At 44.8% G+C, this 230,686-nt stretch carries 201 protein-coding genes, 2 tRNA genes, 1 pseudogene and 1 CRISPR repeat array (2 of these 205 cut by a window edge); of the genes and pseudogenes, 81 read left to right on the top strand and 123 right to left on the bottom strand.

The features are described 5' to 3' along the window. The 5 genes in view from folP to B9T10_RS01585 are tightly spaced (at most 12 nt apart) and all read left to right on the top strand, a layout consistent with a single transcriptional unit that may run on beyond the window. Positions 1-65, top strand: partial view of a dihydropteroate synthase gene (gene folP / locus B9T10_RS01605; protein ID WP_094537634.1) — the final stretch only. The gene continues 763 nt to the left of window position 1, outside the view; 65 of the gene's 828 nt are visible here — the last part of the coding sequence; the start codon falls outside the window, past its left edge; it ends in the stop codon at positions 63-65. A gap of 10 nt (positions 66-75) precedes the next feature. Continuing rightward, positions 76-1,980: an ABC-F family ATP-binding cassette domain-containing protein gene (locus B9T10_RS01600; protein WP_094493399.1), complete on the top strand. Its 1,905-nt coding sequence runs from the start codon at positions 76-78 to the stop codon at positions 1,978-1,980. Positions 1,981-1,988: 8 nt separating this feature from the next. Beyond that, a complete protein-coding gene (locus tag B9T10_RS01595; protein ID WP_008314542.1) occupies positions 1,989-2,390 on the top strand; it encodes a hypothetical protein in 402 nt (133 codons plus the stop codon). 9 nt (positions 2,391-2,399) lie between these two features. After that, a complete protein-coding gene (locus tag B9T10_RS01590; RefSeq protein WP_094537633.1) occupies positions 2,400-3,500 on the top strand; it encodes a toxic anion resistance protein in 1,101 nt (366 codons plus the stop codon). A 12-nt stretch (positions 3,501-3,512) separates the two neighbouring features. After that, positions 3,513-4,631: a 5-bromo-4-chloroindolyl phosphate hydrolysis family protein gene (locus tag B9T10_RS01585; RefSeq protein WP_246782135.1), complete on the top strand. Its 1,119-nt coding sequence runs from the start codon at positions 3,513-3,515 to the stop codon at positions 4,629-4,631. Here B9T10_RS01585 and B9T10_RS01580 read toward each other — a convergent pair whose 3' ends face one another. Both B9T10_RS01580 and B9T10_RS01575 read right to left on the bottom strand, forming a co-directional pair. Then, complete coding sequence (locus B9T10_RS01580) at positions 4,632-6,095, bottom strand: hypothetical protein (RefSeq protein ID WP_094537631.1); 1,464 nt, start codon at positions 6,093-6,095, stop codon at positions 4,632-4,634. It abuts the gene before it with no gap. Further along, complete coding sequence (locus tag B9T10_RS01575; protein WP_063454897.1) at positions 6,088-7,974, bottom strand: Na/Pi cotransporter family protein; 1,887 nt, start codon at positions 7,972-7,974, stop codon at positions 6,088-6,090. Before B9T10_RS01575 ends, B9T10_RS01580 begins: the two co-directional genes overlap by 8 nt. A 52-nt stretch (positions 7,975-8,026) precedes the next feature. Here B9T10_RS01575 and B9T10_RS01570 point away from each other — a divergent pair, with 52 nt between their 5' ends. Beyond that, positions 8,027-9,043: an FUSC family protein gene (locus tag B9T10_RS01570; RefSeq protein ID WP_008314534.1), complete on the top strand. Its 1,017-nt coding sequence runs from the start codon at positions 8,027-8,029 to the stop codon at positions 9,041-9,043. 2 nt (positions 9,044-9,045) lie between these two features. Here the strand turns inward: B9T10_RS01570 and B9T10_RS01565 are convergent, their stop codons facing one another. Continuing rightward, positions 9,046-10,206: a hypothetical protein gene (locus B9T10_RS01565; protein ID WP_094537630.1), complete on the bottom strand. Its 1,161-nt coding sequence runs from the start codon at positions 10,204-10,206 to the stop codon at positions 9,046-9,048. Positions 10,207-10,300: 94 nt separating this feature from the next. On the opposite strand from B9T10_RS01565, the gene yccS reads away from it, so the two are divergent. Continuing rightward, positions 10,301-12,424: a YccS family putative transporter gene (gene yccS / locus B9T10_RS01560; RefSeq protein WP_094491117.1), complete on the top strand. Its 2,124-nt coding sequence runs from the start codon at positions 10,301-10,303 to the stop codon at positions 12,422-12,424. On the opposite strand, the gene B9T10_RS01555 is transcribed toward yccS, so the two are convergent. From B9T10_RS01555 to fumC, 5 genes are all read right to left on the bottom strand, one after another. Further along, entirely contained in the window at positions 12,425-13,654 is a 1,230-nt protein-coding gene (locus B9T10_RS01555; RefSeq protein ID WP_094537629.1) for a sugar transporter, read from the bottom strand. It abuts the gene before it with no gap. A gap of 102 nt (positions 13,655-13,756) precedes the next feature. After that, positions 13,757-14,806 carry a 2,3-butanediol dehydrogenase gene (locus B9T10_RS01550; RefSeq protein ID WP_008314529.1) on the bottom strand — a complete coding sequence of 350 codons (1,050 nt, stop codon included), beginning with the start codon at positions 14,804-14,806 and terminating at the stop codon, positions 13,757-13,759. Positions 14,807-14,899: 93 nt separating this feature from the next. Continuing rightward, positions 14,900-15,559: an RloB family protein gene (locus tag B9T10_RS01545; protein ID WP_094537628.1), complete on the bottom strand. Its 660-nt coding sequence runs from the start codon at positions 15,557-15,559 to the stop codon at positions 14,900-14,902. 24 nt (positions 15,560-15,583) lie between these two features. Further along, positions 15,584-16,825 (bottom strand): AAA family ATPase, encoded by a 1,242-nt coding sequence (locus B9T10_RS01540; protein ID WP_063454892.1) that lies wholly within the window; start codon positions 16,823-16,825, stop codon positions 15,584-15,586. 166 nt (positions 16,826-16,991) lie between these two features. Beyond that, entirely contained in the window at positions 16,992-18,386 is a 1,395-nt protein-coding gene (gene fumC, locus B9T10_RS01535) for a class II fumarate hydratase (protein ID WP_094537627.1), read from the bottom strand. A 181-nt stretch (positions 18,387-18,567) separates the two neighbouring features. Here fumC and B9T10_RS01530 point away from each other — a divergent pair, with 181 nt between their 5' ends. Further along, complete coding sequence (locus tag B9T10_RS01530; protein WP_094537626.1) at positions 18,568-21,966, top strand: FAD-dependent oxidoreductase; 3,399 nt, start codon at positions 18,568-18,570, stop codon at positions 21,964-21,966. Positions 21,967-22,029: 63 nt separating this feature from the next. Here B9T10_RS01530 and B9T10_RS01525 read toward each other — a convergent pair whose 3' ends face one another. From B9T10_RS01525 to B9T10_RS01500, 6 genes are all read right to left on the bottom strand, one after another. Next, entirely contained in the window at positions 22,030-23,415 is a 1,386-nt protein-coding gene (locus B9T10_RS01525; RefSeq protein ID WP_063503457.1) for an SLC13 family permease, read from the bottom strand. A 187-nt stretch (positions 23,416-23,602) separates the two neighbouring features. Beyond that, positions 23,603-24,607, bottom strand: a complete 1,005-nt coding sequence (gene hemB / locus B9T10_RS01520; RefSeq protein WP_094537625.1) for a porphobilinogen synthase — start codon at positions 24,605-24,607, stop codon at positions 23,603-23,605. Positions 24,608-24,616: 9 nt separating this feature from the next. Next, on the bottom strand, positions 24,617-25,684 hold the full coding sequence (gene aroC / locus B9T10_RS01515) for a chorismate synthase (protein WP_094537624.1): 1,068 nt from the start codon (positions 25,682-25,684) through the stop codon (positions 24,617-24,619). A 19-nt stretch (positions 25,685-25,703) separates the two neighbouring features. After that, positions 25,704-26,999 (bottom strand): dicarboxylate/amino acid:cation symporter, encoded by a 1,296-nt coding sequence (locus B9T10_RS01510; RefSeq protein ID WP_094537623.1) that lies wholly within the window; start codon positions 26,997-26,999, stop codon positions 25,704-25,706. Between the two features lie 68 nt (positions 27,000-27,067). Further along, positions 27,068-28,300 carry an aspartate kinase gene (locus tag B9T10_RS01505; RefSeq protein WP_008314522.1) on the bottom strand — a complete coding sequence of 411 codons (1,233 nt, stop codon included), beginning with the start codon at positions 28,298-28,300 and terminating at the stop codon, positions 27,068-27,070. Positions 28,301-28,408: 108 nt separating this feature from the next. Continuing rightward, positions 28,409-29,128: an SDR family NAD(P)-dependent oxidoreductase gene (locus tag B9T10_RS01500; RefSeq protein ID WP_063454886.1), complete on the bottom strand. Its 720-nt coding sequence runs from the start codon at positions 29,126-29,128 to the stop codon at positions 28,409-28,411. Positions 29,129-29,270: 142 nt separating this feature from the next. Between B9T10_RS01500 and B9T10_RS01495 the strand changes: the two genes are divergently transcribed. The 6 genes from B9T10_RS01495 to B9T10_RS01470 are packed head-to-tail and all read left to right on the top strand — an operon-like array spanning position 29,271 to position 33,904. Beyond that, complete coding sequence (locus B9T10_RS01495; protein ID WP_094537622.1) at positions 29,271-29,705, top strand: NUDIX hydrolase; 435 nt, start codon at positions 29,271-29,273, stop codon at positions 29,703-29,705. Between the two features lie 46 nt (positions 29,706-29,751). Next, complete coding sequence (gene erpA, locus B9T10_RS01490) at positions 29,752-30,087, top strand: iron-sulfur cluster insertion protein ErpA (RefSeq protein ID WP_008314519.1); 336 nt, start codon at positions 29,752-29,754, stop codon at positions 30,085-30,087. Positions 30,088-30,113: 26 nt separating this feature from the next. After that, the gene (locus B9T10_RS01485; RefSeq protein WP_008314518.1) at positions 30,114-31,034 is read left to right on the top strand and encodes an SPFH domain-containing protein; all 921 of its coding nucleotides are present in this window, start codon (positions 30,114-30,116) and stop codon (positions 31,032-31,034) included. Positions 31,035-31,042: 8 nt separating this feature from the next. Then, positions 31,043-31,489, top strand: a complete 447-nt coding sequence (locus tag B9T10_RS01480) for an NfeD family protein (protein WP_094493389.1) — start codon at positions 31,043-31,045, stop codon at positions 31,487-31,489. After that, on the top strand, positions 31,486-32,550 hold the full coding sequence (locus B9T10_RS01475; protein ID WP_094537621.1) for a DUF2868 domain-containing protein: 1,065 nt from the start codon (positions 31,486-31,488) through the stop codon (positions 32,548-32,550). Before B9T10_RS01480 ends, B9T10_RS01475 begins: the two co-directional genes overlap by 4 nt. Next, positions 32,537-33,904, top strand: a complete 1,368-nt coding sequence (locus tag B9T10_RS01470; RefSeq protein ID WP_094537620.1) for a GTPase/DUF3482 domain-containing protein — start codon at positions 32,537-32,539, stop codon at positions 33,902-33,904. The genes B9T10_RS01475 and B9T10_RS01470 overlap by 14 nt, the downstream gene beginning before the upstream one ends. A 39-nt stretch (positions 33,905-33,943) precedes the next feature. Here the strand turns inward: B9T10_RS01470 and B9T10_RS01465 are convergent, their stop codons facing one another. Then, positions 33,944-35,392: an aminoacyl-histidine dipeptidase gene (locus tag B9T10_RS01465; RefSeq protein ID WP_008314514.1), complete on the bottom strand. Its 1,449-nt coding sequence runs from the start codon at positions 35,390-35,392 to the stop codon at positions 33,944-33,946. 171 nt (positions 35,393-35,563) lie between these two features. Between B9T10_RS01465 and B9T10_RS01460 the strand changes: the two genes are divergently transcribed. Continuing rightward, complete coding sequence (locus B9T10_RS01460) at positions 35,564-37,276, top strand: coiled-coil domain-containing protein (RefSeq protein ID WP_063454883.1); 1,713 nt, start codon at positions 35,564-35,566, stop codon at positions 37,274-37,276. Positions 37,277-37,332: 56 nt separating this feature from the next. Here the strand turns inward: B9T10_RS01460 and lptG are convergent, their stop codons facing one another. The 3 genes from lptG to tgt are packed head-to-tail and all read right to left on the bottom strand — an operon-like array spanning position 37,333 to position 40,569. Beyond that, the gene (gene lptG, locus B9T10_RS01455) at positions 37,333-38,388 is read right to left on the bottom strand and encodes an LPS export ABC transporter permease LptG (protein ID WP_063503447.1); all 1,056 of its coding nucleotides are present in this window, start codon (positions 38,386-38,388) and stop codon (positions 37,333-37,335) included. After that, a complete protein-coding gene (lptF, locus tag B9T10_RS01450; protein ID WP_008314511.1) occupies positions 38,389-39,456 on the bottom strand; it encodes an LPS export ABC transporter permease LptF in 1,068 nt (355 codons plus the stop codon). Then, positions 39,457-40,569: a tRNA guanosine(34) transglycosylase Tgt gene (gene tgt / locus B9T10_RS01445; RefSeq protein WP_018122213.1), complete on the bottom strand. Its 1,113-nt coding sequence runs from the start codon at positions 40,567-40,569 to the stop codon at positions 39,457-39,459. Between the two features lie 112 nt (positions 40,570-40,681). Between tgt and B9T10_RS01440 the strand changes: the two genes are divergently transcribed. After that, entirely contained in the window at positions 40,682-41,113 is a 432-nt protein-coding gene (locus B9T10_RS01440; RefSeq protein ID WP_094488618.1) for a DNA polymerase III subunit chi, read from the top strand. Position 41,114: 1 nt separating this feature from the next. Here the strand turns inward: B9T10_RS01440 and smc are convergent, their stop codons facing one another. The 3 genes from smc to B9T10_RS01425 form a co-directional block, all read right to left on the bottom strand. Next, positions 41,115-44,483, bottom strand: coding sequence for a chromosome segregation protein SMC (gene smc / locus B9T10_RS01435; protein WP_246782134.1), 3,369 nt, complete (start codon positions 44,481-44,483; stop codon positions 41,115-41,117). 197 nt (positions 44,484-44,680) lie between these two features. Then, positions 44,681-45,019 (bottom strand): DUF4870 family protein, encoded by a 339-nt coding sequence (locus B9T10_RS01430; protein WP_008314507.1) that lies wholly within the window; start codon positions 45,017-45,019, stop codon positions 44,681-44,683. A gap of 37 nt (positions 45,020-45,056) precedes the next feature. Beyond that, entirely contained in the window at positions 45,057-46,358 is a 1,302-nt protein-coding gene (locus B9T10_RS01425) for an L-cysteine desulfidase family protein (RefSeq protein WP_094537618.1), read from the bottom strand. A gap of 177 nt (positions 46,359-46,535) precedes the next feature. Between B9T10_RS01425 and B9T10_RS01420 the strand changes: the two genes are divergently transcribed. Together B9T10_RS01420 and B9T10_RS01415 are read left to right on the top strand one after the other, a co-directional pair. After that, the gene (locus B9T10_RS01420) at positions 46,536-48,041 is read left to right on the top strand and encodes a carbon starvation CstA family protein (protein WP_008314505.1); all 1,506 of its coding nucleotides are present in this window, start codon (positions 46,536-46,538) and stop codon (positions 48,039-48,041) included. Between the two features lie 102 nt (positions 48,042-48,143). After that, positions 48,144-49,031: a LysR family transcriptional regulator gene (locus B9T10_RS01415; RefSeq protein ID WP_008314503.1), complete on the top strand. Its 888-nt coding sequence runs from the start codon at positions 48,144-48,146 to the stop codon at positions 49,029-49,031. On the opposite strand, the gene B9T10_RS01410 is transcribed toward B9T10_RS01415, so the two are convergent. Then, the gene (locus B9T10_RS01410) at positions 49,032-51,161 is read right to left on the bottom strand and encodes a carboxy terminal-processing peptidase (RefSeq protein ID WP_063454879.1); all 2,130 of its coding nucleotides are present in this window, start codon (positions 51,159-51,161) and stop codon (positions 49,032-49,034) included. A 40-nt stretch (positions 51,162-51,201) separates the two neighbouring features. After that, the gene (gene serC / locus B9T10_RS01405) at positions 51,202-52,284 is read right to left on the bottom strand and encodes a 3-phosphoserine/phosphohydroxythreonine transaminase (protein WP_094492068.1); all 1,083 of its coding nucleotides are present in this window, start codon (positions 52,282-52,284) and stop codon (positions 51,202-51,204) included. 184 nt (positions 52,285-52,468) lie between these two features. Between serC and clpP the strand changes: the two genes are divergently transcribed. The 8 genes from clpP (at position 52,469) to B9T10_RS01365 (ending at position 63,200) form a co-directional block, all read left to right on the top strand. Continuing rightward, a complete protein-coding gene (gene clpP / locus B9T10_RS01400) occupies positions 52,469-53,077 on the top strand; it encodes an ATP-dependent Clp endopeptidase proteolytic subunit ClpP (protein WP_008314500.1) in 609 nt (202 codons plus the stop codon). Positions 53,078-53,092: 15 nt separating this feature from the next. Continuing rightward, a complete protein-coding gene (gene clpX, locus B9T10_RS01395; RefSeq protein WP_008314499.1) occupies positions 53,093-54,391 on the top strand; it encodes an ATP-dependent Clp protease ATP-binding subunit ClpX in 1,299 nt (432 codons plus the stop codon). Next, entirely contained in the window at positions 54,388-55,032 is a 645-nt protein-coding gene (gene rnt / locus B9T10_RS01390) for a ribonuclease T (RefSeq protein ID WP_008314498.1), read from the top strand. Before clpX ends, rnt begins: the two co-directional genes overlap by 4 nt. Before the next feature lie 11 nt (positions 55,033-55,043). Beyond that, positions 55,044-56,606: a glutamate--cysteine ligase gene (gshA, locus tag B9T10_RS01385; protein WP_094537617.1), complete on the top strand. Its 1,563-nt coding sequence runs from the start codon at positions 55,044-55,046 to the stop codon at positions 56,604-56,606. 15 nt (positions 56,607-56,621) lie between these two features. Beyond that, positions 56,622-57,602 (top strand): TerC family protein, encoded by a 981-nt coding sequence (locus B9T10_RS01380; protein WP_008314496.1) that lies wholly within the window; start codon positions 56,622-56,624, stop codon positions 57,600-57,602. 73 nt (positions 57,603-57,675) lie between these two features. Beyond that, positions 57,676-58,992, top strand: a complete 1,317-nt coding sequence (locus tag B9T10_RS01375; protein WP_094493380.1) for an NCS2 family permease — start codon at positions 57,676-57,678, stop codon at positions 58,990-58,992. A gap of 154 nt (positions 58,993-59,146) precedes the next feature. Continuing rightward, positions 59,147-60,157, top strand: a complete 1,011-nt coding sequence (locus B9T10_RS01370) for an efflux RND transporter periplasmic adaptor subunit (protein WP_094537616.1) — start codon at positions 59,147-59,149, stop codon at positions 60,155-60,157. Beyond that, positions 60,144-63,200, top strand: a complete 3,057-nt coding sequence (locus B9T10_RS01365; protein WP_094537615.1) for an efflux RND transporter permease subunit — start codon at positions 60,144-60,146, stop codon at positions 63,198-63,200. Before B9T10_RS01370 ends, B9T10_RS01365 begins: the two co-directional genes overlap by 14 nt. Here B9T10_RS01365 and B9T10_RS01360 read toward each other — a convergent pair. The 6 genes from B9T10_RS01360 to B9T10_RS01335 all read right to left on the bottom strand — a co-directional run bounded on the left by B9T10_RS01360 (position 63,173) and on the right by B9T10_RS01335 (position 68,684). Then, positions 63,173-63,727, bottom strand: coding sequence for a class I SAM-dependent methyltransferase (locus B9T10_RS01360; protein ID WP_008314491.1), 555 nt, complete (start codon positions 63,725-63,727; stop codon positions 63,173-63,175). The two genes, B9T10_RS01365 and B9T10_RS01360, sit on opposite strands and share 28 nt — an antisense overlap. 68 nt (positions 63,728-63,795) lie before the next feature. After that, positions 63,796-64,263, bottom strand: a complete 468-nt coding sequence (locus tag B9T10_RS01355; protein WP_008314490.1) for an outer membrane lipoprotein — start codon at positions 64,261-64,263, stop codon at positions 63,796-63,798. Between the two features lie 97 nt (positions 64,264-64,360). Continuing rightward, on the bottom strand, positions 64,361-65,650 hold the full coding sequence (locus B9T10_RS01350; protein WP_094537614.1) for a dicarboxylate/amino acid:cation symporter: 1,290 nt from the start codon (positions 65,648-65,650) through the stop codon (positions 64,361-64,363). An 81-nt stretch (positions 65,651-65,731) separates the two neighbouring features. Next, positions 65,732-67,114: a nucleotide 5'-monophosphate nucleosidase PpnN gene (gene ppnN / locus B9T10_RS01345; RefSeq protein ID WP_094491097.1), complete on the bottom strand. Its 1,383-nt coding sequence runs from the start codon at positions 67,112-67,114 to the stop codon at positions 65,732-65,734. Between the two features lie 3 nt (positions 67,115-67,117). Continuing rightward, on the bottom strand, positions 67,118-67,888 hold the full coding sequence (gene yaaA, locus B9T10_RS01340; RefSeq protein ID WP_179220629.1) for a peroxide stress protein YaaA: 771 nt from the start codon (positions 67,886-67,888) through the stop codon (positions 67,118-67,120). 16 nt (positions 67,889-67,904) lie between these two features. Then, positions 67,905-68,684 carry a phosphatase PAP2 family protein gene (locus B9T10_RS01335; protein ID WP_094537612.1) on the bottom strand — a complete coding sequence of 260 codons (780 nt, stop codon included), beginning with the start codon at positions 68,682-68,684 and terminating at the stop codon, positions 67,905-67,907. A 145-nt stretch (positions 68,685-68,829) separates the two neighbouring features. Between B9T10_RS01335 and B9T10_RS01330 the strand changes: the two genes are divergently transcribed. The 6 genes from B9T10_RS01330 to efeB all read left to right on the top strand — a co-directional run bounded on the left by B9T10_RS01330 (position 68,830) and on the right by efeB (position 74,173). Beyond that, the gene (locus B9T10_RS01330) at positions 68,830-70,092 is read left to right on the top strand and encodes a uracil-xanthine permease family protein (protein WP_063454871.1); all 1,263 of its coding nucleotides are present in this window, start codon (positions 68,830-68,832) and stop codon (positions 70,090-70,092) included. Positions 70,093-70,230: 138 nt separating this feature from the next. Beyond that, a complete protein-coding gene (locus B9T10_RS01325) occupies positions 70,231-70,791 on the top strand; it encodes an iron transporter (RefSeq protein WP_008314477.1) in 561 nt (186 codons plus the stop codon). Between the two features lie 74 nt (positions 70,792-70,865). Continuing rightward, entirely contained in the window at positions 70,866-71,183 is a 318-nt protein-coding gene (locus B9T10_RS01320; protein ID WP_416236263.1) for a cupredoxin domain-containing protein, read from the top strand. Positions 71,184-71,194: 11 nt separating this feature from the next. Continuing rightward, positions 71,195-72,037 (top strand): FTR1 family iron permease, encoded by an 843-nt coding sequence (locus B9T10_RS01315; RefSeq protein WP_094537611.1) that lies wholly within the window; start codon positions 71,195-71,197, stop codon positions 72,035-72,037. After that, complete coding sequence (locus B9T10_RS01310) at positions 72,018-72,914, top strand: EfeM/EfeO family lipoprotein (RefSeq protein ID WP_094537610.1); 897 nt, start codon at positions 72,018-72,020, stop codon at positions 72,912-72,914. The genes B9T10_RS01315 and B9T10_RS01310 overlap by 20 nt, the downstream gene beginning before the upstream one ends. Next, positions 72,914-74,173, top strand: a complete 1,260-nt coding sequence (gene efeB / locus B9T10_RS01305; protein ID WP_094537609.1) for an iron uptake transporter deferrochelatase/peroxidase subunit — start codon at positions 72,914-72,916, stop codon at positions 74,171-74,173. The genes B9T10_RS01310 and efeB overlap by 1 nt, the downstream gene beginning before the upstream one ends. A 52-nt stretch (positions 74,174-74,225) precedes the next feature. On the opposite strand, the gene B9T10_RS01300 is transcribed toward efeB, so the two are convergent. Then, positions 74,226-74,657, bottom strand: coding sequence for a PaaI family thioesterase (locus B9T10_RS01300; RefSeq protein WP_063454868.1), 432 nt, complete (start codon positions 74,655-74,657; stop codon positions 74,226-74,228). A gap of 105 nt (positions 74,658-74,762) precedes the next feature. Here B9T10_RS01300 and B9T10_RS01295 point away from each other — a divergent pair, with 105 nt between their 5' ends. Next, positions 74,763-75,125 (top strand): hypothetical protein, encoded by a 363-nt coding sequence (locus tag B9T10_RS01295; protein ID WP_008314464.1) that lies wholly within the window; start codon positions 74,763-74,765, stop codon positions 75,123-75,125. A gap of 5 nt (positions 75,126-75,130) precedes the next feature. Beyond that, on the top strand, positions 75,131-76,228 hold the full coding sequence (gene mnmA / locus B9T10_RS01290) for a tRNA 2-thiouridine(34) synthase MnmA (RefSeq protein ID WP_008314463.1): 1,098 nt from the start codon (positions 75,131-75,133) through the stop codon (positions 76,226-76,228). 14 nt (positions 76,229-76,242) lie between these two features. Here the strand turns inward: mnmA and B9T10_RS01285 are convergent, their stop codons facing one another. The 6 genes from B9T10_RS01285 to B9T10_RS01260 all read right to left on the bottom strand — a co-directional run bounded on the left by B9T10_RS01285 (position 76,243) and on the right by B9T10_RS01260 (position 80,354). Then, the gene (locus B9T10_RS01285) at positions 76,243-76,686 is read right to left on the bottom strand and encodes a hypothetical protein (RefSeq protein WP_094488635.1); all 444 of its coding nucleotides are present in this window, start codon (positions 76,684-76,686) and stop codon (positions 76,243-76,245) included. 103 nt (positions 76,687-76,789) lie between these two features. Further along, positions 76,790-77,563, bottom strand: coding sequence for a tRNA pseudouridine(38-40) synthase TruA (truA, locus tag B9T10_RS01280; RefSeq protein WP_246782133.1), 774 nt, complete (start codon positions 77,561-77,563; stop codon positions 76,790-76,792). Beyond that, positions 77,529-78,395 carry a MurR/RpiR family transcriptional regulator gene (locus B9T10_RS01275; RefSeq protein ID WP_018122237.1) on the bottom strand — a complete coding sequence of 289 codons (867 nt, stop codon included), beginning with the start codon at positions 78,393-78,395 and terminating at the stop codon, positions 77,529-77,531. Before B9T10_RS01275 ends, truA begins: the two co-directional genes overlap by 35 nt. Next, the gene (locus B9T10_RS01270; protein WP_094537607.1) at positions 78,388-79,350 is read right to left on the bottom strand and encodes a glucokinase; all 963 of its coding nucleotides are present in this window, start codon (positions 79,348-79,350) and stop codon (positions 78,388-78,390) included. Before B9T10_RS01270 ends, B9T10_RS01275 begins: the two co-directional genes overlap by 8 nt. Beyond that, a complete protein-coding gene (gene yihA / locus B9T10_RS01265; RefSeq protein ID WP_008314452.1) occupies positions 79,343-79,954 on the bottom strand; it encodes a ribosome biogenesis GTP-binding protein YihA/YsxC in 612 nt (203 codons plus the stop codon). The genes B9T10_RS01270 and yihA overlap by 8 nt, the downstream gene beginning before the upstream one ends. Continuing rightward, positions 79,947-80,354 carry a hypothetical protein gene (locus B9T10_RS01260; RefSeq protein WP_143695663.1) on the bottom strand — a complete coding sequence of 136 codons (408 nt, stop codon included), beginning with the start codon at positions 80,352-80,354 and terminating at the stop codon, positions 79,947-79,949. The genes yihA and B9T10_RS01260 overlap by 8 nt, the downstream gene beginning before the upstream one ends. Before the next feature lie 259 nt (positions 80,355-80,613). Here B9T10_RS01260 and B9T10_RS01255 point away from each other — a divergent pair, with 259 nt between their 5' ends. Further along, entirely contained in the window at positions 80,614-82,710 is a 2,097-nt protein-coding gene (locus B9T10_RS01255; RefSeq protein ID WP_018122242.1) for a BCCT family transporter, read from the top strand. A 55-nt stretch (positions 82,711-82,765) separates the two neighbouring features. On the opposite strand, the gene purU is transcribed toward B9T10_RS01255, so the two are convergent. From purU to B9T10_RS01235, 4 genes are all read right to left on the bottom strand, one after another. Further along, complete coding sequence (purU, locus tag B9T10_RS01250; RefSeq protein ID WP_008314445.1) at positions 82,766-83,614, bottom strand: formyltetrahydrofolate deformylase; 849 nt, start codon at positions 83,612-83,614, stop codon at positions 82,766-82,768. Positions 83,615-83,765: 151 nt separating this feature from the next. Continuing rightward, positions 83,766-84,194, bottom strand: coding sequence for an ExbD/TolR family protein (locus tag B9T10_RS01245; RefSeq protein ID WP_246534763.1), 429 nt, complete (start codon positions 84,192-84,194; stop codon positions 83,766-83,768). Continuing rightward, on the bottom strand, positions 84,191-84,874 hold the full coding sequence (locus tag B9T10_RS01240) for a MotA/TolQ/ExbB proton channel family protein (protein WP_094493366.1): 684 nt from the start codon (positions 84,872-84,874) through the stop codon (positions 84,191-84,193). The genes B9T10_RS01245 and B9T10_RS01240 overlap by 4 nt, the downstream gene beginning before the upstream one ends. A gap of 22 nt (positions 84,875-84,896) precedes the next feature. After that, on the bottom strand, positions 84,897-85,586 hold the full coding sequence (locus tag B9T10_RS01235) for an energy transducer TonB (RefSeq protein ID WP_094537606.1): 690 nt from the start codon (positions 85,584-85,586) through the stop codon (positions 84,897-84,899). A gap of 204 nt (positions 85,587-85,790) precedes the next feature. On the opposite strand from B9T10_RS01235, the gene dapB reads away from it, so the two are divergent. Together dapB and B9T10_RS01225 are read left to right on the top strand one after the other, a co-directional pair. Beyond that, positions 85,791-86,591: a 4-hydroxy-tetrahydrodipicolinate reductase gene (dapB, locus tag B9T10_RS01230; protein WP_063454863.1), complete on the top strand. Its 801-nt coding sequence runs from the start codon at positions 85,791-85,793 to the stop codon at positions 86,589-86,591. 1 nt (position 86,592) lies between these two features. Further along, positions 86,593-88,125, top strand: coding sequence for a B12-binding domain-containing radical SAM protein (locus B9T10_RS01225; protein ID WP_094537605.1), 1,533 nt, complete (start codon positions 86,593-86,595; stop codon positions 88,123-88,125). Positions 88,126-88,186: 61 nt separating this feature from the next. On the opposite strand, the gene brnQ is transcribed toward B9T10_RS01225, so the two are convergent. From brnQ to B9T10_RS01120, 21 genes are all read right to left on the bottom strand, one after another. Continuing rightward, positions 88,187-89,629: a branched-chain amino acid transport system II carrier protein gene (brnQ, locus tag B9T10_RS01220; protein ID WP_094488643.1), complete on the bottom strand. Its 1,443-nt coding sequence runs from the start codon at positions 89,627-89,629 to the stop codon at positions 88,187-88,189. A 155-nt stretch (positions 89,630-89,784) separates the two neighbouring features. Continuing rightward, a complete protein-coding gene (locus B9T10_RS01215) occupies positions 89,785-90,801 on the bottom strand; it encodes a quinone-dependent dihydroorotate dehydrogenase (protein ID WP_094537604.1) in 1,017 nt (338 codons plus the stop codon). After that, on the bottom strand, positions 90,798-91,541 hold the full coding sequence (recO, locus tag B9T10_RS01210; protein ID WP_246782158.1) for a DNA repair protein RecO: 744 nt from the start codon (positions 91,539-91,541) through the stop codon (positions 90,798-90,800). Before recO ends, B9T10_RS01215 begins: the two co-directional genes overlap by 4 nt. Positions 91,542-91,549: 8 nt before the next feature. Then, positions 91,550-92,005: an outer membrane lipid asymmetry maintenance protein MlaD gene (gene mlaD / locus B9T10_RS01205; protein ID WP_008314429.1), complete on the bottom strand. Its 456-nt coding sequence runs from the start codon at positions 92,003-92,005 to the stop codon at positions 91,550-91,552. Between the two features lie 28 nt (positions 92,006-92,033). Further along, a complete protein-coding gene (gene rnhB, locus B9T10_RS01200) occupies positions 92,034-92,681 on the bottom strand; it encodes a ribonuclease HII (protein ID WP_094537603.1) in 648 nt (215 codons plus the stop codon). After that, complete coding sequence (gene lpxB / locus B9T10_RS01195) at positions 92,681-93,844, bottom strand: lipid-A-disaccharide synthase (RefSeq protein ID WP_246781892.1); 1,164 nt, start codon at positions 93,842-93,844, stop codon at positions 92,681-92,683. Before lpxB ends, rnhB begins: the two co-directional genes overlap by 1 nt. Before the next feature lie 20 nt (positions 93,845-93,864). Continuing rightward, entirely contained in the window at positions 93,865-94,653 is a 789-nt protein-coding gene (gene lpxA, locus B9T10_RS01190; RefSeq protein ID WP_008314423.1) for an acyl-ACP--UDP-N-acetylglucosamine O-acyltransferase, read from the bottom strand. 23 nt (positions 94,654-94,676) lie between these two features. Beyond that, positions 94,677-95,117 (bottom strand): 3-hydroxyacyl-ACP dehydratase FabZ, encoded by a 441-nt coding sequence (gene fabZ / locus B9T10_RS01185; protein WP_018122254.1) that lies wholly within the window; start codon positions 95,115-95,117, stop codon positions 94,677-94,679. Positions 95,118-95,146: 29 nt separating this feature from the next. Continuing rightward, the gene (gene lpxD, locus B9T10_RS01180) at positions 95,147-96,181 is read right to left on the bottom strand and encodes a UDP-3-O-(3-hydroxymyristoyl)glucosamine N-acyltransferase (protein ID WP_094537602.1); all 1,035 of its coding nucleotides are present in this window, start codon (positions 96,179-96,181) and stop codon (positions 95,147-95,149) included. A 1-nt stretch (position 96,182) separates the two neighbouring features. After that, on the bottom strand, positions 96,183-96,692 hold the full coding sequence (locus B9T10_RS01175; RefSeq protein WP_246782132.1) for an OmpH/Skp family outer membrane protein: 510 nt from the start codon (positions 96,690-96,692) through the stop codon (positions 96,183-96,185). Beyond that, positions 96,692-99,028, bottom strand: a complete 2,337-nt coding sequence (bamA, locus tag B9T10_RS01170; protein ID WP_246534765.1) for an outer membrane protein assembly factor BamA — start codon at positions 99,026-99,028, stop codon at positions 96,692-96,694. The genes B9T10_RS01175 and bamA overlap by 1 nt, the downstream gene beginning before the upstream one ends. Positions 99,029-99,171: 143 nt before the next feature. Further along, entirely contained in the window at positions 99,172-100,521 is a 1,350-nt protein-coding gene (gene rseP / locus B9T10_RS01165; protein ID WP_094537601.1) for an RIP metalloprotease RseP, read from the bottom strand. A gap of 3 nt (positions 100,522-100,524) precedes the next feature. Continuing rightward, positions 100,525-101,700, bottom strand: coding sequence for a 1-deoxy-D-xylulose-5-phosphate reductoisomerase (dxr, locus tag B9T10_RS01160; protein WP_094537600.1), 1,176 nt, complete (start codon positions 101,698-101,700; stop codon positions 100,525-100,527). Continuing rightward, positions 101,697-102,536 carry a phosphatidate cytidylyltransferase gene (locus B9T10_RS01155; RefSeq protein WP_094537599.1) on the bottom strand — a complete coding sequence of 280 codons (840 nt, stop codon included), beginning with the start codon at positions 102,534-102,536 and terminating at the stop codon, positions 101,697-101,699. The genes dxr and B9T10_RS01155 overlap by 4 nt, the downstream gene beginning before the upstream one ends. Positions 102,537-102,546: 10 nt before the next feature. Next, complete coding sequence (gene uppS, locus B9T10_RS01150) at positions 102,547-103,266, bottom strand: undecaprenyl pyrophosphate synthase (RefSeq protein WP_211205507.1); 720 nt, start codon at positions 103,264-103,266, stop codon at positions 102,547-102,549. Between the two features lie 6 nt (positions 103,267-103,272). Further along, complete coding sequence (gene frr, locus B9T10_RS01145) at positions 103,273-103,818, bottom strand: ribosome recycling factor (protein ID WP_008314412.1); 546 nt, start codon at positions 103,816-103,818, stop codon at positions 103,273-103,275. 49 nt (positions 103,819-103,867) lie between these two features. Continuing rightward, on the bottom strand, positions 103,868-104,587 hold the full coding sequence (gene pyrH, locus B9T10_RS01140) for a UMP kinase (RefSeq protein ID WP_008314411.1): 720 nt from the start codon (positions 104,585-104,587) through the stop codon (positions 103,868-103,870). A gap of 87 nt (positions 104,588-104,674) precedes the next feature. Then, complete coding sequence (gene rnr / locus B9T10_RS01135; RefSeq protein ID WP_094537598.1) at positions 104,675-107,098, bottom strand: ribonuclease R; 2,424 nt, start codon at positions 107,096-107,098, stop codon at positions 104,675-104,677. Beyond that, positions 107,091-108,101: a tetraacyldisaccharide 4'-kinase gene (gene lpxK / locus B9T10_RS01130; RefSeq protein WP_094537597.1), complete on the bottom strand. Its 1,011-nt coding sequence runs from the start codon at positions 108,099-108,101 to the stop codon at positions 107,091-107,093. Before lpxK ends, rnr begins: the two co-directional genes overlap by 8 nt. Continuing rightward, positions 108,101-108,499, bottom strand: a complete 399-nt coding sequence (locus tag B9T10_RS01125) for a regulatory protein RecX (RefSeq protein ID WP_008314408.1) — start codon at positions 108,497-108,499, stop codon at positions 108,101-108,103. Before B9T10_RS01125 ends, lpxK begins: the two co-directional genes overlap by 1 nt. Then, on the bottom strand, positions 108,496-108,969 hold the full coding sequence (locus B9T10_RS01120) for a hypothetical protein (RefSeq protein WP_246781894.1): 474 nt from the start codon (positions 108,967-108,969) through the stop codon (positions 108,496-108,498). The genes B9T10_RS01125 and B9T10_RS01120 overlap by 4 nt, the downstream gene beginning before the upstream one ends. 194 nt (positions 108,970-109,163) lie before the next feature. Here B9T10_RS01120 and B9T10_RS01115 point away from each other — a divergent pair, with 194 nt between their 5' ends. After that, the gene (locus tag B9T10_RS01115; RefSeq protein WP_094488654.1) at positions 109,164-110,789 is read left to right on the top strand and encodes an FMN-binding glutamate synthase family protein; all 1,626 of its coding nucleotides are present in this window, start codon (positions 109,164-109,166) and stop codon (positions 110,787-110,789) included. Between the two features lie 77 nt (positions 110,790-110,866). Here B9T10_RS01115 and B9T10_RS01110 read toward each other — a convergent pair whose 3' ends face one another. Genes B9T10_RS01110 through proC form a run of 5 tightly spaced genes read right to left on the bottom strand, consistent with a single transcriptional unit; the run spans position 110,867 to position 116,788 of the window. Further along, a complete protein-coding gene (locus tag B9T10_RS01110) occupies positions 110,867-113,761 on the bottom strand; it encodes an FAD-binding and (Fe-S)-binding domain-containing protein (RefSeq protein ID WP_094537596.1) in 2,895 nt (964 codons plus the stop codon). A gap of 11 nt (positions 113,762-113,772) precedes the next feature. Next, on the bottom strand, positions 113,773-114,897 hold the full coding sequence (gene zapE, locus B9T10_RS01105) for a cell division protein ZapE (protein WP_094537595.1): 1,125 nt from the start codon (positions 114,895-114,897) through the stop codon (positions 113,773-113,775). Continuing rightward, positions 114,897-115,391 carry a tRNA adenosine(34) deaminase TadA gene (tadA, locus tag B9T10_RS01100; RefSeq protein ID WP_008314398.1) on the bottom strand — a complete coding sequence of 165 codons (495 nt, stop codon included), beginning with the start codon at positions 115,389-115,391 and terminating at the stop codon, positions 114,897-114,899. Before tadA ends, zapE begins: the two co-directional genes overlap by 1 nt. Continuing rightward, a complete protein-coding gene (locus B9T10_RS01095) occupies positions 115,392-115,952 on the bottom strand; it encodes a YggT family protein (RefSeq protein ID WP_008314397.1) in 561 nt (186 codons plus the stop codon). It lies immediately after the preceding gene. After that, complete coding sequence (gene proC / locus B9T10_RS01090) at positions 115,952-116,788, bottom strand: pyrroline-5-carboxylate reductase (protein WP_094537594.1); 837 nt, start codon at positions 116,786-116,788, stop codon at positions 115,952-115,954. The genes B9T10_RS01095 and proC overlap by 1 nt, the downstream gene beginning before the upstream one ends. A 162-nt stretch (positions 116,789-116,950) precedes the next feature. Between proC and B9T10_RS01085 the strand changes: the two genes are divergently transcribed. The 4 genes from B9T10_RS01085 (at position 116,951) to B9T10_RS01070 (ending at position 122,232) form a co-directional block, all read left to right on the top strand. After that, positions 116,951-117,026, top strand: a tRNA-Gly gene (locus tag B9T10_RS01085). Between the two features lie 64 nt (positions 117,027-117,090). Next, positions 117,091-117,166: transfer RNA gene (locus tag B9T10_RS01080), tRNA-Gly, on the top strand. A 287-nt stretch (positions 117,167-117,453) separates the two neighbouring features. Beyond that, positions 117,454-121,701 carry an autotransporter outer membrane beta-barrel domain-containing protein gene (locus tag B9T10_RS01075; RefSeq protein ID WP_094537593.1) on the top strand — a complete coding sequence of 1,416 codons (4,248 nt, stop codon included), beginning with the start codon at positions 117,454-117,456 and terminating at the stop codon, positions 121,699-121,701. 81 nt (positions 121,702-121,782) lie between these two features. Then, positions 121,783-122,232, top strand: a complete 450-nt coding sequence (locus tag B9T10_RS01070; RefSeq protein WP_094537592.1) for a YaiI/YqxD family protein — start codon at positions 121,783-121,785, stop codon at positions 122,230-122,232. Here B9T10_RS01070 and B9T10_RS01065 read toward each other — a convergent pair. The 16 genes from B9T10_RS01065 to B9T10_RS00990 all read right to left on the bottom strand — a co-directional run bounded on the left by B9T10_RS01065 (position 122,229) and on the right by B9T10_RS00990 (position 150,546). After that, complete coding sequence (locus B9T10_RS01065) at positions 122,229-122,426, bottom strand: hypothetical protein (RefSeq protein WP_008314389.1); 198 nt, start codon at positions 122,424-122,426, stop codon at positions 122,229-122,231. The genes B9T10_RS01070 and B9T10_RS01065 overlap by 4 nt on opposite strands. Positions 122,427-122,610: 184 nt before the next feature. Then, a CRISPR array of direct repeats spans positions 122,611-129,185; the repeat unit is 28 nt; unit sequence TTTCTAAGCTGCCTGTGCGGCAGTGAAC. 131 nt (positions 129,186-129,316) lie between these two features. Next, positions 129,317-129,919, bottom strand: coding sequence for a type I-F CRISPR-associated endoribonuclease Cas6/Csy4 (cas6f, locus tag B9T10_RS01060; RefSeq protein ID WP_094492040.1), 603 nt, complete (start codon positions 129,917-129,919; stop codon positions 129,317-129,319). A gap of 9 nt (positions 129,920-129,928) precedes the next feature. Beyond that, complete coding sequence (csy3, locus tag B9T10_RS01055; RefSeq protein ID WP_094537591.1) at positions 129,929-130,993, bottom strand: type I-F CRISPR-associated protein Csy3; 1,065 nt, start codon at positions 130,991-130,993, stop codon at positions 129,929-129,931. 34 nt (positions 130,994-131,027) lie between these two features. After that, the gene (gene csy2, locus B9T10_RS01050) at positions 131,028-131,972 is read right to left on the bottom strand and encodes a type I-F CRISPR-associated protein Csy2 (RefSeq protein ID WP_094537590.1); all 945 of its coding nucleotides are present in this window, start codon (positions 131,970-131,972) and stop codon (positions 131,028-131,030) included. After that, the gene (gene csy1 / locus B9T10_RS01045) at positions 131,972-133,222 is read right to left on the bottom strand and encodes a type I-F CRISPR-associated protein Csy1 (RefSeq protein WP_094537589.1); all 1,251 of its coding nucleotides are present in this window, start codon (positions 133,220-133,222) and stop codon (positions 131,972-131,974) included. Before csy1 ends, csy2 begins: the two co-directional genes overlap by 1 nt. 82 nt (positions 133,223-133,304) lie before the next feature. Further along, positions 133,305-136,703 (bottom strand): type I-F CRISPR-associated helicase Cas3f, encoded by a 3,399-nt coding sequence (cas3f, locus tag B9T10_RS01040; protein WP_094537588.1) that lies wholly within the window; start codon positions 136,701-136,703, stop codon positions 133,305-133,307. After that, complete coding sequence (gene cas1f / locus B9T10_RS01035; RefSeq protein ID WP_018122279.1) at positions 136,700-137,653, bottom strand: type I-F CRISPR-associated endonuclease Cas1f; 954 nt, start codon at positions 137,651-137,653, stop codon at positions 136,700-136,702. Before cas1f ends, cas3f begins: the two co-directional genes overlap by 4 nt. A gap of 61 nt (positions 137,654-137,714) precedes the next feature. Then, entirely contained in the window at positions 137,715-138,521 is an 807-nt protein-coding gene (gene yidA / locus B9T10_RS01030; protein WP_094537587.1) for a sugar-phosphatase, read from the bottom strand. A gap of 79 nt (positions 138,522-138,600) precedes the next feature. Beyond that, positions 138,601-139,416, bottom strand: coding sequence for a MetQ/NlpA family ABC transporter substrate-binding protein (locus tag B9T10_RS01025; protein WP_094537586.1), 816 nt, complete (start codon positions 139,414-139,416; stop codon positions 138,601-138,603). Then, on the bottom strand, positions 139,400-140,578 hold the full coding sequence (locus B9T10_RS01020; protein WP_094537585.1) for an acyl-CoA dehydrogenase family protein: 1,179 nt from the start codon (positions 140,576-140,578) through the stop codon (positions 139,400-139,402). The genes B9T10_RS01025 and B9T10_RS01020 overlap by 17 nt, the downstream gene beginning before the upstream one ends. A 21-nt stretch (positions 140,579-140,599) precedes the next feature. Beyond that, positions 140,600-141,304, bottom strand: a complete 705-nt coding sequence (locus B9T10_RS01015) for an ABC transporter permease subunit (RefSeq protein WP_172795666.1) — start codon at positions 141,302-141,304, stop codon at positions 140,600-140,602. Then, positions 141,300-142,325 carry a methionine ABC transporter ATP-binding protein gene (locus tag B9T10_RS01010; protein WP_094537584.1) on the bottom strand — a complete coding sequence of 342 codons (1,026 nt, stop codon included), beginning with the start codon at positions 142,323-142,325 and terminating at the stop codon, positions 141,300-141,302. Before B9T10_RS01010 ends, B9T10_RS01015 begins: the two co-directional genes overlap by 5 nt. A gap of 425 nt (positions 142,326-142,750) precedes the next feature. Continuing rightward, complete coding sequence (ruvX, locus tag B9T10_RS01005; protein WP_094537583.1) at positions 142,751-143,164, bottom strand: Holliday junction resolvase RuvX; 414 nt, start codon at positions 143,162-143,164, stop codon at positions 142,751-142,753. Positions 143,165-143,234: 70 nt separating this feature from the next. Then, positions 143,235-147,143, bottom strand: coding sequence for a phosphoribosylformylglycinamidine synthase (gene purL / locus B9T10_RS01000; RefSeq protein WP_094537582.1), 3,909 nt, complete (start codon positions 147,141-147,143; stop codon positions 143,235-143,237). Between the two features lie 158 nt (positions 147,144-147,301). After that, positions 147,302-148,864, bottom strand: coding sequence for an N-acetylmuramoyl-L-alanine amidase (locus B9T10_RS00995; RefSeq protein WP_063455789.1), 1,563 nt, complete (start codon positions 148,862-148,864; stop codon positions 147,302-147,304). Between the two features lie 2 nt (positions 148,865-148,866). Further along, complete coding sequence (locus tag B9T10_RS00990; RefSeq protein ID WP_094537581.1) at positions 148,867-150,546, bottom strand: tetratricopeptide repeat protein; 1,680 nt, start codon at positions 150,544-150,546, stop codon at positions 148,867-148,869. Positions 150,547-150,711: 165 nt separating this feature from the next. Here B9T10_RS00990 and elbB point away from each other — a divergent pair, with 165 nt between their 5' ends. From elbB to B9T10_RS00925, 13 genes are all read left to right on the top strand, one after another. Beyond that, entirely contained in the window at positions 150,712-151,392 is a 681-nt protein-coding gene (gene elbB, locus B9T10_RS00985) for an isoprenoid biosynthesis glyoxalase ElbB (RefSeq protein WP_008314354.1), read from the top strand. Between the two features lie 21 nt (positions 151,393-151,413). After that, a complete protein-coding gene (locus B9T10_RS00980) occupies positions 151,414-152,715 on the top strand; it encodes a homoserine dehydrogenase (protein ID WP_094537580.1) in 1,302 nt (433 codons plus the stop codon). A 42-nt stretch (positions 152,716-152,757) separates the two neighbouring features. Then, a complete protein-coding gene (gene ilvB, locus B9T10_RS00975; RefSeq protein WP_094537579.1) occupies positions 152,758-154,500 on the top strand; it encodes a biosynthetic-type acetolactate synthase large subunit in 1,743 nt (580 codons plus the stop codon). A 34-nt stretch (positions 154,501-154,534) separates the two neighbouring features. Continuing rightward, entirely contained in the window at positions 154,535-155,032 is a 498-nt protein-coding gene (ilvN, locus tag B9T10_RS00970) for an acetolactate synthase small subunit (RefSeq protein ID WP_063455842.1), read from the top strand. Between the two features lie 75 nt (positions 155,033-155,107). Next, the gene (gene ilvC / locus B9T10_RS00965) at positions 155,108-156,124 is read left to right on the top strand and encodes a ketol-acid reductoisomerase (protein WP_018122291.1); all 1,017 of its coding nucleotides are present in this window, start codon (positions 155,108-155,110) and stop codon (positions 156,122-156,124) included. Positions 156,125-156,190: 66 nt separating this feature from the next. Then, on the top strand, positions 156,191-157,567 hold the full coding sequence (locus tag B9T10_RS00960; protein WP_018122292.1) for a class II 3-deoxy-7-phosphoheptulonate synthase: 1,377 nt from the start codon (positions 156,191-156,193) through the stop codon (positions 157,565-157,567). A 70-nt stretch (positions 157,568-157,637) separates the two neighbouring features. Then, the gene (locus B9T10_RS00955) at positions 157,638-158,594 is read left to right on the top strand and encodes an acetyl-CoA carboxylase carboxyltransferase subunit alpha (protein ID WP_008314347.1); all 957 of its coding nucleotides are present in this window, start codon (positions 157,638-157,640) and stop codon (positions 158,592-158,594) included. 6 nt (positions 158,595-158,600) lie between these two features. Beyond that, positions 158,601-159,491, top strand: coding sequence for an ATP-binding protein (locus tag B9T10_RS00950; RefSeq protein WP_063503390.1), 891 nt, complete (start codon positions 158,601-158,603; stop codon positions 159,489-159,491). 5 nt (positions 159,492-159,496) lie between these two features. Continuing rightward, the gene (locus B9T10_RS00945; RefSeq protein WP_063455786.1) at positions 159,497-160,516 is read left to right on the top strand and encodes an SIS domain-containing protein; all 1,020 of its coding nucleotides are present in this window, start codon (positions 159,497-159,499) and stop codon (positions 160,514-160,516) included. Position 160,517: 1 nt separating this feature from the next. Continuing rightward, a complete protein-coding gene (gene nagA, locus B9T10_RS00940) occupies positions 160,518-161,621 on the top strand; it encodes an N-acetylglucosamine-6-phosphate deacetylase (protein ID WP_094537578.1) in 1,104 nt (367 codons plus the stop codon). A 25-nt stretch (positions 161,622-161,646) separates the two neighbouring features. Continuing rightward, positions 161,647-162,552, top strand: coding sequence for an AEC family transporter (locus B9T10_RS00935; RefSeq protein WP_094537577.1), 906 nt, complete (start codon positions 161,647-161,649; stop codon positions 162,550-162,552). 84 nt (positions 162,553-162,636) lie between these two features. Then, complete coding sequence (dprA, locus tag B9T10_RS00930) at positions 162,637-163,758, top strand: DNA-processing protein DprA (RefSeq protein ID WP_094537576.1); 1,122 nt, start codon at positions 162,637-162,639, stop codon at positions 163,756-163,758. Positions 163,759-163,761: 3 nt separating this feature from the next. Further along, a complete protein-coding gene (locus B9T10_RS00925) occupies positions 163,762-164,724 on the top strand; it encodes a metal ABC transporter solute-binding protein, Zn/Mn family (RefSeq protein ID WP_094488677.1) in 963 nt (320 codons plus the stop codon). On the opposite strand, the gene B9T10_RS00920 is transcribed toward B9T10_RS00925, so the two are convergent. The 3 genes from B9T10_RS00920 to B9T10_RS00910 form a co-directional block, all read right to left on the bottom strand. After that, positions 164,710-165,207 carry a methylated-DNA--[protein]-cysteine S-methyltransferase gene (locus B9T10_RS00920; protein WP_094537575.1) on the bottom strand — a complete coding sequence of 166 codons (498 nt, stop codon included), beginning with the start codon at positions 165,205-165,207 and terminating at the stop codon, positions 164,710-164,712. The two genes, B9T10_RS00925 and B9T10_RS00920, sit on opposite strands and share 15 nt — an antisense overlap. Before the next feature lie 64 nt (positions 165,208-165,271). Then, positions 165,272-166,909 (bottom strand): lactate permease LctP family transporter, encoded by a 1,638-nt coding sequence (locus tag B9T10_RS00915; RefSeq protein WP_094488679.1) that lies wholly within the window; start codon positions 166,907-166,909, stop codon positions 165,272-165,274. A gap of 95 nt (positions 166,910-167,004) precedes the next feature. After that, complete coding sequence (locus tag B9T10_RS00910; RefSeq protein WP_094537574.1) at positions 167,005-169,827, bottom strand: FAD-binding and (Fe-S)-binding domain-containing protein; 2,823 nt, start codon at positions 169,825-169,827, stop codon at positions 167,005-167,007. Between the two features lie 155 nt (positions 169,828-169,982). On the opposite strand from B9T10_RS00910, the gene lldD reads away from it, so the two are divergent. After that, positions 169,983-171,113 carry an FMN-dependent L-lactate dehydrogenase LldD gene (gene lldD / locus B9T10_RS00905; protein WP_008314330.1) on the top strand — a complete coding sequence of 377 codons (1,131 nt, stop codon included), beginning with the start codon at positions 169,983-169,985 and terminating at the stop codon, positions 171,111-171,113. Between the two features lie 141 nt (positions 171,114-171,254). Continuing rightward, entirely contained in the window at positions 171,255-172,640 is a 1,386-nt protein-coding gene (gene dbpA / locus B9T10_RS00900; protein WP_094537573.1) for an ATP-dependent RNA helicase DbpA, read from the top strand. On the opposite strand, the gene B9T10_RS00895 is transcribed toward dbpA, so the two are convergent. The 8 genes from B9T10_RS00895 to B9T10_RS00860 form a co-directional block, all read right to left on the bottom strand. Continuing rightward, on the bottom strand, positions 172,627-173,169 hold the full coding sequence (locus B9T10_RS00895; protein ID WP_094537572.1) for a thioredoxin fold domain-containing protein: 543 nt from the start codon (positions 173,167-173,169) through the stop codon (positions 172,627-172,629). The two genes, dbpA and B9T10_RS00895, sit on opposite strands and share 14 nt — an antisense overlap. Positions 173,170-173,225: 56 nt before the next feature. Continuing rightward, positions 173,226-174,956, bottom strand: a complete 1,731-nt coding sequence (locus B9T10_RS00890; RefSeq protein WP_094537571.1) for a PTS fructose transporter subunit IIC — start codon at positions 174,954-174,956, stop codon at positions 173,226-173,228. Further along, positions 174,953-175,891: a 1-phosphofructokinase gene (pfkB, locus tag B9T10_RS00885; RefSeq protein WP_094492021.1), complete on the bottom strand. Its 939-nt coding sequence runs from the start codon at positions 175,889-175,891 to the stop codon at positions 174,953-174,955. The genes B9T10_RS00890 and pfkB overlap by 4 nt, the downstream gene beginning before the upstream one ends. Further along, complete coding sequence (gene ptsP / locus B9T10_RS00880) at positions 175,888-178,407, bottom strand: phosphoenolpyruvate--protein phosphotransferase (protein ID WP_094537570.1); 2,520 nt, start codon at positions 178,405-178,407, stop codon at positions 175,888-175,890. The genes pfkB and ptsP overlap by 4 nt, the downstream gene beginning before the upstream one ends. A gap of 331 nt (positions 178,408-178,738) precedes the next feature. Further along, positions 178,739-181,000 carry a Tex family protein gene (locus B9T10_RS00875; RefSeq protein WP_094537569.1) on the bottom strand — a complete coding sequence of 754 codons (2,262 nt, stop codon included), beginning with the start codon at positions 180,998-181,000 and terminating at the stop codon, positions 178,739-178,741. Positions 181,001-181,063: 63 nt separating this feature from the next. After that, a complete protein-coding gene (locus B9T10_RS00870; protein ID WP_094537568.1) occupies positions 181,064-182,278 on the bottom strand; it encodes a DUF819 family protein in 1,215 nt (404 codons plus the stop codon). 9 nt (positions 182,279-182,287) lie between these two features. Beyond that, complete coding sequence (locus B9T10_RS00865; protein WP_094537567.1) at positions 182,288-182,983, bottom strand: M15 family metallopeptidase; 696 nt, start codon at positions 182,981-182,983, stop codon at positions 182,288-182,290. A 122-nt stretch (positions 182,984-183,105) separates the two neighbouring features. Further along, complete coding sequence (locus tag B9T10_RS00860; protein ID WP_008314311.1) at positions 183,106-183,534, bottom strand: PACE efflux transporter; 429 nt, start codon at positions 183,532-183,534, stop codon at positions 183,106-183,108. Positions 183,535-183,662: 128 nt separating this feature from the next. Between B9T10_RS00860 and B9T10_RS00855 the strand changes: the two genes are divergently transcribed. Beyond that, entirely contained in the window at positions 183,663-185,078 is a 1,416-nt protein-coding gene (locus B9T10_RS00855) for an aminotransferase-like domain-containing protein (RefSeq protein WP_094537566.1), read from the top strand. Positions 185,079-185,217: 139 nt separating this feature from the next. Here B9T10_RS00855 and B9T10_RS00850 read toward each other — a convergent pair whose 3' ends face one another. From B9T10_RS00850 to B9T10_RS00825, 6 genes are read right to left on the bottom strand one after another with little or no spacing between them, the layout of a single operon-like run. Then, positions 185,218-185,829 carry a GDSL-type esterase/lipase family protein gene (locus tag B9T10_RS00850; RefSeq protein WP_094537565.1) on the bottom strand — a complete coding sequence of 204 codons (612 nt, stop codon included), beginning with the start codon at positions 185,827-185,829 and terminating at the stop codon, positions 185,218-185,220. Between the two features lie 56 nt (positions 185,830-185,885). Continuing rightward, positions 185,886-186,662, bottom strand: a complete 777-nt coding sequence (locus tag B9T10_RS00845) for a TOBE domain-containing protein (RefSeq protein ID WP_063503374.1) — start codon at positions 186,660-186,662, stop codon at positions 185,886-185,888. After that, complete coding sequence (locus B9T10_RS00840) at positions 186,655-187,152, bottom strand: YcxB family protein (RefSeq protein ID WP_094537564.1); 498 nt, start codon at positions 187,150-187,152, stop codon at positions 186,655-186,657. Before B9T10_RS00840 ends, B9T10_RS00845 begins: the two co-directional genes overlap by 8 nt. Before the next feature lie 8 nt (positions 187,153-187,160). Further along, the gene (locus B9T10_RS00835) at positions 187,161-188,345 is read right to left on the bottom strand and encodes a class I SAM-dependent methyltransferase (protein WP_094537563.1); all 1,185 of its coding nucleotides are present in this window, start codon (positions 188,343-188,345) and stop codon (positions 187,161-187,163) included. Next, positions 188,342-188,617, bottom strand: a complete 276-nt coding sequence (locus B9T10_RS00830) for a hypothetical protein (protein WP_008314299.1) — start codon at positions 188,615-188,617, stop codon at positions 188,342-188,344. Before B9T10_RS00830 ends, B9T10_RS00835 begins: the two co-directional genes overlap by 4 nt. After that, the gene (locus tag B9T10_RS00825) at positions 188,607-190,193 is read right to left on the bottom strand and encodes a DEAD/DEAH box helicase (RefSeq protein ID WP_094537562.1); all 1,587 of its coding nucleotides are present in this window, start codon (positions 190,191-190,193) and stop codon (positions 188,607-188,609) included. The genes B9T10_RS00830 and B9T10_RS00825 overlap by 11 nt, the downstream gene beginning before the upstream one ends. A 166-nt stretch (positions 190,194-190,359) precedes the next feature. On the opposite strand from B9T10_RS00825, the gene trxA reads away from it, so the two are divergent. The 3 genes from trxA to prfB all read left to right on the top strand — a co-directional run bounded on the left by trxA (position 190,360) and on the right by prfB (position 192,497). Then, positions 190,360-190,686: a thioredoxin gene (gene trxA, locus B9T10_RS00820; protein ID WP_172635334.1), complete on the top strand. Its 327-nt coding sequence runs from the start codon at positions 190,360-190,362 to the stop codon at positions 190,684-190,686. Between the two features lie 135 nt (positions 190,687-190,821). Continuing rightward, complete coding sequence (gene tpx, locus B9T10_RS00815; RefSeq protein WP_063503371.1) at positions 190,822-191,328, top strand: thiol peroxidase; 507 nt, start codon at positions 190,822-190,824, stop codon at positions 191,326-191,328. Positions 191,329-191,401: 73 nt separating this feature from the next. Then, a protein-coding gene (gene prfB, locus B9T10_RS00810) for a peptide chain release factor 2 (RefSeq protein ID WP_143695661.1) occupies positions 191,402-192,497 on the top strand; the annotation gives its coding sequence in 2 pieces (ribosomal slippage) (positions 191,402-191,473 and positions 191,475-192,497; 1,095 coding nt in all). A 57-nt stretch (positions 192,498-192,554) separates the two neighbouring features. Here the strand turns inward: prfB and B9T10_RS00805 are convergent. The 3 genes from B9T10_RS00805 to B9T10_RS00795 form a co-directional block, all read right to left on the bottom strand. Beyond that, a complete protein-coding gene (locus B9T10_RS00805; protein WP_008314287.1) occupies positions 192,555-192,749 on the bottom strand; it encodes a YgaP family membrane protein in 195 nt (64 codons plus the stop codon). A gap of 104 nt (positions 192,750-192,853) precedes the next feature. Beyond that, positions 192,854-193,051 carry a YqaE/Pmp3 family membrane protein gene (locus B9T10_RS00800; RefSeq protein WP_094492011.1) on the bottom strand — a complete coding sequence of 66 codons (198 nt, stop codon included), beginning with the start codon at positions 193,049-193,051 and terminating at the stop codon, positions 192,854-192,856. 13 nt (positions 193,052-193,064) lie between these two features. Then, the gene (locus B9T10_RS00795) at positions 193,065-193,922 is read right to left on the bottom strand and encodes a ribonuclease D (protein ID WP_094537561.1); all 858 of its coding nucleotides are present in this window, start codon (positions 193,920-193,922) and stop codon (positions 193,065-193,067) included. 134 nt (positions 193,923-194,056) lie between these two features. Here B9T10_RS00795 and B9T10_RS00790 point away from each other — a divergent pair, with 134 nt between their 5' ends. From B9T10_RS00790 to B9T10_RS00770, 5 genes are read left to right on the top strand one after another with little or no spacing between them, the layout of a single operon-like run. Continuing rightward, entirely contained in the window at positions 194,057-194,386 is a 330-nt protein-coding gene (locus B9T10_RS00790; protein WP_008314284.1) for an outer membrane protein assembly factor BamE, read from the top strand. 20 nt (positions 194,387-194,406) lie between these two features. After that, entirely contained in the window at positions 194,407-194,802 is a 396-nt protein-coding gene (locus B9T10_RS00785) for a methylglyoxal synthase (RefSeq protein WP_008314283.1), read from the top strand. Positions 194,803-194,807: 5 nt separating this feature from the next. Continuing rightward, positions 194,808-195,626 (top strand): 3-deoxy-8-phosphooctulonate synthase, encoded by an 819-nt coding sequence (gene kdsA / locus B9T10_RS00780; protein ID WP_008314282.1) that lies wholly within the window; start codon positions 194,808-194,810, stop codon positions 195,624-195,626. Next, positions 195,626-196,195, top strand: a complete 570-nt coding sequence (locus tag B9T10_RS00775) for a Maf family protein (protein ID WP_094537560.1) — start codon at positions 195,626-195,628, stop codon at positions 196,193-196,195. The genes kdsA and B9T10_RS00775 overlap by 1 nt, the downstream gene beginning before the upstream one ends. A gap of 7 nt (positions 196,196-196,202) precedes the next feature. Further along, the gene (locus B9T10_RS00770; protein WP_008314280.1) at positions 196,203-197,060 is read left to right on the top strand and encodes a tetratricopeptide repeat protein; all 858 of its coding nucleotides are present in this window, start codon (positions 196,203-196,205) and stop codon (positions 197,058-197,060) included. Positions 197,061-197,130: 70 nt separating this feature from the next. Here B9T10_RS00770 and B9T10_RS00765 read toward each other — a convergent pair whose 3' ends face one another. The 6 genes from B9T10_RS00765 to artP are packed head-to-tail and all read right to left on the bottom strand — an operon-like array spanning position 197,131 to position 201,620. Beyond that, complete coding sequence (locus B9T10_RS00765) at positions 197,131-197,841, bottom strand: DsbC family protein (protein WP_008314279.1); 711 nt, start codon at positions 197,839-197,841, stop codon at positions 197,131-197,133. A gap of 15 nt (positions 197,842-197,856) precedes the next feature. After that, positions 197,857-198,738, bottom strand: a complete 882-nt coding sequence (xerD, locus tag B9T10_RS00760) for a site-specific tyrosine recombinase XerD (protein ID WP_094537559.1) — start codon at positions 198,736-198,738, stop codon at positions 197,857-197,859. Beyond that, a complete protein-coding gene (locus B9T10_RS00755) occupies positions 198,735-199,394 on the bottom strand; it encodes an ABC transporter permease subunit (protein WP_008314274.1) in 660 nt (219 codons plus the stop codon). Before B9T10_RS00755 ends, xerD begins: the two co-directional genes overlap by 4 nt. 9 nt (positions 199,395-199,403) lie before the next feature. Continuing rightward, complete coding sequence (locus B9T10_RS00750; protein ID WP_008314272.1) at positions 199,404-200,090, bottom strand: ABC transporter permease subunit; 687 nt, start codon at positions 200,088-200,090, stop codon at positions 199,404-199,406. A 29-nt stretch (positions 200,091-200,119) separates the two neighbouring features. Beyond that, positions 200,120-200,857 (bottom strand): transporter substrate-binding domain-containing protein, encoded by a 738-nt coding sequence (locus tag B9T10_RS00745; protein WP_008314269.1) that lies wholly within the window; start codon positions 200,855-200,857, stop codon positions 200,120-200,122. Positions 200,858-200,894: 37 nt separating this feature from the next. Next, positions 200,895-201,620: an arginine ABC transporter ATP-binding protein ArtP gene (gene artP / locus B9T10_RS00740; RefSeq protein ID WP_039949833.1), complete on the bottom strand. Its 726-nt coding sequence runs from the start codon at positions 201,618-201,620 to the stop codon at positions 200,895-200,897. A 136-nt stretch (positions 201,621-201,756) separates the two neighbouring features. Here artP and B9T10_RS00735 point away from each other — a divergent pair, with 136 nt between their 5' ends. Both B9T10_RS00735 and B9T10_RS00730 read left to right on the top strand, forming a co-directional pair. Further along, a complete protein-coding gene (locus B9T10_RS00735; protein ID WP_018122325.1) occupies positions 201,757-202,596 on the top strand; it encodes an adenylate kinase family protein in 840 nt (279 codons plus the stop codon). Positions 202,597-202,605: 9 nt separating this feature from the next. Further along, complete coding sequence (locus B9T10_RS00730; protein ID WP_008314263.1) at positions 202,606-203,019, top strand: Mth938-like domain-containing protein; 414 nt, start codon at positions 202,606-202,608, stop codon at positions 203,017-203,019. On the opposite strand, the gene B9T10_RS00725 is transcribed toward B9T10_RS00730, so the two are convergent. Beyond that, the gene (locus tag B9T10_RS00725; RefSeq protein ID WP_063455761.1) at positions 203,020-204,057 is read right to left on the bottom strand and encodes a magnesium and cobalt transport protein CorA; all 1,038 of its coding nucleotides are present in this window, start codon (positions 204,055-204,057) and stop codon (positions 203,020-203,022) included. A gap of 180 nt (positions 204,058-204,237) precedes the next feature. Between B9T10_RS00725 and B9T10_RS00720 the strand changes: the two genes are divergently transcribed. The 4 genes from B9T10_RS00720 (at position 204,238) to B9T10_RS00705 (ending at position 207,616) form a co-directional block, all read left to right on the top strand. Next, positions 204,238-204,477 carry a FeoA family protein gene (locus tag B9T10_RS00720; protein ID WP_233491501.1) on the top strand — a complete coding sequence of 80 codons (240 nt, stop codon included), beginning with the start codon at positions 204,238-204,240 and terminating at the stop codon, positions 204,475-204,477. A gap of 3 nt (positions 204,478-204,480) precedes the next feature. Further along, a complete protein-coding gene (feoB, locus tag B9T10_RS00715) occupies positions 204,481-206,841 on the top strand; it encodes a Fe(2+) transporter permease subunit FeoB (protein ID WP_094537558.1) in 2,361 nt (786 codons plus the stop codon). Then, positions 206,841-207,101, top strand: coding sequence for a FeoC-like transcriptional regulator (locus tag B9T10_RS00710; protein WP_094488699.1), 261 nt, complete (start codon positions 206,841-206,843; stop codon positions 207,099-207,101). The genes feoB and B9T10_RS00710 overlap by 1 nt, the downstream gene beginning before the upstream one ends. A gap of 74 nt (positions 207,102-207,175) precedes the next feature. Beyond that, positions 207,176-207,616 (top strand): OsmC family protein, encoded by a 441-nt coding sequence (locus B9T10_RS00705; RefSeq protein WP_094490989.1) that lies wholly within the window; start codon positions 207,176-207,178, stop codon positions 207,614-207,616. On the opposite strand, the gene B9T10_RS00700 is transcribed toward B9T10_RS00705, so the two are convergent. Together B9T10_RS00700 and B9T10_RS00695 are read right to left on the bottom strand one after the other, a co-directional pair. Further along, positions 207,613-208,428, bottom strand: a complete 816-nt coding sequence (locus tag B9T10_RS00700; RefSeq protein ID WP_063455757.1) for a symmetrical bis(5'-nucleosyl)-tetraphosphatase — start codon at positions 208,426-208,428, stop codon at positions 207,613-207,615. The genes B9T10_RS00705 and B9T10_RS00700 overlap by 4 nt on opposite strands. Further along, positions 208,429-209,520: a tetratricopeptide repeat protein gene (locus B9T10_RS00695; RefSeq protein WP_063455756.1), complete on the bottom strand. Its 1,092-nt coding sequence runs from the start codon at positions 209,518-209,520 to the stop codon at positions 208,429-208,431. A 198-nt stretch (positions 209,521-209,718) separates the two neighbouring features. On the opposite strand from B9T10_RS00695, the gene B9T10_RS00690 reads away from it, so the two are divergent. The 3 genes from B9T10_RS00690 to cobT all read left to right on the top strand — a co-directional run bounded on the left by B9T10_RS00690 (position 209,719) and on the right by cobT (position 212,045). Beyond that, positions 209,719-210,252, top strand: a complete 534-nt coding sequence (locus B9T10_RS00690) for a UPF0149 family protein (protein ID WP_008314248.1) — start codon at positions 209,719-209,721, stop codon at positions 210,250-210,252. Between the two features lie 9 nt (positions 210,253-210,261). After that, positions 210,262-210,885 carry a LysE family transporter gene (locus tag B9T10_RS00685; protein ID WP_094537557.1) on the top strand — a complete coding sequence of 208 codons (624 nt, stop codon included), beginning with the start codon at positions 210,262-210,264 and terminating at the stop codon, positions 210,883-210,885. 98 nt (positions 210,886-210,983) lie between these two features. After that, positions 210,984-212,045, top strand: coding sequence for a nicotinate-nucleotide--dimethylbenzimidazole phosphoribosyltransferase (gene cobT / locus B9T10_RS00680; RefSeq protein WP_094537556.1), 1,062 nt, complete (start codon positions 210,984-210,986; stop codon positions 212,043-212,045). 49 nt (positions 212,046-212,094) lie between these two features. On the opposite strand, the gene B9T10_RS00675 is transcribed toward cobT, so the two are convergent. The 10 genes from B9T10_RS00675 to B9T10_RS00630 form a co-directional block, all read right to left on the bottom strand. Next, complete coding sequence (locus B9T10_RS00675; protein WP_094493316.1) at positions 212,095-212,640, bottom strand: NADPH-dependent FMN reductase; 546 nt, start codon at positions 212,638-212,640, stop codon at positions 212,095-212,097. 89 nt (positions 212,641-212,729) lie between these two features. After that, on the bottom strand, positions 212,730-214,007 hold the full coding sequence (locus B9T10_RS00670; protein WP_008314241.1) for an O-acetylhomoserine aminocarboxypropyltransferase/cysteine synthase family protein: 1,278 nt from the start codon (positions 214,005-214,007) through the stop codon (positions 212,730-212,732). A 259-nt stretch (positions 214,008-214,266) separates the two neighbouring features. Beyond that, the gene (gene hemW, locus B9T10_RS00665) at positions 214,267-215,397 is read right to left on the bottom strand and encodes a radical SAM family heme chaperone HemW (RefSeq protein WP_094537555.1); all 1,131 of its coding nucleotides are present in this window, start codon (positions 215,395-215,397) and stop codon (positions 214,267-214,269) included. Between the two features lie 12 nt (positions 215,398-215,409). Continuing rightward, positions 215,410-216,168, bottom strand: a complete 759-nt coding sequence (gene nadE, locus B9T10_RS00660) for an NAD(+) synthase (RefSeq protein ID WP_094537554.1) — start codon at positions 216,166-216,168, stop codon at positions 215,410-215,412. Continuing rightward, complete coding sequence (locus B9T10_RS00655) at positions 216,158-217,255, bottom strand: nicotinate phosphoribosyltransferase (protein WP_008314235.1); 1,098 nt, start codon at positions 217,253-217,255, stop codon at positions 216,158-216,160. The genes nadE and B9T10_RS00655 overlap by 11 nt, the downstream gene beginning before the upstream one ends. 199 nt (positions 217,256-217,454) lie before the next feature. Continuing rightward, positions 217,455-217,862, bottom strand: a complete 408-nt coding sequence (locus tag B9T10_RS00650; protein ID WP_425528735.1) for a YqaA family protein — start codon at positions 217,860-217,862, stop codon at positions 217,455-217,457. A 3-nt stretch (positions 217,863-217,865) separates the two neighbouring features. Continuing rightward, entirely contained in the window at positions 217,866-218,297 is a 432-nt protein-coding gene (gene mscL / locus B9T10_RS00645; RefSeq protein ID WP_018122339.1) for a large conductance mechanosensitive channel protein MscL, read from the bottom strand. Between the two features lie 16 nt (positions 218,298-218,313). Next, positions 218,314-221,562, bottom strand: a complete 3,249-nt coding sequence (locus B9T10_RS00640; protein WP_094537552.1) for an AAA family ATPase — start codon at positions 221,560-221,562, stop codon at positions 218,314-218,316. A 3-nt stretch (positions 221,563-221,565) separates the two neighbouring features. Further along, positions 221,566-222,804, bottom strand: a complete 1,239-nt coding sequence (locus B9T10_RS00635) for an exonuclease SbcCD subunit D C-terminal domain-containing protein (protein WP_094537551.1) — start codon at positions 222,802-222,804, stop codon at positions 221,566-221,568. 114 nt (positions 222,805-222,918) lie between these two features. Then, positions 222,919-223,167: a hypothetical protein gene (locus B9T10_RS00630; protein WP_008314224.1), complete on the bottom strand. Its 249-nt coding sequence runs from the start codon at positions 223,165-223,167 to the stop codon at positions 222,919-222,921. Between the two features lie 381 nt (positions 223,168-223,548). Here B9T10_RS00630 and B9T10_RS00625 point away from each other — a divergent pair, with 381 nt between their 5' ends. From B9T10_RS00625 to dctM, 3 genes are all read left to right on the top strand, one after another. Beyond that, positions 223,549-224,496 carry a TRAP transporter substrate-binding protein gene (locus B9T10_RS00625; RefSeq protein WP_246782157.1) on the top strand — a complete coding sequence of 316 codons (948 nt, stop codon included), beginning with the start codon at positions 223,549-223,551 and terminating at the stop codon, positions 224,494-224,496. 138 nt (positions 224,497-224,634) lie between these two features. Beyond that, positions 224,635-225,243 (top strand): TRAP transporter small permease, encoded by a 609-nt coding sequence (locus tag B9T10_RS00620; protein WP_281463376.1) that lies wholly within the window; start codon positions 224,635-224,637, stop codon positions 225,241-225,243. A 1-nt stretch (position 225,244) separates the two neighbouring features. Then, positions 225,245-226,528: a C4-dicarboxylate TRAP transporter large permease protein DctM gene (gene dctM, locus B9T10_RS00615; protein ID WP_008314221.1), complete on the top strand. Its 1,284-nt coding sequence runs from the start codon at positions 225,245-225,247 to the stop codon at positions 226,526-226,528. A 50-nt stretch (positions 226,529-226,578) separates the two neighbouring features. Here dctM and tehB read toward each other — a convergent pair. Both tehB and B9T10_RS00605 read right to left on the bottom strand, forming a co-directional pair. Then, positions 226,579-227,157: pseudogene (tehB, locus tag B9T10_RS00610) on the bottom strand (tellurite resistance methyltransferase TehB); the annotation flags it as partial. 108 nt (positions 227,158-227,265) lie between these two features. Next, positions 227,266-228,282, bottom strand: a complete 1,017-nt coding sequence (locus B9T10_RS00605; RefSeq protein WP_094537548.1) for a cytochrome-c peroxidase — start codon at positions 228,280-228,282, stop codon at positions 227,266-227,268. Between the two features lie 155 nt (positions 228,283-228,437). Between B9T10_RS00605 and serS the strand changes: the two genes are divergently transcribed. The 3 genes in view from serS to B9T10_RS00590 are tightly spaced (at most 31 nt apart) and all read left to right on the top strand, a layout consistent with a single transcriptional unit that may run on beyond the window. Beyond that, a complete protein-coding gene (serS, locus tag B9T10_RS00600) occupies positions 228,438-229,709 on the top strand; it encodes a serine--tRNA ligase (protein WP_018122348.1) in 1,272 nt (423 codons plus the stop codon). 31 nt (positions 229,710-229,740) lie between these two features. Further along, entirely contained in the window at positions 229,741-229,992 is a 252-nt protein-coding gene (locus B9T10_RS00595) for a YfhL family 4Fe-4S dicluster ferredoxin (RefSeq protein ID WP_008314217.1), read from the top strand. A gap of 7 nt (positions 229,993-229,999) precedes the next feature. Continuing rightward, positions 230,000-230,686 carry the 5' portion of a L,D-transpeptidase family protein gene (locus B9T10_RS00590; RefSeq protein ID WP_008314216.1) on the top strand. 306 nt of this gene lie beyond the right edge of the window, so 687 of the gene's 993 nt are visible here — the first part of the coding sequence; its start codon is at positions 230,000-230,002; the stop codon falls past the right edge of the window.

The raw sequence follows: 230,686 nt of genomic DNA, 5'->3' as shown, positions 1-230,686 counted from the left end.
TACGCGTCCATGATGTCAAAGCCACACAAGAAGCCTTCACCCTTTGGCAACAACTTTCTAACTGATTGATAAAAAATGATAGATTTTAACCAAATTACCTTACGCGTGGGCACAAAAGTGCTGATCGAAGATTTCTCCATGCAGATCCACAATAAAATGCATGTGGGTTTAGTCGGCAAAAATGGTACCGGCAAAACTTCCCTCTTCAACCTCATTTTAGGGCACTATGAAGCCGATAAAGGCAATGTGCACATTCAGCCCCATTTACAAATGGCACATGTGGAGCAAGAGATTCGCAACATTGATCAAACGGCGTTTGATTATGTGCTCTCAGGCGATGCAGAACTCATTGAATTGCGCAAAGCTGAACAAAAAGCATTAGATGATAATGATGGCATCGCCATCAGCCACATTCATCAAGAGCTTGAACGCATCGATGGTTACCGTGCAGACAGCCGCGCGGCGGCGTTGATGACGGGACTTGGCTTTAATCCTGAAGATCTCCATCAACCGATTGCCCATTTCTCGGGCGGTTGGCGCATGCGTTTGAACATTGCCAAGGCGTTGATGTGCCGCTCGGACATTTTGCTCCTCGATGAACCGACGAACCACTTAGACTTTGAAACTGTGGTTTGGTTAGAAAACTGGCTCAAAGGTTATCAAGGCATTTTGATCATCATCTCCCATGATAAAGAGTTTTTAGATCACACGTGTAACTACATTTTGCACCTTGAGCAGCAAAAGGCGAATCTCTACAAAGGTAACTATGCAGATTTCCAACGCATGCGCGCGGAAAAATTGATCTTGCAGCAAACCATGTATGAGAAAAATGAGAAGACCAAAGCCCATTTAGAGAACTTCATCCGCCGCTTTGGCGCAAAAGCCACCAAGGCAAAACAGGCGCAAAGCCGCGTCAAAGCCTTGGCAAAATTGGCAGACATTGCGCCGGTTGTCGCCACCAATGAATTCACCTTTTCATTTTTAAAGCCGGATCGTTTACCGGATCCGCTGTTAACGATGGATAATGTTGCCATCGGTTATGAGGTGGGCAAACCCATTTTAAACAATGTGAACCTCACATTAACGCCTGATACGCGCCTTGGTTTACTCGGTAAAAATGGTGAGGGTAAATCCACCTTGATTAAAGCGATTGCCGGTCAATTGAGCATTGAAAATGGCGACTATACAGCTTCTGAATTTTTAAACATTGGGTACTTTGCTCAGCATCAATTAGAATATTTGACGGTGACAGAATCGCCAATGTGGCACATTCAAATGCTTGATCCCTTAATCAGCACCCAAGAGATTCGTAATTTCCTTGGGCAATTTGATTTCCATGGCGACAAAGCTTTAGAAAGCATCGAGCGCTTCTCTGGCGGCGAAAAGGCGCGTTTAGCTTTAGCGATGATTGTCTATCAAAAACCCAATTTATTGCTGCTCGATGAACCGACAAACCACCTTGATTTAGAGATGCGCGAAGCCATTGCCATGGCACTGCAAGCCTTTGAAGGCGGCGTTGTGATCGTTTCCCATGATGCCTCACTTTTAGAGATGTGTTGTGATCAATTTGCCGTGGTGCGTAATCACACTGTCACCCTTTATGAGGGCGATTTAGAGAGCTATCGCACACAAGTGGTCACTGAACGCAGCAATGATGAGAAAAGTGCTGCGGGGACATCTACACCTTCCACTGAAGCAAAATTAGATTTCAATGAGCGCAAAAACCTTAATGCTCGCCTAAAGAAATTAGAGCGTGACATTCCCAAACTTGAAGCTGAAATGGCAAAAATTGAGGCAAAAATTGCCAAACTTGATGACATTTTAGGCGACAGTGATACATACTTAAACAAAAGCCACGATGAAATCCAAACCTTAAATGCGCAAAAAGATCAATGTTCCACGGACTTAGCCGCCGCAGAAGAGGCTTGGCTCATGGCTGGGGATGAGATTGAAACCATCACCGCTCAACTCAATGCATAGGAGATCACATGTTCAATCAAGCTTTCATTGCCCGTTTATTGCGCTTAGTGGGCGCAGCCTTAGTATTAAGCGCAGGTTACTTTGTCTATTTAGACAAAGAGCTCATCTATACAGAAGCGAGCATTGTGCGTTATGAAGGGAATCAACCGTTGATCCGCTTTGCGCCTGCCCCAAATGAGCAGATCACTTATCAATTGCCTGAAGCGATGGCGATGGATCAGCATCCTGTGGGCAGCACACTTTTGGTTCGCTATCCCAGTGGGGATTATGGTAAATTAGAGTATGTTTCCCCAGTTAAACAGTGGGCGTTTTACATTGTCTTGCCCATTGGTTTGATTCTGTTTTTCATCGGTGCATATTTAACCCTTAAAGTGCGCCGTGCCCAATTTAAACAACTGAATAAAAAATAAGGAACCACAATGAACGAAATTCAAAACGATCAAGCGATCATTGTCTCAGAAGAGAAAATCCTCAACGAATTGGCACCGAATCAAGCAGAGATCACCGCCATCAGCGAAACCATTAACATCAATGATCCCACGCAATTTTTAGCCTATGGTTCAAAGCCGATGGCAGAGATCGCGCGTTTTTCTGACACATTATTAAATCGCGTTAAAACAAAAGATGCCGGCGAAGTGGGCAATCAGCTCTCTAACTTGGTGCTTAAAATCCGTGAATATGACCCTTTCACAAAAGAAGAACAAGCCACGGGATTTTTAGCAAGCATTCCTGTGATTGGCGGACTCTTTCGCAAGGCTGAAAAAGTTAAAATTGATCACACCAATTTAACAGAACAAGTGGATGCCATTGCGAGCCACTTAGACAACTCAATGGTGCAATTGCTCCGTGACAATGAACAGCTTGAATTGCTCTATGCCAAAAATCTAGATTATTACCGCGATTTAGATCTGTTCATTAAAGCAGGTCAGCATCATTTAGAAAATGTGCGCACCCATGAGCTCCCTGCCCTTGAAGCGACGGCAAATGAGTCAAAAGATCTATTAGATGCCCAAAAAGTGAAGGATTTGATGGAAAACATCAATCGCTTTGAGCGCCGCTTGCATGATTTGAATCTCTCAAAAACGATTGCCATGCAAACTGCGCCGCAAATCCGCATCATTCAAAACAACAATCAACAGTTGGCGGAAAAAATTCAAGGCAGCATTTTCTCCACATTGCCTGTTTGGAAGAGTCAAATTGTCTTATCACTCTCCCTTCAAGAGCAAGAAAAAGCCGCTCAATTGCAAAAAGATGTGGCGGACACCACCAATGATTTATTGCGTAAAAATGCCGAAATGCTTCAGCAAAATAGCATTGCCACCGCAACAGAAGTGGAGCGCTCAATTGTGGACATTGAAACCATCAGAGATGTGCAAAATCGCTTAGTCAATACCATTGAAGAGACCATGAAGATTGCCACAGAAGCGCGTGAAAAACGTAAAGCGGTGGAGATTGAATTGTCCCAAATGGAAGACAATTTACGTGAACGCATCACCTCTGTGGTGGATAAATATCAATAATTACTCGGAGGGATGATGAGTTATCAAGAGTCAGATCTACCATTTCAGCGCAAAACCCACATCATTGAAGTCACATCTGTGGATACGCAAGATGGCCCCATTTTGCGCCAAGAAGAGATTGATTTCAGTGAAGCTTTGGTCAAAGGTGCAAAAACCACCGCCAAACGCATGCTGTTTCACACCAAAGCATTCTTAGGTGGCATTACAGCGCAAGTGCTGAAACTCTTCATCCCAAGCAGCATTGATCCCTTTTACGGCGCCACTTTTTTGTGCAGCTATTTAGGGATCCTTAGCCTTTTTCCCCTGCGTAAAAATCACACTGCCACTCTGCTTGGGCTCATTGTGGCTTTAGCAACGGTTTTAGGTGGATTGTGGCCGGTGGCATTATTATTTGGCGGACTCACCACCACAATCATCGATCTATGTGATAAAGCGACGCGCAATACAGGCTTTTGGTTCACCATTCCGCTCTCATTGTTAGCACTGGCCTTTGCGAGCATTCATATGTCTGAATCCATCTTCAGTGCCATGCCCATTTGGACGTATGGCTCAATTGCCATGGCTATTGGTCTTGGGGTACTTAAACCAAAAGCATTAAAGCATTTGGCCAATCTTGCGCTGATGAACGAGGATGAAAAACGCAGCTATTTAGAAAGCATTGAGCTGCAAGCGGCTGCAAAAATCGCCAAAGCCAATGCTGAAAAAGAAGAGCGTTCCTATGCCATTTTTGCCCGCCACATTGAAATGCTTCGCCTGATTGAAGAGCACACAACACAATTGCCGAATGATTTATCAATCGTGGTGGAATCGATTGGCACAGAATCTGTGGACATTTTAAAAATCATGCAGCGTGATCCGCGCGATGTGATCGCTGGCGGACAATTTTTAAACCGCTATTTACCGTTGATTCATCAATCCCTTGTGCGCTATAGCACCATTAAATCCCTGCATGATGCACAAAGCATCGAGATGGACATTGATGCAAAAACATTGCAGTCCCTTCGTGGCATTCAGCAAGCCTTTGTGCAGATTAAAAAGCAGCTTGCGGACAATGATGTTGATGATCTCAAAGTGGATCTAAATGTGATGGATAAACTCATCCGCGCCCAAGGCTTTGAGATCAAAGAGTGATCATTTTTTGGCAAAATCGAGCGGTTGGAGCACTTCTAGCCGCTTAATGCCATGGACGTTGAGCACAATGCGCACAAGCTCCGTGGCATGATTTTCCTGCCCTTCTTGATCCCCTTGAATCCGAATGCGCCGAATCATATACACATGATAACTTTTCTCCCCAAGGACAGGCGTCTCATCCTCTTCTAAAAAGGGGAGTTCTTCAAATGCCACATCAATGTAACGCAAAAAGTCCGTCACATTAAAACGCGTAATATCTGCAATGGGAAAGCGGGTCTTTTCAAATAAATCAGGTTGATTGATGAGGTGCACTGTTTTTTTGTAATACAACACATCCTCTTCGCGCTCGTTGTTGAGCAAAATCTCCTCATACGTTTTCTGATGCATGATGCGCACATCATCTGGCAATGCAGAATGAGAAATGAACCGAAACGACTCACGACAAATCCCGATGGGCTTTTTAATGCCTTGTTTATAAATGAGTAATTTTCGATCCGGCAGCCAACGCTGAAAGATCTTTTGCAGCTTCTTTTTGCCAATGTCCTTAAAACGATCGCGGAAAATGTACGCCACCACCATAATGAGCAGCACTTTAAAACTCAACGTATCATAACGACCGCTGCGCCAATTGAACATGATGGCAAAGGTAAAAAGCATCGATACCGCCGCAATCATTGCATAAATGGTGTGCCAAATGAAAGGTGCACCTTTACGATGGCTGATGTCCAAAAATAGATAACGATTGATGTAACGGCGCAGCGTGCTCCATCGATACAAAACCTTCTCATTGCTTTCGCCAGGCGTTGCGATGCTTTCCGGATAATTCTCTTCCCGATACAAAATCTCCTCACGCCACACATCGCTGATTGCACGACGCAGCGGCATGTTGCGCTCTGTGATGAGTTTACGCAAATAATACGTCGTCACCCAGGAGATGTATTCATCACAATATTCAAAGGCTTTGGAGACAATTTTTTCTTCAATCGACGCGCATAAAGGTTGTAGTGCACGATACGCTGCAATGCTCGCCTCAATGTCCGTGAGCAATTGTTGTGTGCTCTCCTCACTCTTTTGATTTGGCCCTTGTAGCAAACCTTTGACAGAGAGGCGAAGGCTGCGCTTATAAGTCAATGCAATGCGTTTTAAAGCATTTTCATAATCGGATAAATCCACAGTTTCTGTTTGCCATGCCTCTAAATCCGCCTTTAAGGATTCAACCACGCCACCGACTTTATAAAAACTTTTCAGCTTATGAGTGGCAGGACTTAAGCGCACATAATTTTTAAAAGAGCGACGAAACTCTTCTGCAGAATATGATTGTGGATTGATCTGTAATGCTGCAGGCAAAAAGAAATAGGTCTCCACATGATATTTAATGTCTTTGGTTTTTGCGTGGTCAAAAGAGACCCGCTGTTTAATTTCAAATTGTTTATGTCCATGAATCTTTAAAGATTCTTTAATCATCTACGATTTCCTTATCTAGGTGTTCAACATCATCATTGGCAAAGGGGTACATTTGGCTCTCAAGTGTCAATAACATGATGTCAAATAGGCTTTTCACAAGGCGACGGCAATAACTTAAATCATTCATCACAGAGCCTGTATTAAAGGCATTGACCTTTTGATCGCGCCCTGCAATGAAAATCTCATGACGAAACACACGTTCAAACTGTTTGCCCTTGTCTAATTGTGCGTGGATCTCATCGAGTAAATGCGCTCGTCTGACAGGATCACACAGATCTTCATCAAAGGTTTTACGCATCTCATACATCGCTTTGAGATTGGTGAGCAAATAGAGTTTCAGATCTTGATAAAAATCGTGCATGATGCCCTCTTTTGCAGTGAGATAGCGATTGAAGTTCTTTTGCAAATGACGGCTGGATTTGACAGAATCCACCATCGACAACACCACCATTTGGCAATTGAGGAGATACGATTGGTAATACTCCATCTCTTTAGCATCCGTAAAATGAATGCGACTCATGTAAATGAGAATGTTGCCATACAATCCCTTAACATAATGATTATACAGTAAATTGGCATCCACAGAGGCGCGATCATGGCTATTGGCAAAGGCATCCTCATTAACCTCGCCATCTGTCACATCTTCAAGGGAAATATTGAGGGATAAACAGACCACTTCTGCACTCACTTCCCCAAGGTGACGAATCTCTTGGAACACTGCACCCATTGCCGCTGCAGGCACGGACAATGAAGCTTCTAAGAGATATTTCGATTGCACGGGCGGATTGCCCTCTTCAATGGCTTCAATGGATTCTGCGGTTTCCACCACCAAAGGCACTTTTTCAGCATCCGGAATCAAGCGTTTTAACGCATCGAGTAATTTTGCCTGTACGCCCCAAAAAAGTGCCACACCCACCACATTAAAGAGCGTATGAAAGAGGGCAAGCTGCATCAAATCATTGAAATCAAGCCAGCGCCCTATGCCATGAATCATCTCGCGGATCGGGCTTAGGATCAAGACAATCACCAGTGCGATCACTAAGTGAAAGACCAAATGCGCCAACGCCAAGCGCTTACCATCACGACTGCCACCTAGAAAACCAATGATAGAGGTTGAAACTGTACTGCCAAGGAGCGCGCCAATCGTTAGGATGAATGCGTCGTTCAACGTGATTTGTGATAAATCGAGCGCCGTTAAAATCAACATAATCGTGGCATGGCTTGATTGCAATACCATTGTGGCTAAAAAGCCCACCGTCAATAAAATCAAAAAGCGCCAAAAACCTGTGATGTCAAAAGTGGTGAAATCAAACTGCGTGGTCACATCCGAAAATCCTGTTTTCATATGCGTGATGGCTAAAAAGATAAAAGCAATGCCGATCACCACGCGCCCAAGCGCTTTACTTTTATCACCATTGAATGACGCCAACACCCCGAGCACAATCAAAGGATACGTCAACACCGATAAACTGACGCTTTGCCCTGCCAACGCCAACAACCAAACGCCACTGCTTGAGCCAATGTACGCCCCAAGCATGATGGTAAAACCACCTGCAAGCGTAATGAGGGATGCATTAATAAAAGCAATGATCAGCAGCGACACCACCGTGGTAGACTGTAAAACGATGGTGGAACCTGCACCAAAGAGTAGCCCTTTCCAACGTTTGGCAGTGCTTTTGGCCAGTAGCTTTTCTAATTTACCGCCAGCTAATTGTTGCAATCCATCGGTCATGCATTGCATGCCAAACAGGAAAAATGCTAACCCTGAGCACAACTCTACCCAACTTGGATGACCCTGAAAGGAGTAGATCAAGACAGCAGCAATGATCAAAAAGATCACATGACGAATTTGATTTTTATCCATAGTTTTAATTGGCATTATAATAGTGAGTCCTCCATTGTATCGTTTATATTGAAGATTGGCACCTGCTATGAAATTCATTCCCCACAACTTTTACTGCCGTGACAGCTTTGTCTTCGTTGGCAGCATGTTCATCAGTGCATTGATTGTCTATCCTTTTGTGGGCATTCAAGGCGGCATCGCATGGACCTCATTTGCGGTGCTCTGTACTTATTCCCTCTATACCGCGAACGAAGATCGCAGTAACTTTTGGTACGTCCTATTTTGGATGACACTCATCATCTCAAGCACCTATGTGGGGCGCTTTTTGCATCTCTCTTGGGGCTTTTATCTCTATCTATTGGCGATCGCCTATTGCTATTACTACTTCTTTGGGCGAGATCCTGTGTGTGATCGTGCCATGCGTTTCATCATCATTTTATCCACCATTGGCACCACAATGCCGCATGTGACCAAAGGCTTGCCATTGGGCTCACTCATTGGGACATTAACTGCATTGGTGGTGTGCCATTTATTGATGCGTAAAAAATATGATCTCAAAGCTTTTGAACAAGGGATTTTTACCCATCATCTTTTTAAGCTGCAAACCAACCTCATTCCGCGTGCAGTGATCTATAGCCTTGGCATGTTTGCCTGTTTGCTCATCCCGCATTATTTGATGCTCGATAAAATTTATTGGGCAACCTTAATGTTCATCATGGTTTTAACGCCCAAAGCGGACAATGTTGTACACACAACATTACTGAGATTTTTGGGCAGTTTAGCAGCGGTGATTCTGCTCTATGCCATTTTCCAAGTGGCGTATCACACAGGCTTACAAAGCCACATGGCCATTTTAGTGCTGATTTTACTTTTTATGTTCGCCTTCATTTTGCCGATGTGCTTTGGGAAAGACACCTTCATTGTCGCCTTTGGCACCACCTGTTACAGTTTAACCCTCGTGGAATTGGCAGGCTTTTGGCACAATCCCACTTATACATTGCTCATTGACCGCATCACTGAAACGATGATCGGTGGGATTGTGGCGATCATCGCAGGGATTTTACTTAAAGTGATGCGTGAACAAGGTGACCCGAATGATCCATAAAATTATTGATCATTCAGTTTTTGCGTGATGTTCATGAACTCTTTACGCAATTCAGGATTATCAAATGGCACAATGCTTGGCACTTGCATGGTGGAAAAGGCTTTAAAATCGCGCTGACTTTCCTGCATCAATGACAATACATCGAGCGACACTTTAACAGTGGAATAAGTATTGAGTGCAATCGCTTCGCGTGACTTGGCAGCTTTTAAAATGGCTTTGGCATTCACCGCTTGCACTTTCAAATATTCCATATAGCGGTCGATGGCCTTGACTGCCAATTGATTGGCTTCGATGTTCTTTTGCAGAACCTTTTTCTGAGCGCTGTCGGCACTTTTTTGTAAGCGTTTCGCTTCGGCTAAACTGCGTTCTGCCTCTGTGCGATACGCTTTAAGTTGCACCATGTAATTCTCTTCAAGCTTTCGAATGAAGTCCGTTTGAATCTTCACCACCATGCGATGCAAAATCGTTGCCATGCCGTAATAACGTTTCACAGCATCAAAATCTTGCGCATTGGTTTCCATCAAGGTTTGTAGCTGCGTAGACACCGCAATCGCGCTGTTAAAAAGCACAATGGCGCGCACGGTTTCCTCACCTGTTACGGTGGTGTATAAAAATTCTAATTGCTCAGGGGCAAGATTCACGCCAATCTCGCTCAGTGCATCACTCATATTTTCCCGAAGCGTCACTAAACTCGCCTCATATTGCGCTAAGTTTTGCTCATGGATTTCGATTAAACGGTCATAATCGCCGCGCGTGGAGGCTGTCCAACCTTTTAAAGTATCGGTGGGCGTATATTTCATCAGTGTGCTTGAATCTTCTGCCACTGCAAATAAGCGTTTTTCACGCAAATCACGAATGATGAGGCGCTCTTTGGCGATCTGCTTTTCCATTTTAAAGTAATTTTCCCGAAGTTTGACTAAACTCGGTAACTCTAAACGAACAATCAAATCCCCTAAATAATCATCAATGTCTGAATTGGCTGAGGCTTGATCGCGCCCAAACCATTGGCGCTCTGGCAAAGTCAATGTTTCACTGAGTGCACCTTCCGCTTTACTCAAAATATTCAAACCCTTATGATCTAATTGCGCGAGGCTCAACTGCCCTAAACTCATCCCTAACATCACCACACAACACCAACGACGCACCACACCACCTCCTAACATTTAATCAATTGATCATTATACCGATGATCAATCATCAATTTAGTACAAAATTCGCGTAAAATGGTGCCATGAAACATCTAGGAGATGAATTTCTATGAATATACCCTTTGAACATGTGCGTAAAATTTTTTACCACAGCAATCTTTTGTTCAGCATTCGCATCATCATTGCCGTGCTTGGCAGTACGATTGTGCCAACACTCTTTGGCGACATCCGCGCGGTGATCCCTTTAACGCTTGGTGTCATTGCATCCGCGATCACGGACATTGACACAAGCCCAAAACAGCGCATCACCAACCTTGCCATTGTCTTAACCTGTTTTACCATTGCCACATTTTCCGTCGAATTGCTTTTCCCGCATCCCTATTTATTCATCATCGGGCTTGTGTTGGCAGGCTTTTGCTTCACCATCATTGGCGCTTGGGGGCAACGCTTTGCCGTAATCTCCTTTGGTACGCTGCTCATTTCTACATACACCATGCTCGGTATCGGGCTCTATCACACGCCGCTTGTGCTCTCATTATTGATGCTCGCAGGCGCTTTGTGGTACGGGCTCATTGCATGGATCGAGTCAATTGTGCAGCCGATTCGCACCACCCATGAATATCTGCACAACTCTTTTTTGAGTTTGCGTGACTTTTTAAATGCCAAATCGCAGCTCTTTGACCCGGATGAAACCGATGGTTTTGTCCTTCAAACCAAAACACTCACGGCGCGCAATCAAGCTTTGATTCAATCCATGAATCGCAGTAAATTCTCGCTCTTTAACCGTTTACGGGGTGATCAAGGGCATCGGCGTGTACGCATCATGCTCAATTACTACTTTGTGGCGCAAGACATCCACGAGCGCGCTGCTTCATCCCACATGAATTATCAGATTTTGAGCAATCACTTAAAAAACAGTGATGTACTGTTTCGCATTGCGCGGATCATGTCGTTACAAGCCGCAGCGTGTGAACAAGTGGCCATCAGCATTAAATACCGTAAGCCTTATGAGCATAATCCACTGTTTGAGCGCTATTTTGCAACGCTTGCTGAATCCATTAAACAGTGCCAAGCGCCGCAATCGATCATCGTGGCATTGACGAACATTCATAAAAATCTCTATGAGATTGATCAGCAATTTAAACAGATCAACCAAGTCAATTACATTTCCCATGACAACGTGCACAATCATTTGGTGGAAAATGAAGTGACCACCATAAAAGAAGCTTGGCTGCGCATTCGGGAAAATCTCACGGTTAAATCTGCCCTATTTCGTCACTCTGTGCGCATCAGCCTTGTGTTTGCCATTGGTTATTTAATCGTGCAAGCCACCCATTTGCCTCATGGCTATTGGATTTTAATGACAAGCCTATTCATCTGTCAGCCAAACTACGCCACCACACAAAAGCGTGTCTTTTTACGAGTTGCCGGAACTGTCACAGGGATTTTATTGGGCGTCTTTTTTGTGGCGCTCTTTGACACCTTAACCACACGCCTATTTGCCATCATCGTTTGCGCATGGCTGTTTTTCCTCTTTCGCAATTCGCGCTATGCCTTTGCCACTGTGTTCATCACGCTCTTGGTCTTCTTTAGCTTCAGTTTAACGGGGGAAAGCTCATTGGATGTGGCCTATTCACGCATCCTTGCCACTTTGATTGGGTGCAGCATCTCTTGGTTAGCGGTGAGTTTCTTATGGCCAGATTGGCGCTATCGCACATTGCCAAACCTTGTGCAAGCGGCGCTCAATGATAATGCAGCGTATTTGAATCAAACCCACCGTCAATATTCCGTTGGGCGCTTAGATGATGTGGCTTACCGCTCTGCCCGCCGCGATGCTCATGATGATTCTGCCGATCTTTCCGCCCTCATCAGCATTATGTCTAATGAGCCTAAAGTTAATCATCAGCTCATTGATCAAGCCTTTCAGTTTTTAACGCTGAACCATACGTTGATCAGTTACATTTCAACCCTTGGGGTGCACCGTGCGTCTAGTCTATCAGATGCCGTGCAAAAGCAGTTTGATCAAACCTGTGATTTGATGGTCAAGGCATTGCACCGCCATCAGCTCAATGAAGCGGATTATCAAAATCATTGCCAAGCGCTCAGAGAATTATTGCAAGCCTCAGAAACGCTCAGCGCCATTGATTATCAGATCCTTCAGCAGTTGCAATTGATGTTACAAATCTTGCCGGAGATGATCAAAACGGCTGATCACGTGATTCAAGCAGCATAATCAATGCATGGCAACATCGTCCTTCGGTGTTGCCGCACTGATCATAAATTGCGCTCTATAATGCATGAATAACCACATCGCTAAACCAAAGGCCACAAGGCTAATGCCAGCCCCCACAAAGCCTAATGATTCAAGCCCCAATTTTGCAATCACGATGTTACCCACAAGCGCGCCACCACCTATGCCAATGTTAAAAATGCCTGAGTAAATGGACATCGCCACATCCGTTGCATCCGCCGCTAAATCCAAGACTTTCACTTGCAGCGCAAGCCCCACACAGATGCTGGCAATCCCCCAAATGAAGGACAACACAAACAGCAACACGCTCGAAGATGCCATGGGCAATAAAATCAAAATACACACCGTCAGCACAATGATAGAGATCGGTAAAAAAGCCAACGGATGGCGACCATTATAGCGCCCAAAAATATAGCTGCCTGCAATGCCTGCCACCCCAAAGATCAATAGTAAAAAAGTGGTATAACTTGGCTCAATCTTCGCCACTTGCTCAGCAAAAGGCTCAATGTAGCTGTATACGGTAAAATGCGCCGTGACAAAAATCGCCGTCAGCACAAAAATGCCCACCAATGCAGGTCGTTTAAATAAAATGGGTAAGCTTTTGAATGAACCTGCATTTTCACTCGGCAATTTAGGCAACACGCGCAGTAAAACCACCAGTGTGATCAAAGCAAGCCCGCCAATGCCTAAAAAAGTGAAGCGCCAACCCACCATTTGCCCCACAATGCGGCCAATCGGAATGCCAAGCACTGTGGCTAACGCTGTGCCTGTGGCTAAAATGCCAAGCGCCTGGGATTTTCGTCCAATGGGTGCAACCCGCACCGCAAGCGCCGCGGTAATCGACCAAAACAATGCATGCGAAATGGCAACACCAATGCGCCCGATGATAAGCACCGTAAAAGATTCTGCCATAAAACAGATCACATGACTCAACACAAATACAAGGAAGATATACAGCAACAACCGCTTACGTTCCATTGCCCCCACCATCAACAATAAAGGCAATGATGTAAGTGCCACCACCCACGCATAAATGGTGATGATGATGCCCACGTGCCCAATGGACATGTTAAAGTCTTGTCCAATGTCGGTGAGCAGCGCTATCGGAATGAATTCTGTCGTATTAAACACAAAGGCTGCAAACGCTAAACTGATGACGCCAAGCCATGCGCGATTGGCGTGGTGATTGGTTGTGATGGGCGTTTCTAACATCTTCGCTCCTTATTGTTATGGTCGATGCTGTTCACCCTAACAAAAAATCCCCTGTTTGCCTATGGCGCGCAGGGGATTTTGGGCAATCATTGAAAAATCAAATTATTGTTCGCCGCTCAGCGTCACCAAAATTTTGGCCTGCGTTTTATCAGAGACCAAGGTTTCAAAGCCCTCGTTGACGATCTCATCAAAGGCGATTTTCTTTGTCACAATCGGTGTCACATCTAATTGCCCAGATGCCATCAAATCAATGGTTTCTTGGAAGCTTGAGGGTGAATAAGCAATCGATGAGGTCACTTTCACACCTGTATTGATGAGCTGCATCGGATGCCAGGTGATGGGCGCTGCAAAAATAGAGATGATCACCATCGTGCCGCGCGGGCGCGTGACATTGATGGATTGCTCCACCGTTTGCTGAACGCCCGCAACTTCAAACGCCACATCAACACCGCGGGGCACAATGTTGCGCACAGCTGTAACAGCATCTTCTTTCCCTGAATTGATGATGTGGGTTGCACCCATCGCTTTGGCCATCTCTAAACGTGAATCGGAGAGATCAAGGGCAATGACTTTAGTTGCGCCACCTGCTTTAGCCGCCGCAATCGTCACTAAACCAATCGGGCCGGCACCAAACACCGCAACCGTATCACCAAAACGTAAACCGCCCTCTTTCACCGCTTGCACAGCCACGGCTGTGGGTTCAATTAACGCAGCCGTTTCTAGCGAAAGATGATCTGGCAAATGGTACACCGCAGATTCTGGCACATTCACAAAATCAGCAAAACCACCATCACAATGCAGACCAATGAAACTAAAGCCATCATAAATGTCATCATACTCACTGCGTTTGCCATGGGTAATCGTTGGATTGACGGAAACGCGGTCGCCCACTTTATATTCAGTCACATTTTTCCCCACCGCTTCCACAACGCCAGAGAACTCATGCCCCATCGTCAACGGCGCTAAACCACCGGTTAAACCATCACGTGCTTGAGTCGGAATGAAGACAGGACCTTCTTCAAACTCATGCAAATCACTGCCACAAATGCCTGCCCATGCTACGCGAATGGTCACTTCATTGTCTTTTAAGGGCGATAATGCTTTATCTTCGATGCGGATATCTTCACGGCCATGCCAAACGGCTGCTTTCATAGTGTTCTCCTATTTATCTTTATTATTCAGTAATCTATAGCTTATCAGATCCACAAAATAAAAGCCGAAAGGATCGCTTTCGGCTGATATTTGTCAATGTTTGCTCAATGATAAGAGGTGCTCAACTAACTCATAAACATTCGTATATGGATTACGATACATCTCTTTATCATCGAATGCTTGTTGAGCCATTCTTTTTGCACGTTGTATCGCTTTTTCTAAATAAGGATTCGTTAATTCATACATACCGCTAGCGCCTTTTTGATATTTATATGGCATACCTGTATAACGTTCAATTGCTGTCTCTAACCATTTTTGCATCTCATATCCTGACTGGCAAGGTTTAGTACTATCCACAAAATGTAAAATAAACCAATATTCGAATTGCCGCACAGAAACAATTGGACGCAACTGAATTTTTGTATACGTTGCTATTCGATCAAGTGCTTTTTGAAATGTTGCATGTTCATCTTTATCAAATACACAATATACAAAATCAAAGTCAGGATCACGCTCATAGCATTCAATTGCTCCTTCAACAACTGAAATAGGTGCACTGCCTTTAAACAATATTTTAATATTTGCACTGACTAGTTTATGTGCAGCAACAATTTCTTGAAAATATTGTGTTTCTGTTTTTTGACCTTCACACATAATCAACAAACGAGGCTGTGCATCTCGTTGTTTCAATATACGAGTTCTTTCTAATTTTTTCGCCCTACGCCGCTTATGAAATAAATCATCAGATCCCATGATTATACCTTCTCAAACAACTGATCAATCTCTAATAAATGGAATGCCGCCAAAGCGACCATTCAAATAATCTTTAGCAATATCCTGTTTATCTTTACGTACATGAAAATCCACTAAAGAAAACACCTCTGTTTCTTGTGCACGATTTTTATCACAAAATACAATTTGATCTCTTCTAAATTCAAAAGGCGAAGATAACAAAGAGATATCATGAGATGTAAAAATTAATTGCGCATTATGCGGATTGGTGTCTGGATGATTAAATAAACCTGTTAAATATTGCACCAATTTTGGATGAAGATTATTTTGCAATTCATCTACTACTAATACTGAGCCTGTTTTTAATGCATTGATCCAATAACCCGCTAACCCAAAATACTTTTGTGTACCCGTTGACTCCTCACTTAATTCAAATTCAACACCACCCAAGGACTCCGACTGATGTACAGTGAAAATGCTTAACATATTTTTATCTTTTAATTTGTTAAACAACTCTTTTTTCATTGGTTCTGGCATATTTTTGGGAAAATCTTGAAAAGAAAATGGTTTTTCAACAGCTTTAACGCCATCAATACCTAAATCAGCTTTTTTAAGATATTGTGCAATATTATCTTCTTCTTTCAACAGATATTGAATACTGTGATGCGGATCTAATTCGCTATTCATATGATCAATGAGTTGAAGTCTTTTTTCAAAAAATTCGGTTAATTGCATTAATTGTTCAGAATTATTATCAGAGGCTTTTTTTAAAAAGAGTTGATCATAACGCGTAGCATCTTTCCACATCATCTTTTGCCCTTTAAGCGCATTGCCAATATTCCATGCATACTCTTTTGTTTCCTCATGTAAATAACGCTCAAATAATACCTGTACACGCCCTTTTGGAAATTGATATAAACACTCTGAATAAATCTTTTTAGAAGTTGCAGAGATAACATATTGATAACGTACTTGGTTCACAATAAATGTTAAATCAAATGTTGTAGGTGCAAATTGGCTATTAGCATCTAATTTAAATGGCATTAAAATACTCAAATCATTTCCTAATACCAAACATTGCAATGCTCGGAATGATTTAATCAAATTAGATTTACCTGAACCATTAGCTCCATAAATGATAACAGACTTTAATAAATCAAATTGTTCTTTACCATTATCAAATACAAAATGATTATTTGGACACTCTGTACTTTTCGTAGTCAAAAGAGAAAGGGTTTGCTCATTTTTAATTGAGCGGAAATTTTCTACTGAAAATTCAACTAGCATAGTTTATACCTAATTTTATTAGTGATTTTAAACGAAAAATCTCGAAAATTACATTTAAAATAATAACACATTTTATTTTAAAAAAATACAATCTCTCATTTACACTATAAAAAAGCCCTATAATATAAAAATATAGGGCTTATATTTTCGTCAAAGGATATCGTGACTAAATATTCCCCACCATTTTCTCAGGGATCACCCACGCATCAAACTCCGCTTCTGTGAGATAGCCTAATTCTAATGCTGAGGCTTTAAGGGTTAAGTTTTTCTGATACGCATTTTTTGCAATTTTTGCCGCTTTATCATAGCCAATGTGAGGATTGAGCGCTGTAACCAACATCAATGAGTTATGCAACAAATGATCAATGCGCTCTAAATTCGGCTCAATGCCAGAGGCACAATGAATGTTAAAGCTGTTCATACCATCGGACAACAAGCGCACCGATTGCAAGAAGTTATTGATGATCATTGGGCGAAACACATTGAGCTCAAAATTCCCATTCATGCCGCCAATGTTAATGGCCACATCATTGCCCATCACTTGCGCACACAACATGGTCATCGCTTCGCTTTGAGTGGGGTTCACTTTCCCTGGCATGATGGAGCTGCCCGGTTCATTTTCCGGAATGCGAATCTCGCCAATGCCGCAACGAGGACCCGAAGATAACCAGCGCACATCATTGGCAATCTTCATCAATGCGGCAGCTAAACCTTTTAATGTGCCGTGGGCATACACCAATGCATCTGTGGTGGCCAGTGCCTCAAATTTATTTGGCGCAGTCACAAAATCAAGCTCTGTGAATTCAGAAATCACACGCGCCACACTCTCAGAATAATGGGGCGGCGTATTTAGACCTGTGCCCACCGCTGTACCGCCTAACGCCAATTCAGATAAATGCGGCAAAGCGGATTTAATGTGTTTTTCTGCATTGTGCAACATCTCAACCCAGCCGGAAATCTCCTGCCCGAGCGTTAATGGCGTGGCATCTTGTAAATGCGTGCGGCCAATTTTGACGATCATTTTAAAATCATTGGCTTTTTTTGCGAGCACATTTCTAAGCGCTGCAAGTTCTGGCAATAAATGTTGATGAATAGCCACCACTGCCGCAATGTGCATCGCTGTTGGGAAGGTATCATTGGAGCTTTGGGATTTATTCACATCATCATTCGGATGCACAAGGCGCGCTTCCCCACGCTCTCCGCCCATTAATTCGCTGGCGCGATTGGCGATCACTTCATTAAGATTCATGTTCGTTTGTGTGCCAGAGCCCGTTTGCCAAATCGCCAATGGAAATTCGTCAGGATGCTCGCCTTTAATGATCTCATCGCACGCTTCAACAATGAACTGCGTTTTTCGATCATCCAATAGACCTGCTTGATGATTCACCAACGCCGCCGAACGCTTAACAATCGCCATTGCGGTGATTAAATCTTTGGGCATTTTTTCGGTGGAGATTTTAAAGTTCTCTAAAGAACGCTGTGTTTGAGCGCCCCAAAGCTGATCTGCGGGCACTTTAACATCACCCATTGTATCTTTTTCTATGCGAAACGGTTGATCCATGGTTTCCTCCAAATTGATGTGAATGGATTAGGAACTTTAATGTAGCGCGATTTTATAAATAAGCAACCCCACGAAAATCGGCAATGATGACTTACATCTCAACATCGAATTAAATTTTTAGATACAATATCGCCTTATTCTATCTGTGCAAGACTTATGTAAATTGAATTAGGATGCCGAAATGACTGATTTTAACGACCTTTGGAGACCTTACGCGCTCTCTTTTGATGCCCTCAAAACGACAGAAGGGTTAGTGTCGCTCGATGAGCTATTTTTAAAAAGCTTATCGCCAGAATTAAATAGTACAATCAAAGCTTGGCGCAACAATGCGCTCACGCTCACTGCAATTGAAACCTCTGAGTTACAATTAGAGATTGCCCGTCACCTCAACCGTTTCATCAGCGAAACATTAAAAATTGAGGATCACACCAATTTTTACTTTGAACAAGCGGCTGATGAAGCCATTGTGCTTGAGTTTAAAAATCGCTACGTGCAGCGCGGCGCAAAACGCTATAAGCAAGAGATCACCGAAAGTTTTAATGCTTTGACTGAACAAGTGATGACAAAAAGTGGCGCGACTGCTGAGAACTTTGAATTTGCCCTGGCAAAATATGCCATGGCGCTTGAGGCGGAATCTGCGGAAGAAAAAACTGTCATCGAGTGGGCAACGCTTGCATTAAATACCGATGAAGGCAAAGCATTGACGCAACATTGGGTCTCTTTTAAATTCCCAGAGCGTGTGGATCCACAAGCTTTAGTCAATAGCACAGAGATCACCTTTAAAGGCATTCCTGTGAAAAAAGGCGATGGCAAGGATCGCCGCCGTGATGGTTTTCATCTCACCGATAGCCGCATGTGTGATCATGACATCGCAGGGGAAACCGATTACTGTAAATATTGCCATGATCATGATGGGGATTTTTGTAGTAAAGGCTTCCCTGTTAAAAAGGCGCAACCTGAGCTTGGCTTAAAGAAAGATGCCTTTGGCAATACGCAAACGGGTTGTCCTTTAGATGAAAAAATCTCCGAAATGATCACGCTGCGTAAGTCTGGCCACGTTGTGGGCGCGCTTGCCATGATCATGATCGAAAATCCGATGGTGCCTGCCACCGGTCATCGCATCTGTAATGACTGTATGAAGGCGTGTATCTATCAAAAAACTGAACCGGTTAACATTCCACAAATTGAAACAAATGTATTAACCAGCGTTTTAAATTTGCCATGGGGCGTTGAGATTTATGACATCTTCACCCGCTGGAATCCTTTAAAACAGACGGATTATCTCCCAACAGAAAGCACAAACCGCAAAGTATTGGTCTCTGGTCTTGGCCCTGCGGGCTTTACCATGACCCATTATCTCTCCCAAGCCGGTTGCCATGTCGTTGCTGTGGATGGTTTAAAAATTGAGCCTTTACCTGAAGCCCTTCTCAATGGTCCTGTGGAACATTGGTCATCCTTAGAAGAAGATTTAGCCAACCGCATTTTATATGGTTTTGGTGGCGTCGCGGAATACGGCATCACGGTGCGTTGGGATAAAAACTTCCTTCGCCTCATCTATTTAGTGCTCGCGCGCCGCAACAATGTCCAAATCTTTGGTGGCGTGCGTTTAGGCGGCACATTGATGCTTGAAGATGCCTTTAAAATGGGCTTTGATCATGTCTCGATGGCGGTGGGCGCAGGTTTACCACGCGTATTGAACATTGAAAACTCTTTAGCTCGCGGCATGCGCCAAGCCTCTGACTTCTTAATGGCGATGCAATTGACGGGCGCAGCCAAACAAACATCCCTTTCCACGTTACAAGTGCGCATGCCAGCTGTGGTGATTGGCGGCGGTTTAACCGCAGTCGATGCCGCCACAGAGATGCAAGCTTACTACATCAAGCAAGTGGAAAAAGTCTTACACCGCGTGGAAACATTGGGTGAAGAGGCTGTGCGCGATAAACTCTTCACACCTGAAGATCATGATATTTTAGATGAATTCTTAACCCATGGCCGCGAAGTGAAAGCTGAACGTGAACGCGCAGCTGCGGCAGGTGAAGCACCAAACTTTACACCACTTTTACACAAATGGGGCGGTGTGTTATTGGCCTATCGCCGCACCATGCAAGAATCGCCAGCTTACACTTTAAATCATGAAGAGATCACCAAAGCGTTTGAAGAAGGCATCTTCTATGGTGAATCTTTGAACCCAACGGGCGTGAATTTAGATAAATATGGTCACATTGAAAGCATCTCCTTTACCAAAAATGGCGAGGATGTCACCATTCCAGCCCGTACAGTATTAGTGGCTGCAGGGACATCACCGAACACCATTTACGCCACAGAACATGGCACGCTAGAAGTGGAAGATCAACATCACTTCCAAGGCTATGACATTTTGGGCAATAAAGTGGAATATGATCGCAGCAAAACAGTGAAAGATGATTTTGCACCGTTCACCTCTTTTAACCATAAAGATCATCGCGTGTCATACATTGGGGATACGCACCCAACATTTAATGGCAACGTGGTTAAAGCCATCACCAGTGCAAAACGCACCGCAGATCAAGTGATTGAAGCGATGAAAGCATTGCCTGCGAATCACATCGATAATGCAGAGCTCAGCCGTGTGATGACTGAAGGCTTAACCGTCACCATTGAATCTGTGAAATTAGACAATCCTGCCGTCGCTGAAGTTTGGGTCAAAGCGCCATTTGTGGCACGTAACTTTAAACCGGGGCAATTCTTCCGCTTACAAACCTATGAAGTCGATGGGCAAATTGTGGATGACACTCGTTTACAAATCCCACTCTTTACGGCATCAGGCACCGGTTCAAAAGATGATGCCATTCGCTTGATGGTATTCCAATGGGGCGTTGCACCGCGTTTAGTGTCACGCTTGAAAAAAGGCGATCGTTTAGTGTTAGCAGGACCGACAGGTGCGCCAACGGACATCCCCACCAACAAAAACATCCTCATCATGGCAGGACGCTGGGGCACCGCCATTATGCTCGACTTAGCACCCGTATTGCGTGAAGCTGGCAATAAAATCACCTACATCGCAACCCTTGGCCAAGCCTCTGAAATGGATAAAATGGATGAGTTAGAAGCGAGCACAGATCAAATCGTTTGGTGCGTGCAAAAAGGTGAGAAAGTCACTGCGCGCCGTGCACAGGATTCTTCTGTTGTCGCCACAGACATGATCGAGCTTTTGCATGAGTTAGATAAAGATGGCGTGGTGGATTTATCCAGCATTGATCGCATGCTTGCGTTAGGTTCCACAAGCTTACTCAAAGGGTTACAAAAAGAGTTGTCAGAAGGTGGACGCTTAACGCCAATTTTCAAAGCAGATGTTGAAGTGATGGGCACGGTTGGCAGCCCAATGCAGTGCATGATGAAAGGTGTGTGTGGTCAATGTTTACAATGGCAAATCGACCCCATCACGAAAAAACGCACCAAAGCTGTGTTCACTTGTGCTGGGCAAGATCAAAACGTTAAAGAGATTGATCTTGATAACTTAACCGCGCGCACCAGCCAAAACCGTTTATTAGATGTATTGAACGTGGCATGGTTTGACAATATTTTAAAGAAAATTGATTAATTTCATCATGGATTGAAAACAAAAAAGGGAGCCAACGCTCCCTTTTTCTTGGCTTTAAATCATTTAGAGCAAAAAGAAATATGCCCACAAGCTGATCAACACCACACAGAAAATGTTGAGGATAAAACCAACGCTCACCATCTCTTTTTGTTTGATCAAACCTGTGCCAAACACAATGGCATTCGGCGGCGTTGCAACTGGCAACATAAAGGCACACGATGCACCAATACCGATCACTAAGACCAAGACTTCTTTGGGTAAACCCATTTGCGCGGCGATGCTCGCAAATACAGGCACCAAAAGCGCCGCAGAAGCGGTATTACTTGTAAACTCTGTCAGTGCAATGATGAACACCGTCACCACCACGATCACAATGAATGGATGGGCATGGACAAAGGTTGTCGCCACTTGTTGGCCAAGCACTAAAGAAGCACCCGAATCTTTAAGCATCGCGCTCAGTGTTAAACCACCACCAAATAGGAATAAAACGCCCCAATCTGTATTTTCAGACACTTGTTTCCAATTTGCTGAACCAAAGAGCACCACTGCCACCGCTGCCGCAATGGCAATCCAAGTATCTGGGCTACTGATGCCAAAAGTTGAGCCAATCCAACCGCCACAAATCCAAGCAATTGCCGTGATGATGAAGATTGCTAAAGTGATGACACGGGAGATTGTCCACGGAATTTCCACCGTTTCCACCACGATTTTACGGTTCAAACGTGGGCGCAATACGATGTACATTGCCAATAACATCAATGGCAATAAAACAATCGCCATAGGCAAACCATATTTCATCCACTCTGCAAAGTCTAAATCAAGCGCTTTAGAGGCAATGGCATTCGGCGGTGAACCCACCATCGTGCCTAAACCACCGATACTCGCAGAATACGCAATCCCAAGCAATATGAACACAAAGGTATTGCGATCTTGTTTTTGATCAAGCTGACTCATGATGCCAAGGGCAAGCGGTAGCATCATCGCAGCGGTTGCGGTGTTACTGATCCACATGGATAAAAATGCCGTCACACCAAAAATTGAGAGCGTTGCCACCCCTAAATGTGAGCCGGACATGGAGATCAACCAAAAAGCGATTTTCTTATCAATTTTTTGGACATGCAGTGCCGTTGCTAACGCAAAGCCGCCGAAGAATAAAAAGATGATGGGATCTGCAAACGTACTCAACGCTTTTTTAGTATCTAAGCCCGGCAAGCCTGTTGCCACGCCTAAAATCGGAATGAGTAATGCAGTGATCGAGATATGAATGGCTTCTGTAAACCACAAAATGGCCACAAAGAGTAAAATGGCTAAGCCTTTATTGGCATTGGTATCGTAAGGTAAAATCTCATATAAAACGAATGATAATACAGCTGCAATGGCGGTAATGATAACGCCTTTCAAAACTTTTGGTGATGAAACCGATGGCTCAGTCACCTGTGAATCCGACATGCTTTCCTCCAATCTTCCAGTCTAGTCATTGCTCGAAAAAACGAGCATTATAGTAATACAATCGACTACATTACAATATTAAATCGATAAATAAAACCTTCATGATTTGACGCACAATAAAAAACCCTTTGAGAACAAAGCACTCAAAGGGTTTTTCACACTATTTTCTTACTACATTTTATAAAAATTAACGGCTCAAGCTGTCAATTTCACCCTCACGCAACCACTGCGCGATCTGCTTGGTGTAGTAGCTGACGATCACATCCGCGCCCGCGCGTTTAAAACCGATCATGGTTTCTTTCACGATGGCTTTTTCATCTAATGCGCCTGCCATTGATGCAAATTTAATCGCCGCATATTCACCGCCGACTTGATACACCGCCACAGGTAAATTCGTTTGCTGACGAAGACGCGCCACTAAATCTAAATACGGCGTGCCAGGTTTGACCATTAAAATGTCCGCACCTTCTGCCTCATCAAGTTCCGCTTCAATCATCGCTGTACGGCCATTGGCATAATCAGCCTGATATTCATTGCGGTTACCGGATAATTCAGAGTTCACCGCTTCTCTAAACGGACCATAAAATGCTGAGGCAAATTTAATGGCGTGCGCTAAAATGCCCACATGCTCATAACCTGCTGCATCTAAGGCTTCACGCATGGCTGCAATTTGACCATCCATCATCGCTGATGGTGCAAGCATGTCTGCGCCTGCTTTCGCCGCTGCCACCGCTTGGCGTGCAATATTTTCGATGGTTTCATCATTTTTCACATGGCCATGCTCACACAATACGCCACAGTGACCATGATCAGTGTATTCACAAAAACAGATGTCCGGAATGATCACCATCTCAGGCGCTGCTTCACGGATTGTGCGGATCATGCGCACCAATAAACCTTCATCTTTCCATGTGTCGCTACCGATGGCATCTTTATGATGAGAGATCCCAAATGGCATGATGTATTTAATGCCAAGGTCGGCCAATTCTTTGACTTCTTTGGCTAAATCCGTCTCAGGATAACGATACACACCCGGTAATGTCTTCAATTGAACAGCTTCCGTTAGCCCCTCTTCAATGAAGATTGGATGAATCAAATCATTGAGTGAAAAAAAGTTCTCCTGCACCATTTGACGAATCGCAGTGCTTCTGCGCAAACGACGTGGACGATACAATGGATGAGCCGTTGTCATGTTTATCTCCTAAATTTTCTGATTTTGCCCACGGTGGCGCAGCGCTGCATCAAGGAGCGTCATGGCCATCATGGCTTCTGCGATGGGCGTTGCACGAATGCCAACGCAAGGATCATGGCGACCTTTGGTCACCACAGTGACATCCTCACCGTGTTGGTTAATGCTGCGCCCTTCTAAACGTAAACTCGATGTGGGTTTTAAGGCAATGCGTGCCACAATGGGCTGCCCCGATGAAATCCCACCTAAAATCCCACCGGCATGATTGCTTAAAAAGCCACCGGTGCTGGTCATTTCATCTCTAAATTCTGTGCCAAGGGCTTCGATGCAATCAAAGCCATCGCCAATTTCTACGCCTTTCACGGCATTGATGCTCATGAGTGAATGCGCCAACTCCGCATCTAAGCGATCAAACACAGGCTCGCCCAATCCAACGGGCACGCCTTCTGCAATCACAGTCACAGCCGCACCCACAGAATTGCCAGATTTACGAAGGTTATCCATATAGGTTGCTAACGCCGGAATGTCCGCTTCACAAGGCCAAAAGAATGGATTGTTCTCGATCACGGTGGCATCAAAGCTTGAAGGACGATTTGGCCCTAATTGTGACAAATAGCCATAAATTTTCACGCCAAATTGTGCCGCCAAAACTTTTTTAGCAATGGCACCTGCCGCGACACGCACGGCTGTTTCACGCGCGCTTGAGCGACCGCCACCGCGATAATCACGGATGCCATATTTATGATAATACGTATAATCGGCATGACCTGGGCGAAATTGCTCGGCAATGTTGCCATAATCTTTTGAGCGCTGATCTGTGTTGCGAATCAACAATGCAATCGCGGTGCCTGTTGTTTTCCCTTCAAACACCCCAGAGATGATTTCCACCACATCATCTTCCCTGCGTTGCGTGGTGTGGCGTGATGTGCCGGGTTTACGGCGATCTAAATCCACCTGCAAATCCGCCTCTGTTAATGGAATGTTTGGCGGACAACCATCAACGATGGCCACCAATCCTGCGCCATGGCTTTCCCCAGCCGTGGTCACTGTGAATAATTTACCAATACTATTGCCTGACATATCAACCTTATCATTTAATTTATTTAGACATTATAGCGCTACTTTTATGCGCTAACCAATGCTTACCTTCCACAATTCGTGTGATCAGCATTGCACACACATTATTGCCCGTTGAATTCAGTAGCGTTGCGGGAATATCGATGATGATGCTGATCACCAAAATCAATCCCACATATTCAACCGGCACACCAAAAATCGTACAGATGAACACTTCAGCCGTCAGCCCGCCACTTGGGATCGCGCCAATGACAATGCCCACCACCATTGCCACTAAAATCACTGCCACAAACATGCCAAATGATTGAAAGGGAATGCTCACAAGCGTGAGTAAAAAGAGGATTTTAAATACGCCGCCCATCACAGAGCCATCCTTATGGGTGTTTGCCCCAAGAGGAATGATGGTGTCCGCTATGTCGCTTGGCACTTGCATCTTTTGTACAGCCATTAAATTGACCGGAATGCATGCGGCGCTTGAAGTCGTCGCAACAGCAGTCAAGGCAGGCGTTAAGGCATTTTGCCAAAATACGCGAACACCCAATCGCCCCGCTGCTAACCATGCATACAGCGTATTTAAACCAAAAAATGCCACCACCGTTAAAATAAGATACAGCACCAAGACATTCGCATATGCGCCCACGATCTGAGGACCAAGATCGCCCACAATATCCGCAAAATAACAGCCTAAGCCAATGGGCGCTGCATACATAATGATTTTGACCAAATTGAGCATCACCGACATGCCAGATTCAAAAAAGCGCGCCAAAGGTTGCCCCTTTTCCCCGCTCATCATCACAGCGCTGCCCAATAATAAGGAGAAAATGATCAATGCCAATAGATTATTGCGGCGAAACAACTCCAGAAAATCACCTGCCGAGAGGGTTTTAATGAGCATCTCAGAGATCGGGATTTCAGTGATGTTAATGGTTTGTCCATGACTGACCAACAAAGCGTTGAGATCATAGCCCGCAAGTGGCTGATACCAGACAAAACCAAAATAACTGATGATGGCGATGACAAATGCCGTCACTAAAAAGACCCATAAGCCTGCCCATAAAATGCGCTTTAGGCGTGCTGTTTGCGCCGTTTTCGTGATGGCAGAGGTGATGCTAAAAAACACAAGCGGCACAATGGTGACAAACATCATGTTTAAAAAAATCTGCCCAATCGGTGCAAATGAACGCGAAGAAATGTGCCACACGTCACCAAACATTGACCATTGAATGCCCTGCTGCCCGAGCAACGCACCCACTGCGCCACCGATCACAATGCCCAATAAAATGGTGAAAGAGCCAAGATAATTTTTCAACGAAAACATACGCCACCCATTGAAAAAAAGCACACTTTAATCCTCATCAAAGTGTGCTTTTTATGATTACAAAATACTTAGTGACTCAAATGCAAAGAGAACTCTTCATGCAACACACGCACGGCAAGCTCTGCATATTTACTTTCAATGATCACAGACACTTTGATCTCAGAGGTTGAGATCATGTGAATGTTGATCTTCTCTTTTGCCAATGCATGGAACATACGACTGGCCACGCCACTGTTTGTGCGCATGCCAACACCGACAACAGACAATTTTGCAATGTCTGTGCGCCCTAACACCTCTTTTGCACCCATGTCATTGGCAACATTTTGCGTGATGAGCAATGCGCGATCATAATCAGGCGCATTGACAGTAAACGTAAAATCTGTGGTTTCATCTTGGCTAATGTTTTGGACAATCATGTCCACATCGATGTTTTCTTTGCCCACAGCATCTAAGATATTGAAGGCAATACCCGGACGATCCGGTACCCCAAGCACAGTAATTTGTGTTTCGTCACGGTTTAATGCAATGCCAGTAATGATTTCAGATTCCACGTAATGTTCCTTTTCTTCAAACGTAATTAAAGTGCCTTCCCCTGGTTCATCCATCAAAGATGATAATACACGCAGAGGAACATTGTATTTGCCCGCTAACTCTACTGAGCGAATTTGTAAAACTTTAGAGCCTAAGCTTGCAAGCTCAAGCATCTCTTCAAATGTGATGGTGTCTAATTTGCGTGCTTTTTTTTCGATTCTAGGATCGGTTGTATAAACGCCATCGACATCCGTATAAATTTGGCACTCATCGGCCTTAAATTGTGCAGCTAAAGCAACGGCTGTGGTGTCTGAACCGCCACGGCCAAGTGTTGTAATTTCGCCACCTGCGGTCACACCTTGGAAACCGGCCACCACAACCACATAGCCGTCTTCGAGATCTTTACGCACTTTGTCTTCTTGTACACGCTCAATCTTCGCTTTGGTGTGCACATCATTGGTGATGATGCCCACTTGCGCGCCTGTATAAGATTTTGCTTTGATGCCCATTGAATTTAACATCATGCTCAATAAAGCAACGGTCACTTGCTCACCGGTGGAGAGCAACACATCCATCTCGCGTTGATTAGGAAACTGATCAATGTCCTTAGCTAAATTGAGTAAGCGATCTGTCTCACCGGACATCGCCGATAAAACGATTATGAGATCATCCCCCTGCATTTTGAACTTTTTGATTTTATTAGCAACATTTCGAATTCTATCAAGGTTTGCGACGGATGACCCACCAAATTTTTGCACTAATAAACTCATAAGATCTCTACTCTAATTAATTTTGAAAAATGACTGATGCACTGCGTTTGACACAAAATGCAGAGCTTTAGCAACATAGCAATTACATTAGACAAATTCAAATACTTTTTAATCTCGTACATCTGCAGTTGCCACAGCGCCCATTTTTTCTGAGCGCAGATGGCTGATCAAAGCTTTTGCAGTCTCTGTGGGCGTGCTTAATTTAGCGTCTGTTTTATAATCGATAAAGCGCTTGAGGTTTGGAAACAGTTCAGGCGTACTGCTGCGGATCACCGCTTGCATGTCTGTATCAATCACGCCTGGGGCAATCGACACAACTTTGACAGGATTGTCTTTAGTTTGCTGCTCTGTAAACAGCACGCGCGTAAAATGATCCACCGCAGCTTTTGTGGCGCAATAAGCCGCCCAACCTTCATACGCTTTATGGGCAGCGCCCGAGGAGACGTTCATCACACATTTTTCACCACTGAATGATTCCGTCAATGCCACAAAAGCATTCGTCAAAGCCATCACTGCTCCAACATTGAGCAACAAGGCATGACTGATTTGTGTGGCATCCATTTTACCCACCACACCAATGGGCTCTACTGTGCCAGCATTATTGATGAGCGTAACGCGCGTTGCAGCCGCTAGCTTTGGGGATAACCATTGCGTCATCACATCAACACCCGCCGTTAAATCTGTTAAATCCACCGTGATTAAATTGGGTAAAGCCCTTGGATTGGTGCGTGCTAAACGCAACACTGTGTGCCCTTCTCGCTCTAATTGTGTGGCCAATGCATCGCCAATGCCTTTAGATGCGCCGGTGACAATGTATAATTCGCTCATGGTAATCTCCGTCAAAAGATTGACTATAGCCAATCTATCAGCCGCTGACAAATGATTGACCACCATTCCATCTTGCAGTTCCCTATGAATATCCCCATCATGATCACTCCTTTCCCATCCATTATTGAATGAAATTGAAATCATGACTGATCGCAAACCCAACTATTTTTACATCGCCGCTGCCATGGTGATTGATCATAAGGATCGCTTGCTCCTCGTGCGTAAACGCAATACTGAAAAATTCATGCTCCCCGGCGGAAAAATTGATGGCACAGAATCGCCCATTGAAGCATTGATGCGCGAATTGCAAGAGGAGATTGATTTAACCATCACGCCCGATGATGCCCACTTTCTACAAACTTATGATGCCAAAGCTGCCAATGAGCCGGATCATCGCATTGAGTCCAATCTTTTTCGCATTACTTTGCCTGAAGGCATCACCATCACACCACAAGCAGAAATTGAAGAGATTGTTTGGCTCAATGCCACTGATTATCCTACCCTTAATTTTGCCCCGCTCGTGGTGGAGCGCATTTTACCGCTCTGGCAAGAACATATTCGTGGGAAACAGGTGTAATCAGTGGCGTTTTCTCATATAATGGTGAAATTTACAGGAGGTCGTTATGTCAGATACAGGAATTAATTTTACAGATGCCGCAGCCCTCAAAGTGAAATCTTTGATCGATGATGAAGCAAACCCGAACTTAATGTTGCGTGTTTACATTCAAGGTGGCGGTTGCTCTGGTTTTCAGTACGGTTTTACCTTTGCTGAAGAAGTGGAAGCAGGTGACATGGAAGTGGTCAATCAAGGTGTGACTTTATTGATCGATCCATTGAGCTATCAATATTTAGTGGGCGCGGACATTGATTATGTGCAAAACCTACAAGGCGAGCAATTTGTGATTCGTAATCCAAATGCCACCACAACATGCGGCTGCGGAAACTCATTCAGTGCATAATTCACAACAATAATAAAGGAGCATTCATGACCGGTTTATCCACCGTAATTTTACTGATCATCATCGCAGCGGTTGTGGTGTTGTATCTTGGCGTGAAAATCATTCCCCAAGGTCAGCAAGCCACCGTTGAGCGTTTTGGGCGTTATTCTCACACGCTTCACCCAGGCATTAACTTAATTGTGCCTGTGTTTGATCGCATCGGTAAACGCATTAATATGATGGAACAAGTCATGGATGTCCCTTCTCAAGAGGTCATCACGCGCGACAATGCCATGGTGCGCGTTGATGGCGTCGTCTTCTTTCAGATCAATGATGCTGCGCAAGCTGCCTATCAGGTCAATAACTTAACCTTATCCATCATTAACCTCATCATGACGAACATTCGTACAGTGATGGGCTCGATGGATTTAGATGAATTGCTCTCTAAACGCGATGAAATCAACGCGCGTTTACTAGATGTCGTGGATCATGCCACAGCGCCTTGGGGCGTTAAGGTGACACGCATCGAAATCAAAGACATTGCCCCACCGCGCGATTTAGTGGATGCCATGGCAAGACAAATGAAGGCAGAACGTGAAAAGCGTGCCGCCATTTTAGAAGCCGAAGGCCTGCGCCAAGCGGAAATTCTCAAAGCAGAAGGTGAAAAACAAAGCGTCATTTTAGATGCAGAAGCCAAAAAAATGGCTGCTTTCATGGAAGCGGAAGCCCGTGAACGCTTAGCACAAGCCGAAGCGCGCGCCACAGCCATTGTCTCTAAAGCCATTCAAGAAGGTGACACACAAGCCATCAATTACTTTGTGGCACAAAAATATGTGGAAGCCTTTGGGAAAATCGCGGACAGCGACAATAGTAAGATCATCATGATGCCGATGGAATCAAGCAGCATTGTGGGTTCTTTAGGCGGCATTGCAGAATTGGTGAAATCTGCCACACAAACCAAACCTTAGGAGTGAATGTGGCAGCGATCTTAGTCAATTGGTTCACCATGGGGCTTGTGCTCATCATTTTAGAGATGATTTTGCCGGGCATTTTCCTGATGTGGTTTGGCGTCAGCGCTTTGATTGTGGGCATCATTACCCTCATCATTCCGATGGCAATGAACACAGAACTCATTTTATTTGCCGTGATTTCTGTGCTCTCTGTCTTAGCAGTGCTGTATCTGATGCGTAAACATGTGCCAGACTCTAAAACGACTGTCACAGCACATCTTAATCAAGTGCGTGGCGCTGAATTGATTGGTCAAACCTTCACCTTACCAAGCGATTGCGATGGACAAGGCAAACTCCCCATTGGTGATACTGTTTGGTTAATCCGTGGGCCAAGTGCACCTGCCAATGCTCGCATTCGCATTACTGGCATTGAAAACAATACCTTGACTTATCAGATTGCTGACGACTTATGAAAATGCACCTCGAACCCCATTTACACACCGTAATGCGCCATTGGCGCATTCTCTTTGTGCTGTGGATCGTGCTGACCATTTTAAGCACATTATTTGGCTCAAGCTCCCTCATTGCTTCCCCCATTCATCCCCTTTACTTTGTATTGGTGATGCTGCTGCCTTCCACGTTGTTTTTAATTTTTTCACTCATCACAGCCCATTCGCTGTTTGCAGAGCTCTTTTTACAGCTGAAAAACCTCATCTTTAAGCAGGATCATGCGCCAAATCTCAGCACGCCATTACCCGTGCGCTATATTGCTCAACTCATCTCAAATGCAACGTGGCTCACCATTTTAATCACGACGTTGCTCGTGCTCTTTTTTAAGTTCACCTTTCAGCACTTTGATTTTTACTTAGGCAATACCTTTACAGAGAGCCAAAGCACCACGGATCACCTTGTCCATTATCTCAATTGGTTGCCAAGTCAGCTTGGGCTCATTGAGTTTGATGATGCCATCATTCAGGCAAGCTTTCAAAGTGGTAAACTTGCCGATGAAGTGCGCTCGATGTGGGCAAAATGGATCATCGTGATGATCTTGATGTATGGCATTGTGCCGCGCCTTCTTGTGTTCATCTATTATGTGATTCGCGCACTGCGCCATCGAAAATCCGCAACTGTTGCCGTCAGTGATGCAGTGATTGAAGATGCCGCAAAAGAAAAGCCTTTGGTGATCCGAGCGCCTAAAGCACCCGTTATTGGTGATGGTCATTATCGAGTCGCACTCGACATCACAGAGCAAACAACTTTGCCCGATGACGTGGTGCGCTTAAATGACATCGAAACCTTCCAACAATTTGAAAGTGCACGCAAAGTTGAGCCCGCTCAGTGGATTGAAATCATGATTGATGGTAATTTAATGCCAGATCGTGGGATTTTGCGCCGCTTGATTCGCCTGATGAATCAAGCCGAAAAAGCCACCATTCATGTCTTGACGGATGATCCCCATCAAACACAAATGTGGCAACACCATTTATCCTCCATCATTGTTGACGGCGAGGCAGCTGATTATGAAATCAAATGACATTACGATTGCCATCGTAGGACACACCAATACCGGTAAAACCTCTTTAGTGCGTGCACTCACAAAGCAGCGCCACTTTGGCGAGGTGAAAAATGCCCCTGCCACCACCATTGATGTGACAAAAATCACGCTCGAAACGCCAGATTTTGCCTTCCATTTTGTGGATACACCTGGGCTTGAAGATGCCATGGGTATTTTGGAGTTGATGCCGCAAAAATCCCTCAATGCTTCGCGCGTTGAAGAGAAAGACGCCCTCCTTCAACTCATGGACAACCCGCAGTATCAGCAAGATTTTGACCAAGAATTTAAAGTCCTCAAACAGATGCTCAAAAGTGACATGGCATTTTATGTCATCGATGTGCGCCAACCCTTTTTGCCGCGCTATCACTATGAGATCATGCTGCTCCTGAAAACGCACATCCCTTTGCTGCCGATTTTAAATTTTACGCAAAATGCACGCTACATCGAGGATTGGAAAAATGAGCTCAAAGCCAATGGACTGCATCATTATTTAGAGTTTGATACGATTTTATTGCCGAAAAAGCAGCGCTTATATGAGCAAATTGCCATCATGTTTCCGGATCGCTATCATAACATTCAATCCTTCATTCAGGTGCAAAACACCTTAGATCAAATGCGCAAAGATAGAGCATTGATGCTATTGGCAGAATTCTATTTTGATCTGATGACCATTAAAATCAAAGCCAACACCCAAAAACTTGACATCGATGAGATCAATGAGCGCATCACCACAGAAACGAAAGTATTAGAATCCATCTTCATTGATCAGCTTTTAGAACTTTATCAATTCAGCAGAAATGACATTCAGCACATCATGCTGACCACAGAAGCGAGCGCGACCACGCAAGATTTACTCTCCGCTGAAGAGCTTGGGCAATTTTCCATTCAATTCACCAAAGGGGCAGCTGCGGGCGCTGGCATCATGGCAAGCGTTGATTTAATCAGCGGCTTTACCACCCTTGGCATTGCCTCGGCAACGGGTGCTGTGGTGGGCGGCGTGTTCAACTCCATTTGGAATTATGGGGAGCGCCTTTGGGACAAATTTCAAGACATTGAATACTTTTTCATTGATCAACCCACCGCCGTTAAATTGATGCTGAATCTTTTATACATCATCGAGCGCCTCAATGATCGCTCCCATGCCGAGCTTGACCCAATTGTGATCGACATGCAGCAATCAACGCCTGCACGCATTCATGATTTTATGAAAGCCACAGAATATGTCCGCGCTTACAGCGAATTGCATCAAAAACGCGATGGTAAAAAAGATAAACTCTTGAAAAAAATTGTCACAGAGATTCAAGACTGTTTTATGGCACATAAAAAAAGCTGATGAATCATCAGCTTTTTTCTTCAATGCCTAAAGATTCACTTAATCTTTCAAGGCTTTTAACAATGATTTGGTCAATTCATACACTTCTGCCACATCCGGAATGAACACTTGTTCATCGGGTGAATGTGCACCTGTGATGGTTGGGCCAAAACTCACCATCTCAATTTCCGGATAAACACGGCCAATTAAACCGGTTTCTAAGCCCGCATGAATCACTTCCACACGAATGGGTTGGCCATGTTTTTCTTCGTAGATTTTTTGCACCAAATGCAATGGTTTTGAATCTAAGTTTGGCGTCCAAGCTGGATACTCATTTTTCGCTTGCCAGAAGTAACCGGCCAATTCACCCAAATTACGGGTTTTAATTTTAAGATGCTCTGCCCCTTCAGGTGTTAAAAAACGCCCCAATAAGCCCACATTTAAACCTGTTCTTTCCTCAATGGAAACCGTACCAATGTTACAACTTGTTTCCACCACTGGCAGTTCAGCTGAGCGTTTTAATACGCCTTGTGGCAACAAGGTTAAAAAGGACAATACATGATGAGAATCTTGTGAGGATAAAGAAGGCGCCGCCGCTGCTTTTTCATGCAATAACGTCACGCCTTCATCAATGGCATGTAAACGCTGTGTTAAGTGAGTTTGCCACTCGGTTAAATGCTGCACAAGATGATCTGTATGGGTTTCATCATATGCAAAAATCGCCGTGGCTTCACGCGTTAAGGCATTGCGAAGCGTACCGCCCACAAAGGAGACCAAGCGAATGGGCATGGTGTGGGACAATGCGCTTAAACACTCTGCTAAGAGATTGTTTGCGCTTTCGCGCCCTTTATGAATGTCCGCACCAGAATGCCCACCGCGTAAACCTTTTAAGGTCACTTTCATAAAGTGGCCATATGTGGCGTCATCATAATCTAATGGTGCACTGTAAGTGATGTCCACACCGCCAGCGCAGCCCACCACACATTTACCGATTTTTTCACTGTCTAGATTGATGAGGTATTTGCCTTGTAACCAATTAGGCTGCAATGCACGAACGCCGCCCATGCCGGCTTCTTCATCCACTGTTAAGAAGATTTCAAGCGGACCATGCTCAGCTTCAGGATCATCTAAAATTGCCATCCCCATGGCAACGCCGACGCCATTGTCTGCCCCAAGCGTTGTGCCACGTGCGCGCACCCAATCACCTTCGATGTACATATCAATCGGATCATTGTCAAAATCATGCTCTGTGCCATCATTCTTTTGGCACACCATATCGGTATGACCTTGAATGATCACAGGTGGTGCATTTTCATAACCGGGCGTTGCGGGTTTACGGATGATTAAATTGCCAATGGCATCTTGTAGAACTTCTAAGCCTCGTTGTTCGGCTTGTGCTTTAAAATGTGCTTGAATGCGATCTTCTTTTTTAGATGGGCGCGGGATTTGGTTCATCTCATAAAAATGTTTCCAAACCAATGCGGGCGATAATTTTAAAATGTCTGACATAGAAGTCCTTTATCTCTCTATTGTATACATTGAGCCTCAATCATAATGAATAATGTCACCTTTCTCAAGGCGCAGCCTAAATGGATCACTCAATCAATCAGTTGCGATTAATGATACAATGATACACTCAATATTGATTTACATTTGATTCACACTTTTATGGAGAAGCTTATGTCTTTAACGATGAAACTTCGGCATCACCTATTATGGATTTTACTCGCGCTGAGCATGATCCTATGGCCTTCGCATGCAGTGGAGGCAGAAACCACACAAAACACCCCAAATGCACAAGCGGCACCGAGTGACAGCATTACGGATCAATTGGCCACCATTGTCAATGACATGAAGGAGCTTCAGGACAAGAAGACGGCACTCACCAAAGAGATCAAAGCCGAACGTGATGATGCGCACAAGCAAGAGCTCGAAGAAAGCTTAACGCGTACAAATACGCAGCTTAAAGAGTACACCGCCTTGTTTGAAAAAATCGCCCTCGGTGGCATTGACACCTCGCGCTTTGATACGCCTGCTAAACAAGCCATCCAACAGGTGGATGATTATGATTGGCAAAAAGAGCTCGTACAGATTGCCCAACCCGTCTTTGCCGAGATGAAAAAAATCACCGATGCCCCACGCAAACGCGATGTATTGCGCTTAGAGCAAAAAGAGATCGATGAGCGATTATCCATGTTAGATAAAGGTTTGGCCACCTTTGCCCAAATCAATTTAGCAGAGTTGCCAGAGACGGCACAAAAAAATCTCAAAGACATCGAAGCCGGTTGGCAAAACCTACATAAAGAGCTCGAGCGTGAACGCAAACTTGTGGTGATTAAACTCGATGAGTTGACCACCAAAGAAGGCTTTACCACTCGCTTATATAAAGGCGCTTGGTCCTTTATGACGGGGCGCGGTTTATTGCTGCTCATCACCATTGCCACATTGTCTGGCTTAATGTACCTCTTTAACCGCTTTTTGGTCTTCATTGAAAAACGCGAGAAAAATAACATTTCCATCCAATGGCGCGTGTTTATTCTTTTGTATCAAATCATCACCACATTGGTGGCGGTCTTGGTGACCTTGATGATCCTTTACTCATCAGGTGACATGGTGCTCTTTGGGATCGCGATTTTAATCATCCTTGCCTTCTTAGTCACTTCGCGCAATTCCATTCCCAAATACTTCACCAAAACGCGCATTTTCTTAAACATTGGGCAAGCCCGTGAAGGCGAACGCGTGATTTATAATGACCTCCCTTGGAAGATCAGCCGCATCAACCTTTACACCGTTTATTTAACCAATCCATTGTTGGAAAATGGTACCGTGCGCTTGACGATTGATCATCTCAACAATATGATCTCCCGCCCTGTGAAAATGGATGAAACCTGGTTCCCCACCGTCGTTGGTGATGTGATCTATTTAAATGGCACGCAATACAAAGTGATGCGCCAAACGCCTGAATATGTTTACTTAACCTCAAGTGGCACAGAGATCATCTATCCTTCTAAAGATTTCATTAAGGATAAGGTGCTCAATGTTTCTTATGGTTATTACATCTCAACGGAATTGAGCTTAAATTATGCCGCCATTAATGGTGACATTGATGCCGTGATCACCACTTTACAAGAGGCTTTAAACGCGCGCATTCAAGCAGAAAATCCAGATGCCCACAAAGCCATCAAATCCTTAACGATTGACTTTAACCGCATTGATGAGCAAAACAATGCCGTGTTCTTAATTGCCTTTAGCATGGGATCATTTGCCACTGATTATCGTGGTTCGATCATCCGTTTAGCACAGCGCTGCGCCGTGAAAACAGCCCAAGAGCACAATTGGTCTCTCAAAACCATTCGTACATTCAGTATCGATGAGAGCAAACCTTCTCAATAAGTCATATCGACGAATTAAAAAAGCCGAGGACACTCGGCTTTTTTAATGACTGCTATCTACCTCGATGCCACAAACTTAAAGAGCAAAAAGGCAATGAGCAATGCAATGGCGATGGGTAAAATCGCGCCTATAATGGGCGGATAGCCAAAAATTAAAATGGAGTGGCTCAGAATTCTTGAAGCTAAATAGATGATTAAACCAATCATGATCCCCAAGAAAATGCGCACACCTAAACCGCCTTGGCGATTTTGAGAGAACACCAAAGGTGCCACCACAATCAGCATCACAAAGTTCATAAGCGGGCTAAAGACCTTTGTCCAAAAAGCTAAGCGATACTCAGAGCTGTCGAGCCCATTGCCATCTAAATAGCGAATGAAGCGATTTAAGTTGCGGATGGATAAATTCTCAGGCTTTGCGGACAATGCCTCTAAAATGCGCTGATCAATCAGGTTCGGAAACGTCACAGCCTGCTCGACAGTGCGCACAATGCGCGATTGTTCAATCGTGGTTGTGGTGACATCATTCATGATCCAATCTTTACGATTGAGCGTCGCGCTTGGCGCATGCACCACGTTTTTGATGGTTTGCCCGTCAATGTCAAACATGGTGATGTTTTTAAGCTCATCATTATGCAGCGCTGCCACATTTAAAATCTCTTGGTTCGAGATCGCCCAAAAGCCATCGCGCACAATGTCTTTACCACTTTGATTGTTTTGATAAATCTCCGCTTCGACGGAACTTTCAGGAATCACCTTTTCGCTTAAAAAGAGCGACAATACACTCATCAACACAACCGTGATGATCGCACCATACAAAATGCGAAACTTACTCATGCCTGCCGCACGCATAATGGTGAGCTCATTGGTCGAGGCCAATTGCCCTAAACCAATTAAAGCACCAAGCAATAAACCCATCGGAATCATGCGATTGACGCGCATCGGTAAATCATACAACAAATAGAGCAACACATTGGTCAAGCTAAAATCCGCTTGCCCCACGTCCGACAACTCATTTAAAAAGGTGAAAAACGTCTCAATGATGGACAACAGCACAAGACTGCCGATCACCGTCATTAAAGTCGTCCAGAGAATATAACGATCCACTTTAATCATTTATGCCAACCTTTTACTGTATCGATACGCAATCACAAGTGCCACAATCAACATCACCCCATGCACCCACCACATGCCAAGCCAGCTTGGCGTCACGCCCTTACGCACCCAGTTTTGAGCCACATTGAGCAAATTAAAATAGACCACATAGATGAAAATGGCGGACAATAATTTACCAAATCGCCCTTGACGCGGATTAGAGTGCGCGAGTGCAGGAATCATGATGGCTAAAATCAAAACGCTGATGGCAGAGGCAAAGCGGCGATTGAATTCTGAGTTAAAATCCGTGCGATTGAGATTGTCCACAATCTCGCGCGTGGAATAGGTGGCCAATTTTGGAAAAACGGGCTGCGTTGAGCTGTCTAAACGCAAGGTAATTTCTTGATAATCGAGCACATCAATGCCGCCATTTTTCAAAAAGCTGTAACGTTTACCGTTTTCTAACACCAAAAAGCGCACGCCGGTTTCACGATCCACAATTTGATGCCCTGTTTTTGCCAATGTGATGGTATAAGCGCCTTCACCTTCTAAAGTTTTGATGAAAACATCTTTAATCTCTTGCTGATTTTCTGAGATCTCACGCACATACACAATGTTTTTACCACGCGATAGCTCTCTAAACGTCCCAGCTTTCACCACGGTTAATTGTGCCTCTTCCCTAGCTTGCTGCTGAATGGCAAAGTGCTTTTGTGAAAAGTACGGAATCACCCAAAAATTGAGGAGCAACAAAATGATGCTAAAAGGCACCGCCAATTGAAACAACACGCGATATAGATTCGTCAGCGGCATGCCAAGGGCAAACATTGCCGTCATCTCTGAATCTTTATACAAGCGCCCAAACGCCACAATCGATGCCAATAAAAAGCTCAAAGGCACCAGCTCCGCCACAAAGCGCAGAATCTGAATGCCGATCATGGAGAAGATCACATTTGCAGAGATTCCGCCATTCATCACCTCATTGAGCATCAGCGCTAAACGCTGCACCAACAAAATGGCGAGCAACACAATCAACGTGGCACTCAACGTCAAGAGAATTTCCCTTGAAATGTAATGGCGGAGAATTTTCATTTAAGCTTCCTTACCGATGGTTTGACGATCAGAGTAGAATTGGCGTTTAAATTCTTGGAATTTACCCGCTTCAATGCTGTCACGAATCTCTTGCATCAATTGCAAATAGTAATGAATGTTATGGATGCTGTTTAAATGCGCGCCCAATAATTCTTTGGTTTTGTCTAAATGACGCAAATAACTGCGGGAGAAGTTCTGACAGGTGTAACACGTACAGCTTGGGTCCACAGGATTGGTGTCAAATTGATATTTTTGGTTACGAATGCGCACATCGCCATAACGGGTAAAGAGATGACCATTGCGTGCATTGCGCGTTGGCATGACGCAGTCAAACATGTCAATGCCGCGCTCAACGCCTTCGATCAAATCTTCAGGTTTACCGACGCCCATTAAATAACGGGGTTTATCATCGCGCATTTGTGGCGTTAAGTGCTCTAAAATACGATGACGCTCATCCATCGGCTCGCCAACGGCTAAACCGCCAACAGCATAACCATGGAAATCAATCTCTAACAATGCTTCTAACGAACGGGTGCGCAAATCTTCATGCATGCCGCCTTGAATGATGCCAAACAACGCATTCGGATTGCCTTCAAAGGCATCTTTTGAGCGTTTTGCCCAACGCATTGACATTTCCATGGATTTACGTGCTGTTTCATAATCTGCCGGATATGGCGTACATTCATCAAATGCCATCACGATGTCAGAACCTAAGCGACGCTGAATTTCCATCGATGTTTCAGGATCTAGGAAACATTTTTTACCATCAAACGGTGAGCGGAACGTCACGCCTTCTTCTGTGATTTTACGAAGTTCTGCCAATGAAAAGACCTGAAAGCCGCCAGAATCGGTCAAAATGGGTTTATCCCAACGCATAAAATCATGCAAATCGCCATGGGCATTGATCACATCTAACCCCGGGCGCAACCATAAATGGAAGGTGTTGCCTAAGATGATTTGCGCATTGGCATCTAATAAGTTATTTGGCGTCAAACCCTTAACAGTTGCGATGGTGCCCACAGGCATAAAGATCGGCGTTTCAATCACGCCACGTTCGAATGTTAATCGACCACGACGGGCGCCGCCGTCGGTAGACAATAATGAAAATTCCATGAAGTCAGTGTTCTCTAATACGGGAAATATAAACGGTGAATTTTAACCTTTAATCCTGATTTTTTCAGAAAAACTTCATACAATGCTTTTATTTTTGCGGACTTTAACCCTTATGCCGAATGTTTCCTTCTACATTTTAAGTAGCGATCAGTTCAAAGATTATGTCAAAGTGATCACAAAATTGGCCGTCAAAGCCTTTGAGGCTGAGCATCAAGTGCTCATCTATAGCCAAGATGCAGAGATTTTAAAGCCTGTGGATGATCATCTTTGGTCGTTCGACAGCGAGCGCTTTGTGCCCCATGTTTGGGTGTCAAGCGATGATGAGATTGACGAGAGCGATCCTGTGATTTTAGCGAGCTTTGAGCCCGCTTATGTGCGTAAAGATCTGCTCATACAAGTGGCGGATCAAGTGCCAGACAATTTTGCACAATACCAACGCATCATTGAAGTGATGTACCAAACGCCTGAATATTTAGCCAAAGGCCGCGAGCGCTTTCGCTTCTATCGCAGCCAAGGCATTGAACCCACCACCATTAAGCTATAAATCACTCAGCCATCTTTTCTGCTTCTGCCAAATCCACAGAAACCAAACGCGACACGCCCGGCTCACTCATTGTCACACCAATGAGTGATTCTGCCACAGACATCGTGGTTTTATTGTGCGTGATGAAAATGAACTGTACGCGATCACTCATCTCTTTCAGCAATGCCCCTAAACGGCGCACATTCGCCTCATCAAGGGGCGCATCCACTTCATCTAAAATACAAAATGGCGCAGGATTTAAGTTAAAGATGGCAAACACCAAAGCCGCGGCCGTCAATGCCTTTTCGCCGCCAGACAATAAATGAATGGTACCGGGCTTTTTCCCCGGTGGGCGCGCAATGATGTTCACGCCGCTTGACAATGCATCCTCACCTTTGAGCTCTAAATAGGCTTCACCACCACCAAATAAACGCGGGAAGAGTTTAGAGAAATCCTGATTGACGGCATTAAAGGTGCTCATAAAGCGCTCACGCGTCTCTTGATCAATTTTATGGATCGCGATCTCTAACTCTGACAATGCGGCATTCAGATCTTGATCCTGCTCATCTAAATACTGCTTACGCTGTGCAAGTTGCTGACACTCTTCGATCGCCACAAGGTTCACTGCACCAAGGCGGCTCAATTTTTGCTGTACGGATTTAAGCATCGGCTCAACATCCGCATCTTCAAGCGCCGCAATCTCATCGGTCATCGCGTGTTGCTCATCAATGCTCACGGTTTCTAATAGATCTTGCCAATCTTTCTCAATATGCGCTTGATGGGCTTTAAACTCCGCCTCACGCACCATTAAGGATTGAATCACCTCTTTTTGGCTTTCGATGTGCTTCTCTTGCGCAGCTTTGAGCGTTTCTTCTTGCTCAATCGCCGTTTGTAGCGCCGCAACTTCCGCCGCAAGTTCAGTTTTTTCCGTGTCCACGGTGATTAAATTGTCTGAATGAATCAACAAAGATTCTTCAAGCAAAATCAGCTCATCACTGTCGACTTCGCACTCGGTTTTTTCCTGCAATTTTTGTTGCAATTCACTGTGTGTTTTCACTAAGCGCGCTAAGTTTTTTTCCGTCTCTTTTAACTGAAAACGCGTGTTGTCCAATTGCCTTGTGGCGTCATTGACCGCTTGCTGCATATTTTGCGCTTCGGCTTGCTTGGCTTTTTGTTCTGCTTCATACGCGGACAACTCAGCATCATTTGCGGCTTTTTTAAGCTGTGTTTCCTCTAACGTCATCAATAAGCTTTCAAGCGTGATGCGGTTTTCTTCAATTTCAAGCTGCCCGGCTTCATGGGCTTCTTTCAGTGCGGCCAACTCAGAGGCAATGCGCGCTTGATTCTCCGCAACATGCATGTGCTCTTTATTCAACAGTGCCCACGATTTTTCAATCGCCGCTTGCTCTGTTTTTGCGCTTTCCAACGCACTGCTGATCTCTTTAGCATGGCTGTGTACGGCACTCTCTTGCGCAATCAATGCTTGCTTGTCTGATTCTAACTGCATGATCAATTGATTTAAATCCTGTAAACGACGCTCAAGCTCATTCATCTCTTCGGCGCGCTCTAACACACCATCAATTACGCCATCGATGTGTGCAATGAACCAATCGACACCATAAAGATCACCATTGGGCATCACGATCCATTCATGCATCTTTAAATCTGCTTTCAGTAGCGCTAAATCCAACTCATTGCGCGCCACATACACATGGGACAACAAAGCACCTAACTGTTTATCACTTTGAATGTAATGCCCTAAATGCTGTTCTGTAAACGTACACTCTGTGGCTGCGAGTGCATAACCTTCCGGATTTTCAAGCGTGGATAAAGTTAAATAGCGGGCTAAAACCACTTCCGCCGCTTTTTGCCATTCAGGGGCAATCGTTAAGGATTCAAACAGTGGTGCTTGCCCCTCTTTTTGTGCCAGCACAGCATTTTGCAGCAATGTGAGCGCACTGAGGCGACCTTCATATTCTGATTGCGTGCGCACGCTTTGATGGATGCGTGCTTCCACGTCACGACGTGCTTCACTCACGGTTTGTCCTTGTGCCTCTGCATCTGATAAGGATTGCTGCAAGGTTTCTACAGATAAAGCCTTCTCTTCCATCGCCGCTTGTAACTCAATCAGCTGATCACTGTGGCCATCTTCCGCCTCTAATGCTGACAACTCTAACTGCAATTTGGCAATGCGCGCTTCGCCATGGATCTGTTGGGTTTCAAAATGGGTGATGCTATTTTTGGCAACATCTGCCTCACGTTCTAATTGGCGCACCTCTTCATTGAGGGTTTTCGCTGCCTGCAAAAATGCATCAAACGTCCCATTGAGGGATTCTAAATGCTCGGTGAGTTCAAAGAGTGAATCGGTCATCACCATTAATGCATCACTCTCTTCGCCTTCTGTTTCAGTTAAGGTTTCAAGAGCGATTTGTAATTCTGTAATCTCAGCGTCGACTTGCACTAACGATGCATTCAATGCCGCTTGATCTTCATGAGTGCGCACTTGTGATGTTTTAATGGCTGCAATTTTATGCTCAAGCGTCAAAATCTCACGCTGCTCAGCATGGAATGTCTCTGTGGCCACAGATAACGCACCGTTCTTTTCCGTCAATGCTGCTTTATTGGCATTGTGTTTAAGGATGAGTTCATTATAAAAACTCACCGCTTGATGAAATTCTGCCTCTAATGCCTCTAAACGCGCCGTTAAATCCGCTTGTTCTGCGCTGATCTCTGCTTTTTGTTGTTTTAAGGCAATGTATTGCAATAAGCGCTCTTCACGTTTTAACACTTGGTAGGTTTCAGCTTTTTTCGCTTGCTTTTCCAAATGGGTAAGCTGCGTGCTGAGCTCTTCGCGCACATCTAATAAGCGCAATAAATTTTGGCGCGTGTGTTCAATACGGATTTCCGTTTCACGTTTTTGTTCTTTATATTTTGAAACGCCGGCGGCTTCTTCAAACACCAAACGCAATTCATCGGGTTTTGATTCCACAATGCGTGAAATCATCCCTTGCTCAATGATGGCATACGAACGCGCACCTAAACCTGTGCCTAAGAAAATATCGGTGATGTCTTTACGGCGGCATTTTGCACCATTTAAGTAATACGTACTTTGACCGGTGCGCTCTAAAATACGCTTAATGCTGATCTCGCCAAAGGCTGCCCATTGCCCGCCAATTCGCCCATCAGTATTGTCAAACACCAACTCAATGCTTGCAAAACTTGAGGCTTTACGACTTGTAGCACCACTGAAAATCACATCCGTCATCGCTTCGCCGCGCAACTGCTTTGCGGAAGATTCCCCCATCACCCAGCGAATGGCATCAATGATGTTTGACTTCCCACAACCATTCGGGCCCACAATGCCATTTAAGCGGTGTGTTAAATCAAACACCGTATGATCTACAAACGATTTAAAACCAGAGAGTTTAACTTTACTTAGATACACAACAAAAATGCCCGATGTTTATGATTAAAGGCGGACATTATCTAGTCTTAGAAAGATGAATGCAAGATGTGATTGAATGGAAAGGGACAATAAAAAAACCTGAAATCCCAAGGTTTCAGGTTCATTGAAAAGAAAGAATGTATTTATGCTAAAAACCACTTGTAGGGATCAATGTTCTCATTGTGGTTAAATTGCACAAAGCCATAAATCACACGAAATGCAAACCAGATCGAGACACAAAAGAGCACCAAATACCCCACAAAAATCAGCGTGAGAATGAGCCCTGCGATCCACAACACAAAGCTTGCAAGGCTTGTGCGAATCAAATAGAGCATGTGATTGTAATAAATCGTGCCGCGCATCTCATTGCGCTTAACAAAGGCAAGGATAATGGCAATCACCGCCACAGGTGGCATCACAATACTGATCAAAAACAGCACATACACCACCAACGACATTTTTTTAGCATCTGTTATGTTCATGGTTTGCTCCTTATTTTATGATTAATGAAGGGAAAGATTAACACTTTGCTTTGTTGATCATAATCTTAATGATCTGTTCATCCGTCTGTTTCATGCCATCACACACCAAGTGCCCAAGGTTTTGAATGCTCTCCTCCACCGTTGGAGAAACGATGCCTTCTTGCCCTGTCACACGCACATTGTCAAGCGCCATCATCACCGCTTTAAACGCAGCGTTTGCAGTGGATGACACTTTCATCGCACAACTATTTGCCGCCCCATCACAAATGATGCCAGAGACATCACCAATCATGCTGCAAATGGCATCGTTGATCACCTCTAATTTGTGATCCCCAAGTAGCCACGCCATGCCAGCAGCGGCCCCCATCGAGGCGGTGGAAGTCGCGCATAAGGCAGACAACGATGGAAAGGTATTATGAATATAAATCGCCACTAAATGGGACAAGGTTTGCGCACGGATGCGATCCTCTTTTGAAGCATTGACAAAATCCGCCACCACCACAACTGGCATCGTGGCAGAAATCCCTTGATTGCCTGAGCCTGAATTACTCATCGCCGGCAATGTCGCCCCACCCATACGCGCATCAGAACCTGCACTTGTGCGAATCATGATGTCCGTCATGAGATCCTTGGAGATGAATCCTTTATCTAACTGATTCATCATAGTTTTACCAATGTGCAAACCATAATCATGCGTCAATCCCTCTTCAGAAAGCGCCGTATTCATGGTTTCTGCCTCAAACATAAAAGCGATCTCTTCAATGGGCACCTGCATGACAAAATCATAAATGTCTGCAATGGAAGCCTCTGAAAAATCAAATACCTTTTTCGGACCTTGATCACCGGTATCCGGCGCTTCAAAGAGCACTTGACCATCTTTTTCAATGCGCACAATGTTCGTGTGCCCATCGGCAATGCAAACGCGCGCACTGTGATGCGCTGTATGCACAATCGCCTCGCTATAAAGCACTTTTTTCGTCAATGCCATTTGAACGCTGACTTTATCCGCATCCAGTAAGGCTTTTGCCGCTTCAACACAGGATGGATTGATGTTTTTAAGCACCTCTAAACCTGCATCACTGTCCCCACAAACCGCGCCTGCTGCTGCGGCAATCGCAAGCCCTTTCATGCCTGTCCCGGGCACAGTGACGCCCATGCCATTTTTTAAAAGGTTCGGGGAGACGGATGTCTCAATCTTAATGATCTCTTCTTGATCACCAAGCAGTGCGCGGGCTTTTGCCGCTGCGAAGGCCAGAGAGATCGGCTCAGTGCAGCCTAACGCAGGTTTGACTTCACTGTGTAACGCTTTGATGTATTGTTGCCAGGTCTTGTGATTCATCGTCTGTACCTCCTTTCACTTAAGAGAATAGTATGCCATTTTTGCGCGTATTTTTCAGCCACTTTCTATCACTACACTTTCCCTACAATTTTTTAATCAAAGGCTATACAAAGGCAGAAATTCAGGCTATATATTGATGGGGTGTGCATAAAAATATACTAAATATGGAGGGAGGATATGTATACATTCATTGGCAGCATCATTCTATTAATCATCGGCTATTTGACGTATGGCAAATATGTCGAGAAGATCTTCGGAACCAAAGATCGCCCCACGCCTGCTTACACAAGCAGCGATGGCGTGGATTACGTTCCGATGAACACCACAAAAAATTCACTCATTCAATTGTTGAACATTGCCGGCGTTGGTCCCATTTTCGGACCCATTTTAGGGGCATTATATGGTCCGGTGGCTTTCATTTGGATTGTGCTGGGCTGCATTTTTGCAGGCGGCGTGCATGACTATTTAACGGGCATGATCTCCATTCGTAACCGCGGTGCCCATTTACCTGAATTGGCAGAAAAATTCTTAGGCAAAGCCATGCGCCACATCGTCAATGCATTTGCCCTCTTATTATTGGTATTGGTTGGCACCGTGTTTGTTTCCGCACCCGGTCAATTATTATATGACTTAATGGGCGGCAAAGTGGGCTTAGCCATCATTGTGAGCGTCATTTTTGCCTACTACGTGCTCGCAACATTATTACCGATTGATAAAATCATCGGCCGATTTTATCCATTCTTTGGCGCCCTACTTGTGATCAGCGCCATCGGCATTGGGATTGGTTTAGTGGTGACAGGCCAAGCGGCAAACATTCCAGAAATCACGTTAGACAACATGCATCCCGGTGGTTTAGCGATTTTCCCATTGCTCTTTTTAACCATCTCTTGCGGCGCATTGTCAGGCTTTCATGCCACGCAATCACCCATCATTTCACGCACCACGCAAAATGAAAAAGATGGCCGTAAAATCTTCTACGGCATGATGATTGCAGAAGGCATCATTGCAATGATCTGGGCTGCGGCGGCTATGGCCATGTTCTATGAGCCGAATGCTGCCTTTGGTGCAGGTTTACAAGCTGTGTTAAAAGAAGGTGGACCTGCTTTAGTGGTGAGTAAAGTATCCATCACCATGCTTGGCGGCATTGGCGGTACTTTAGCCATTTTAGGCGTCATCATTTTACCGATCACATCCGGTGACACTGCATTTAGAAGTGCACGCATGATCATCGCCGATTACCTTAAAATCTCGCAAAAGAGCATCTCTAAACGTTTATGGATTGCTTTACCGATGTTTGTCATCTCTGCCATTTTATTGCAGTTAGATTTTAACATCTTATGGCGCTATTTCTCATGGGCGAACCAATCAACGGCTGTAATTGCACTCTTTGTGGGCGCAATGTACCTTTACTTAGGCAATCGCAACTTCTGGGTGCCATTGTTGCCAGGCATCTTTATGTTGATGGCAACCACAACGTACATCCTTGAGCAACCGATTGGCTTTGGCTTACCTTCACAAATCGCCATCATGGGTGCATCTGTCATCTCTATGGTGTTGGTGGTGCTCTTTTTCTGGCAAGCGAAACGCCAAAAACCCATGGGCTTAAACCTTGAAGAGGATTTAACCGGCTGGGATGGCACCATGAAAGAAGGCGGTTATGTCTTTAGCTGTAAAGGCAACTAAATTCACTCATCATTGAAACGGCGCAAAAGCGCCGTTTTTTAATGCGCGCAAAGATAAAAATAAGATATAGTTCATGATCCCTATCCTCAACTAGGAAAGCACATGATCGAACGCATTCATTTAGCCATTTTCCGTGCCATTGATCGCGAAGGCTCGTTAACGGGCGCTGCAAAATCATTGAACTTAACGCAATCGGCATTGAGTCACACCATCAAAAAACTTGAGCACCTTGTGGGTACAGAGCTTTGGGTGAAAGATGGCCGCACCCTTCGCTTAACAGAGGCAGGACAATATTTGCAAGATCAAGCGAACCGTTTATTGCCGCAACTTGAACGCGTGGATCATAATCTGAAAGGCTATGCCCGCCATGAGCTTGGCACACTGCACATTGGCATGGAGTGCCACCCGTGTTATCAATGGTTACTCAGTATTGTTGATCCTTTTTTGCATGCTTATCCTGGCGTGGATATCGATGTCAAACAGCGCTTTAAATTTGGTGGACTTGCAGCCATTTTTAACCATGACATTGATCTACTCATCACGCCCGATCCCATCAACATGGCGAACATCATCTTTGAGCCTGTGTTTGAATATGAATTGGTGTTAGTGGTGCATCAGGATCATCCGCTGGTGAATTCGCCTTTTGCAAAGCCGAGCGATCTATTGACAGAAACCCTATTCACCTACCCCGTAGAAAAAGCGCGCTTAGATGTGTTCAACCAATTTTTACTGCCCGCTGCCTGCATCCCTAAAGTGCACAAACCCTTAGAGGATACTGAGATCATCTTACAAATGGTGGCCACACAACGCGGCGTCACCACCATGCCAAGATGGCTCATTGATCGCTACCAAAAAAAATTCCCCATTCGACCTGTGCGTTTAGGTGAAGGGGGAATCTTTAAAAACATTCATGTGGGCTATCGCGAATTAGATCAGCACAATGCCCATGTGCGTCGCTTCATTGAGCTGGCAAGAGCGGCGCCGCGCTGACTATTTTGCAGGCGATTTTTGTTGAATTAAATCAATATAATCACTCATGATGTTAACGCTTTCATCTAACAATACATCCGGCGTTGTCTCTTTTAACAACTCTGTGTGCGTTCCATCTTCATTCTTGTATTGCTCTAACGTTAAAGGCTCAAGATTGTAAAGGGCACGAATCTCATTGGCATTGTCAAAGGACGCTTTTTCTTGGGTGTTGAGTTCTTGACGGCGTTCATCTAAGTTAAGAGAAAGTGTCTTTACATCCCAAAGCGCTTGAATTTTATCACGCTGCGCTTGGAAGATTTTAAGCTTCTCATCTTGAGTTAAGCGCTCATCATGAGCTTTTTGCAAAGGCGCCACAAACTCTGTCAATGTTTCAGTCACTTTGAGATCTTTTGCCGCCGGAATTTTATCCCACGGTAAAACATATTTCTCTTTTGCTTCGCCGATGTCTTGCGGATTGTAGATTTGTGGCAACACAATGTCTGGCACAACGCCTTTCTCTTGCGTACTTTCACCATTCGCACGATAGAACATCGCAATGGTCACTTTACTTTGCCCAGGTTTATCCGCCTTTGCCAACCAGCCATCTAATGGCAATAAGGATTGCACGGTGCCCTTGCCAAAGGTGGTATTGCCCACAATTAAGCCGCGCGCTTGATCCTGAATGCTGCCTGCAAAAATCTCACTTGCCGATGCACTCAAGCGATCGGTGATCACCATCAAAGGTCCATCATAAATTGGCTTTTCATTAACGCTGTGGCGCGTTTCAATAGAGCCATTATAATTTTTCACCTGCACCACGGTTTTCTTTTCAGGAATAAAGAGCGCAGATAAATTAATCACTTCCTCTAAAGAGCCGCCACCATTGCCGCGTAGATCGATCACTAAACCATCGATGTGCTCTTTGTCTGTCAGTTCATTGACCAAGCGTTTCATATCGCGCGTGGTACTTCTGAACTCTTTTTCACCCTCTTTGCTGCCTTCAAAATCACTGTAGAACGTGGGCAACGTGATGACACCAATCTTCTGTGTTTTGCCATCCTTTTCGATGGTTTTAACGTCAGATTTTGCCGCTTGCTGCTCTAATTTCACTTTATCACGCACAATGCGCACGATTTTCTCAGGGCCTTTGCCTTTATTGCCGAGCACCTGTAAACGGATCACAGTGCCTTTTTTACCACGGATTTTATCCACCACATGATCTAAACGCATGCCCACGATGTCTAAAAACTCACCATCATCGCCTTGCGCCACACCAATGATTTGATCGCCCACCACCAATTGATTGCTCAAATCAGCAGGACCGCCTGACACAATTTCCATAATCGAAATGCCATCATCATCTTGGCGTAATACAGTGCCAATCCCTTGTAGTGAGAGGCTCATGTTGATGTTAAAGTTTTCCATCGTGCGATGGGATAAATAACCTGAATGGGGATCAAATGCTAACGAAATGGCATTCATATAGATTTCAAAAATGTCATCGGCATCCACCTGCATCAAGCGCTCATGACGCGATGCATAGCGTTTTTTCAACTTTGCTTTTGCGTCATCTAACGTAATTTCATCATCTGACACGATGAGATTTAACAATTCATTTTTAATGCGCTGCGCCCAAATGGCATTGAGCTCATCGGCTGTTTGAGCAAAGGGCTCATCTTTACGGTTGATGAGAATCTCTTCATCAGTGGTAAAATCAAAATCACCGTCGATCAATTGTTCAATGGCGGTTTCACGCTCATCAATGCGTTCGATCAAACGGTTGTACATTTCAAAAGGAAAGTGCAATTGCGCTTTCCTTAAATAATCATCAAACAAATACTTGTGTTGATTGAATTGATCGATGTCGGACTGTAAAAAGTAGACATGCTGCGGATCTAGAGAGTTCAGATACAACGAATAGATGCGCTCAGAGAGCGCATCATTAATGGGCAACTGACCATATTGAAATTGAGCCATCGCTGCCGCATGCGCTGAACTGATGCGTTCAAAGCGTTTATTCGACTGAATCTGCGGCAATTGCTTTTGTTCAATGGCACTTGCTGGGATCACCGGCAATTCACTCGCTTGCACATTGCTAAAGAGCAATGCTGCGGCTAATGGCAGGATCATGCCCCATTTTGTTCGTTTCATCATCATATCTTTTTGTCAACCCAAGTATTTGTTGTGTGATTTAACCATACTGTTTTTCAAAGTCGGACATGAATTCGCACAATGCACGCACACCTTCTAAAGGCATGGCATTGTAAATGCTTGCACGCATACCGCCGACCGAACGATGGCCTTCTAAATTGATCAAGCCCTGTTCTTTTGCTTTCGCTAAGAAGATGGGATCTAATTCTGGATTTGCAATGGTGAATGGAATATTCATGCGAGAACGTGCATCAATGGCCACAGGATTGTGATAAAAATCACTGTGATCAATTAAACCATAAAGCATCGCGGCTTTTTCTGCATTGATTTTTTCAATCGCCTCAACACCGCCTTGCCCTTGCAACCATGTCAAAACAAGATCGATCATGTAGAGCGAGAACGTCGGTGGCGTATTGATCATGGACATGTTTTTCGCTTGCACTTCATAGTTGAACACATCTGAAGTTTTAGGATCCGCTTGGCCCAGTAAATCTTCACGCACGATCACTAAAGTCACGCCCGATGGACCAATGTTCTTTTGTGCCCCTGCATAAATCAAGCCAAATTTAGACACATCAAATGCTCGCGATAAAATGTTCGAGCTCATGTCTGCCACCACAGGTGTTTCACACTCTGTCAATGGTGCTCTAAATTCCACACCATTGATGGTTTCATTGTCGCAATAATGAACAAATGCGCTGTCTTTAGAAAAGTTCAGCGCATTTAAATCGGGCAACGTGGTGAATTTTGTCTCTTTCGTACTCGCCACAAGATTAATGTTGGCATGGTGAGCCATCGCTTTTAACGCTTTGCCAGACCAAACACCAGTTTCTATGGCATCAATTTGCGTTTTATTCCCCAAAATATTCATGGGAATCATGGTGAATTGCCCAAACCCCCCACCTTGTAAAAACAATACTTTATAGTTTTCAGGGATGTTGAGGAGCGAACGCATTTTGTTTTCGCAGTTTCGCACCACTGCCTCAAACTCTTTGCTGCGGTGGGAGACTTCCATCACCGACGCACCTAATCCCTGCCAATTTAACAATTCTGCCTGGGCTTGTTTTAATACTGACTCAGGTAAAGTAGAGGGTCCTGCACAAAAATTATAATTACGTTCCATTTTCAATCCACAATTTAAAATGTATGAGCAAGGCTACACTATACCAAATTTTTTCTAAAATGGAGTCTTTCCTCATGGCTAAAATCTATGCCTAGAATTGCCTTTTCAATATTTGACATAGGATTTTAGAAAGCTTTCTGCTAGAATTGGTGGCTTATTTTTAAATTCGGTCATGAGGATTCTAATGTCTTTTAATAATGATATTCACAACCTAAACTTAGTGCCAATGGTTGTCGAACAATCGGCTCGTGGCGAGCGCGCATTTGATATTTACTCTCGCCTTTTGAAAGATCGCGTGATCTTTTTAGTGGGACCTGTCGATGACTATAGTGCGAACCTTGTGGTGGCTCAAATGCTATTTTTAGAAGCAGAAAACCCTGATCGTGACATCCATTTATACATCAATTCCCCAGGGGGTTCTGTCACAGCTGGTATGTCCATTTACGACACCATGCAGTTCATTAAGCCTGATGTATCCACCATGTGTATTGGTCAAGCATGCAGCATGGGCGCCTTTTTATTAACGGCAGGCGCTGAAGGCAAACGTTTATCCTTGCCAAACTCACGCATCATGATCCATCAGCCACTTGGCGGTTATCAAGGTCAAGCGAGCGACATCGAAATTCACACCAAAGAGATGTTGTTCATTAAAGATCGCTTAAACCGCATCATGGCAGAACACACCAAACAACCTTTGAAAAAAATTGTGAAAGATACAGACCGCGATAACTTTATGAGCGCCGAAGAAGCAAAAAAATACGGCATCATCGATTCTGTCATCTCTCACCGTTAATAAAGACTAAATTTTATGACTGATACTCCAAAGAAAAAAGGCAAAGTCTTGCGCTGTTCATTTTGTGATAAGTCACAAGATGAAGTGCAAAAACTCATTGCTGGCCCAAATGTGTACATCTGTAATGAATGCATCGCGCTGTGCGGCGAGCTCATCACGGATGAAATGGTGGAAGATCACACCAAAAAACCTCTGCCAAAACCGAAAGCATTGTTCGAAGCTTTAAACGAATATGTGATTGGCCAAGATTTGGCGAAAAAAACATTGAGCGTTGCGGTGTATAACCACTACAAACGTTTAGAGTCTAAAACCGTGCGTTCTGATGTAGAACTCACCAAAAGTAACATTTTGCTGATTGGCCCAACGGGTTCAGGTAAAACATTATTGGCCGAAACCTTAGCTAAAATGTTGGATGTGCCCTTTGCCATTGCCGATGCCACAACCTTAACAGAAGCGGGTTACGTGGGTGAAGATGTGGAAAACATCGTTCAACGCCTATTGCAAAATGCCAACTTTGATGTGGAACGTGCGCAAACAGGCATCATTTATATTGATGAGATCGATAAAATCACGCGCAGAAGTGACAATCCATCCATCACGCGTGATGTTTCTGGTGAAGGCGTTCAGCAAGCCCTACTCAAAATTATTGAAGGCACTGTAGCTGCGGTATCGCCCCAAGGTGGTCGCAAGCATCCAAATGCTGAGCTCATCAATGTCGATACGCGCAACATCCTCTTCATTTGTGGCGGTGCATTTGCGGGCTTAGATAAAATCATCAACATGCGTCAAAACAAAGGCGGCATTGGTTTTAGCGCTGAACTTAAAAAATCGGATGAAGAACGCACAATCTCTGAACTCTTTGCCGAAGTGGAATCAGAAGATTTAATCAAATTTGGTTTAATCCCTGAATTCATTGGCCGTTTGCCTGTTGTGGCAACGTTAGAAGAGCTTGACGAAGCTGCCCTCATCAACATTTTAACGAAGCCTAAAAATGCCATTGTGAAGCAATTTGAATACCTTTTTGCCTCTGACAATGTTGAATTAGAATTCACAGAAGAAGGTTTAAAAGCGATTGCTGAATTGGCCATTGCCCGTAAATTAGGCGCGCGCGGCTTACGCAGCATCATTGAGTCCACGTTGTTAGACACCATGTTTGACATCCCATCGGAAGAGAATGTGGCCAAAGTCATCATCGACCGCCCACAGATCATTGATCGTGTGCCGCCGATGATTGAATACACATTACCGGCTGCTGAAGCCAAAAAACCTGCAAAGCGCACCTCGAAGCGCTCAAAGGCTGAACAAACGTCATGAGTGATCAATTAAGTCATCCGCCCTTAATGTCATTGCGCTTTAGGGGCTTTTTACCTGTTGTTGTCGATGTAGAAACCGGCGGTTTAAACCCAAAAAAAGATGCGTTGCTTGAAATAGCAGCCGTCTTTTTAGATATCGATGACAATGGCATGATGAAAACCACGCATCATGTCTCCACCCACATTGAACCTGCACCAAACTTAGGCATCAATCCAGAGTCCATGAAGATCAACGGCATTAAGTTAGACAATCCGTTTCGCATGGCAATCCCGGAGAAAGAGGCGCTCACCCGCGTCTTTACTGCGGTGCGTGAAGAGGTTCGTCGCCAAGGTTGTACACGTGCCATTTTAATTGGCCACAATGCGCATTTTGACTTAGCATTTTTAAATGCAGCCATTGAACGTTGTGACATCAAGCGCTCACCTTTCCACCCCTTTTCTGTGTTAGATACGGCAAGCTTAAGTGCGCTGGCCTTTGGGCAAACGGTGTTGGCAAAATCAGCGATCGCCGCAGGCATGACCTGGGATGCAGCCGATGCTCACTCTGCCCTATACGATACACAGCAAACCGCAGAATTATTCTGTAAAATTGTCAACATGTGGCAAACACACATTGGCTTTGATTTACATTCCGTTCTATAAAAGGATCGATTATGTTTAAAATGCTCTCCAAATCTTTAAACGACCATCTCAAAACATTAGGTGCTAAGGCCGATGGCATCAAACATGTGACGATGGGCTTAGAACGTGAAGGTTTGCGTGTGAATGAGCAAGGCCTGTTGAGCCAAGCGCCGCATCCGCGCGCCCTTGGTTCGGCATTGACAAACCCAAACATCACCACCGATTTTGCGGAAAATTTATTGGAGTTTGTCACCAATGTGTATCACTCCCCTGAAGATCTCTATCAAGCGTTAGATGAAATTCAAGCCTACACCGCCGAATGCTTAGACCATGAAGTGGTGTGGCCAGATTCCATGCCGCCCACCATCAACAATGTTGATGACATTCCGATTGCTCAATATGGCACATCAAATGCTGCAAAAATGAAAACGCTGTACCGTACCGGTCTTGCCCATCGTTATGGCAAGATGATGCAAACCATCGCAGGCATTCATTTTAACTTCTCGTTGAGTGATGAGTTTTTTGCCAACTGGCAAGCGGCGCTGGGCAATACGCAATCTCTTCAAGATTTTAAATCAGAACGCTATTTGCATTTAATGCGTTCAGTGTCACGTTTTGGCTTTTTAGTGCCCTATTTCTTTGGCGCATCGCCTGTGATGCCCAAAACCTTCCTACAAGAATGCAGCCATCACCCCTTTGAGACGTTTGATGATGAAACGGTGTATCTTAAAAATGCCACCTCCCTTCGTTTATCAGACATTGGCTACAGTAATAACAAATGTCAATTCACAGTTTCGTTTAACTCATTGACCGATTACATCCGCGACATTGAGCGCGCTGTTTTGACGCCATGCGATAAAGTTTCCCACATTCCCACGAAAAAAGATGGCCAATATTTTCAGATCAATAATCACATTCTACAGATCGAAAATGAATACTATGCAAGCATTCGCCCCAAACAAGTGCTGAAAAATGGTGAAACATTACTGAGCGCTTTAAAAACACGTGGCATTGAGTATGTAGAACTTCGTACGGTGGACATCATGCCAAGCGTGGCGACAGGCATTTCTGTGGAAACCATCCGTTTTCTACAAGCCTTTTTAACCACTTGTTTGCTCTCTGATGCATTGCCGCTCAGTTATGATGAATATGAAGAAAACCGTAAAAATCTTGCTAAAGTTGCGGCCAATGGTCGTCAAGATGATTTGATGCTTAATTTATCTGGGCACGATTATCCATTGAAAGATTTATTGCGCTTTACGTTAGATTGGATTCGCCCTGTGGCCGAGATTTTAGGCGCGCCTTATGTGGCCACCTTATCGCCTTTGAAAAAAATGGTTCAATCAAGTGCGTTGACGCCTTCGGCTGAACTCATCAAGTCATTACAATCGACCGACTTAAATTACAATGCTTATTGCATTGAAAAAGCACTCGATTACAAGCAACATTATTTAACGGATCACAAGCTCACGGAGGCACAACGCGAACGATTTAAAACCCTCGCTCAAGACAGCATCGCTCGTCAAGAAGCGTTAGAGGCTGAACCTCAAATCGATTTTGATGAGTATTTAGCAAATTATTTTAAATCCATTTAAGGACGTTTTTCCACCATGAATCTAGACATTGGTTCTCCGTTTTTATACACCGTTTTTGCCATTGCTGTTTTAATCATGATCGCTGTGGATATGCTTGCATTAAAGCAAACAGGCGATCACAAAGTGAGCACAAAAGAGGCGCTCATCTGGACGCTCATTTGGGTCACAGTTGCCCTGGTTTTTAATGGCTGGCTCTATTGGTATTTAGCCCATGGCGATTTCCCGGGACTCACAGCCGCTGAGCAGCAAGCCCAAGCCACAGAAGCTGCCGTTGATTTCCTCACCGGTTACGTGCTTGAAAAATCACTCTCCATTGATAATATTTTTGTCTTTTTATTGATTTTCAGCTTCTTTAAAATCCCAGCAAAATTCCAGCGCCGCGTTTTGGTGTACGGCATCTTTGCCGCCATTGCCCTACGCGTTTTGATGGTGCTTGTGGGTTCTGCCCTCATTTCTCAATTTGAGTGGATTTTGTATGTCTTTGGTGCATTTTTGGTGTACACAGGCTTTACAATGTTCAAAAAGCACGATGAAGAAGAAAACCTCAATGACAAATGGCTCATTCGCACTGTGAAAAATAAGTTCCGCTTCACGGATCGATTAGATGCAGAACACTTTTTCACGATAGAAAATGGTTTACGTTATGGCACGCCGCTATTATTAGCGCTCATTGTCATCACCATTTCTGACATTATTTTTGCAGTGGATTCTGTCCCTGCCATCTTTGCCATCACCAAAGATCCGTTCATTGTGATGACTTCTAACGTATTTGCGATTTTAGGGTTGCGCGCCATGTACTTCTTATTGGCCGACATGGCCGACCGCTTCCATTTCCTCCAGTATGGTTTAGCCACCATTCTCATCTTCATTGGCGGAAAAATGTTACTGCTCGCTTTAGACATTCACATTCCCACGTGGATCTCCCTTTCGGTGGTCTTACTGATTTTGGTGGGCTCTGTCGTGATATCACTGAAGCGCAAACCTAAAGCATCTTAATCAATTAGCCTCACTATGACTCATAGCGGGGCTTTTTAAATTCGCATTTGTCACAATTTTAGGAGACTTTTTCATGTTAGAGCGAATCTTTAAACTTCGTGAGCATAAAACCAATGTTCAAACCGAAGTCTTAGGAGGGATGACGACATTCTTAGCAATGTCCTACATCATTTTTGTCAATCCGATCATTTTATCTAAAACCGGCATGGACATGGGTTCTGTGTTTGTGGCAACGTGTGTCGCCGCCGCAATCGGTACCTTCATCATGGCATTTTTGGCCAACTACCCGATTGCCGTTGCACCCGGCATGGGACTAAATGCCTTCTTTGCCTTCACCATTGTGGCGAACATGGGCTTTACTTGGCAGCAAGCATTAGGTGGCGTATTTGTCTCCGGCGTCATCTTTTTAATTCTGACCGCCACAGGTTTACGTTCATGGATCATTGAAGGGATTCCGGCATCTTTACGCGCATCCGTTGCCGCAGGTATCGGCCTATTCTTAGCCTTCATCGGCTTACAATCTGCTCAAGTGGTGGTGGATGATTCCGCCACACTTGTTAAATTAGGTTCTCTCTCTAATCCCACCGTTTTATTCTGTGTGCTTGGCTTTTTAGTGATTGCAGTGTTAGATGCATTAAAAGTAAAAGGCGCCATTTTGATCGGTATTTTGGTGATCTCCGCTTTAAGCATTTTCACAGGCAATACACATTTTGCCGGCATCGTTTCCATGCCGCCTTCAATCGCCCCAACCTTCTTCCAAATTGATTTCTCAAAAGTATTGGAAGCAGGCTTCCTACAAGTGATTTTAACCCTTGTATTGGTTGAACTCTTTGATGCCACTGGCGTATTAATTGGCGTGGCAAAACGTGCCAAAATTTTAGATGACACATCCCCTGAAAACAAAAAACGTTTCTCACGCGCACTCTTTGCTGACAGCACCTCAATTTTAGCAGGCAGTATGCTCGGCACAAGCTCTGTGACAGCGTATGTGGAAAGTGCATCCGGCGTACAAGCAGGCGGCCGCACCGGTTTAACAAGTGCAACCGTTGCCGTTCTGTTCTTAGTGGCACTCTTTTTCTCACCACTATTAACGGCTGTACCTGCCTATGCCACAGCGCCGGCTTTAATCTATTTAGCCTGTTTAATGCTTCGCGAATTGACCGAAGTGAACTGGGATGATTTAACCGATGCCATTCCGGCAGCCTTGATGGCATTTACCATGGCATTCACCTATTCGATTGCCAATGGCTTTGCTTTTGCCTTCATCAGTTATGTGGTGCTCAAAGTCTTCACGGGTAAATTCCGTCAAGTGCATCCTGCCACTTACATCATTGCAGCCCTGTTCTTAGTGAAATTCATTTTATACAGCATGGAAAGTGCCACGGCATAATCTTGAGCCACCCTGTACAATCAAAATCATCCCATTTAGGACAACCTAGATGGGATTTTTTTAATCTTTACACATTTTTGACAATTTTCATCAATCTTTTGCAACACTTGACGTACACTATCTAATCGAGTTCATTTCCATTTTAAGGTCATTCATGCGTCGATTTTTTACTGTGCTATCCCTGACTGTTTTGATACTGCCGATTGCCTTTGGTGAGCCGCGCCCAATTTTAGTGGAAGTTGCTGAGACACAAATCATTCCAAAAGTTGAGTACATCAATGCCGTAGGCACACTATTGCCAGATGAACGCGTGATCATTCGCCCAGAAATGTCTGGCAAAATCACTGAAGTGGCCGTCAAAGAAGGCACCCGCGTGACGGCACAAGAAGTACTCTTTCGCTTTGATGATCGCTTAGCCACCGCGCAATATAAAAATGCCACCGCAAATTTGATGAATGCCATGCAAAACGTCAAACGGCTAGAAGCCTCAAAAGGCAGCGCGAGTGCCCAGCAGTTAGATACCGCAAAAACAGCCGTCTTACAAGCCGAAGCAGATTTAGAGATGGCTGAAGTGACCTTAGATCGCACCGTGATTAAAGCGCCCTTTAATGGTCGCCTTGGGCTCATCAACCACTTTGCCGGCAGCTACGTACAAGCAGGCAGTGATTTGACCACCATTGTCAATACCGAAAAATTGAAGCTTGAATTTAATTTACCAGAGCGCTTAGCCCATACTGTGCGCCTCAATCAACCTTTACAATTTTCAGTGGATAATTTCCCGAAAAAAACCTTCACCGCAGAAATTTATGCGTTAAGCCCTGAAATTGAACAAGCCGGACGTTCCCTAACGGTGCGCGCTATTTATGATAATCAAGATGACGCATTACTGCCCGGTATGTTCTCACGCATCTTCCTTGAAATTCCTTTAGGTTACCAAGTCATCATGGTGCCAGAAGAAGCTGTATTTTCCGCAGAAGGTAAACAATATGTGTACACCGTCGTGCCACAAGGTGAGCAGAAGATTGCCAAACTCACAGAAGTCACCTTAGGCGATCGCTCAAGCTATGCCATTGAAGTCTTGCATGGGTTACAAAAAGATGATGTGGTGGTTAAAGTGGGTCAAGCAAAATTGCGTGATGGAGCGGTGATTCATGAAACTCTCTGATCTCTCCATCCGCCGCCCTGTTTTTGCCATCGTCCTCAATATTCTCATCATTTTGCTCGGCATTGTGGGTTTAAGCCGCATGAGCATTCGAGAATACCCCAATATTGATCAACCTGTGATCAGCGTGCGCACGATGTACAGCGGCGCAAGCCCAGACATCATTGAAACTCAAGTCACCAAGCCCATTGAAGATGCTTTAACGAGCATCGATGGCATTGATTATTTAAGTTCCATGTCGCGCCGCGGCATGTCCTTTGTGAACATCACCTTTAACCCCAATAAAAATATCGAAGAGGCAGCCAATGACGTGCGTGATCGCATTTCCCGCGCGAAACGCCAATTACCAGATGATGTGGATGAACCCCTCATCAATAAAAGTGATTCCGATGCAGATCCTGTGATGATTTTAACCCTCACAAGCGATACGCTCTCCTCAATCGAACTCACGCAGCTCATTGAAAACAATATTCAGCCTCAAGTCGAACTCCTTGAAGGCATCTCCATGCTTGAACTTTGGGGCGCGCGCGATCCTGTGATGCGCATTTGGTTAGACACTGAAAAAATGGCGGCGTTTGACATCGAAATTGCCGACATTGAATCGGCGCTGCGTAAACAAAATGTGGAGATTCCTGCCGGTACCATCAAAAGTAATGCCCGCGAGCTTGCCATTGTGGCACAAACAGATTTAAACACTGTGGATGAATTTGGCAACATCATCATCAAAACCACAGAGCACAATAACAATCAGCACATTGTGCGTCTGAAAGATTTAGCGAATGTGGAGCTAGGTGGCGTCGAAGAAACTTCACGCCCACGCATGAATGGCAAGCGCGGCGTTGGCATTGCCATCATTAAGCAATCGACCGCCAATCCGCTCACCATTTCAGACAATATCCGTAACATTTTGCCCACATTGCGTGAATCCTTACCCGATGATACCGCGCTTGAAATCAGTTCGGACAACTCCATTTTCATCCAAAAATCCCTACAATCGGTTTATTCCACCATTGTGGAAGCGCTGATTTTTGTGGGCATCATCATTTTCTTCTTTCTACGCAGCGCGCGCGCCACTTTAATCCCGATGGTGACCGTGCCAATTGCCTTAATTGGCACGCTCTTTGCCATGTATTTATTGGGTTATTCCATCAATACCTTAACCATGCTCGCCTTTGTATTGGCCATTGGGCTTGTGGTGGATGATGCGATTGTGATGCTAGAAAACATCCATCGCCACATCGAAGCGGGATTATCGCCCTTAGATGCCGCATTTAAAGGCTCAAAAGAGATCGGGCTTGCCATCATCGCGATGACCCTCACCCTTGCCGCAGTCTTTTTACCGTTAACCTTCACAGAGGGTCGCATTGGGCAGCTCTTTGTGGAATTTGCCGTGACACTCTCCATCGCTGTCATCATCTCAGGTTTTACAGCGCTCACACTCTCACCGATGATGTGCGCAAAATTATTGCCTGCAAAATCCACTGAAAAAAAGGGGCGCATTTTTAACCTCATTGAATCGGGCTTTGATGGACTCACGCGTGCCTATACGTCACGATTACGCCGCATCATACCAAAGCGCATGCTCATTGTGAGCATCATGATGCTCACTTTGATCGCAAGCTACAGCATCTATCAAATGTTACCGAAAATGCTCGCGCCCATTGAGGATCGTGGCTTTATTCGCATCACAGCCATTGCCCCAGAAGGTGCAACGGTGGATTTTACGGATCGCTACTTGACGGACATTGAGGATCATCTCTTAACGACGCTGCCTGAATCGGTGATCTTTGTGGTCTCAGGTGTTGCTGCAGGCGGTATTGGTAACGTGATGCTGACCGATTGGGATACACGCAGTGAATCACAAATGAGCATCGTGCAACGCCTCAATCAATCCTTTCGCAACATTGCCCTTGGCTTACGCGTCTTTGCGAGCAATCCGCAATCTTTAGGGCAAGATGGACGCTCAAAAGCTGTGGAAGTTGTGGTGCGCTCCACAGAGAGCTTTGCAACTCTTGATCAACACATGACAGAGATCATGGCCAAACTCAATCAAGACAATCGTTTAGTGACGCCTGATCATAACCTTCGTCTCAATACACCACAATTGGAAGTGGATGTGGATCGCGAGAAACTGGCGCTCCTTGGGATTGATGTCAATGCCGTTGGCCGAGCCTTAGAAACAGCTTTAGGCGGCCGTAAAGTGACGCGTTTTAAAGAAGGTTCAGAGCAATATGATGTGCTCGTCCAAGTTGAGCCCACGCAACGCAATGAGCCCAATCACCTAAAAAACATCTATGTGCGCTCAAATAAAAATCAGATGATTCCTTTGTCCAATTTTGTCACCATTCGCGAAACTGTGGCACCACAAAACTTAAATCACTTCAATAAATTAAGAGCAGTGACCCTCTCTGCCGATTTAGCGGAAAATGTCTCCCAAGGCGAAGGGATTGCCGCTGTTGAAAATGCCATTCGTGAGGTGATGCCTGATGCCCTATTAGATTATACTGGCAGCGCGCGCGAATTTAAAAGTTCAGGCAGCGCGATGAGCACTGTATTTTTATTGGCAATTGTGTTCATTTATTTGGTGTTAGCGGCGCAATTTGAATCATGGATGGATCCATTGATCATCTTATTATCCGTGCCCTTAGCGGCATTAGGTGCACTCCTTGCCTTATATTTCACAGGCAATGGCATCAATATTTATAGCCAAATTGGGCTCGTTACCCTTGTGGGACTCATCACAAAACATGGTATTTTACTCGTTGCCTTTGCCAATCAACTTCAAGATCAAGGCAAAGATCGCATCGCTGCCATGATCGAATCGGCCAGTTTACGCCTACGCCCCATTTTGATGACCACTGGCGCAATGGTGCTTGGCTCATTACCTTTAGCCCTCGCACATGGCGCAGGCGCTGAATCACGCGCCACCATCGGCTGGGTGATTGTGGGCGGCTTAGCCCTTGGAACACTGCTGACGCTCTTTGTGGTGCCAAGCTTATATTTAATGTTCAGTCGTCATCATCGACGCTTAGGACGGCACACATAAACAAATGCTGGTGGGAAATTTTTCACCACAAATTGCTTCTCCCAATCAAAATAACGGGAGAGCAGTTTTTCCATGCGATTGGTGTATTGAAACAGAATAAAGGTGCCCTGTGTCTCTTCTAAAATTTGTGCGGTGAGCTTTAAAATGCGCAGTGAAATGCGCAGTGGCAAGGATAAAAATGGTAAGCATGAAAAGATAATGTCAAAAGGTTGATCTAGGGTTTCAGCAGAAACTTTACAGATTTTTAGGCGCGGATCATGAATTTCATCCAACGATTCAAAGAAAATCGAATTGATTTCATAAGCATATAACGCAGCATCTTGCCCCATTGCACGTAAAATGTGGTGCGTCAAAACGCCATCGCCAGCCCCAAGCTCTGCCACTAAGAGTGAAGGCGTGTGCCAATTGACTTGATGGACCATCGCTTCACACAACGCTGGTGAAGATGGCATCAACGTGCCCACACTTCTTGGTGAGTGAATGAAACTATTAATATAATTGAGATGCTTTTTAAAGCGCGCAGACATGTGACCGTCCTTTTTTTATGATCTACAACAAAAAAGCACGCAAGGCGTGCTTATGACATGAGCGCCAATTAAATGGGATTGACGCGGCTCGTACCTTCACGAGTGGTGGTGATTGACACCCGTTGACCCGCATAAAATTGCGTGCCATCCGCCGCTTGTACATAAGCGCGCGTGGTGTGCGTGCCATCTAAGGTCACTAAGATTTCAACGCCTTGGGATTTGGTCATGCCTTCTTCAGCGGCAGCACCGGCTAGCACACCGACTGCGGCCCCTGCGATGGTGGCCAATGCTTTACCGCGACCACCGCCAATGGAGTTTGCAGCCACGCCACCTAATGCCCCCCCTGTCACAGCGCCTAAACCTGTTTTCGTGCCTTCGATTTTCACAGGGCGCGTGCTCACCACTGTGCCAATTTGTACCGTTTGGGCTTGACGTGCTTCAGAACGTGAATAGCTATCCCCTGATAATGATGAGGCACAACCTGTCACAAAGACGGAAGCCACCATTAACACCAATGCTTTTTGACGTAAGTTCATAATGTATCCTTTGAATATCATTCAAATCCAATCATGCCTATAGTTTAATGCATAAACCGCTAGAATGCGCGTTTGATTCCATTAAAAATGTTTAAAATCATGGGGTACAGGCAATTTCTTTAGAAGATTCAAAGACCTCTCGATCAAACTCGCCCTGAGCATGCGCAAGAATGATGCTTGCATAAATGTTCCCCATGACATTCACAATGACGCGCGTGATGGCATAAAAATAATCTAAACTGAAGAAAATGAGTGCTGCTTCTTTCGGTAAACCCACCAAATCAAAGAGCATCAATAATGACACCAGCGCCCCACCTAATACACCGGGATTGCCAAGAGAGGCAATCGTTGCATAGATGCCAAGCATCACATAAAAGCTCAGCGTCATCTCTAAATTTGCACAATGCGCCACCGCAATCACAATGATCACGTTTGTGATGGGTCCGCCATTGGTATTGAGGGAGTTGCCAAGGGGCAAAACAAAATTGGTCACCTTTTTACTGACGCCTAGATGACGACTGCTGTCCATCGCTAAAGGCAGTGATAGCGCCGTTGAGGTAATGCTGCCGGCAAAGATCATCACGCGGGCAGATTTTTTCAGTAAAATGGCAGGACTTAAACGGTAGCGCAGACAAATAAAGAGTGTATAGAGCAGAAAAAAGAGCACATTCAATGCAGTGATGTAAACCAGCACCATTCCAAGGGTTTTGAGTGTGCCAAGCCCATGAATCACAATGGTGGATGACACAATGCCAAACACAGCAATCGGTGCCACTTTCATAATTAGAGAGATCATTTTGAGCACCACACTTCTAAAAGCTAACGTGACATTTAACAGCGCTTCTACATTCGGTGTCACATCACGCAATAGATTGATGCATGCACCAAACAGACATGAAAATACGATGATCTGTAAAATCGACGGCTGCGTAAATGCTGTAAAAACATTGTTTGGGAAAAAGCCCAAAACAATCTCTTGAATGGTTAACGATGCCATGTGCGAAGCTTTCACAGCTTTAACCACCTCAACATCAAACTGAAATGGCAATAGTGTACTGATCAAAATGGCCGATGTCGCTGACAATGCTGTGGCCATAAAAAAGAGCCACAAAGTTTGAATCCCTAAGCGCTTAAACTCCTCTAAATGCACGGAGGAGACGGACATCACCACAGAGCCAAAAATCAAAAACGGCACACACATGTACATCAAATTCATGAAGATCTGCCCTAACATGTGCAAATAGCCGGCGGACTGCAATACGCACTCTGTCCATCGTGGCGAGGTGTTCTTGAGGCTCAAAAGCCCCACGCCAATGATGATGCCGAGCACTAAACCCAACAATATTTTGCCAGATGCAGTGGTTAAAAACCGTCTAAATTTGCACATGATTACAGCCTTTGTTCTTTTTTATCAACATTGTGTGTTCAAAGGTGGCGGCGCTTTTGGCGCTCTGTCACTTTTTTTGCGTTATTTTATGACTCGATAACATGGTTCATACTGCTCGCCCGGCAACTTCATGCGCCCTTGTGCCACAAAGTCATTGAGCAATTGATCGATCAAATCCATCAGTTCAGGTGCGCCATGCAGTTCATACGGACCATGTTCAGCAATCGCTTTGATGCCGACTTCCTTAATGTTTCCAGCCACAATGCCAGAAAATGCCTGACGAAGCGCCGCGGCTAATTTCTCTTTTGGTTGATCTTTATGAAGGTTTAAATTCGCCATATTTTCATGGGTGGGATCAAAGGTTTTTTGAAGCTCAGGGGCAATGGCCAGCGACCAGTTAAAGCAATATGCATCATCACGCGCTTTACGGTTTTCACGCACAATCGGCATCATCTCTTTCATCTTTTGGGCCACCAATGTGGCATCCCCAATGATGATTTGATAATACTTTTGCGCCTCACTGCCTAAGCTTTCATGAATGAAGCGATCTAATGTTTCAAAATAAGCACGGCTCTCAGCGGGGCCCGTCAAAATAATCGGCAACACTTGATCTTGATTCTCTTTCATCATCAAGATGCTGAGCACATATAAAAACTCTTCCGCGGTGCCAACACCGCCCGGGAAAATGATTAAACCGTGTCCTAAGCGGATGAAAGCCTCGATGCGTTTTTCAATGTCCGGCATGATGATCAATTCATTGACCAATGGATTTGGTGGCTCTGCTGCAATGATCGAAGGCTCCGTAATGCCAATATAACGATTGGCCTCATGACCTTGTTGCGTGTGCCCAACGGCTGCACCGCGCATCGGCGCTTCCATTGCCCCAGGGCCGCAACCTGTACAAATATCAAAATGGCGCAAACCCAATTCATGCCCCACTTCTCTAGCGTATTGGTATTCAATATCATTGATGGAATGCCCGCCCCAACACACCATGACATTAGAATCATTCGAGGCTTTTAACGCTTTGGCATTGCGAAGGGTCATGAAAATGATGTCGGTGGTGATCTTTTGATTACCATATTTGAAGAATTTTTTCTGATCATAACTGTTGACCACTTCACGCATGTACAAAATGTCTCTGAGTACAGAAAAGAGGTTCGTGCGGATCAAATGGGTCAATTCACCATCCACAAACACCGATTGCGGCGGATTATACAACTCAAGTTTAATGCCCCGCTCTGTGCGCTCAACTTTGGCATCAAAATTTTCATATTTTTGAAAAATTTCATTGGCATTGTCTGTTTGACTGCCAGTATTTAACACCGCCAATAAACAGTTTCTAAATAAGTGATACAGCTCACCATCTGAGCGCTTACGCAATAGATCGCTTTCCACTTGGGAGAGTAAATCAAGGGAGCCTTTAGGCGGATAAATATGATAAATATTATTGTGTTCTGTCATGACTTAATCCTTATAAAATAACCATTCTGAAGGATGGTTTTGCGCTGCACCTTTAAAGGCATAACCAAAAAGATCAAATGCTTTGAGATCATCGGGGGAGGTGACATTTTGCTCTGCAGCATAACGCACCATCGCACCGCGCGCTTTTTTCGCATTAAAGCTGATGGTTTTGTACTGCCCATTTTTATAATCTTTAAAAATTGGCGTGATCACAGGGACGGTTAATGCTTTGGAATCAACGGCGGAAAAATACTCATGAGACGCCAAGTTAATCACTGTCGTGATGCCCTTTTCAGCAATGATTTGATTTAAATAATCTGTGATGCGCGATCCCCAAAACTCATAGAGATTTTTACCGCGTGGATTGGCTAATGCGGTGCCCATTTCTAATCGATACGGCGCAATCCAATCAAGGGGTTTAACCGCACCATATAAACCGGACAAAATCATTAAATGGTTTTGCACATAATCCAATGCTGTGTTTGAGAGATCATAAGCATTCAATGACTCATACGCATCGCCATTGAATAGGAAAATGGCGGGCTTGGCATTGTGCTCCGTCAGCGGCGTTGTAAAATTACTGTAACGCTCAGCGTTCAGGAGTGCTAATTTCTCAGAGATTTTCATCAAAGATTCAAGCGCTGGCGGCGACAATGGACGCAATACATCCATCAAGGCTGCACTCTCTTGAATGAAATGTGGCTCACCTTGACCTTTTACAGGTGCAGGGCGCACTTCATCGAGTTTTTTCGCAGGCGACAATAAAAATAACAACATACCGTTCTCCTTGTTAGGCGCGTTGAATGAAACGCTTAGGCAAATGAGACAACGCTTGATAATAAGGTTGCAATTGAGCAATGCGGGAGATTTTGGCATACACTAAGCAAATGATGGGCACATAGAGAATGCTCACTAAAACATCGATCGGAAAATGCATGCCAAGGGCTAAGCGGCTGATGATCATCAATGCACTCCAAATGGCAATCACACCCACAGCAATGTAATCACGAAGGCGCGTCATCGGCAAAATCAAGACAAATAGCATGAGCCAGCACACTGCAAACGCCGCATGCCCGGATGGAAATGAATAACCGGTCTCTTTTGCCCAATGCTTTTTAAGATAAGTCGGCATTTCATCATGCCCAAGGAGCACATCCTCCACAATCATCTTGCGATCCGCCCTTGAGGATTCATAAAAACTCTCTAAATCCACATGGTTTTCCACCAAAAATGCCGTATAAGGGCGCGGCTCTTTATAAAAAGATTTTAAGCCGGTTTTCACAGCTTGCGTGCCCACCAGTAAAATAAAGGCTGTGAAAAACACCAAAACCCAAGACATTTTCGCACGTGCAAGCATCGATAAAACACTGGCAAACACAACGCATGTGATGAAGGCATACGTCACTGCCGTGCCAGATTGCGTCACTAAAAATAAAAGATGATCCCATTGCGTATAATGATCCTTCATTTGCCAATGCCACCCGCTCAGGATAATCCCGATCGGAATGATGAGCAGCCCTAAGGTTAGAATGATGACCATTGTTATTTTTTTGCGGCTGAGTTCCAGCATGTGCGTCATTTCCTAAATGATGAGAATGAATCGATTATTATAGCATTAATGACATCGATTTTTATACGCTGAGCAAGGATTTGAGTGATATACTGTGCGGCGATTTTTCTTTCCCCCACCCTATTGATTTATTAAGGAGCGTACTGTGCAGTCGATTAAAGACTTCATTGCAGGTGTGCAGATCTTGTTTGTCGCCTTCGGTGCCATGGTTTTAGTGCCATTACTCACCGGTTTAAACCCTTCAATGGCGCTGTTAGGCGCAGGGCTTGGTACCCTACTCTTTCAAATCGTCACCAAACGCAAGGTGCCGATTTTTTTAGGTTCATCCTTTGCCTTCATCGCACCGATCATCTTCTCCCTACAAACTTGGGGCATGGGCGCCACCATGTTTGGCCTCTTTGCAGCAGGTTTCATGTATTTTGTCTTTGCGTTGATCATTCGCTGGCGCGGCATTGGCTTGGTCAATACATTGATTCCACCGGTCGTCATTGGTCCTGTGATCATGGTCATTGGTTTATCGGTTGCCGTCACTGCCACACAAATGGCCATGGGCATCAGTGGTGGTACACCCATCATGAAAGACACGTTAGCCATCATTTTATCAATCGCAACCTTTACAGTCACAGTATTGATCACCATTTTTGGTAAAGGCTTATTTCGCTTAATTCCCATTTTAGGCGGGATTTTTGCAGGTTATCTCATCACATTTGTGTTTGACATCACAGGCTTCTCAGCAAGCCTGAATGATGGGCAAAACATTTTACACCTTGAGAACTTAATGAATGCGCGTTGGTTTGCCGTGCCTGAATTTCACACACCTGAAGTGAATTGGCTTGCAGCCCTCTTTATGTTACCCGTTGCCATTGCCCCTGCCATTGAACACATTGGCGGCATTATGGCCATTGGTAAAGTCACAGGCAAAGATTACACCAAAGATCCCGGCTTAGATAAAACCTTAGCGGGCGATGGTTTAGGTGTGTGTGTGGCGGGTTTAATTGGCGGACCTCCTGTGACCACTTATGGTGAAGTGACAGGTGCAGTCATGATCACGAAAAATGATAATCCAAAGATCATGACGTATGCGGCCATTTTCGCCATTGCCATGGCATTTATGGGTAAATTCAATGCTTTTTTAAATTCCATCCCATTACCGGTGATGGGCGGTATCATGATTTTACTCTTCGGTACCATTGCAAGCATTGGCTTAAAAACCCTGATTGATGCACGCGTTGACATTATGGTGCCACGCAATTTAGTGATCATCAGTGCCACATTGATCACAGGCGTTGGCGGTTACACCATTAATATTGGAAGTTTTCCCTTTGCAGGTGTGGGTTTAGCCGCTGTTTTAGCGATTGTGCTCAATTTAATTTTGCCGCATCCTAAAGAAAGCGATGCACAAGATTAAATTTCCAAAAAAACAATAAGATGATAATGGCTCCCGAATGGGAGCTTTTTTTATTGAAAAAGTAGGCGTATAATCGCGAGCATCATTTGCAAATGATAATCATTGCTATTATCAGCCAATCGTCAAGGAAATACGACTATGAAAACATTATATAAAATGAGTTTAGTCAGCACATTGTTACTTTCAAGTGCTGCATTGGCCCAAGAGTATCCCGTTGGCCAACCGGTGATTGAAAATGGTATGGAAATCCAAGGGGTGTATCTTCAACCGATTACCATGGACACAGAAGAGGGTCATCACCACATGCACCATCTGCCGGCCACTGAATCGGATGTGCATTTAGAAGCAGACATCCACGCCGTTGAAGACAATCCTAATGGCTTTGCCGAAGGGGATTGGATTCCTTACTTAGTGGTGGATTACACCATTCAACGCGTTGATAAAGAAGGCAGCAAAGCCCAAAGCGGTACATTCATGCCAATGGTGGCATCAGATGGCCCACATTATGGCGACAACTTAAAACTCGATGGCTTTGGTAAATACAAAGTGAATTTTAAAATCTCTCCGCCTTCTTACAATAAAGATGTGATGTTTGGTCGTCACATTGATAAAGAAACCGGTGTGGCACCATGGTTCGAACCCTTTGATGTTGAATGGGAATTTGACTACGCAGGCACTGGCCGTAAAGGCAGTTACTGATCCATCAAGAGCGCAATTGCGCTCTTTTAACAGATGAGGAATCAATCACCATGACAATCAAACAATGGATGACAATGCTCGTGTGCAGCTTGATGTTCACGCTGCCCGCTTTTGCCAAAGCTGATAAATACACCGTTGAACTCGAAATGAAAGATGGTGATTTGATCCCTTTGGTGTTAGAAGTTCCAAAAAAAACCAAAATCCGCATCGAAGTGAAAAATACAGGCACGCAGCCTGCGGAATTTGAAAGCACACAACTGCGTAAAGAAAAAGTGTTAGCCCCTGGCGCAAAATCTGTGGTGGTCATCGCGCCCCTTAAACCGGGTGAATATGAATTTTTTGATGACTTTCATTTAGATCATCCGCGCGGAAAAATTGTTGTTAAAGAGTAAAAAGGTCACCGATGGGAAACGTATTATTTGTTGTTTGGCGCGAAAGTTTTGAGGCCTTATTGGTCATTGGCATCATCTACAGCTGGATCAAGCGCCATCCTGACACTAAAAATGGCATGAAATTTTTATGGGGCGGCGTTGCCCTTGGCGTGTTGCTCTCTGTGTTGTTAGCGCTGGCCATTTATGGTGTGTTTAGCAACCTTGAAGACCTCTATCAAGCCCTCTTTATGATCTTTATGGAGGTGCTCGCCTGCATCCTGATCGTACAAATGGTGTATTGGATGAACAAGCATGGCAAAGAGATGAGCCGCGCCCTCATTAATAACATTGATCAGCAGGCCAAACAACATTCATGGTGGGGGGCGCTTTTCATCATCGCCATTGCCATTGCCCGTGAAGGCAGTGAAATTGTGGTGTTTTTATCCGCCATCATCATGAATTTAACGCCAGAAACCACAGGCGCATTTGCCGCAGAAGTGGCCATTGGCTTAGGCGTTGCTGCCATTACGCTCGCTCTATTCATCTGGACATCTAAAATCGTATCATGGAAATGGTTCTTCACCATCACCGGCATCATGCTGCTCTTTTTAGCCGTGACTTTATTATTGCGCGCATCAGATGAGGTGGCCAATTTACTCCTTGAGTATGACATTGATCTCCCAAGCTTCTTTGAAACCACTTTATGGGACACAAGCCACCTGCTTGATGATGGTCAAGGGATTGGCAATTTCTTATCGTCATTCTTTGCCTATCGCTCAGCACCGACAGGCTTGTCAATCACTGTCTTTGCCATTTATTGGATCATTGTGATTGCACTATTTTGGAGAGGACGCCGTGCGCACGCTGCTCATTAGTTTGGCCTTATTGGCAACATTGACGGTGACGCATGCAAAAGTGGGTCGCCAAGCCATTTTACAATCGGGGGATGCGCCCATCATCATTGCCCTTGGGGACATTCCAACGCCAGAAGCGTATCAAACAGCGATTGATGATTACATGGTGTTTGTCAGAGCGCGCCTTGAAACTGTGGTGACGGATTTAAAGGCGCTCTCCGCTGCCCTTGAAAATAATGACCTCAACCGTGCCCAAAAAGCATATCTCAGCGCCCATTATGCTTATGAAACCATCCGCCCAATTGTTTTGGTGTTTGGTAATATGGATCGCATGATCAACTCGCCGGCAAGCGCCTATTTATTACAGGAAAACGATCCAAATTTCAAAGGTTTTCATGCGGTTGAATATGCGCTCTTTCATCAGCATGATGTGCACGATGCCCTTCGAGAAAATCAGCGTTTACTGAAATATCTGCGTGACTTAGTCAAACGCGCGGAGATTGAAACGCTATTTTTACCCAAACTTGTGCAATCCGCGCCAGATTTTGCAGAGCACATTTTAGAGAATAAGTTATCAGGGCGTGATCATTATTATAGCGGCGCAGATTTAAGCGAAATCAATGCCAATTTAGAAGGCATCACTGCCATTTTGACTGTTCTTAAACCTCATTTAGATGATGCATTTGTTGCCTCTGTTGAAGAAAATATTCATGCCATTCGACAGCAACTTTTGCCCTATGATCAAGCAGGTACATATTTACCCCTTGATCAGCTCACGCAAACGGATCGCCAGCATTTATATGGCTTGACCTCACAATTGGCCGAAACATTGGCGCAATTGCGTGGTTTATTGGCCATCGAAGTGTATCACTCATTTGATTCAAAGGAGATGCCCTAATGTCTCACTCGCCTTTTCGTCGTTCCCTATTAAAAGGTTTAGGATTGAGTGGCGCTGCGCTATTGATGAGCTCATCGATTGCACACACTGCCCGTCAAACAAAAGACAATCGCCCCTTTCCAGATCACTTTTATGACACGGTGCCCGCTTTTGGCATCCATCAAGCGGGCATCATCACGCCAGAACCGAAAGAGTCCATTTTTATGGCCTTCAATCTTTTAGTGAAAACCCGTGATGAGTTGGACGCATTATTTCAAAAACTCTCCAAACGCATTGCCTATTTAACGGCGCCCCAAATCCTAGATCATGACGATGATCGTCAATTTCCACCCAAAGAATCTGGATTATTGGGCGGACAATTATTGCCCAATCAACTCACCATTACCCTTTCTGTGGGCTCCTCTCTCTTTGATGATCGCTTTGGTTTAGCGCCCTTAAAGCCCAAGCATTTAATCCCGATGAGCAATTTCCCGAATGATCGCTTAGATCCAAAATGGTGCGGCGGAGATTTGGTGCTACAACTGTGTGCAAACAGTAAAGAGATCCTCATTTATGCCTTAAGGGACATCATGAAGCACCATTATCATGAAATGGCGCCCCTTTGGAAAATGGATGGCTTTTTACCCGCCCGCGACATTGAAACACAATCCACCCCCATTAATCTCTTTGGCTTTAAAGATGGCACAGGCAATGCCCCAAGCAATGATGCAGCCTTGATGAATGAAATTGTGTGGGTGACAGAGAAAAACAAAGAGCCCGCATGGTGCTTAAATGGTTCCTATCAAGCCATTCGCCTCATCCGTTTTAACCTTGAATTTTGGGACAGAACGCCCCTTGAAGATCAAGAAAATGATTTTGGACGCATCAAGCATTCAGGCGCACCGATTGGCATGATGCATGAACATGATGACCCACAATTTGCCCTAGATCCACATGGTGATCGTGTGCTCTTTGATTCCCACATGCGCCGAGCTGAGCCGCGTGTGCCACATCGTTACAGCGCACCTCTTCGCCGCAGAAGCTACAGTTATTCTTTAGGCTTAACGGACAGCGGATTACTGGACATGGGACTCATTTTTGTGTCGTATCAAAATGACCTCAATCAAGGCTTCATTAAAACGCAAAAGCGCCTCAATGGTGAACCCTTAGAGCGCTACATTGATCCCTTTGGCGGCGGCTACTTTTTTGCTTTGCCAGGTATGAAAGATCCGAATGATTATTTAGGTCAAAGTTTATTTGCGGCAGCAAATCAGCTCTAATGCATACCATTAAAAAAAAGAGGCTTTAAGCCTCTTTTTCATTCATGTCATCTTACTCTGCAAAAATGCTGGGATTGCGATTTTTCACAATGGCATTGGTCACGCGAATGGTGGAAATGAGTCGATTGTCATCGACCGCATACACATTCACATCCCACACATGCGTGCTTTTACCACGGTGGATGATCTGACCTTTTGCCACAACGGTTTCCCCGGTGCGCGCTGATGAAATGTGGCTTGCGCTGATCTGCATGCCCACACAGCTTTTATCTGGCAATGCAATGCTAAATGTGCCAACGCCTGCCACGGTTTCAGCCAATGCAATTGTCGCGCCGCCATGCAAATAACCGTATGATTGAATGGTGCGCTCATCCACGGGCATTGTGGCTTCTACATAGCCATCTTCACTGACGATAAAATCAATGCCTAAGTGCCCCACCAATGTATTGCGCGTGTGTGCGTTCATTTGTTCTGTGCTTAACATACCATATTCTCCTGTATTCACTTCTGACGAGTTATTTTCTCATTTTAAATCAAATAATGGTAAAATTGGCGTTAATTATTCATTCATATTTATAGGAGTTATCTTTTGATCTTCTTTCTCTCATTCCAATTCATTGGGTTAGCGGTTGTTTTGGCGGGCTTTATCCTATATGCCAAGCGCAAAGAGATTCCTGTTTTCTTTTTCATCTGGCACAAAAAGCGCATTTTCTTTGCGTTAGAAGCCCTTGTGTTTGCGTTGATCATTTTGGTGTGCATCAAACCTTTAACCAATAACATTCGCTGTGCTTATAATGGCCATTCGATGAATAAAGTCACCAAATATGATTGGATCAATGGACAATGTTTAGTGGAATATGGGACTGGCAAAAACAATAAGCCAACTTATGTTCCGTATGAAAGAATTCGTGGCACTTCTGGCGAAGGCAGCGAAGATGGAGCAACTGAGTAATTATCATGATTCAAGAAGATATTAAAGGTAAACGTGTCATTGTGGGCATGTCTGGCGGCGTCGACTCTTCTGTGGCAGCCCTTTTATTAAAAGAGCAAGGCGCAGATGTGCATGGCGTTTTCATGAAAAACTGGGAAGATAACTTTGAAACGGGCTATTGCTCGGCCGAAGAGGATGTCAAAGATGCCCAAGCGGTGTGCGATACCCTCGGCATTCCCCTGCATAAAGTGAACTTTGTGAAAAACTACAAAGAGCGCGTGTTTGCCTATTTTTTAGAGACATTAAAGCTGGGCTTAACCCCAAATCCTGATGTTTTGTGCAACAAAGAGATCAAGTTTAAAGCCTTTTTAGATTATGCCAATGAGATGGGTGCAGATTACATCGCCACCGGCCATTATGCAAGAACGCACAGAGCTGATGGTCAAACGTATCTCTTAAAAGGGTTAGACAACAATAAAGATCAAAGCTACTTTTTGCATTTGTTGAGCCAAGCGCAGATCAAAAATGCCCTCTTCCCTGTCGGTGAGCTTGAAAAACCTGTGGTGCGTGAATTGGCATTGAAACACAAACTCATCACCTATGATAAAAAAGATTCCACAGGCATCTGCTTTATCGGTGAGCGCGATTTTAATGAGTTCATTGGTCAATACATTGCCTCAAAACCTGGGAAAATGATCACGGTGGATGGTGAAGTGATTGGCGAGCATCAAGGCTTATCTTTTTACACCATCGGACAACGTAAAGGCTTACACATTGGCGGCGTGAAAAACTCAACCGGTGAACCTTGGTTTGTGGTGGAAAAGAATCTTGAAGACAATACTTTGATCGTGGCGCAAGGTGAGCACCCTGCTTTATATAAAGAGAGCTTAACTGCGCGTGATGTTCATTGGATCAACACGAATTTAGATTTAAATGCCATCAATGAGAATCTCACCGCGAAAATTCGTTATCGTCAAAAGGATGAAGCCTGCCGCATTGAATTTTTAGACGATGGACGATTATTTGTGGCATTTGATGACCCCCAGCGCGCAGTGACGCCGGGACAATCGATCGTCTTTTATCATGGCGATGTCTGCCTAGGTGGCGCGATCATCGAACGTTAATCTAAAACCTCAAGTTACGACTTGAGGTTTTTTTGTCGTGCTTCAATCGCCGCGAACATCGCTTTGACATCTTCCGGATGATATAAACCATTCATCACCAATACGCTGCGATCAGAACCTGTCGGCGTATAAATAATGCTGTCGGCCTCTTTTTTAAAGTAAGAGATGTGTGCTTTAATGCCCGTGACTTTTTGCATCTCAAAGGCGCCCGAACTCAACGGATACACGCGCCCTTTCCCTAAAGGTGATTTAACCACCAACGCATCCCCGACAAGGGAAACACGCGCCATCGATGTCACATAGGCAAACACACCAAGCACCACAAAAATGAGCCAAGAGATGTTCACCTCTGCGGCACGTGCAATGAAAATCACAAATACTGTAATGATGGTGATGTACACCGCCATCACAAACTGTCCTTGGGCAGGCGTTTTAAATGTCATGCTTTGATTATTCATAGATCGTCCTTTATTGTGTTATCGATGGATGATCAAAGTATAGTACTTTCTCAGCATTTAAGCCAAATAAGGTCAAACTTATTCCATTTAACCTTAATATGAATCAATAATCGATGTGATCTAAAAAGAGCCCTGAAGCCGGCGCTGTGATGCCACCTTGTTTACGATCTAAACTATCAAGCACTGCTTTTGCATAGGTTACAGGCGCTTTGCCACTGCCAACTTTCAATAATACGCCGACAATATTGCGCACCATATGATGCAAAAAGGCATTGCCATGAACATCAATGTAAATATAAGAACCTTGTTGACGCAAACGAATGTCAAAAATTTCTCGAATGGATGTGGGCGCTTGGCATTCACTGGAGCGATAAGCATTAAAATCGTGCTCCCCAATCAAATCATTGGCCGCTTGCTGCATGGCTGCAACATCTAACGGATAGTTGATGTGCGTCGTATAAAAACGATCCATGACAGATCGATAAGGCAAATTCGCAATCACATATTGATAATAGCGACCTTTGGCACTGTAACGGGCATGGAAATCAAGCGGCATGCGGCGCACTTCAGTAATGGCGCAATCATCAGGAAGATTTGTATTGATGCCGCGAATCCATGAGTAATCACTGCGCTTTGCCGTTGTGATGAAATTCACCACTTGATTGCGCGCATGCACGCCAGCATCGGTGCGCCCTGCACACATCAATTCAATGGAATGATTGGCAACCTTTTCAATCGCTGGCACAAGCACCGATTCAACTGTGCGAACCGGTGGTTTTTTTTGTGCCTGCCAACCTCTAAATTGCGTGCCATCATAAGAGATGACCAGCGCGATGTTCTCTTTATCCATTGTTTTGCTGCTGACTGTTGCGAACACGTTTAGATTCAATGATCGCTTTTGAGCGGCTCATTTCATCAATGAAAGAATTGCCACGTTTAAGCGCCAATGTCACCAATAATACGTCCACAATCGCTAAATCGGCTAAACGCGAGATCATCGGAATGTATTCGGTGGTGTCTTCTGTGGCGCCGGATTCAAGCACCACGTCAGAGGCTTCTGCCAACGGTGAATCTTTAGTGGTAAAGGAGATCACTGAAGCACCATTGGCTTTAGCAAATGATACAGAATCTAAAATGTCTTGGCTGCGCCCTGTATGGGAAACAGCAATCAACACCTCTTTTTTACCCATCAACGATGCGGCAAGTGAATGAACGTGATGATCACTGAACACGGACACATTAATGCCCACGCGCAACAATTTTTGTTGAATGTCGAGCGCCACAACGTTTGATGCGCCATGCCCAATGCACAATACATTTGATGAGCGCAGTAAAATTTTCACTGCTTGCTCAACTGCCTTCACAGATAAAGACTCTTTGGTGCGAAGCAATGCCGCGGAGGCTTGCGTAATCACTTTATTGACGATGTCTTTGGTGTTGTCAGACTCAGAAACATTGCTGTGTATGAATGGTACGCCAGCATTTAAAGATTCTGCCAACTCTTGTTTAAACACATGATAACCGTCAAAACCAATGGCGCGACAAAAGCGGATCACTGTGGGTTCTGAAACGCCCACCGTTTTTGCCAACATACCAATTGAGAAAGAGGCCGCGTCGTTCGGGTGATTCATGATCCAATCGGCGACGAGTTTTTCTGATTTTCTTAGTTTGTCACGATGGCTTCTGATGTGTGAGATCACTCTATTCATCCTCCATAAAGGCAATGGTTTGAACTAGGCCGGTTAATGCAGGGTAAGGATCGGTCACCACAAAGGTTGGAATTTTTTGCAACAACGGGAAAACCGACGCACTGTGCTCAAAGGCACTGCGAAAGTCGGACTGTACAAAAAATTCTAAAAACCGTGGGATGATGCCACCAGCAAGATAAACGGACTTAGCTCCCGTAATTAAAGTGTAGTTTTTCGCTACACCGCCAATCATAGCACAATATCGACCAAAAAGTTGCACAGCAAATGTATCTTTTTTATCAATTAATCCAGAAACCAGCGCCATCGGTGATGAATCTTTGTGCTTTACATTTAAAAGTTTGGTCATGTAGTCAATGAGCTGTGGGATGCCTCTTCGACCGCCAATAAAATCCTCCACAATGATCTCATCTTTTCCACTACATCTTAACATTTGCCAAAAGTTTACAATCTCTTGGTCTTCCATCATCATGGCAGAGTGCCCGCCTTCTGAGGGAATCGTCAACCAATTGTGATGATGCACCACCAAACTTGTGCCAATGCCTGAGCCTAAACTCATGGCAAGCTTTGGCGCATAGGGGGACAATTCACCGCCGCCCACTTTGACCAATGATGATTCAGGCAAATGGGGTAAGGCTGCGCCAAGCATCTCCACATCATTGTAAAAATGAACCGTCGATGGCGCTAAACGTGCCTTCACATCACTTAACTTAAATTGCCAATGATTATTCACAAAGTGAACATCATCTAACTCAACAGGCGCAGCAATGGCCAAAACAATTAACTGCGGACGCTCAATGCCGAGCGTTTGACAATAGGCATGAATCACTTCATCGGGGGCATTAAAATCTGCGGATCGATGAATCGCAACATCATGATAGTCATAGGCTTCATCCATCCACGCCACACGGGCATGCGTCGCACCAATGTCCGCAATTAAGGCTCGAATCTTAATCACGCGGCAACCACTCATTGAGGACTTTTAAGGCATCTTGTAAGCCAATGGTGTGATCGGTTGCGGAAAAGAGCTGCACCGTCACAGGCATTTTGAACTCTTTTAACGCCGCTTGCACTTGAAAGAGCGCAGTTTTTGCAGGGCCACGTTTTAATTTATCGGCTTTGGTCAATAAAATGTGGGTGGGTAAATTTTGCGCTTCGCACCACTCTAACATTTGTAGATCTAATGGCGTTAAAGGATGACGTACATCCATCAACATCACTAACCCCACCAAATTTTTACGCGTTTCAAAATAGCCTTGCAACACAGAGCGCCAGTGTAATCGAATGCGCTCAGGCACTTTTGCATAGCCATAACCTGGTAAATCCACCAAGTAGCTCTTTTCATCCACTTCAAAATAGTTGATCAGCTGCGTACGTCCTGGGGTTTTACTTGTGCGCGCCAATGTATTTTGTGAAGTTAAGGCATTTAAAGCACTGGATTTACCTGCGTTAGATCGGCCAGCAAATGCCACTTCTCTGCCATCATTGTCTGGCAATTGATTAAGCTGATTGGCACTGGTTAAAAATGTTGTCGCATGAAAGCGTTGAATTAAATTACTCATGGTCCTCTTCTTGATTCTGTGAATCTGTTTCGCTACATTCCCCTGTGACAATCGTCAAAGCGGGCATGTATTTCGTGTTGATCGTTTGCATAAAATTGATGTCATCGATGGAGAGCGCATCCATACTGTGGGTATACGCTTTTTGGGCGATCTGCACAAAGCGCTCGGCATTTGCATCGCCAAACATCACCACCATATTGCTCGCAATACAGCGAGATTGAAATTCTGTGATGTCACCTGCATCGATTTGCGCTTGCTGCATGGACATCAATTGTGCAATCAAATTTTGTTCAGTAAAGCTAAAAGGCCCCTTCATCTTTTCAAGGGCGTTGAAGGTCAATTGCCCCTGCCCGTAAGCTACGCTTAACGTCAGCATCAGCAGAATTGTTATTTTTCGCATGAATTTAGACATAATTCAGTAAAATCCGTTGATATCTCTCAAATAAGCCGCCACTTCCAAAATCAGCTTTTGTGGCATAAAAGGTGTTTATGTTATACTCACGTTTTTGCAAGGAGGCCCATAACCCTAAAATCAGGCAAGCATAATAAATGATTTCAACGATTTTTGCTCGTTTTATCATTGTTTATCAATCTAATAATCTCCCCATACGTCCCTTGTCACGTATCTCTTTTTCAACCTAAACAAACAAGGATCATTTATGCCAGAACCTTCATGGACTCAACATAAGTTTTTCAAAAGCTTAAACATCCCCGTTTTTGTAGGCGCGAATCTTCTCATTTTACTCTTGCTCGCAGTCACAATCTTAGTGCCCAACACTGAGCAGCTCTTTAACTCCATTCAAACATGGATTGTCGATAACCTCAAATGGTATTACATTTTGTCAGTGGCCATCATTTTAGGCGCTGCCATTTTCATCATTTTAAGTCGCTATGGCGACATCCGCTTAGGGCCGGATCATGCACGCCCGAATTACACCAACTTTAGTTGGTTTGCCATGCTCTTTTCAACCGGCATGGGCATCGGTTTAATGTTCTTTGGCGTGGCAGAACCCGTCATGCATTACATTGCACCGCCTGTGGGTGATCCTGAAACGGTCGCCGCCGCCACCGAAGCTTTACGCTTAACCTTCTTCCATTGGGGCTTACACGCTTGGGCCATTTATGCCATTGTGGGCTTGATTTTGGCGTATTTCTGTTTCCGCCATAAACTCCCCCTTGCCCTTCGCTCTGCCCTATATCCACTCATTGGTGAACGCATTTATGGCCGCATTGGCGATGCAATCGACATCTTTGCCGTCCTCGGTACAGCATTTGGTGTGGCAACATCCTTAGGCTTTGGTGTGGAACAAATTTATGCAGGATTGGATTATCTACTCAATTACAAACTTTCTGAATATGGCAATAATCCCGATAGCCTTTTATCCATTGGCGGGATTAAAATCTTAATCATCGTGGTGGCCACAGCCGGTGCAACATTATCTGTGAGCTTAGGTTTAGATAAAGGGATCAAAATCCTCTCTGAAACAAACCTCTATATGGCGCTTGCTTTAATGCTCCTTGTGCTCTTTTTAGGTGGCCGCACGGTGGATCTGTTCCAAGCATACATCCAAAATACTGGTAGTTATTTATCTGACTTAGTCAATAAAACCTTTAACCTCTATGCGTATGAACCGAAAGATCCTAAAGATTGGATCGGCGGCTGGACAATCCTCTACTGGGGTTGGTGGTTATCATGGTCGCCATTTGTGGGCATGTTCATTGCACGCATTTCACGCGGTCGCACCATTCGTTCATTTTTACTCGGCGTTTTATTGGTGCCCGCGGGCTTTACCCTCCTTTGGATGACAGTCTTTGGTAACTCGGCCATCGACATGATTCGAAACGATGGCATGATCGAAATTGTCGATGCCATCAATACGGATAAATCATTGGCGCTTTTTGTCTTCTTAGAATCCTTCCCGTGGGCATCGCTCTTATCTGGCCTTAGTATCGTGATGGTGTTCATCTTCTTCATCACCAGTGCCGACTCAGGTGCCATTGTGATGGACATGCTCTCCTCAAACAAAACACAAACGCCCCTTTGGCAGCGTGTGTATTGGGGATCGATCACAGGCATCATCGCCATCATTTTAATGAGTGCCAATGGTTTAGAAGCACTACAAACGGCAACGATTGCCTCCGCTTTCCCCTTCAGTTTGATTTTGCTCTTCTCACTTTATGGGCTCTTTAAGGCGCTGCGCATCGATTATGGTAAACGCGAGATTCGCACCAACTCCATCAACAATTTCCAATCAAGCTTTGTGTCAGGCGGTTGGCAAAAACGTTTGCGTGGGCTTGTGCTCTATCCGCGCCGTGATCATGTGATTCGTTTCATCAATGAAACGGTGGAACCTGCCTTTGAAGAGATTGCCGCTGAGCTCTCTAAACAAGGCATCAAAACCACCATCACGCGTAAAGGCGATGATGACATTCTCTTTGAAGTGGAACATGGTAAAAATGACAACTTTATGTATCGCATCAAAGCACGTCACTATTTAAAACCGAACTTTTCCTCCATTGAGGCCTCTGATGTTGATCCGGATTATCAAAAGTACTTCCGTGCAGAAGTCCATTTAGACAATGGCGCGCAAGGCTATGACATCATGGGTTACAGTAAAGAGAGTTTAAGCAATGACATTGTCGATCAGTACACCAATCATCTACAATTCATTCATAACTTTCAGTTAGAACACAATTATGTGCCTGACAATAAAGAGGCAAAACCTGAAAAAGAGGAAACGCCACCTCAGGCTTAATCCTCGCTCATTAAAAAACCTCGGCATGCCGAGGTTTTTTTTGATTCAAGCGCTGTTAAAAGACAACCGTATGATTGCCATGCACCAACACACGATCTTCAATGTGATAACGCAAACCGCGCGCTAACACAATCTTCTCAATATCGCGCCCAAGGCGAATCATGTCTTGCACATTGTCCGCATGGGTGATGCGCGTCACATCTTGATCAATGATGGGACCGGCATCTAAGTCCTGCGTCACATAATGGCACGTTGCCCCAATTAACTTCACGCCACGCTGCGCTGCCTGATGATACGGGCGCGCACCCACAAACGAGGGCAAAAAGCTGTGATGAATGTTGATGATTTTATGCTGATAACGCTCACATAAATCTGGCGGAATGATCTGCATATAGCGCGCGAGCACAATCGTGTCGGCTCTGAGCTCATCCATCAAATTCTCCACTTTCGTAAAACTTTCACTTTTATTCAAGGGGTTCACAGGCACATGGTGATAAGGCACATTGTACCACTCCACTAAACTGCGTAGATCATCGTGGTTAGAGATCACCGCTACGATGTCACAATCTAACTCACCGGTTTGCCAGCGCGATAAAAGATCCACTAAGCAATGTGAATCTTTACTCGCCATCAATACCACACGCTTTTTCACGGCTGTTTCAGAGATTTTCCATTTCATCGAAAATTTCTCTGCAATCGGTGCAAAACGCTCTTTAAACTCATCTAAGCTGCATGACAATGAATCTGCTTGAATCACATGACGCATAAAAAAGTAGCCGCTGCCAAAATCTGAATGATGATTTGCCTCGGCAATCCACCCACCGTGTTCTGCAATAAATCCACTGATTCCAGCAACAATCCCGACTCCATCTGGGCATGACATAGTTAAACGATATGCGTTCATTGACTCTTTTCCTTTATAATTAAAATTCCACATCTCTTTGGCTTTTCGCCGCCTAAAACAATATCAGATTTACCGCAATTGAACAGCAAAAAAAAAGAAGATTCCGAGGAATCTTCAAAGTGCAGGGAGCTGGGGATTGAAATTAAAGGGATCAGCGATCTTCAACGGTGGTGATGAAACCAATTTTTGAGAGATTCGCCCGTTTAATTTCAATCAATGTTTTGGCCACAGTGTCATATGGCACACTTTCATCAATGTTTAAAGCAATGATCGGCTCAATGGTGGCATCTTTAGCCTTAATGGCTTCAAGTGATGCATGTAAATTCTCTAATGTCACTGGGGTTTGATTGAGTAAAATCTCGCCCGTTTTGGTAATCTCAATGGTTTCAGGCTTTTGCGGCGGCACTGGTGCTTCAATGCTCGCGGCCTTTGGCAAAGAGAGATCCACAGATTGCGTCACCATCGGTGCTGTGATGATGAAAATCACCAATAATACAAGCATCACATCAATGAGGGGCACCATGTTGATTTCAGCATTTTCCGAGGTGTGCTCACTTCTGATTCGACCAATGGCCATCATGCCTCCTTCGCGTGTCCGCTCAATAATTTGATGAGTTTAAAAGCAAATGTGTCCAATCGTCCTAATGCCACACGATTGCGACGCGTCAGCCAGTTATATGCCATCACTGCCGGAATGGCGACGGCTAAACCGATGCCTGTCATGATCAGTGCTTCCCCCACGGGTCCTGCCACTTTATCAATGGTGCCGGCACCGGTTGCGCCGATGGTAATGAGGGCATGATAAATCCCCCACACCGTTCCAAAGAGTCCAACAAAAGGCGCGGTTGCTGCAATCGTTGCCAATACAGATAACCCATTTTCCTTGTGCATTTGAATGTCATCTAATTCAGCGCGCAGTGTAATGGTGATAAAATCCGTCAATGTTGTGGATTCTGCCAATACAGCGCCTTCATTGTCATGATAAAAATCCACCGCTTCAATGCCCTTTTGTGTCAATTGTGCATAATCTAAACCCGCTAAATGTTTCGCGGTGCGGGATAAATCATGAATGTCCTTTGCTGTATTGAACTGCTTAAAAAATGCAGAGACTTTATGACGACGAATCATGCCATTAAACGCTTTGATGACAATGATGCTCCAAGAGATCAAAGACATCACCACTAAAATACCCAAAAGGCTTTTGCTGAGCACATCTGCTTGCCCGATGAAATGGGCAAATCCTAACTGTCCGACTTCCATACGATTCCTTTATGCGACTGAATTAAAATGCATAGTCTATACGATGTCGGATGGCGATCGCTTGACCATTTTCTCGATACGGGCGAATTTTCACCCCATTTGCGGCATTGAGTGCAGCCTCATCAAGCATCTTGTGCCCAGATGATCGCTCAAGCACCACTTTTGTCGGTACGCCTTGTGCATTGAGCTCAATGATGACCACACTATTGCCACGCAATCCCTTACGGTGCGCTGCGCGTGGGCGCTTTGGCTGCGGATTTTTCAAAAACTCAATGCGACTCGCTGCAACAAATGGGCGTCCGCCTTGTGTTCGCGCTGCTTGTGCTTTAGCCGGTTTGCTCGGTGCTTTCACAACGCGCTCGACCGCCTTCGGCTTAGGTGTGGGTTTAGGCTTTGCCTTCACCACCGGTGCCTCAATGGGCACTACAACATCCGCGGCTTGTACTGCTGTGTTTACCGCCACCATCTGAACCATCTCTTCATCATGCGGATGTTGTAATGTTTCTTCGATCACCTCTTCAACTTCAGCAATGCTCTCAGTGTGATCACCTAATGTCACCATTTGAAGATCAACCGTGCCCGCAACACTCGCTTGTACCGCAAGACTTTTCGGCGATAACATCGTAGCAAGTGCAGCTGTATGCAGTGCACCGACCCCGACGATCAAAAGGAGATTCATGATTGCTGTTGTTTGAAAAGTTCTCTTATTCATAACCATTATCAAAAAATGTTGATTAACTTATGAGAATTATTATCATTTAAGAATCATTTGTCAAATCATTTCATCACTTTTTTTAATCTGACTGATTGTTTTTATGAATGATGATCGCAATTTATCATCGCAATTCGCTCGTCTGCCATTACTTTTATCGCCTTTATGGCTATAATGAAATCGTTTTGTTAATAGGATAAAAATATGATTAGAATTGGCATTATTGGCGTTGAAGGACGCATGGGGTTGAACATCTTACAATTGGTGACAGCGGCAGAAGATTTAACTTTAGGCGCTGCCATCACTCATCATGGCAGCCCAAACATTGGACAAGATGCAGGATCATTGCTACACAGTGAACCCTTAAATGTGCGCATCACGGATGATGTGGCAAGCACCACAAAAGATGTGGATGTATACATTGATTTCACGTTACCTGAAGCCACCATGATCAACATTCAACCGATTGCCAACGCCCACATTCCAGTGGTGATTGGCACCACAGGTTTAAGCACTGAGGATTTGGCACAATTGGCAATCTATGCCAAAGAGACCGCCATTTTACAAGCGCCGAATATGAGCCTTGGCGTCAATTTAGTTTATGCACTCCTTGAACAAGCGGCGAAAGTTTTGGGTAAACAAGCCGACATCGAAGTGCTGGAAATGCATCATCGCTTTAAAAAAGATGCGCCAAGTGGCACAGCACTACAAATGGGTAAAGTGGTGGCTCATGCCATGAATGAAGATTTTGATAAAATCGCGGTGTATGATCGCCATGACATGAATCGTGAGCGCGGCGCAGGTGAAATCGGCTTTGCCACATTGCGCGGCGGTTCTGTGGTGGGCGATCACACAGTGATTTTCGCCACACTTAAAGAACAAATTGAAATCACCCATAAAGCCAAAGATCGCTCCCTTTTTGCTGATGGTGCCGTGTATGCCGCTCGCTGGTTACATCAAAAGCCCCATGGCCTTTACTCAATGCAGGATACCTTAGCCCTTTAATATGGATATTTTAATCAGTACACTCAATGCGCGTTTCTCTCATGCTTCTCTAGCCACCCGTTATTTATTGGCAAATTTAGACGATGATTTACGAGCACGCGCTGAGATTTGTGAATTCACCATTCAGCAAGACACCGAAGAGATTTTAGCCACCGTGTATGACAAAGCACCTAAAATTATTCTGTTGGGCGTCTATATCTGGAACATCAATGAAACCACCAAATTGGTGCGCGAGCTCAAAGCTTTAATGCCTGAGCTCATCATTGTTATTGGCGGACCTGAAGTGTCCCATGAATATGAAGAGACGGCGATTTTTACAACGGCTGATTATCTCATCACCGGTTGGGGCGACATCAGCGCGTATGAATTGTGCCGTGACATTCTCAATGATCAAGCACCAAGTGATAAAGTCATCAAAGGCAAACAGCCGAAGCTCGAAGAAATTAAGCTCCCTTACGATTACTATACGGACTTTGACATTGCCCATCGCACCATTTATGTGGAAGCTTCACGTGGTTGCCCATTTAAGTGCGAATTTTGTTTATCGAGCCTTGATAAAACAGCGTGGACTTTTCCGCTTGAAGATTTTCTCGCGGCGATGGATCGCTTATATCAACGGGGTTTACGTCAATTTAAATTCATTGATCGCACCTTTAATCTCAAACGTGAATTTACCGTACGGATTTTAAATTTCTTTTTGGATAAATTGGCGAAAAATCCTGAAGATGCGCTCTTTTTACACTTTGAATTGGTGCCAGACTTTTTACCCGAAGAGATCAAAGCCCTCATTTTAAAATTCCCTGAAGGGAGTTTACAGTTTGAGATTGGCATTCAAACCTTAAACACAGAAACGCAGCAGCTCATTTCACGGCGCACAAATTTAGCCAAAGCCAAAGAGAACATCTCGTGGCTTTCTAAACATACCTCCGTGCATTTACATGTGGATTTGATTGCAGGTTTACCGGCGGAGGATTTAGAGCAGTTTGCCAAAGGCTTTAATGAACTTTGGTCATGGGAGCCCCAAGAGATTCAATTGGGCATCTTAAAACGCTTAAAAGGCACGCCCATCACGCGCCACACCGATTCATTTGATTATCGTTACAGCCCTGAAGCTCCTTACAGCGTATTTGCCAATAAGGACATGGACTTTACCACCATGAATCAAATGAAAAATGCCGCAAAATTTTGGGATCTCATTGCCAATTCAGGGCGTTTTAATCATACATTGCCGTTATTGTTTGATAAATCTGCCTTTGAAACTTTATGGCAACTCTCTGATTACTTAGTCAAATGTTTTAAACGCACCCACAGCATTCCTTTAGATAAACTCTTGAGTGAAGTCTTTAATTACTTAGTTGAGATCAAAAAAGTACCCATCGCCACAGTACAAACTGCCATGGGCGAAGATTTTATGCGCATTGGGCTGCAAGGTTGGCCAAAATATTTAGGGGATAAACCTGCTGACTTTGCTGAACGACTCAGCAAACATCAACAAAAAACTGCAGCGCCTAAACGTCAGCAACAACACCTTTAATTTGCCTCATAAAAAAAGCTCAGATCTCTCTGAGCTTTTTAACATCAAAATTCAATGTCAGTTATTCAACAATTTGAGCAATTTTATGCTCTTTATTTTGATTGCGCACTGCGCGCTTTAACAAAATATTGTTATTGATGTGGATGGCCACTAAAAATGCAACCACACCTGGCACCACCCATCCCATCGAGATGTCATGTAATGGCAACATTTGCACAAAGCCTGCCGTCGGGAAGAAGACAGAAGAAACGCTGATGAACAACACCACATACGTTGTGATGCGTAATTCAACTTTATCTAATGGCACCAATAATTTATCAATAAAGATCAACACAATCAATGTGATGGTCAAAGGATAAACGATCAATAGAACAGGAATCGCCCCTTTGATGATGCTGCTGAGCCCTTGGTTTGCTAAGCCAAAGCTGATCAATGTGAAGATGATCGCATATTGCTTATAAGACAATCTTGGCATTAAGCTGTGGAAATAGCTGCTGATGGACACAATTAAACCAATCGCTGTGGTCAAACATGCCAAACCGACGATGATGCCCAATAAGAATTGACCTGGTAAACCTAAAGTCATGCGGGAGACTTGCGTTAAGATGTATGTCCCACGATCTTGTTGTTGTAACGCAAATTGCGCTTCATCAATCGGGAAATGGTTACCCACCCATCCTAAAGCGATGTAGATTAAACCTAAGGCAATCCCTGCAATCACTGCGGCATATGATGAGTATTTAAACAAATCTTTTTGATTGGTGATGCCATATGCACGCACTGCTTTTAACACAATGATGGAAAATGCCACCGCTGCGATGGTATCCATCGTTTGATACCCTTCCACAAAGCCTTTGGCAAACGGTGCGGCTTGATATGAAGGATCTACAGCTTCAATCGGTGTATTGAGTTGGAAAATTGCCAATACAATCAATACAAGCATGGTGATCAATAATGCAGGGGTTAAGATCTGACCCACGCGATCCACAATTTTCGTTGGATTAAAGCTCAACCAGAACACCACGATGAAGAAGAAAACAGAGTAGAAAAATAGCCCCACTTTGCCCACTAAATCGCTCGCCAAGACAGATGCATCTGCTGCATAGAACATCGATTTTAAGCCTTCAGCAATGCTTAAAAACAGACCATGTAACAGTCCGCCTTCATTACGAATGAAAGGCACCAATGCCATTTCATAAGAGACTGTGGCTGTTCTTGGGATGGCAAAGAATGGTCCAATGGTCAGATAAATGGCCACCATAAAGACCACAGAGAAAATCACGCCAATGCGTTTTGTTTCTGTGATGAAACCTTCTTCAGAAAAGGAACCAGCGATGATGCCAAGCAGCGGTAAACCCACACCTGTAATGACAAAACCGATAATTGCAGGAAAAAAGTTGCCACCACTGAGCCAACCTGCATTTGGTGGGAAGATCAAGTTACCAGCGCCAAAAAAGATGGCGAACAACATAAACCCAATGGCTGTGATTTTTCGAACCGTCATAATACTCTCTAAATTTTCATCAATATATTTTGTAAGATTGTCTTGGGTAAAGACACTGTTTACGCACAGTAAACGCAATGGGAAACCTTTTGGGTTACTTAAATAGATAGCATGAAAATTTAGAGTACTCAAGTGGCGGGCGCCATAAAGTCAAATTATGACTGATAATCACTCAATTTTTGTTGAATATCCGCCACCAACCCCGTGCCACCATAAATGAAGCCAGAATAGATTTGCACCAATTTTGCACCCGCTTTAATCTTATCTAAAGCATCTTCCCCTGTCATGATGCCACCGGCGGCAATCACAGGAATGGAATCTGGCAAATGCGTTGTGAGCACTTTCACAACTTCTGTGGCTTTTTCTGTCAAAGGTCCACCACTTAATCCGCCTGCTTCATTGGCATTGATGCAATCGGTAACGGCCTCACGGCTTAACGTTGTGTTTGTGGCAATCACACCATCTAATGCCACTGCTTTGATCACTTCTATGGATTCAAGCAACTCTGCCTCACTCATATCAGGTGCTAACTTCACCACAAGTGGGGTGTATTTTTTCGTTTCATTGAACAATCTGCCCTGCTCTGCTTTAAGGGTTGAGAGCAGTTGCATCAAATGATCCTTCCCTTGAAGGGCACGTAGATTTTTAGTGTTTGGTGATGAAATATTAATGGTGATGTAATCGGCCAATGCATAGGCTTTTTGCAAACCAATCATATAATCATCGGTCGCGCGCTCAATCGGCGTCACTGCATTTTTACCAATGTTCACGCCAATCAATGGACCATTGGCGCCATGATTTAAGCGATACTCCGCCAAATTCTGTAATAAATGGTCAATCCCTTTATTATTAAAGCCCATGCGATTAATAATGGCTTGTTTTTCCGGAATGCGGAACATGCGTGGCTTTGGATTGCCCGGCTGTGGGCGCGGCGTCACCGTGCCAATTTCCACAAAACCAAAGCCCATTTTTGCCCACGCAGACAATGCCGCCCCATTTTTATCTAACCCTGCCGCTAAGCCTAAACGATTGTGAAAGGTTAAGCCCATGATGGTGACAGGATCATGCGTCATTTCTGTGGCAATCGGTAATAACGGTAATGTGGCAATGGCGATATTATGCGCCGTTTCAGCCGGTAATGTTAATAAAAAGCGGCGCGCAAAATCCATCATAGGGAGCTCCTTGTGTCTGATAATGGGGTTGATTGTTGTTTGGCATGTAAGGATTGTAGCCACAGGCGAGATTGCAAAGGCTCTTTGCCAAGCAGTGGCTGCAATAAAAAGCGCATCATGCGCTTATAATGTTGCAATAAGGGGCGATCAAGGCGTTGATATTGATGCGTCTCTTCGATCATTTGTAGGGTTAAAATATGGTGTCCTGGCATCACTGGCGTTGGCATTTTAAAGGGATGTTTACTGAGTCCTGCTTCAATCCCCACATAATAATTGAGATTGGCTTGAATCTCATCGCCCTCGCTGTCCGCGGTTAAATCAGGCATCGATCCCAAAGTTTCTAACAATGCTTTCTCAAAGGTGCGCAGCATCCATTCTTGCAAGTCTGCATCGGCATGTTCTAATGCTGCCAGCGCCCGCCAATAATGGGTAAACAGCGATGAGTCGGCATGGTGCGCGCTCATTAAACGCATCAATAGCTCATTTAAATAGTAACCGGACCACACATTGAGCCCCTTAATGAAGGCATGCTGAACGCTGTCATAATCCTCTGCAAAATAGAAGACTTTACCCGCTTTCAATTGCCAATGGCCGAGCTCAAAAATTTGATCACTGTAACGGGCTTTGCGGCTGCGCCTTGCTAGGACTTTAATTTTTCCATGCTGCTCAGTAAAAAGATCGAGCAAAACCCGATCTTCTTGATAAGCACTTTTTTTAAGAACAACGCCAAGCGTTTGCATCACCACGATTAATCTTTATTCCCCATAGAGGTGAGGAACTGACCGATTAAGCGTTCAATGACAATGGCCGATTGTGTCATTTTAATTTGGCTGTCATTTTCTAATGGAATCGGTGAGCCACCGGGATCTAACGCAATGTATTGCTCACCCACTAAACCGGCTGTGTAGATCATTGCGGAGGTGTCATTTGGGATCTCAAATTGATCATCTAATTTCATGGTGACAACGGCACGAAAATCATCCGGATCCAACGCAATGTTTGACACACGACCCACGCGCACACCGCCAATCATCACAGGTGCTTTCACTTTCAATGAGCCCACATTGTCAAAACTTGCTGACACAGAGATTTGCTTACCAAAGCGGCCATCGGTTGTACTGGCACTCAAGGCGAGCCAAATCAATGCCACCACCCCAAGAATCATAAATAAGCCGACTGAAAAATTCACTGCTCGTGTATTCATACTGCTCTCACTCTTAATAAAATTGGCTTCATTCTACTATGTTTTTATCTTTTATGCATGCCAGCGCTTTTTGGATGGGCGCAAAACTTCTGCGATGGGTTGGCAAAACGCCATGGGCCGCCAGTGCCGCTAAATGCGCCTCTGTTCCATAACCTTTGTGTTGTTTAAATCCATATTCAGGATGATCTTGATCTAACGCAATCATGGATAAATCACGGGCTGTTTTCGCTAAAATACTCGCCGCACTGATCTCTTGATGCAGTAAATCCCCTTTGATCACCGTTTCACAAGCAAGGTGATTTGGGAATTTAGGATTTTGATTGCCATCCACACGCACCAAATCTGGCATCACATCCAAACCTGCCACCGCGCGGCGCATGGCCAGCAATGTGGCTTGCAGAATATTGAGCGTGTCAATCTCCTCAACTGAAGCCGACGCTATGCACCAAGCTTTCGCTTTTTCTTTGATCTCTTGTGCGATGATGTAGCGCTTTTTTTCAGAGATTTTTTTTGAATCCGTTAAGCCCTCAATGCCATGATTCGCATCTAAAATCACAGCCGCGGCAAAAACATCGCCACATAACGGTCCGCGCCCGGCTTCATCGACACCGGCAATTAAAAAAACGTTGTCATCATGCTCAGGTGTTTCAGTAAATAAAGAGAGTTGCGTATTCATCAGATGGAATTGACCAATTTATCAATGATGGCTTTAGCCGCCGCTTTATCTGCATTTAAACGCAGCGACTCATGCACTTTTAAAAATTCTGCATCAAGCACATGGGCATCGGCTTTCTCAAATGCCTCTTCCACCAAGGGCTTTAAGCGCTCAGGCGTGACATCTGCTTGGAAAACCTCTGGCACCAATGGCTGACCCGATAAAATATTTGGTAACGAGAAATATGGCGTGCGCACCACTTTTTTGGCAATGTATGCGGTGACCGATGAGAATTTATACGCCACCACCATCGGCTTTTTAAGGAGCAATGCCTCAAGGGTTGCGGTGCCTGAGGCAAGTAACACAACATCCGAAGCTTGCATCGCTAAACGTGAATCACCTTTTAAGACCACCATATGGGCTTGGGCTTCTTGACTGAGCTTCGCCACTGCACTCTCTATCACCTCATGAAGGTGATCGGTTGCCGCCGGAATCAACACTTTTAACTCAGGATGCGTATCCATCAATAAGATGGCCGTTTGCATGAAGATGTCTAACAATCGAGACACTTCACTGACGCGGCTGCCTGGCAACAATGCCAGCACTTTGCCATGCTCAGGTAAATTTAGGGTTCGACGGGCATAAGCCACATCGGGCTGCAACGGGATTTCATCGGCCAAGCGATGACCAACGCACGCTGCATCCATTTTATGTTTTTGATACAGTGCCACTTCAAATGGAAAGAGGCATAAAACTTTATCCACCGATTTTTTGATGGTAAAGACACGTTTTTCACGCCACACCCAAATCGATGGGGAGACGTAATGAAAGGTGGTGATGCCAATCTGTTTGACAGAGGCTGCCACTTTCAAATTAAAATCTGGGGCATCGATGCCAATAAAGGCAATCGGCATGCGATCTTCAGCGGCTTTGACCAATTGCGCCTTTAAACGCAGCAATTTAGGCAAATGCACCAAGACTTCAAAGAGCCCCATCACCGATAATGTTTCGATCGGCGCTAGACTCTCTAAGCCTTCAGCAATCATCAGTGGACCCCCGACGCCAAAAAATTCAGCGTGCGGAAACTCCACTTTCAATGCTCGGATTAAACCTGCACCTAAAATATCACCCGATAATTCACCGGCAACAATCATAAAAGTGGGCGAGGATGATATTTCTTTCACAGGTTAACCTTCTTTTTAATTTAACGCACAATACCACGTTGAGTGGGCACTTCTAAAAAGTCCACCATTTGTTGCAAATGTGGGAACTCTTTAGCCAGCACTTTAATCTCATCGATGGCATCTTGAAGCATCAAGTTTTGACGATACAAAATTTTATACGCACGTTTCGTGGCTAAAATGGCATCACTTGAATAGTTGTGACGACGCAGCCCTTCTGAGTTGATGCCCGCAGGCTCAGCACGGTAACCGGCTGCCGTAATGAATGGTGGCACATCGCGGTGAATCCCAGATGAGAAACCTGTAATGGCACCTGTCCCAACGCGGCAGCGCTGATACACCATAGAATAGCCGCCTAAAATCACATCATCTTCAATGGTGACATGTCCGGCTAAAGATGCACCATTGGCAAAAATGGTGCGCGAACCGACGATGCAATCATGGGCAATGTGACACGTTGCCATGATCCAGTTGTCATCACCAATTTTAGTGAGGCTCGCATCTTGCACCGTACCACGGTTAACTGAAACATATTCACGAAACGTATTGCGATCACCAATGTGCAACTCAGTAAAATCGTCCGCTTTGAACTTTTTATCCTGGGGCACTTCACCGATGGAGGCAAATTGATAAAACGTATTGTCTTCCCCGATGATGGTATTTGCACCAATGACTACGTGGGAAATGAGTTTTGTCCCACGACCAATGCGGCTATTTTCACCCACGATGCAAAATGGACCGATGCTCACATCCTCCGCAATGACTGCGGTTTCATGAATGACGGCGGTTGAATGGATTAAATTTTCTGGCATGATTCATTCCTCCTTAAACAGAGTTAAAATGCCTCCTGACGCATACACATGACTTCTGCTTCACAGACCACAGTGCCATCAACGCGTGCAACGCCAGAAAACGACCAAATACCACGACGCGCTTTTAAGAATTTCACTTCAATTTCCATGGTATCACCGGGTTCAACAGGTTTTCTAAAGCGCGCTTTATCAATCCCTACAAAGTAGTAAATGGAGTTTGGCGTCGCATCTTGACCCGCTGTTTTATATGCTAAAATGCCTGTGGCTTGTGCAATGGCTTCTAAAATCAATACACCTGGCATAATTGGTTTCACAGGAAAGTGGCCTGTGAAGTAGGGTTCATTGTAGGTCACATTTTTGCGCGCTAACAATGTTTCACCTTCTACATAATCCAAAACGCGATCGATCATCAAAAATGGATAGCGATGGGGTAAAAACTTCATAATTTCGTTGATGTCAATCATTTTAGAATCAGACACTGTCTCACCTTTCCTTATTCTTCAAAGTCTATTTTCTTCTCTAAAGCCTTCACACGGCGATAGAGTTTATCAATGTTTTGTAGCTGAACCACATTTTTGCGCCAGCTACGATTATCTGTCACAGGCATTCCGGATGAATACACGCCTGGCTCAATCAACGAATGAGTGACCATTGTATCCCCCGTCACCATGACGCCGTCATGCAACTTGATGTGCCCGTTGATACCGACACCACCGCCAATGACCACGCGATTACCAATCGTCGCAGAGCCAGCAATGCCCGTAAATCCTGAAATAACCGTGTGTTCACCGACAATGCCATTGTGCCCTAATTGCACATGGTTATCGATTTTTGTGCCTTTGCCAATCACTGTATCTTCAATCGCACCGCGGTCAATACAGCTATTTGCCCCAATGTCCACATCATCCGATAAAATGACGCGGCCCACTTGAGCAATTTTTACATAACCTGTCGGTCCTGGCGCAAAGCCAAAACCTTCTGCCCCAATCACAACGCCTGAATGAAGCGTCACGCGATCGCCTAAAATACAACCATAACAAATGGTGACATTCGGATATAAAAAGCAGCCTTTGCCCAGCACCACACTCTCTTCAATGACGCTGCCGGCTTTAATCACAGAATCATCACCGATTTGTACGCCCGCTTCAATCACCACATTTGCGCCAATGTAGACATTTTCGCCGATGGTTGCCGTTTCATCGATCACGGCAGATGGATGGATCGTGCGCACTAAATTGGTTTGACGCGTATCAAATAGATGAGAAACATACGCCCATGCTAAATAAGGATTTTTAGTGACCAAGGCATTGCCTTGATAATGTTCTGCCAAATCAGGCGCTAAAATCACCACAGATGCTTCTGTTGTTTCTAAAAACTGACGATATTTCACGTTATTGATAAACGCGATCTCACCTGCTTTGGCATGTTGGATTGTCGCTAAACGCGTGATCTGACAATTTTGATCACCTTTCAATTCCAAATCATTGATGTGGCGCGCCACATAATCATAAATTTCTGACAATAACATGTTATTTCTCTAGTTTTTCTCTTAATTTATTTAAGATGGAGTCGGTCACTTGTAAGCGATCGGCGGAAAAGATCATGCCAGATTCCATAATGAGATCATACTGATTATCCTCAGCATATTCTAAAATGGTGTCGGTGATCTCTTTATGCATTTTGTAGAGCTCTTCATTGCGGCGCAGATTATAATCTTGACGAAATTCTGAAGCTAAACGGGCATATTCACGCTCTAAATTGAGCAAACTGCGTTCATTCTCTTTGCGCTCTGAATCATCTAAGGCAGATGTCACAATAGAATCTTGTGAATTTTTCATCTCAAGGCTTAAGTTTCTGAGCATTTCATCTTTTTGGGCAAATTCATCTTGCAGGCTTTTTTGTACGCCTTTAATTTGCGAATACTCTTCCACTAAGCGTGGCATGTCCACAACGCCCACTTTCAGTGCTTGCGCTGTGGCAGCATTGAAAGCCAAATTGCATGAGATCAGCAAAATGGCTTTAAGCATCCAACGTTTCATTAGAATGGAATACCAATGGAGAATTGGAATTTCTGCGTGCGGTCATAAGATTCTGATTTGATTGGGTTCGCATAAGAGAACACCAATGGACCAATCGGAGAGAACCATGCCACACTCACACCGGCAGAATAACGCAAGCTTGATGTTTTAAAGCTTTTGTATTTGTCGTTATTGTGCACGTTTTCGCGCAAGTTATCGCCTAAACCATACACTTGACCGGCATCAAAGAACACAGACCATCTTAAGTTGTTGCTCTCTGCAAAGCCTGGCACGCGCATAATGAGTTCAGCCGTTGCGTTCATTTGTAAATCACCGCCAGCGGCTTGATCATTCACATAACGCGGACCTAATGTACCTGAACGATAACCACGAACCGTTCTTAAACCACCTGAGTAATAACGCTCATAAAATGGTAAGCCGGAAGTTTTGCCGTAGCCATAACCTTTAGCAATGTCACCACGCAAGTTCAACACCACATCATCCCCATCAAATAATGGATAGAAGCTGCTGTGTTTAAAGGCCACTTTGTAGAATTCATCCGTTGAACCCGGCAATGTACCTGACAGCGTCAATGAGTTGAGTGAGCCTTCTGTAGCGAATACGGTGCGGTCACGCGTATCACGAGAAATCCCGGTGCTAAAGCGAATCAAGTTTTTCTTCTTCGTCACACGATTCCAGTTGCCGCCATTGTAACCTTCACAATACCCTGTATTGCCGTACTCTTTACACTCAGTGCCGGTTAAATCTTTAACGATTTCCATCGGCGTTTCACGAGTGGTTTTGATGTTCAAACGGTCATAACCCACGCTTGCACCCACGGATGTAAACTCAGTCAATGGATAGCCAAAGTTAAAGCTTAAACCATAACCATCCATCAAATAGTCAGCGGTGTAATCGTTTTTGTTCTTCTGTTTTGTATAATGCGCAGAGACACCCGCACTCACACCACTGTCCGTAAAGTATGGATTGGTGTAAGAGATGTTAAATGATTGTGTTTCATCATCCGTTTCCGCAGACACATACAACTGATTACCTGTCCCCATGAAGTTTGGCTGATCAAAACTAATGTTGAAACCAAATTTAGATTCCATGCCATAGCTCAAACCAAATGTGATGCTCCCTGCGCTGCGCTCTTTAACCTTATAGGTTAAATCCACAAGATCAGAATCCACTTGGCGCGTGACGACATCGACATCTTCCACATAAGGCAAACGCTGTAAACGCACTTTTGAGCGCTCAACATCACTGGACATGAATTGCCCGCCTTCCATCTGACGAATTTCACGACGGAAAACATTGTCTTGTGTCCGCTCGTTCCCTTCGATGTTCACGCGGCGCACATAAATTTTCTCACCATTATCCACAGAGAAAATCATTTTAACGGTTTTATTCTCTTCATCGATGTCCGGAATGGCATTAACGCGTGCAAGTGCATAACCATCATCCCCCAGGCGATCTTGAATGGCTTTCACAGCCGCATCCACTTTTGATTTTTTGTAATACTTGCCTTTATCGATGTCCACCAATGCGGTTAATTCTTCTAATGGCACATGGGTGTTGCCCACCACTTCAAAATCTGTAATGCGATAACGATTGCCTTCATGCACATCAATGTCCACAAATAAGCGCTCTTGATCCGGTGCCACAGAGGCTAAAGAGGAATTCACTTCCGCTTTCATAAAGCCACGTTCTTGGTAGAATTTCTCAATCGATTCCACATCTTCACCCACGATGCGTGGGCTGTAGCGATCTGATTTGGTCAACAGCGTCATAAAGCCAGACTCTTTGGTCTTCATTTGCTTTTTAAGTTTACCATCGCCGTAATTTTCATTGCCCGTAAAAGAGATGTCTGCCAATTCAGCGGTTTTACCTTCAGAGACCGCCAATTCAACATTCACACGATTACGTGGCAACTCAATGACATTGACATCAATTTTTGTGGTGTATTTGCCACGCTCTTCATAGGCTTTGAGTAAATCGTTTTTAATGGATGCCATTTTAGAGGCGCTGTAGGTTTTCCCTTCGGATAAACCTGCCATTTTAAGCATCTCTTTAAATTGCTTAGAGCCCACATCTTTATTGCCCGTGACATTCACACGGTCAATGACAGGACGCTCCACCACATTGATGACCAACACGCCATTTTGTTGATAAACACGCACATCATCAAAGAGTTCTGTGGCATATAAGCGACCAATTGTCTCTTGGATGTTACCTTTTTTAAGTGTCGCTGTATCACCACCTAATTGTGAAAAGACTGTACCAGCATTGAGTCTTTGCAGACCTTCAACGCGAACATCTCGCACAGAATAGTTTTGTGCATAAACGAGAGGCATTGCTAATAACAAAGCCGTTGCGAGTATCGATTTTTGACAATTCTTGAGGACCATTATTATTCTCTAACACTATAAAATCTGAAGGTAAACTAGGCGACAATATACAGAATTTGAGGCGTAATTACCACTCATTTAATAGACAGCTAAAACCACTTAGCCACATCATAACTGATGACCACCGCCATAAAAATAAACATGACGAGCGCACCTAATTGCAAAACTTTGACCTTAATACTATCAGGGAATTGATGTTTGCCCATGATTTTTTCAATCCCAAGCCCCACTAAGCGCCCACCATCTAAGACAGGAATGGGCAATAAGTTCAATAAACCAATGTTAATGCTAAAGAGCGCAGCAAGCTGCACAAAGTAAACCAAACCTGAAGCAAGGGCTTGTCCTGCAATGTTTGCAATGCTCACAGGCCCTGCCATGGTATTGATGTGAAAATCCCCTGTAATCATGCGCCCAAGGAATTTAAACACCATCAAACCATCGCTCACTGTTTTATGCACCGCAGCACTCAATGCATCGATTGGCCCTAGGCGATCTTTGGTCACTAAATCTTTATAAATCGAAGCATCAATCATCACACCTAAGCGCACACGACCGTCTGCATCTGCCTGCGGCATTAATGTTTTACGCTCCATTTTTCCGCCGCGATCAATGATGACTTCAACCGCTTGCCCATCTTTTAAATCAGCGGCAACCGTCAATACATCGTGCCATTCTGGCGTTGGATGGCCCGCAATTTCAATGATGTCATCACCCTTCATTAAACCTGCGGTTTCTGCGGCACTCCCTGCAACCACCTCAGAGACAATCGGTTTTAATGCGGGCAAATAAAGATTCACGCCCAGCTCTTTGTATAAATCTGTCTTGGCATCTAATTTTAAAGACTCACCAATGTCTAACGTGGCATAACGCTCTTTACCATTGCGCTCATAGATGATTTCCGCCTTGCCATCGTCTAAATATTCGATGAGCTTTTGCATCATGTCTGTAAAACTTTCGACATTTTCGCCATCAATGGTGCGAATGAGATCACCATTTTGCAGCCCAGCAATGGCAAAAGGTTGCTCTGCTGTCACTTCGACATAGGGCTTATAAGCCGGCACGCCATACATGAATAAGCCCCAAAGCAGCGCAATCGCCAGCACAATATTGGCCAAAGGTCCTGCAGCAACGACACACGCACGCTTCCAAATTGGAGCTTCTTTAAACTTCATCCCTTCACTGAAGGATTCTGTGTGCCCTTCATCATCCACAAACGCCACATAACCACCGAGTAGAATGAGTCCAACAGCATATTCAATGCCATCTTTTCCTTTGCGGGACCAAATGTTTTTCCCAAAGCCAATGCTGAACTTTGAGACGGCAAAACCCAATTTACGCGCCACATAAAAGTGACCAAATTCATGGATGGTGACCAAAAGCCCCATTAAAATTATGAATCCGCCCACAGAGCGGAAAAAGGTTTCTAACCATTCAAACATCGCTTACACATCCTTTAAGGCAAGTTTGGTGCGCTCACGAATGATGCGATCATACTCAATGATTGCATCAAACGATGTCAGCGGCCCATCGGTCAATTGATCTAAAAAGGCTTCCAACTTTCTTGGAATGTCCAAATAGCTGATTTTATCCGCTAAAAAGGCTTCCACTAACAATTCATTGATGGCATTCATCGCCACTAAATAAGTATTGCCTTTGCGCAAGCACTCTTTGGCAATGCGAAGGCATGCAAAGCGCTCTAAATCAGGCTTTTCAAACGTTAGATCCATCATTTGCGTCATATCAACGGGCTGTTTACCCGATAAAATGCGATCAGGATAACCGAGCGCATGGGCAATCGGAATCGTCATGTCCGGCTCGCCTAATTGCGCAAGTAATGAGCCATCTTGATACGCCACCAATGAATGAATGATGCTTTGCGGATGGATCACCACATCAATATGATCCGGATCCATATCAAACAAAAAGTGCGCCTCAATGAACTCAAGTCCTTTGTTCATCAATGTCGATGAATCAATGGTGACTTTCGCGCCCATGTCCCAGCGTGGATGTTTGAGTGCATCTTCCTTACGGATCGATGCCATTTGCTCTAAAGTGAACGTGCGAAAAGGGCCACCTGATGCTGTTAATACCAATTGAGCAACACCTGATAATGTGCTCTGCCCTTGCGCATTTTTTGGCAAGCACTGAAAGAGTGCATTGTGCTCGCTGTCAATGGGCAGTAGCGTTGCGCCATGGGTTTTCACAGCCTCCATAAACAGCGCACCACCCATCACCAAACTCTCTTTATTCGCAAGCAAAATGGTTTTACCGGCTTTAACGGCGGATAATGAAGACAAAAAGCCTTTAGCCCCCACAATCGCTGCAACCACCACATCAATCTCTGGCATCATCACCAAATCATTGATGGCAGCTTCGCCGCGCCATACCGTGATGTTCATTTGATGCTGTTTAAATAACGCTTCAAGTTCCGCGGCGGCTGTTTCATTGGCCATCACCACATATTGTGGTGAAAACTCTTGGCAAATGGCAAACATTTTCGCCACGCTGCGATCGGCCACCACAGAATGCACTTGATACAACGCTGGATTATTGCGGATGACGGTTAATGTCGATGTGCCGATGGAGCCTGTTGCCCCTAAGATGGAAACGCGTTTCATAATGTACTGACATTCATATTAAAAAGATAAAAACCGAACGCAAAGAAGGTGGCACCGGCAATTAAGCCATCGATGCGATCGAGCACCCCACCATGTCCCGGAAAGAGATTGCCGCTGTCTTTATAACCGGCATGACGCTTAATTAAGCTCTCATATAAATCACCAGAAACAGACAACATCGATGCAATCATGGAAATTAAAATAAATCCAATTTTTTGGCCAACCGAAAAGCTCTCTGGCAATGAAAGGGCCACTAAAATGGCAAACAACGTCGAAAAAATTAAGCCGCCTAGCGCGCCTTCAATCGTTTTGCCAGGGCTAATGCTTGGCGCCAATTTATTGACACCCATTTTGCGTCCCACAAAGTAAGCGCCACTGTCGGCCAATGCCACCAAAGCAATCACATAAAGCACCAAGCCAAAACCATAACCGCCCGGCAATTGATGCAGCATGCCAATGGAGACAAAAAAGCCCATCAACATTAATGAGGAACAAAAAGCCGTCAAACGTGTGGAAACAATCCAATCACGCGGATATTTGACTTGTAAATACAACACCACCGGCACGGCTAGCCACACATAAGTGGCAAATGCATTGACGGTTAATAATAAATCGTGAGAATGCGTCACTAAAAAAATGTACGCAATGACCAATAACAGTGTATTGATGAACAAATATGGTAAACGCACATCTTCATGCAGCATGCGTGCCCACTCAATGACACCAATGATCACAACGACAAGCAACGCCAATTGAAACAACCAAGAGGGTAAAAAGCGAATGGCAAATAAAGCCACCAGCGCCATGATGATTCCTGTAACAACGCGTTCTTTCATATCATTATTCTCATTTCGTTACTGCACCAAAACGACGTTCGCGCTCAGCAAACGACATCAGTGCTTTGTTAAACTCATTCTCATTGAAATCAGGCCACAGACACTCTGTGAAATAAAACTCGGCATACGCAAGCTGCCACAACAAAAAGTTACTCAAACGCTGCTCACCGCTTGTGCGAATCAATAAATCCACCGGCGGAAAATCATGTAAGGCTAAACGCTGACTGACCATCACTTCATCAACTTCATCTAAGCTGATGAACTTATTTTGCACATCTTGGGCAATCGCTTTACAGGCAGAGACAATCTCTGCGCGCGAGCCATAATTGAGTGCGATGATCAAATCTAATTGTTGATTGTTGCGCGTCAATTCCACCGCTTGATGCAATTTTTGTTGCAACAACAGCGGGAATTTATGGGTGTCCCCAATGAAATGAATGGCCACCCCTGCTTCATTCAATGACTGTAATTCTCGATCAAGGGTTTTGATGAAGAGCTTCACTAAAAAGCTCACCTCTTCATCTGGCCTTGACCAATTTTCCGTTGAAAACGCATACAGCGTTAGGGCTTCAACGTGATGCTCAATGGCAGCCTTCACAACCCGTTTCACTGACTTAACGCCAGCATTGTGCCCCATGGTGCGAGGCAAAAAACGTTTTTTAGCCCAGCGACCGTTGCCATCCATAATGATGGCAACGTGACGACAAGCATTCGATTCTGATGCTGCCATGTGCAATTAGATCTCCATCAACTCTTTTTCTTTCGCAGCTAATACCGCATCCACTTCAGAGATCATTGCATCCGTTAATTTTTGGATGGCATCTTCACCACGACGCACGTCATCTTCAGAGATTTCAGCATCTTTCAATTTTTGGTTCGCATCACGGCGGATGTTACGAATGGCCACTTTTGCGCCTTCGCCTTCACCTTTAACCACTTTAACCATGTCACGACGACGCTCTTCGGTTAATGCTGGCAATGGAATGCGGATCAACGTCCCTGTTGTCGATGGGTTTAACCCTAAGTCACTCATGATGATGGCTTTTTCAATCGGACCCACCATGTTTTTATCCCAAGGCGTCACACCTAATGTGCGTGAATCTAACACACTCACGTTGGCCGCTTGAGTCAATGGCGTTGGCGTGCCATAAAATTCCACTTCAATGTGGTCTAACAAACTTGTGTGTGCACGGCCAGTTCTTAACTTTTGCAATGCATTTTTCAAGCTTTCAATGGAGAGGTTCATACGATGCTCAGCATCTTTTTTAATGTCATTGATCATATTTTGTTTCCTTATTGACGCAATAGATTAAATACTCAAATGGATTGAATTATTCTGTCACCAATGTACCGATGTCTTCGCCACATACTGTGCGCACTAAGTCACCCGGATTAAAGATGTTAAAGACGCGAATCGGTAATTTATTTTCGCGGCACATCACAAGGGCTGTGGCATCCATGACGCCTAAATCTTTAGCCAACGCTTCTTTATAGCTCACTTGATCATAACGCACAGCATCTGGATCTTTATGTGGATCGGCTGAATATACGCCATCAACTTTTGTGGCTTTAAGCATGATGTCAGCATTCACTTCAATCGCGCGAAGGGCTGCGGCAGAATCGGTGGTGAAAAATGGGTTACCGGTACCGGCTGCAAAAATCGTCACACGTTTTTTCTCTAAGTGACGCACCGCACGGCGACGAATGTACTCTTCACACACTTCATTGATGCGAATTGCACTCATCACACGCACGTATACATTGCGTTTTTCTAACGCATCTTGTAAGGCCAATGAGTTCATCACTGTGGCAAGCATGCCCATGTGATCACCCGTCACGCGATCCATCCCTTTACTCGCAAGACCTGCGCCGCGGAAAATGTTGCCACCACCAATCACAACGCCCACTTCGACGCCGATTGAGTTAAGCGATTGAATCTCGTCTGCAATTCGACCGATTGTTTCAGGTTCAATACCATAATTCCCTGATCCCATTAACGCTTCACCGCTTAACTTAAGTAAAATACGTTTATACTTAGGGGGCTTATTCATAATCCTTAATCCTTACACTAGTTGATGACACAAAATAACTCGGCATTTTAAAACATTTCATTGTGAATTAATAGCAATGACTCAATATTAAGACGACTTCTTCGCTTTTCTGCGAGTGCCACGCTTTTTGAGTTGACCGGGTTTGGCAACCTTCACGGCTGTGACCTTCTTTTTGCCACCTTTGCGCTGCGCTTCACGCTTTGGCTTCGAGGATTGTTTACGGTTTGCACGATCCGATTGTTTCGCTGCTGCAATCTCTGTAAAGATCTTCTCACGCTCTTTTTTGGTGAGTTTTGGATTCTTCGGCAAAGAGATCAAATCAAAATCAATGAATTTGGTTTCCGGATTCGCATCTAATACACGCACCACCACTTCATCGTTGAGTTTAAGTACTGTGCCTGTTTTCTCGCCGATTAAACGATAACGCACATCATCAAAATGGAAATAATCGCCCGGCAATTTCGACATGTGCACCAAGCCTTCTATGAAGATGTCTGCCAATTCCACAAACACGCCAAACTTCGTCACCCCTGAGATGCGACCATTTAACACTTTACCAATGAACTGCTGCATGTATTCGCATTTAAGCCACGAAACCACATCCGAAACGGCATCATCCGCGCGGCGCTCCATTTCTGAGAGGCTTTCCCCTAATCCTGTCATGATTTTTTCATTGTAAGGATATTTCACGCCTTCGCCTTGCGCTTTGTGGATCAAATATTTAATGCCACGATGCACAATTAAATCGGGATAACGGCGAATCGGTGAGGTAAAGTGCGCATAATGGGTCAAAGATAGACCAAAGTGACCTTCATTGGCCGGTTGATACACCGCCTGCGCCATCGAGCGCAGCATCATGGTTTGAATGATGTCAAACTCAGGCAGATCGGCCGCTTCTGCCAATGTGCGTGCAAAATCACGCGGCTCAGGCGCATCACCACCTTCCACACCTAAATTGTATTCCACTAAAAAGCGGCGCAATTTTGTCAAACGCTCTTCAGGGGGTTTAGCATGCACACGATACAAGGTCGGAATTTCATTGCCTTCTAAGAAAGTCGCCGCGGCAATGTTTGCGGCAATCATGCACTCTTCAATGATCATGTGCGCTTCATTACGCACACGGAACTCAATTTTATCAATCAAGCCTTCATCATTGTAGAGAATCTCTGTCTCTTTCGTTTCAAAGTCAATGGAACCGCGTTGATCACGCGCTTTACGCAATACTTTATACAATTGATAGAGATTTAAAATGTGCGGCATGATCTGAGCATAGTCATCTTGAATTGGGCTATCTTCCCCAATGAGTTCTGCCACCAATTCATAGGTTAAACGCGCATGGGAACGCATCACGCCTTCAAAGAATTCAAAGCTGATCATTTCACCGGTGGGCGAGATCAATAACTCACACACCATGCATAAGCGATCAACATCAGGATTCAGTGAACATAAACCATTGGACAATTTTTCTGGCAACATCGGAATCACGCGATCTGGGAAATAGACAGAAGTCCCACGCGTAATGGCATCGCTGTCAATCGCATTGCCTAAACGCACATAGTGCGCAACATCGGCGATCGCAACATACAATTTAAAGTTACCATCCGCCACTTTTTCTGCATAGACAGCATCATCAAAGTCACGTGCGGTGATGCCATCGATGGTAACAAGCGGTAAATGACGATAATCTTTGCGCCCCACTTTATCTTCTTCTTTGACTTCATCAGCAATCGTTTTTAACAGCGCATCTGTGGCTTTCGAAAACTCATGGGGCAATTGATGCTCCATGATCGCCTGAATGATGGCAATGTCTTTGGTCATTTTACGGCCAAACACTTCTGTCACTTTTGCGGCAAAATTGCCTTGATCGAGCCCTTTTTGATCAATTTCAATTTTCACAAGGTCATGGTTTTTCGCACCTTTCAATTGATCTTCTAACACCAAAAAGTGTTGCGTGATCTTACGATTTTCAGGAATGGCAAGGGCTGAACCATCATATAAAGAGATGCGAGCAATAATTTCATGCAAATGGCGCTTAATCACGCGAATCACGCGACCTTGGCGCATGGATTTAGAGCGGAAAATCCCTGTGATTTGCACTTCCACTTCATCATGATGCATGACATTGCGACAATCTTTCGGGGAGATATAAATCGTATCTTCACCTTTGACCGTCACATAACCGTGCCCTTCAACTGAGCCTTCAAATATGCCAATGACGGTGGCATCCCCAGTCACCGGTAAAAACTCTTGACGATGATTACAATGGAGCTGCCCTGCGCGCTGCATGATGAATAAGCGGCTGCTTAATGCTTCCATCTGCCAATCTTCAGTCAAACGAAAGAGCGTGGCGATTTCATCAAAGGTGACTTTTTCAGCCACTTTTAATAAGGCTTGAATAAAATCACGGCTCGGAATGGCATGGGTATATTTTTCTTGTTCTTTTTTAAAGTTCGCATCATTTTGTACGTAATCGCCAAAATATGCTTGTTGTTCTTGTGTTAATTTAGACATTGAGTCTCCTTTCTTTAAGGCTGATTGCATCAACCTTTTTTTGAATACAGTGTGTAATGTTTGTGATCAGCGCATCTGGCAGTGTCGTCTCTAACGGCACCACAAAGACCGCGCGATCTTTTAAAATATGTGTGCATTTGACGGCATCTTTTTCCGTCATCACGATCGGATCTCTGATTTTGGCAAAATCTTGTTCGCAAAATGCATGATGATCATCAAAGGGATACGGAGTGATATGAACGCCTTGAGCCTTTAAAGCACGAAAGAAATTATCGGGGTGCGCAATGCCAGCCACCGCGCTTGCATGGGTTAAATTGCACCAGTTTGTTGTTATTGTGGGCTGATGTAATGGATATGGCAAACCTAAGGTTTGTTTTAGATCATAACATCGATCAATATAGGGGGTTAAATCATCACAGTGCACTTTTGAAACAATCGCTGAGACCGAGGCTAAGCGACTGACCGGTTCACGAAGTGGACCTGCGGGCATCACATAACCATTGCCAACGCCTTGTTCACCGATGACGGCAATCTCAAAATCACGGGCGAGCGCATAATGCTGTAAACCATCATCACTGATGATCACATCAATGTCTGGCGCTGCATTGAGTAATGCCATGCCAGCTTGATGGCGATCTGCACAGACAGCGACTGCCACACCTGTTTTTTCACGGATCAAATAAGGTTCATCCCCTAACACTTTTGGTGATGATGTGGCATCTGCAACGATGCATCCTTCACTTGTTCGACCATAACCGCGTGAAATTAAGCCGACACAATACCCTTTTTTTTGCAGCGCTGCAATTAAAGCAATCGTCACAGGCGTTTTTCCAGTGCCACCGACATTGATGTTCCCCACCACAATCACGGGCACGGGCAGGCATTTGATGGCTGCTAATTTTTTATGCATCACTCGGCGCGTGGCCATCTGATACAACCATGACAATGGCCACAAAAGATGTGCAATGATCCCTTTGTGTTGCCAAAATTTAGGCGCCTGCATTAAAAACCTCGGCGATACAGCGCCGCCTTTAATTTAGGTTCAGGCTTTGCGCCAATTTTCCGCAAAGCGATGGCTTTAGCCGCTGTAAAATCTGCCTCTTCAAGCGCGATATTGATTAAGTCACTCGGCACTTGATGCTGTCTTAATTGCATCGTAATGCGATGCGGACCATAACCTAAATTCGCTTGGTTGCGGGCAAACATCTCCGCAAAACGCTCAAGACTCACATAATTGTGCTCATGACAATAGGCCAATACTTTAGGCAACACAGTTTCTGGGCAACCTTTAATGGTGAGTTTTTGCGTCAACTCCACAATGCTGTGTTCGCGGCGCATCAATAAATTCAAAGCGCGCTCTTGCCAATAACGCAACTCTTTGGCGGGATCGTGTTCAGTCATGGTTTGGTGTACTTCTCTGCATTTTTTGTCATGCTCGCTAAAATCTCTTCAATGGAGCGATTTTGAATGCGTGGTTTGGTTAATAAGGTTTTGTTTGAACGCACTGGCAGCTGTGGCACAGGTTCATCACGCAGCGGCGTCATCTCTTCAACACCACTTTTTTTCGGCATCACTTGCACATAAAACTCAGGCAATCTCCAAGCTTTTGTGGAAATGTTGTTTAAATGGTTTTCAAGGGTTTGGCGCACCTCTTTTTGATGATACTGTTTAAAATGGCTCATGGACAATGGATCGAGCGCCCCGATGATCCAAAAACGCTTACCTAAAGATGCCACAAATAAGCGCCCTTTTAATTTCTTGGGCAAAAACTCCTGAAACCAAGGTTCGACATAAGCCAATTGACGGGCTCTACGCAATTGAATTTTCAAATCCTGATCATTTAAATTATTTGAATAAATGATCTTCGCCACAGCCCTGTCTGCACTATATCTATGATTACTAAAAGGAATGCTCGGAATGGAGTGATAGTCCCATTCGTTCTCGGGTGCCGCCTTTTTACTCTTTGACAACATTTTAACTACAATTCCTTATAATTTAAAACAATTTAGCGTATGATAGCGCCCACCATTCTAAGCCATTATCACCATTTATCAAAGGAGATATCATGACCGCTATTGCATACATTGGGCGCTATTCCCTCTTCATACTTGCAATTGTTGTTGCCCTCGTTTCTATCCTCTTCCATTTTCCACTGGGTAAAGTGGTTTTTGGGGTGTCACTGGTGCTGATTTTCATCGGCATTTTAGACATTTCCCAAAAGACTTATGCGGTTCGTCGCAACTACCCAATTTTGGGTAACTTGCGTTATCTCCTTAAACATTTCCGCCCTGAAATCCGTCAATACTTCATTGAATCTGACTCTGAAGCGGTGCCTTTCACCCATGGCCAACGTGAATTGGTGTATAACCGATCAAAAAATCATAACTCAAATCGTGCCTTTGGGACGATTCAAAATGTTTATGAAAAAGGCTTTCAATTCATCAACCATTCCATGGCACCTGTTGCCATGCCGGATCCTGATGGCTTTCGCGTCACCATTGGCGGCAAAGAGTGTAAACAACCCTACAGCGCCTCCATCTTTAACATTTCAGCCATGAGCTTTGGTGCATTGAGCTCAAACGCCGTTTTAGCCTTAAATGGCGGCGCAAAATTGGGTAACTTTGCCCATGATACAGGCGAAGGCAGCATCAGCCCATACCATTTAGAAAATGGCGGGGATTTAATTTGGGAATTGGGCAGTGGTTACTTTGGTTGTCGCACAGAAGATGGCCGTTTTGATCCTGAAAAATTCCGTGAAAAAGCCCGTTTGCCACAAGTCAAAATGATTGAGGTCAAAATCAGCCAAGGCGCTAAACCTGGGCATGGTGGCGTATTGCCAAAAGATAAAATCACCAAAGAGATCGCCGAAACACGCGGTGTGCCGATGGATCGTGATTGTATCTCCCCTGCCACACATTCTGAATTTTCAACGCCCATCGAATTGTTAGAGTTCATCCAAAAATTACGCGAACTCAGTGATGGTAAACCTGTCGGTTTTAAACTCTGTATTGGTCATGCGTGGGAATTTGCCGCGATTGTTAAAGCCATGCTCAAAACTGGAATTTTGCCAGACTTTATCGTGGTTGATGGTAAAGAAGGTGGTACAGGCTCTGCCCCCATTGAATTTGCAGACCACATTGGTTCGCCACTGCGTGAAGGCTTGCTCTTTGTGCACAACACATTGGTGGGCGCGAACTTACGTGATCAAATCAAAATTGGTGCAAGCGGTAAAATCATCAGCGCCTTTGACATTGCCCGCACCATCGCCATTGGCGCAGACTGGGTGAACTCCGCCCGTGGCTTTATGTTTGCCTTAGGTTGCATTCAATCATTGAGCTGCCATACAAACAACTGCCCAACAGGCATTGCCACGCAAGATTTAATGCGTCAAAAAGGCCTAGATGTCACCAATAAGAAAAACCGCGTGTATAACTATCATCGCAATACGCTCCATGCGCTGGCTGAGATGTTAAGTTCTGCAGGTATTTCAAATGTGCATGAGTTAGAGCCCCATCATTTGGTATTAAGAACCACAGACAATGAAGTGCGCCTCTTCTCGAACACTTATTATTACTTAGAACCTGGCGCGTTACTCAAAGATGAAATTGCCAGCCAATACTACTCAACTGTGTGGAATGAAGCACAAGCTGAAAGCTTCGCTCCCACTAAAAAATGTGTGGGCTGCTGTTAAGATTCTGTCTTTTTAAACCCATTAAAAAAGCCTCGTTTGAATGATTCAAACGAGGCTTTGATTTTAAAGCGCTTCAATTAGACTAAAGCGCGGCGTAACACACTCACAGGATGCAACGCATTGACGGCAGAAAAACGTTCCACTTGCGTGCGGCATGAAAAACCTGTCGCCATGATGTGATCTTTTGCATCAATGCCGTCGATCTTCACACGCCAAGATTGATCATAAATCTTCTCTGACAATTCTGCTTGGGCACTTAAGTGGCCAAATGCGCCGCTCATGCCGCAGCAGCCCGTTGCCACCACTTCTACCGTTAAGCCAAGCCCTTTAAAAACTTGTTGCCATAAAGCCGGTGCATTCGGTACAGAGGTTTTTTCCATGCAATGACTCATCAAATAATAAGTCGCCGCCGTCGCTTTTGGTAAAGATTGAGCCTTGGCCAAATACTCCGCCAAAAACTCTTGCACAAGGCGCACATTGGTATCGGTGCCAAAGAGCTGCTTGTAATCCTTGCGATACATGACAGTAATCGGCGGCTCAATGCCCACCATTGGCACGCCAAGCTTAGACAATTGCACCAGCATTTTATATTGCTGCTCAGCCGAACGCTTAAATTGATCACGCATGCCGAGCACATGGTACGCTTTACCAGAATTTTGATACGGCGCTAAAAAGACTTTCAACCCCAATTGATGCAACACTTCAATGCAATCTTTGAGCACATGGCCATCAAAATATTCCGTCAATGCATCAGGTACAATGATCACGCTGTGTTCCGGGTCAAATTGCGCCGCCGTTAAGCGTTCAACATCTGCAATTGTCCACTGCGTCACTTTACCCGCCTTCACCAATGCCGCCACGCCATTGTCTTGTGGCATTGTGGCATCCACTAACCCAATTTTTTGCATGATGCTTTTGGTCATCGGCAATTTAAACAGCGGGTTGGTGAGGTTTCGCATCTGATACAACATCGGTGCGCGCTCTTCAGATTGCGCTAAAATGGTGTGCACCAGCGGGCGTTTACGGGTTTGATAATAAACCTCCATAAACTGTGAACGGGCATTGGGAATATTGATCATAACCGGACATTCAGAAGTACAAGAGCCGCAACTTAAACAAGTTTCTAGGGCTTTGAAAATCTCTTCTTCAAATTCTGGCGTATTTTGATCCGTACAGCGACGACGTTCCCACTCTTTAATGAGCATCGCGCGCCCTTTCGGTGATTGAACACGATCACGTGTGGCTTTATAACTTGGGCACATTGGTGAATGGACATCATAGTTAAAACACGCACCATTACCATTACAGAAGTTGATGCGGCGGTACTCATTCCACATCTCTTCGGTGATCAAGGCATCAAACTCGCCGCGCATTGGCGTTGCGTCGATTTTCTTAAGCGTTGCATCCGTCATTTCTAACGGTGCGGCAATTTTCCCAGGATTCATTTGATTGTGTGGATCAAAGGCAGATTTAATGGCACGAATCACTGGGTAAAAATCCCCAAAGAAAGGTTCGCAATATTCAGAGCGTACCCCTTTACCATGTTCACCCCATAAAACACCTTTGTATTTCACGCATAAATCATACACTTGATCACTCACTTTGCGGATCATTGCACGATCTTCTGGCGTTTTAAGATCAAGGGCTGGGCGCACATGCAGGACCCCTGCATCCACATGACCAAACATGCCATACATGAGATTTTGTGCATCTAACACTGCTTTAAATTCTGTGATGAAATCTGCCAAAGCTTCCGGTGGCACGGCGCAATCTTCCACAAATGCCATGGTTCTGCGCTCACCTTTGATGTTACCAAGTAAACCCACCGCGCGTTTTCTTAAGCCATACACATCTTTAATCGCCGCTTCCCCTTGAATCACATTTGAGGATAGCAGTGCACTGTATTGACTCTCTTGCATATACGTGGCAAATTTCGCCACAGAATCTGCCAATTCTGCTTCATCATCGCTGTTAAACTCCACCAATAAAATGGCTTTTAAACGATCAAAATCCACACCTTTAAAATGGTGCTGATTCACTTCCCACACATAATCGTTTTGCGCACGTTCCACCACGCGATCATCTAATACTTCAATGGATGTTGGCGTCACAGGTGCATCCATTAAATAACTTGAATGCCTTAAAGAGGCGATGAAATCATCATAGCTGAGAATCACCAGCGTGCGATATTTCGGGATTGGTAAAACATTGAGCGTCGCTTCCGTTAGAATGCCCAGCGTGCCCTCTGCCCCACATAATAGATGCTTTAAGTTATGGGTTTCATCTTCATAAAAATGTTTGGCATCATACCCAGTCATAGAGCGATTGAGCTCAGGGAAATGGGCATTCATGCTCTCCACATTTGGGGCAATGAGATTGGCCACCGTTTCACTCAATGGGTTATTTTGAGTGGTGTCAATCGGTGCACCATTTGGCAAAAAGCCTTTTAAAGCGATCACATGATGGCGCGTTTTACCATAGGTAAAACTGCCTTGCCCCGATGCGTCTGTATTGATCATTCCGCCAATGGTTGCGCGGTTGGACGTAGACAATTCAGGGGCAAAGAAAAAGCCATGGGGTTTTAAAAAGGCATTGAGCTGATCTTTCACAACGCCTGTTTGTACCGTCACTTGATGCTTTTCAGCATCAAAACTTAAAATCTGATTCATGTGGCGCGATAAATCTAAAATGATCCCCGTATTGAGGGATTGACCATTCGTGCCCGTGCCGCCACCTTTGGCCGTGATGTTCACGCCTTGATGTTCTCGCTTTGCCAGCAGCGCTGTCACAATTGCCACATCTTCACTGTTTTTCGGGTACAACACCGCAGCGGGTTTGACCTCGTAAATGGAGTTATCCACCGAATGCACCAAGCGCGATGCCTCGCTGACTTCTATTTCCCCTTGAAATGGCGTTTGACGCAACGCGTGAATGTACTGCTCTATGGTTTGTTCAGAAATAGAAGGACTCATCTTTTTCTCCCTTATGCCTGGCGTTTCGGTTGATGTAAATAGGTTTCTGACTGCATTTCAATGAGGCGGCTGACGGTGCGATCAAACTCAAAATCCAAGGCATTCGTGCCTTTTGTTTCATAGAGTTCAGCTAGATTTGTTTCAGCGCCTATAATGATTTTAACACCTTGATCATAAAACTCATCGATCATAATCACAAATCGGCGTGCTTCATTTTGACGATCCCGATTTAAAATCGGCACGCCACTTAAAAAGACCGTATTGTAATCAGCGGCCAATTGAATGAAGTCTTGTGAGGCACGCGGCTTTGCACACGCCTCTTTAAAAGTGAACCATGTGGCATCATTGCCCACTTTAAGCATCTCAAAGGCATGACCATTGACATCACGGGTGATCGGCCCTTGACTGTGACCGGTAAGCTCATCAAAGGCTTGTTCAAAATGCGCGATTTGCGCATCGACAGAACCTGTGAACCATACATCCGCCGATTCTAAATGGCGCATGCGATAATCTTTATCACTGTCTAAAGGCACAGACACCAAACGTTTTTTAATGATCTCAATGGCGGGCAAGAATTTATCGCGCTGTAAACCATTTTTATACAACTCATCCGGTTCACGGTTTGAGGTTGTGATGAAGAAAATACCTTCATCTAATAGAGATTCTAACAAGCGATACAAAATCATGGCATCTGTGATGTCAATCACGTGGAATTCATCAATGCAGAGCACTTTGCATTTTTCAGCATAGCGCTTGGCCACCAATTTTAAAGGGTCGCTCTCGCCCTGAAAGCTTCTGAGTTCATTATGCACATCCTGCATGAAGTGATAATAGTGATTGCGAATCTTTGGCACATTGATGTTGTGATAAAAAAGATCCATCAAAAACGTTTTACCGCGCCCGACGCGTCCATAAATATAAATACCGCGGGGATCAGCATATTGCTTGGCTTGATCGGGCACTTTTTTGGTGAGTTTTTGAAAAAACGATAATTTGCGTTGATCTACGACAGGCTCATCATTTTCAATCTTTACTTTTAATCGATCGTACTCTTCTGCCACGCGCAACTGAATCGGATCAATATTATACCCGCGTGTTTCTATCTCCTTAAGATAGGCTTCCTTGATGGTTGACATTACTCCCTCCTACTGCTTTTTTGTTGTTGTCGTCTCTCTTTGAAAAACGACTGTATTAATGTGCGACACTCTTCGGCCAAAACCGCTTGCGTTATCATAACGCGGTGGTTAAAAGAAGCAAAGGTATTGACATTCAATTGTGTGCCAAGCGCACCATGGCGGGAATCTCCGGCCCCAAAGATGATGCGTTTTAAGCGGCTGTGTACAAAGCTGCCGGCACACATCATGCAAGGCTCTAACGTCACATAGAGTTCGCAATCAATGAGCCGATAATTATTTAAAGCTTGCCCTGCTCGGCGAATGGCGACAATTTCAGCATGCGCTGTCGGATCATTTGTGGTGATCGACTCATTAAAGCCGCGGGCAATGATTTGCCCATCTTTGACGATCACTGCGCCAATGGGAATTTCGCCAATCGCGGCCGCTTTTTGTGCTTCCACTAAAGCCTCACGCATGAAAAATTCATCCTGAGGCTCTATCTCTTCTGCCATCATCTACAAACCCCAGTTGAGTAAAAAGGATTTGACGATGTATAATCCTGATTGCACCAGCATGATCGCCAATAAAACAACCATCGGTTTAAAATCAATGTTGCGATAACGCAATGTGAAATTAAAAAGGCGCATCAATGGCGCAGTTAAACGCCCTAACACATCCAGCACAATGCGCGCATTCGGCGACTCTCGAAACCAGCTGCATAACGACACACCAATGATGGCATAAAAATAGATGGTCAAAATGTCTTGAATGATCTCTATTAAAATAAGCCCGAGCACAATCAATGGCGAGAGCGCAAGGCGCATCAATAACATTATGAGCACATACTTAATGATGCCCGCTAACAGCACCACCACCATGCATGACCAATCCCAGCTGCTAAATACGGGTGTGATTCTTCGCACAGGCAATACAATCGGATTGGTGATGCGCACCAAAATTTGAATCATCGGGTGAAAGAAATTCACTTTCACGCATTGCAATAAAAAGCGAAGTAACACCAAAAAGCTGATGCAGTTAAACACCAATTTAATGATAAATTCTAATAATCCTGTCATCAGTGATCCTCACCTTTAATGGTTGCCTCTAAAGATTTCGCGAGCACTTCACTGCGCTCAACCGTTGCCGTCATGGCAGATTTAACCACGTTGAATAAAGCATCATTGTCTTTAAAAACGGCCATTGCTTGTTCTGTGGTGCCCTTAGGAGAACAGATGCTACGAATCAAATCTGGCAATTCAGATTCACCCTCTGCCGCTAATTTGGCACTGCCGAGCATCGTTTCAACCGCCATGCGCGTCGCTTCTTCAGGATTCAGTCCCATTTGTGCGCCCACTTGCCCAATGATTTCGGCAAAATAGAAGAAATACGCTGGACTTGAACCTGCAACCGCAATCACGGCATTGATTAAGGATTCATCTTTCACCCATGTTGCCATCCCGCAACCTTCGAACATCTCTGTCACACAATTGATGCGATCGGCCGTCATATAAGAATTGGCATATAATCCCGTCACGCCGTGCCCAACTTTTGCTGCCATGTTTGGCATCGCACGCACAATGGGCAACTCATTAATCGGTAATAATTGTGTAATCGCTGACACCGTCACGCCCGCTGCAATGGAGATCACCACTTGATGCGGCTGAATGTGCGCACTCATTTCTGGCAACAATGCTGCAAAACCTTGTGGTTTAATGGCCAACACAATGTAATCCACTTCTGATAAAAAATAGCGATAATGCTCAAAAGTGTTGATGCCATATGAGGATGAAAGATGCATTTGACGATCAACACTTGGATCAGCCACAAAAATGGATGCGGGTAAAAATCCCTTCACTAAGCCTGCAATGATGCCTTCTGCCATATTGCCACCACCGATGAATCCTATTTTCATGCCTTGTCCTCTAATAAATGAATGTGGGGTTTGATTTTACAAGAGAGCGCGTAAAGTTGGTAGTTGGCAATCAAAAATGGTGCATAAATCAAAAAAAATTACACTTTGCGCAATCTTTGAGCAGACAAGGTCTGAAAAAGTTGTATAATGCACACCTCTTCTGCGGGAATAGCTCAGTTGGTAGAGCACAACCTTGCCAAGGTTGGGGTCGCGAGTTCGAGTCTCGTTTCCCGCTCCAAATTAAATCCTTAGACATAAGGTGATGTGATGAAGACCAAATCATCATATCCACAACGCTTTTTGCGGGAATAGCTCAGTTGGTAGAGCACAACCTTGCCAAGGTTGGGGTCGCGAGTTCGAGTCTCGTTTCCCGCTCCAATTTTTAAGCCCTTCAATGAAGGGCTTTTTTATTGCCTAAAACTTCCTACAATCCCTTCTGCCTTTCTTTACATTTAAAAACATCGTTTTAAGCAAAAAACATTATTTTTGCATATTTTCTATACATATAAAAAATATATTCCCTTTATTTTTATATAGATACTTATTTTTTGTTAATTAAATATAATTTGATATAAGTCATTATTTACATATCTATACTAACCTAGCTATGGAGCCGATTTAACTTAAAATTAACTAACAATATCTAGGTAAATGTAAATTACAGTATGAATAAAGTATTTAAAATTGTGTGGAGCATGGCACTCAATCAATGGGTGGTGACTTCCGAATTGGGCAAATCACAACAGAAATCTAAATCAACCACTGTGAAGGCGGCTGTTGCTGGCGTTGTGGCATTGATGGGTGCAAATGCATTCGCAGAAACTAAAGGCATCAATGGTTTTGAAGGCTTTGAGCCCGCGCCTCAAAAAGGTGATTTGGTGATTTTAAACAATAACCAAACCCAGGATGTGCCTTCTGAACATTACCAACCTGTCAGTGGCGTTCGTTATGATGAAAAAATCAGTGGCGATAAAAATGTATACTTTGGCGCGACAGACATTCAATATAAGCCCATTTTAGGCGTTGCAGATCCCAATTATGATCCATATGCAGATCACTCAGGTGAACCTAAATATGATCATAATGGTCATTTGAGCCCATTCAGTAAAGGCGATCGTTATGGCCGTGACATTCATTTAGTGTCTAACAATGGTGCGGAAAATGATTTTAAAGGCGACATTTATGTGACGCCTGGCGTGAATCTATACATCGGGGATCATCAAGCCGCCTCTACAAATCTGTTAGGTCAAGACAATGACATGATCATTGAAGGCTATACCCTTGTCACCATTGACAAATCAACGGAAACCTTAAAGAACTTAACATTTAAAAATAATGATTCTGCCAAGCGTATTGAGAACACACGTTGTGAAGGCACCAATACACCTGAAAGCTGTGATAACTCATATAATGGTTCAAATGGTGATGCATTAGGCTATGACATTAATCATGCTTATAACAATGGCATGCGTCCACATGATCCGATTTACGATGAAGGCGGCGGTGCTTTTTATATCCGTGACGATGCTGATTTAACGGTGACGGACAATGTTGAATTTTCTGGTTCAACACCAGGGACTGGTGCTGACTTTAATGCCAGCAGCAGTCGCTTTGCCTTTAAAAAAGACACCAACTTTACCAATGGTTCACGTTTATTTGCCAGTCGTTCAGAAGGTAGATTAGAAGGTGCCGCCAACTTTAATGGTCATGGCGCAGGTTTACATGCCAATGATGAATCAAACATTCACATGACCAATAAGACTTGGAAAGGTGGATCTGATTTATCTAAAGATAAAGGCTATAACACAGTTTCCACCGGCAGCACGATCAGCGCAGATCACGGCATTGAGTTCCATAATCAAAGCATCACCATCAATGATGGCTTAAGCTTTGTGCAAGAATACATTGGTACAGATCCTGAAACCAATGAATACTTATATAAAATCAATACAAGTTTCCCTCAGCGCTCTGAAGGTTATGCGAAAAAAAGCACACTCAATGTGGGCACAGCAGATCAAAAAGCCGATTTCACCCTTGCAAGTGGTGATAATATCTTTAACGTCATCAACAGTGATGTGAATGTGCATGGCAATTTTACTGCAAAAGAGAATGACAACTTAAGTTTCTCCATGATCCATGGCGCACTCAATGTTGAAGACACTATTTCGTTGTCCGCGAATGATGCTGAATTGGTCATCATCAACAGCACCATTCAGGCGAATAATTTCATTGTTGACAATGCAAATGAAAACGAAAAAAGCGCATTCTTAGGCAATACTTTGGACATTGCAGGTGATTTCACATTGGCAAATCATGCCCAAATTTATGATGCCAGCTATTTTGATGGCTCAAATGATGATCGTAAATTCAATGCACCCGGCCTCAAGTCGCCTGAAAAATATGAGCTCACCTATGATCAATTGGTCGATTTCTTAAAAGATGATGCCGCTGCTGCCATTGATGTTGATGCCACTGCATCTTTAACAGCCAATAATGTCAATATGCGCAATGCAGCCATTTATAAAACAGCTGGCGATGTTACAGTCAAAAGCACCATGAATATAGAGGATCAAGCAGAGTTTACCGCAACAAAAGGTGACATCAACATCGGTGAACAACTCGCTGTTACCAAAGGCGCTAAATTAGCTACGATTGATGGCAACATCACTTTAAGTGATGCCAAAGGCTCACAAGTGGATGGCACGCTTGGCATTGCTGAAGGTAAACAATTTGATTTGACTGCCGGAAACCTCATCATTGATGGTCAGCAGTATGAATTTTTAGGCACATTGAATGTCGCTGATGGCGCAACGTTACAATTCAATGGCGCCGCTGATTTAACCAAAGAGAGTGCTCGTTTTAATAACAAAGGTACGATCACTGCCCTTTCCGGTGCAAAATTGGGACAAACGTTGAACGATGGCAGCATCCATGCTTACGCTAACAGCGAATTTGGTCATGTCACCAACAATGGCATCATTCAACTTGCTGGCGCGAACGACAATGGCACTGCTGACCGTGGTAAAGTGACGTTTAATGGCAATTACATTGGTAAGGGCGGTACATTGGTATTTGGCGCAGTCAATACAGATAACATCAAGCGCAATACGACAACTGATGGCGCTGAGGTTAATCCTTTTGATACAACGCATAAAGATTTATTGATCATCACAGGTGATGCATCTGGCAATACGAATGTGATCGTACAAAAAATCGAAGGTCAATTCACAGATCAAGGAATTTTACTCATCAATGTCCAAGGCACCAGTGAAGCAACCGCTTTCCAATTAGACCCAAGCCGCGGTATACGCTCTGGCGTGACTGACTTTACAGCATTGGAAAAACGTGGCAATGATTGGTATTTAGTGGGCAGCACTGAGTTTAAGCCCTCCATTCCATGGACACCATTAGAACCTGCAAATCCAATCGAGAAACCTGAAGAACCAAGCAAACCGGTTGATCCACAGCCTGAAGAACCAAGCAAACCAGTTGATCCACAGCCTGAAGAGCCAAGCAAGCCAGTTGATCCGCATCCTGAAGAACCAAGCAAGCCAGTTGATCCGCATCCTGAAGAACCAAGCAAGCCGGTTGATCCTCAGCCTGAAGAACCAAGTGAGCCAGTTGATCCGCATCCTGAAGAACCAAGCAAGCCGGTTGATCCTCAGCCTGAAGAACCAAGTGAGCCCGTTGATCCGCAGCCTGAAGAGCCAAACAAGCCGGTTGATCCTCAGCCTGAAGAACCAAGCAAACCGGTTGATCCTCAGCCTGAAGAACCAAGCAAACCGGTTGATCCTCAGCCTGAAGAGCCAAGTGAGCCCGTTGATCCGCAGCCTGAAGAGCCAAGTGAGCCCGTTGATCCGCAGCCTGAAGAGCCAAGCAAGCCAGTTGATCCTTGTGATACTCGTTCAAGTTCAGATACTTGTGCAGCACCGGATCCATTGCCAAAAGATCCTGAAGATGAAGAGCCTGAAGAGCCAAAACCTGAGCCTAATAAACCTGCACCTGCGCCGATTTACAGCCCAGAAACGGTTGCTTATTTGTCACAACATGCAACCGCTAACCACATGTTTAACTTAAAATTCCATGATCGTCTCTATTTACCGGGTGAAAATGGCGTTTGGGTTCATGCACAAGCAGGCTTTAATAAAATGCGTTCAAGTTTAACGCAAGATATTTCTGCAAAGATGGATTACTACACCATTCATATTGGTAAAGATTTGGTGGAAAATGAGTTGTATCAATTTGGTGTAATGGCAGCTTATGGCCATGCATCGGGGATAAGCCGCAATCATCGTCATGGCATCAAAGCGGATATGGATAGCAACGGTTTTGCTGTGGGTGTTTATGGTTCATACACGCCAACTGAACATCGCTATGTTGATGCATGGGTGCAATATGCTTACTTACACAACAAGATAACACGTAAGAAATTTTCGTCAGAGAAATATAATTCAAAAGGCTTATTGGCCTCGATTGAAGCAGGTTATGCCTTTAATATTTCTGAAAACTCTTACTTCCAACCACAAGTGCAATTGACCTATATGGGCGTGAAGTCAGATCGCCATGAAGAAGCAAATGGCAACATTGTGACCAGTAATAGCGGTAATGTACAAATTCGTGTGGGTGCGCGTGTTTATGGGGATAAAACGCTCTTTAATGGTTCAACAACGCCATATATGGAGCTCAACTATTTCCACAATACCAAACCATTTAAAGTGAATGTCCAAAATGGCAATGGCATGACCACCATCAGCCAACAAAATGCACGCGATATTTATCAAATTGAAGTGGGCTTTACCAGTCAATTGAATAAGGATCTTCGTTTAACGGGTGGCGTTTCTTATGCGCAAGGTAAAAAGAGACAAGACTACCGTGATACAAAAGTGCGTTTAGATTTACGTTATAACTTCTAAATCGCTGAAAACACAACGCCCTTCTTTACGAAGGGCTTTTTATTCTCTATCATCTCAGCTTTCTATTGTAAGGATCAAACCATGACCATTTGGGTGGATGCCGATGCGTGTCCAAAAGTGATCAAAGAGATTTTATACCGTGCGGCTAAACGCACCTCAACCATGCTCTATTTAGTGGCGAACCAAAATTTATCTGTGCCCGTTTCCCCGTTCATCCGCTCTTTGACGGTGCCTCAAGGCTTTGATGTGGCTGACCATGAAATTGTCGCGCGCATCAATGCTGGTGAATTGCTCATCACGGCAGACATTCCACTTGCCGCCGATGCCATTGCAAAAGGTGCTTTGGTCATCACACCACGTGGCGAACCTTTAACGAAAGAGACGATTGGTTCACGTTTAAGTTTACGCAACTTTATGGATGAATTACGCTCAAGTGGCGTACAAACTTCAGGTCCACCACCATTATCACAAAAAGAGCGTCAACAATTTGCCAACGCGCTTGATCAATGGCTACAAATGCAACAGTCTTAATGGCTGCTTGTACCAAAATGCTCATTATTCACCCAGCCGCGTTTATACAACTGACCACTGAATAAACGCCCAAGCACATAGCCGCAATAATGTTTAAATCTGTCTGAGATTTCATTTTTATTTTCAATTTCTGCATTGATACCAATGTCCATCACCCCATTGTCATACATATCGATGGACATTTTAATGTTCACTGAATTATTCCATTGTGTGCTGCCACCGGTATTGCTATTGGCATCCGCAAACACTGGCAAGGATGTGATGAATGAATTTTCAACACAAACAAAGGTCGTACCAACACTTTTAGTAATGTCATTTATAAACTCTCAATTTTTAGTCAGTGAACCGCAAACTTTCCAAATTCACCATGGAACCACTTTTCTAAGCTGCCTGTGCGGCAGTGAACCCCCTAAACCCCGATGGCACTACAAATCTAGCTTTCTAAGCTGCCTATGCGGCAGTGAACATGTGCCTATATCGTAAACAAACCCACCTTTTTTTCTAAGCTGCCTGTGCGGCAGTGAACGCAAACTTGCGGTTAATGATCATACAGAACATTTTCTAAGCTGCCTGTGCGGCAGTGAACATGATGATTGAGGCAAAGAACAAAATGCCTTTGGTTTTCTAAGCTGCCTATGCGGCAGTGAACAGAGAACAATCCTGAGAAGTTCTTAAAAGCATTTTCTAAGCTGCCTATGCGGCAGTGAACCCTTGAAAGATTGATAACCGCCTTTTCTTTGCTTTCTAAGCTGCCTATGCGGCAGTGAACGCCGCGCGGCTTATGGTTGCGAAATTCAATAATTTCTAAGCTGCCTATGCGGCAGTGAACAGAAAATCAATGAGGTTAGCAAGAAGTTTGTGTTTCTAAGCTGCCTATGCGGCAGTGAACCAATTGAAGAACGTAAAAAGCGTCATAGTAGCTTTCTAAGCTGCCTATGCGGCAGTGAACGCCTTTTATCGCCATGTTTGATTAAAAAATGCTTTCTAAGCTGCCTATGCGGCAGTGAACGCAGAAGAAGCATCCGAAGCAGCAGCAGAAGCTTTCTAAGCTGCCTATGCGGCAGTGAACTAGAAATGGCTTCAACAATCCACGTCATTGCATTTCTAAGCTGCCTATGCGGCAGTGAACTTGCAATCATGGAGTACAACACTAATTTTTTCTTTCTAAGCTGCCTATGCGGCAGTGAACCTGGCGCTTTACCTTCCTTGATTGGAAAATGTTTTCTAAGCTGCCTATGCGGCAGTGAACAGCTTAGCAGGCGTACTTACTGAATTTTTAAATTTCTAAGCTGCCTATGCGGCAGTGAACACAACGTGACATGGATCGAACATAGCGATAAATTTCTAAGCTGCCTATGCGGCAGTGAACGAATTACCCAAACGTATCAAAGCCCAAATCATTTTCTAAGCTGCCTATGCGGCAGTGAACGAAACGATCGGCAACGGCAGGTTGATTAGGGATTTCTAAGCTGCCTATGCGGCAGTGAACTAGTGTACTCATATAGCTAGTGATAGCTAAATTTTCTAAGCTGCCTATGCGGCAGTGAACGTAACCAACGCTCTAGAATTAATAACATTCTAGTTTCTAAGCTGCCTATGCGGCAGTGAACGGAGAAGTGAAACCATTATCATTTTCGACTTTTTTCTAAGCTGCCTATGCGGCAGTGAACACTAATTGAGCATTAGGATATTTTTCATGTAGTTTCTAAGCTGCCTATGCGGCAGTGAACTGCCAAACAAAGCTGATTGAATTAAATCAGATTTTCTAAGCTGCCTATGCGGCAGTGAACAGCCTCAACATCAGGCATCACTTGCATGACCATTTCTAAGCTGCCTATGCGGCAGTGAACTTTCCTTTTTAGAGAAAGTCACCAGCTGGACTTTTCTAAGCTGCCTATGCGGCAGTGAACTAATTAAATTAACTTTAGAAACAGGGTTTGTTTTTCTAAGCTGCCTATGCGGCAGTGAACTTGATGCAGATATTGTTGATCAGGCGCAATCTTTTCTAAGCTGCCTGTGCGGCAGTGAACCAGAAATCCAAGTTCAAGAATTTAGTTTCACATTTCTAAGCTGCCTGTGCGGCAGTGAACGAATATAACGACAAATTCAATCAAAACAGAGGTTTCTAAGCTGCCTGTGCGGCAGTGAACGAATATAACGACAAATTCAATCAAAACAGAGGTTTCTAAGCTGCCTGTGCGGCAGTGAACTGAGCGAAATTGGGCAGGCTTCAACGCTTCTTGTTTCTAAGCTGCCTGTGCGGCAGTGAACTTGGGCTTAATTGTTGGCGCGTCCTTTGCCTCTTTCTAAGCTGCCTGTGCGGCAGTGAACTTTTAAAGCACACTGTTGCAACAGATGAAAACTTTCTAAGCTGCCTGTGCGGCAGTGAACAAAGCGGAGCTCATGAAGCCTTACAAAAAGATTTTCTAAGCTGCCTGTGCGGCAGTGAACCTGCAATTACAATGCAGAAAAAAGAAGATGGTTTTCTAAGCTGCCTGTGCGGCAGTGAACTAGAGGCTTTATTGATAACATTGAGAACCCTCTTTCTAAGCTGCCTGTGCGGCAGTGAACTCTTTGATACTTTGTCAAAGTAGCGAACTTTGTTTCTAAGCTGCCTGTGCGGCAGTGAACAGAAAGCGTAGTATCAGTGAAAATCTCGGATTTTTCTAAGCTGCCTGTGTGGCAGTGAACCGCACAAATGATGTGTACCGGCTTTGATGAATTTTCTAAGCTGCCTGTGCGGCAGTGAACATATTGACGGACAACTCAAATGGGATTGGGAATTTCTAAGCTGCCTGTGCGGCAGTGAACTCACACAATAGCAACACATGGACGCTTAAAGCTTTCTAAGCTGCCTGTGCGGCAGTGAACGGCAGACGTGAGCGATCAGCATTTAGAGCAGTTTTCTAAGCTGCCTGTGCGGCAGTGAACTTAATACGCGCGGTATTCAGATTAACACAGACTTTCTAAGCTGCCTGTGCGGCAGTGAACAGTTAGAGCGCCATTTGCAAAACACGGGTTGGCTTTCTAAGCTGCCTGTGCGGCAGTGAACGATTTCACGCTTGTATCATCACTAAAAGATGTTTTCTAAGCTGCCTGTGCGGCAGTGAACCTTTCTGTCTGTTTCTTTGTTGATGCGAGTCGTTTCTAAGCTGCCTGTGCGGCAGTGAACCTTTCTGTCTGTTTCTTTGTTGATGCGAGTCGTTTCTAAGCTGCCTGTGCGGCAGTGAACATACTTCTTCTGAAACTTCTTTCAAATCAACCTTTCTAAGCTGCCTGTGCGGCAGTGAACAATTCGATCCGCAGCTAGAAAAAAAGGCTTTCTTTCTAAGCTGCCTGTGCGGCAGTGAACAACACTCGTTTTTGAGTTCCATTGTTGCTGTGTTTCTAAGCTGCCTGTGCGGCAGTGAACAAATGGCTGTGATCGAGCGCAAGAAAATCGAATTTCTAAGCTGCCTGTGCGGCAGTGAACCAAGTGAGGGCATTTTGCGCAAGTTCGCGGCATTTCTAAGCTGCCTGTGCGGCAGTGAACATCAAAAATTGACGAGTACAACGAAAGCGAATTTTCTAAGCTGCCTGTGCGGCAGTGAACGAATTGTTAATTCAAGGTGCAATTCAGCTGCCTTTCTAAGCTGCCTGTGCGGCAGTGAACCGCTCTCTTCCAAATGTTTCCGAGATGTTTTTTTCTAAGCTGCCTGTGCGGCAGTGAACGGTTTTGCTCATATGTTGATTGGTGAGCGTTGTTTCTAAGCTGCCTGTGCGGCAGTGAACACAGATTTGCGGTTTAATCACTACAGATTTGCTTTCTAAGCTGCCTGTGCGGCAGTGAACTTATCAAAGTATGGCTGAAAGCGTTTTCCTGTTTTCTAAGCTGCCTGTGCGGCAGTGAACATCAAGACAAGGAAAACTTTTATACAAGTGTTGTTTCTAAGCTGCCTGTGCGGCAGTGAACAAAAGGTCATGAAAGCAATTGTGGAAGCATTATTTCTAAGCTGCCTGTGCGGCAGTGAACATAATCATATTCTTATGCAGTTATAAGGCGACTTTCTAAGCTGCCTGTGCGGCAGTGAACTAGCTACAATTGGCTATATGGGTGCCACGGCTTTTCTAAGCTGCCTGTGCGGCAGTGAACTACGTTAATTTAATTTATAAATTTTTTCAGTTTTTCTAAGCTGCCTGTGCGGCAGTGAACTTGAGATTGACCAACCCTTTTCAAGAGATGCATTTCTAAGCTGCCTGTGCGGCAGTGAACTGAAACTCGGGTGGATGAAGAAGGGAGATGGCTTTCTAAGCTGCCTGTGCGGCAGTGAACTTAAAACCATCAAATTTAACACCGGCAGGTTTTTTCTAAGCTGCCTGTGCGGCAGTGAACACGCTCCTACTATTGGCGGGTTCTTGCCAATATTTCTAAGCTGCCTGTGCGGCAGTGAACAATCATGAAGATGCAGAAGAATTACTGATACATTTCTAAGCTGCCTGTGCGGCAGTGAACGAACCCGCCAATAGTATGAGCGTATTATCATTTTTCTAAGCTGCCTGTGCGGCAGTGAACTCAATTTCTTGTTGGTGCGTTCATGATCAGAGTTTCTAAGCTGCCTGTGCGGCAGTGAACCATAAGTTGGAGCGTGAAGAATCAATGAGTATTTTCTAAGCTGCCTGTGCGGCAGTGAACCAGCAGAAAGAGTTAAAAGCGTTGTTAGTAGCTTTCTAAGCTGCCTGTGCGGCAGTGAACATGTACCCGCTGGGAACAATACTTCATCGCTGCTTTCTAAGCTGCCTGTGCGGCAGTGAACATAGCCAGCCCAGACATAGTCGGAATAACTTCTTTCTAAGCTGCCTGTGCGGCAGTGAACAACAGCTGAGGGGGTGGCGTAATGATGATTGATTTCTAAGCTGCCTGTGCGGCAGTGAACGTACTGAGCGCACTTTTGCGCTGAGCCAATTTTTTCTAAGCTGCCTGTGCGGCAGTGAACTAATGTCAATAAATTGCGATCCATTCGATGGCTTTCTAAGCTGCCTGTGCGGCAGTGAACATATCCGAATGCCAAAGTTGAGCGCACAGACGTTTCTAAGCTGCCTGTGCGGCAGTGAACCACACCCAAGATTTACTTGCCAAGATGGGCTTTTTCTAAGCTGCCTGTGCGGCAGTGAACCCAAAGCGTCAAGGCGTTGAATGCGTGACTGTTTTCTAAGCTGCCTGTGCGGCAGTGAACATGCAGAAAGCGCTCAACGCGTTCCAACGTGATTTCTAAGCTGCCTGTGCGGCAGTGAACGGTTGATGTAACCAGTACACCTTTACCGCCGCTTTCTAAGCTGCCTGTGCGGCAGTGAACGATTCACAGACATTAATGGTTGCTCCCACTTATTTCTAAGCTGCCTGTGCGGCAGTGAACCATTCCAAGTGGTGCAATCTTTGAAGAGGAAGTTTCTAAGCTGCCTGTGCGGCAGTGAACAAGGAGTAAGCATTGAAAGATAAGAAGCCATTTTTCTAAGCTGCCTGTGCGGCAGTGAACAGATGGCTTTTATGCTACCGATGAATATGAGTTTTCTAAGCTGCCTGTGCGGCAGTGAACGTAATAATAAATGGTTTCAGGCTTTACGCCACTTTCTAAGCTGCCTGTGCGGCAGTGAACATTTAAACGCCCCTGGCGTCAATCGCCCTTGGTTTCTAAGCTGCCTGTGCGGCAGTGAACTATAGACACGATATGTGGGAGAAAACCGAAATTTTCTAAGCTGCCTGTGCGGCAGTGAACATTAATGAGAAATTTAACTCAAGCGAGCTGCATTTCTAAGCTGCCTGTGCGGCAGTGAACGCCTTAACCAAATTTTATATATAGACATAAAATTTCTAAGCTGCCTGTGCGGCAGTGAACTCATTTTGGCTTTATCCCTTAATTTTTTCAAATTTCTAAGCTGCCTGTGCGGCAGTGAACTTAATTCGTTATTAATAACTTCTCTCTCTTTTTTTCTAAGCTGCCTGTGCGGCAGTGAACCCAATACCATTATCTTTTAAGCATATTTGGTATTTCTAAGCTGCCTGTGCGGCAGTGAACGTTTCCCCTAACCCGTGATGTAATAAATCACATTTCTAAGCTGCCTGTGCGGCAGTGAACCTTGTTGGTGATACCGTTTTGAACTCTGAAGATTTCTAAGCTGCCTGTGCGGCAGTGAACTTTCTGATAAAAATATTGGAATCCAATCATTATTTCTAAGCTGCCTGTGCGGCAGTGAACAGAGATAATCTTATTCAAGATATTGATAAGATTTTCTAAGCTGCCTGTGCGGCAGTGAACAAACAAGTATTGAACAATATGAATTACCTTTATTTCTAAGCTGCCTGTGCGGCAGTGAACATTAATTGTATTACTTAGTTTATTTTGAGGTTTTTCTAAGCTGCCTGTGCGGCAGTGAACCTAACATTAGTGTTCCCTGAGTATATAGAGGATTTCTAAGCTGCCTGTGCGGCAGTGAACAGATCCTGATCCTGAAGAAATGGACTCTTGGGTTTCTAAGCTGCCTGTGCGGCAGTGAACGGAACATTTAAAAATGATCGTGGCACGTTGTTTTTCTAAGCTGCCTGTGCGGCAGTGAACGAAGTCAATCTCTCAACAAGAGATTTTGGAATTTTCTAAGCTGCCTGTGCGGCAGTGAACGGTACTCTTTCAAACCGTAGGGACAATTTAAATTTCTAAGCTGCCTGTGCGGCAGTGAACGCAATTGTTATGCGCTGCACCAATCTTATAAATTTCTAAGCTGCCTGTGCGGCAGTGAACGGTGCACCACTGCATCTGTACCACTTTCGGTTTTTCTAAGCTGCCTGTGCGGCAGTGAACTGCCCTATCGGGCAATATGGCTTAACCCTATTTTTCTAAGCTGCCTGTGCGGCAGTGAACGATCAGCTTACATGCGCGTGCAAAACGTATCGTTTCTAAGCTGCCTGTGCGGCAGTGAACAGTAAAATTTCGGCACAAAAGATAGGAAAAATCACTGATCGCAGGTAGTTTACCTAAAAAGACCAATGATTTTTCCTTATTTTATAAGCTACTGATTTTTATCCAAATTTTTAAAGAGCAAAAAACATTGGTTAAAATTCAGGGACAGCAGACAATTGTTCATGATGACTCAAACCATACGTTGTAAAGTTTGCCGCCTCCGTTGGTGCTGTCACTTTTACTTTATGGATCAATAAATGAAAACGTTGATCCGTGCTTTCACTTTTCATCTGAACATAAGGCAAATCACAATATTCTGGCGTTTTGCCATTCAAATGTGCCATGGCATCCTCAAATGTCACATGCTTACGCTTAGCATAGCGGCGCGCTAAACGCTCAACACTGCTTTTGACCTGTTTACGCTGATAAATCGCATAATGCGTCACACGATTGGGCACCGGCTTAATAGAAGAAATGTGCACATAATCCGTCAAACGTGACAGCCACAAACCTGCATTCAATGCCATTAACTCAGCTTCTGTCTGTGCAAAGATGCGCATGGTTTTGCCAAGACCGATTTTTCCCTGATCAGGCTCAAAAACATAACCTGGGAAACTGAACCCTATGCCTTTGTGCTGCTGACGATTGTGCATATCCACCAACGCAACATGCAGCTGTTTAAATGCCTGATTGCGAATGAAATTGAGAGAAATATCCTCTTGCACAATGAATGTAATCTCTTGATAAAACTGCATACAGTTCCCCTACTCTTTCCCGCTCTGACCAAACACACCACCACGAATGAGCACCGCCATCACATAATGTTTTTGATCATCCTTCTCTAATTCACCGCCTGTGGCATATGCATCAAACAATGTGAAGAAGTCCTGTTTATCTTTCGGCGTACGGAACGCGCGCCCTAAATTGGTCACGGCACCATAAGGTTCAATGGCAATCGGTGCATTGTGCTCATCAAAGCCTTTATACCATGTATCAATGGTGCGCAGCGCATTGCCCACTTTTTGTGAATGCATGGCTGCTGTGCCATTGACGGCATATAAAATCTTGCTCTTTTTCTCTTTGTTGCTCTCATTTTTATCAAGCACCAACTCTTCACTCGGATAAACTTCCTGCGCTTTACCCATCAATGCATAAGCATCCACTTGAATTAAAAAGTGATCCCCTGAATGTTTGAGGGCATTGGCAATATAATCGGCCAATTTTTGTAAATTTGTTGCAGTTTCTTGATTGTCAGGCGTTTTAAAGTTACCATTGATGCAAAAAGATTTGGCATCAAAAATCAATGTCTCTTTTTGCGCATCATTCGTGGCATTTAATGTGACGCGAACTTCAACCTTCTCTGCCCCAACGCGATTGCGCCATAAAAATCGGCCATTGGCGATGTTATGCGCATAACGTCTGGCAAGCTCTGAGAAACCAAAATCCTTCACATACTCTGTCACCATTTGACGATACGAGGCCAAAAACTCTTTACTGTTACAGGCTGACGGATGCTCTAACCCATTGAGCACTTTTAAGGTGAATGACATTTTTAATGTATCGTGAGCGGCGCCTAAAGCACACGCATCGACGCGTTGTAAGTTTGCCTTTTCCACTTCTGCATCTAATTTGTTTGTATCTTTCGCAAGTGCCGATTTTAGGCGGTTTGAAATGGTACCGCGCACTGATTTTTCAATCAAAGCCAAAGGTTCTGCGCCCTCTTTTTCACGCTGATCCCAACATGTGCCATAAAAAAATGCATCCGATGGCACCAATTTTTTCTCAAAAGACAACACGCTCGCAACTTTAATTTTTTCATTCTTAGACATATTTTTTCCTCTTTATTTATTGATTAAACGATTGTTATGATTGATTACGACAAAGATACAAGCCTTGCGCCTCATCGACATGATAAGACCAAAACAGTGATGACAATGACTCACAGCGATGCGGCATCACAAAGCGCCCAAGGGTCAAAATGCTCTCTGCAAAGCAATGCGGCGTGACATCATCACGCTGATTCAAAATGGGATCGGTCACCGGTGACAATGCCTGAAATCCCACACTAATGGGCACCAGCCAACCATGATCCCCAAGGCGAGCAGATGACCATTGCGCCCCCTCGTTGTGTTCATTCGGTGTGGCTTCATGTTGAATGGCTAAATGATCCAACAAAATTGTGATGGCATCTTTCTCAGGATTTTCTTCCATTGCCTTTGCCATCACATCACGCGCTTCCACTAAAACATTGCCCAACATTAATTCACGGGCAATGTGACGATGATCAGCACTGTCATCGTCGCCATCGATGCTTACCCATTGGCACTCTTTGACAGACATCACATCGCCGCTCGCAAACTTCATGCGCATCACATACTGATCACATGCTTTGACGAGCGCCGCTCGCACATCACTGCTTTTGATGATGGCACCTGTGACTTCCATCAATAGTGTGACGCGTAAATCACACAAAGGCTCTTCGATGAAAGGTGACGATTCTGCGGTATCATCCGGCTCTCCTTTCTCTCTTTTCTTTTTCAATTGCATAGGATTACGAGAATTGATCACAGAGTGCACAAAATCGCCGCGCCCTTTATGGGTACGCAAATGAAAATCATGACAACTGACCGCCAATTGTGTTAAACGCACACTGTCTAAATCAGGCTGCTGACGCAAATGACGCTCTAAAGCATGCATTGCCCCAAGCCATGAAGTGATGGCGGGAAAGCCTATGGTTAAAGGGCTGCTCAACGCATTGGCATTGTGAATGGATAAATGCGGAATCTTTAAAAAATATCGTTTGGCCATCAGAAAAACTCCTTATCATTCGCTAAACATGCCATCACTGCTAAGCGAATGGCTTTGCGGGCAGGCTCATCTAATTTATGGGCGCGATCCACCGTTTCATATTCACTGACAATGCATTTGGTGATCATTTTTGCCATCTCTTGCTGCCACTCTTGATCTTCGCGTTCTGCTTGATATTGTGCATCTAGCCAAATTTTCTGAACTTTTGGCAGATTGTGATAACGCTCATCCTCACTCCATGTTGCCGGCATTGAGGCACGCACTTGGTACGCTTTACGCAAAATGACATCAATGATGCCATGAATGATGCGTTCAATCGTCGCGCGCACCTCATGAGTGTTATAATCCTGCTTCACAAATCGATGCAGTGTTTTAAAGCGTGAATGCTCTTTTTTCAGATACAGCGTTTGTTTAAAGAAATCTGATGTTGGGACACGAACAGCGCGTTTTTTCAGGCGCGGTGGCAAGCATGGCAATAAATAGACTTTACCCGCCATTTGACTGTTAATGCTGCTGATGTTTTGCGGCTTTGTACCGCCATGACTCAACAAGGTTAAATCTAACACATCCTGATATGGCTCATGCCACTTGCCTTCTCTACGGGCTTTGCGCGCCGCTTTCGAAAACTCTGAAAAGCGCATCTCATCAATCTCAGTTTTCACGCGCATCAATGTGTTTGAAGAAGTGAGGATGGACAATAAATGATATTGCCCCTCGCCTAAAGGAAAATACACCTGCTTGAGTAAGCCGTCGGTTTTCAGTTCGCCATCATCCGTTTTAATCTCTAAAAACTCTTGGGCAATCTCATCAAAATTCAGCCCTAGTCCTTCAATGTATTGCACCAATAAAGGATGACGCGTTTCAAAGCCTTCAATCACAGTGCAATCTTCCGTCAATGGCAGCATTAAAAACTTATACACATCTAACGCCGCCGCATTACCATACACATCTGCGCCCGTCACTGTTCGAATATTACCGGTTCGCACATATCCATCATGGCTCGCCGTTGCTGTTGCCATAATCGGCGTACTTTTGGCACTCGGATGGCTAAATTTACAAGGATGTGTCGTCATGACGAGCTGTTTAGCACGCTTTGCGGCATCCTCTATCCATATTTTTGGATGAAAATGATCCGCCGCTTCTTCCATCAATTGCGCAATCGCTTTTTGATCCTCTTTGGCATTTTTAATTTTCTTTTCCAACCAACTGGTTTGCCGTCCCGTGATGTATTCCTGAATGGATTCAATCATTATATTTTTCCTGTATTTGTTTATCTATTTGTTGTCAAATACCGCTAAGCTGCTTTTACAGCAGAGTTTCACTCTATCACATTCAATCAGATATGCAATCGGCTGATGCACGTGCCGCCATTAATCCTAATTGATCAGAATAGTGATACGAGTGCGAAACATCATCAAAGCTTGGCAATGAGATCTCACCATATAGATATGAAGCACGCCGTAATATGGTTTGTTCATCATATTCCGCCCAATCCTCATGGGCTGTGGACAATAATGCTGCACGATAATCACGCACCAACCATAAACGCGACTGCTCCAATTCCGTCAATTGCAGTGACGTGATCTGATAATGGGTCGTGCGATCAACCCAATCGCCGGCTTGATCTTGCTCTTTAAAGCGAATCTCCTCATCTTCATACACAGCACATAAACGAATCGCCGGGCTGCTTTGACGAAAACGGTAAAATCGCTGCGGCAAACCTGTTAAAAACCACACTTCATCGAGCCAACCTTGTAGTGGCTTTGCCCCCGTTTCCTCATAATCTGTCAATGCCGCTTGAATGCGTGCATGCTCAAGATCCGCAAGGGATGCATTTGATGCCAACTTTTCCCCCATTTGAATTCTTGCAATGGCATTGATGGGCAGCTGACCTTGATCATGGTCCATCAATTGCATCAAATCCTTATTCACTAAGCGAAAACGAGCATTGTCCAACTCAAATCCTGGGCGCTCAAATGCCACATTTTTCCCATGAATGCCCTTTAAGTTGTATTGCATTAAAGCAATGTTCGGCGTTGCAATGTCTGCCTCTAATGGGCGATGACGGCGAACGCGCCCTGCAAGCTGAATGATGGAGCGATACGATGAGGGCTCAATCACTGCCCAATCAAAATCATGATCGCGCCCCACTTCCTCAACGGGCGTTGCCACTAAAATAAAGATGACATCATCTCCATCGGTGCCATCAATGTGTTGACGAATCACAGGATGACTGAAGGCTTTAGGCATCTCACCTACTTTTTCTTTGCGGGATAATACTTCATCTAAATGGCGCTCTTGTACACTTCGAAGCAATAAAATTTGCCGAGAATGATAAGCGAGCACTCTTGGCACAATACCATCTGCCCAATTTGCAGAGAGCAAATAACGCGTCAAATCAATACACGGCGGAATGTTCGCAACCCGCACCACGCCAAAAGAGACTCGCTTGCCGGTGGCATCATCCACGGTATGATGTGCCTGATGAAGATCAATGATGCTCTCTTGAATGCGCGCAAAATAACGCTGCTTGCGTGAATCTTCGCCCGATTCTGTCAATAAATCATCGCACTGTACAATTTTTGCATGCTGCTTCACCACGGCTTCTAACAGGCGTGCCACACGTTTTTCAATAAATGCGTGATGGGATTGCTGATAACTTTCCATCAACGGTTCAGAAGCGACTTGTGGCATCTTCACAATCTCTGCTTTGAACTCATCGACCCACATGCCGTACAGTGGCACTTTTTTAAGCTGACGAAACGCACAAAATGCTTGCCAACCCTTTTGATACGCATTGAATAAACCTTCCGCTAAGCTTGGCGGAATGGTGGCGGATGAGATCATCACTTTTCGCCCAAGCATGCCGGCTAAATGCACAAGGCGCGCAATCGGGATTAAATCCTCAATGCCAAAGTCATCCACTTCATCAATCACAAGATCAGAGGACAATAAACGCAAATATGGCAATAAATGACGCCCACCACGCGTGGACTCAGTCGCCGCCATCATGTGATCAATGGTGCACACCAAAACGGGTTTATATAAAAAAGCTTGGCTTTTGCGCGCTTGATCCTGTGGGAAAAGTTGTTCTAAAAAATCCGGATAATATTGATCTTCAAACAGCACGGGCTCTTCTAACAATGACTCTAAAGATTCAGAGCCCACCTCTTCATAACTTGGGATTGAATGCTCAGATGCCAATTTTGCTTGTTCATGCAGCGCTTGCACTGCCCGTGAACCGATCAAAACCGCCAATTCATCTTTCGCCATACCCAAATTCTCACGATACGAATCACCCGTTTGCAATGTGAGCGTGCGTAGTCCTAACGCCAATACATAACGCAATGCATCCCCATCATTGGATAAGGCTTGCATCATTTTGGCATTGGCAATCGTTTTGCCGGTGCCGGTGCTGGCCATGTTTACCACAAACCAACCTTCCACCGCTTGATCTTCACTCTCTTTTTTGAGGCTACGAATCTTTTTAACCGCGAGATCTTGCCATGCAAATTTAGGCGGACTTTTGCGTTTGATGGCGCGTAAATCATGCGCTTGTGGCATCTCAAGTGTTAATGATTTCAGTGCCTGAATGGCTTTGAGCGCATGCGTATAAACGCCCACAATGTGCTCATCTAAATACTGTTTCGGCTCGCGTGTTTTTCGGTCAGTGTTCGCAAGTAACGGCGTACGCGGCTGCCATTGTTTATTGGGGATTATCTCTTTAGGCAATGATGAGACATAATGATCCGCAAGCATCAATGCTAAGCGCGCATTTTGAATGATGATGCGCCAGCTGCCATCACTCATCACCATCTCAATTTTATCCTGCACCGCCAACGCTCGCCCTGTCCAACGTTTTAATGCCTTCATCCATTCAGGGGAAGATTGCAATAAACCCTCTTTAAACTGAAAACATTTTTTCAGGCGCTTGTCATAACTCTCATCATATTGGTTTTGATAATGCCAACTCACTGCCACCTTTTTTAAAAGCTGGCGTAAAGACGGCATGTAATCTTCTGAAAATTCATCATACGCTTGATTAAATGGCAAATCAGGCAAACGATGATGAGAGACCATCAACCACGCCACCATTTGCGCCATCGGCGGCAATGACCCAAGCGTTGTGAAATCACCATCTTTCAAATAAGCCGCCATCTTTTTTTGCAGTATTTTTTCCTGCCAAGCACCCTCTCTCAGCGCCATGAGCCATGCGGCATCTGTACTGACATCACCGGATGTTTCCACCAATGCCCGCAGCAATAAACATGAAATCCACTCATGACGAATCGGATCCCCCTTAAAGTGCTGCGATGTTGTCACCAATTTTGATTGAAAAAGATCCGAGCACTTCCCCCAATCATGGAGCAAAGCCGCCAGCGCCGTTAAACCTTTCATCAAATCCAAATATGGCCAATCATTCTCTGAATCCCGCACCAATAATGCGCGCCGAGTACAGTTAACAGGCACATAGCCCATCTCATTAAAGCGGCTGCGATTGCCCACAATCCATAACAATTCACTTCTGCGGCGGGAACGAATCCAATGGCAGCTCACCGCAGTATTTTTTGAGGCGGTTTTGCGCAGCAATTTTTTAACCATCAATAAGCCATCATCGGTGATGATGGTTTGCCAAACATTGTCACCAATGCGGTTTGCATAAGCATCGAGCACTCGACGCGTACGGCTCAATGCCTTTTTCTCACATTGACTGATGAAAGTGACGATCATATTTGCCACTCCTTAAGCGCGACAGATTTAACCACATTGAACATGTAATCAAGACATTTATGCTCAGTGAATTTTTGCAAAACCTGCTGACGAAACTCTTGCTCCTTCATGTTCTCTTTTGCGCACACAAATGCCCAGGGCAATACCACTGCATCTTTAATGAGATCTGCCACGTCAAAAACTAATGCGCCGCGGCGAGTTTTACCATGCATCACCGCAAAGCCATGCGGAATGCCCAGCACCCATAAACAACTGGCCGCTAAACCATAGGCTAAATAGTTGCCATGATTTAAAAAGTCATTGGCCAAATCGCCTTCTTCGGGATTACGGGTGAAACTGGTCATCGATAAATTTTGCGCAGCATATTTATACAATTGCTTGGTCATTTGCGCTTCGCTTAAGAGTAAATCACCCACGCGAGAGAGATTCGGTAAACGCGATTCAAATCCTTCTAATGCTTTTTCCACTGCAAGATCATCGGCATGAAAGCCTTCTGCTTGTAAATCACGATCCTTTGACCACACCGCCCGAATGAAGGCAATGCGCGCTCGCTGAAAATCTTTCGCCGCCATTAAGCGATGATGATCCTCAAACCAAAACTTCATCCAGCCTTGCATGTATTCTGTGGGACGATATTCAGATTGCGGCGTCATCCATTCGATCTCAGTGCCCATAAAAAGTGGCGTGCCACCCCCGCCACAAAAGCCCACCAATACGCCAGCGGATGCCAGCATGCGCATCGCCGCTTGCGTGATCGATGTGCCCGTCCCCAATAAAATCACGGTGGTGTTCGCGATCGGAATGTTCCAATATTGATTGTCTTTTTTCGCTTCCGTTAAATACAAAACGCGCCCATCTTTTTGCATCACCCGACAATGTTCTAGGTAATAAAGATTCGCGCGCTTTGAATGTAAAATCGCCTTAAGATCTGAGCCATGTAGATAATCCATTGATCGCCTCATTTATTGTTGTTATTCAATACACTATAGGCGATTAAAATAAATTATCAAGTCATAAGTAACGCTCGATGGCAACGGCAACGCCATCTTGATCATTTGTCGTTGTGATGAAATCAGCATGGGTTTTGAGTAACTCAATGGCGTTACCCATCGCAACTTTAGTGCCCGCAACTTCAAACATTGAGAAATCATTTTGATGATCCCCAATGCACATGATCTCCGCTTTTTTGAGCCCAAATTCATTGGCAATGCGTTGTAAGGCACGCCCTTTACTTGAATCTAAATGTAAAAACTCAAGATAAAATGGCGCGCTCTTCACCACCGTATATTGCTCATAAAACGGTGCGGGAATTTGAGCTTCCACCTGGGCAAGTTTTTCTGGCACATCGGAAAACAAACATTTGGTGTATAAGCGATATGGTTCCATATCCTCTGGCGCGCGATAAATCAGCGGAATGTTTGATAAATAGGATTCATACACCACATAGCGCCCGATGGCAGTGTTTGGCGTATAAAGTGCACCTTCACTGATCACATGCATGGACACATCAAAATTGCGGCTCAGTTTTTCAATGCGATCATAATCTTCATGGGTCAATAGGCTCTCATACACCACTTCGCCCGTGGCAAAGTTTTGGATCAATGCACCATTATTGCTGATGCAGTATGTACCACGGTTGTATATGCCCAATGCATCAATGTGAGGTTTCATGCCAGAAAATGGGCGGCCAGTGGCTAAAATGATCTCAACGCCTTGCGCTTGTGCCGCACGGATGCTCTCCGCCACTTTTTGACTGACTGCATGATCAGAGTTTAATAACGTGCCATCCATGTCAATGGCTATCAATTTAATGCTCATACTACCCCCATTCGCTAGATTGAGGCTTCATCGTAACAAAAAAAAACTCGCCACGGCGAGTTTCTCTATCATCGATTGATCATCGCCAAGCTTTGGGCAAAATGAACCCATCGTACAACGGCTCATTTAAAATATAGGCTTTAAACTCATCGGACTCATAAGCCGCTTTGAGATCCTTTGCCCAAGGTTCGTCTTTGAGCGCCGCCGGAATGGTGACAATCACCACATGTTCATCGGGCGTCTCTTCAATCGCCAATGAGTCGCTGATTTTAAGCCCCATGCTCACAATATAATTGCCATTGACAACTGCAAAATCTGCATCTTCTAACGAGCGCAAAGCTTGAGCCGCATCGATCTCTTTGATGTTCAATGTGTATTGCCCCGGCAAAATATCTTTGACACTAAAGCGAATGGGATCAACCCCTTCACGGATGGTTACCCAACCGAGTTTTTCTAAAATGCGGGCGGCACGCTCAGCATTGACGGGATCATTTGGAATGGTGATGGTCATGCCATCCCGAATGCTTGATAAGCTTTGATGATGCTTTGAGCGCAATGTCTGCGGTGCACTTGCAGTATTGGCAAGCTTGATCATGTTTGAGCCCGTCAAACGATTGGTATCTTTCATAAAAGCTTCACTTTGGAAAATCGAGGCATGCACTTCGCCATCTTTCATACTGCGATTGATTTGGCTGTTTTGTGAAAAAACTTTGGGCTCAATGTGATGGCCTTTTGCCGTCATGATGGGCATGATTCCTTGAATGAATTGATCCGAATAAGTCGATGGACCAAACGCCACCACAATGGCGGGTGAATTGTTCTTCTCACCCTGCCCGCATGCGGCCAATAATCCCATCACCACGATGGCTGCTGTGACTTTAAATAACTGATGCATGATGATTCTCCCTAAGTGTACGCAAGGCTGATTGCGCTAAATTGATGTAAACCATATCTTCCATCGGCGGATTGTGTAAACCTGCGCGCACATCGCGATACAGGCGTTGCAATGGATTGTCCATGGACAAAGACCGCGCGCCCACCAAACGCATCGCTAAATCCACCACCTCAATGGCGTGATTGACGACAGAAGTTTTTGTCACTGCCAAGGCATCCCCAAGTGTTGAACGCGTTTTAGCATCAGCAAGATCCCAGTCACGTGCCACACCAAAGAGTAAATATTCGCTTTCGATGAGCTTTGCGCGCATTTGCCCAAGCTTTTGCTGCACTAAGGGTAAATCGCCAATTGTGCCCGTTGCCAAACTGTTTGGCGCATAATGGGCAGCAAATTCTAACGCTTCATTCAATGCCGCTTTTGCAATCCCGTAATACACCGCCGGAATGTGCAGCAACCAACCTTGTGGCGCTCTGTTCGCCACTTTGGTCATCAATAATGCATCTTTTGGCAGTGACACCTGATCTAAAATGAGGTCATGGCTGCCGGTTGCGCGCATGCCGAGCATGTTCCATGTCTCTTCTATGCGCAATCCTCCATAGGTGCGTTTGACTAAAAACTGCCCCACTTCATCGGTGTCATTGATGCGGGCAGAGACCACAAAATAATCGAGCACAGGCGATAAGGTTGTAAATGTTTTATGTCCTGTGATCACCCAGCCAGATTCAGTGGTGCGCGCTGTGGTTTCAGGCAAACCGCCACGCGTTGGGCTACCGGTTGCCGCTTCAGTGGCGGCGCTGTTGATTAAAGCACCCTTCGCCACCACATCTTTGGCAAACTCACGAAAAGTCGTCTCAGCCCACGGACGCTCATCGCTCAACTGCTTACTCATGCCAATGTGCCAACCAATGGCCAACGCGGTGGCAGCATCATTTGCTGCAATGATGGCTTGATGGCGCAGCATCTCTTCTAGCGTGACGCCAATGCCACCATACTCAGTGCTCAAGGTGAGTGCAGGATATGCAATGCGCTTTAAATCTTCAATATTTTCAAAGGGAAAAGTGTTATTTTGATCATGGTGATGAGCGCGTGCTTTGAAGGCTTGAGCCGTTTTTTGAGTCAAAGCAAGACGCTCACCCATGGTGTCATGGGTGAATAATGTCATGTGATCTCCGAGAGAATAGAATTATGAGCGAACGCGTTTTGCGAAGTAGTTACCGATCATTTGAATGGCTTGAACCAAGACCACTAAAATGATGACACAGTAAACAATCACAGCGTTGTCATAGCGATTGTAGCCGTAGTTGATGGCCAAATCACCGATGCCGCCTGCACCAATTGCGCCAGCCATGGCGGTTGCGCCAATCAGGCCAATCGTTGCCGTGGTGAAGTTTAAAATGAGGGATGCTTTTGCTTCAGGGATTAAAAAGTGCCACACCGTTTCAAAGGTCGATGCTCCCATCGCATTTGCGGCCTCAATGATGCCATGATCCACTTCTAATAACGAGGTTTCCACTAAGCGCGCAATAAAAGGTGCAATGTAGATGGTCAGCGGAATGATGGCGGCAGATGTCCCAATGCCCACATCTAAAATGATGCGTGTAATCGGCATCACAGCCACCAATAAAATGATGAAAGGCAGTGAGCGCACGATGTTAATGATGGGATTTAACACATTATAAATTGCCCGATGTGGGCGAATACCATTAGGACGCGTCAGCACTAAAATAATGCCAAGTAAGCCCCCTAAAATGACGCCCAGCACTAAGGAAACCACCACCATCCATAAGGTTTGTTGCCCAGCTAAAATAAAGCCCTCTAAGCCCACAGTGTGCGGAATGAATAAATCTTTAAAAATTGCGGTTAATTGTTCCATGAAAACTCTCCTAATCCAACTGATTGTGCGTCACACGAACGCCATGATCTCTTAAATATGCAACGGCTTTTGCCACCGCATCATCATCGCCAATGAACTGCACAAACATGCTGCCAATGACAGAGCCTTCGATCTCGATCATGTTAGAAAATAGGAAATTAACCACCACTAAGCGGTTTAAAATGAGCTCATTGACCACTGGCGTTTTCGCAGAATCGCCCAAAAATTCCAAGCGGTAAATGTGATTAGGATGGGCATCATCAATGTTACGAATGATGTTTTTAGGAATCTCATCTTCAATCAACGTATTGATGAATTTACGCGTCATCGGTGCGGCTGGATTTTGGAAAATCTCTTTTGTTGAACCCGTTTCCACCACAACGCCTTTATCCATCACAGCAATGCGGTTACAAATGCTTGTGACCACTTCCATTTGGTGCGTCACCATCATGATGGTGATGCCCTGCTCTTGGTTAATTTTACGCAATAAATTTAGGATCGATTGCGTGGTTTGTGGATCAAGGGCGGAAGTTGCCTCATCGCACAATAAAATGTCAGGATTGTTTGCCAAGGCACGCGCAATGCCCACACGCTGCTTTTGCCCACCGGATAACTCACGCGGATACGCATGTTTCTTATCAGGAATTTCCACATACGCAAGCAACTCATCAATGCGTGCGTCAATCGCCGCTTTTGATAAATTGGAGTTAAGTTTTAAGGGGAGTGCAATGTTTTCTGCCACCGTTTTCGTTTCAAGCAGATTAAAGTGCTGAAAGATCATGCCAATGCGTTTTTTGACATTGCGAAGTTCAGTTGGTGAAAGAGATTGCAGGGATTGCCCGTTGATGATGACATTGCCAGAGGTTGGCCATTCAAGCGCATTGACTAAGCGAATGAGGGTACTTTTGCCAGCGCCGCTGTAACCGATGACGCCAAAGACATCGCCTTTATTGATGGTTAAATTGATGGGGTGAAGCGCTGTGACTTCTTGATTGTTTTTAAGATAGCTTTTGGTGATGTTTTGAAACTCGATCATGATGAAGTGCCCGTGATTTTAATAAAGTTTGATCTAATAAAGTGGTGTGTGACATTTGCGTAGAACAGCAGCACATCATTGACATTAACATTTGCATCGTAAAACTCCTGAATAAAATATTTTGCTTAAGCTCAATATTTATAGCATTAAGATTTTTGATGTGCAAATAATTTTTGCATACATTACATATATATTAAATATGTGATTATTTTTCATTCAGATAAAATTTGTTTTTCATGAATCAACGCGCTATATTATGCACTTTTAAAATCCATATAAATTATTGATTATTATATTAAATATATATTTAATTGATTTTTTTATTAAAAATGCTGCGCCATTGCATCCAAATCAGTGCCCCTGATTTCCATAAAAAAGGGGAAAACATTGTTCCCCTTTTGACTAATTTTTATCATTCAGCGCACTTAAAACAGGCAATCACCATTTAAGTAGCGCTCCACAATGATCGCGGCTGAATGGGCATCTAATTGCCCTTTCTTGCCTTTTTTAGAGGGTTTGATGTATTGCTCGCTCTCTTGCGAGGATAAGCGTTCATCCACCGCTTCCACTGGCAAACCAAAGCGCCCATGCAAACGATTCATAAATTTACGAATCTTTTTGATGTGCTCAGTTTCTGTGCCATCTGCAGTGTATGGGATGCCCACCACCAAAACTGTGGGTGTCCAATCTTTTAAATGGCGCGCCACCTCTTCCCAATCGGGCTGACCATCGGTGGCTTTTAAGATGGCAATGGGCTGGGCGGTATTTGTCAAACGATTGCCCACCGCTAAGCCAATGTTCTTCACGCCATAATCAAACCCCACCACAATCTCTTCCATCACTTTTGTCCTTTGAAAAAAAATACTCTGCCGAGGCAGAGTATTGAAAGTCTAATGAAGATGCAAGTCTTTAGACGAATGATTTACGTGCATTGGCAAACATGCGATACCAGCCGCTGAACGTTTCCCAATCTTCTGGTTTCCAGCTCAACTGATCACGCTGATACACACGCTCAGGGTGCGGCATCATGATGGTGGCGCGGCCATCTTGAGAGGTCACGCCGGCAATTGCCTGTGGTGAACCATTTGGATTCAATGGATAACGATCCGTCACTTGCCCTAAACCATCGACATAACGCGCCGCCACATCAATGTTGCCCAGACCATCTTTAAAGTGTGCACGACCCTCACCATGACTCACCACAATCGGCATCATGGAGCCTTCCATGCCATTAAAGAAAATGGACGGTGATTTGACCACTTCCATCATGGTCAAACGTGCTTCAAATTGCTCAGATTCATTGCGCATAAAGGTTGGCCAATGCTCTGCCCCCGGAATGATTTCCGCCAACTGGCTCATCATTTGGCAACCATTACAGATCCCTAAGCTCAACGTATCGTTGCGCGCAAAGAAGCTTGCAAAGTGATCACGCAATTTTGCATTGAATAAAATACTCTTCGCCCAACCTTGACCGGCACCTAAAACGTCACCGTAGCTAAAGCCGCCACATGCCGCAAGGGCATCAAAGTCTGTTAAAGAGACGCGTCCTGCAATTAAATCACTCATGTGCACATCTTGCGCCGCAAAACCTGCCGTATGGAAGGCCGCTGCCATTTCCACATGACCATTGACGCCCTGTTCACGCAAAATCGCAATGCGTGGCTGCGCCCCAAGGTTAATGTAAGGCGCGGCAATGTCTTCATTGACATCAAAGGTGGTTTTTGCAAAGAGTTTTTTAAGCTCAGGCGTTTCAATCAACGCAAATTCGCTGTCCGCTGCCGCAGGATTGTCGCGTAAGCGCTGCATGTGATGACTCACTTCGCTCCAAGCTTTCTGCAATGCTACGCCAGATTCTGTCAATAATGTTTCATCATTTGCGCGAATGGTGAGTGTGTAATCATCCACCACCGTACCGATTTGATGCACTAAATGACCCATGCCCATTGCTTCAGCAAGCGCAGTAAAGTTACCGGCAAAACTCTCATCAATTTGCACTACGGCGCCTAACTCTTCGTTAAAGAGCATGCGAAGATTTTGCTCATGGCTTGAACCATCTGCCAATAATGCCGCTTTTACGCTGCTTAAATCAACCGCCATCCCTAAGCGACCGGCAAACATCATTTCCGCCAAAGTCGCCAATAAACCGCCATCGCCTCTGTCATGATAAGCGAGCAATTCACCTGTGGCCACCATGCGCTGCATGAGTTTAAAGAATGCGCCTAAATGTTCACTCGATACATCTGGCGCCACATCAGACAATTGACCATTGACTTGCGTTAAAGCACTGCCGCCTAAACGCGCATGCCCTGCCCCTAAATCCACCAAAAAGAGCTGACTATTTTCTACAGCTTTGAGCTCTGGCGTCACTGTTTTACGCACATTTTCAATTGGTGCAAAGGCGGTGATCACCAAAGATAATGGCGCGGTGACGGACTTTTGCTCGCCTTGATCTTCCCAAACTGTATTCATGGATAAAGAATCTTTACCCACCGGAATCGATAAGGATAAATCCTGACAGAAATTCGAAACCGCTTCCACCGTGCGATAGAGTTTTTCATCTTCGCCCGGTAAACCACAAGGTGCCATCCAGTTTGCGGACAATTTAATGCGCTTGATGTCACCAATGTCTGTTGCGGCAATGTTCGTGATGGCTTCACCCACCGCTAAGCGGCCAGATGCTGCAGCATCAAACAAAGCAACAGGCGCTTTTTCACCCATTGTCATCGCTTCGCCGTGCGTGGTGTCAAAGCCCATTTTCGTCACAGCCACATCCGAGACCGGTACTTGATAAGGTCCCACCATTTGATCTTGATACGTTAAGCCGCCCACAGTGCGATCCCCAATGGTGATGAGGAAGTTTTTACTCGCCACAGTTGGCAAGCGAAGCACATCATACGCACTTTTCACCAAATCCACTTGTGTGGCATTGAAGGGAATTTCTGCCTCTTCAACCGTGTGATCAATGCGTGTGGTTTTCGGTGGTTTGCCCAATAAAATGTCCAGCGGTAAATCCACCGGTTCATTGTCAAAGAGCGCATCTTTCACTTTTAACACGCCATCATCGGTGGCAGTCCCCACAACAGCAAATGGGCAGCGCTCACGTTCACACAAGGTGCGAAAACGCTCTAAATCTTCTGGCAAAATGGCTAACACATAACGCTCTTGCGCTTCGTTACACCAAATTTCCATGGGGCTTAAGCCCTCTTCTTCAAGCTTAATGTCACGCAAATTAAAAATGGCGCTGCGCCCTGCATCATTGACCAACTCAGGGAAAGCATTCGATAAGCCGCCTGCGCCCACGTCATGGATGGAGACAATCGGGTTTTGATCCCCAAGCTGCCAACAACGATCAATCACCTCTTGTGCGCGGTGCTCGATTTCAGGGTTGCCGCGCTGTACAGAGTCAAAGTCTAAATCTGCACTGTTTGCACCGGTTTCCATACTCGATGCCGCGCCGCCACCTAAACCAATCAATAGACCAGGTCCGCCTAATTGAATCAAAAGCGCGCCCGCCGGAAAAATGCCTTTTTCCACTTGCTGTGCTTGAATGTTGCCTAAGCCGCCGGCAATCATAATCGGTTTATGATAACCGCGCACTTTACCTTTATAAGGCGCTTCAAAAGTTCTGAAATAACCCAATAAATTTGGACGACCAAATTCATTGTTAAACGCAGCGCCGCCTAATGGGCCATCGATCATGATGTCAAAAGCGCTGCTGATGCGATCAGGTTTGCCATAACTGCCATCGTTTTGATACTGCTCCCACGATTGCACATAATTTGGAATTTGCAGGTTAGAGACGCTAAAGCCAGTTAAGCCAGCTTTTGGGCGTGCACCGCGGCCGGTGGCCCCTTCATCACGAATCTCACCGCCGGCACCTGTGGATGCACCTGCAAAGGGTGAAATGGCTGTGGGATGGTTATGGGTTTCCACTTTCATCACGATGTGTGTGAGTTCTTCATTGAATTGATATTCACACGCATCCGCATTTGGATAAAAGCGATCAATCGTATAACCTTCAATCACCGATGCATTATCTTTATATGCCACCACGGTGCCTTCTGGCGTTTTCTCGTGGGTGTCTTTGATCATGCGAAACAGTGATTTTGGCTGTTTTTCATCATTTAAAATAAAATCAGCATTGAAGATTTTATGGCGGCAATGCTCTGAGTTTGCTTGAGCAAACATCATAAGCTCTACATCTGTGGGATTACGACCCAATTTTTGATAATTTTCAACTAAGTATTCGATTTCATCTTCTGACAATGCAAAGCCAAAGGTGACATTCGCCTTTTGTAAGGCGCTGATGCCTTCCCCTAAAATGTCAATCGATTCATAAGTGCGCGCCTTGGTGTGATGAAAGAGCGCTTCGGCTTCATCAAAAGATGTGAGCAATGATTCCGTCATGCGGTCATACAACAATGCGCCCCATGCATTCAACTGTGCTTCTGTTAAATCGCCGCTCAACACATACGCAATGCCACGCTCAATGCGTGAAACATCATCAAAGCCACAATTGTGTGCGATGTCAGTGGCTTTAGATGCCCAAGAGGAGATGGTGCCGATGCGAGGAGTGACTAAGAAGAGATGTTCGCTAGAAGAGAGCGCGGGAGGAGGATTTTGAGTGGCTGTTAAAATAGCCGAGAGAGAGGATAAAGAGGAGGATGTTAAGGGTTGTTTGCTTTCTATAAAATACCAATAAGTTGCGGTTATATTAATATCAGGCGGCAAATTCAACCTTGCTGCATTTTGTCGAAGCTTCTCCAATCTGAAATCGGATAGCGCCAAAGAACCACATAAAGAAATAATCGAAGACATTACTATTACTCTCAAATAAAGATGGCCAGAGAAGCGGATTATCATACCTGAAATTATCAGAGAAACAAACTTCCAACCCCACAAAAATGACCGAATTTATCAATTTCTTTATATTTTTAACAATTTACGCTATCCGATTTGAATTGCTTTGCACTCCCTTACGGTAACACGAGCACAGTGCCCACAGGCACACGCAATTGATTGCTTGGCAAGCGATTGATTTTCAACAAACTCTCCAATGACACCCGATAACGACGCGCAATGTCCGCAAGCGCTTCCCCGCGCTGCACCGTGTGGCGCTTGACTGCAGGTTGTGGTTTTGGCTTTGCCACCACCTGAGCCGTTTGTACGTTTTGCTGAGATTCAAGGGATAATTCCGGAAACACCACTTGCGCATCTTTTGCCTGGGTTTGACTCTCTAAACGCACCTCTGGTACAGCCGGCGTTGGATTGGGGCGCGCTGTGATCGTGGGCGGCGGCACAGGCGTTGGGTTCACCTTTTTAGGTGGCGCAACGGTGCTGTAAACGAGCTCAACCGCAGGACGTTTTTTAAAGTACGCACGCACACCCTTCATCATGTCATCGGCTAAACGATTTTGATGAGAGGCATTTTTCAATTTTTTCTCATCATCAGGATTGGAGATGAAACCTGTTTCCACCAAGACTGAGGGAATGTCCGGCGCTTTGAGCACCGCAAAGTTAGCACGCTCCACATTTTGTTTATGTAATTTAGTGTCGCGCTGCAATTGCGTTAGGATTTGTGCGCCCAATTCATGGGATGCTTCAATGGTGGCATCTTGGGAGATGTCTAACAACATCGATGCAATGGCATTGTCTTTATCAGACATTTTAACGCCCGCAATGATGTCCGAGCGGTTCTCTTTTTCCGCCAACAAACGCGCCGCTTCACTCGATGCCCCTTTTGTGGACAAGACATAAACCGATGCGCCCCAAGCAGAGCGATTGAGCGCCGCATCCGCATGAATGGAGATGAACATGTCTGCCTTTTGACGTTTTGCGATCAATACGCGTTCACGAAGCGGAATGAAACGATCGCTGTCACGCGTCATCACAGCTCGCATGCCGGGCTCTTTATTAATACGATCACGCAATTTTTTACCAATCGCTAGCACCACATCTTTTTCACGTGTTTTGTTTTGCCCAATCGCGCCAGGATCTTTACCACCGTGCCCAGGATCAATCACCACAATCACATTCTTTTTTGGCACTTGCTTGGCCACTTGTACGCTCGATTGCTCAGCCACCACCATTTCAGAGCCGCGGGCAATCGCTGTATCACGGGATACAGCCGTTGCGCCTTGGCTGATCATGATCACCAATTCATAGCCTTGTTTGCCTTTGACTAAAGCCGTTGTACCCGGCACCGATTGCGTTAAATCCACCACAATGCGTAAATCTGTGCCTTGCTGCGTGCCTAAACGCACACCTGCAACATTTTTGCCGGCAATCGGCAGCGATTGCACTTTATTACGCAGCTGTGCATTCGGAATGTCCACCACTAAACGCGGCGGACTGTCTAAACGAAAGCTTGTAAAGGCTGTGCGTTCATTCAACGGAAAGACAATGCGCAGGTTCCCATCGGGCGTCGTGGTGCTCGCCCCTTGACCCACTAATGTCACGGCAAAAGCCACATGCAACGAACTGATCAAAACAATCAGCACACCGATGCAGCGCGATAATGTGTGTAAAGCCTGTTTCATCACTACTGTAAAACCTCTGGATACTGTTTAAGCAAGGCCAATGTTTCAGGATGGGTGGGTAAAAGGGCTTGCAGCTGTTCAAATAATGCCCGCGCTTGATCAATGGATTGCTCCTCAATCAACAACGCAATGTAATGGCTGATGACATCAGGCTCTTTTAAGCGATGAAATGCTGGCACAATGTATTGGCGCGCTTTGACATAATCTTTGGCTTTAAAATATGCCCAGCCTAAACTGTCCATAATGGCCGGTTCATCAGGCGCGAGGGCAATCGCTTTTTGCAAATAACCCATCGCTTTTTTCTCTTGCGCCGCTGTTTTGGCATTTTCTAAGAGCATATAACCATAACCATTGAGGGCTAAAGGATCATCCGGATGCTTATTAAGCCAAGCTTTGAGTACCGCTTGCATTTGGGCAGGTTTTTGCATGCCCTCATACGCGATCGCCTTATAATATGAGTAAGTGAACACTTCATAATTGGTCACCACATCTAAAATTTCAGCATAAGGCAACAAGAGCTGATAATCAAAAGATGCCTCGAGCATTTCTAACTGCTGATTATACAAATATTCTGCACGATCGGGAAATTTAGTGCGCAGTTCATCAAAAATTGCTAAAAATGTGGCATATGATTTTTTCTTCAATGCCATGTCAGCTTCAGACAATAAACGCACCACTTGCACATCAATGACATTGACATTTGGCAATACGTCATACAAGTCACCGATGCGCCCTGCCGAACGGGCAAAGTCAGCCATTTTGTAGATCACATCCACATAATCGCCCTTGAGTTGAACCATTTTATCTAAATGATTTCTAGCAGCCTCACTGTCTTGATACGCAAAATAGAGGAACGATAATTGCCCTTGCACTCGTGCATTATTAGGGTAACGTACTTCGAGCCCTTTTGTGTACTGTAATGCACCGGAATAATCAAATTGATTGATGAGCCCTTGAGCATATTCAAGCTTTAAATCCACATTATCGCTTTTCTCAGCGGCCGCTTTCACAATGGCCAGCCCCTTTTGCGGCTCATTTAACAATGCATACACATACATTAATAAGGCGTAATTCACTGCGCTGTTTGGATCTGATTCAATCACGCCCGTTAAATACATCAAAGCTTCATCATATAAACCATTGTCCACTAAGAGACTCGCTAAAAGTGGCGTCACATCCGGTGAATAATCGTTCATTTTCGCAATTTGACGATAAATCGTTAAAAATTGTGCCGGCGCAATCGCCCCTTTTAATTCACGGTATAAAAAGTGAAAGCCATTGTCATCGGGTTGATCTTGCGTGTAGAGCATCGCAACACGATTCATCACAGCCGCCGCTTTACCATTGTCATTTAAATGGGCGTAAATGATGGCTTCAAAGAGCAACACTTCGATGTTATCGGGCTCATCTTCTAAAATTTGATTCAATAACGAGAGGGCTTTGAGATAATCGCCATTGACATAGGCAATGTTAAACTGCTGTCTGAGCACGTAGGCAATGTTATTGTCTTCAGTGACTTTTGCAAGATAATTCTCTGCAGTTTCTAAATCATTGCGTTGAAATGCCAACTCACCCAATAAGAAATTCAGCATTAGGTTGTCTTGCTTTGGCTCGTTTGCACTGGCGCTGCCCATTGAAATGAATAGCCCAACCACAAGCCCGAGTGTCATCTGTTTGATCATAATGGCGGTTTTCCTCTCTGATATTTCGGCTCAATTCTACACTAAAAAAAGCGGGGTTTCTCCCCCATATCGAATTCTTTGCATTTAGCTATAGCAATCTACAAAAATAGTCGATATGATCAAATGAATCGCAAATAAAAATAAATTTTACGGGGAGAGCATGAAATGAACAGGAAAGTTGCGTTCTTTTTATCGGGATCAGGACATTTAGATGGCACTGAGATTACAGAAGCTGTCACCTTGCGTGTTGCCCTTGCCCAACATGGCTTTGATGTGGTGTGCTTTGCCCCTAACCGATCTCAAACAGATGTCATCAATCATCAAGAACAAGAAGCAATGCCAGAGCTTCGCAATATTTTAGTGGAATCCTCACGCATTGCCCGCGGCAACATTGCCCCGATTGACCAATTTGATGCCAGTGAATATGTTGCAGTGATTATGCCAGGTGGCTTTGGCGCTGTGAAAAATTTCACAAATTTCATTGAAAAAGGCAATAAAGCCACCTTAATGAGTGACATCGGGCGCGCCTTAAATGATGCCATTGCCCATCATCTTTGGATCGTTGCCATTTGTGCCGCACCATTAGTGGCAGCGATTGCGATGCGTGATGCACAAAAAGCTGCCACTGTGAGCTTTGGCGCCGCTGAAAATGCGGGAAATTTTTTACCTGCATTAAATGATTGGAATATCAACCACATCGACACGAAATTACACGAAGGACACACCGATATTGAACATAAATTAATCACAAGTGGTGCTTACATGTTCCATGAAGCCACACCTTATGATATATCTTTATGTACAGGTTTTGTCATCGAAGAATTATTAAAACAGTTAACACATTAGTCACATTGGAATTATTAGCGCATGAAACGTTTGAATATTGGTATTTTAGGTTTTGGTACAGTTGCAACGGGAGTTGTGGATTTAATTAAAGAAAATCATGCGGAAATTACGCGTCGTACAGGGTACGAATTCGCGATTGAAAAAATCTTTGTGCGCTCAATGGATCGTGACAATCCTTATGGCTTATCCCTCACCACAGATGTCAATGATGTTTTGATGAACCCAAACATCGATGTGGTGGTTGAACTCATGGGCGGCATTGAGCCAAGCTTGGGTTACATTCAAACAGCCCTTGATCACAATAAACATGTGATCACAGCGAACAAAGCCTTAATTGCCACTCATGGTAATGAGCTCTTTAAGAAAGCGGCTGAAAAAGGTTTGATGCTCATGTTTGAAGCCTCCGTGGCTGGCGGTATTCCTGTGATCAAAACCTTACGCGAAAGTTTAATTGGTAACAAAATTGAGTCCTTAGCGGGTATCATCAATGGCACCGGCAACTACATCTTAACGGAGATGAAAGAGAAAGGCCGCTCCTTTGAAGATGCATTAAAAGATGCCCAAGCCTTAGGTTATGCAGAAGCTGATCCGACCTTTGACGTTGAAGGCATTGATGCTGCCCATAAACTCACCATTTTAGCTTCCATTGCGTTTGGCATTCCCTTGCAATTTGATAAAGTGTTCATTGAAGGCATCTCTTCTTTAGAAACTGAAGACATTCAATATGCCAATCAATTAGGCTACACCATCAAACATTTAGGCATCGCGAAATATCTACCCGAAGGCATTGAAATTCGCGTGCATCCCACTTTGATTCCAAAATCAGAGCTCATCTCTAACGTCAATGGCGTGATGAATGCCGTATTGGTCAAAGCCAATGGCGTTGGCCCCGTTTTAAGTTATGGCGCAGGTGCAGGCGGCAAACCCACAGCATCTTCTGTGTTATCTGACTTAGCGGACATCTCGCGCATGTTAGATGCTGATAAAGAGCACTATGTGCCCTATTTAGCCTTCCAAAATCAGGCGCTCTCTAATGCGCCCATTCTGCCACAAGCAGAGATCCACACAGCCTACTATTTAAGAATTAAAGCTGTGGACCAACCTGGTGTGCTTTCTGATATTACCCATATCCTAGCTCAGCATGATATTAGTATTGAATTGATGATCCAGACAAAATCTGTTGATGACAATCTCGCTAATATCATTATGACAACGCATGAAACGAAAGAACACTCGATTCTTGAATCCTTACGCGCGATCGAAGCACTCGCAAACATCCGCGGCAAGGCGAAGTTATTGAGAATCGAATCTTTCAGGTCATAGCATATTTAAAACAAATAGATACACACAAAACAGAGGTAAACCGTGAAATCTTCAGGTGCAGAAATCATTATAAAGTCTCTTATCGAGGAGAAAGTAGAATATATATTTGGTTATCCAGGGGGGGCTGTACTACCACTTTACGACACCATTTACCAACAAGATGAAATTAAGCACGTCCTCGTCCGCCACGAGCAAGCAGCAGCCCATGCGGCTGATGGTTATGCCCGCGTGACAGGCAAACCCGGCGTTGTTTTACTCACATCTGGCCCAGGGCTCACCAATGCTGTCACCGGCATTGCCACAGCTTATATGGACTCCATTCCGATGGTGGTCTTTTCAGGTCAGGTGGCCACAAGCTTGATTGGTAATGATGCGTTCCAAGAAGTGGACACCATTGGCATCACCCGTCCTTGTGTTAAACATAACTTCCTAGTCAAAAACGTTGAAGATTTAGCGATTACGATTAAAAAAGCGTTTCACATTGCCACAACGGGTCGCCCTGGCCCTGTGGTGATCGATGTGCCCAAAGACGTTCAGGTGGCTTTAGCAAAATTCAGCTACCCGAAAAAGATTGCCATGCGCTCTTACAATCCGATTGTCAAAGGTCATTCAGGACAGATCAAAAAAGCCTATAACCTTTTGATGACGGCAAAACGTCCGATGATTTATACCGGTGGCGGCGTCATTTTAGGCGATGCTTGCGATGAGTTGGTGGAAATGGTTCAACGTTTAAATGTGCCCATCACCAACACATTGATGGGTTTAGGGGCTTATCCTGCTTCTGATCGTCAATTTGTGGGCATGCTTGGCATGCACGGCACCTATGAAGCAAACATGGCGATGCACAATTGTGACGTGCTCTTTGCCATCGGTGCGCGTTTTGATGACCGCATCACTGGCGTGCTTGAGCACTTTTGCCCACATGCTAAAATCATTCACATTGACGTTGATCCTTCATCGATTGGTAAAAATGTGGTGACGGATATTCCATTGGTGGGTCAAGTCAAGCCAATTTTGACAGAGTTTTTAGAGCTCGTCAGAAGCGGTGAAAAGCAACTCAATCAAGACGCCTTAGCGAAATGGTGGAAAACCATTGATGATTGGCGCAAAATTGATTCTTTAGGTTATGACTTAACGCCCGGCATCATTCAGCCTCAACAAGTGGTGGAAGCCTTATATAAAGTGACAAAAGGCCAAGCCATTGTGACCACAGATGTGGGTCAGCATCAAATGTGGGCAGCGCAATATTATAAATTTGACAGCCCAAGACAGTGGATCAATTCAGGTGGCCTTGGCACCATGGGCTTTGGTTTACCCGCAGCCATGGGCGCTAAAATTGGTTGCCCAGATAAAGATGTGGCGTGCATCACGGGCGATGGCAGCATTCAGATGATGCTTCAAGAGCTTTCCACCATGTTGCAATATCACACACCTGTAAAAATTTTAAATTTAAACAACGGCTACCTTGGCATGGTTCGCCAGTGGCAAGAGTTCTTCTTTAAGAAGCGCTACTGCATGAGCTATTTCGAGTCGTTGCCGGACTTTATTGGTTTAGCAAAAGCCTACGGGCATGACGGGATTCAAATCAGAGATCCAAAAGATCTAGAACCCGCCCTTATCGAAGCCTTTAAGCAAAAAGATAAGACCATTTTCTTAGACATCATTGTGGATTCAGATGCGAACGTATTCCCCATGATTCCTGCCGGTAAAGGTCATCACGAGATGATTTTACGTGGTCGGGATAAAATGGAAAACACAACCGTTGATGGATTGAGCCAAGTATAAGGAGACAATGATGACGAACACAACTCAACAACCTATGCGACACATCATCTCCATCTTAATGGAGAATGAGTCAGGTGCCTTATCGCGCGTGGTGAATCTCTTCTCTGCTCGCGGTTATAACATTGAAAGTTTATCGGTTGCACCGACAGAAGATCAGTCAATTTCTCGATTGACCCTCGTGACCTTTGCAAATGCTGCAGTCATTGAGCAGATCGTCAAGCAACTCAATAAACTGATCGATGTGATCAAATTGGTGGATTTAACCGATGGCTCCCACATTGAGCGTGAAATCATGCTCATTAAAGTGAAGGCTGAATCTGAAAATGCCCGTGCTGAGCTGTATCGTTTGAACGATATGTTCCGCGGTCGCCTATTAGATGTCACCGAGTCAAGTTACACCATCGAAATGACCGGAACCGCCGATAAATTGAACGCTTTTGTCATTGCTGTCGAGACTCTTGGCATCATTGAAATTGTCCGTTCAGGTGCCCTTGGCTTAGTTCGTGGTGCAAAAGGCTTGACAATCAATTAACATTTTGACTATTACTATTAGCTGTTAGACTAAAAATAACAGCAACAAAAATTAACCGTTTAAAGGAATCGATTTATGAACATTTATTATGACAAAGATGCAGACTTATCCTTATTAAAAGACAAAACTGTTGCCATCATCGGTTACGGTTCACAAGGTCATGCACATGCACAAAACTTAAAAGATTCAGGTGTGAATGTGGTGGTCGGTCTTCGCAAAAACGGCGCATCTTGGTCAAAAGCAGTGAATGCAGGTCACACTGTGATGGAAGTGGCAGATGCAACAAAAGCCGCTGACCTTGTCATGATCTTATTGCCAGATGAAAATCAACCAGAAGTGTACGCAGAATCCATTGAGCCGAACATCAAAGAAGGTGCTGCCCTTGCCTTTGCTCACGGCTTTAACGTGCATTACAACCAAATCGTGCCACGTAAAGATTTAGACGTGATCATGATTGCACCAAAAGGCCCTGGCCACACTGTGCGTTCTGAATATGTTAAAGGTGGCGGCGTGCCAACATTGATCGCGGTTTACCAAGACACTTCAGGTAAAGCCAAAGAGATCGCATTGGCCTACGCATCTGCCAATGGTGGCGGCCGCGCAGGTGTGATTGAAACAGATTTCCGTGAAGAGACTGAAACAGACTTATTCGGTGAGCAAGCTGTATTATGTGGCGGTGCTGTTGAGTTGGTTAAAGCGGGCTTTGAAGTATTGACAGAAGCAGGTTATGCACCTGAAATGGCGTACTTTGAATGTTTACATGAGTTAAAACTCATCGTTGATTTAATGTACGAAGGCGGCATCGCGAACATGAACTACTCCATCTCTAACAACGCTGAGTATGGTGAATATGTGACCGGTCACGAAGTGGTCAATGCTGAGTCTAAAGAAGCGATGCGTCAAGCATTAAAACGCATCCAAACAGGTGAATACGCAAAAATGTTCATCTTAGAAGGCAAAACCAATTACCCTTCAATGACTGCGCGTCGTCGTTTGACAGCAGAGCACCCAATTGAAAAAACCGGTGCAAAATTGCGTTCTATGATGCCATGGATCGCACAAAATCGTTTAGTGGATCAGTCTAAAAACTAAAGTTTAATGATTAAAAAAGAAGACTGAATTCAGTCTTCTTTTTTTAGAAGTGAAAAGGATAAAATTATGTCTAATATTTGGACACCGGATAGTTGGAGAAAATTTCCTGCGGCACAAATGCCCAATTACCCAGATGCTGCAAAATTAAAAGAAGTTGAAGATCGTTTGCATCAAGCACCGCCACTGGTTTTTGCAGGGGAAGCTCGTACCCTGAAAAAAGCATTGGCAGAAGCTGCTTATGGACGCTCATTCTTATTGCAAGGTGGGGATTGTGCAGAGAGCTTTTCAGAATTCAACGCCACAAATATTCGAGATAGTTTTCGTGTGTTGTTACAAATGGCTGTCGTGCTCACCTTTGCGGCCAGCAGCCCTGTGATTAAAGTTGGGCGCATGGCTGGTCAATTTGCTAAGCCTCGCTCTGAAGATTTAGAAACCATCGATGGCATCACATTGCCAAGTTATCGCGGTGACATCGTCAATGGCATCGATTTTACCAAAGAATCCCGCACGCCGGATCCTGAGCGCTTATGGAAAGCGTATGGTCAAGCAGGTTTAACGCTGAACTTAATCCGTGCCTTTGCCACTGGCGGTTATGCAGATTTACACCGCGTCCAAGGCTGGACGATGGATTTCCTTGATGCAACGCCACAAGCAGCGCGCTATGCTGATCTTGCCAACCGCATTCAAGATGCCTTGAACTTTATGACAGCGTGCGGCATTCGCCCTGATTCAACCCGTGCCCTTAAGGAAGTGGATTTCTACACCTCTCATGAAATGTTGCTCCTTGGTTATGAAGAGGCCATGACGCGCGTCGACTCCACAACTGGTGATTGGTATGACACCTCTGCCCACTTCATTTGGATTGGTGAGCGCACCCGTCAATTAGATGGTGCACACATTGAATTTGCCCGTGGCATCTCTAACCCGATTGGCGTTAAAGTGAGCCAGCATTTATCCGGCGATGATTTAATTCGCTTGATTGACACGTTAAACCCGAACAATGAACCGGGACGCTTAACGCTCATCACGCGTATGGGGGATAAAAACCTTCTAGATTACTTGCCACAATTATTGCGCCGAGTGAAACAAGAAGGTCGCCATGTGGTATGGATTTGTGATGCGATGCATGGCAATACCATCAAAACTGAATCAGGTTATAAAACGCGTCCGTTTGACAGAATTTTAGCAGAAGTGACTGCATTCTTTGATGCGCACAATGCAGAAAAAACACACGCTGGTGGCGTTCACTTTGAGATGACCGGTAAAGATGTGACTGAGTGCACAGGTGGCGCACAAAATATCACAGATGCTGACTTATCAAGCCGTTATCACACACATTGTGATCCGCGTTTAAATGCAGCCCAAAGCTTAGAGTTGGCATTTTTAACCGCTGAAAAATTGAATGAACATAAAAAAATTATGGCTGATTATTTAGCAAAATAATCCGTTCTTTTTAGTTTTGAAATGGGCATGCTAGAATATGCCCATTTCGTTAACTCTAGGAGTATGAGTTTTGAACCCTAATTTTTTAAGTTTTGAAGCACCCATTTTAGAACTCGATGCTAAAATCGAAGCCTTAGAAAGCGCAGCTTCCCAAGCGGGCGCTGATGTGAGCGAGGCTTTGTCTTTGTTGCAAGCTGAGCGCAAAAATGAGATTAAATCCATTTTCTCTAAATTGTCGCCCTCACAAATCTCTCAAGTGGCGCGCCATCCTTTGCGCCCTTATACCTTTGATTACATCAAGTATTTAGCGACTGATTTCCAAGAGCTTCATGGCGATCGTGCGTATGCGGATGATAAATCCATCGTCGGTGGTTTTGCGCGCATTGGCGATCATCCTGTAATGATCATTGGCCATCAACAAGGCCGCGATACAAAAGAGAAAATTCAACGCAACTTTGGGATGCCACGTCCTGAAGGTTACCGCAAAGCATTGCGCTTAATGAAATTGGCAGAACGCTTTCATGTACCGATTGTGACATTTGTGGACACACCGGGGGCTTATCCTGGCATTGGTGCAGAAGAGCGCGGACAAAGTGAAGCCATTGCCCGTAACTTATTAGAGATGAGTAAACTTAAAGTGCCCACCATTTGCACCATCATTGGTCAAGGCGGTTCAGGCGGTGCATTGGCCATTGCTGTGGGTGACCGAGTAATGATGCTTCAATACTCCACATACTCTGTGATTTCCCCTGAAGGTTGCGCCTCCATTCTTTGGAAAAGCGCTGATAAATCAATGGAAGCTGCGAATGCAATGGGCATCACGGCCGATCGTTTGTCTGATCTTGAACTCATCGATTGCGTGATTCCTGAGCCTGAAGGCGGCGCGCATCGTAACCATGAAATGGTGGCGATGTCTGTTAAACATCAAATCCTCAAATACTTGAATGAATTAGAAGCGTTAGATCCTGACACACGCATGGAACAACGCTATGATCGCATCATGAAATTTGGACGATTCAAAGGGTAATTGCCCATGAGCAATCAATCTCTTCTCAATGAGCGACTCTTGTCGCTCATTGCTTTAATTGAGCCGCTCATTCCGAAAGTTCCTCTAAGTGTGGATTTTTCCGAATGCGCGGCCTTTCGTTGGGTGCGTGCTGATCAATGGATGCCTGCGCATCTTCAACCGATTCCCCGCTTTGCCGCCATTGATTATCAAAACTTAGTGGGCGTTGAGGATAAAATTGAGTGCCTTCGCCAAAATACATTACAGTTTTTGCATGGTTTACCCGCGAACAATGTGCTCTTAACCGGCGCGCGCGGCACAGGTAAATCCTCCCTCATTAAAGCAACGCTGACGGAATTTGCCGATCAAGGCTTAAAAATGGTCGAAATTGACCGCGATGCTTTAGATGATCTGCAAAAACTGCTCACACTGTTGAGTGAATCTAAGGAACGCTTCATCATCTTTTGTGATGATCTCTCCTTTGAAGCAAACGATGCGGCGTATAAATCATTAAAGGCGCTCCTTGATGGCTCTTTGATGAATCCACCCGAAAATATTTTATTTTATGCCACCTCAAACCGTCGTCATTTGCTGCCTGAATACATGAAAGATAACGAACAGGCACAACATGATCACAATGGCGAGGTGCATTTAGGCGATGCCATTGAGGAGAAAATCTCCCTCTCTGAGCGCTTTGGCTTATGGCTCACCTTTTATAGTTTTTCCCAAAAAGATTACCTCAATGTTGTCAAAAATTGGTTAACCACCTTAGATCCGGATTGTCATTTCACGCCTGACGCCGAACGCGAGGCGTTACAATTTGCTCTTTTGCGCGGATCACGCAGCGGCCGAGTGGCCATGCAGTTTGCCAAAAGCTTCTCAGGTGCACATCAACTTAAAAACATGAACAAGGAATAAAAATTATGTCCACGTATATGGCAAAGGAAATCCGAGAAATCCCAGATGTCATAGCCAAACAAGGGGAAAGCAATGCCCCAATGCTCATTAAATTGGCCGAATTCATTAAAAAAGAGACCATTCACGGCATCACGCTATTAGGGCGCGGCAGCTCAAAAAATGCTTGTTATTATGCCAAATACATTTTTGAAACAGCATTGAACATTCCTGTTTCTATGGCCTCACCTTCTGTGGCATCGATTTATGATCGCACCCTCAATTTTAACAACCATTTGTTGTTTGTCTGCTCACAATCAGGCTCAAGCCCTGACTTGATCAAATATGCAGAAAATGCCAAAGCGGGCGGCGCAACCCTCATTGGCTTGGTCAATGATGAAAACTCTCCGCTTGCAAAAATGTCTGACTTTTTGTTTGGCCTCAAAGCCGGCAAAGAGCACAGCGTGGCTGCGACAAAATCCTACATTGCCACCATTTACGCCTTTGCCTCCATTTATGCAATGTTCTGCGGTAAAAATGATTTGGCCGATGAATTGTATCATCTGCCAGAGGTGATGGATCAAGTGGTGCACACGCGTTGGGATCAATTTTCCGATGCAATGGTCACAGAAGATCAACTCTTTTGTTTAGGCCGCAGCTTTAACTTTAGTACCGCTAAAGAAGTCGCATTGAAGTTCAATGAAACGTGCCAAGTGTTTGCAAAAGATTATTCATCCTCTGAATTTTTCCATGGTCCCCTTGCCCTCATCGAACGCGGCATTCCGATTTTGCACTTTTTAATGAATGATGAAAGTCATAAAGTGTCCGTGGAAACCACCGAAAAACTCTTAAATTTAGGGGCAAATGTCTACACTGTGGACAGTAAAGCCTTTGATGAAAAAACCTTGGTCATTCCAGCATCTTCGCCACTCATTCAGCCAATGATTCAAACCACAGCGCTCTACAGCATCATCGAAGAGATCGCCATGAAAAAAGGCATGAATCCTGATGAGCCACCTTTCCTCAATAAAGTGACCAAAACGGTTTAATATGGCGCAATCTCTCTTTGCTTCTCACATTTATGATGGTCAAATGCACCATCATGATGCGTGGCTCAACATTGAGCACAACCGCGTGCACAGCATCACAAAAAGCCCCGTGTTTTTATCCCAAAGCTATTACAGTGATGGCATGTTGATTCCGGGCTTCATTGATTTACAAGTCAATGGCGGCGGTGGCGTACTCTTTAACAATGAGCCCACACTAGAAGGCATCCGCACGATTGTCAATGCGCACCGCGCCCTTGGCACGCATCATATGATGATCACTTTGATCACCAGTGATGATGATACCATTGCTCGTGCTTTAGATGCAGTGGAAGCCGCTATGGAAGAGAAAATGCCGGGGTTATTGGGCATTCATTTAGAAGGCCCGATGATCAATGCAGCAAAACGCGGCATTCACTTTGAAAAAAACATTCATCCATTGAGTGATGCGCTGCTGCAAAGTTTAACGCAGCGCAACCTTGGCAAAGTGATGATCACGCTCGCGCCTGAAGCTGTGCCCCCATCGATGATTCAATCCTTAACAGACGCAGGCATCATCGTATTTGCAGGGCACACGCACGCAACGGCTGATGAGGCACAAATCGCCCTCAATCATGGTTTAAAAGGTTTTACCCATCTCTTTAATGCAATGCCGCCAATGCTGTCACGCGAGCCTTCCATTTTAGGTGTCGCATTGAGTGACCAAAACAGTTATGGTTCCATCATTCATGATGGCATTCATGTCGATCCGATTATGGTCAAAATTGCCATTGAGGCTAAACATCCTGACAATATTGTGCTCGTCACAGATGCAATGGCAACCTTAGGCAGTGATTTAATGCACTTTGATTTTAATGGGCACACCATTTATCGTGAGGAAAATCGCCTAGTGAATCACGAAGGCAAGCTTGCTGGCGCGCACATTGATCTATATTCATGCATTCAAAATACGATGGCGCTAAATTATTCTTTTGAAAAAAGTTTACAGATGGCAACGCGCAATCCTTCGACAGTTTTAGGGCTTTATCCGACCGTGGGTTCACTCAAAAAGTGCGCAAATGCTAACGTCAACCACATCAATGGTGATAAAATAACGCCCCTTCTGTAACAACCTCAATTGGCGAAAATCAATTATGAGCGGTTTAATTTTTATCATCATCTGTCTTGGCGTAGGCAAGCTACTGTCCCGATTAACCAACCCCCAAGAACTCATCCGAACCCTGAATCTTCTCGTTGTCCGTGTGGCATTGCCTGCATTGATTCTCGATAAAATTCACACCATTAATCTAGAGGGTGATGCCTTCTTCCCCATTTTATCCCCGTGGATAGCCTTTATTGTAGCGGTTGGCGCCATCTATGCCATCCGCTTTTTTATTCCCTTCTCGAAAGTTACCACAGGCTGCTTGATCCTCATTTGTGGTACAAGTAACACCTCATTTGTGGGCTTTCCTTTACTGCAAGCCATTTTAGGGCATGATGCGCTCAATGTAGCCATCATTGTGGATCAATCAAACCTCATATTGCTCTTTACCATGGGGATTTTGGTGGCCAATCTTTACTCTGGCACCTCAGTGAATTTTAAACAGATCTTCCTGCGTTTACTCATCTATCCACCCGTTGTGGCACTCATTTTAGGTGTATTATTGCGCCCGATCGAATATCCTGAAGCCATTGAATATGCCTTAAGCGCCTTTGGTTCATTGTTAACCCCCTTAACCATGCTCTCCATCGGCTGTAGTTTGAGCTTACCGCGCGATAAAAGCATGATCAAAATGATCTCCATTGGACTCATTGTTAAATTGATCATCATGCCGTTATCCATCGCCATCCCTGCGCTGTTCATCTTTGATCACATCTTAAGCCCAATGACGGCAATGGTGACGATTTTAGAGATCGGTATGGCGCCTATGGTGATGAGCGTCATCATTGCGGCGGATAAAAACTTAGATCCTGAATTGGCAAATTTCCTCACAAGCATCGGGATTCCCGTCTCGTTTGTGACGATCGTCCTTTGGCATTTGATCATTCCGCTCGTTTAATTTAGCCCTTAAAATTTACCTATTGACAGCTTTGCTATACTCTTAGAGAGATAAAAATTTCTCATTTCAAAAAGGGTAATGGCAATGCTGATCGATTGGTTAACGCTTTATTATACAAAGCATATTGGCGCAAAACGATTGATGCAATTGGTGGCACATTTTGATTCTGCCACCCTTGCAGTCAACGCCTCTAACAGTGACTGGCGAAAAGCTGGCATGACAGATCAAGTCATCGCCGCACGGGCGGATGCATCTCGTAAAAAGGCAGAATCTGCCCTTTTATGGATGGAGAGTGACCCACTCAATCATATCCTTGTGGTGACCGATCAACGTTATCCTGAATTGCTGCGCATTTGTGATGATCCGCCAGCGCTCTTATTTGTGCGCGGCAATCCGGATATTTTATCAAATCCGCAGCTTGGCATTGTGGGCACGCGTCACCCCACAAAAGAAGGCGAGCAAAATGCCTATCATTTTGCAAAACAATTAGGAGAATATGGGCTCACCATCACCAGCGGCCTTGCCATGGGGATTGATCAATTTGCCCATGATGGTACGCTTGCGAGTCCCTCACCCACCATTGCGGTGCTTGGTACAGGCTTAAATGAGATTTATCCGAAACACAATCGCCGATTGGCTGAAAAAATTGTGGCGCATAATGGCGCATTGGTCAGTGAATTTCCGCTCCATACGCCGCCGATTCCAAATAACTTCCCTAAGCGCAACCGCATCATTGCCGGTTTATCCTTAGGCGTTTTAGTGGTGGAAGCGGCCGATCAATCGGGCTCTCTCATTACAGCACGCTTAGCGAATGAATCGAGCCGCGAAGTATTTGCCATTCCAAGTTCCATTCACAATCCTCAATCGAAAGGATGCCATCGCCTCATTCGTGAAGGGGCAAAATTGGTGGAATCCACCTTTGATATTTTCTCAGAGCTCAAACATTGGTTGCCAAAGACAAATGCCAGCGAACCACAGCCCACAGCCCTCACACCATTGCAACCGGTGCGTAAAATTGTGCCTGCGCCCACCGATCCCATTGAGCGCCAAATCTTTGAGCTGCTCACCGAACCCCTCACCATCGATGACATCGTGGTGAGAACACAACTTGACACACACATTGCCACACAAGCCATCATGATGATGGAACTTGAAGGCACCATTGTGCGTCAAGATTCTCAACACTTTATACAAGGAACTGTGTAATTTATGAAAAAACTTCTCTTATCCGCCCTCTTTGCGTCAAGCTTATCCCTAAGCTTTGCAGAGCTCAACGTGGTGACATCCTTTTCCATTTTAGAAGACATCACTGCGAACATCGGGCAAGATAAAGTCAAAATCACCTCCATGATTAAGCGCAATCAAAACCCGCACAATTATGAGCCCACCATGTCCGACATTCAGAGCCTATACAATGCGGATTTACTCATCATCAATGGGCTCAATTTCGAGCATTGGCTCAAGCGCGCTACTAAGCAATCAAACTTTAAAGGCGAAATTGTGACCGCAAGCGATGGCATCAAAGTGATTCATTTAGCAGAAGATGAACAGCATCACCATCATCACGACCATGATGATCATGATCACGACCATCACCACCATGATCATGGCGATACAGATCCACATGTGTGGCAAAACCCACTCAATGGCATCATCATGGCCAACAACATTGCCAAAGCACTCTCTGAAAAAGATCCTGAAAACAGCGAATTTTATGCCAAAAATCTAGAAGCGTATCAAGAAAAGTTACATCAAGTGGATCAAACCATTATGCATTCGCTCAACGATAACCCAAGCCAACCACTTAAAGGCATTGTGCTCCATGACAGTTATCGTTATTTCTCTGAACGTTATCCGATGATGTTTTTCCCTGTGCTAGATGCCCATAGTTTAAGCGAGCCTTCTGTCAAAGTGTTTGCGGGCATTCAAACCATGATCAAAGACAATCAAATCCCTGTGATTTTCTCTGAATCCATGGAGCAAAGCCGTTTTGTGAATACAGTTGTGAAGGACTATCACATCACCGATGGTGGACAACTCATCTCTGACACCATTATGCCCAAAGGTGAGCCTTGTGACTCTTACATCGGTTTATTAGAGTGTAATTTAAACACCATTAATCAAGCCTTTGACAAAGTGCGCAAAGCGAAAGATGAGTCAGGATTGCTCTAATGTCAACAATGCTTCTTTTCGATGCAGCCCGCCTGCATAGCCGACCAATGCGCCATTGCTGCCAATCACACGGTGACAAGGCACCAATATACTCAGGGGGTTCTTCCCATTCGCGCTAGCAATAGCGCGGATGGCCCTTTCATTGCCATATCGCACCGCTTCAGTTTTATAACTGATGGTTTGCCCATACGGAATCTCTAATAAAATTTGCCACACCGCCTGCTGAAAGGGCGTGCCAGACAACACCATCGGCACCGTAAAATTTGTCCGTTTCTTTTGAAAATACTCTTCTAACTCTTCCATCAATTGCGACAATACAGCATTGTTACCTGCTTTTGCGGTCATTTGATGACGTTTTTCCATGCGCTGAATAGAACTGAATACATCCTCTTCCACAAAATCAACCGCACACACGCGATCACCAAACGCGCACAACACCATTTGCCCGAGCGGTGATTCCATATATACATATTTTAAATCCATGTTGCCTCCATCAAAAAATCCTCCATGAAGGAGGATTTTATCGATTCATACGGTCAATGACACTTTATTTATTAAAGAAGATCAATGTCCATGGCATCACATAAGCTTGTAAGATCGTCAATAAGCCCACAAAGCTACAGAAGATCAAGCTGTGTTTCACCGTGAATCTAAAGAGCTCAGACTCTTTACCCACAATCCCTGTTGCCGCACATGCCACCGCAATTGATTGTGGAGAGATCATTTTACCCGTCACACCCCCTGTGGTATTTGCCGCCACCAATAATTCAGGCGTCACATTGAGCTGATGCGCCACGTTTGCTTGCAATGAGCTAAAGAGCGCATTTGATGACGTATCTGAACCCGTTAAGAATACACCGAGCCAACCTAAGAATGGCGCGAAGAATGGGAACAATACGCCCGTTTGAGCGAGAAGCAATGCCAATGTTGAAGATAAACCAGAATAGTTCGCGATAAAGGCAAAGCCTAACACCAAGCCAATGGATAAAATTGGCATTCTGAGTTCATACAATGTTTCTGTGAAGGTTTTGATGCCATCTGTGACCTTCATGCGTAAAATCACCATAGAAATCACACATGCAATCAGAATCGATGTGCCCACTGCCCCCAAAATATTTAAGGTATAAACAGCCGCATATGCTGTCGGTTCTTCAACGATGGGCGCTGCCTTCATCACTAAATTGTGTAAAAATGGTACTTCAAATTTGAAGGTGGCAAAGGTTAATAATGCTTGAACAGATTTAAAGCTCCACAATGTCACCATGATGGTCAATACAATGAACGGTGACCATGCAATGAAGATTTGCTTCATGGAGTAACCACTGGCTTGTCTTGGCGATGGCTTTCTTTGACCATCAAATGTGAAGATCTCTTTAGGCTGCCAAACACGAAGGAATAATGTTAAACAGATGAGGCTCACCAATGCAGAGGTGATGTCTGGCAATTCTGGGCCCACAAAGTTCGCCGTTAAGAATTGCGTGATGGCAAAGGAAACGCCGCTCACTAAAACAGCTGGCCACGTTTGACGCACACCGCGCCAGCCATCCATCATTGCCACTAACCAAAATGGTACGATGATGGATAAAATCGGTAACTGACGACCCACCACTTGGCCAATGTGGAATGCATCTAAATGAGACACTTCTCCCGCCACAATGATCGGAATGCCCATTGCGCCAAATGCAACAGGTGCTGTATTGGCGATCAAACATAAACCGGCTGCATACAAAGGTTTAAAGCCTAAACCCACCAACAATGCGGCTGTAATGGCAACCGGTGCACCAAAACCTGCCGCCCCTTCTAAGAAGGCACCGAATGCAAAACCCACCAATAACAACTGTAAGCGTTGATCTTCGGTAATGGAGATGATCGATGAGCGGATGATGTCAAACTGCCCTGTTTTCACAGCAATTTTATACAAGAAAACGGCAGTGATGATGATCCACGCAATCGGCCATAAGCCATACACAAAGCCATAACCTGAGGCTGCAAATGCCATGGTCACTGGCATGTCGTAGACAAAAATTGCCACTAAAATGGCCATCGACAATGTCAATAATCCGGCTAAATAGCCTTTAATTTTAAAAACCGTCAAACACAAGAAAAACGTTACAATTGGCAATACAGCAAATAGTGAAGAGACACCCAGATTCATAATGGGTGTGTAATTTTGCATCCATGTCATAAAATACCTCTGTCAAAAAAAGGCTAGTTGAAAGACCGATCTACCACAATATAGATCGGCATAATTTACAAGTTACAGATAGGTGAATGGTTTAACTAACCTGAACAGTGATTAAGCAAAGCTTCAATGCTGTGATACTCAATGCCGGAATGTTCAGTCAAACCCATTTGGCAAGTGCGGCTCATGGAGACTCCATGTTCGCAGTTGCTTGGAATGTTCTGCTTTAATAAACGCAATGCATTGGCATTGAGCTCTGGCAAAAACATCCCCTTATTACCCGCATATCCACAACACGCAATGTTGGTGAAGTTCAGCGAATCCGTGCAAGCGGCCGCTAATTGTGTGAGCGCGGTGCCGCTGTTCATTTTCGTGGCCGAACATGGAATATGCAGGGATAATTGCTCACGCTTATGCACGATGGTCAATTTTGGCAACACAAAGGCTGCTAAAAATGAGGCGGCATCATACAATTTTAAGCGTGCATCAATCAAGCCTTGTTCTTGCGCATCAAATAAGCGCAAGGCGCACGGTGCATTGTCAATATAAACAGGATATTGTCCATCTTGACTCGCTTGTAATAACGCTTGGTTCACGCGGTTTGCCGCGCGTTCACTCGCTAAAACTTCTTTGAGTGAATCAAAGGGCTGCCCGCAGCACAGTGATTGATAATCCTCTGGAAAAATGGCGCGGTAACCGGCCTTTTTAAATAAGGACAGTGTGTGATCCGCCACTGATGTTGCCTCTTTTGTGCCTTCTGCAAAGGTGCGATTGACGCACGAGACAAAATAGACCACCGGCGTTTGATCGGTTGCCACAATTGGCGCAATGGGCTTGGCAGCTTTTGGCAAATGCTCGGGCAAAATCGGAATGCCTTTAAACACAGAATGTAGGGATTTTGTGATCCCATGACTGCGTTTTGCACCCAATACATGAGCACCTTTGAGCATTGTGCGCGCTGTTTTGCTTAAAAAGTTAATGTGGGACTCTGCATAATTGGCTAAATCCGGTTGGCGATTGGCAGTTTTGAGAGATTTCATCATCTCGCCGGTATTGATACCAATTGGGCAACGGGTGGCGCACATGCCGGTTGTGGCGCATGTGTCAATCCCCATGTAGGGATAGACTTTTTGAATGGATGCCAATAACTCAGGATGCTCGCCGGTGCGTGTTAAATGCTCATGCTGACGCCACAATACAATGCGCTGACGTGGCGTTAAAGATAAACCATCGGATGGGCACGCAGGCTCGCACAAACCACATTCAATGCATTGATCAATGATGGGATCAGATTCTGGCATCGCTTTGAGCTTCTTCAAATGCAAATGCGGATCATCGGTGATGATGACATCAGGATTTAAAATGCCCAAGGGATCAAACAGCGCTTTGATGCTGCGCATGATGCCATAAGCATCCTCGCCCCACTCCACTTTCACAAAGGGTGCAATGTTGCGCCCTGTGCCATGCTCAGCTTTTAAAGAGCCATTGAAGTCAACTGCCACAATTTCAGCCAATGCCGCCATAAAGCCGTTATAACGCGACACTTCAGCGTCACTGTCAAGCTTTGGCGTTAGGATGAAATGGAGATTACCCTCAAGCGCATGCCCCATGATCATCCCCTCTTCATAGCCATACGCTTTCAATAGCTTTGTTAAAGCACGCATGCCTTCAGCTAAGCGTTCAATCGGGAATGCCACATCTTCTGTGATCAAATTACTGCCAAGGGGACGATTGCCGCCAATGATGGGCAATAAGCCTTTACGCACGCTCCAATAAAGATCCGTCACCACCGTATCTTTTGAAAATGTGCTGTGCTCCGTTGCTCCGTGATCCGCCACCAATTGATTGATGAAGGCAATTTGTTCATCAAGCATGGCATCATCTTTCGCTTTCGTTTCAATGAGTAAGCAACCTGAATCTTCCGGAATCTCTTGATAGAAAAAGCTTGGCAAACGATCGACAATATTTTCGCCCACACAGCGAATGCTACGCGCATCGAGCAACTCCACAGAATCCACAGTCGCTTGCTGACGAAGCGCGGTGACAGCATTGCAGCAATTGTCTAAATCATCAAAATAGATCAGTGCGGAGGCTTTATGAGGATGATCCACCACCGTTTTATAGGTGATTTCACTGATAAAACCTAATGTGCCTTCTGAACCGATCATCAAATGGGTGAGCATGTCAATCGGATCATCAAAATCCACCAACGCATTGATGCCATAACCTGTGGTGTTTTTCAGGCGATATTTATGACGAATGCGCGATTCAAGTTCAGGATTGCTGCGAATTAAATCAGACAATCCCTTTAAATCTGCCAAAAATTGCCCGTGTGAGGCTTTAAAATCAGCAATACTTTTTGCATCTGCAGTGTCTAAAATTGTGCCATCTGCTAGGATCACGCGCATCGTATCTAACGTGTGATAGCTGTTATCTTTTGTCCCACAACACATGCCACTTGAGTTATTAGCTGCGATCCCACCAATTCTAGCCGTATTGATGGTGGCAGGATCGGGTCCAATCTTCCGCCCAAAAGGCTTGAGGATGAGGTTCGCATTTGAGCCGATCACCATCGGGCGCAATTTGATTTTATCGCCCTTGTCCAAAATTTTGGCATCCACAAATTCATCACCTAACAACACCAAAATAGAATCTGATGATGTTTGACCGGACAATGAGGTTCCTGATGCCCGAAAAGTGATCGGCAAATGATATTGTGCCGCAAGCTGCATAATATTTAACACCTCTTTTTCGTTTTGTGCACGCACCACAACCTCTGGCACATAACGATAGCAACTTGCATCTGTTCCATAGGCGAAACGTACCGCAAGCTCAGTATAAATCTGCGCTTTTGGTAAAACTTCACCAAGCGCCTGCACAAATAATGCATGCGACTTTTTCAGCTGAGAAACCCCTTCCATATCCTAATATCCAAAAAAATGTTATTTAATTATTCCAATCTGCGTTAAATCGCTTTATGATTTGTTTTTTCTTACCGTATGCGAAAAAGTAAATGAATTGTAGTTTAGTTGTCAAGCAATTCATTGAGTCAAACAGTTAACCATTGGAGAAAAACATGATTGTTTCAGCCTCAACAGATTACCGAAAAGCCGCTAAACGCACGCTTCCGCCCTTCTTGTTTCATTACATTGATGGGGGTGCTTATGCTGAGCATACTTTAAGACGCAATGTAGAAGATCTCTCTGACATTGAATTGAAACAACGCGTTTTGAACAACATGGAACACGTCAGCACAGAAACTGAACTTTGGGGTGAAAAACTGGCCTTGCCTGTGATTCTTGCGCCTGTGGGTTTAACCGGTATGTATGCGCGCCGCGGTGAAGTACAAGCCGCAAAAGCTGCTGCAAACAAAGGCATTCCCTTCACATTGTCCTCAGTGTCTGTGTGCCCGATTGAAGAAGTTGTCCCAGCCATTGATCGCCCAATGTGGTTTCAATTGTATGTACTCAAAGATCGCGGCTTTATGAAAAATGTTCTTGAACGTGCAAAAGCCCAAGGCGTCACCACGCTTGTCTTTACGGTAGACATGCCAACACCGGGCGCACGTTATCGCGATGCACACTCTGGCATGAGCGGGCCTTACGCAAATGTTCGCCGCATCGGTCAAGCCATGGTTCATCCTAAATGGGCATGGGACGTGGGTTTAAATGGTAAACCACATGATCTTGGCAACATCTCAAAATACTTTGGCTCCGCCATTGGCCTTGAAGATTACATCGGTTGGCTCACGAAAAACTTTGACCCATCGATCTGTTGGAAAGATTTGGAATGGATCCGTGAATTCTGGGATGGCCCAATGATCATCAAAGGCATTTTAGATCCAGATGATGCACGCGATGCAGTCAGCTTTGGGGCGGATGGTATTGTGGTATCTAACCATGGTGGCCGTCAATTAGATGGCGTATTGTCCTCTGCACGCGCCCTGCCTCCAATTGCAGATGCCGTCAAAGGTGACCTTAAAATCTTGGCAGATTCAGGCATTCGCACAGGACTTGATGTGGTGCGCATGTTAGCGCTAGGAGCCGACAGTGTGATGATTGGCCGCGCCTTTGCCTATGCGTTAGCGGCAAATGGTCAAGCCGGTGTTGAAAACTTACTCGATCTTTTCCAAAAAGAGATGAAAGTTGCCATGACCTTAACTGGTGCAAACACCATTGCAGACATTACCTCAGACATTTTAGTTTAAAAAAAGCAACGGCAACACGACACAACATTCAAAAGCCGATGAATTTCATCGGCTTTTTGCCAATAAAGATGGCGTTGCGTGACAATTTTCCGTATAGTGAAACCTTTATGTCTTTCATTAACATCGAGAATCACTGTGTCTATGCAATTTTCTGAACTCCCTTTACCGGCTGCGCAACTTAAAAACCTTCAAGATTTGGGTTATCAATCCACAACGCCCATTCAAGCTGCAGCCCTACCGGCCATTTTAAAGGGGAAAGATTTGCTGGGCCAAGCCAAAACCGGCAGCGGTAAAACAGCCGCCTTCGGCATTGGCGTGTTAGAAAGCATTGATGTCACGCGCTTTGCCACGCAAGCTTTGGTGATTTGCCCCACGCGTGAACTTGCCGATCAAGTGAGTAAAGAGCTGCGCCGTTTAGCCCGTTACATTCCAAATCTTAAAATTTCAAGCATTTGTGGTGGTACGCCGATTGCCCGTCAAATCCATGCCATGAGTCAGCATCCACCCCACATTGCTGTGGGTACGCCCGGCCGCTTGTTAGATCACCTGAAACGCAATACATTGAGCCTTAAATCCCTTAAAGTTTTGGTGCTCGATGAAGCCGATCGCATGTTAGACATGGGCTTTGCCGATGAAATGGATGCCATCATTGAACATGCTCCGCGTCAACGCCAAACATTGCTATTTTCAGCCACATTCCCTGAGAACATCGAAGCCATCAGCGCGCGCATTCAGCACAATCCTGTGCGCGTAACGGTGGAAGAAACACCTGAGGACAAACCAAACATTGATCAATCGGTTGTCATTGTGGACAATCAAGGTGCAAAAGCTGCCACAACCGCCGCGCTGCTTTACCATTATGCGCCAGAATCCACCGTCATTTTCTGTAACACCATTGCCGCCTGCCAAGAGCTTGAAGATTATCTCTTTGAGCAAGACATTGATGTGGTTTCTCTTCACGGAGACCTTGAACAGCGCGAGCGTGATCAAGTGTTATTGCGCTTTAGTAATGGCAGCACCCGCGTATTGGTGGCAACCGATGTGGCGGCGCGTGGCTTAGACATCGCTGATTTATCCATGGTGATCAACTATGATCTACCCTTTGATCCTGAAGTGTACGTACATCGCATTGGCCGCACAGGGCGCGCAGGCAAAACAGGCATTGCCGTCAGTTTAGTGGTGATGGATAAATTGCATCGTCTCCAAGAGATTGAAAAATATCAAGATCAAACCATCACGCAATACCCTGCTGAACATTTTAAAGATGTTAAGCCCATCTCATTGATCGCTAAAATGAGCACCATCGAGATCAGCGAAGGTAAAAAATCCAAAATCAGCGCCGGTGATATTTTAGGCGCTTTGACTGCAAAAGGTGAAATCGCTGGGAAAGATGTGGGAAAAATCACTCTATTGCCGATGCAAGCTTATGTAGCCATCAGTCGCGAACATGCAAAACAGGCGGTGGATCAAATCTGGAAAAATCCCATCAAAAACATTCGCTGCCGCGCACGCATCATTGGGGATTAACACGCTGCCATGAGTCAAAGTCGAGCGTGCCATTGAGTCCCGCTCGAATCTCTTTCGGCGACATAAAGCCACTGACTTTACGTCCATTGTCTAGAAAAATTGAAGGCGTGCCAAAGACTTGCATGGCTTTCGCGGCAATGTGTGCGTTAGATAAAATCGGTGCATCACATGGGCGCGCTTTGAATTTGCCATAAATCATCGCAGCATCCAATAAAAAATGTTGTTGATCCTGCGGCGCGCACCAAATGGATTCTAAAATGGGCTTTGATTCAGCCATCAAAGGAAAAGGCACGAAACGCACCGTGATGCCATGATCCGTAAAATCTGCCAGATTGTGATGTAATTCTCGGCAATATGGGCACAATACATCCGTAAAAATCGTAACGGTGTGGGTTTCATTCACAGCCGGATAAATGATCATCATAGATTCATCTAAATTCTCTAATAATGCTTTTCGATCAATGGTTTCAGCCACTGCCATCGTCAACATCAGCCACAATATACCGACAATACTCACCACTCGTTTCATATTCCCTCCATAAAAAATGCGCCCCGAAAGGCGCATTGATTATACCGAAGAATCGTTTATGCGGTCGCTTTGGCCACCACTGTTTTTTTCACGATGCCAAGCAATAGCGCACTGACCACCGTACCCACTACAATGGCAAGGGCATAGCCTAATAAGTTAGAGACTGCACCCGGAATGGCCAACACAAAGATACCGCCATGCGGCGCTTTGAGCTGACAACCTAATGCCATAGAGATTGCACCTGCCACTGCAGAACCTGCCACAAAGCATGGAATCACGCGAAATGGATCACGCGCTGCAAAAGGAATCGCCCCTTCGCTGATAAAAGCTAATCCTAACACCCCAGTGGCCACGCCTGCTTCATATTCATCATGGGTGAATTTATTTTTAAATAAACGTGTCGCCACTGCTGCAGACAATGGAGGTACCATACCAGCGGCCATAACAGCAGCAATCGGTTCATACACACCTGAAGCAATGAGTGCCACTGCTGTTGCATATGCGGCTTTGTTGATGGGTCCACCTAAGTCTGCTGCCATCATGCCACCGATGATTGCACCGATCACAAAGGAACTGGCCCCATGCATACTGCGAAGCCAGGATTCTAAGCCGTGTAACACTGCCGCCACAGGCTCACCAATCACATACACCATCACCAAGCCCACAATGAGGGTGCCCAATAATGGTAAAATTAAGATGGGTTTTAAACCTTCTAGATTGCGATGCAACTTGATGTGTTTATTGAGCCATAAGACCAAATAACCGGCCATGAAACCTGCAATAATGCCACCTAAAAAGCCTGAACCAATTTGTGCAGCAAGAAAACCACCGATCATACCAGGCGCTAAACCTGGGCGATCTGCAATGGAAAAGGCAATGTAACCTGCCAACGCGGGCACCATCAAGGAGAACCCAACCCCACCAATGGTCGATAGTGTATGAGCAAAAGACCCCGCATTTTCTGGGCTGCCGGCATTGATGCCGCCAAATGCAAAGGCTAACGCGATCAATAAACCGCCTGCCACCACAAACGGCAACATGAAGGAGACGCCCGACATCAAATGTTTATACACACCACTGGCCGATTGCCCTTCTGTTTTAGAGGCCGCTTGACTGTCAGCAGCTGCACTGCCTTGCTGTATTTTTGCCTCTGCAATGGCTTTTTGAATGTAACCTTCCCCATTGCTGATGGCCATTTTTGTGCCAGATGCATACACACGTTTGCCATTAAAACGGGAACGATCCACCTCGCGATCCGCTGCGATGATGACCAAATCCGCAGCCTTAATCTCTTCAGGCGTTAACACATCTTGCGCACCGACTGAGCCTTGCGTTTCTACACGCACATGATAACCGAGTGCTTCACCTGCGGTTTGTAATCCTTCTGCCGCCATAAAAGTATGGGCGATCCCTGTCGGGCAAGAGGTGACTGCAATAATGTTATGGATGGCATCTTTGCTTGTGGCATTCGGTGCTAAGGCATCCGCAGTCTCTTTTGCCACAGCTTGCAACACAGATTTTGGATCACTCAATAGATCACTCATGGTGACCATTTTTTGATCCGTTTGTGGATATTGCTCAGCAATGTCTTGCCCCACATCCGCTAAAATCAAGGCATCTTGTGCGCTAGGTAAAGCTTTAAAATTCACCATTTTTTGATCATTCGAGATGATGGCCACATCGACATTGTGCCCAAGCTCTTTAGCGGCTTGGTGCAACGCTTCTTTGGCTAAAATGGCTTTCACATCTGATTGGTCTGAATTGAGGATGACCCAAATGTTTTTCATGATGATACCTCCAAAGTTTGGATTGTCACTTGTACTGCAAATGCTTCAACAACTTCATGTTCCGGTAAGTTTGGCCCAATGGAGCCTAACTTAGACACCGCAAAGGCGGTGGCTAAGCGTGCAATGCGCTCAAGGCTTGCATGCTCACGCATCGCGCTGGCAATGCCAGCGACCATCGCATCACCTGCCCCAACGGTGGTCATCACTTTAGGCGCAATGAGCGTTGCTTTAATGACGCCTGTATCATCAATAAAGAGCGCGCCATCACTGCCCATTGAGATCACCACTAAACGAATGCCACTGACCAATAATTTTTTGGCCTCGGCAATCACATCCTTTTCTGTGGTTAATGTACGTCCTGCGTATTCAGAGAGCTCCACAAAATTGGGTTTCACGCAATAAGGCTTCACGGGGGCGGCTAAAGCGGCTTTAAGCGCCGCACCGCTCGCATCCACAATCACTTTGGTATCGTGTGGTGCTAAAGCTTCTAAAATCTCTGCATAAATGGTGCCTTGGCACAAAGGTGGAATGGAACCTGACAAAATGGCAACCTCATAATCTTGTGCCACAGCGCCCATCATCTCTGTTAAAGCAGATTCACTCGCAGCGATGCCTGGTAAGTTAATGTCTGTGGTGCAATCGTGATCCACAATTTTAATGTTGGTGCGATTGAGTCCGGGCACGCGAATGAATTGATCATCCATCCCTTTATACTCAAACATCGCCTCAAAAATGCCAATGTTTTCATCGCCTAAAAGGCCTGTGACCACAATCGGTTCTTCAAACCAGTCGGCCAAACAAGAAGCCACCATAATGCCCTTACCGCCTGCCGTATAATGCACCGATTGTGCTCGATGCACCTCACCCACTTGTAATTGCTCTAACTGAATGGTTTGATCAATCGCGGGATTTAATGTCACGGTGATGATGCTCATGCCATGTCTCCTGTTAATGCACGCACTTCAGCGGCGTTTTCAAAGGTGATAGCTTTTGCGGCCATCGCTTGCATATCTGCCAATGAATGCTGACGAATGTGCGCTTTGACCGATGCAATGTCCCGCGGCGTCATCGATAACTCATCCACACCTAAACCCATGAGCAACAATGCACCTAAAGGATCACCAGCTAAACCGCCACACACACCAACATGGCGTTGATGCTTTTTCGCGCCTTGTACGGTTTTTTCAATCAAACGCAACACCGCAGGATGTAAACTGTCTGCTTCTGGCGCCAGATCCGGATTTTGACGATCCATCGCCAATGTGTATTGCGTTAAGTCATTCGTGCCAATGGAGAAAAAGTCCACATGTTCTGCCAACACATCCGCCATTAATGCGGCTGCAGGCACTTCCACCATGATGCCGATGGGGATATTTGGGCCATCAACTGCGATGCGCATCTCTTCACAATGGGCTTTTAGGGCAGTGATTTCTGACACTGATGTGATCATCGGAAACATAATCGACACATCTTTGCCATCTTTCGCCGCACGATAAATGGCTTTAAGCTGCGGTAATAATAGATCTAAACGGCGCAGCAATAAACGCGCCCCACGCACGCCTAAAAATGGATTCTCCTCATGTGGCAATTTAAGGTGTGCCACTTGTTTATCCCCGCCAATGTCTAACGCGCGGATGATGAGCGGCGCGTCGTCTAAGGCTGTGATCATCGCTTGATAAGTCTCATATTGCTCATCTTCTGAAGGTGTATCGCCGCGCTCTAAAAAGAGAAACTCTGTCCGCATGAGCCCAACGCCTTCTGCACCTTGAGCCATCGCAAATTTTACTTGATCCGGTCGATTGACATTCGCCGCCACCATCATGGTGTGACCATCTGTCGTGGTGGCAGGTTTGCGGCGATCGGCTTCCTCTTTTTCACGTTTTTCGCGCTGCGTGATGATCCATGCGTTTGCTGCGTCAATGTTTGTTGCAGTTGGGCGAACATAAATGGCCGCGCCATCGCCATCCACAATGATCTCATCATGGGTTTCAATGATGTGTAACCCTTGCCCCACAGCCACAACCGCTGGAATGCCCAGCGTTCTTGCTAAAATGGCTGTGTGCGAGGTTGGCCCGCCAAATTCTGTCACCAAGCCTTTGACTTTATTGACATCAAGTAACGCAGTATCAGAGGGCGATAAATCACTGGCCACTAAAATCCATTCACCTTCTGGTAAATCTGCCAATGTGGTGCGTTTTAACGCAGGATCAATGTAACCAAGCACACGCTGACCCACATCGCGTAAATCCGCTGCACGTTCTGCCAATAAAGGATTGCCCGATTGCGTCAATTGCTCCGCACGATCTTCAATGGCTTGATGCCAAGACCAAGCCACGCCATGCCCTGCCACCATCAATTGACACGCAGCGCTTACCAATGAAGTGTCCTCTAATAATGCCGCTTGGGCTTTGAATATCTCAGCATCCCCTGCCCCTAAACGGCGCGTGGTGCTGTCAATCAATGCCACCATGCGTTGGCGCGCTTGATTCAAGGCTTGATCTAATAAAGCACCGCCTTCAATGAGGCTCACAGGTGAATCTTTAATGTCCGGTTCATGGGCAGAGAGATAATACGCTTTGCCCAGCATAAATCCCGGGCTGGCCGTCACGCCATACAATGCATCCCCGTGATTTTCAGCCGGCTGCCAACCGCCAGTATTTTGTGCTTTCATTTGCGCTTGAGCGCGCTCGGCATCTTCTTTTTCTTTCGCAGTTAATGCCATAATGCTCTGTTTAAATTGTGCCAATAAGGCTTCAGCATTGTCGCCCTCTGCAGAAATCACCACTTGATCACCCGCGCGCAAACCTAATTGTAACAATGCCACCATATTGTCCGCAGCTGCCACTTCATTGTCATGGCGCACTTGAATGTGTATGCCCAATTTTTTGGCACTGTCTGCCCAACTTGATGCCGGGCGCGCATGTAAACCTGAAGGATAATCCACCGTCCATTCAATGGCATGTGCGTAATCTTTCACCGTTTCAGATGATTGTGGCGCGGCGGCTTCGCCTGTTAAAGCTTCAATAATTTTTGCTGCTTGATCCGTTGTGGATAATTCTGCCAATAATGATTCATTTTGTAATAATCGCGTGAGTTGACGCAAAATGGTGATGTGTGTGTCTGATTTTGCAGCAATCGCCACAATGAGCGTCGCTTTTTGTCCATCATTCCATTCAACGCCATCTGGCACTTGCAGCACTGCAATCGCATCATGCTCAATGAGCCCTTTATCCTCCACCAAACCATGAGGAATGGCAACACCTGAGCCTAAATAGGTGTTCGATACCGCTTCGCGCTGCATCATGCTGTGAATAAAATCGTTTTTAACCATCCCTGCCTGCACTAATAATGCACCTACGGCTTCAATCGCCGCTTTTTTATCTGCAGGATGTGCATTTAACTGAATCAATTGTTCATTCAATGCCACATGTGATGCTGTTGAATTGACCATATAAACTCCTAGTTGATTGCATATCTTGAATATCAAACCATCAGTGATCCGTCATATTTCCCATCAATCTTAACATTACTATACATTCAGCTCATACTATTTTTATGTTTGATCCATCAATACCATGATCGTGATCACTAATGCATTAAAAAATCACTGCCCATGCCCGATGATCTCCATCATAACGCAATTATCCACACTTATGTAAGTCAGAGCTTAATATAAAATATTTATTAAATATAATGATTAATCATTATGTTATTTAAAATGTCGATCTTAGCAGCCTCAGGCCCAAAAAAAGCCCCATATGGGGCTCTTTGATGCATCGATGTTATTTTTTCAAACCTTGAAGCGCTGCGGCAAAGGGATTATTGCTTGGGGCTTCTTTCACCGCCTTTTTATTAAAGTTGCCTTTATTCGGCTGCCCTTTGATCGATGGGTTTTTCATTTGATTGACATCATCCGTCAAACGCATGGTGAGCTGAATGCGGTTGCGTGGCACATCCACCTCAATCACTTTGACTTTGACAATGTCCCCAACTTTAACCACTTCATGCGGATCTTTCACAAAACGATCGGCTAATGCACTGATGTGCACCAAACCATCTTGATGCACGCCAATGTCCACAAAGGCACCAAAGTTCGCCACATTCGTGATCACACCTTCTAACAACATACCCTCTTTTAAATCTTTTAAGGTTTCAATGCCCTCTTTAAAGGTCGCGGTTTTAAACTCAGGTCGTGGATCGCGTCCTGGCTTTTCAAGCTCTTTGATGATGTCCATCACGGTGGGCACACCAAATTTTTCACAGGTATAATCGGCTGCCTTCAAGCCCTTTAAAAAGCTCACATTGCCAATCACTTGATCAATGGTCATCGCATGCTTAGCCAAAATACGTTCCACCACAGGATAAGCCTCAGGATGCACCGCGGAGCGATCTAACGGATTGTCCCCAAAGATGCGCAAGAATCCGGCCGCTTGTTCAAAGGTTTTGTCCCCTAAGCGTGGCACTTTTTTAAGGGCTTTACGATTTTCAAAGGCACCATTTTCATCGCGATAATTCACAATGTTCTGCGCAATTGTGCCATTTAACCCTGAAATATAGGTTAACAGCGCCGTCGATGCTGTATTCACATCCACACCCACCGCGTTCACACAATCTTCCACCACAGCCGTTAAGCTTTTGTTGAGCTGCGTTTGATTCACATCATGTTGATATTGACCGACCCCGATGGATTTTGGATCAATTTTCACCAATTCCGCCAATGGATCTTGCAAACGACGAGCAATGGAGACTGCACCGCGCAGCGCCACATCCATGTTCGGAAACTCTTTTGCTGCCAATTCAGAGGCTGAATAGACGGATGCGCCCGCTTCACTCACCACAATCTTTTTAAGATTCGGGACGCGTTCACACAACTCAGCGGCCAACTTATCACTTTCACGGGAGGCCGTGCCGTTGCCAATTGAGACCAATGTCAATTGATGCTTATGACACAACGCCTCTAACACCGCTAACGATTGCGCCCATTGATTTTGCGGCGCATGGGGATAAATCACGGTGGTGTCCAACACTTTGCCTGTCGCATCCACACATGCGATTTTACAACCCGTACGTTGCCCGGGATCAATGCCCAAAATGGCTTGATTACCTGCAGGCGCCATCAACAATAAATCTTTTAGATTTTTAGCGAACACTTTAATCGCTTCATCATCCGCTTCATCGCGCATTTTGCCTAAATGCTCAAGGGCTAAAGATAAAAAGAGTTTAGAGCGCCAACACAAACGCACCGTATCACTCATCCATTTGTGCATGCCTGTTAAGCCAAAATAATCGGCAATCAAACTTTGTGGCACATCAATGGCTGGCTCAGGCAAAATGAGCTCTACATTCAACAATTCCTCTTTTTTACCGCGCAGCAATGCCAAGGCACGATGCGATGGAATGGTTTTAATCGGCTCGCGGAACTCAAAGTAATCAGAATATTTAATGGCCGCTTGCTTTTTCGCCTCGTCCACCGACGCCACAATCACCCCTTCATCCCACACAAATTGGCGCAATTTGCCCACAAGATCGGCTTGTTCTGCCATGTGTTCAATCAAAATAAAGCGTGCGCCATCTAACACGGATTTTTCATCCGCAAAACCTGCTTCAGGGTTTAAGTATTGATCCACAAGCGTTGAGGGATCAAGCGTTGGGGATGCTAATAATGCCATTGCCATTGGCTCAATGCCTGCTTCACGCGCGATCTGTGCTTTGGTGCGGCGCTTGGGTTTATACGGCAAATAGAGATCTTCAAGCTCTGTTTTTGTGAGCGTATTTTGAATCTTTTGTTCTAAGACTGGCGTCAATTTCTCTTGGCTGCGAATGGATTCTAAAATCGTGGCTTTACGCTCATTGAGCTCACGAAGATAACCTAAACGGACATCTAACGTGCGCAGCTGCGTATCATCTAAACCGCCCGTCACCTCTTTACGATAGCGGGCAATGAATGGCACCGTCGCCCCTTCATCGAGTAATGCCACAGCGGCACTCACCTGTGCGGCTTTTGCGTTGATTTCGCTGGCAATGATCTCCACAATTGACTGCATGCGTGCTCCTCTTTTGATTGATTGAATGGGCAGATTCTAACAGAATTGCCCATCCTTAGCAGATTACAACTTAGACAAAAAGATATAGAGCAACGTGCCAATGTAATTGCCTGTAATGTATCCCACGGTGCCCACCACTAAAATCGGGCCAATGAGGCTCTTCCATCCTTGGCTGATGGCAAGCGCTGCGGCAGTTGTGGGTCCACCGACATTCGCGTTACAAGCAAGCACAATCTCTTCTAAAGAGAATTTAAAGAGTTTACCTGTAAGCAGCGTCCACACTAAGTTGATCAACATCACCACAATCACAAAAATGAACAACAATGGCGCATTTTGAATGATCAATGTGATGGATGCAGGCATTGCAATCACCACAAAGAAGAGATAAATGGCGTATGTGCCAAGCTCTTGCGCGCCTTGTAATTTTGCAAACTGGCGCTTAAATAATGTCAGTGCCAATAAAGTCAATGTGGTCAATAATAAGTATTTGTCTGTGATGAGTCCTAACGCGATTTCCTCTGCGATGTTTGCAGGCGCACCAAAAAAGCCTTTTAACAATGCGGATGCTTTAAAAGATAGGCTCACCAATAATGCAGAGGCAGCAATGGAAATGGCAATATCTTTTAAGCCAATGTTTTTAGGCTGCCAATAAGCTTCAGAAACGGTTTGGGCTTGCCCTGTTTTGGCTTCTGCTTCAAAGGCATGGATGAAAGGCGTCGGGAAACGGCGGCGAAATAAGCCCATGCTCGCCATCACGATCAACAAAATGAAATACACAGACATCACTAAATTATCCGCAACCGTTGTGGCTGCCACAATGTCTTTTGTAGGCTCATATTTCGCCACCATCGCCGCGAAATTCACGCCGCCACCTGTATAGGTTGCACCAATCATTGCGCTCACCTTATCAAGCTCAGGGATGTAATTTTTTAAGGCAAAAAATGCCACAATCACACCGAACACTGTGCCAATGGAGCTCAATAAAAAGATCGCCAATAAGCGCCCGCTCTCTTTAAAAATGGCGTGAATGTTCACATGAAACAGCAACAACGGAATGGCCAGCGGCACCACATATGCCCAAACGGCATCATAAACGGCGGTATCCTGCGGCACTAAATGTAAATTCGTGGCGGCAAGCCCAATAATTAACGCAATCACCGCACCCGATAAACGCGCGGCCCATTGATATTTTTGCTCAAGTACGATCGATACGGTGGCGGCCGTCAATAAAAATGCCCACAAGCCAATCGTGTTGTCTGCTGAAATCCAAGTTTCCATATTTGCTCCTTACACGCCTTCAATCGCAGAATACACTGCTTGTGTTTGACCGCTGTAATGCGCCCACAATTGATTGCCAAAATCAAAGTGCCACCATTCTGTCGGTAAATTGGTAAAGCCTGCATTTGTCATGGCATTGAATAAAATGCGGCGGCGAATTCTAATTTCACCCTCGCGATCCTCAAACGCTGCGGTCCATGAGTCAATTTCAGGACCATCAAAAGGTGTACCCATGTCAAGCATATTGCCTGCACGATCACAGAGGGCAACATCCACAGAGCCACCCGTCAAATGTGGGCTGGGAGCTTTTGGATCACGGCTGGGTACCGCAACAAACTCATTGAGGTGCCGTAAAAAATCATCGTCTGATAAATCAGGGGATTGAGCTTTCAGCACCGCAGCAATCGAGGATCGCAGCGCCATTTGCACCGCATAAGGACGATAGCCATCGAGCACCATCAGCACATAATCGTCTGGCAGATAAGCGGCGGCGGCTAAATGCAACTTTTTCGCTACATTTTCACGCAAATAAATTGCATCAAGCGCGCCATCAATGCCTGAATCATGATAAAAAGCACGGCAAAACAGTCGATCATGCGGATCAATTTTGACCAATGGTTCATTGTTCTCTTGAATATCCACTTGAAAAATCTGTGCCCAATCTGGCGTTGGCAGCTTGGGAATGGCATGCATTGTGTGACTCATATTCATCCTTGTTTGATCAAAATCAACCTTAAGGAAAATACATTATGCGAATCACTACAATTTGACAACATTTGTCATTAAAAAAGTTTTCTCACATGATGGGAGTGTTTAAATGCCATCATTTAAGCCTTCACAATCTGACGGCGCACTTTGTCATACAGCCAATTATAAAGATACGTATAAAAGAGGAAAAAGATCAAAAAGCCAATTTCAATCATAAAGGCATCGATGAGTGTCACTTTGAGGAAAAAAGCGATCATAGGCACAGTAAACAGCACCAAAGTACCCTCAAAACCAATGGCGTGCAGCATGCGGATTTTCACCGGGCGATCACCATTGACAAACGGGAACACGCGATCAAACAGCCAGTTAAACACAATGTTTAACAACAGCGCCGTCACTGAAATGAGCACAGACAAAATCCCCATCGAACCCGCCGGTTTATTTAAAATAAAAATGCCGATCAGCATCGTAAACACGATGGCAAAAAACTCAAACGTGATGGCATGAAAAATGCGCTCCTTCAGCGAGCGACTTGCAGAAATGGCCATAATGGACTCGTAAAAATTATTAGAATCTCTGATTCTAGGGTAATCTATCCTTTTCCTCAAATGGACTGTGCATTGATGATACATTCACCGCGCTGTGCTAATTTCCCTCCAATTTTTGAGATTCTGCCATGAAGCGTTATGAAAAATTGGCCCATGAATTGATGGAGCTCATTCGCACAGGCACCTTGCAAGGTAAAGAGCGATTGCCATCCGTGCGCGCAGCAAGTCAGCGCTTTCAACTCAGTCAATCCACGGTGATTCAAGCCTATTATTTATTGGAAGCCCAAGGGCTCATTTATGCCAAAGATCGCTCGGGCTATTACGTCACGCCGTCGTTTAACCACACCTTAAAAACGCCACTGCCCGCCCATTTGCCCACAAAAACCACAGAAGTGCATGTCAGCGACTTCATTTTCTCCATTTTACAAAACCTCAAGCACCCGCACATGGTGCAATTAGGCTCGGCATTTCCAACCCCTGAGCTTTTTCCCATTCGCGAGCTTTCCGCGAGCATGGCAACATCCTTAAAAGCACTTGAAGCCGATCCACATGCATTGATTGCCAACATGACTCGCGGGCACCCTGATTTAATCCGTCAAATTGAGCTGCGTTATCGCTTAAATGGCACCGCGCTGATGGATGATGAGCTCATCATCACCAATGGCGCGATGGAGGCATTGAGCTTATCATTACAAGCCGTCACAAAGCCCGGGGACATTGTTGCCATTGAATCCCCCGCTTTTTACGCCATTTTACAAATTTTAGAGCGCCTACAACTGACGGCCATTGAAATTCCTGTGCATCCAACCGATGGCATGGACATCAAAGCATTAATTGATGCCACTGGGCAATTTGACATCAAAGCCGTGGTTCTGATGACTCATTGCCAGAATCCACTGGGGGCGAATCTACCAATCCATGCGCAACATGCGCTTATGGCGCTGAGTGAACAACATCAATTGCCTATTATTGTGGATGATGTTTATCTTGAATTATACTTTGGGCAAGCGCCGCCCCATTGTCTCAAAGCCCTTGATCAATCAGGCTTAGTGCTTCATTGCAGTTCATTTTCTAAGTGTTTAGCGCCCGGTTATCGCATTGGCTGGGTGGCTGCAGGCCGTTTTCATGGCGCGATTGAGCGTTTAAAACTCATGACCTCCCTTTCCCCTGCGATGCCCTCACAATTGGCGCTCGCGCATTATTTACAGCATCAGCATTATGATCGCCATTTGCAGCGCTTACGTTATACTTTGGCATTATCTGCACAAAAGATGCGTGCTGCGATTGCTGAATACTTTCCCTCACAAACAGCTGTCAGCGAGCCACAAGGGGGCTATTTTTTATGGGTGGAACTGCCGCATCACATCGATGCATTAAAACTCTATCATGCTGCCTTAGCCCACAACATTACATTGGCGCCCGGCTCGATTTTTTCAGTCTCCCATCAATTTAAGCATTGCATGCGTTTAAATTATGGCATGCGTTGGCACACAGATTTAGACAATGCCATTGCACGCTTGGGTAAGCTGATTAAAAATCAATAGATTATCTTGATCTGTATCGCTTTTAATGTAAAAACTGCATCTAACAGATACACACAGATGGCTTATACTGCACTCATCCCAATCACACGTTGATCACTCTCTAACTCCCACCGAGACGATTCACGTGATTGGGAGTCCTTTAATGCACCAATCCCATGCCGTGGAGCTGTAGATAAATGGCTTCACCTAACACGCGGTAACCTTCACCATTTGGGTGCACCAAATCTTTTTTATAACGCGGCGTGCGCAACAGCATGCTGAACACATCCGGCACCACATTGATCTCCTCTTCGCGGGCAAGATCAGCATAAATGGGTGAATCCTCAATATTTGTGGTCACTGTCATGGAAGAAGACAATGCAGGAATGGCGATCAACACTGGAATGGCATTGTGGCGCTTGACACGGCGAATGATGCGGCGCAAATTCTCTTTAACGGCGCTGTCCTCAACATTATTGAGAAAATCATTGCCGCCTAATTCAATCAACACCAATTTTGGCTGATGTTGCACCATCGCAGCGTCAATGCGGTTATTTGCCGTTTCTGCCGTCTCCCCAACAATGCCTGCATTGATCACTTGCCAGCCGGATAATTCAGACAAAACATAAGGGTAAGACTCTTGTGCCCCAACGCCGTAGCCTAACGTGATGCTATCGCCAAAGGCCAATACTTTAACATTCTGCCCTAAAGGCTCATAACGAATCACGTTGTTGTCACATGCCTGTACGATCAAAACCATCATACTGATCATGAATAGTCGTATCCATCGTTGCATATACGGCCACCTTATGTGTTGTTACTGTTACATTAAATTTTAACCAAAATGATGTTTTTAGGATCAATCACCACACCAACGCGATCCCCTTCGGTCAAATCTTTCACCGACTCTGCCATCATGGTAGACACGAGGGTTTGATTGCCCACTGTCAATGTGATCTCGCAGCCATCAGCTTCCACTTTATTGTCCACCACAACGCCGCTCAATGCATCGGGCACACTGCCCTCTAACACCAATTCTACATTGGGCGCTTTGATGAGCAAAATGAATTCGCCGCCCGCTTTGACATCTAACAACTTTGTGCTTTCATCGGTGATGAACGCTTTGAGTAATTGCGGGGATTCATCCGCGCCAATGTTAAATTCGATCTCATCATGCACGCCAAATGTGTGCACTTTGACCACTTTGCCCACCAATTGATTGCGCGCACTCGTTTGAAAGCGCAATTGCTGCAATAAACCGATGTCCGCCTGTAAATCTTTAGAATATTCACTCATGCTCTTTAAAAAGGCAGAATGTGCCTCTTGAATGAGGTCAAAATGTTGCACCAACTGTAAGCCGCGCGCCGTCAATTGTGTACCGCCGCCCCCTTTACCGCCCGTCATGCGGACCACTAAAGGCTCTGGCGATAAATTATTCATGGTATTGACCGCATCCCACGCCGCTTTATAGCTCATTGGCACTTGTTTTGCCGCATGTGTGATGGAACCGGTGCGATGAATCTCCTTTAAGAGGCGAATCTGCTGAGGGTTGCCAAAATGCACGCCTTGCGTGGTTAAACGTAAATCACCTTCAAAGTTAAACATTATACTCTCCATAATTTGCCAATTTACGCGATAATAATCCGCGTAAGTTTCCCAATGATGCTTCATCTAACGTGCGCTTTGGCACAATGGCATAGTGATCGGATGAATCATAAAACAGCATCAACAACTGCTCCGTTTCTAAATAAGCTGCATAATCATCCCACGGAATCACTTCATCCACTTGACCACATTTGTAGACAATGTGATTGTCTGAGAAAACCAAAGTTTCTGCAATCCCGGCATTGGCAATGTGATTAAAATTACGGCGCACAATCCAGCGCTTGACATAACCTTGATGAATCAAAAACGCCACAATGGCAATGACACCGCCTAAAAAGTATTGCCCAATGACGGCAAATGCTACGGCAATGATGATCAATGCCAATTGCACATAAAGATCCACCGAACCCTTTTTCAAAGCGGTACGAAAGCCTTCATCGGCTGCGTAGTACTCCTCTAATGTCGCAATGTAGGTGACTTCGATTTCCATACTTCTCCTTACAGTTGATGACTGAGATCATGCAATGCAAAGCCTTGTGGCTCTAATTCGATCCCTTTACCTAAGGCTAAAAACTTAAAGCGCTCGCCCATCTCTTCTGGCATCACCAGCATCTGAACCGCTTGGGCAGTTTGATACCATTGCAGATCATCTAAATGATTCTTTTGCTCAATGAGCATTGCTTCTAATTGATTGCCATAAAGAAAATACGCTTGCGTGGTGTAACCTAAAAACTCAAAACCTGCGGCCAATCCTGCTTCTGCTAAGTGCGTAAAATCCACATTGGCCGTCAAATCCTGCACACCTTGGAATATAGACCAATCATTGTGCACACGGTGCTTCACATGGGCAATGAGCGTGCCTTCAATGCGCTCTGGCGCATAATATTGACGGCGACCATACCCATAATCCGCCAAAAGCACCGCGCCTTTCGTTAAATGGCACGTTAAATCTAGCAGCCAATCATTAAGCATGGGGCAAAACTCACTGAGATAACCTTCTGGTAATTCAATGCCTTCGGCTGTAAGCTTCGCCATCCATGCATCGAGCACATCATCCGTGCGCTCTGACACCGTGATGAATTGCTGATTCACCTCATCATACCCGACATCCGCATAGTGCACTTTTCCGCCTTTGATCACAAATCGCTCTACTGGCAACGCATCCACAATCTCATTGCCAATCAAGCAACCTTCCCAAGGCACTTTTGGCGGTTCAGATAACCATTCAATGCGATCCATCAAGTCAGGATGCATCGCTTCAATGGTGGCTTTTTGACGCGCACGCAATGTGTCAGAAATCTCAATGATGCCATAGCGCTCAGGCAGTGCATTTAAGGCTTTTAAACGCGTTAAAATATCCCGCGCCATCACGCCTGTACCTGCCCCAACTTCCACAATCATTGGGGATGCACACAGCGCTAAAATCTCTGCGATTTGATTGGCAAACCCATAGGAAAAAAACGGGGAAACAATCGGCGCTGTCACAAAATCGCCGCTTTGCCCAAATTTTTCCAAATGCCCTGTGTAATAGCCAAGCTCAGGATGATACAAGCATTCAGCGAAATATTCACTGAATGGCATCGAACCTTTTGCTTTGATTTTATTTGCCAACAAAATCGCTAAACGCGCACTGTGTGCGCGCTCATCGTGGGAGAGTTCCGGCAGATCTAACTCAACCTTCATTGCACCGAAACCTCACCATAACCACCGCTGTGACGTTTGACGCGCACTTTTTGACCTGGGAAGAGATCCGCAGGCTCTTTGAGCATCACCACAATGTAGCCTTGCCCTTCGATCAACACGCTCACTTCTTGTTGCTGATCATCACGCACCATCACAGAGGAGATTTCACCTGTGCCGTTGTATGGCGTTTTTTGATCATCCGGAATCGGGGCATTCGCACAGGCGGCGAGACATAGACCCACCAATGCGGCGGTCAATAACTTAAGCTTCATGGTTCTCCTCATTTCTTGGGGCTTTATTGTTACGTTGATAAGATTTACTGCGACCACGTGTGTGCATGTTGCGTGGACGACGACGGCGATCAAATTTACGATCGGCTTTCTCTTCGGCAGATTCTGCGATCTCTTCTAATGCTTCATCTACAACTGGCGCATCCTCAATGATGAAGGTTGGCGTGGCTGTGTTTAAATCATCTTGTGTCATCGAAACCGTCACTGTGGCTTCTTTGACTTCCACTTCAGATGCTGCAACCTCAACAGGTGCATCCACCACTTCTGTGTTCTCTTCAACAGTTTTGGCTGCTTTTTCCGTTCTTTCAGTGCGCTCTGTTTTTGGTTTTTGTTCTCTGCGCGGTTTATTGGTGCTGTTTGAACGGTTTTGATTGCGGCTTGGGCGCTTAGGCACCACCAATAAATCATCTTCCAATGGAATCACCGGAATTTTCATTTCAATGTATTCTTCAATGTCCGGCAAAGAGTATACATATTCTTCACAGGCAAAGCTGATCGCAGTGCCTTCTTCACCGGCGCGCGCAGTACGGCCAATGCGGTGAACATAATCTTCCACATCTTGTGGTAAATCATAGTTGATCACATGCGTCACATCCGAAATGTGTAAACCACGTGCAGCAACATCTGTGGCCACCATGATGGACACTTTACCCTCTTTAAAGGATTCTAATAAGCGCTCACGTTTATTTTGTGGGATGTCACCAGACAACACAGCCGCTTGATAATCATTGGCCACTAAATAATTGGAGATCTCTTCTGCCACGCGTTTTGTGTTCACAAAGATGATGGTGCGTTTTGGCTGCTCTTTACGCAAAATGCCAAACAATAAGGACAATTTATCCGATGAGCCAATGTGCACTAAATATTGTTTGATTTTATCAGCCGTGATGTGTTCTGCTTCAATTTGCACTTTCTCTGGCATGTTCATGTGCTCATAGGCCAACTCTAAAATGCGCTGAGAGAAAGTTGCCGAGAAGAACATATTTTGACGCTGACCCACAGGCGGCATTTTTCTAAAAAGGTAACGAATGTCTGCAATGAAGCCTAAGTCAAACATGCGGTCGGCTTCATCAAGCACCACCACTTCAATCTCTTTTAAATTGAGTTCGCCTTGCTTGTAAAAGTCTAAAATGCGACCCACTGTACCGATCACCACATCAACATCTGTGGCAAGATCATGGCGCTGCTTTTCATAGCCTGTGCCACCATAAATGCAGCTGAAACGTAAACCAGTGTAACGCCCTAACATCTGAGCATCTTCATAAATTTGTAAAGCCAACTCACGCGTTGGCGCCATGATGATGGCAAAGGGACCACGTTTATTTTTAGCCACCGGTACCGTCATCAATCTATTTAAGGTTGCCAACAAAAAGGCGGCACTTTTGCCCGTCCCTGTTTGTGCTTGTCCTACCACATCTTGACCGTTTAATAACAATGGTAAGGACAACGCTTGGATCGGTGTACATTGCACGTAATTGTTGTCTTCTAATGCTTCTTGCAAAGATTCATCGAGCGGTAAATCCTTAAATACCATGTTACTTAATTCTGGTTTTGCCATAGTGTGTATTAACCTTTGAGATAATGTGTATAAACAATTTTTACTAAAAGCGTTTAAACTTTAAATAGAAACTTTACTTGTTATTTGCCCTTTTTTCCGCTTTAATACAACGGAATTGTAAATAACAGACTGAAATTGTCTATTATAAATTATTTTAAGGAGTTTTATCATGAGTAATTATGTAAATGCAACAGATGCCACTTTTGACGCAGAAGTTTTAGAGTCAGATGTGCCTGTTTTAGTGGATTTTTGGGCAGATTGGTGTGGTCCTTGTAAAATGATCGGTCCTCACGTTGAAGCTGCGGCCGCTGAATTTGCAGGCAAATTAAAAGTGGTGAAATTGGATGTACAGGAAAACCAAGCTACGGCAATGAAATTCCAAATCCGTTCAATTCCTGCACTCATGATCTTCAAAAATGGTCAAATCGTTGCCCAACAAATTGGCGCTTTACCAAAAGCTCAATTAGACGCATTCATCGAAAAAAATATCTAATCGATCTTTTTTGAACAAAAGGCAGGGTTTCCCTGCCTTTTTTCATGTGCGCAATTTATGCCATTCATCTTCCATCACTTTTCCTTTATGATGACTTAAGCGTTTCATTTTTAAACCCTTCTTAAGGAGAGTCATATGTCACAAAGAGATCAAGTCACCATGAAAGGCAACCCCATCACATTGCTTGGCACAGAAGCGATTGTGGGCAAACCTGGCGAAAATTTTCGCGTGGTGGATATGGGCTTACAGCCTGTTACGTTAGATGATTTTGCTGGAAAAATTAAGATCATTTCTGTGGTGCCATCGATTGATACGGGCGTGTGCTCCATTCAAACTAAACGTTTTGAGGAAGAAGCAAAAACATTGGACAATGTGGCAGTATTAACGATTTCTGTGGATTTACCCTTTGCCCAAAAACGCTTTGCCGATGAAAACTGCATCACCCATCAAAACTTATTGTCTGATTATCAAACCCATGATTTTGGCATTGAATATGGCTTTGAGATTGAAGGCTTAGCCTTATTGTCACGCGGCATTGTGGTGCTTGATCAAAATAACATCATCCGCCATGTTGAGTATGTGCAAGAAGTGACGAATGAACCTGACTATGACAAAGCACTCGAAGTGGCAAAGTCTTTGTGATTTTTTAGAAGCCCTCTGCCTTTTAAGGCTATAATGTGCCTCTTAAAATTTTCACCATCAAAAAGGAAAAACAATGGAACTCAATTTACACTACGAAAAAATTGACGACCTCTTAACGAGATTGAATGATCTTAGGGGGTATCTTTGACTTTGATGCAAAGTCAGAGCGCTTAACAGAAGTTCTCATGGAACTTGAAAGTCCAGAAATTTGGAATGATCCTGAATACGCCCAAAAGCTCGGTAAAGAGCGTTCACAACTTGAAGGCATTGTCTATGGCATCCGCGATTTAACGAGCCATTTGACCGATGCAAAAGATTTGCTTGAGCTGTGCGAAATGGAAAATGATGAAGACTCTTTAGTCTCCGTCCTTGATGATTTGGCACAATTTGAAAAAGAGGTGGAAGCCCTCGAATTTCGCCGCATGTTCTCTGGTGAATTAGATGGCGCAAATGCCTTCTTAGACATTCAAGCCGGCGCAGGCGGCACCGAAGCCCAAGATTGGGCATCGATGGTGATGCGCATGTATTTACGCTGGGGTGAAGATAAAGGCTTTAAAACAGAAGTTTTAGAAGAATCCCCCGGCGATGTGGCGGGCTTAAAATCTGCCACCATCAAATTTGAAGGCGATCATGCTTATGGTTGGCTGCGCACAGAAACAGGCATTCACCGCTTAGTGCGTAAATCCCCGTTTGACTCAAACAACAAGCGCCACACATCGTTTTGTGCAGTGTTCATCTCCCCTGAAATTGATGACAATGTAGAGATCGAGATCAACCCTGCCGACTTACGCATTGACGTATACCGTGCATCGGGCGCAGGTGGGCAGCACGTGAACAAAACGGAATCAGCCGTGCGCATTACGCATTTACCGACCAATATTGTCGTACAGTGCCAAAATGACCGCTCTCAGCACCGCAATAAAGAAGTCGCCATGAACCAATTGCGCTCTAAATTGTATGAATTTGAGATGCAAAAGCGCCGCGAGAAATCAGATGCGCTTGAGGATTCTAAATCTGATGTGGGTTGGGGCAGCCAAATCCGCTCATATGTTTTAGATCAATCACGCATTAAAGATCTTCGCACCGGCTATGAAATGGGCAACACGCAAGCCGTGCTCGATGGTGACCTTGATGGCTTCATCGAAGCGAGCTTAAAATCTGGTTTGTAATTTTTTAAAACCTTACGGCAAAATCCCCTCTATGTGAGGGGATTTTTTATGCAGCCATTAATGATCTTTTTTGCAGCATGTATTGATGCCAAGCACTGGATACAATGGGCAATAACGGAAGATGCCCGTAAATAATGGTACTAAACCCACCAAGCCCCATAGGCTTTTTGGCCCCCAAAAGATGAGGCTTAAGACAAATAAGCCCACAATGATGCGTAAGATTGAGTCCACAGAACCGATATTCTTTTTCATGATTTCTCCTCACAGTGTGAATGAAAACAAATAGTTGAATCAGATGGCTGATCAATTACCAAAAGTAACTTATCAGTCGGTTCATCATACCAAATTTGTAACCATTAGTAACGTTTTTGTCCTAAGGCATTTTGAATTTTTTGATCCGTTTTGTATTGTGACAACGCATACACAGACCAAATCGCCGCAGGAATCCAACCGACAAGGGTCAATTGTAGAACCAAACAGATGATGCCGGAAAACGGACGGCCAATCGTAAAAAACTGCAACCAAGGCAATAATAAAGCTAATAATAAACGCATAAGTCCTCTCTTGTTATTGTTGTGAGATAAATTCGTCAATCACAGGTTGAAACTCGGGTGCCATGTAGCTTTTTTCAAAGAAAATCACCAGCGACTTCATCGAAGGCTGACTGAACTCTTTGGCAATGTCGATCAAGGCGCCATCGCCCACCACCCAACGCTTTGGCATGTCACGCTTAATGGCGATCTCTTCACGTTTTTTTGCCAATAATTTCAAAAGCTGTAAACGCTTGCCTCTGAGCATTTTGCGCCCCTTAACCTTCATCCATGCCATTTCAGGATTCGGCGCATATTTATCCACCATATAGAGCGCATCGGTTTTCTCTTTAAACATGCGCTTTTCTTCTGCCGTTTCGATCTGATCACGCAATAATAAATAGACATCGTATAAGTATGTCACATCATCATAAGCATATTCAATTTGGCTCTTAGATAGTGGACGTTTTTCCCAATCGGTACGGGTTTCGGCTTTTTCTAGTAAGACATTTAAACGCATCTCAATCGTGTCTTGATAACTCAATAGATGATCTGCCCCAAGCACTGTTTCGGCAATTTGTGTGTCAAAAATTGGCGCGGGAATGAGCGCAAATGTATTATAAATGGCTTCTAAATCTTGCCCGGCTGAATGGAACACTTTAACGATGTTCGGATTCACAAAAAGATCAAGCAGCGGCTGAAAATCTGTGATGGCTAAAGGATCAATGCAGATCGCTTCATCAAGGGTGGCCATTTGGATCAAACACAATTTAGAGAAATAGGTACGAAAGCGCATAAACTCTGTATCTACGGCAATTGCTGTTAAGTCTGCGTGGTCATCAATCCACTGTTTGAGTGCTTCATCGCTGTCGATGAAAGAGTATTCTCTAGTCATGTCGCCTAGTTATTTTTAAAAAACATGGCGAAATTATAGAGGAAATTCCCCAATCTTAAAGATTATTTTTATAAACATCAGTTCTAGTATAGAATTACGCATATTTACCAATACTATTTTGCATGGAAATGATGATGAAAAAGAGAATGATGCAAATCAGCAGTCTATTATTAATGGCAGGCTTAGTTTCTGCATGTTCAAATTTACCGGGGCTTCATCAAACGGACATTCGCCAAGGCAACGAAGTAGAAGAAACACGCCTAGCACAGATTAAACCTGGCATGCCTGCCCTAGAAGTGCAGCGCATCCTTGGCACCCCACTTGTGCGCGATCCGTATCATCCTAATGTTTGGCACTATACTTTCTTGCACTCCTTATCCACAGGAGAAGAAGTGACACAACAAAATGTCAAAATCACCTTTGATCGCAATGATAAAGTGATGTCAGTTGAGCGCTTATCATGACGACATTTAAGGAGAATCACATGTTGCATAAAGGCATTGGCCTTGTGGCCCATGATCAAAAAAAACTCGAATTGGTGGAATGGATTAAACAATACGAACCCTTTTTTAGACAATTCCCCCTCTATGCCACAGGTACAACGGGCAAAGTCATTTTAGATGCTTATCCTGACTTAAACCTCACCCGCTTAAAAAGCGGCCCCTTAGGCGGCGATCAGCAATTAGGTTCCCTCATTTGCACTGGTGAATTGAGTCTTTTGATCTTCTTTACCGATCCATTGACCCCGATGCCCCACGATGTGGATGTCAAAGCACTCATTCGCTTGTCCACACTGTATAATATTCCTTTAGCCTGTAATCAAGGCACCGCTGATCTCCTGATGACAGCACTCATTCACAAGCAAGCACAAGAAGGTTAATTACTATGGTTACCATCCCTCTATTTCAATCACCCGTCAGCAATGAAACGCCATTCTTTTTAATCGCGGGCACTTGCGTCATCGAATCTGAAGAAATGACTTTTGAAGTGGCAGGTCGTTTAAAAGAGATGTGTGAAAAACTCAACATTCCATTCATCTATAAATCTTCTTTTGATAAAGCGAACCGCTCTTCTGTGAACAGCTACCGCGGCCCTGGCATCGAAAAGGGCTTGGCCATTTTAGAAAAAGTGCGCAGCACCTTAAATGTGCCCGTACTGACAGATGTGCATGAAGATACACCGCTTGAAGAAGTGGCATCGGTTGTGGATGTACTGCAAACGCCTGCATTTTTATGCCGCCAAACCAACTTCATCCAAAATGTTGCCAAAACCATGAAACCTGTGAACATCAAAAAAGGGCAATTTTTAGCACCTTGGGACATGAAGCACGTAGTGGAAAAAGCGCGCGCAACAGGCAATGAAAACATCATGGTGTGTGAACGTGGCGTTTCGTTTGGTTATAACAATTTAGTCTCTGACATGCGCTCTTTAGAAGTGATGAAAGAAACAGGTTGCCCTGTGGTGTTTGATGCTACGCACTCTGTACAATTGCCAGGTGGACAAGGCGCAAGCTCAGGCGGTCAACGTCAATTTGTGCCTGTATTATCTAAAGCTGCGGTGGCAGTCGGTGTTGGCGGTTTATTCATGGAAACCCATCCGAATCCTGCTGAAGCCTTATCTGATGGCCCAAATGCCATTCCATTGTCTGAACTCCCTGCCTTGTTAGAAAAACTACAAGCCATTGACGCCATCATCAAAAGCTAATGTTATTACTCGCCTCACAATCTCCGAGAAGACAAGAGCTTCTCCGTCAAATCGGCATTGATTATCAAGTGATCAGTGCCGCCATTGACGAAACGCCGCGCCTCCATGAGGCGCCTTTAGCGTATGTTCAGCGCATTGCGAGAGATAAAGCACAGGCTGCTCAAATGCAGCATGATGCCACGCAATACCCCATCTTAACAGCTGATACCACCGTCACCTTTCAGGATATGATCTTGGGTAAGCCAAAAGATTATGCAGACTTTGAACGGATGATGACAGCGCTCTCTGGCAATACGCATCAAGTGCTTTCTGCCATTGCATTGCGCTGGCAAGATCAATTGATCGAAAAAATCTCCATCAGCCATGTGACGTTTGCCCGATTGCCTGAACATTTCATTGAATCGTATTGGCAAACCGGCGAACCTTGTGATAAAGCGGGCGGTTATGCTGTGCAAGGCATTATGGCGCGCTACATTCAAAAAATAGAGGGCAGCTACTCTGGCATCATGGGCTTACCACTTTTTGAGCTGTCTGAAGCATTAGACAACATCGGTTACAACATTGGATAATTTAGGCATGGAACCTTCATTCAAATACATCAAAAATCCGGATCAAGGCAATCCTGAATCCGTCAGCGTCGAGACACAATCCACAGAAGAACAGGCAAAAGCCGCAGCAAAGCAAACAAAACGCAGCGCACACAAGCATGGTTCTTCATTAGGTTGGGGTTGGTTTCAAGGCTTTAATCTATTTGTAACGGGCTGTTTCTTATTGATCTGTTTAGGCTTTGCCTACTTTATGATGGGCAGCGAAACCCATCACGAAGGGCCGCCTAAATATGCCGTCGATCAAACAAACACCTTAGGCAAAGCCATTTTTAACCCCGCATTGCCAGAAGAGGTGCGTGAATCTTTTGTGTATCACCCGCCGGTGCGTCGCCCGAAAAATGAGGAAAAACCTGTCCTCGAAGAGATCGAACTCATCAGTGAAGCGGCTCAGACTCAGCAACCGGATTTACCCACATTGAGCCTAGTGTCTGCCTCCGAAGAGGACGATGCCCCTGAAGCCATCAATTTACCGGGTTTACAGCTTGAAGCCCATGCAGAAACCGCACCCACCACGACAGAAACGACCGACCCTCAAGTCAGCCATCTCTTAAAGCAGGCAGCAGGTGCGATGAGCCGCGGTCATTTGAGCGAACCCTATCCGGATTCTGCCCTGGCCTTATATCGTCGTGCGCTTGAATTAGAACCGAGCAATGGGGATGCCCTTGCTGGCATTGATCGCTTAGCCACCCATTATCTTAATCTTGCGAAAAAAGCATGGGCGCGTGAAGATTACTTCTCTGCCCTTGATTATGCTGATTTAGGTTTAAAGGCTGATCCATTAAATCCTGAACTCAACCAACTCAAGGCGTATCTCATCAATCAATGATGATGGCATCAATGCTCAACATTCATCAGACAAAAAAAGAGGCCGACTGGCCTCTTTTTTGAATGGGTGTTTATTTTTCTGTGCTGTTGATCAAATGAATGAGCTCAGCTGCTGGCACATAGCCACCGATCATTTGACCATTGTCTAAAATGATGTTGGGCGTCCCTGTAATGCCAAAAGACATGCCCAATTGATATTGCGCTTCCACAGGGCTTTGACCGGTACATTTAACATTCGTGTCAAAGGCGCGTTTATGCATCGCTGCATCGACTGTGGCTTTAGGATCTTTTGAGCACCACACACTTTCCATGCGTGTTTTTGTGGCAATCGCTGGGAAGGCTAAATAACGCACTTCAATGCCTGCATCATTATATTTTGGAATCTCATCGTGCAGTTTTTTGCAATATGGACAATTGACATCCGTAAATACGGTGATGGTGTTCTTTTTCTCACCTTTAGCTGGATACACAATCATGTCTTTGACATCAATCTTATCTAATGCATTGGTACGAATGGTGTTTTGGCGATTTTCTGTTAAATTGACACGATTGACCAAATCTGTGATCTGACCTTCAATCAAATAACGACCATCGGCAGAGAGATACAACGGCAAATTCACATCTTCAATGTACAACTCATACACACCTTTCACATCACTTGGCACAGCTTTTTCAACCTTCATGCCGCCTAACACTTCTTGGATGTGGGATAAATCTGGTTTAGCGAATGACACCGCGGTGGTGGCTGCTAATAAACCCATGGCAACAGCAATTTTTCTCATATTCAAAACTCCTTCTCATCCCCGAGGGTGATGTTCTTGATGAATGGACTTCAAGCGTTCTTTCGCAATGTGTGTATAAATCTGCGTGGTCGATAAACTTGAATGCCCCAATAATAACTGCACCACACGCAAATCTGCCCCATGATTCACCAAATGGGTGGCAAAGGCGTGTCTTAAGGTATGCGGAGATATGGTCGATGAAATGCCCGCAGTTTTCGCAGTTTTCTTAATGACATACCAAAAGGCTTGGCGCGTCATTTTATCGCCCCGATTAGATAAAAACAGCCAATCGGTGGATTGCCCGCGCGACAACTCGCCGCGAGCATGATTTAAATATTGATTGATCCACTCAATGCCCTCTTCGCCAATGGGCACTAAGCGTTCTTTATTACCCTTACCCACCAAACGCACGACGCCCACTTGTAGATTCACCTGCGTAAGGGTCAATGCAATGAGTTCAGTCACGCGAAGGCCGCATGAGTATAATAATTCCATCATCGCCCGATCCCGAAGCCCAAGGGGTGTGGACACATCATGCGTGTTGAGCAGCTTTTCCACATCTGTTTCACTTAAAGATTCTGGTAAAGAGGCTGTAAATTTTGGAATCACCAATTGACGCGCAGGATTATCATCACGCACTTTTGAGACAATCAAAAAATCATAAAAATGTTTAAACGCAGAAACAAAACGCGCAATGCTGCGTGGGCTTAATTTTTTATCGAGCTGCGTTTGAATGTAGGCTTGTAATGTGGCTTCATCGGCAGTTTCTAAGGTTAAATCTTGATCAAACAGATAAAACTGCAACTTATCTAAATCCGATAAGTAGGATTGCAACGTCAAAGGTTGCAAACCTTCTTGATAATAGAGCGCCTCCTCAAAAGCACTGAGAATGCTCATACTGCCTCAAATGCCATCAATTTACGCTCCACAAATTTTGCCCCAATGATGAGCAAACCATTGATCACCAAATAAATGGCACCGGCAACCGCGTAAAAGGTTAAGTAATCATACGTGCGCCCTGTCACTTCCATCGTGCGCCCCATGATGTCCATAATGGTGATGGTGGACACTAAGGCTGAACCTTTTGACAACAACACCACTTCATTTGAATAACTTGGCAATGCGCGGCGAAGGGCTAAAGACAACATCATTTTCAGCACTTGAAAGCGCTTTAAACCCAAGGCAGCGGTTGCTTGCCATAAACCTGGGGCAATATTGACAATCGCGCCATGGAAAAGTTGCACTGTGTATGCCGCCGAGTTCAATGATAACGCAAACACAGCACAAAACCATGCATCATCAAAGTAAGTGCCACGCAAGAAGGCAAATTGCTTTGGTGCATAATACACCAAGAAAATCTGGATAAAGAGTGGCGTGCCCGTTAAAAACACCACCAAAGCTTTAATCAAATACGCGAGGGGATTTTTCTTCTCTTTATAAATTAATCCCACCACCATAAAAAGGGCTAAGACAAAGCCGATGATCAGCGCTGAAAACGTCACCCCAAGGCTCACCGGGATTCCACCCATGATGAATAAAATATCTTCTTTCATGATCTCTTCCTATGCTCTTTCGTGACGTGTTAAAAAGAGCTGAAAACCCTTTTGAATCTGTTGGCTCACTAAACTGATGCCCAAATAAATAAAGGCCGCGACAAGTAACCATGAGAAAAATTCATTGGTTGCTGTGGCTGCCTCTTGTCCTGCTTTCATCAAATCGGTCACCCCGACCCATGAGATCAGCGCGGTGTCTTTGAGCAACACCAACCACTGATTGCCAAGCCCGGGTAAAGCATGGCGCCACATTTGTGGCATGATGATGGAGATGAACGCTTTGGTTTTAGAAATGCCGAGCACCTCACACGATTCCCATTGCGATTGGGGCACCGCTTGCAGTGCACCGCGCAATGTTTGAGACGCATAAGAGGCAAAAATTAAGGACAATGCCGCAACACCCAACGAAAACGTTGAGATGTCCGGTGCATCGTCCATATAGATAATGAGTGCATAAGGCACACCAAAGGCCATAAACACAATCACCAATAATTCAGGCAATGCTCGAATCACATTCACAATGAGGGCGACAGGATAACGGATGATTTTCCATCGACTCAACTCTAACAATGCAAAGACAATGGCAATGACAAGCCCTATGCCTAAGGAGAGAAGAGAAAGTTCAAGGGTCACCACGGCCCCTTTGAGTAAGCTTAAGAAAAAACCATCAAAATTTGAAAAAAGTGAATCGAGCATGAAAACGCCTAACTGTTAATGAAAGAGAACTACTTGAACCATTTATCGTAAATTGCTTGATAACGGCCATCTTCTTTAATTTTAGCCAATGCGCCATTAATTTCATTGAGCAACTCAGTATTTTTTGGCAACACAGCAATCGCTAAACCATTGCCAAAGAACTCAGGATCATTCACTTGCTCGCCAATCACTTCTAATTCATTGTTACGCTTGATGTATTCAGCCACTACCACTTCATCACCGAACACAACGTTCACACGGCCAATTTCTAAGTCGCTCATGGCATTTGGATATTGTGGGTAGTTTTTGATGTTTGAATCTTTAAATTTGCTCTTGATGTATTGCTGATGGGTTGAGCCATTTAAGACACCAATCTCTTTACCCGTTAAATCATCCACCGTTACATTTGAGCCTTTCATGGTCACAAATACGGATGGGTTTAAATAGTATGGGTCAGAGAATGCCACGTGCTTTTGGCGTTCTTCTGTGATGTCCATTGAGGAAATGATGGCATCAAAACGTTTTAAACGTAAATTAGGAATCAAAGAGTCAAAGCTTTGAGAGACGAATACGCATTTTTTTTCTAATTCTGTACAGATGGCATTGGCAACATCAATGTCAAAGCCTGCCACATCACCGGTTTCTGTTTTATATTCAAATGGTGGGTACTCAGGGTTGGTACCAAAACGCAACGTGGCATCCTTTGCCATCGCAACACCGCCCACACACAATGTGGCCAATGCTAAGAAAACTTTTAATTTTTTCATATGATTTCCTTTCTTTCCTTTGAGATGATTGTTGTGATTAATGGGACAAATACTCTTTAAATTGCACCGTTTCTGGGTGATCAAAATGCTCACAGCCGCCCATTTCCACAATTTGTCCATTTTCAAGGTAGACAATGTCTGTGGCAATTTTTTTAGCGAAGTCAACATCATGGGTCACCACCACTTGCGTAATGCCGGTGGTTGAGAGTTCATTGATGATCTCTGCCACTTGGGAGGTGATCTCAGGATCAAGCGCCGCCGTGGGTTCATCAAATAATAGCACTTCTGGCGACATCATCAATGCTCGCGCAATCGCAACGCGCTGTTGTTGTCCGCCAGAGAGTTTCAAAGGATAGCGATCCCCTAAGCCGGATAATTTTAAACGATCAAGCATTTTATCAGCTTGGGCAACGGCTTCTGCTTTACTCATTTTGCCAAGTTGCGTGGGTGCATAGATTAAGTTATCCATCACCGATTTATGGGGCCACAAATGATATTGCTGAAACACCATGCCCACTTTTTGACGAAGGGCGCGAATGTCGGCATCCGGAATCTTATGGGTGAAATCAAACTCAAACCCTGCCACAGATAATTGTCCAACTTTAGGAATTTCCAGCAAATTCATAATGCGCAGTAAAGAACTTTTACCCGCACCACTAGGTCCTAAAAGCACCAAAACACTGCCCTGCTTGGTCATGAGATTTACGTTCTTTAATACAATATGGTTACCATAACCATATTCGATATTCTTTAATTCAATCATTGCTCGCCCGAAGTGTCTATCGTCAAAATACCACAAATTTTTTAATTATATCACTCTAAATCTTTTTCCTTGAAATTTTTCGTGCCACAATGGACTATAATCTTCCTTCCACCTTTTGACAGACCGAAAATTGATCATGCAAGCACAACATTTTTCCGACAAATCCCATCAACGCATCGCCCTGATGGGAATGAGTGGCGTTGGCAAAACCACACTCTCAAACTTATTGCCAAAAACCGAATGGTTCCATTACTCCATTGACTACCGAATCGGTACACGTTATTTGCATGAAGAGATCAGCGACCTCTTAAAAATTGAAGCCATGAAAAGCCCAGCGCTCGCTAAATTATTGCGCAGCGATTCTGCCTTCATTGCCCCAAACATTACCCTTGATAACCTCAACGCCATTTCCATGTTCATCAGCATGGTGGGCGCATTAGACAAAGGCGGCTTGCCATTAGATGAGTTTTTAGCGCGCTTAGATGCCCACAGAACGGCTGAGATCAACGCCATGATGGACACCAAAGCCTTCATTGATCGCGCCACCCATATTTATGGTTATCCGCATTTCATTTGTGATTTCAGTGGCAGTGTGTGTGAGCTTGATGCGCCTGATGTGATCGATGCTGTGGCCAAAGATTGCTTACTCATTTACATCAAAGCCACCGATAACATGATGAGCACTTTGATTGACCGTGCCCAAAAATATCCTAAGCCTTTATATTATCAAGCGGACTTTTTGCACACTGCTATCAAAGAGTATTGCACTGAGCAATCATTAAACGGCTGGCAAGAGATTGATCCGAACCATTTTGCCGTGTGGGTGTTTCCACATTTGGTCAAACACCGCTTGGTGCGCTATGATGCCATCGCCGCTCAACATGGCATTACGCTGTCGGCTGAAGAGACCCTCAACATTCATTCTGCTGAGGCATTTTTAGATTTGATTGATCGCACACTGCGCACGCAAGGTTAAGGAGAGAGCATGATCGAACATGATGATTCACAAAATGTGGGCACATCGAACCTACGTAAAGAAGATCCGGGATATTTAGCCATCAAACGCTATGATGACGCAGGTTTTACCCTAACGGATGATGCCCATTATGTGGGCAGCATCGTATTGTATAAAAATGATGTGTATGACACGCTTGCCCCCACTGATTTTACACAGCTAACGGACAAACATTTTCGCAGCTGGTGCTCACTCAAGCCTGAGATGATCTTAATTGGCACAGGGGACAAACATCACTTTTTATCCCCTGAACACATGGCGTATTTTTACACCCAAGGCATTGGCATTGAAACCATGCGCACCGACTCTGCTTGCCGAACATACAGCGTCATCGCCGGTGAAATGCGCAATGCTTTGGTGGTACTTTTCCCAGCGCAAGGCTGATTATAACCAGCCTTTGCGTTTAAAGAGCAAGTATGGCGCAATGCCAGAGAGGAACATCGCCCCAATCGATAAAGGATAGGAGAAGGTAAAATTCAGCTCTGGCATGTGGGAGAAGTTCATCCCGTAGATACTGGCAATCAATGTCGGGGGTAAAAAGACCACAGAGGCAATGGAGAAGATTTTAATGATGCGGCTCTGCTCTAAAGAGATTTGCCCCATCGCCGCTTCTAGTAAGAAGTTGATCTTATCAAAGAGGAATGAGGTGTGCCCGGTGAGGGACTCTAAGTCGCGCAAAATCTCACGCACATCTTCATTTTGTTCACCATTGAGTAAACGACCGCGCACCAAAAATGAGAGCGAGCGGCGCGTATCCATCAAAGATAAACGGGCTTTACCATTGACATCCTCTTCACGGGCAATGCACACTAAAATTTCATCCATTTTCGCTTTAGATTCTTCTGCATCTTCTGCAAGCACATCTTTGCCATCATTTTTCTTCGGCTTTTTGTCGTTATTCTCATCATGCTTTGTGTAATCAAGCACATCGCGGCTCACATGTTCTAGGCGCGAATAAATGCCTTCTAACACATCGGCAACATGCTCAACGGCGGTTTCATGTAAGCCCACTAAAATATCCATGGCATTGACCACATTATCCATGTCGTTTGCCACCGGATGGCGCGCACGCAAACGGTACAATCTAAAGGAACTTAAATCCTCATCGCGAATGGTGAACAAACACCCTGCAAAAATGGAAAATGCCACCGTCACATTTGTGGCGCTGTCTTCAAAATCATTGAGAAAGAAGCTGTGAATGTGAATGCCATCTTCATCCTCATAAAAACGTGCGGATGCCTCAATGTCTTTAATCTCTGCTTTTTCAGGAAGTTCAAACTTATAGTGATTTTCCACCAATAAGCGTTCTTCTTCCGTCGGATCTATTAAATCAATCCAGATCATTTCTTTGATAATATCTTCTTTATTTTCAATTTTGATCTGCTGTAAACGCCCATTTTGAAGGATAAAACCTGTAATCACTTCCTCTCCCTTATTGACGCCGTGTCAAAAAAACCATTAAATCTCTTTACTATAACGTGTCTTATATTATTGAGCAACCAAAGGGCGGCTTGAATGATTCTCATTTATTTTATTAATATCATTGATAATCATTTTCAATCGCTATATATTGTCGTCCATCAATCAGATGGAGAAATCATTATGACAATAACGACCTTAGATCAATTGTCCATCGATCAAGTCGCTATGATTAAAAAGCTCGACACTCTCAATACTTGTTATCGCAATAAACTCTTAGCCATGGGCATCACCCCAGGTTGTAAAGTGAGCATTGTGAGAACGGCGCCCCTAGGCGATCCGATGCAAATCACCATTCGTGGTTTTCAACTGTGCCTTAGAAAATCAGAAGCCGCCACCATACAAGTTGAAATCGAGGATTAATCCATGTCAAATAAAACCATTGCCCTACTCGGTAACCCTAATTGCGGCAAAACGACGCTCTTTAACGCATTAACTGGCAGCAATCAGAAAGTTGCCAATTGGCCGGGCGTGACGGTGGATAAAAAAACAGGGCAATTTAACATTGATCACACCATCATTGATGTGGTGGATCTGCCGGGCACTTACTCTTTTGAAGGGGATTTAACGAACACCTCACAAGATGAATTGGTGGTGCGCCACTATTTGCTTGACCCAAAAAATCAAGAGAGCATCATCGTCAACATCATCGATGCCTCAAACTTGCAGCGCAGCCTTTATTTAACGTTTCAGCTCCTTGATTTGCGTCGCCCGATGATCATCGTGCTCAACATGATGGATGTGGCACGTTTAGAAGGCTATGAGATTTTCCATGCCTTATTGCAAGAAAAGCTCCATTGCCCCGTTGTCACCATCAGCGCCAGTAAAAATGAAGGCGTTGATGAGCTTAAAAAAGTGATCGCCGCGTATGATCCTGATTTATATGTGGATCATTTACCTTACAAAACCCTCAATCCAACGATCACCAACATCATTCAAACGCAGCTTGATTCCTTATCTGAGCAAAGCATTCTCAATCAAATGAGCCCTTGGCTGGTGCTTGAATCCATCAAAGGGGATCACAAAGATCCTGCCTTCACAGCAGCAGACACCGCTGCCCTTTTAGAAACACGCAAAGAGATTGAAAATTTAGCCGAAGGCGAATATGACATCGCCATTGCCAGCGCCCGCTATGAGTCCATTGATGAGCTCGCAAAAGACGTGATCAAAACTGTCGGCATTGCCAGTACAAAGCTCACCTACAAAATCGACAAATGGGCACTCGGGCGCTTTACGGGTTTACCCATCTTTTTATTGGTGATGTTTTTAATGTTCGCCATCGCCATCAATGTGGGCTCTGCTTTCATTGATTTCTTTGAGATTCTCTTTTCCGCGATTTTTGTCGATGGTTTAGCGAGCGTTCTCAATGGCTGGGGCGCGCCGGATTGGCTCGTCACCTTTTTAGCCAACGGCATTGGTGAAGGGATCAAAACAGTGGCTTCATTCATTCCCGTACTCACCATGATGTTTTTATGCTTATCCTTATTAGAGGATTCAGGCTACATGGCACGTGCTGCCATGGTGGTGGATCGCGGCATGCGCGCCATTGGTTTACCGGGCAAAGCCTTTGTGCCGATGTTGGTGGGCTTTGGGTGCAACATTCCTGCCATTATGGGCACACGCACCCTAGAGAGCCACCGCGATCGATTGATGTCCATCATGATGATTCCCTTTATGTCCTGCGGTGCTCGCTTACCTGTGTATGCACTGTTTGCCGCCATTTTCTTCCCAACGAATGTGGGCATGGTGGTCTATTTGCTCTATCTGCTAGGCATTGTGGTGGCGATTTTTACAGGATTTGCCCTCAAGTTCTCCATCTTAAAAGGGCCAAATACGCCGTTCATTATGGAATTGCCCGCTTACCATTTACCCACCTTTAAAGGCATCATGCTCACCACATGGGAGCGCCTCAAAAGCTTTATTTACAAAGCCGGTAAAGCCATCATTTTAGTGGTGGCCATTTTAGGCATTTTAAACAGCTGGGGCACTGATGGCTCCTTTGGCAATGCGGATTCTGATAAATCAGTATTATCGAGCATTGGCCGCACCATCACGCCAGCGTTTGAACCAATGGGCATCACTGAAGAAAACTGGCCAGCCACTGTTGGGATTTTTACCGGTATTTTTGCCAAAGAATCGGTCATTGGTACGCTCAATGCCCTTTATTCTCACAATACTGAGCATGAAGATTTTAATTTCTGGGCAACCGTGGGTTCCGCATTTGCCACCATTCCTGAGAATTTGGCAGGCATTCCAGGATTATTGCTCGATCCGCTTGGCATCTCTGAAAAAGTGGCAGATGGCGACTTAGAAACCATCAAAAATGACAATGAAGTGGATGATTCCACCGTCACGCAAATTCAGCAATATTTCACCTCTGACGCCGCTGTGATTGCTTATCTCATTTTCATTTTGCTCTATACGCCGTGTGTTGCTGCATTGGGCTCTGTCTACCGTGAAGCAGGCGCAAAATGGACAATTTTGGTGGCCTCTTGGACATTCATCATCGGCTGGTTATTGGCGGTGGCATATTATCAAGCCTCGCTATTGTCGGCAGGCTCAAGCACGGCAATGTTCTGGATCATGGGCACTGTGATTGCGCTCTTTGCCCTCTTTATGCTGCTTCGCTGGATGGGTCACAAAGAGATTTTCACGCAATCCCATGCCATTGTGGCGCAAAGTCACGTCAAGCGCTGCTGCGATGACAACAAGAAGTGCTGCGGATAATGTTACTCCTTGAGATCAAAGCCTACATTGAGGCACAAAAAGAGGTGACGCTGCCGCGATTGGCAGCGCACTTTAACATTCCTGAAAGTGTGGCATTTGACATGGCAGAACGCTGGGTCACAAAAGGTAAAATCGAGAAAATCACCGTTGCATGCAGTACATTAACATCAGGCTGCGGGGATTGCGGCTCAAGCAGTTGTGCTGTCAAAACGTTGGTTACGCCAAAGCCTAGCCAACAAATTTTGTATCGCGCCCTTTAGTTTAGCCTTATGGGGATAAATCCGCTAAGATAAAGCGTAAACACCCATAAAATGACAACGATTAGGAGAATACAATGAGCGACAACGCTGCAAAAGTTTATCAAGCCCGCACCACCATCACCGATGGCTTTCAAGTCAAAATTGAAGCGCGTGATCACACCCTTTATTTTGATGAGCCTAAACCCTTTGGCGAAGATACGGGCATGACGCCTGTGGAAGGTTTACTTGGTGCCATTGGCGCATGTAAATCCATCGTGGCGAAAGTCACAGCTAAGCAAATGGGCATTGAATATCGCTCCATAGAAGTTTTGGTGGAAGGTGATTTTGATGCACGCGGCTATCAAGGCGATCCGGATGTCGCCATCGGTTTTAGCGACATTCGCACAACTTACGTGATTGATTCAGACGCCTCAGAAGAGAAGCTCAAGCAATTGATGGCCTTTGTGGATGCTCACTGCCCGGTCGCTGCCACCATTAAAGACAGCGCACCGATGAGTTCTACATTGCGCCGTTAGTCTTTACGCTTTTTATGAAACAATGGATGCGGCGATTGATCTAAACGAATCGCCGTCAATTTTTCACCCCAAGCGCAACCGGTATCAATGCACGTGATGTTGTTTTCACTGTGCAATCCAAGCGATGCCCAATGACCAAAAATCACCTCAGTCTTACCAAAGGCATTTGGCATTTTAAACCATGGAATGAGTGTCTCTGTCGCCTCTGACAATGGCACTTTGGCATCAAAGTCTAAATGCCCATCGGCAAAGAGATAACGCATGCGTGTAAACACATTGACAATGGCGCGAATGCGATCAATGCCTGTTAATGATTCATCCCAGTAATTTGGCTGATTGCCGAACATCTTTGGTACAAACTCGCCACACAATTCATCATCTTTTAACACCGTTTCAGCCTCTTTTGCAAGCTCAAGGGCTTGATCAATCGACCATGAGGGATGAATGCCTGCATGGCAAATCGCCACATCTAAATCCTCAATGTAATGCATTAAAGGCTGCTGACGAAGGAAATGAATGTACGCATCCACATCAGGGCTTTGCATCAATTGATCATACGTATCGTGACGCTTTAAGCGAATCAACCCTTGTGCATACACCAAAAATGCCAAATCATGATTGCCCAATACCGGAAAAATCGAGTCGGTGTGCTTCATCAGGTAATTTAAGGTTTTCTCTGACTTAGGACCGCGATTGATGAGATCGCCCACCAAATAGAGGCGATCTTTGGCGTGATCAAATTCAATTTTTTCCAATAATTTCTTAAATTCACGATAACAACCGTGCAGATCACCCATTGCATAAATGGCCATTTAATTTTTATTCCTACTGTTTAAATACTCATGCAGGCGCTGAATGCTATTGTATTGGGCATGAATGGACCATGCATAACTTGAGGCTAACTCCTCCATCCCACTTTGACCAAGCGCACCGACATATTCACGCAGCGTCAAACCATCGGTTTGCGCCACCACCGTTTGGGCTTGCTCATAATAATCTAAGGCGCGCTCAAAATCATCTTGTGACACATAAAAATAGATCAAATCAAACAAGGCTGATAAGGAGAAATAATGCAATTGATCGGCTGATTTCGTCAAGCTTTGATTCACATTTTTAAGGGCATCTAAATACATTCTTTCAGCCTCTTTCGGGTGCCCTGTTTGCACTAAAATCCAGCCGAGCATCGATTCTGTGCGCGCTAAATTGTAATGATCACGCGCTTTTGCACTCATGTGCAGCTCATATTTTTGATCTAAAATGCGTTTTGCTTTATCAAACTGCCCAAAATCTAGATAAAATTGCGCCAAATTTTCCATCGCAAGCACTGTGCGAATGTCCCCAAAGCCCAGATATTTCATGTCATTATTGAGGGCATAATTATAATAATACTCAGCCTGACTCAATAAATTACGGGTTTCATACGTCCATGCGAGCATGCGAAGGGTTGCGCCATAATCGGTATTGTAGGGGTATTTTTTCCGAATGGAGATCGCAGTTTCCAATAAATTGGTGACGGTTTGAATGTCTTTATTTTCAATATCATACGTCCAAACCAACGCTTCTAAGACATTGGCATACAATAATTCATTGGCCACATCATTTTCGATCAACGTTTTTGCATCGAGCAGCAAGGCACGCGAGACTAATTTATCTTTCTCTAAACCTGCCACTTTCAGGAGCGCTTCCACATAAATGGCATTGCGCTGATCCCCTTCGTATTCATCTAAGCCGCGCTGATAATAAGTTTTTGCCAACTCTTCATTGTTTTGCTCTAAAAACCAATCGCCAATCAGTAACGTATTTTGTAAACGCTGGGCAGGATTTTCTGACAATTCAATGATGGTATCTAATGCGGAACCTTGCGCTGCTTCTTCAGCCATCGCCATAGAAGAAGAGATTCCCATATTCAGAATCCCTAGCATTCCCAATGTTTTCAATGAAATTTTCATAAATGACGGCCCAAGTCTGTTGTGCAAATGATACAGATTTTCTATTTTACAACAAAACATAGTATCAAAAAAATTTAATTCATGATGGATTAAAGCGATGATAATTGGGATAATTGACAATTATTTTGAAAAGTTTCAGTGAAAGGATGCTACATGAGCGCAAATCAAGACGTGTTATACAAAGAATATCAAGAGGTTCTCGCCGGTTTAAACCCATCAGAGGCGCAAGGCATCCTGATTGCTTACATCTGTGCGCATCCAAATGAAGCGGTGTTGCTGTGGATCAAAGAGCTCTCTCGCTTAACAAATGATGGCATCAAAGAGGGTGATTTACTCGTTCAACTCTATAAAGAGACGGTGCAATCTTTAAACGATTTAAATTTCACCTTCACACCATTATTGCCAGAAGATGCGGACATTTATCAAAAAATCGCGGCCTTACAACAATGTGGTGAAGGTTTAGTGTACGGCATTGGCATGAATCACCTTAAGTTAGAAGGCGATGCCTATGAGTTCATGAATGATTTGATTGAATTTACCCATGCAGACTTTGAACCTGAAGATGAGATTGATGATGAAGCCACTGAACAAGACTTTGAAGAGATCTTAGAATTCGTTCGCATGGGCATTTTACTCATCTATCATGAAATCCTTCAAACCACAGAAGCAAAAAAACCAAAAGCGTAATCGACATTTATGATCCTACTTGCCTCCATTGCCATGACACAGTTGGTCGCCCTAGCGTCTCCTGGGCCTGATTTTTTCTTCATCTCGCAAGTGGCAGCAAGCCGCCCGCGTGAAGATGCACTCAAAGCCATTTTTGGGGTCACATTGGGCGTTTTTGTGTGGGCGTTGCTTGCCCTCCTTGGCTTAAACATTGTGTTAAAACAGTTGCCTTGGCTCCATCGCGGCATCATGACCCTTGGGGGCAGTTATTTACTCTATTTAGCTTATTTATTGATGCGCGCAGCCCTCAAGCCTATACAAATGACCGCGCGTAATGCCACCGCTGTCAAACAGCGCTTTTTCTTAAAAGGGCTTTTGACCAATCTATCTAACACCAAAGCCCTCATCTATTTTGTGAGTGTCTTTTCAGCAATTGTCACAGGCTCTGTTGATCTTTCCACCAAAGCCATGATTGTAGGCATCATCACCTTAGAAACTTTGGTGTGGTTTTTATTCATTGCCCGCCTTTTTTCACTGCCAAAGGTGAAACAAAAATATCAGCAATACGCACCCTATATCGATGGTTTAGCCGGCATTTGCTTCTTATTGTTTGGTGGATTTTTGGTCTATGCGGGATTGTTTAGCGCGCTTTAATCATAAAAATTCATAAAAAGCCCGCCATAATCATTGCAAAACATCTAGATAATGGTAGGCTAAGTGAATCTGAGCGACTTGCAGATTCAAGGATCATTATGAGAACGTATCACATTCAAGAGCCTGACTTAATCATTAAAAAACAGGTCCAAGCCACACTTGATGGCCTCTCAAAACCGATTGGTTCCCTCGGTAAGCTTGAGGGTGTCGCCCGCAAAATTGCCACGATCCAAAAAACATTGACCCCAACATTGACGCACCCGCATCATCTTATTTTTGTGGGAGACAATGGCATCAGTGACGAACAGATCAGCCCAAGCCCAAAAGAGATCACCTGGCAACAAGCGATGAACATCATGCAAGGCGGTGCGGGCATCAATGTCTTTGTGCGACAACATCATTTTGATTTAGTGGTGATCGATGCTGGCACTGATCATGACTTCCCCACCGATATGGGCATCATTGATCGCAAAATTCGTCGTGGCACCCGTAATTTTCTCCATGAAGCGGCCTTATTGCCCGATGAAGTCAACCTTGCTTTGCAATATGGTGAAGAGGTGGTCAACCTCATTGATCATCATGGCTGCAATGTGGTCTCGATGGGTGAGCTCGGTGTGGGCAGTACAGCGGCAGCCTCGATGTGGATGTCGTTATTAACGAGCATCCCGCTGCCACAATGTTCAGGTTATGCCTTTGGCGGCAAATACAGTGATCATAAATTGCATGTCCTGACGGATGCATTAAAACGCTTTGTATTACCCGTGACACCCATGAATGTGATGAGTGAATTCGGTTCTCTTGAACTCATCATGGCAACGGGTGCTATGCTCAGAGCCGCTGAACTCAATATGGTGATTCTCATTGATGGTTTTTTAATGAGCACGGCATTTTTAATGGCATATAAAATCAATCCAGACATCGAGCATTACGCCATTTTCTGTCAACGCAGTGAAGATAAAGGTCATCGCCAATTGCTTGAATACCTAGGCGTTGAACCCCTGCTCCACTTAAACTTTTATGTCGGCGAAGGCAGTGGCGCTGTGTGCGCCTACCCCCTCATTCAATCGGCGGTCAATCTATTGACACAAATGAGCCGCTTTGATGAAACCTTCACCCAACGCACATGCTATGATCTAAATGATCCTGCAATCGATGCATAAAAAAAGCTGGCTAAGCCAGCTTTTTCTTGATCCTGCCAATCTCACATGCTTAACCGTTGTGCTTAACCCACTCCACAAACTGATTAACCCAACCTTCTAAATAGGCTTTGGTGCTGTCATTGGTGATGTGCCCATCGGTATCAAAGGTATTGTCATGATATTGCAAATACACATCTGGCTGACTCATCACAGGCATATTAAGGCACGATAAAATATTACGAAGGTGCTGCTGAGCCAGTGCAGTGCCTAAAGCGCCTGGGCTTGTGCCCAAAATACCGGCAGGTTTACCTTGCCAAACACTGCTGCCATAAGGACGAGAGCCGTGATCAATGGCATTTTTTAATAATGCAGGAATGGAGCGATTGTACTCAGGGGTCACGAAAATCACCGCATCCGATGCTGCAATCACCTTTTTAAAGTTTAACACTGCCTCAGGCGTTGGGGCTTCATTGTCTTGATTGTACATGGGCAACTGACTGAGATCGGCAAACACCGCCTCATAATCTGCGGGCAAAAGATGACTGACCGCCACCGCTAACTGTTGATTCAATGAGCCTTGACGAATACTACCAACAACAAATGCGATTGTTTTCACACAACTCTCCTTTCTGTTTTTTATGAGTATGATGCCATTATAGTACCACTTCACATAAAAAAATCCCCCAATTTCTGGGGGATTTTATCTTAGCCGCGTTGTAAGGCTTGATCAAGATCAGCTTTAATGTCTTCGACATTCTCAAGCCCCACAGAAATGCGGATGAAACCTTCAGAGATGCCAAGGGCTGCCAACTCATCTGCGGGTGTTTGACGATGCGTGGTGCTCGCAGGATGCGTCACGATTGTGCGCACATCACCCACATTCACCGCATGAATGCCAAGCTCTAAACCATTGATAAAGGCACGACTCTTCTCACGTCCACCTTTAATGCCAAAGGCTAAAATGCCGCCTGCACCTTTCGGGAAATATGCTTTAGCACGGTCATAATCAGGATTGCTTTCCAATAAAGGATAGCTCACCCACTCCACTTGAGGATGATTTTCTAACCACTGAGCCAATGCCAATGCACTTTTCGAAACGTAATCTAAACGTAAGTGCAAGGTTTGAATGCCTTGAAGAACTAAAAATGCATTAAATGGGCTCAAAGAAGCACCAATATCACGCAACACATGGGCACGGGCTTTGATTAAAAAGGCTAAGTTGCCAAAAGCCTCTGTATACACCAAGCCATGATAAGCGTCTTGTGGCGTGGTTAAGCTTGGGAATTTACCATTGTTCCAATCAAATGTACCTGAGTCTACAATCACACCCGCAAGCGCATTGCCATGACCACCTAAATATTTCGTGGCAGAATGCACCACAATGTTGACGCCATGATCAAAGGCTCTGAAAATCGCAGGCGGTGTGAAGGTGCTGTCCACCACAAATGGCACATCATTGGCTTTGGCAAGGGCTGCAAATTTTTCCACATTCAACACTTCAACTTTCGGATTGCCAATCACTTCGGCAAACAAAATTTTGGTGTTTTCTTGAAAGGCTTGTTGAATCTCTTCGCGACTGGCATTTTGATCCACATAGGTCACTTCAATGCCAAAATTTTTCAATGTGTTAGAAAATAGAGAGTAACTGCCACCATAGATGGATTTAGAAGAGACAATGTGATCGCCTGATTCACAAATGCTCAACACTGTGGTCAACAATGCTGCTGCACCTGATGCTACAGACAAACCACCGACGCCGCCTTCTAGCTCTGCCACCACATTGCCAAGGGCATCATTGGTGGGGTTTGTTAAACGTGAATAGATGTTGCCAACGGCAGATAAGTTAAATAAATCCGCGCCATGGTCTGCATCATTAAAAGCAAATGCGGTGGATGTATGGATTGGGCGCACGATGGAATTGGTTTCATCGCCTCTAAAACCTTGGTGGACCGCTAACGTTTCTAAGTGTAATTTTTGTGTCATGGTTGTTTCTCCTCGTTGTGATGGTTTTTAAAATAAAAAAGCCGGAGTGATCATTGTCACTCCGGCTATGTTTTGCATGTTAAAACGATGATGCTTTAGAGAGTGACTCATACGGATTCGAGAGTCACTTTTGCAAGCAACTCTCTAAAGCATCATCATTTCAATTACAAATAATAGGTTCATTTTCTGTTCCAGATAGGTTTTACAGTATTTATAAAAGCACATTCCATTCGTGGCGTCAACACTCTTTTTTAAAAAATTAATCAATGAATTCTGAAAGCACACGATTTAAAAATAAAAAGCCTTTCTCTGTGGTGGCAAGCCTTTGTCCTTGTTGCAATAAGCCTTCTGATTGTAACGCTGCAATTTTTGCATCAATGCCACTGAAATCTAAATAGGTGCGCGCTGTAAAATATTCCATCGGCACGCCCGTTTTTAAGCGCAACACATTGAGCATGAACTCAAAGGGCAAATCCTCTTTGTCCACCTCTGTGATCGTCAAACGCTCAGCGGCTGATTTTTTCAAATATTGTGCGGGATGCTTTTCAAGCAATGTGCGCAAAATCTTCTGCTCACCTTGCATGGTGATCTTGCCATGCGCACCTGCGCCAATGCCAATGTAATCCCCAAATTCCCAATAATTGCGATTGTGCACCGATTGATGTCCTGCTTTCCCAAAGGCAGACACCTCATAATGCTCATAACCGTGCTGCGCTAAGCGTGCATAACTCTCAAGCTGCATGCGCTCAACCAATTCACTTTCAGGCAAAGGGGGCGGATATTTATGGAAAAAGGTGTTCGGCTCTAACGTCAATTGATAATGGGAGATGTGATCTGGCGCTAATGCCATCACGCCGTCTAAGTCGGACAATGCCTCTTCAAGAGTTTGATCAGGCAAGGCAAACATTAAATCACAATTGATGTTCGTAAAACCGGCAGCGCGGGCAACACTCACCGCACGCTTGGCTTCATCAGCTTGATGAATGCGCCCAAGTTTTTTCAAATGCTTGTCATTCAGACTTTGAATACCAATGGAAATTCTATTAATCCCAAGATCATGATACGCCTGAAAATACGCAGCATCCACAGTACCCGGATTCGCCTCAATGGTGATTTCTGCATTCGGATCAATGGAAAGATAGCTTCTCAATCCACTCATCAAACGCGCCATATCCTCAGGCTTCATTAAGCTTGGCGTGCCGCCACCAATGAAAATGGAGCGAATTTTGCGCCCCCAAATGTATGGCACAATGGTGACGACATCTTCAAGCAAAGCATTGACATAATCATCGTCATAGCCTTCAGTTTTGAGCTGATGGGAGTTAAAATCACAATACGGGCACTTCTGAATACACCATGGAAAGTGTATGTACAAACTTAATGGAATCATACAACCTACAATTTATTGAAACTCGGATAAGGGCTTAGGCGCATGGGGCAACTCGCGCTTATGCACAGAGCGGCTTTGCCAATGCTTGACCACTTTTTGAACATGATCAGAGACAAACTCACCGCGCAAGGCTCGGTTCATCTCATCATAACTGATGCCAATCTCCCCTTCATCGGTTTGATCTTCCCATAAACCACCGGAAGGCGCTTTATGAATGATTTCACTTGGGACACCTAAATGGCGCGCTAAATCAAAGACTTCATCTTTCATCAAATGGATCAATGGGACGATGTCCACGCCGCCATCACCATATTTGGTGAAGTAACCCATTTGCCACTCCACTTGATTGTCAGTCCCCACCACCAAGGCTTGATTCGCTTGAGCAATGGCATACAGCGTTGTCATGCGTAAACGTGCGCGCATATTGCCATCAATCACCAACGTTTCTGTCTTGGTTTGACCCTGCAAACGTGATGCGCCAATGGCGCCATACAGCGTGTGATGGGTACTGGATAAATCCACTGTAATGTTTGGCATTTTTGAGGCGTCTGCCACGATGTGGGCATCTTTTAAATCATTTGGATGGCTGTGACATGGCAACATCACCGCCAATGAGTTGTTGAGATCAGCCTTAGCCAATAAAAAACTCACCACCGCAGAATCAATGCCGCCACTTAAACCAAAGACATAACCGGTCATCGCGCGCGCATCACGCTCATCATGCAGCCATTGGATCAAATGATCCACATAACGCGTCCAATTATCCTTCATATGCCACCTTCTCTAATCTTGGGTTTGGCCAATATTCACGCCCGGCTTTCGCTTGGGGCTGACCATCGAGCAAAACATTATCGCCCGTAAAGCCAATATTGATCTCTAATAAACTTGAACCCACACCATAAACATTGATTGGCACATTGTGTTTTTCAAAATTGGCGATCTTCTCAGGCGTTAAACCGCCGCTGACAATGATGTTCACATGCTGATAACCTTCTGCATCTAATGCTTCACGCAGGGCAAACACCAACTCTTTATTGCAACCGCGCGGATCAAATTTACCAAGCAATTCAGGATTGCGCATAAAGTATTGATCCACCATATTGCCAGAGGTGTCAATGCGCACGGCCGCCAATTGATCGCCAAGTGTGCGCGCCACTTTTAATGAGTCGGTGATCACATCATTGTGATAATCCACAAGCACCACCAGTTGATCTTCAGGAAATGTCTCTTGATACGCTTTTGAAGCTGCCACAATGTCGCCATTAAAGAGCTGAATGAGCGCATGCGGCATTGTGCCAATGCCCTCTTTGCCCCACCATTCATTCATGGCATGGGTCGCTTGGGCAGAACTGCCACCAATGAAAGCTGCATAACCATCGCCCGCTTGCTGACTGAAATGATCATTGCGATCGCCCATAAAGAGCACCATTTTATCGCCCGCAGCTTTCACCACATGATGAACATTTGTCGCCACTGAGCTTCTTCTGGCTAAAATGCCGTCAATCAAGCCTTCTAAAAAGCCGAAATTTTCATAATGCCCCGTGATCGTGAGCACCGCCTCAAAGGGTTCGATCAGATCCCCATCATGCAGGGCATGAATCTCTAAGGATTCAGGATTTTTTGCAAAAGTATGAATCAAAGCAATGGATTCATCGATCCCACACACCACAACCTGTTCTTTGCGCTGAAAAAATTGCATCGTCACAATGCGATTTTGACAATATTTTTGGGCCAGTTCTGCGGTTTTTAGAAAATAGACGGCAGAGAACCAGCCATCTTTCACTCGTTCATCAAACTTAAATGTTTGATTGGTTAAACGTGCTATTTTGCCTTGTTGCTTCAACTCAAATTCTTTCATATTGTCATTGCCACTTCACTTGGTTGCGGTATTATCGCATTTTAAAAAAATTTATCAAAATAATTGATATTATGGGCATTATATTGAATAAGCATCATCAACTCTTCTGATAAACCTCCTGTTTTTCTCATCCTCATGCTTTGTTGAGTGTTCAAACATTTGTGCAACTGAATTTGCATTCTGTTTAATATATTAAACATTATTTCCAGAAAAAAAGCAAAATTATCATCCCATAACGTGCCATTTTTCCGATCAATAAATAGACCGAACACGCAAACATCGGCAACCGAAGCCAGCCTGCGGCTAAAGGCAACGCATCGCCAATCAATGGCACCCATGACAATAACAACACAGGGCTGCCATAACGGGTTAAATAATTTTGCACTTTTACAGAGGGCAATTGTTTAGGCGATATCAAACGCCCTAAAATGAGCGAAGTGATGCTGCCTAAAGCATTTGCAATGCTTGCAATGATGAGCGCAAGCCCTGCGGCTTCTGGGAATTTGGCTAAAAATGCCAATAAAGCCACTTCAGAGCTCCCTGGCAAAATGGTTGCCGAGGTGAACGCTGAGGTGGCCAATATCCCGAGCGCAGCCGCTTCGCTGATCACTTATTTTTGTTCAGATTGCTTGGCTAATAAATCGCGAATCTCTTTTAAATAATCTTCAGATGTTGGTGCAGGCGGTGCTTTAGGCGCTTCTTCTGCTTGTTTTTGCTCTTCATGAGCTGCCGCTGCCATGATTTTATTGGCAGTTTTCATGATGATGAACAACACGATCGCCGTGATGAAGAATGTGATGAGTGCACTCAATACAGCGCCGACGTTAAATGTCACACCTTGTACTTGGAACACTAAGTTGCCAAGTGCATCATCTGCTGAGGTTTTGCCCGTGGTTAACACAAAAATTAAGCTGATGATGGGCGTCAATAAACCTTCAACAATTTTGTTCACAATCGCAGTAAATGCCGTACCGATCACAACACCCACAGACAAATCTAAGATGTTGCCACGCAATAAAAACTTTTTAAACTCTTTAAACATAGGTTGTCCTTTTCAATTAACTCATTAACGAGGAATCAAGTTTAGTACATCCCGGGCCAATAATGATACTTTTTCCACCATTTTTTGGCTGAATTTGGATCTGTGTCGTGATTCGCTCTTTTAATGCCGACACATGGGAGATGATGCCAATGAGTTTGCCTTCCCCATGCAATCCCGCTAACAATGACAATGCCGTATCTAATGCATCTTCATCGAGCGTACCAAAGCCTTCATCTAAAAAGAGTGAATCCACCCGCACTTTTCGGCTTGCCATCTTTGATAAACCGAGCGCCAGCGCTAAACTGACAATGAAACTCTCTCCGCCAGATAAATTTTTCGTGGAACGCACTTCACCCGCCTGATAATTGTCAATCACATTGAGTTGAAGCGCCTCTTTTTCATCGCGCACCAATAAATAGCGATCCGACATTTTCATGAGCTCTTGATTCGCTTGGCGCACCATCAATTCAAACGTGAGCCCTTGGGCAAAGGTGCGATATTTTTTTCCATCAGCTGAGCCAATCAAATGGTTGAGTGCGCGCCACTGATCACGCGTCAGGCGCTGCTGTTCTATTGCGGCATGCGTTTGTGCCATGGTTGATTTTGCTGCACTGTTTTGTTGCCATGTTGCCTGTAAACTGCCAAGCTTTTGATTGACCTCATCAAGATGGCTCTGCTGCTCATCAAACTTCAGGGTCAAGGCCTCCATCGAGTCTGTGGTGAGGCTCAGTGCGTTAATCTCAATCAATCTTGCCTCTGCATCCGCTAAACGCATGCGATTTTCCTTCACTTGTGCATCGAGTGCATCCCTTTGTGTCTGCAATGCAATGCGCTCAGCTTTTGGCAACATGGCTGCAAGGACTGCTGTTTCTGAAGCAAAACCTGCCTCATGGCATGCTGTTGTCCATTCAGCATTCACGATCGCTAGCGTTGCAGCGCGCGCCTGAAGGCTTGCTGTTAAGCCAATCATGCGCTCTTCTAAGCGCATCACAGCTTCTGCCGCTTGTTGATGGGCTGTTTTGACCGTTTCAAGGGTGGTTTGACGCGCTGTTAAATCTGCCTGCCATTCAGCTTTCACCGCTGTGACAGCCGCATCACCTAAAAGTGTCTGACGTGCTTTGAGTTTCTCATCATACTGCCCTTGCCACGCTTTAAGCTCTTGCTCAAATGCTGTCAATTGCGCAGCACACGCCATTTTTTGCCCCGTCAAAGCGGCAAGCTCTGCCTGTAAGGGTTGCAATTGTTCGTTTTCCGCCTTGATTGTGGCCTCCGCCGCTGCCCATGCTGCTTTTCGCTCCGTCAGCTGCGTAAGCGCAGCTGCGCGGTCAAGGTCGGTCAAATCAAAATGCATCACCTCTGCATGCCATGTGTTTAAATCAGCCTTCACTGACTGCTCTAAGGCTTCAATCTGTGCAGCACTCTCATTAACAGCGCTTTGCGCATGTGAGACTTTAAGTGCCATCATCTCACACTCAGCTTGTGCCTGTTTAAGCGCCGTCATACTGTCCTGAGCGCGTTTTTCTGCTTGCTCTAACGCCACAAGTGCCATTTCAATGGCATCCATAATGCGAGTGATGCGAGCAACCTCTGCCTCTGCTTCGCTCGTTGGCAGTGGCGCTGTTACATAGGGATGCGCTGTTGATCCACACAGCGGACAGGGCTCATCCGTCTTCAAGCGCGCCCGTGCCGCCTCATAATTGTGTAGGGTTGCATGAAAGGACTGCTCACGCAGCCAATGATCTTTTTCTCGCTGATAATCTTTCAGGGTTTGCCCATTGTTCAACGTTTCAAGCGCCACTTTCTTGGTTGTCACTTCTGATTCTGCCGCGGAATTTTCGGCCAGGCTTTCCATCTTGACTGTGATCTGGGCAGTCATTTGCGTTTGCAAATGCTCAAGCGCCATCATTTGTTCAACATAATTATTTTTCAGCGCTAGGATTTTTGCATCGTGCTGCTTTAAGCGATCATCTATGGCACAAATGCGCGGCAATACCTCAATGAGCGCGCCATCTTTCGGGTGCGCTTGTAAATATGCCCGCTGCATTTCGCATTGCTGATGAATCTGAGCAATGCGCGCCTCAATTGCTTCAATCTGCGTTGTTAAGTCCTCTAAATTCGCGGCATCGTGACTTTGTTTTATTATGCCCTCCTCAATGCGCTCACGTATGGCATCCATCGCTTGATCAAGGGCAGATACGTGTTCCCATAAGTGCTCTTTGTCAGCGCGTTCAGCTAATAAAGATTCAAGTGCATGAGTCGCCGCATCGACCTTCTGCTGATGCTGCTGACAACGCTCTTTTTGAAGCGGTAAGGCTTCTGCCTGCTGCTTGAGCTGCTCTTCATCGCGCGCATGATCTTTTCTCAACTGATCAAGATGCTCAAGTCGCCCTTCTAATGTTGCCGCTTGCAGTGCTTGATTGAGGCGCGTTTGTTGAGGCTCAAATGCCGACCACTGCTCAGAGACATGCAATGCCTCATGCTGCAATTCACTAATGTGCTGCATGAGCGCCTGACGATCTTTTTGCCATGCCATCGCTGCTTGTGTTTGAGCAATCTCTGCTTTTAATTCGGTGAGCTTGTGTGCACAATCATCCATCGAGGCTTGAAGCATCATTTCCTCTTCAAGCGTGAGCAGCTGCACAGCTTCCACAGACGCCGTTAAATCGTCAAAAGCATGTTCCTCTTTCCGCATGCGGTTGAACACTGATTTAGAAATCTCTGCATAGATCTCTGTGCCCGTCAATTGCTCTAAAATTTTGGACTTCTCATCGCTATTGGCCTTTAAAAAACCATCAAATTGCCCTTGTGCCAACAAAATAGAGCGCGTAAAACGCTTAAAATCCATGCCTGTTTTCTCTTCAACGACGGCAGGCACTTTACTGCGCTTACTCTCTAAAATATTGCCTGTCTCATCACTGATTTCATGACGCGGATCTTGCAATGCGCCCGTGATGGATTTACGGGCGCGGCGCTGATCAAAACGGCATAAAAATTCTCCTGCTTGGGATAAAAAGCGCACCTCTGCATAGCATTCAAAGGTGTGACGACTCATGATTTCATTGTCGGTTTTAGTGATGCTGCCAAGACGCGGCGTTTGCCCATAGAGCGCTAAACAAATGGCATCTAAAATGGTGGATTTACCGGCGCCCGTTGGGCCTGTTAAAGCAAAAATACCATGAGTTTGATAAGCATCGTCCGTGAAATCAATGTGCCATTCGCCTTGTAGGGAATTTAAATTTTTAAAGCGCAATTCTAAAATTTTCATGCATCACTCCGCGTTTTGATCATCTTCATTGAGGGATTGCACCACTTCTTGATGCAAAGCACGCAATAAGGCACTCGATTCTGGCAAAACATCTGCCGCCTTTAAACATGCCTCAAACACATCCTCAACACTCAACTCTTCAAGCGCGACGGCATCTTGTGCCACTTGCATCACATGATTGAGCACTTGCTGATTTTTAATGCGTAAAATCATCAATGATGAACCTGCCACACGCGTTTCTAAGCGACCGCGTAAATCCCCAACGATGGCATTGCCGGTGTATTCAATTTCAAGCCACACGGGTTGTTGCATCTCCCTTAACGCATCGAGTCGCGCTTCTATGGTGTCTAAATCACCACTGATGCGTTCTAATGCCTGAAAGCGCGGAATGGGCAAAAGGGAAATCGTTGCATTTCGTCCCACAAACTCAATGATCACCACTGATTTATTCTGTTTCGCCTCCCCAAAGCCCATGGCAATCGGCGAGCCTGAGTAACGAATGTGTTCACATCCCCCCACAATTTGCGGCACATGTAAATGCCCTAATGCCACATAATCTAACTCAGTGGGAAATGCTGCAACATTCACATAAGCAAGATTGCCCACATACAGATCCCGTACACCATCGCCTTCTAGAGTTTCACCCCCTGCGGCAAATAGGTGTCCCATTGCCACAATTGGAATCTCTTGATGACCGGCAGCAACGCATCTACTTTGCTCAGCAATCGCTAAATCCGTCACCGCTTGATAGTGGTGCTCAATGCCCCTGATCAACGCGCGATTTTTATCCTCAAGACTTTCCCCTGCCGTCATGATGCGCATGTCTTTGTCCCGCAAATAGGGTACTGCACACACGATGAGTTCAGGCACGCCATTGCGCATCAATGTGATCACTTCATCGGATAAATCAGCACTCACCTGCCCAATGACATGCACATTTAGGGCTTTAAGCAGAGCTTGCGGTGCATTTAAAAATGTAGGCGAATCATGATTGCCTGCCGTGATCACCACATGCTGACAATCCGTTCGGGACACTTGATGCAAAAACTCATAATACATTGCCTGGGCACGGTTACTTGGCAAATTGGTGTCAAACACATCCCCAGCAATTAATAATACATCGATCTTTTCTTCTGTGAGCGTTTTGATCATCCATGTTAAAAATTCGGAAAATTCTTGATGACGCTTATGCCCATACAAGGCGCGCCCTAAATGCCAATCGGCGGTGTGGAGGATTTTCATTGTCAATTCATTTATGGTTGGTATGTCCCTAGTATTGCTGATTTAATGCCGAGAAGCAATGGCAAAATGGCAGGCACAAAAAAGCCAGCAAATGCTGGCTTTTTCATCAGAGCATTACTCTTCTTTGACCCAATGATCGCCGAGCAATTGCTCTTGAATGTTTTTCACAAACTCTTCTAAGTCTGCGCGAGTCATCTCCATGTGGGAGCCATAACGTTCATTTTCAATCGTGGTAATGTGCGCGATGACGAATTGATCATCACCCTCTTTTACTAAACTGAACTCTTCCCCTTCCTTATCCATACATTTGTAACTCACCATCTGGACATTCTTATAAATCAAGTTCTTATTCAGTTCTGTCATAATTAACCCCTTACTTCTGTTGAAAAATGAAGGGGGGATTATAACTGTAATTGATGCAAAATTAAATTTAATTTCCACAGGATGTGGCCAAATGTTAGATTTTAGCAAATTTTATCCATGAAATTTTGCACATAGCCTTTTATGCTTACAAATTCACTACTAAATTTTTTCATACACCTATTCTCATTTTTATAAACCTATGATATTGTCCATTGATGTGGCTCATAAAAAAAATTAATGAATGAAAAGTTAGCCATATGTAGTTAAACACACCAAATTGACGATGATATTTTAGGACGATGGAGTATAGATATGAATCAATTAATGCGCTCGTTAATGAGCCGAGTGATTGCCCCTGCTGTATTTGCGTATGGCAGCTTAATGAGTTTTGCCGCTGCCCAAAGCGATGAGCTAATTGTGATCAAGTTTTCCCACGTTGTGGCTGATTCCACACCGAAAGGACAAGGTGCGCAGCTCTTTAAACAATTGGCAGAAGAGCGTTTACCCGGCAAAGTGAAAGTGGAAGTGTACCCGAACTCCTCTTTATATGGCGATGGCCAAGAGATGGATGCTTTATTACTTGGCGATGTGCACATTCTTGCACCCTCTTTAGCAAAATTCGAGCACTATCAAAAGAAAATTCAACTCTTTGATTTACCCTTCTTATTTGATGACATGGCTGCCCTTGATCGCTTCCAAAACAGTGAAGCCGGTCAAAGCTTATTGACGAGCATGACGGATAAAGGCATCACAGGTTTGGCTTATTGGCACAATGGTTTAAAACAATTGTCTGCCAATAAACCCCTTCGCACGCCAAAAGATGCGCGTGGCCTTAAGTTCCGTGTGCAGGCTTCTGCGGTGTTAGAAGAGCAATTTAAAGCCCTACGCGCGAATCCTCGTAAAATGGCATTTGCTGAGATGTATCAAGGCTTGCAAACGGGCGTTGTGAATGGTGCAGAAAACCCCTATTCAAACATCTATTCACAAAAAATCCACGAAGTGCAAAAAAACATCACAGAGTCTAACCACGGCACATTAGATTACATGGTGATCACCAATACAAAATTCTGGGATGGTTTACCGGAAGATGTGCGCGCTGAGCTTAAAAATATCCTCAACGAAGTGACGGTTGAAGTCAATGCACAAGCAAATGCTTTAAATGATGGCGCTAAACAGAGCATCCTTGATGCTGGCACAACTGAAATCATCACATTGACGCCAGAAGAGCGCGCGCAATGGCGTGATGCTGTGCGCCCTGTGTGGAAAAAATTTGAAGGTCAAGTGGGCGCTGATTTGATTCAAGCGGCTGAACAATCAAACAACCCATAAGATTTCAAGCGGTTTATACATGAGCCCCTTTGCGAAGGGGCTCGTCTTGTTTAAACCCATCAGCGATCGAACGAGGACACTATGTTGATCAATATTTATCGATTCATGGACAAAGCGTGGCAAAAAATAGAGGTGTTTATGATGGTTTTCATCCTCACTGCCATGACTTTGGTCACATTTATCTACACCATGCTGAACAATCTCTACATGCCTTTTTATAAAGTGGCAGATTGGCTCGCAGGCGATGAAGCTTCAAAACTTGAAGATTTTTTCTTAGATGCCGGCGATTTTATGATGGAAGCTGCAAGCACATTCAGTTGGTCAAATGAATTCACAAAGGCTTGCTTTGCCTGGCTCATTTTCTTTTGTATGTCTTATGGTGTGCGCATTGGCGGGCACATTGGCGTTGATGCACTCGTCAAAGTTTTTCACAATAAAGTGCAACGCTTTTTAGCCTATATTGGGCTCTCTGCCTGTTTACTCTATGGTGGCATCATGCTTTATGCGAGCATGGAATGGGTGTTGAACTTTTATAATCTTGGCACCTTGGCAGAAGGCTTAGATCGCTTTGGCATTAAGCGCTGGCAGATCTCCATGATTGTGCCTTTAGGCTTTTTCCTTTTGATGTGGCGTTATTTAGAGATCGGTTATTTAATTGTGACCCACAAGCAAAACACATTAGGGCTTGCAGATGAAGCGGCCGATGCCATTGATGAATTTAAGAAAAATCAAAAGCAAGGAGCTTAACATGACCATTTTATTCTTATTTGTACTGCTCTTTGTTTTAATGTTGATTGGTGTGCCAGTTGCCATCTCTTTAGGTTTATCAAGCGCATTGACCATCATGTTCTTTAGCCCTGATTCGCCAAGAAGCTTGGTGATCAAAATGTTTGAAACCTCAGAACACACCACGCTTTTAGCCATTCCCTTCTTTTTAATTGCCGGGGCATTTATGACCACAGGCGGCGTGGCACGTCGCTTGATTGACTTTGCCAACACCTGCGTTGGGCACATTCGCGGCGGCTTAGCCATTGGTTCAGTCTTGGCGTGTATGCTCTTTGCGGCGCTCTCAGGCTCAAGCCCTGCAACGGTTGCCGCTGTAGGTTCAATCGCCATTGCTGGCATGGTGCGCTCTGGTTACCCGAAAGAATTTGGCGCCGGCATCATCTGTAATGCCGGAACACTTGGCATCCTCATTCCGCCTTCCATCGTGATGGTTGTGTATGCCGCGGCAACGGAGCAATCTGTGGGTAAAATGTTCATCGCAGGGATTGTACCTGGTGCATTGTTAGGCGTGGCACTCATGGTGGCGATCTACATTGTGGCACGCATTAAAAAGCTCCCTGCCCAACCGCGCGTCAGTTTTAAAGAGTGGATTGTCTCCTTTAGACGCGCAATGTGGGGTTTGCTCCTCATGGTGATTATTTTGGGCGGCATCTATTCGGGCATGTACACACCCACAGAAGCTGCTGCGGTTGCGGCTGTTTATTCTGCGTGTGTCGCGCTCTTTATCTATAAAGATATGGGCATTCGTGACTTTCCTAAAGTGATGCTTGAATCTGGCAAAATGACAGTCATGTTGATGTTCATCATCGCGAACGCCATGCTCTTTGCCCATGTGCTCACCACCGAGCAAATTCCACAAATCATCGCAGAATGGGTGACGGCACAAGGTTTATCACCCTGGATGTTTTTAGTGATCGTCAACATTGTGTTATTGATTGCCGGCAGCTTCATGGAACCTTCTGCGGTTATTTTGATTTTAGCGCCCATCTTTTTCCCGATTGCCACAGAGCTTGGCATTGACCCGATTCATCTAGGCATCATCATGGTGGTGAATATGGAAATTGGTTTGATCACGCCACCGGTGGGTTTAAATCTCTTTGTGACCTCCGCCGTAACCGGCATGCCCATCACACGCACCATTCGCGCCGCGATGCCTTGGCTGTTGATTTTACTCTTCTTCTTGTTACTCATTACGTACATTCCTGCAATCTCGATGACATTGCCGAATTTACTGCAAGTGAATTAATCAACATCCATCAAAAAAGCCGCAGCAATGCGGCTTTTTTATAAAATCATTTATGCAGTGCGCTGAGCAAGCATCGTGGCAAATTGTAATTTAACGCGATTGCCATCTTTATCTAAACGGTGAAGTTCACCAACTTCCTCATTGTATTGCAAAATTTCCCAATCTTTATAATAGTCTTGTAATTCACCCTCTTTAAAGGTGAAGGAGAAGCCTTGATCACACGGATATTTTTCTGTATCCATCGCAGAGACAATTAAATTGTAACCGCCCGCACGCGTGTGCGTTTGCATGTTTTCAATGATGGCAGGCACGCGATCGGCTTGCAGAAACATGAAGACAACCGTTGAAAAAATAAAATCATACATGCCAGTAATATTGGCGGTATTGATGTCATACTCAGCGGCATCGATGTTGGTGATGTGCTCTTTTGCCATCACATCCTTTAAAAAATCAATGCTGCGTGGATTCACATCACGCGATGTCATCTCAAAGCCTAAAGAACTTAAAAACAGGCTGTTGCGCCCTTGCCCGCAGCCAAGATCAAACGCCGCACAAGGCGTAATGAGTTCAGCGGCTTTGACAATGTCTGTGTGCGGCATCGTTAAGCCATAGGTGGTGTGAAAATAATCAATGGGATATTTTGCGTTCATAATGAATGCCTCCTGTGGGATAATTTTAACAATGGTAACAAAAAAGCGCACCACAGTGCGCTTTTCTCATCCATTAAAATATTATACTTATTTTTCAAATGGTTGTGGTTTTGGGGTGTCATTCACAGAAGGTGGCAAAATGGGCATCATGATTTGTGGTTGCTCACCGGTTAATGTTTTTAAGAACGCCACAATATTGCTCACCTCTTCAGGCGTATAGTTGCGTCTTAATTGCAAACGTCCCATGATCTCAACCGCTTCTTCTAAGGTTGCCGCTTCCCCATCGTGGAAGTACGGATAGGTCAATTCGACGTTCCGTAACGTTGGCACTTTAAATAAGAAACGATCGGCATCTTTGCCCGTGACTTCAATGCGACCTTGGGCAGGATTGTCTGTCACATATTCTTCTAATAAACCCATTTTTTGGAAAGAGGATCCGCCAACATTCACGCCATTGTGACACGCCACACAACCTGATGTTTTAAAGAGTTGATAACCGGCTAACTCTTGCTCAGTCAATGCATTGTCATCCCCTTTGAGCCATAAGTCAAAGCGCGCATTCGGCGTCACTAAAGTTTCTTCAAAGGCAGCAATCGCATCTGTAATGTGATCAATGTCAATGCTTTGATCATCGCCATAGACAGCTTTAAACTCTGTCACATAACCCGGAATGGCATTGATCACTTCCACAGCTAAGTCATGCGTAAATGCCATCTCTTTAGGATTGGCAATCGGGCCGCCGGCTTGTTCTTTTAAATCTTTCGCACGACCATCCCAAAACTGCGCAATGTTAAAACGTGAGTTTAAAACAGTGGGTGAGTTGATGGGACCTTCTTGCCAATTGTGCCCAATCGATGTTTTTAAGTTGTCACTGCCGCCCATTGATAAGTTGTGGCATGAGTTACAAGAGATGAAACCTGATTTTGATAAACGTGGATCAAACCAAAGCTGCGTCCCTAATGCCACTTTCGCAGGATTTTCGACAACTGCCGGCTCTACAGGTTTAATGATGCCATCGCGTTTAACGTCCGCCATTGCACTGCCCGCAAAAATGGATAAAGAGACAGTCACCGCTGCCCATAATGGATTGAAACTTTTTCGCATATTACGCTCCCTACTTCGTTGTGTGTCACAAATGCCAAAAGAGTCTACCCGATTTGCCAACCTTTCGATAATCCCCCTGATTTTCGGTTTTGTGATTACACTTTTTTTTAGCTATAATGAACGGTATTTTAATCAATATTTTTAAGGGATCGTCAATGATAGACATTCAAATGCTGCGTCACAATATTGATGAAGTGGCAGAGCGTCTGAGCACGCGTGGTTTTACGTTAGATAAAGCACAATTTATCGAATTAGATGAACAACGTAAGAAACTGCAAGTAGAAGTTCAAGAGTTACAAAATGCCCGCAACGTCAATGCAAAACGCATCGGTCAAGCGAAGGCAAAAGGCGAAAATATTGATGAAATTTTAAAGGAAGTGTCGAACAATTCCGCGAAATTAGAAGCCTTACAAAAAGAATTAAATGTCGTTTTAGATGACATCAATCAAATTTTAATGGCGGTGCCAAACTTACCGGATGCCTCTGTGCCCGTCGGTAAAGATGAAAATGACAACGTTGAAGTGCGCAAATGGGGCACGCCACGTGAATTTAGCTTTCAACCGAAAGATCACGTAGAACTTGGCAGCAACAATGGCGGCATTGACTCAGAAGCTGGCGTTAAAATCACTGGCTCTCGCTTTGCAGTCCTTCGCGCAGGTGTGGCACGTTTACACCGTGCTTTAGCGCAATTTATGCTTGATTTACACACTGAAGAACATGGCTATACAGAGCTTAATGTCCCGATGATCGTCAATGGCGACAGCTTACGCGGCACCGGTCAATTGCCAAAATTCGGTGAAGACTTATTTAAACTCACCGGTGATGATGAGTATTATCTCATTCCTACAGCTGAAGTGCCTGTGACAAACTTAGTGCGCGGCGAAATCGTGCCAGAAAGTGATCTACCCTTACAATTTGTGGCACACAGCGGCTGCTTTAGATCAGAAGCTGGCAGCTATGGCCGTGACACGCGCGGCTTGATCCGTATGCATCAGTTTGAAAAAGTGGAAATGGTGCATTTAGCGCATCCTGACAAATCCTTTGAACAATTAGAATTGATGACGCGCCACGCAGAAACTGTATTAGAAAAATTGGGCTTGCCTTATCGCACCATCGTCTTATGCACAGGTGACATGGGCTTTGGCGCCACGAAAACTTACGACATCGAAGTGTGGTTACCTGGTCAAGAAAAATACCGTGAAATCTCTTCTTGCTCTAACTGCCTTGATTTCCAAGCACGCCGCATGCAAGCTCGTTTCCGTAACAGCGACACCAATAAACCTGAATTGCTGCACACCTTAAATGGTTCCGGTTTAGCCGTTGGCCGCACATTGGTTGCAGTAATGGAAAACTATCAAGAAGAAGATGGTAGAATACGCATCCCTGAAGTATTGGTTCCCTATATGAATGGTAAAACCTACATCTAATGCGTAACATTGGCGATAAGGAGAGTTTATTATGGCACTAGAAATTAATGATGAATGCATCAACTGCGATGTGTGTGAACCTGAATGCCCAAATGAAGCCATTTCAATGGGTGAAGAGATTTACATCATCAATCCAAACCTTTGCACAGAATGTGTGGGTCACTTTGACACACCACAATGTATGGAAGTTTGCCCGGTTGAATGTATTGAGAAAGATCCCGCACATGCCGAAACGAAAGATGAGTTGATGGCAAAATACGAACAACTTCAAGCAGGAAAATAATCGCTATATGAAAAAAGCTCATTTAGTTACTCTTGTTGTCACACTTGGATTATTCAGCAGTCAAACCTTTGCTCGTCAATATCCGATGCCTGAAAAAGGTTCCGATGTTGTGGGTTATACCGAAATTGTCTACCCTGAACCTGGCGAATCTTTCGTTGATTTGAGCGTGCGCTATGAAGCGGGCTATGATGAGCTTAAATGGGCGAACCCTAACGCGAACTATTGGACGCCATCTCCACAGATGCCCGTGATTCTACCCTTTGAGTACATTTTGCCAAAAGGCAAACGCTCAGGGATTGTTTCCAACATTCCGGAGATGCGCACCTACTTTTTCCCTAAAGATGGCGAAACGGTGTATGTCTATCCGGTGGGTGTGGGCCGCATGGACTGGAAAACGCCTTTAGGCTCATGGAAAATCACCCGTAAGCAAGAAGCGCCGGCATGGTATCCACCGGAAAGCATTCGCCGCGAGCATCAAGAGATGGGTAAAGGCATTTTACCTGCAGTGGTGCCTGCTGGCCCTGACAATCCGCTTGGTAACCACGTCCTTCGCTTGAATTTACCGAGCTATCTTTTACATGGTACAAATGATGTCACCGGTATTGGCATGCGTGTGACCCACGGCTGTATGCGCTTTTTCCCACAAAACATCGAAGAGCTCTATAGCATTGTGCCGAATAACACCGAAGTGACC

It is taken from the genome of Wohlfahrtiimonas chitiniclastica (assembly GCF_002252325.1).
Taxonomy (GTDB): Bacteria; Pseudomonadota; Gammaproteobacteria; order Cardiobacteriales; family Wohlfahrtiimonadaceae; genus Wohlfahrtiimonas; species Wohlfahrtiimonas chitiniclastica.
This window is presented reverse-complemented; position numbering and strand designations above follow the sequence as displayed.

Excerpts from the sequence above, each read along its gene's own strand:
- B9T10_RS01600 (WP_094493399.1), top strand. The coding sequence starts at position 76 with ATGATAGATTTTAACCAAATTACCTTACGCGTGGGCACAAAAGTGCTG.
- B9T10_RS01595 (WP_008314542.1), top strand. The coding sequence starts at position 1,989 with ATGTTCAATCAAGCTTTCATTGCCCGTTTATTGCGCTTAGTGGGCGCA.
- B9T10_RS01590 (WP_094537633.1), top strand. The coding sequence starts at position 2,400 with ATGAACGAAATTCAAAACGATCAAGCGATCATTGTCTCAGAAGAGAAA.
- B9T10_RS01585 (WP_246782135.1), top strand. The coding sequence starts at position 3,513 with ATGATGAGTTATCAAGAGTCAGATCTACCATTTCAGCGCAAAACCCAC.
- B9T10_RS01580 (WP_094537631.1), bottom strand. The coding sequence starts at position 6,095 with ATGATTAAAGAATCTTTAAAGATTCATGGACATAAACAATTTGAAATT.
- B9T10_RS01575 (WP_063454897.1), bottom strand. The coding sequence starts at position 7,974 with ATGCCAATTAAAACTATGGATAAAAATCAAATTCGTCATGTGATCTTT.
- B9T10_RS01570 (WP_008314534.1), top strand. The coding sequence starts at position 8,027 with ATGAAATTCATTCCCCACAACTTTTACTGCCGTGACAGCTTTGTCTTC.
- B9T10_RS01565 (WP_094537630.1), bottom strand. The coding sequence starts at position 10,206 with ATGTTAGGAGGTGGTGTGGTGCGTCGTTGGTGTTGTGTGGTGATGTTA.
- yccS (WP_094491117.1), top strand. The coding sequence starts at position 10,301 with ATGAATATACCCTTTGAACATGTGCGTAAAATTTTTTACCACAGCAAT.
- B9T10_RS01555 (WP_094537629.1), bottom strand. The coding sequence starts at position 13,654 with ATGTTAGAAACGCCCATCACAACCAATCACCACGCCAATCGCGCATGG.
- B9T10_RS01550 (WP_008314529.1), bottom strand. The coding sequence starts at position 14,806 with ATGAAAGCAGCCGTTTGGCATGGCCGTGAAGATATCCGCATCGAAGAT.
- B9T10_RS01545 (WP_094537628.1), bottom strand. The coding sequence starts at position 15,559 with ATGGGATCTGATGATTTATTTCATAAGCGGCGTAGGGCGAAAAAATTA.
- B9T10_RS01540 (WP_063454892.1), bottom strand. The coding sequence starts at position 16,825 with ATGCTAGTTGAATTTTCAGTAGAAAATTTCCGCTCAATTAAAAATGAG.
- fumC (WP_094537627.1), bottom strand. The coding sequence starts at position 18,386 with ATGGATCAACCGTTTCGCATAGAAAAAGATACAATGGGTGATGTTAAA.
- B9T10_RS01530 (WP_094537626.1), top strand. The coding sequence starts at position 18,568 with ATGACTGATTTTAACGACCTTTGGAGACCTTACGCGCTCTCTTTTGAT.
- B9T10_RS01525 (WP_063503457.1), bottom strand. The coding sequence starts at position 23,415 with ATGTCGGATTCACAGGTGACTGAGCCATCGGTTTCATCACCAAAAGTT.
- hemB (WP_094537625.1), bottom strand. The coding sequence starts at position 24,607 with ATGACAACGGCTCATCCATTGTATCGTCCACGTCGTTTGCGCAGAAGC.
- aroC (WP_094537624.1), bottom strand. The coding sequence starts at position 25,684 with ATGTCAGGCAATAGTATTGGTAAATTATTCACAGTGACCACGGCTGGG.
- B9T10_RS01510 (WP_094537623.1), bottom strand. The coding sequence starts at position 26,999 with ATGTTTTCGTTGAAAAATTATCTTGGCTCTTTCACCATTTTATTGGGC.
- B9T10_RS01505 (WP_008314522.1), bottom strand. The coding sequence starts at position 28,300 with ATGAGTTTATTAGTGCAAAAATTTGGTGGGTCATCCGTCGCAAACCTT.
- B9T10_RS01500 (WP_063454886.1), bottom strand. The coding sequence starts at position 29,128 with ATGAGCGAATTATACATTGTCACCGGCGCATCTAAAGGCATTGGCGAT.
- B9T10_RS01495 (WP_094537622.1), top strand. The coding sequence starts at position 29,271 with ATGACTGATCGCAAACCCAACTATTTTTACATCGCCGCTGCCATGGTG.
- erpA (WP_008314519.1), top strand. The coding sequence starts at position 29,752 with ATGTCAGATACAGGAATTAATTTTACAGATGCCGCAGCCCTCAAAGTG.
- B9T10_RS01485 (WP_008314518.1), top strand. The coding sequence starts at position 30,114 with ATGACCGGTTTATCCACCGTAATTTTACTGATCATCATCGCAGCGGTT.
- B9T10_RS01475 (WP_094537621.1), top strand. The coding sequence starts at position 31,486 with ATGAAAATGCACCTCGAACCCCATTTACACACCGTAATGCGCCATTGG.
- B9T10_RS01470 (WP_094537620.1), top strand. The coding sequence starts at position 32,537 with ATGAAATCAAATGACATTACGATTGCCATCGTAGGACACACCAATACC.
- B9T10_RS01465 (WP_008314514.1), bottom strand. The coding sequence starts at position 35,392 with ATGTCAGACATTTTAAAATTATCGCCCGCATTGGTTTGGAAACATTTT.
- B9T10_RS01460 (WP_063454883.1), top strand. The coding sequence starts at position 35,564 with ATGTCTTTAACGATGAAACTTCGGCATCACCTATTATGGATTTTACTC.
- lptG (WP_063503447.1), bottom strand. The coding sequence starts at position 38,388 with ATGATTAAAGTGGATCGTTATATTCTCTGGACGACTTTAATGACGGTG.
- lptF (WP_008314511.1), bottom strand. The coding sequence starts at position 39,456 with ATGAAAATTCTCCGCCATTACATTTCAAGGGAAATTCTCTTGACGTTG.
- tgt (WP_018122213.1), bottom strand. The coding sequence starts at position 40,569 with ATGGAATTTTCATTATTGTCTACCGACGGCGGCGCCCGTCGTGGTCGA.
- B9T10_RS01440 (WP_094488618.1), top strand. The coding sequence starts at position 40,682 with ATGCCGAATGTTTCCTTCTACATTTTAAGTAGCGATCAGTTCAAAGAT.
- B9T10_RS01430 (WP_008314507.1), bottom strand. The coding sequence starts at position 45,019 with ATGAACATAACAGATGCTAAAAAAATGTCGTTGGTGGTGTATGTGCTG.
- B9T10_RS01425 (WP_094537618.1), bottom strand. The coding sequence starts at position 46,358 with ATGAATCACAAGACCTGGCAACAATACATCAAAGCGTTACACAGTGAA.
- B9T10_RS01420 (WP_008314505.1), top strand. The coding sequence starts at position 46,536 with ATGTATACATTCATTGGCAGCATCATTCTATTAATCATCGGCTATTTG.
- B9T10_RS01415 (WP_008314503.1), top strand. The coding sequence starts at position 48,144 with ATGATCGAACGCATTCATTTAGCCATTTTCCGTGCCATTGATCGCGAA.
- B9T10_RS01410 (WP_063454879.1), bottom strand. The coding sequence starts at position 51,161 with ATGAAACGAACAAAATGGGGCATGATCCTGCCATTAGCCGCAGCATTG.
- serC (WP_094492068.1), bottom strand. The coding sequence starts at position 52,284 with ATGGAACGTAATTATAATTTTTGTGCAGGACCCTCTACTTTACCTGAG.
- clpP (WP_008314500.1), top strand. The coding sequence starts at position 52,469 with ATGTCTTTTAATAATGATATTCACAACCTAAACTTAGTGCCAATGGTT.
- clpX (WP_008314499.1), top strand. The coding sequence starts at position 53,093 with ATGACTGATACTCCAAAGAAAAAAGGCAAAGTCTTGCGCTGTTCATTT.
- rnt (WP_008314498.1), top strand. The coding sequence starts at position 54,388 with ATGAGTGATCAATTAAGTCATCCGCCCTTAATGTCATTGCGCTTTAGG.
- gshA (WP_094537617.1), top strand. The coding sequence starts at position 55,044 with ATGTTTAAAATGCTCTCCAAATCTTTAAACGACCATCTCAAAACATTA.
- B9T10_RS01380 (WP_008314496.1), top strand. The coding sequence starts at position 56,622 with ATGAATCTAGACATTGGTTCTCCGTTTTTATACACCGTTTTTGCCATT.
- B9T10_RS01375 (WP_094493380.1), top strand. The coding sequence starts at position 57,676 with ATGTTAGAGCGAATCTTTAAACTTCGTGAGCATAAAACCAATGTTCAA.
- B9T10_RS01370 (WP_094537616.1), top strand. The coding sequence starts at position 59,147 with ATGCGTCGATTTTTTACTGTGCTATCCCTGACTGTTTTGATACTGCCG.
- B9T10_RS01365 (WP_094537615.1), top strand. The coding sequence starts at position 60,144 with ATGAAACTCTCTGATCTCTCCATCCGCCGCCCTGTTTTTGCCATCGTC.
- B9T10_RS01360 (WP_008314491.1), bottom strand. The coding sequence starts at position 63,727 with ATGTCTGCGCGCTTTAAAAAGCATCTCAATTATATTAATAGTTTCATT.
- B9T10_RS01355 (WP_008314490.1), bottom strand. The coding sequence starts at position 64,263 with ATGAACTTACGTCAAAAAGCATTGGTGTTAATGGTGGCTTCCGTCTTT.
- B9T10_RS01350 (WP_094537614.1), bottom strand. The coding sequence starts at position 65,650 with ATGTGCAAATTTAGACGGTTTTTAACCACTGCATCTGGCAAAATATTG.
- ppnN (WP_094491097.1), bottom strand. The coding sequence starts at position 67,114 with ATGACAGAACACAATAATATTTATCATATTTATCCGCCTAAAGGCTCC.
- B9T10_RS01335 (WP_094537612.1), bottom strand. The coding sequence starts at position 68,684 with ATGCTGGAACTCAGCCGCAAAAAAATAACAATGGTCATCATTCTAACC.
- B9T10_RS01325 (WP_008314477.1), top strand. The coding sequence starts at position 70,231 with ATGAAAACATTATATAAAATGAGTTTAGTCAGCACATTGTTACTTTCA.
- B9T10_RS01320 (WP_416236263.1), top strand. The coding sequence starts at position 70,866 with ATGCTCGTGTGCAGCTTGATGTTCACGCTGCCCGCTTTTGCCAAAGCT.
- B9T10_RS01315 (WP_094537611.1), top strand. The coding sequence starts at position 71,195 with ATGGGAAACGTATTATTTGTTGTTTGGCGCGAAAGTTTTGAGGCCTTA.
- efeB (WP_094537609.1), top strand. The coding sequence starts at position 72,914 with ATGTCTCACTCGCCTTTTCGTCGTTCCCTATTAAAAGGTTTAGGATTG.
- B9T10_RS01300 (WP_063454868.1), bottom strand. The coding sequence starts at position 74,657 with ATGTTAAGCACAGAACAAATGAACGCACACACGCGCAATACATTGGTG.
- mnmA (WP_008314463.1), top strand. The coding sequence starts at position 75,131 with ATGATTCAAGAAGATATTAAAGGTAAACGTGTCATTGTGGGCATGTCT.
- B9T10_RS01285 (WP_094488635.1), bottom strand. The coding sequence starts at position 76,686 with ATGAATAATCAAAGCATGACATTTAAAACGCCTGCCCAAGGACAGTTT.
- B9T10_RS01275 (WP_018122237.1), bottom strand. The coding sequence starts at position 78,395 with ATGAATAGAGTGATCTCACACATCAGAAGCCATCGTGACAAACTAAGA.
- yihA (WP_008314452.1), bottom strand. The coding sequence starts at position 79,954 with ATGAGTAATTTAATTCAACGCTTTCATGCGACAACATTTTTAACCAGT.
- B9T10_RS01260 (WP_143695663.1), bottom strand. The coding sequence starts at position 80,354 with ATGCGAAAAATAACAATTCTGCTGATGCTGACGTTAAGCGTAGCTTAC.
- B9T10_RS01255 (WP_018122242.1), top strand. The coding sequence starts at position 80,614 with ATGCCAGAACCTTCATGGACTCAACATAAGTTTTTCAAAAGCTTAAAC.
- purU (WP_008314445.1), bottom strand. The coding sequence starts at position 83,614 with ATGAACGCATATCGTTTAACTATGTCATGCCCAGATGGAGTCGGGATT.
- B9T10_RS01245 (WP_246534763.1), bottom strand. The coding sequence starts at position 84,194 with ATGATGGCCATTGGTCGAATCAGAAGTGAGCACACCTCGGAAAATGCT.
- B9T10_RS01240 (WP_094493366.1), bottom strand. The coding sequence starts at position 84,874 with ATGGAAGTCGGACAGTTAGGATTTGCCCATTTCATCGGGCAAGCAGAT.
- B9T10_RS01235 (WP_094537606.1), bottom strand. The coding sequence starts at position 85,586 with ATGAATAAGAGAACTTTTCAAACAACAGCAATCATGAATCTCCTTTTG.
- dapB (WP_063454863.1), top strand. The coding sequence starts at position 85,791 with ATGATTAGAATTGGCATTATTGGCGTTGAAGGACGCATGGGGTTGAAC.
- B9T10_RS01225 (WP_094537605.1), top strand. The coding sequence starts at position 86,593 with ATGGATATTTTAATCAGTACACTCAATGCGCGTTTCTCTCATGCTTCT.
- brnQ (WP_094488643.1), bottom strand. The coding sequence starts at position 89,629 with ATGACGGTTCGAAAAATCACAGCCATTGGGTTTATGTTGTTCGCCATC.
- B9T10_RS01215 (WP_094537604.1), bottom strand. The coding sequence starts at position 90,801 with ATGATGGATTTTGCGCGCCGCTTTTTATTAACATTACCGGCTGAAACG.
- recO (WP_246782158.1), bottom strand. The coding sequence starts at position 91,541 with ATGCAAACGCTTGGCGTTGTTCTTAAAAAAAGTGCTTATCAAGAAGAT.
- mlaD (WP_008314429.1), bottom strand. The coding sequence starts at position 92,005 with ATGAATACACGAGCAGTGAATTTTTCAGTCGGCTTATTTATGATTCTT.
- rnhB (WP_094537603.1), bottom strand. The coding sequence starts at position 92,681 with ATGAATACGCAACTCTCTTTATTTACTGAAACACCTGAGCATGATGAC.
- lpxA (WP_008314423.1), bottom strand. The coding sequence starts at position 94,653 with ATGCCAGAAAATTTAATCCATTCAACCGCCGTCATTCATGAAACCGCA.
- fabZ (WP_018122254.1), bottom strand. The coding sequence starts at position 95,117 with ATGATTGACATCAACGAAATTATGAAGTTTTTACCCCATCGCTATCCA.
- lpxD (WP_094537602.1), bottom strand. The coding sequence starts at position 96,181 with ATGTTATTGTCAGAAATTTATGATTATGTGGCGCGCCACATCAATGAT.
- B9T10_RS01175 (WP_246782132.1), bottom strand. The coding sequence starts at position 96,692 with ATGAAACGTTGGATGCTTAAAGCCATTTTGCTGATCTCATGCAATTTG.
- bamA (WP_246534765.1), bottom strand. The coding sequence starts at position 99,028 with ATGCCTCTCGTTTATGCACAAAACTATTCTGTGCGAGATGTTCGCGTT.
- rseP (WP_094537601.1), bottom strand. The coding sequence starts at position 100,521 with ATGTTTGAATGGTTAGAAACCTTTTTCCGCTCTGTGGGCGGATTCATA.
- dxr (WP_094537600.1), bottom strand. The coding sequence starts at position 101,700 with ATGAAACGCGTTTCCATCTTAGGGGCAACAGGCTCCATCGGCACATCG.
- B9T10_RS01155 (WP_094537599.1), bottom strand. The coding sequence starts at position 102,536 with ATGAAAGAACGCGTTGTTACAGGAATCATCATGGCGCTGGTGGCTTTA.
- uppS (WP_211205507.1), bottom strand. The coding sequence starts at position 103,266 with ATGGCAGCATCAGAATCGAATGCTTGTCGTCACGTTGCCATCATTATG.
- frr (WP_008314412.1), bottom strand. The coding sequence starts at position 103,818 with ATGATCAATGACATTAAAAAAGATGCTGAGCATCGTATGAACCTCTCC.
- pyrH (WP_008314411.1), bottom strand. The coding sequence starts at position 104,587 with ATGAATAAGCCCCCTAAGTATAAACGTATTTTACTTAAGTTAAGCGGT.
- rnr (WP_094537598.1), bottom strand. The coding sequence starts at position 107,098 with ATGTCTAAATTAACACAAGAACAACAAGCATATTTTGGCGATTACGTA.
- lpxK (WP_094537597.1), bottom strand. The coding sequence starts at position 108,101 with ATGCAGGCGCCTAAATTTTGGCAACACAAAGGGATCATTGCACATCTT.
- B9T10_RS01125 (WP_008314408.1), bottom strand. The coding sequence starts at position 108,499 with ATGACTGAACACGATCCCGCCAAAGAGTTGCGTTATTGGCAAGAGCGC.
- B9T10_RS01115 (WP_094488654.1), top strand. The coding sequence starts at position 109,164 with ATGACCGCTATTGCATACATTGGGCGCTATTCCCTCTTCATACTTGCA.
- B9T10_RS01110 (WP_094537596.1), bottom strand. The coding sequence starts at position 113,761 with ATGAGTCCTTCTATTTCTGAACAAACCATAGAGCAGTACATTCACGCG.
- zapE (WP_094537595.1), bottom strand. The coding sequence starts at position 114,897 with ATGTCAACCATCAAGGAAGCCTATCTTAAGGAGATAGAAACACGCGGG.
- tadA (WP_008314398.1), bottom strand. The coding sequence starts at position 115,391 with ATGATGGCAGAAGAGATAGAGCCTCAGGATGAATTTTTCATGCGTGAG.
- B9T10_RS01095 (WP_008314397.1), bottom strand. The coding sequence starts at position 115,952 with ATGACAGGATTATTAGAATTTATCATTAAATTGGTGTTTAACTGCATC.
- proC (WP_094537594.1), bottom strand. The coding sequence starts at position 116,788 with ATGAAAATAGGATTCATCGGTGGTGGCAATATGGCAGAAGGCATCATT.
- B9T10_RS01075 (WP_094537593.1), top strand. The coding sequence starts at position 117,454 with ATGAATAAAGTATTTAAAATTGTGTGGAGCATGGCACTCAATCAATGG.
- B9T10_RS01070 (WP_094537592.1), top strand. The coding sequence starts at position 121,783 with ATGACCATTTGGGTGGATGCCGATGCGTGTCCAAAAGTGATCAAAGAG.
- cas6f (WP_094492040.1), bottom strand. The coding sequence starts at position 129,919 with ATGCAGTTTTATCAAGAGATTACATTCATTGTGCAAGAGGATATTTCT.
- csy3 (WP_094537591.1), bottom strand. The coding sequence starts at position 130,993 with ATGTCTAAGAATGAAAAAATTAAAGTTGCGAGCGTGTTGTCTTTTGAG.
- csy2 (WP_094537590.1), bottom strand. The coding sequence starts at position 131,972 with ATGGCCAAACGATATTTTTTAAAGATTCCGCATTTATCCATTCACAAT.
- csy1 (WP_094537589.1), bottom strand. The coding sequence starts at position 133,222 with ATGATTGAATCCATTCAGGAATACATCACGGGACGGCAAACCAGTTGG.
- cas3f (WP_094537588.1), bottom strand. The coding sequence starts at position 136,703 with ATGATCGTCACTTTCATCAGTCAATGTGAGAAAAAGGCATTGAGCCGT.
- cas1f (WP_018122279.1), bottom strand. The coding sequence starts at position 137,653 with ATGGATTATCTACATGGCTCAGATCTTAAGGCGATTTTACATTCAAAG.
- yidA (WP_094537587.1), bottom strand. The coding sequence starts at position 138,521 with ATGAGCATTAAATTGATAGCCATTGACATGGATGGCACGTTATTAAAC.
- B9T10_RS01025 (WP_094537586.1), bottom strand. The coding sequence starts at position 139,416 with ATGCATCAGTTATTTAAAGTCACAGCAGCCATCGTGGTGATGGGATTA.
- B9T10_RS01020 (WP_094537585.1), bottom strand. The coding sequence starts at position 140,578 with ATGACATTATTCACCCATGACACCATGGGTGAGCGTCTTGCTTTGACT.
- B9T10_RS01010 (WP_094537584.1), bottom strand. The coding sequence starts at position 142,325 with ATGATCGAGTTTCAAAACATCACCAAAAGCTATCTTAAAAACAATCAA.
- ruvX (WP_094537583.1), bottom strand. The coding sequence starts at position 143,164 with ATGGAAGAGATTGTGGTGGGGTTTGATTATGGCGTGAAGAACATTGGC.
- purL (WP_094537582.1), bottom strand. The coding sequence starts at position 147,143 with ATGTCTTCGATTATTTCTTTATGTGGTTCTTTGGCGCTATCCGATTTC.
- B9T10_RS00995 (WP_063455789.1), bottom strand. The coding sequence starts at position 148,864 with ATGAAACAGGCTTTACACACATTATCGCGCTGCATCGGTGTGCTGATT.
- B9T10_RS00990 (WP_094537581.1), bottom strand. The coding sequence starts at position 150,546 with ATGATCAAACAGATGACACTCGGGCTTGTGGTTGGGCTATTCATTTCA.
- elbB (WP_008314354.1), top strand. The coding sequence starts at position 150,712 with ATGAACAGGAAAGTTGCGTTCTTTTTATCGGGATCAGGACATTTAGAT.
- B9T10_RS00980 (WP_094537580.1), top strand. The coding sequence starts at position 151,414 with ATGAAACGTTTGAATATTGGTATTTTAGGTTTTGGTACAGTTGCAACG.
- ilvN (WP_063455842.1), top strand. The coding sequence starts at position 154,535 with ATGCGACACATCATCTCCATCTTAATGGAGAATGAGTCAGGTGCCTTA.
- ilvC (WP_018122291.1), top strand. The coding sequence starts at position 155,108 with ATGAACATTTATTATGACAAAGATGCAGACTTATCCTTATTAAAAGAC.
- B9T10_RS00960 (WP_018122292.1), top strand. The coding sequence starts at position 156,191 with ATGTCTAATATTTGGACACCGGATAGTTGGAGAAAATTTCCTGCGGCA.
- B9T10_RS00950 (WP_063503390.1), top strand. The coding sequence starts at position 158,601 with ATGAGCAATCAATCTCTTCTCAATGAGCGACTCTTGTCGCTCATTGCT.
- B9T10_RS00945 (WP_063455786.1), top strand. The coding sequence starts at position 159,497 with ATGTCCACGTATATGGCAAAGGAAATCCGAGAAATCCCAGATGTCATA.
- nagA (WP_094537578.1), top strand. The coding sequence starts at position 160,518 with ATGGCGCAATCTCTCTTTGCTTCTCACATTTATGATGGTCAAATGCAC.
- B9T10_RS00935 (WP_094537577.1), top strand. The coding sequence starts at position 161,647 with ATGAGCGGTTTAATTTTTATCATCATCTGTCTTGGCGTAGGCAAGCTA.
- dprA (WP_094537576.1), top strand. The coding sequence starts at position 162,637 with ATGCTGATCGATTGGTTAACGCTTTATTATACAAAGCATATTGGCGCA.
- B9T10_RS00925 (WP_094488677.1), top strand. The coding sequence starts at position 163,762 with ATGAAAAAACTTCTCTTATCCGCCCTCTTTGCGTCAAGCTTATCCCTA.
- B9T10_RS00920 (WP_094537575.1), bottom strand. The coding sequence starts at position 165,207 with ATGGATTTAAAATATGTATATATGGAATCACCGCTCGGGCAAATGGTG.
- B9T10_RS00915 (WP_094488679.1), bottom strand. The coding sequence starts at position 166,909 with ATGACATGGATGCAAAATTACACACCCATTATGAATCTGGGTGTCTCT.
- B9T10_RS00910 (WP_094537574.1), bottom strand. The coding sequence starts at position 169,827 with ATGGAAGGGGTTTCTCAGCTGAAAAAGTCGCATGCATTATTTGTGCAG.
- lldD (WP_008314330.1), top strand. The coding sequence starts at position 169,983 with ATGATTGTTTCAGCCTCAACAGATTACCGAAAAGCCGCTAAACGCACG.
- dbpA (WP_094537573.1), top strand. The coding sequence starts at position 171,255 with ATGCAATTTTCTGAACTCCCTTTACCGGCTGCGCAACTTAAAAACCTT.
- B9T10_RS00895 (WP_094537572.1), bottom strand. The coding sequence starts at position 173,169 with ATGAAACGAGTGGTGAGTATTGTCGGTATATTGTGGCTGATGTTGACG.
- B9T10_RS00890 (WP_094537571.1), bottom strand. The coding sequence starts at position 174,956 with ATGAAAAACATTTGGGTCATCCTCAATTCAGACCAATCAGATGTGAAA.
- pfkB (WP_094492021.1), bottom strand. The coding sequence starts at position 175,891 with ATGAGCATCATCACCGTGACATTAAATCCCGCGATTGATCAAACCATT.
- ptsP (WP_094537570.1), bottom strand. The coding sequence starts at position 178,407 with ATGGTCAATTCAACAGCATCACATGTGGCATTGAATGAACAATTGATT.
- B9T10_RS00875 (WP_094537569.1), bottom strand. The coding sequence starts at position 181,000 with ATGCAGTCAATTGTGGAGATCATTGCCAGCGAAATCAACGCAAAAGCC.
- B9T10_RS00870 (WP_094537568.1), bottom strand. The coding sequence starts at position 182,278 with ATGGAAACTTGGATTTCAGCAGACAACACGATTGGCTTGTGGGCATTT.
- B9T10_RS00865 (WP_094537567.1), bottom strand. The coding sequence starts at position 182,983 with ATGAGTCACACAATGCATGCCATTCCCAAGCTGCCAACGCCAGATTGG.
- B9T10_RS00860 (WP_008314311.1), bottom strand. The coding sequence starts at position 183,534 with ATGGCCATTTCTGCAAGTCGCTCGCTGAAGGAGCGCATTTTTCATGCC.
- B9T10_RS00855 (WP_094537566.1), top strand. The coding sequence starts at position 183,663 with ATGAAGCGTTATGAAAAATTGGCCCATGAATTGATGGAGCTCATTCGC.
- B9T10_RS00850 (WP_094537565.1), bottom strand. The coding sequence starts at position 185,829 with ATGATCAGTATGATGGTTTTGATCGTACAGGCATGTGACAACAACGTG.
- B9T10_RS00845 (WP_063503374.1), bottom strand. The coding sequence starts at position 186,662 with ATGTTTAACTTTGAAGGTGATTTACGTTTAACCACGCAAGGCGTGCAT.
- B9T10_RS00840 (WP_094537564.1), bottom strand. The coding sequence starts at position 187,152 with ATGGAAATCGAAGTCACCTACATTGCGACATTAGAGGAGTACTACGCA.
- B9T10_RS00835 (WP_094537563.1), bottom strand. The coding sequence starts at position 188,345 with ATGAAGGTTGAGTTAGATCTGCCGGAACTCTCCCACGATGAGCGCGCA.
- B9T10_RS00830 (WP_008314299.1), bottom strand. The coding sequence starts at position 188,617 with ATGAAGCTTAAGTTATTGACCGCCGCATTGGTGGGTCTATGTCTCGCC.
- B9T10_RS00825 (WP_094537562.1), bottom strand. The coding sequence starts at position 190,193 with ATGGCAAAACCAGAATTAAGTAACATGGTATTTAAGGATTTACCGCTC.
- tpx (WP_063503371.1), top strand. The coding sequence starts at position 190,822 with ATGTCACAAAGAGATCAAGTCACCATGAAAGGCAACCCCATCACATTG.
- B9T10_RS00805 (WP_008314287.1), bottom strand. The coding sequence starts at position 192,749 with ATGAAAAAGAATATCGGTTCTGTGGACTCAATCTTACGCATCATTGTG.
- B9T10_RS00800 (WP_094492011.1), bottom strand. The coding sequence starts at position 193,051 with ATGCGTTTATTATTAGCTTTATTATTGCCTTGGTTGCAGTTTTTTACG.
- B9T10_RS00795 (WP_094537561.1), bottom strand. The coding sequence starts at position 193,922 with ATGACTAGAGAATACTCTTTCATCGACAGCGATGAAGCACTCAAACAG.
- B9T10_RS00790 (WP_008314284.1), top strand. The coding sequence starts at position 194,057 with ATGAAAAAGAGAATGATGCAAATCAGCAGTCTATTATTAATGGCAGGC.
- B9T10_RS00785 (WP_008314283.1), top strand. The coding sequence starts at position 194,407 with ATGTTGCATAAAGGCATTGGCCTTGTGGCCCATGATCAAAAAAAACTC.
- kdsA (WP_008314282.1), top strand. The coding sequence starts at position 194,808 with ATGGTTACCATCCCTCTATTTCAATCACCCGTCAGCAATGAAACGCCA.
- B9T10_RS00775 (WP_094537560.1), top strand. The coding sequence starts at position 195,626 with ATGTTATTACTCGCCTCACAATCTCCGAGAAGACAAGAGCTTCTCCGT.
- B9T10_RS00770 (WP_008314280.1), top strand. The coding sequence starts at position 196,203 with ATGGAACCTTCATTCAAATACATCAAAAATCCGGATCAAGGCAATCCT.
- B9T10_RS00765 (WP_008314279.1), bottom strand. The coding sequence starts at position 197,841 with ATGAGAAAAATTGCTGTTGCCATGGGTTTATTAGCAGCCACCACCGCG.
- xerD (WP_094537559.1), bottom strand. The coding sequence starts at position 198,738 with ATGAGCATTCTCAGTGCTTTTGAGGAGGCGCTCTATTATCAAGAAGGT.
- B9T10_RS00755 (WP_008314274.1), bottom strand. The coding sequence starts at position 199,394 with ATGAAAGAAGATATTTTATTCATCATGGGTGGAATCCCGGTGAGCCTT.
- B9T10_RS00750 (WP_008314272.1), bottom strand. The coding sequence starts at position 200,090 with ATGCTCGATTCACTTTTTTCAAATTTTGATGGTTTTTTCTTAAGCTTA.
- B9T10_RS00745 (WP_008314269.1), bottom strand. The coding sequence starts at position 200,857 with ATGAAAAAATTAAAAGTTTTCTTAGCATTGGCCACATTGTGTGTGGGC.
- artP (WP_039949833.1), bottom strand. The coding sequence starts at position 201,620 with ATGATTGAATTAAAGAATATCGAATATGGTTATGGTAACCATATTGTA.
- B9T10_RS00735 (WP_018122325.1), top strand. The coding sequence starts at position 201,757 with ATGCAAGCACAACATTTTTCCGACAAATCCCATCAACGCATCGCCCTG.
- B9T10_RS00730 (WP_008314263.1), top strand. The coding sequence starts at position 202,606 with ATGATCGAACATGATGATTCACAAAATGTGGGCACATCGAACCTACGT.
- B9T10_RS00720 (WP_233491501.1), top strand. The coding sequence starts at position 204,238 with ATGACAATAACGACCTTAGATCAATTGTCCATCGATCAAGTCGCTATG.
- feoB (WP_094537558.1), top strand. The coding sequence starts at position 204,481 with ATGTCAAATAAAACCATTGCCCTACTCGGTAACCCTAATTGCGGCAAA.
- B9T10_RS00710 (WP_094488699.1), top strand. The coding sequence starts at position 206,841 with ATGTTACTCCTTGAGATCAAAGCCTACATTGAGGCACAAAAAGAGGTG.
- B9T10_RS00705 (WP_094490989.1), top strand. The coding sequence starts at position 207,176 with ATGAGCGACAACGCTGCAAAAGTTTATCAAGCCCGCACCACCATCACC.
- B9T10_RS00700 (WP_063455757.1), bottom strand. The coding sequence starts at position 208,428 with ATGGCCATTTATGCAATGGGTGATCTGCACGGTTGTTATCGTGAATTT.
- B9T10_RS00695 (WP_063455756.1), bottom strand. The coding sequence starts at position 209,520 with ATGGGAATCTCTTCTTCTATGGCGATGGCTGAAGAAGCAGCGCAAGGT.
- B9T10_RS00690 (WP_008314248.1), top strand. The coding sequence starts at position 209,719 with ATGAGCGCAAATCAAGACGTGTTATACAAAGAATATCAAGAGGTTCTC.
- B9T10_RS00685 (WP_094537557.1), top strand. The coding sequence starts at position 210,262 with ATGATCCTACTTGCCTCCATTGCCATGACACAGTTGGTCGCCCTAGCG.
- cobT (WP_094537556.1), top strand. The coding sequence starts at position 210,984 with ATGAGAACGTATCACATTCAAGAGCCTGACTTAATCATTAAAAAACAG.
- B9T10_RS00670 (WP_008314241.1), bottom strand. The coding sequence starts at position 214,007 with ATGACACAAAAATTACACTTAGAAACGTTAGCGGTCCACCAAGGTTTT.
- hemW (WP_094537555.1), bottom strand. The coding sequence starts at position 215,397 with ATGATTCCATTAAGTTTGTACATACACTTTCCATGGTGTATTCAGAAG.
- nadE (WP_094537554.1), bottom strand. The coding sequence starts at position 216,168 with ATGAAGGATAATTGGACGCGTTATGTGGATCATTTGATCCAATGGCTG.
- B9T10_RS00655 (WP_008314235.1), bottom strand. The coding sequence starts at position 217,255 with ATGAAAGAATTTGAGTTGAAGCAACAAGGCAAAATAGCACGTTTAACC.
- mscL (WP_018122339.1), bottom strand. The coding sequence starts at position 218,297 with ATGTTTAAAGAGTTTAAAAAGTTTTTATTGCGTGGCAACATCTTAGAT.
- B9T10_RS00640 (WP_094537552.1), bottom strand. The coding sequence starts at position 221,562 with ATGAAAATTTTAGAATTGCGCTTTAAAAATTTAAATTCCCTACAAGGC.
- B9T10_RS00635 (WP_094537551.1), bottom strand. The coding sequence starts at position 222,804 with ATGAAAATCCTCCACACCGCCGATTGGCATTTAGGGCGCGCCTTGTAT.
- B9T10_RS00630 (WP_008314224.1), bottom strand. The coding sequence starts at position 223,167 with ATGACAGAACTGAATAAGAACTTGATTTATAAGAATGTCCAGATGGTG.
- B9T10_RS00625 (WP_246782157.1), top strand. The coding sequence starts at position 223,549 with ATGAGTTTTGCCGCTGCCCAAAGCGATGAGCTAATTGTGATCAAGTTT.
- B9T10_RS00620 (WP_281463376.1), top strand. The coding sequence starts at position 224,635 with ATGATGGTTTTCATCCTCACTGCCATGACTTTGGTCACATTTATCTAC.
- dctM (WP_008314221.1), top strand. The coding sequence starts at position 225,245 with ATGACCATTTTATTCTTATTTGTACTGCTCTTTGTTTTAATGTTGATT.
- B9T10_RS00605 (WP_094537548.1), bottom strand. The coding sequence starts at position 228,282 with ATGCGAAAAAGTTTCAATCCATTATGGGCAGCGGTGACTGTCTCTTTA.
- serS (WP_018122348.1), top strand. The coding sequence starts at position 228,438 with ATGATAGACATTCAAATGCTGCGTCACAATATTGATGAAGTGGCAGAG.
- B9T10_RS00595 (WP_008314217.1), top strand. The coding sequence starts at position 229,741 with ATGGCACTAGAAATTAATGATGAATGCATCAACTGCGATGTGTGTGAA.